Raw genomic sequence first — 212,157 nt, 5'->3', positions numbered from 1 at the left:
CGATGAGTTCCACCGCGTCCGTGTCCTTCGGGTCGAAGAAGGACGGCCAGCCGCAGTGCGACGCGAACTTCGTCTCGGACGTGAAGAGCTCCGCGCCGCAGGCCCGGCAGGAGTAGACGCCCTTCGTCCTGGTGTCCGTGTACTCACCCACGAACGCCGGCTCCGTGCCGGCCTGGCGCAGCACGGCGTACTCCGCAGGGCTCAGCTCCGCGCGCCACTGCTCGTCCGGCTTCTCGACCTCGTACGACATGGCAGGAACTCCCTCAGTTCGACAGACGGGCCAGGATCTGCGGGCCCAGGTCCGTCACGTCGCCCGCGCCCATGGTGAGAACGAGGTCACCGGGCCTGGCCATTCCCGCGATCACGTCCGGCACCGTCGTCTTGTCGTGGACCGCGGTGACGTCGGCGCCGGCCGTCCCGGCGGCGTCGATGATCAGCGCGCTGGTGATGCCCGGGATCGGGTCCTCGCGCGCGGGGTAGATGTCGAGGACCACCGAGGCGTCGGCCAGCGCGAGTGCGCGGCCCATCTCGGTGCCCAGCTCCTGGGTGCGGGAGAAGAGGTGCGGCTGGAAGACGACGAGCAGCCGGGAGTCCGTGGCGGCCGAGCGCATCGCCTCCAGGTCGGCGGTCATCTCGGTGGGGTGGTGCGCGTACGAGTCGATGACCTGGACGCCCGCGGCCTCGCCCTTGAGCTGGAGGCGGCGCTTGACGCCGGTGTACTTGCCGAGGGCCGAGGCCAGGTTGTGCGCCGGGATGCCGAGGGCCACTCCGGCGGCGAGCGCGGCCACCGCGTTGAGCGCGTAGTGGCGGCCGGGGACGGAGACCGTGAAGGTCAGGTACTTGCCGCCGAGCAGGACGGTGACCTCGCTGGTCAGACCGCGCGGGGTGATCCTGTGGACGCGTACGTCGGCGTGCGCGTCCTCTCCGTACGTCACGACCTTGAGCGACGAGAGGTCGCGGACCCGGCTGGTGAGCTCGACGGCGCCGGACTGGTCGGCGGAGATGACGAGGGTGCCGCCGGGGACGACCTTGCCGACGAAGGTCTCGAAGGAGTCGTAGATCTCGTCCATCGAGGCGTAGTTGGCGTGGTGGTCGAGTTCGACGTTGAGGACGATGGCGACCTCGGGGTCGTACTTCTGGAAGCTGCGGTCGCTCTCGTCCGCCTCGGCGACGAAGATGTCGCCCTGGCCGTGGAGGGCGTTGGTGCCGGGTCCGGCGAGGTCGCCGCCGATCGCGTACGAGGGGTCGATGCCCAGCTCGGTGAGGGCGACGGCCAGCATGGAAGTGGTGGTCGTCTTGCCGTGGGTGCCGGCGACGGCGATGGCGCGCAGGCCGCCCATGAGCGCGGCGAGCGCGTCGGAGCGGTGGACGACGGGGATGGAGAGCTCGGCCGCGCGGACGAGCTCCGGGTTGTCGGCGCGGATGGCGCTGGAGACGACGACGCTGCTGGCGTCGGAGGCGAGGTGCTCGGCGGCGTGCCCGATGTGGACGGTGGCGCCGAGCTCCCGCAGCGCCTCGGCCGTGCCGGACTCCTTGGCGTCGCTGCCCGCGACCTTCGCGCCGCGCTGGGCCAGGATCTTCGCGATCCCCGACATTCCGGCACCGCCGATGCCGATGAAGTGCGGCCGTTCCATGGCGGTGGGGATCGCGGATGCCATTTGCGTGTGTCTCCCGGGGGTGCGCAGCGTGCGGGGTGTGGTCAGCCGGTACGGGCTGACGGCACTGGACCGCTGGACCGGTCCAGTGAGCCTTCACCCTATTCGCTGTGTGCCTCCTCGCTGTGTGCGAAGAGCTTGAGGACGGGGACGCCGACCTTGTGGCGGGCCCGGGAGGCCCAGTCGCGGTGGAAGAACTCCTCCACGTAGTGCGGCGCGGTCAGCACGATGACCTCGTCGGCGTTCACCTCGTCGACGACGGACCTCAGCAGGTCGAGGGGGTGGTCCTCGACGATCTGGCCGACGGCCGCGCTGCCGGTCGTGCGCAGGGACGCCAGCGAGTGCTCCAGGGCGCGTTCGGCGGGGGCCTTGGCGGCCGGGCCCGCGGGCTCACCGGCCTCGTGGACTGCTTCGTCGAGCTCGCCGAGGGCCACGTCGTCGATGGCGCGCAGCAGCCGGTCCTGGTCGCCGCGGGGCTGCATGAGGACGACGAAGGAGACCCGCTCGTCGCCATGCAGGGTGGTGACGAATTCCACGTCCACGGAGGTCAGGGGCTTTTCGATCATCAATACGCTTGTGAACACGACAAACGCCCTTCTCTTCACTCCGCCGGTGCCCGCGGGGCTGCGGGGCCCCGACGTGGTTACCCGCCCCTGCGGAAACCATCCTTCCCCGTGCCCGCACGGGGTCTGCGTGAGTTAAGTGTGCCCACCGGGGGCTAACCGGAACGGCAAATTCCGCTGATTGTCAGATCCGACGGTAACGCGTGTAGAGGAACCCGGCCTCCTCCAGCAGCGACTCCAGCCGGAAGTGCTCCGGGGCGCTCACCGAAGGGCCTCCCGCGATCCGCTGAGCACTGCCCGCGGTGAGGATCGGCGACACCGTCAGACAGAGCTCGTCGAGCACTCCGGCGGCCACGAACTGGCCGAGCAGCCGGGGCCCACCCTCCGTGAGCATCCGGTGCAGCCCGCGCTCCACCAGGGCCTCGACGGCCTTGGCGGGCTCCACACCCGGCCCGTCGCCAGCGATCACGACCTCCGCACCGGCCGCCTCGGCCTCGCGGACCCGGTCCGGGGGCGCGGCGGCGCCGGTCAGGATCAGCGTCGGCACCAGCGGCGAGGTGAACAGGGGCAGGCCGAAGTCCAGGTCGAGGCCGGCCGTCACCACCGCGATCGCGGGGGCCGGTCCCTGGCCCGCGGCCGTGCGCCGGGCCGCGAAGGCCTCCCGCGCCCGGGCCGGGCGGTAACCCTCCTGGCGTACCGTTTCCGCGCCCACCACGATCACATCGGCCAGCGCCCGCAGGGTGCCGAAGATCCGCATGTCGGCGTCGGAGGACAGCGGCTGGGAGCGGCCCTCGTGCTGGCCCGCGCCGTCCAGCGAGGAGACCATGTTGGCCCGCAGCCAGGGGCCGCCCGTCTCGGGGTACGCATAGGCCTCGGCCAGCGCGTCGAACGACCACTCCCCCTCGTCCGAGGCGGATGTCTGGTCGGTCACAGGGAACAGGCGTCGCATCCGTGCAGTCTTACACGGCGCTTACAGTGGTGAACTGTGTCGACCAGTCCCATAACCGAAGCGGCCCCGCTGTCGCTCTGCGCGCGCGAGCCGCATGTCCCCGCCGACCGTCTGGTCGCCGAGATGGTGCCGCCCCCGCGGTTCGACTCGGTCCGCTTCGAGACGTACGTACCGGACCCGAACCAGCCCAGCCAGAGCGAGGCCGTCAAGGTGCTCGGCTCCTTCGCGGCCGGTCTGGGCGGGGCGCACGCCAGCGGGAGCGGGCGCCGCAAGTGGTTCGCCAGGAAGCCGGCCGTGCCCGCCGCGCCGCGCGGGGTGTACCTGGACGGCGGATACGGCGTGGGCAAGACCCATCTGCTGGCCTCGCTGTGGCACGCCACCCCGGCCGAGCCCGCGCTCAAGGCCTTCGGCACCTTCGTCGAGCTGACGAACCTGGTGGGCGCGCTGGGCTTCCAGCAGACCGTGCGCACCCTGAGCGGGCACCGGCTGCTGTGCATCGACGAGTTCGAGCTGGACGATCCGGGTGACACGGTGCTGGTGTCGTCGCTGCTCGGCAAGCTGGTGGAGCAGGGCGTGGCGCTGGCCGCGACCTCCAACACGCTGCCCGGCAAGCTGGGCGAGGGCCGGTTCGCGGCCGTCGACTTCCTGCGCGAGATCCAGGGCCTGTCCGCGCACTTCCGGCCGCTGCGGATCGACGGCGAGGACTACCGCCACCGGGGGCTGCCCGAGGCTCCGGCGCCGTACTCGGACGAGCAGGTCGCCAAGGCCGCGTACGCGACCGAGGGCGCCGCGCTCGACGACTTCCCCGGGCTGCTCGACCACCTCTCGCGGGTCCACCCCAGCCGGTACGGGGCGATGACCGACGGCGTGAAGGCGGTGTGCCTCACCGATGTGCAGCCGGTTCCCGACCAGTCGACCGCGCTGCGGCTGGTGGTGCTGGCCGACCGGCTCTACGACCGCGAGGTGCCGGTGCTGGCGTCCGGGGTCCCCTTCGACCGGCTGTTCAGTGACGAGATGCTGAACGGCGGTTACCGGAAGAAGTACTTCCGGGCCATCTCCCGGCTCACCGCCCTCGCTCGTGACGCGAAGGGGCTTGTGGAGCAGTAGGTTTGGCGCACAGGGGGCCGTAAACCCCCTTAGCCACCAGAAGGGATACATCATGGCCACCACGCGTACGGCGCACACGGTCTGGGAAGGCGAGCTCATCAAGGGCTCGGGGACCGTCACCTTCGACTCGTCCGGTATCGGTTCGCAGCCGGTCAGCTGGGCGTCCCGCGCCGAGCAGGCCAACGGCAAGACCAGCCCGGAGGAGCTGATCGCGGCGGCCCACTCCAGCTGCTTCTCCATGGCCCTCTCGCACGCCCTGACCGGCGCGGGCAACCCGCCCACCCGTCTGGAGACCAAGGCGGACGTGACGTTCCAGCCGGGCGAGGGCATCACCGGCATCCACCTCACCACGCGCGGCGAGGTGCCGGGCCTGGACGCGGAGGGCTTCGCGGCCGCCGCCGAGGACGCCAAGAAGAACTGCCCGGTCAGCCAGGCCCTGACGGGCACGACCATCACGCTTTCCGCCGAACTGGTCTGAGTCACCGGCCGTTTTCGGCCACTTGAGGCGACACGGCCCGCATGATTCACGTATCAGCTGAACACGTGATGGATCATGCGGGTCGTGTGTCTTCCTGTCCGCCAACAGGGGAGTTGCCTCATGTCCGAAGCGCGAGCAACACGACGTCAGATCCTCGCCCGCACCGGTGCCTCGGCCGCCGCGATCGCCTTCACGGGCGCGGTCTCCGAACTTTTCGCCGCGGGATCGGCCGTGGCCGCCCCCAGTCGGCGCGGCTACGGGCCGCTGGTGCCCGACCCGGCCGGGCTGCTCGATCTGCCGGAAGGATTCCGCTACCGGGTGCTCTCCCGCGAGGGCGACCCGCTGTGCTCCGGCGAGGGCCGGGTGCCGAGCAACCACGACGGCATGGCCGCGTTCACGGGGCGCCACGGCGGCGTCCGGCTGGTCCGCAACCACGAGAACCGGGTCACCGCCGCGATCCCGGTCCCCCATGTCGAGGGGCTGGTGTACGACCCGATGGGCAAGGGCGGGTGTACCGCCCTGGAGCTCGACCGGGAGAACCGGGTGCGGTCCGAGCGGGTCGCCCTGAGCGGCACCGCCGTCAACTGCGCGGGTGGCCGCACCCCTTGGAACACCTGGCTGAGCTGCGAGGAGACCGAGGACCGGGCCGGTACCAACGGGTACACCAAGGACCACGGGTTCGTCTTCGAGGTCGACGGCGCCGACCCTCGCCGCACCGGGGCCGTACCGCTCACCGCGATGGGCCGGTTCCAGCACGAGGCGATCGCCATCGACCCGTCGCGCGGTGTCGTCTACGAGACCGAGGACGCCTTCGACAGGCCCTTCGGGCTGTTCTACCGCTTCCTGCCGAACCGGCCGCTGGGTGGCACGGGCTCGCTGCGCGCGGGCGGCGCCCTGGAGGCGATGCGCGTCCCGGACGTACCCGACCTCTCCGTGGTCCAGGAGCCCGGCGCCTGTTTCGACGGCATCGAGTGGGTGCCGGTGCCCGACCCCTCGGCCCGGCGGACACCGGTCCGGCTCCAGGACTTCGGCCCGCGCGGCATCACCCACGCGCAGAAGCTGGAGGGCTGCTACTGGAGTGGTGGCTGCGTCTACTTCGTCTCCAGCTACGCGCGCGTGGCGGAGGGTTCGGGCGCCGACCACTTCGGCCAGGTGTGGCGGTACGACCCGAGGCGCCGCCGGCTGACCCTGGTGGTCGTCTTCGGCCCGGCCACCGATATCCAGCTGCCCGGCGAGTCCCCGGACAACATCTGCCTGGCCCCGGACGGGGGGCTGATGGTGTGCGAGGACGGCAACGGCGCCCAGCACGTCTTCGGGCTGACCCGGCGCGGCGAGGTGTACGCGATGGCGCGCGGGAGGCAGGACATCGGCAAGCCCGGAAGCCCCGAATGGGGCGAGTTCGCGGGGATCACCTTCGCCCCGGACGGGCACACGATGTTCGTCAACTGCTACACACCGGGGACGACCTTCGCGGTGACGGGCCCCTTCGCCTGTTAGTGCGGGGGTTCGAAGACCGGCTCTCAGCGCTCGCGCCGCGTCGCGTTCCGTCGCACGATCGAGGGAACCGACCGTAAGGGGTGCGCAGTGGCCAAGAAGGGCAGCACGAGCGGCAAGGGCCGGAAGAAGCCCGGGCAGCCGGATCTGCGCCGGCTGCTGCGCGTCCCCGGGGGCAAGCGCGTCGACCTCTCCGCCTTCGCGGCCGACGCCACCCCGGCCGGGCCGCGGGACAAGGCGGAGGGGCTCGCGGCGACCGCCCGGATGGGCGAGGAGCTCGCCGGGCTCCAGGAGCGGCTGTACGCGGCGAGCACGGCGGGCGACCGGCGCCGGGTGCTGCTGGTGCTCCAGGGCATGGACACCAGCGGCAAGGGCGGCACGGTCAAGCACGTCATCGGTCTGTTCAACCCGTCCGGCTGCCGGATCAAGGCGTTCAAGACGCCCACCCGCGAGGAGCTGAACCACCCCTTCCTGTGGCGGATCATGCGGGCGCTGCCGCAGCCGGGCGAGATCGGCATCTTCGACCGCTCGCACTACGAGGACGTGCTGATCGCCCGGGTCCGCGAGCTGGTCCCCCGTCGGCAGCTGGGCCGCCGCTACGGCCAGATCAGCCGGTTCGAGCAGTCGCTCGTGGACGACGGCGTGAGCGTGGTCAAGGTCTTCCTGCACATCAGCCCCGAGCGGCAGCGCCGCCGGCTGCTCGAACGGCTCGACAACCCGGACAAGCACTGGAAGTTCAACCCGGGCGACATCGACGAGCGGGCGCTGTGGCCCGCGTACCAGGGGGCGTACGAGACGGCCCTGGAGCGGTGCTCGACGGACGCCGCCCCCTGGTACCTGGTGCCCTCCGACCGCAAGTGGTACCGGAACTGGGCGGTCAGCCGGCTTCTCCTGGAGCACCTGCGGGAGCTCGATCCGCGGTACCCGAAGGGTGACTTCGACGTGGCGGAGTGCCGGGCGCGGCTGCTGGCCCGAGGAGCCTGACCGACCGCCCGATGAGCCCGACCGATCACCCGAGGAATCTGACTGTTCGTCAGATCGCCATGGCCTCCTGGATCCAGCGGTTCACCCGGTACGGCAGCCACCACACCAGGTCGCCCACCTCCAGGACCAGCTTCTCGGAGAGGAAGTCGGCGAGGACGGCGGGCGGCACGGAGTCCGCCGGGGCGCCGTGCACCAGGGCCTTGATGACCTCGTGGTACTCGGGCTCGTCCGCCGTGAAGCGGCGCAGGTCGCCCCAGCGGCGGTCGCGGATCTGGACGAAGCCGGGCCCCTGCCGCCACAGGCACTTGCACAGGTAGTGGCCCTCGCGCCACTGGCGCAGCGCATCGGCCGCCTCGGCGGGCCCGTCGAGGCGCTGCGGTGGCTGGATATGGCTCAGGAGCTTCCAGGTGTCGGGGTCGGCCGACGGGTCGAGCCGCAGCTTCCACTCGACCAGGACGGCGCGGGCCGTCAGGTCCCGCGCGAGACTCAGGGCGCGCACGGCGTGGTGGGCGGCGCCCGGGGCGCTCAGGTCCGCGAGGTCGACCGGCTCCGTGAGGCGGACGCGGCGCACGCCCGCCTCCCACAGCCGGTCGGCCTCCTCCCCCGCGGGGCCGGTCAGTTCGAGGTCGCCCAGGTGCATCCCGGGCAGGGCGCAGGCGTCGGGGTCGTAGTCGCGCCAGGCGGCGACGGTGAGGGCCGCGGTGCGCGTGGTGAGGGCGGTGCTCATCGGGCTGGTCCTCCGGCTCTTGCGGTCTTCCGGCTCTTGCGGTTCCGGCTCTTACGGTCTTCACGAAGGTCTTCGCGGTCGGCGCCCGTCGCGGTCGCACGAGGGGGCGCGGTCATACGTGGGCGGGCTCGGGGCTCGCCGGCTGCTCGGCCGCGTCGAGGGCGGCGTGGGCGTGGCGCATGAAGTCCAGGCGCAGCAGGTCCTCGTTGACGGCCGAGGGCGCGATGTGGACGTACTGGCCGCCGTCGGTGAAGACCAGACCGAGCGCGAGCCAGGAGTCGAGCAGGCGCTGCACCTCGCCCTCGTCGCGGGCGGGGGCGCCCTTGGCCCGGGCGGCGGCCTTGCGGGTGAGCGCCGCGGCCGTGTGCGGCTGGTCCAGGAGGCGGAAGGCGACCAGCTCGAACGGGTCGGTCAGCTCCATCGCCCGCCAGGCGAACATCCGCCGCCGGCTGACCAGGACGATGCGGTCGCCGAGGTCGGCGTGGGTGAGCCGGGCGTCCGCGTGGTTCTTCTTCCAGGCGTCGAGCGCGTCGTTGAGGGCGGTCACCGTGGGCTCCTGGATACCGCGCTGCGGGGCCTCGAAGACGTACGCGAGGTCGTAGAGCTCGGACTCGGGCAGGTCGTAGGTGAAGCGGTAGTGCTCCTCGGGGCGCAGACCGTCGAAGCCGAGCTCGGGGCGGTTGAAGTAGGGGCTGAAGCGTTCGATGGCGATGCGCGCGGACAGGTCGACGGGCGGGTTGAGGTGTTCGAGCGCCGGTATCTGGGCGATCACCGGGTCGTAGTCCTCGGCGGTCTCGCCCGGGAAGCCGTGCAGATAGTTCCAGGCCACCGAGAGCCCGGTCTCGGCGCCGTCGCGGAGCATCCGGACGTTCTGGCAGCCGCTGACGCCCTTGTCCATCAGGTCGAGGACCCGGTTGTTGAGGCTCTCGATGCCCGGCTGGACGTAGATCAGTCCGGCGTCGGCGAGCGTACGGAGCTGGCTGCGGCGCATATTGGCCTTGATCTCGATGTGCATGCGCAGGTCGTAGCCGCTCTCGATGATGCGGGGCAGCACCGTGGAGAGGTAGCCCATGTCGAGGATGTTGTCGACCAGGTACATGTCGAGGACCCGGTGCTGCCGGGCGAGCTCCATGATCTCCGAGTAGAAGGTCTCGGGGGTCTTGGAGCGGTACTGCATGAAGGAGCCGTTGAGCCCGCAGAAGGTGCAGTGGTGCTTCTCGCCCCACCAGCAGCCCCGGGCGCCCTCGACGACCAGTTTCGGCTCGACCCAGTTGCGGGCCACCGAGGTGCCCAGCCGCTCGAAGTAGCCGCTGTAGTCGGGCGGCAGGATCGCCACCGGCGGCAGCGGGCTGGTGGCCATCGGGTTGACCACGGCCGTGCCGTCGGCGCCGCGGTGGCACAGGCCCGGCACGGCGGCGAGCGCGGCCGCGTCGGAGCCCTCGCCGATGGCGGTGAGCAGCTGCGGGAAGGCCGACTCGCCCTCGCCCCGGATGACGTGGTCCACGAACGGGAAGTTGCGGTGGACCGCCTCGCCCTGCTCTCCGTCGCAGTTGGCGCCGCCCATGACGGTCACGATGTGCGGGGCGAGCCGCTTGACGTGCTTGGCGGCGGCGAGGGCCGCGGTGTTCTGCTGGAAGGTGGAGGTGAAGCCGACGACGTCGGGTGCGTACGCGACGATCCGCTCGGCGATCATCTCCACGAACTCCGGTACGACGCGGTGCAGTTCCTGTGACATACGCAGCCGGGACTTGCGCAGCTTGCCCTTCATCGCATCCGCGAACTCCTGGTCGCGCCAGGTCGGGTCGTCGTAAAGGGCGGAGGAGAACACCCAGTCGCCGCAGCCCATGAAATAGGAGGAGAGCGCGTAGTACTCGTAGTCGTCGGCGGTGAATTCGGTGCGCTCGGTGATCCAGTCGGTGAATTCGAGATTGGCGTGCAGCACTTCGGCCTTGCCGCCGGGCACGCGCTCGTCGACGCTGCGCTTGAGGATTCCCAGGGCCAGCGACGGCAGGTCGATCGGTGACCAGGGCATATTGACCAGCAGAACACGCATGTCGACTCCTCGCGGGGTGCACAGACGTAAGGAAAAAAGGGGCCCGGCCCAGGTCCTGGGGCCGGCACCGGCCGGCCCGGCGGTCGAGACCGCCGGGCCGACGGGCGAGGATCAGTCCTCTTCGCCGTCCTCGGCGTTACGGAACGGAACCTTGATGGTCACGCCGACGCTCGGCTTGCGGTTCTCCTCGTCACCCGCGAGCGGGTCGTTCTGGATGATGTCCTTCTGCATGGGAACTCCTCTCATCGTGTCGGGTGGTGCCTGTTCCGGCCGGGGTCTTGGTGCGGACCCGTCCGGATTCCCCGCTCCGGTCCGAGCGGGGTGTCCTGGGGGCGGCCGCGCGGTCCGGGCCGCGCAGCTCGCGGTCGAGGAAGACCACGGCGCGGCGCAGTACGGCCACGTGGTCCTCGGCCTGGTAGCCGTCGTGGCCGGTCTCCAGCCACATCGACTCGTGGGGTACGCGCGCGTGGCGCAGGGCGGCGAGGTAGTCGCGCACCTGGCCGGGCGGGCACTTGGCGTCCCGGGTCGCGGCGGCGACCAGGAGCGGGGCCCGCACCGAGGCCGCGTACCGCAGGGGCGAGCTGCGCTCGTAGCGCTCGGGCACCTCGTCGGGGGTGCCGCCGAACAGCCGCTCGTCCAGGGCGCGCAGGGCCGGGGTGCCGGTGCGGTGGGCGGCGGCGCAGTCGGCCACGGGCTTGACGGCGACGCCCGCCTGCCACAGGCGCGGGTGCAGTCCGAGGGCGAGCAGGACGAGGTAGCCGCCCCACGAGGTGCCCCACAGCCCGGTCGCGTCGGCGCGGACGACACCGCGCGCGACGAGGTCGGCGCGCACCGCGACCAGGTCGGCGACCTGGGTGAGCCCCACGCCCTGGCCGAACGCCCGGCGCCAGCGCGGCCCGTAGCCGGTGGAGCCGCGGTAGTTGACGCGGACGACGGCGAAGCCGGAGGCGACCAGCGAGTGGACCACGCCGTCGTAGGCGTCCCGGTCGTGGTCGGCGGGCCCGCCGTGCACCAGGAACACCGCGGGGACGGCTCCCCCGCGGCCCTCGGGCAGGCTGAGCAGACTGTGGACCGGGCCGTCGGGGCCGGGCGTCCACAGGTCGCGGTGCTCGCCGGGCACCGGGGCGGGGATGCCGTGGGTGGGCGGCAGCGGGGTCCCGGCGGCCCATCACCCCACCAATACTGGTGAGTGCACTGGGGCCGGCGACTGAAGTACAAGCGGGCAAAGCCCGTGCCTTCAGACACCCAACAGCGTGCCCGGCAAGTCTCGATCCTTCACTGTGTTCCACGCCGAAGCAGTACTAACAGGAAGCAATCAAACCTTGCCGAATAGTCAACGTTCCACCCATGAGCTGACCGTGCAGAACATTTGCCTGCAATCGGTACTGTGCTCCTTAGAAAGGAGGTGATCCAGCCGCACCTTCCGGTACGGCTACCTTGTTACGACTTCGTCCCAATCGCCAGTCCCACCTTCGACAGCTCCCTCCCACAAGGGGTTGGGCCACCGGCTTCGGGTGTTACCGACTTTCGTGACGTGACGGGCGGTGTGTACAAGGCCCGGGAACGTATTCACCGCAGCAATGCTGATCTGCGATTACTAGCAACTCCGACTTCATGGGGTCGAGTTGCAGACCCCAATCCGAACTGAGACCGGCTTTTTGAGATTCGCTCCGCCTCACGGCATCGCAGCTCATTGTACCGGCCATTGTAGCACGTGTGCAGCCCAAGACATAAGGGGCATGATGACTTGACGTCGTCCCCACCTTCCTCCGAGTTGACCCCGGCAGTCTCCTGTGAGTCCCCATCACCCCGAAGGGCATGCTGGCAACACAGAACAAGGGTTGCGCTCGTTGCGGGACTTAACCCAACATCTCACGACACGAGCTGACGACAGCCATGCACCACCTGTATACCGACCACAAGGGGGCGACCATCTCTGGCCGTTTCCGGTATATGTCAAGCCTTGGTAAGGTTCTTCGCGTTGCGTCGAATTAAGCCACATGCTCCGCTGCTTGTGCGGGCCCCCGTCAATTCCTTTGAGTTTTAGCCTTGCGGCCGTACTCCCCAGGCGGGGAACTTAATGCGTTAGCTGCGGCACCGACGACGTGGAATGTCGCCAACACCTAGTTCCCAACGTTTACGGCGTGGACTACCAGGGTATCTAATCCTGTTCGCTCCCCACGCTTTCGCTCCTCAGCGTCAGTAATGGCCCAGAGATCCGCCTTCGCCACCGGTGTTCCTCCTGATATCTGCGCATTTCACCGCTACACCAGGAATTCCGATCTCCCCTACCACACTCTAGCTAGCCCGTATCGAATGCAGACCCGGGGTTAAGCCCCGGGCTTTCACATCCGACGTGACAAGCCGCCTACGAGCTCTTTACGCCCAATAATTCCGGACAACGCTTGCGCCCTACGTATTACCGCGGCTGCTGGCACGTAGTTAGCCGGCGCTTCTTCTGCAGGTACCGTCACTTTCGCTTCTTCCCTGCTGAAAGAGGTTTACAACCCGAAGGCCGTCATCCCTCACGCGGCGTCGCTGCATCAGGCTTTCGCCCATTGTGCAATATTCCCCACTGCTGCCTCCCGTAGGAGTCTGGGCCGTGTCTCAGTCCCAGTGTGGCCGGTCGCCCTCTCAGGCCGGCTACCCGTCGTCGCCTTGGTAGGCCATTACCCCACCAACAAGCTGATAGGCCGCGGGCTCATCCTTCACCGCCGGAGCTTTCAACCCCCGCCCATGCAGGCAGGAGTATTATCCGGTATTAGACCCCGTTTCCAGGGCTTGTCCCAGAGTGAAGGGCAGATTGCCCACGTGTTACTCACCCGTTCGCCACTAATCCCCACCGAAGTGGTTCATCGTTCGACTTGCATGTGTTAAGCACGCCGCCAGCGTTCGTCCTGAGCCAGGATCAAACTCTCCATGAATGTTTACCGGTAATCCGGTGCACACACACGAAAGAGCGGAACGAACCAGTCGGAATAAGACCAGTCGTCCTCAGCGTCCTCGCTGTGTTGTTGCCACCCGCAAGCGGATGGACTTTTCAAAGGAACCTCCAACCCGCCATCACTGGCAGGCCGGGGTTGTCAATCTGGCGTTGACTTTTGGCACGCTGTTGAGTTCTCAAGGTACGGACGCTTCCTTTGTTCCCGTTTCCGGGCCCTCCGGGCGCTTCCTTCGTTTCCGACTCTATCAGATCTTTTCTCGACCCGATTTCCTCGGCGCTTTCCAGGTTTTCGCTTTCGCGTTTCCCTTTCCGGCGACTCCGACTTTATCAGAACTTCTGAGTCGGAATTTCCCTCCCGTTCGGCTTCCCTGTCCCCGCGTCGCTGACGCGGGAGGCACGCGAAGGTGCCGGGTTCCCGTCTGGAGGAGTTGTAAACGTACTGGAGCGGGGCGCCCCGACGCAAATCGAGGGGCCCCGCTCCGGGCGTACGCCGTCGGTATCAGACGGGTCGTCAGACCTCGACGACGACCGGGAGGATCATCGGGCGCCGGCGGTAGGTGTCCGAGACCCACTTGCCGACCGAGCGGCGGATCAGCTGCTGGAGCTGGTGGGGCTCGACGACGCCGTCCTGGGCGGACTTGTTGAGTGCCTCTTCGACCTTCGAGACCGCGGGGGTGAAGGCCGAGTCCTCGATGCCGGAACCGCGCGCCTGGAACGTCGGACCGCTGACGATCTTGCCGCTCGACGAGTCGACGACCACGAAGACCGAGATGATGCCCTCGTCCCCGAGGATGCGCCGGTCCTTGAGCGAGGACTCGGTGACGTCGCCGACCGAGAGGCCGTCCACGTACACGTAACCCGCCTGGACCTTGCCGACGATCTTCGCGGAGCCGTCGACCAGGTCGACGACCACGCCGTCCTCGGCGATGACGATGTGGTTCTTCGGGACGCCGGTGAGGGCTCCGAGCTCCGCGTTCGCCCGCAGGTGGCGCCATTCGCCGTGGACCGGCATCAGGTTCTTCGGCTTGCAGATGTTGTAGAAGTACAGCAGCTCGCCGGCCGAGGCGTGGCCCGAGACGTGCACCTTGGCGTTGCCCTTGTGGACGACGTTCGCGCCCCAGCGGGTCAGGCCGTTGATGACGCGGTAGACCGCGTTCTCGTTGCCCGGGATCAGGGACGACGCGAGGATCACCGTGTCGCCCTGGACGATCCGGATCTGGTGGTCGCGGTTGGCCATACGGGACAGCGCCGCCATGGGCTCGCCCTGCGAACCGGTGCAGACGAGCACGACCTCGTCGTCCGGCAGGTCGTCGAGCGTCTTGACGTCCACGACCAGGCCCGCGGGGACCCGGAGGTAGCCGAGGTCGCGCGCGATGCCCATGTTGCGGACCATCGAGCGGCCGACGAAGGCGACCCGGCGGCCGTACTCGTGGGCGGCGTCCAGGATCTGCTGGATGCGGTGCACATGGCTGGCGAAGCTGGCCACGATGATCCGCTTGTCGGCGTTGGCGAACACCGTGCGCAGGACGTTGGAGATGTCCCGCTCCGGCGGCACGAAGCCGGGGACCTCGGCGTTCGTCGAGTCGGAGAGGAGGAGGTCGATGCCCTCCTCGCTCAGCCGCGCGAACGCGTGCAGGTCGGTCAGGCGCCCGTCGAGCGGGAGCTGGTCCATCTTGAAGTCGCCGGTGGCGACGGCCAGACCCGCGGGGGTGCGGATGGCGACCGCGAGGGCGTCCGGGATGGAGTGGTTGACCGCGATGAACTCGCAGTCGAAGGGGCCCAGGCGCTCGCGGTCGCCCTCGGCGACCTCCAGCGTGTACGGGCGGATGCGGTGCTCCTGGAGCTTCGCCTCGATCAGTGCGAGGGTCAGCTTGGAGCCGATCAGCGGGATGTCCGGCTTCTCGCGGAGCAGGTACGGGACGCCGCCGATGTGGTCCTCGTGGCCGTGCGTGAGCACGATGCCCTCGATGTCGTCGAGGCGGTCCCTGATGCTGCTGAAGTCCGGCAGGATCAGGTCGACGCCCGGCTGCTCCTCCTCGGGGAAGAGGACGCCGCAGTCGACGATGAGCAGGCGGCCGCCGTACTCGAAGACGGTCATGTTTCGGCCGATTTCGCCGAGACCGCCGAGGGGGGTGACGCGCAGGCCGTTCTTGGGAAGCTTCGGCGGGGTGCCGAGTTCGGGATGCGGATGACTCAAAAGACTCTCCTCACCACGCACGCCACGTACCTCTGGGGCACGTGGCGTGCATGACATTCGTGCACTTGCTGTTGTCTGTTGTGTTCTTCGTATTCAGTTGTGAAGTCTGTGGTGACAGCTTTACCCCGCAGGAGCTACAGCTGTACCCCGCCGGCCGCAAGATCGATCTTGAGCTGGGCGGTTTCCTCCGCCGTCAGGTCGATCATCGGCAGTCGCAGCGGTCCGCCGGGCAGCCCCTGGAGGGCCAGCGCGGCCTTGGTGGTGATCACTCCCTGGGTACGGAACATGCCCGTGTACACCGGGAGCAGCCGCTGGTGGATCTCCGTGGCCTTCTGGACGTTGCCCGAGAGGTACGCGTCGAGGAGCGCGCGCAGCTCGGGGGTGACCACATGGCCGACGACCGAGACGAAGCCGACCGCGCCGACCGAGAGCAGCGGCAGGTTGAGCATGTCGTCGCCTGAGTACCAGGCGAGGCCGGAGCGGGCGATGGCCCAGCTGGCACGGCCGAGGTCGCCCTTGGCGTCCTTGTTGGCGACGATACGCGGGTGCTCGGCGAGGCGCACCAGGGTTTCGGTGTCGATCGGGACACCGCTGCGGCCGGGGATGTCGTAGAGCATCACCGGGAGCTCGGTGGCATCGGCGATGGCCGAGAAGTGCCGGTACAGGCCCTCCTGAGGGGGCTTGTTGTAGTACGGCGTCACGGCGAGCAGGCCGTGTGCGCCGGAGCGCTCGGCCGTGCGGGCCAGTTCCAGCGTGTGACGCGTGTCATTGGTGCCGATGCCGGCGATGACATGGGCCCGGTCTCCGACGGCTTCCAGTACGGCCCGTACGAGCTGGTCTTTCTCCGCGTCGCTGGTGGTCGGGGACTCGCCGGTGGTGCCGTTGACGATCAGTCCGTCGTTACCTGCGTCGACCAGGTGGACGGCGAGCCGCTGGGCACCGTCGAGGTCGAGTGCGCCGTCCGCCGCGAAGGGCGTGACCATGGCGGTGAGGACCCTCCCGAAGGGGGTCTGCGGAGTGGAGATCGGAGCCATGGGTAACACGCTACTCGCTGCTCAGCGCCGGGTGTCCCCTCGGGGGACGTGGCAGAGGGAGCCCGGCACTGCCTGCTCGGGGGTTCAAGCAGTGCCGGGTCCGTTTGATCAGCCTAGATGAACTTCACGAAACGCCGCAATACGGACACTTTGCGGGGGCTATCCGCACATCTGTGCCCGTACAGGCGGATTCGGGCCACTTACGGGGCGACGCGGCCGTTGGCGTTGAAGGCGGCGTAGGTGAGGGGCATGAGCTTCGCCCAGTGCTCCTCCATCTTCTCGCCGACCATCTCGATCTCGCGCTGCGGGAACGACGGCACCTTCGCCTGCTCGTGCTGGGTGCGCAGACCCAGGAAGTGCATCAGCGAGCGGGCGTTGCACGTCGCGTACATCGACGAGAACAGGCCGACCGGGAGCACGGCACGGGCGACCTCACGGGCCACTCCCGCCGCCAGCATCTCCTGGTACGCCTCGTACGCCTGGCGGTAGGAGTCCTCCATCGCGCGGGAGGTCAGCTCCTGCTGGGCCTCGGTGCCGTCGACGAACTCGTACTTCCCGGGGCGGCCCTGCTGGACCAGCTTGCGGTCGGCGCCCGGCACGTAGAACACCGGCTGGAGCTCCCGGTAGCGGCCCGACTCCTCGTTGTACGACCAGCCCACCCGGTGCCGCATGAACTCGCGGAAGACGAAGATCGGGGCGCTGATGAAGAACGTCATCGAGTTGTGCTCGAAGGGGCTGCCGTGCCGGTCCCGCATCAGGTAGTTGATCAGACCGCGGGAGCGCTCGGGGTCCTTCTGGAGCTCCTCCAGGGACTGCTCGCCGGCGGTCGAGACGCGGGCCGCCCACAGCACGTCGGAGTCGCCGGCGGTGTGCTTCACCAGCTCGACGGTGACTTCACTGCGGAAGCTGGGCTTGAGGTCTGCGGCGGGGGTGTCGGTCACCGGCGGGTCCTTCCAGTTGGTACGGCGGCGACCACTCTACGGCCCGGCACCGACAACGCCCGCCCTGACGATCCGTCACAGAATTCTTCGGCCAATTCGGGGAATTCGGGCACCAATCCTCAACTCCGTGCGTCTGTACCAGTAGACGCACCACAGTTCGAGTACCGCCCCACAGACAAGGAGAAGCCCCTCATGTTTCGCCGGCGTGAGCCCGTCCCCTTCGCGTTCGTCGCCGAGGCCGACGCCTTCCGCAGCAACATCACCCCGCCGCCGCGCGAGCGTGCCGGCGCCGGGCGAATAGTGGGCCGTACGCTGGTCGGGCTCACCGTGGTGGCCGGGCTCGCGGGCTCGCTCCTGTTCGGCGTGCCCGCACTGGAGCCGAGCGAGTCGCCGGGCCACTCCCAGCAGTCGCAGGCCGACGGCCGCTGACTCGTCCGGCCCCCCGGAGGTGGTCGTCCGACGGCCTCCTGGGTAGCCTCACCGGGCACAGCCAATCGAGCGTGCTTGTGAGTGAGGATCAGTCGTGCCCCTGCCCTTCCTGACGGCCGACCGCGCATTCGATGCGACCGCCGACGACGTCGCGCTGCCCTTCGACGACCACGACCGCTGGCGGCGTCCCTACCGGCCGGGCCCCTGGCGGGTCGGAGCGGCGGCGGTGCTGCTGCTGCTCGCCTCGTTCGTGCTGCTCGCCGCGGTGATCATCGCCTTCACGGGCGGTCCGGCCGGGGCGCTCGTGGTGCTGGTCGTCGCGCTCCTGGTGATCGCGTCGGCGCTGCGGATGCTGCGGATGGGCGTCTGGGTCAGCCGGGCCGGGCTGCGGCGGGTCCGCTTCCTGAGCACCTCCACGGTGCCGTGGCAGCAGATCGAGGACGTACGGACGGTGCAGCAGCCGGTGCGCTGGCTCGGGCTGCCCCGGACCGTGCAGGGACAGGCCCTGCTCGCCTCCAGGAGCGGCGGGGCGACCCTTCCCGTGCTGCTCACGGACCACAACGCGGACTTCCTGTCGCGCGTCGAGGCGTTCGACCGGGCGGCCGACATGGTGGAGGCCTGGGGCGCGGAGTACGGACGCCCCTGACCGGGCGGAACTGACCGGGGGAACCCGACCGACGACCGTGCCCCGCCGCGTACCGCAGGTACCGCGCGGGGCACCGGCGTACGGGCCGCCTCCGGACTACTTGGACTACTTCGCCGCCCGCAGCGCGATCGCCCGCTGCATGGCCTGGCGGGCCCGGGGGGTGTCGCGGGCGTCCTGGTAGGCCACGGCCAGGCGGAACCAGCAGCGCCAGTCGTTCGGCGCGTCCTCCGTCTCGGCCTTGCGGCGGGCGAAGACCGCGTCGGCCGAGTCACGGTCGATACGGCCGCCCGGGGTGCGGACCAGCTCGTCGACCGGGAGCCCGCCCTCGGCCTCCAGCTCGGCGGCGAGGGCGTTGGCCCGCGTCACGAAGCGGGTGTTGGCCCAGAGGAACCAGATGCCGATCAGCGGCAGCACCAGGACCGCGATCCCCATGGTGACGGTGATCAGCTTGCCGTCCTGGATGAGCATCAGGCCCCGGCTGCCGACCAGGACGAAGTAGAAGACCAGAACGGCAGCCGTGACGAAGTAAGTGATCTTTGCGCGCATGACCGGCAGTCCAGCTCAGTTCAGGTCGAGGAAGTGTTCCAGGCCGAAGGTCAGGCCCGGAGTGGTCACCACGCGGCGCGCGCCGAGCAGGATGCCCGGCATGAAGCTGCTGTGGTGGAGCGAGTCATGACGGATCGTCAGGGTCTCGCCCTCGGCGCCCAGGAGGACCTCCTGGTGGGCGAGGAGACCGCGCAGCCGGACCGCGTGGACGGGGACGCCGTCGACGTCCGCGCCGCGCGCCCCCTCCAGCGCCGTCGCCGTGGCGTCCGGCGCGGGGCCGACGCCCGCCTCGGCGCGGGCCGCCGCGATGAGCTGCGCGGTGCGCGTGGCGGTGCCCGAGGGCGCGTCCACCTTATTGGGGTGGTGCAGCTCGACGACCTCGACGGACTCGAAGTAGGGCGCGGCGAGCTGCGCGAACTTCATGGTCAGGACGGCCCCGATGGAGAAGTTCGGGGCGATGAGCACACCGGTGGACGGCGAGCCGTCCAGCCAGGTGGTGAGCTGCGCGAGGCGGTCCTCGGTCCAGCCGGTGGTGCCGACGACCGCGTGCATCCCGTGGCGCACACAGAAGTCGAGGTTGCCCATCACCGAGGCGGGGGTGGTCAGTTCGACCACGACCTGGGCGCCCGCGTCCGCGAGCGCCTCCAGCTTGTCGCCCCGGCCCAGGGCCGCCACCAGCTCCATGTCCTCGGCCGCTTCCACGGCCCGTACCGCTTCGGAGCCGATACGGCCCTTGGCGCCGAGAACCGCCACGCGCAGCTTGCTCATGCTTGCTTCCTCACGTCCTTGCGTACACGTACGTACGGATTGCGTACGGGTCAGGAGACCGCTTCATGGAGGCGGTCGGCCTGCTTGTCCTTCAGCGGGCCGATGACGGACAGCGAGGGACGCTGGCCCAGCACATCACGGGCCACCTCGCGGACCTCGTCCGGGGTGACCGCGGCTATCCGGGCCAGCATGTCGTCGACCGACATCTGGGTGCCCCAGCACAGCTCGCTCTTGCCGATGCGGTTCATCAGCGCGCCGGTGTCCTCCAGGCCGAGCACGGTCGAGCCGGAGAGCTGGCCGACCGCGCGGCCGATCTCCTCGTCCGACAGCCCGTCCGAGGCGACCCGGTCGAGCTCGTCCCGGCAGATCTTGAGGACGTCGTGGACCTGGCTGGGGCGGCAGCCCGCGTACACGCCGAACAGTCCGCAGTCGGCGAAGCCCGAGGTGTACGAGTACACGCTGTAGGCGAGGCCGCGCTTCTCCCGTACCTCCTGGAAGAGGCGGGAGGACATACCGCCGCCCAGGGCCGTGTTCAGCACCCCGAGCGCCCAGCGGCGCTCGTCCGTGCGGGCCAGGCCCGGCATGCCGAGGACGACGTGCGCCTGCTCGGTCCGCCGGTTGAGGAGCTCGACGCGGCCCGCCGTCTTCAGGGTGCGGGCGCCGTCGCGCGGGGCGACCGGGACCGCGTCCGTGTGGGTGAGCGCGCCGGCCTTCTCGAACGCCTTGCGGACCTGGCGTACGACGGTGGCGTGGTCGACGTTTCCGGCGGCCGCCACGACCAGGTGGCGCGGGTCGTAGTGCTTCTTGTAGAAGCGGGCGACCTGCGCCCGGGTCAGCGAGTTGATCGTGTCGACGGTCCCGAGGACCGGGCGGCCCAGCGGGGTGTCGCCGAGCATGGTGTGCGCGAACAGGTCGTGCACACAGTCGCCCGGGTCGTCCTCCGTCATCGCGATCTCTTCGAGGATGACACCGCGCTCGGCGTCCACATCCTCTTCGAGGATGAGGGAGCCGGTCAGCATGTCGCAGACGACGTCGATCGCCAGCGGCAGGTCGGTGTCGAGCACGCGCGCGTAGTAGCAGGTGTACTCCTTCGCCGTGAAGGCGTTCATCTCGCCGCCGACCGCGTCGATCGCGGCGGAGATGTCGAGGGCGCTGCGCTTGCGCGTGCCCTTGAAGAGGAGGTGCTCCAGATAGTGCGTGGCGCCGTTGAGCGTGGGCGTCTCGTCTCGGGAGCCGACCTGGACCCAGATGCCGAAGGTCGCCGACCGTACGGAGGGCAGGGTCTCGGTGACGACGCGCAGGCCGCCCGGCAGGGTCGTGCGGCGGACGGTGCCGATGCCGTTGGAACCCTTGAGAAGCGTTTGGGTACGGGCGACGGCCCGCGCCTCCGAGGAGGTGCGGGCCGTCGCCTTGGAGCTACGGGACGTCACTTGTCGGTGTCGTCCTTCGTCTCGTCGCCGTCTTCGCCCTCGACGACCGGGATCAGGGAGAGCTTGCCGCGGGAGTCGATCTCCGCGATCTCGACCTGGACCTTGGAGCCGATCGCGAGCACGTCCTCGACGTTCTCCACGCGCTTGCCACCGGCGAGCTTGCGGATCTGCGAGATGTGCAGCAGGCCGTCCTTGCCCGGGAGCAGGGAGACGAACGCACCGAAGGTGGTGGTCTTGACGACCGTACCCAGGTAGCGCTCGCCGACCTCCGGCATGGTCGGGTTGGCGATCGAGTTGATCGTGGCGCGGGCGGCCTCGGCCTGCGAGCCGACCTGGGCACCGATGTAGATGGTGCCGTCGTCCTCGATCGTGATCTCGGCGCCGGTGTCCTCCTGGATCTGGTTGATCATCTTGCCCTTGGGGCCGATGACCTCACCGATCTTGTCCACGGGGATCTTGACGGTGATGATCCGCGGGGCGTTCGGGGACATCTCGTCCGGCGTGTCGATCGCTTCCATCATCACGTCGAGGATGTGGAGGCGGGCGTCGCGGGCCTGCTTGAGGGCCGCGGCCAGGACGGAGGCCGGGATGCCGTCCAGCTTGGTGTCGAGCTGGAGGGCGGTGACGAACTCCTTCGTACCGGCGACCTTGAAGTCCATGTCGCCGAAGGCGTCCTCCGCACCGAGGATGTCGGTGAGGGCGACGTAGTGCGTCTTGCCGTCGATCTCCTGGGAGATCAGACCCATGGCGATACCGGCGACGGGGGCCTTGAGCGGCACACCGGCGTTCAGCAGCGACATGGTGGAGGCGCAGACCGAGCCCATGGACGTCGAGCCGTTGGAGCCCAGCGCCTCGGACACCTGACGGATCGCGTAGGGGAACTCCTCGCGCGTCGGCAGGACCGGCATGATCGCGCGCTCGGCGAGCGCGCCGTGGCCGATCTCGCGGCGCTTCGGCGAACCGACGCGGCCGGTCTCGCCGACCGAGTACGGCGGGAAGTTGTAGTTGTGCATGTAGCGCTTGCGGGTCACCGGGGAAAGGGTGTCCAGCTGCTGCTCCATACGGAGCATGTTGAGGGTGGTGACGCCCAGGATCTGGGTCTCGCCACGCTCGAACAGCGCCGAGCCGTGCACGCGCGGGATGGCCTCGACCTCGGCGGCCAGGGTACGGATGTCCGTGATCCCGCGGCCGTCGATGCGGACCTTGTCCTTGATGACGCGCTCGCGGACCAGCTTCTTGGTCAGCGCGCGGTACGCGGCGGAGATCTCCTTCTCGCGGCCCTCGAAGGCCGGCAGGAGCTTCTCGGCGGCCAGCTCCTTGACGCGGTCCAGCTCGGCCTCGCGGTCCTGCTTGCCCGCGATGGTCAGCGCCTGCGAGAGCTCGCCCTTGACCGCGGCGGCGAGCGCCTCCAGGACGTCGTCCTGGTAGTCGAGGAAGACCGGGAACTCGCCGGTCGGCTTCGCGGCCTTGGCGGCGAGCTCGGCCTGGGCCTTGCAGAGGACCTTGATGAAGGGCTTCGCGGCGTCCAGACCGGCCGCGACGACCTCCTCGGTCGGCGCCTCGGCGCCGCCCTGGACCAGCTGGATCGTCTTCTCGGTGGCCTCGGCCTCGACCATCATGATCGCGACGTCGCCGTCCTCGAGGGCGCGACCGGCGACCACCATGTCGAAGACGGCGTCCTCGAGCTCGGTGTGCGTCGGGAACGCCACCCACTGGCCGCGGATCAGCGCGACGCGGACGCCGCCGATCGGGCCGGAGAAGGGCAGGCCGGCCAGCTGCGTGGAGCAGGAGGCGGCGTTGATGGCGACCACGTCGTAGAGGTGGTCCGGGTTGAGCGCCATGATCGTGGCGACAACCTGGATCTCGTTGCGCAGGCCCTTCTTGAAGGACGGGCGCAGCGGGCGGTCGATCAGCCGGCAGGTGAGGATCGCGTCCTCGGAGGGGCGGCCCTCACGGCGGAAGAAGGAGCCGGGGATCTTGCCGGCCGCGTACATCCGCTCCTCGACGTCCACCGTCAGGGGGAAGAAGTCGAGCTGGTCCTTGGGCTTCTTGGACGCGGTGGTGGCCGAAAGGACCATCGTGTCGTCGTCCAGGTACGCGACGGCGGAGCCGGCGGCCTGCTTGGCCAGGCGGCCCGTCTCGAAGCGGATGGTGCGGGTGCCGAAGGAACCGTTGTCAATAACGGCCTCGGCGTAGTGGGTCTCGTTCTCCACTAGCGTTTTCTCCGATACTCATCGTCTTTCGTCCCCGGGCCCGTGTGGCGGGGGGACGGTGTGGCGGAGAAGCGCTCCTGGGCTGCGGGCCGGTCTTCGATCGAAGCATCCGGGGGCGTTGTCTCCCCGGAGGCCACTACCGAGGACCGGCGGCGGGAGGAGGCTTCTCGCTCATCGTGTGTTGCGTTGTACGACCAGACTACTGAGCGTCCGGTACGTCCCGCACGTACAGCAAAGGGAGCGGCCCCCTAATAGGTGGGAACCGCTCCCTTCACGGCGACTTACTTGGCGCCGCCGGCCGCACCGCGGCGGATGCCCAGGCGGTCGACCAGCGCACGGAAGCGCTGGATGTCCTTCTTGGCCAGGTACTGCAGCAGGCGGCGGCGCTGGCCGACCAGGATCAGCAGACCACGACGGGAGTGGTGGTCGTGCTTGTGGGTCTTGAGGTGCTCGGTCAGGTCCGAGATGCGGCGGGAGAGCATGGCGACCTGGACCTCGGGGGAGCCGGTGTCGCCCTCCTTCTGGCCGAACTCGGACATGATCTGCTTCTTCGTAGCGGCGTCGAGAGACACTCGGTACTCCTCGTAGTCTTGATGTGCCACCGAGTGCCCCTGGTCTTTGTCTCAGGGGGGCTTCCGTTACTCGGGAGGCGGGGATCCGCTGGGCGCAGCCTCCAGAACAATCCGAAGACGCGTACACAAACGGCCGTCACACAGCGTACCAGTACGCCGGGACTCGTCCGATCGGGGGGTCGCCCGCCCCCGGGCGTGTCCCGGAGGCGTCCGCAGGGGCCCGTCAGCCGCTGGTGAGCGAGCGGGCGCGGTCGAAGACGTCCAGGACGGCCAGGCAGAGCGGGACCAGCGAGAGCAGCACGGCGCCCTCGGCGAGGTCGAGGGTGCGGCCCCAGAAGGGCGAGAGGCCCTTCTTCGGGATGATCAGGCCGATGGCGGTGATCAGGGCGGCACCGGCCGCGACGGCCGCGGAGAGCCAGATCGTACGGATGTCGAGAGAGCCGCGGTCGCCGTAGCGGACGAAGTCGTACAGCAGATCTCCGGGCGGGTTCAGGGAGAGGCCGAGGACCAGCAGCGCGATCGCGGCGAGCCCGGCCACCAGGACGCAGGCGACCTGCGAGGTGTAGCGGAACAGACGCGCGCGCAGCAGCATGGCGAGCCCGGCCATCAGGGCCAGGAGCTGGCCGTAGAGGCTGTGCGAGAAGCCGAGGACGGCGGCGGAGCCGACCACGGTCGCGGCGCAGCCGCCGACCAGGCCGAGCAGCATCTCGTGGCCGCGCCGGGCCTGGGCGGCGATGCGCTCGGCGTCGACGGGGCGGGCTTCGGGGGTGCTGCTGGGCTCGGCGCCGAAGTCGTCGGCGGTGGCGCTGCGCGGGGAGGCGTAGCCGATGGGGAGCCGGGCGAAGCGTGCGGACAGGCCCGGCAGGAAGGCGACCAGGCCGATGGCGACCGGGGCGCAGACCGCGGCCGTCCGGGTGGCGGTGGACTCGGTGAGGATGGCCACGAAGGTGGCGAGGGTGCCGGTGGCGGCGAGGAAGGTGGTCGCCACGAACGGGGCGTCGCCGCTCGGGGTGAGCACGACCAGGGACACCGAGGCCACCAGGACGGTGACGCAGCCGAGCAGGAACTGGAGCTTGCCGGGGCCGTCGCCGCTGTCCGGGCCGATGATGCCGGAGCCCGCGATCAGCAGCAGGGGCAGCGCGCCGAGGCCGAGGGCCACGGCGCTGGCGCGGTCGGAGTAGACCCGGGCCCGCACCCCCGCGAAGGCGGTGAGCAGCAGGCCCGCGGAGCCCGCGATGATGCCGGGCAGGCCGTGCATGTCGTGGTCGACGGGGTCCGCGTACCAGAGGACGAAGCCCATCAGGACGAGCAGCAGGACGCCGCCGGCCAGGCCCGCCCAGCGCAGCAGGTCGTCGCTCCACAGATGGCGGTCGCGGGTGACGGCGGAGGCGACGGCGTCCGAGACGTCGTCGAAGACGGCGGGCGGCAGCGACTCGCCGAAGGGGCGCAGGCTCAGCAGCTCCCCGTCGAGGACCTGCTGGGCGGCGAGGGTGCGGGCGCCGTCGAGGACGGTGCCGTCGCGGCGCACCAGGTGGTAGCCGGTGGGCGCGCCCGCGGGCTGGGTCTGGCCGGTGAGCCGGAGGATCTCCGGATAGACGTCGGCGACGGCGATGTCCTCCGGGAGGGCCACATCGATGCGACTGTCGGGCGCCACCACCGTGACCCGGCAGAAGCCTGTCGCTGCGGTCGTACTCACGTCCTCGGACCCCCTGATTCGCGGTTGCGCACACTGCGCGCGCCACCCTACCGGGCTCCGGTGTCACAGGCTGCAAGTAGGATCACCGTCGCGCGCAGGGAGCCCCCGAATCGAGCGGTCACGGGGGCGCCGGAACGCAAGTGACCGTCCGTATTGAGGGATTGATGCTCCGGTGAGCCAGATCGTCGTCAAACGCCCGCCGCGGTCCTTGCCGCCCGAAGTGTCCTCGGACGAGCTGCGGCTCGAGGGGCCGCCGGAGCTGCCGCGCGGACAGCAGGAGTCGATGCTGATGCAGCTCCTGCCGATGCTCGGCATGGGCTCGTCGGTGGTGTTCTTCTTCATGCCCAACTCGGCGCCGTTCATGAAGATCATGGGCGCGCTGATGCTGGTGTCGACACTGGCGATGGTGATCGCGCAGCTGGTGAAGTTCCGCAAGGGTGCGCAGGGGCAAATGGCCGATGTCCGGCGCGACTACCTCAAGTACCTCGCGCAGACGCGGCGTGCGGTGCGCAAGACCGCGCGCCGCCAGCGCGACGCGCAGCTGTATCTGCACCCGGCGCCCGAGCAGTTGTGGTCGGTGGTCGCGGAGGGCTCGCGGGTCTGGGAGCGCCGGGTCGGCGACGACGACTTCGGACAGGCCCGGATCGGCCTGGGCGCCCAGCAGCTCGCCACCCCGCTGATAGCACCGGAGACGGCGCCGGTGGACGAGCTGGAGCCGCTGTGCGCGGGCGCGATGCAGCAGTTCCTCGCGGTGCACGGCTCGCTGGACGGGCTGCCGATGGCGGTCTCGATGCGCGCCTTCTACCACGTGACGGTCTCCGGCGACCCGGACGCCGCCCAGTCGGCGGCGCGCGCGCTGGTGGCGCAGCTGGTGACGCTGCACTCCCCCGACGACCTGATGGTCGCCGTGGTGGCGGCGCCGGGCGCGGTGGGGCGCTGGGACTGGACGAAGTGGCTGCCGCACACCCAGGTGCCCGGCCAGGTCGACGGGGCCGGCACCAAGCGGCTGTTCGGCGACGACCTGGGTGAGCTGGAGCTGCTGCTGCACAGCAGGCTGGACGGGCGGCCCCGGTTCAGCCGGGACAACCAGCCGGTCCTGGACCAGCCGCACCTGGTGGTGGTCCTGGACGGCGGGATGGTGCCGCCGGACTCGGCGTTCGCGGCCGCCGAGGGGCTGCAGGGCGTCACCATCATCGAGGTGGTGCCGGGCGAGCTCGACGAGCCGCGCGGCGGCCTCTCGGTGGTCGTACGGCCGGGCCGGCTGCGCCTGGAGTCGGGCTTCGGGATGGCGTACGAGGGTGTGCCGGACCAGATGTCGCTGCCGGCCGCCGAGGCGCTGGCCCGCCAGCTCGCGCCGCTGCAGATGGGCGGCGGTGACGACGACGAGCCGCTGCTCGCCAACCTGGACTTCACGGATCTGCTGAACCTGGGCGACGCCGGCTCCATCGACGTGGCCCGCACCTGGCGGCCGCGCTCGACGGCCGAGCGGCTGCGGGTGCCGATCGGTGTCGGCGAGGACGGCCAGCCCGTCATGCTCGACCTCAAGGAGGCCGCGCAGGAGGGCATGGGCCCGCACGGCCTGTGCGTGGGCGCGACCGGCTCCGGCAAGTCGGAGCTGCTGCGCACCCTGGTGCTCGGCCTCGCGGTCACCCACACCTCGGAGACGCTGAACTTCGTCCTCGCCGACTTCAAGGGCGGCGCGACCTTCACCGGCATGTCGCAGATGCCGCACGTGGCGGCGGTCATCACCAACCTGGCGGACGACCTCACCCTGGTCGACCGCATGGGCGACGCGATCCGCGGCGAGCTCCAGCGCCGCCAGGAGCTGCTGCGCTCGGCGGGCAACTACGCCAACATGCACGACTACGAGAAGGCGCGCGCCGCGGGCGCCCCGCTGGAGCCGCTCGCCTCGCTGGTCCTGGTGATCGACGAGTTCTCCGAACTCCTCACCGCCAAGCCCGACTTCATCGACATGTTCATCCAGATCGGCCGTATCGGCCGCTCCCTGGGTGTGCATCTGCTGCTCGCCTCGCAGCGCCTGGAGGAGGGCAAGCTGCGCGGTCTGGACACGTACCTCTCGTACCGCGTGGGTCTGCGCACCTTCTCCGCGGCCGAGTCGCGCACCGCGCTGGGCGTCCCCGACGCCTACCACCTGCCGTCGGTGCCGGGCTCCGGCTACCTCAAGTTCGGCACCGACGAGATGGTCCGCTTCAAGGCGGCGTATGTGTCGGGCACCTACCGCTCCGGCGGCCCCGACCTCACCGTGGGCCCGCTGCCGATCGAGCGGCGCACCGCGCTGTTCACGGCCGCCCCGGTGCCGGTCGTCTACGCGGCGCCCGACCCGGCGGCGGTGAGGACCCCCGGCGAGGACGACGCGCTGGCGGACACGGTGCTCGACGTGATCGTGCGGCGCCTGGAGGGGCAGGGCGTGCCCGCCCACCAGGTGTGGCTGCCGCCGCTGGACGACGCGCCCTCGCTGGACCAGCTGCTGCCGGGCATCGCGCCCACGGCGGAGCGCGGTCTGAACGCGACGGAGTACACCCGCCCGGGCGGTCTGATCGTGCCGCTCGGCCTCATCGACAAGCCCTTCGAGCAGCGCCGCGAGGTGCTCTACCGGGACTTCTCGGGCGCGGCGGGCCACATGCTGCTCGTCGGCGGCCCGCAGTCCGGCAAGTCGACGCTGCTGCGCACCCTGATCTCGTCGTTCGCGCTCACCCACACCCCGAACGAAGTGCAGTTCTACGGGCTCGACTTCGGCGGTGGCGGTCTGTCGTCCGTCGCCGACCTGCCGCACGTGGGCGGCATCGCCTCGCGCCTGGACCCCGAGCGGGTGCGGCGTACGGTGGCGGAGGTCGCGGGGGTGCTGAACCGGCGCGAGGAGTTCTTCCGCGCCAACGGCATCGACTCCATCGGCACCTACCGGCGCCGCCGCGCGGCCGGCGACCTCCCCGGCGAGGCCTGGGGCGACGTGTTCCTGGTCATCGACGGCTGGGGCGCGTTCCGCGGCGACTACGAGATGCTCGACGGCGTCGTCCAGGACATCGCGAGCCGGGGCCTCGGCTACGGCATCCACGTCATCCTCACCGCCTCCCGCTACATGGAGGTGCGCGCCGCGCTCAAGGACCAGATCCTGGGCCGCCTGGAGCTGCGGCTCGGCGACTCGATGGACTCCGAGTTCGACCGCAAGGTCGCTGCCAACGTGCCGGTGGGCATGCCGGGCCGCGGCCAGGTCGCGGAGAAGCTGCACTTCATGTCGGCGCTGCCGCGCATGGACGGCTCCTGCGACCCGGAGACGCTCTCCCAGGCCACCGAGGCGTTCGTGCGTACGGTCAAGGAGGCCTGGCAGGGCCCGGCGGCCCCCACCGTCCGCCTGCTCCCCCGCCGGCTCCCGGCCGACCAGCTGCCGAAGGGCTTCGAGTACCCGCAGCACGGTGTGGCGATCGGCATCGACGAGACCAATCTGGAGCCGGTGTTCGTCGACTTCGAGACCGACCCGTTCTTCCTGGTCTTCGGCGAGAGCGAGTCGGGCAAGACGGCGCTGCTGCGCCACCTCGCCCAGAAGATCTCCGAGCGGTACTCGCCGGACGAGGCGAAGATCGTCGTCGGTGACTACCGCCGTTCGCTCCTGGACGTGGTCCCGGACACGCATCTGCTGGAGTACGCGCCGCTGTCCAGCGCGCTGGAGATGCACATGAACGCGCTGGCGGACCTGATGGTGCGCCGCCAGCCGCCGCCGGACGTCACCCCGCAGCAGCTGCGCGACCGCTCCTGGTGGACCGGCCCGCAGGTGTTCATCATCGTCGACGACTACGAGCTGGTCTCGACGAACGCGGGCAACCCGCTGTCGGTGATGGTGGAGAACCTGCCGTTCTCCCGGGACGTGGGCGTGCGCTTCATCATCGCCCGCAGCTCGGCGGGCGCGTCCCGCTCGATGTACGAGTCCTTCATGCAACGCATCAAGGAGCTCGGCGCGCAGGGCGTGGTCCTGTCCGGCGACCCGAACGAGGGCGACGTCCTCGGCAACGTCCGCCCCCGCCCGATGCCGCAGGGCCGCGGCTACTTCGTCTCCCGCAAGCGCGGCACCCCGCTGGTGCAGCTGGGCTGGCTCCCCGAGCAGTGACGACCCGAGCAGTGACGACCGGAGCGGTGCGGGCCGGATCAGTGACAGTAGGAGGAACGGGCGGTGCGAGCCGCCCGCTCCAACTACCCTGACAGGCACTGAACTTCGAAGGGAACGTGCTACATGGGCAGCGAACGTGAGAAGGAAGAGCTGTACGCCCTGGACCTCTCGGGCGCGGAGTGGGTGAGCCCGCCCGGCACCGAGCAGGAGGCGGAGCGGGTGGAGATCGCCCATCTGCCCGGCGGGGCCGTGGCGATGCGCTCCTCCCTCGACCCCGACACCGTGCTGCGCTACACCGAGGCGGAGTGGAGGGCGTTCGTCCTGGGCGCGCGGGACGGCGAGTTCGACCTGCGCTGAGCCGCCCGGCGAGGCCTTGATCGGGCATACGGAGCGGGCATACGGAAGGGGGTCACGCCCGATGGGCGTGACCCCCTTTCCCTGCGCCCTGCGGTGACTCAGTAGCCCTCGGTGAACAGCCGCGACGCCTTGAGGTCGGTCGCGTGGTAGCTGTCCTTGCCGGTCTCGATCGTCTTGGCGATCTTCTCCAGCGTCATCTGGATGTCGTGCGCGTCGGCCCGGTAGTCCTTCTGGACCTTCAGGTACTGGCCGTGCGCCTCGCCGTCCCAGGTGGCGGCGACGACGTTGACGGCCGCCTCCATGCGCCCGAGGTCGTCCGTGATGCGCTTGGAGATGGCGCGGATGCTGTTCGCGATCTCCTGGACGTTCTCATACCGAATCTTGAGGTCGGGACCCGTGTCGCCCATGTCTGCTCCTCGTGAAGTCTGAACTGTGCTGGGTGCGTGCGTACGTACGCGGATGAGCTGCGGCGCATGCGTGCGGCGCCGGAAGGGTGCCTGCGGGCAGCGCGCGGAGGCGGTGGCCCGGAAGCGGTGCCTAGAGGCTGTTCAGGCCGGAGGTGTTGGGCACACCGCCGCTGGTGGCGCCACCCTGGGCGTTGATCGCCCGGAACGCGGCGTCGACCTCTTCGTCGTTCTCCTGGTTGAGGTTCTTCGTACCGATCACGGCGTTGTAGAGGACGTCCAGCTTGCGGCGGATGTCGTCGTGGCGCCGGTTCAGCGTGTCCTGGGCGGTCACGAACTGGTTGGCACCGGAACCGGACCACCCGGCACCGACCGTGGCGATCGCGTCGGCCAGCACGCGGATCTGCTGGCTCATGTCGTGGGCGGTTTCCTCAATGGCGTTCTTGGCCTTGGTGACGGCCTCGTAGCCAATACTCTGACCACCGGGGTTGGAGCTCATTCTCTTCCCTCTCGTGAGTGTCCGAGCGAGTGATCACGCTCGCTTGTTGCGTACACGTACCGCCGCGACGGCGCCGCCGATGAGGACGACGACCGCGGCGATGATGGCGATGACGGTCCAGGGCGCGGAGTCCTTGTCCTCGGACTCCGCGTCCGCGGCCTTACCGGCCTGCGGCTTCTCCTGGTCGCCACTGCCTGCCCCCTTGTCTGCTGTGTCTGCGGGAGAGGGGGAAGTCGTGGATGCGCCCGCGCCTCGGGCGGCGAGCAGCGGGTTGACGTCGGCGGGGCCCGGGTTGCCGTTGCCCTTGAGGAGCACCTGGGCGGGGCGGACGGTGCCGTATCCGATGAACTGGCTGGGCACCTTGCCGTTGTGCCCGGCGGTCTCCATCATCACGCGCAGCACCTGGTTGCCGGTCCAGTCGGGGTGGGCGGACCAGATGAGGGCGGCGGTGGCGGAGGTGATGGCGGTGGCTTGACTGGTGCCTTTACTTGCGCAGTAACCCGTGCCACGCGTGCAGTACCCGGGGATCTCGTCGCCCGGGGCCGCGAGCCCGAGACCTGCGCCGTGGTTGGACCACTGCGCAACCTTGCCCTTGGAGTCGACGGCGCTCACCGCGACGACACCGGGGTACGCACCGGGATGGTCGATACGGCCGAGCTCGTCATTGCCGGCAGCCGCAAAGATGAGCTTGCCCTTCTTAAGGGCGTAGTCGACCGCCGACTTGAGTTCGGCGTTCTCGGTCTCGTTGGGTGAGCCGCCCAGCGACACGCTAATGATCTTGGCCTCGGTGTCCGCAGCGGCACGAATCCCCAGGGAGACGACCTTCAGCCCGGGCAGGACGTTCTCGTAGGCCTTCACCGGAAGGACTTTGGCGCCGGGCGCGAGCCCCTTGACTCCGCCTTGCGTGCCGCTGCCCGCGATGAGCAGCCCCATGTTCGTCCCGTGCCGGTTGGTGTCCTCACGGGCGCTCTTGGTCGGCTTGTCGATGTTCTTGCCCGGCAGGACACGGCCCTTGAGTTCGGGAACGGTGTCGTCGACACCACTGTCGACCACCGCCACCGTGACTCCGGAACCAGTGCTCACCTTCCACATGGCGTCCGCGTCCATCGCGTCCAGGTACCACTGCTTGGACCGCATGTCGTCGGCCAGCGCCGTCGGCGCGGTGCCGACCGAGCAGGCCAGTGCCGCAGCCAGTGCGGCACCGAGAAGTGCCGGGCGGCTGCGCACTGCGCGGACTGAGCTGAACATGGGACTGCGGACTCCTTGAGCGGCGATGGTTTGCGTACGTCAGTCGACGACCGGCGGGACGACCTTGCGGTGGTCCATCGCCCACGTCTCCTCGTCCTCGACCAGGTAGTCGGGGGCCTCGGAAGAAGTGGAGCGGCGCCGGTCCGTGCCTCGCTTGTTGCCGTTCACCAACCCCGTACCGCCGGGGGTGAATTCACCACGCCCGCCGAGAGACGCACGCGGTGCCCCAACAGTTCCACCCGGCTCGGAAGCCAGCCTGCGACCGCCCATGCCCGTGGTGCCACGCGGCACGCCGCCAGGACCGTGCCCCATGCCGCCGCCCACGGGCCCACGGCCCATTCCGGTTCCGGCGCGCTCTTCGCCCACGACCGTGCCCATCGGGAGCCGCGGCGTCGAGCCGCGGCCGGTCGGCAGCGTGGGACGCCCGCCGGTGATGCCCTCGGGGGTGAGACCGCGCGTGGTACCCGGAGGACCACTCGGACGAGCGATACCCGGACCGCGCGGATTTCCTACCGCACGGCCCGTGGCGGGACCCTCGCCCGGGACGCCGACACGGGTCATCGGGGGCGTCCGCTCCTGGCCGCCCTTGCCGAACGGACCGGGCAGGACCGGAGGCGGAGTGACGACAGGTGCCGGTCCGCCGTGCGGCGGGGTGGGCATGGCAGGCCCGGTGGGCCGTGTCGTGGTCTCCGGTGGCGGAGCCACAGTGACGGAGTCGATGCTGGTTCCCACCGGCTGGTGCACAACAGACGGTCCCGCCACCGTCGCACCGGGGGCCACGGCCCCATTGGCAGCCGTGGTGTGGTGACCCGTTGAACCGGAAGGGGCGTAGGACGTCCCGCCCACGGTTCCGGCACCACCACCGCTGTGCGCGGTGGTGGTGCCGCCGTAGGACGAACTCGTCCCGTAGGAGGACTCGTCGCCACTGCGCTGGACCGGCAGCGGCACAAACTTAGGCTCAGGCTGAGCCGAGATCCGGTCCCGCGAAGCGTTGTAGTACGACGACAACCGGTTCAGCTGGTTGATCGCCTCGTTCGTCTTCGGGCCCAGCGCCTTCAGCCGCGCCTTCTCCTTCTCGGGGTCGGCGTAGCACATGCCGTCCGTCGCCGGGACCGCCGCCTTCGCCTCGGTCAGGGCCTGGCCCGCGCGGGCCATCTCCTGGCCGACGACCCCGGCGTACTCGCTCAGCACCAGCGTCTCCGACACCATGCCGCGGCCCCACTCGCGGAACGCCTCGCCACCGGCGCCGTGCCACTTGACCTGGTCGATGTACCAGCGCAGGTCCCGCGCGATGTCCGCGATGTCGGGCGCCGCGGCGGCCAGCGTCTCGGCCGCGCCGGTCAGTTCGCCCGGCTTGGCCGTCGCCAGCATCGCGTTGAGGGCCTCAAGGGACATGCCCTCGAATTCTTCGGTCGCCATCGTCATGCCCCCTTTACTTCAGACCGCCGGAGTCGGCGTCGTTGCCGTGGCCACCCTTGTCGGGAGCCTTCGTACCCGGAGCGGTCGGACCCTGGTCCGCCGGCTTCGTACCGGCCGCCGGGGTCTCGTAGTACTTCTCCGTCTCCTTGCGGATGGCCTGGTAGCGGTGGGCCTCGTCCACGTCGATCCCGCCGTAGCCCTTGTCCGCGATGTGCACCGCGATGCCCATGCCCTCGATCTGGTCACCGAAGATCTTGGTGAGCCGCTCCAGGTTCGTACGGACCTTGTCGTACGCCTTGTGCAGCTCGTCCGCGGCCGCGAAGCCCTTGCCGTACGAGGTGGGCTGCACCCGCTGGTCGGCGATCTTGCTGTGGCGCGCCGGGGACTTCTCAAGGCTGCGCAGCAGTTCCTCCATGCGGCCCTTGAAGTCGGCGAGGCTCACCCCGTCGACCCCGAGGTCCGGCTTTCCGCCGCCACCGCTGCTGCCGCCGTTGCCGCCACCGTTCGGCTCGGCCACTGTTCCTCCCCGTAAATCCCCGTCGGCACCGCTCTGCCACCGGTGCCGCGCTACCGCTGTCGCTTCGTCACACTCGTGAAGCGCGCGAAGCATGTGATCACTCTAGTCACTCCGGTTTCGGAGCCGAATGAGTATCCGTACTCAAAGACGTCTCAGGTTCGTCCCGAAACCCCGTTCAGCCCGTTGACCCGTTCGCCCCGTTGACCCCGTTCACCTTCCGCAGGCCTCTTTTGCGGGCGTCCCGGATCACCGTCGCCGTGCCCGCGACCACCGCCACGAGCAGGGCGGCGATGCCCAACGCGTAGGTGGCGTACCGCTCGTTGCGCTCCTGGGGCGTCTCGGAGACCGCCAGCGCCGCCACGTCCGGGGCCGCGGCCTTCGGCGGGCCCGGGTCGGGATGGGCGGCTGCCTCCGGGGGCGAGTCGTCGGTCACCGCGCGGACCGGGTCGACCACGCCCCAGCCGACGAAGTTGTCGTGCCCGTTGACCGACCGCTCCGCCGTCTGCTCGATCCGCGCGATGATCTGCGCGGCCGTCCACTTCGTCTTCGCGTACGGGTACTTGGCACGCAGCAGCGCGGCGACCCCGGCGACGTACGGCGCGGAGAAGCTCGTCCCGTTGTCCGAGCACTGGCCGTTGCCCGGCACGGTGGAGACGACGTCGACGCCGGGTGCCGCGACCCCGACGAACGTGCCCGGCTGCGAGAACACCGCGCGCTCGTTGTTGCGGTCCGAGGACGCGACCGCGAGCACGCCCGGGAAGGCCGCCGGGTAGGTGTCCTTCAGATTGCCGTTCATGCCGTCGTTGCCCGCCGAGGCGACCACCACGATCTGCTTGTCGAGGGCTCGCCGCACGGCCTTGGCGAGGTCGGAGTCGGGGCCCTGCGGCTCGGTCGTGTCCTGCGAGATGTTGATGACGTCGGCGTGCTGGGCGATGGCGTGGTCGATCGCCTTCGCCATCGTGTCCGTCTTGCCGCTGTTCTTCTCGTCGTTCTGGCGGATCGGGATGATCGTGGCCTCGGGCGCCAGGCCGACGAAGCCGGTGCCCGCGCGGGGGCGCGCGGCGATGATGCCCGCGACCTTGGTGCCGTGGCCGACCTCGTCGACCGTGCCGCCGGTCTTGCCCCGCTTCTCGTTCTGCTCGCCCGTGCCGTCCTTCTCGGGCTTGAGGTAGTCGACGCCGCTCTTCGCGTCGACCGCCGGCTTGAGCTGCGGGTTGGCGATGTCGACACCGGTGTCGATGACCGCGACCCGTACGCCCTTGCCCTTGGTGTCCTGCCACAACTCGTCGAACAGCACCCGCTGGAGCGACCAGGGGCGGCCCTCGATCTGCTTCTTCATGGGGAAGGTGCACTCGCCGCTGCCGTCGAGTCCGAGGGCGGACGACGGGGACGCGTACGCGGACGGGGTGAGCGTCAGTGCGGCGACGGCCGTGGCCGCGCCCACCAGCACCGGTTTCCTGTATGGCTTCCGCTTCGACACTGAGGTCAGTCCTTCCCTACGAGCCCTGGGGCTGGCGGGCGCTGTTGGTGTCGAGCCGGGGGCCCTTGGACAGGAACTCCGACCAGTTGATGGGCACCAGGGCCGGGGTGACCTTCTCGTATCCGAGGCGCTGCTGCGCCTGGCTCGGCTCGGGGCGGCCGTCGTCCGGCTTCTGCTGGTCGCCGGTGCCGATGTCGGAACGGGCGGCGTCGCTGTCGCCGTTGGCCTGCACCGCGTACCGCAGTCCGGTGTCGGTCACCAGGAAGAGCGAACCGTCGGGGCGCGTCTGCCTGCCCTGCACCTGGGTGTAGAGCAGACCGGTGCCGGGGGTGACGTACGTGCTGGTGCCGCCCGCGGTGATGGCCGCCGGGTACTCGGTGCCCGCCCAGGTGGACAGGGTGGTGTTGCCCTTGTCGTCGACCTTGCGCAGCACGCTGCACACGGTGCTGCGCGCGCCCGGGGCGCTACCGCCCGCGTTGACCTGCTTGGCCTTCTTGTCGGGCCAGTTGTTGGTGGCGCCGAAGTACTCCGGCTTGGGCGCGATGGAGGCCGCGTCGACCTCCTTGACGTCGCCGTGCATGCCGAGCTTCGTGGTCTGCGGGGAGTTGAGCACCAGCCAGGCCGTGAAGTCGGAGACGGGCTGGACCTTGCCCTGCAGCACCAGGTACTGCTGGGGGCCCGCGCCGGTCTGGGCGCTCAGCACCATGCCGACCTTGTCCTCCTGCGGCGAGAGGCCGCCGCCGGTGCCGGCCGGGGCGCCCACGGTGCCGGGGATGGTCGGGAAGTCGACCGGGGTGCCGTCTCCGAGGGTGGCCAGCCAGTCGTCGGTGACCTGCTGCGGCTGCTCGTCGGCGCCGAAGAGGGTACGGGCGAGGAGGTCGCCGGGGGCGCCCTTGACCAGGTACTTGGTGCCCTTGGCGTCCACCACGTAACGGGCCTGGTTCTTCTGGCCCTGGACGTACATCACCTGGCCGCCGGTGAGCCGGTGCTTGTCGTCGGTCAGCTTGAAGTCGCGGTCGGCGAAGACGAACGCGGCCTTCTGGACGGAGTCCTTGCCGCCGCCGGGCTGCTCGCAGACCGCCCAGCGCTTGGCCTTGCCGGCCTCGCCCGCGGCGGGCAGCCGGTCCGGGGCGTACGGAATGCCCAGGATCGGGCCGCGCGAGAGCTTGCCCGAGTCCAGGACGTCGTCGCTGACCTGGATGACGTCGAACTTCTGCGGGTCGAGCAGCAGCCGCGCCGACGCCAGGTTGAGCACCGGGTGCAGCAGGACCTTCTTGTCCTTGCCCTTGCCGGTGGACAGCACCACGTAACGGGTCGTCGACTGCTTGCCGACGATCACCTTGGCGCCGGGGGTGTCCCAGCCCTGCGGCGCCTTGGGCTTGAACATCCCCCAGGCGCCGAAGCCGGCGAGGCAGAGCGCGGCCACGATCACGCTCGGCACGATGGCCTTCAGCGGACGCGGAGCGCCCTCCTCCGTGCCCGTGGGAGACGGTTGCAGAAACGCCGCCACCGTGCGCTTCTTCGCAAAGGTGTACGCGTTGAGCTCGTCCCGCCGTGATGCCATGCGCCTCTGTCTCTCCCCGCGCGGCCCCCGTGTCGGACCTGGTCCTGCGGTCCCCGGGCCTCGATTGTCAGACCGGCCCCCTACTATGCCTGTTGACCGAGGGTGTCTGTGGGGCGGGTAGGGTGAAGCCGCCGTCAAGACCCCTTGCCGAGCTGGGGGAATCCGGATGTTTTGGGTGCTTGCGCACGAATGGGGGGTGGTGGAGTGATGGCGTCCGCGACGCGTGTGCGGCCTGCCGCCGCCGGTCCTTCGGCCCCCGCCCAGGGAGCCTCCGCACCCCGTCTGAAGGCCCGGCCCGGACACTTCGGGTCGTTCCGACTGCAACAACTCGTGCTGGTGGAGCTCGCCGCCGCCGTGCTGCTCGTCGCGTGGGTGATCGACACGCTGATGCTGGTGCCGGCCGGTGTGGTCGCCGCGCTGCTCGTGCTGCTCGCCGTCGTCCGCCGCCACCGCCGCTCGCTGCCCGAGTGGCTGGGCACGGTGCTGTCGCTCCGCGCGCGTACGCGCAGGGCGGCGGGCCTGCCGGTCCCGGCGGGCACCGAACCGGGCTTCGCCCCGGCGGTGGAGTGCGACCCGGCACTGCGGACGTACACATTCGGCGACCGCGACCGCCGCCCCGTCGGCATGGTGGGCGACGGCACCTTCCTCACCGCCGTGCTCCAGGTCGAGATGGACGCCACGGCGCTGCGCCCCGAGCGCGGCACCCGCCCGCTGCCGGTCTCCCTCGTACGGGACGCGCTGGACGTGGACGGCATCCGCCTGGAGTCCGCGCAGATCGTCCAGCACACCCAGCCCGCGCCCGCCCCGCATCTGCCGCAGCAGTCGGTGGCGGCCCGTAACTACGCCCCGCTGCAGGCCCAGACGGGCTCGCCCGCCGTGCGCATCACCTGGATCGCGCTCAAGCTCGACCCCGAGCTGTGCGCGGAGGCGGTGGCCGCGCGCGGCGGCGGTCTGACCGGCGCCCAGAAGTGCCTGGTGCGCGCGGCGGACCAGCTGGCGAGCCGGCTGACCGGCGCCGGGTTCCGTACGACGGTCCTCACCGAGCAGGAGCTGACGGGCGCCATCGCCACCTCGACCTGCGCCAACCCGATGGCGATCACCCAGGCGGGCCGCTCGGGCACGCCGGGGCGGCGCACCCAGGAGACGGCCAGGACCTGGCGCTGCGACGACCGCCGCCACACCACGTACTGGGTGGGCCGCTGGCCCCAACTGGGCGGCGCCGGGACCTCGATGCCGCAGCTGGTCGCCCTGCTGACCTCGCTTCCCGCACTCGCCACCACGTTCAGCCTGACGCTGTCCGCCGGTGACCGCCAGGAGGTCACGCTCACCGGACACGTCCGGATAACCGGCCGCAGCGACGAGGAACTGGTGGTCGCCCGCCGGGAGCTGGAGCGCACCGCGCGCGGAGTCAAGATCGGCCTGGTGCGCCTGGACCGCGAACAGCTGCCGGGCATGCTGGCCACACTGCCGCTCGGGGGTGCGCGCTGATGACCACGTCCTCTGTCTCTCCCGCCACCGCGCCCTCCGCTCCGGAGGTGCGCAGGGGCCGCGCCCGGCTGGGCTTCGGGCTCCTCGGGCCGCGCCGCGACCGGCACGCGCTCTCCGCCGACCAGGTGGAGGCCCTGGCCCTGCCCGTCGGCGACGACGGCATGGTGATAGGCGTGGACGCGGCGGGCCGCCCGTCGGTCCTCGGCATCAACCGCCCGACGGCGTACGACGTGACGCTGATCGGCGGGCTGTGGACCGCGCAGGTGCTCGCCCTGCGGGCGGCGGCGACGGGCGCGCGCGTGACCGTGGAGACCGGCCGCGCTCCCGCGTGGACTGCGCTCGCCCAGGCGGCGGGCGGCGGCCAGCAGTGCATCGCGCTGCACGACGTGGGCCGGGTGCCGCCGCAGGGCGCGTCCGCCGGTTCGCCGGTCGTGGTCGTCCGCGACTGCGGGATGCGGCCGCCGCGCGGGCGTGTGGTCTCGGGGCCGTGGCAGTCGGTGCTGACGCTGCTGCCGTATCTGAGCCCCGTGGCGCCCCGGTTGCTGGAGAAGTCCGACCTGGTCGGTGTGCAGCGGGTCTCGCCGGACGAGGCCGCGCAGATCGGGCGGATCATGCATCTCCCGCAGGCCGAGACGGAGGCGCTGTCCACGCTGGCGGACGGGGTGACACTGTGGTGCAGTGCCCGCGACCGCCAGTTCGTGATGACCCAGGCCACGGACGCGGAGACCGGACTGCTCGGCTCCGCCCGGCGGATGGACTGAGCGGTCCGCGCCGAGCGCGTTCCGCCACAAAGGAATTAAGCAGGTACGACTGATCCTGACCGGGTTCGTGAACGGTTCGTTCACACTCCGGCCACACGGTGACGTCCTGCTGTCACTTGACGGCAGCGTACGGGCACGACGTGATGGAGGGGACAGTCGGTGAGGGGTGGCCGGGCCTGCCGGTGCGGTGTTGTCGGCGATTAGGCTGGGACGGCCTGCGAACGAAAGGAATCCGGTGAACAGCGATCAGGACCAGTTCCGCACCGGCGGGAACGCGCGCGACGAGAATCGGTCCGACGCCGATCCCGAGCCCACGGGTGAGTTCACCATCGACTACACCCCGCCGGCCTGGTACACGCAGAACGCGGCGCCGAGCGCGGACGCGGCGACGCCGCCTCCCCCGCCGCCCGCCGGGCCGCCCGTGGCCGTGCCCGGGCTGCCCTCCAGCGGCGGCTTCCAGCCGAACTGGACGACCACGCCTCCGCCGCCGGGCCCCGCCCCGGTCCCGGCCGAGACGGCGACCCCGGCTCCCGCTCCGGAGGCGGCGGCCGAGCCGCAGCCCTTCGGGGGCGGGGACATCGAGAGCGGCGCGACCATGCGGTTCTCGCCGGGCTCCCTGAAGCGGGAGCTCGCGGAGCGGCTGGCCGCGGCGGATGCGGAGAAGGCGGAGGCGGCGGGTTCGGAGACGGCTGCGGACGCGGTCGCGGTCGCGGTCGCGCATGGGGATACGGATGCGGATGCCGCGTCCGGCGCCGCCGTAGCGGGAGCCGACTCCGGCGTCGTTCCCGCGCCGGTCGCCGTCGATGAGACTGCCGACGCGTCCGTCAAGGACGAGGCCCCGGTGAGCGCTGCCCAGGAGGCCGACGCCGACCGTACGGGCGAGCCCGAGGCGGCCGAGGGCACCCCTTCGGAGGCCGACGCGGCTTCGGGTGGACCCGAGCCCGCCGCTGCGGCTGAGCCGAGCGATGTCGCACCCGCCGCCGCGGAGACGGCCGCTGCCGAGTCCGCGCCCGCCGAGCCGTCGGACGCCGCCCCGGCCTGGCCCAGCGAGCCCGCCCCGGCCCCTGCCGACCAGCCGGCCGATGAGCCCGACGACTCCGGTGACTACGTGACCGCCGCGCCGGTGGCAGCCGCCGCCGTTCCCGCGGAGCCCGTTCCCGCGCCGCCGGTCGCCGAGCCGGTCGACGCCGTGGCCGCGCAGGCGGCCGCGATGGCCGCACCGGCGGACGCCGTGGCGGTGGCGCAGGCGCGCCCGACTCTGCTCGGGCGTGGGCGGATCGGCGAGCCGCTCGCGGATCTGCCGACGCCCGCGCGCCCACCCCAGGCCAAGACCGATCACAGCCGCCACCCCCTCGACGGCGTAGACGACCTCGCGCCAGCCGTCAGGCAGCCCGGAGACCAGGCCGGCGAAGAGCGCCCACGCGACCGCGCACACGAAGACCGCCGTCAGCAGGGAGGCGCAGCCCGAGCCGACGCGCCGCAGCCAGTACCGAGGACCCCGGCGGTACCACGTGGTCCCCACCACGGGCAGTCTCGCCGGAGTCATCCGCTCAGAAGAGGCTCGTGAAGCCATGCCACTCCTTCTTCGCTCCGTCCTTGGCATCGCTGCCGAGCCGAGTGACGTCATCCCACGTGTCGGAGGCCACGTTGGCGGAACCGTGCAGGATGCCGCCCACCACTCCGTGGTCGTGGATGTCCTCGCTCCAGTGCTCGTGGAACGCCTCGTCGAGCAGATCCGTCGTGCCGATGATGACGAGGCCGCCGACTCCGGCGACCACGGCCACCGGCACGGTGATCTCCGAGCTCGCGACCAGCGCCACGGCTGCGGAGCCCGCCGCGAGCCCGCCCAGCGCCGCGCCCCCGTCCACCACCACCGAGTGCGTCCACGACCAGCCCTTGTCGTGGTCGTCCTTCGCCTCCAGGAGGCCGCAGACGCTCGCTGCGGCGACGTCGACGACCGGGATCTCCTTGAGGAAGTCCGGCAGCTTCTCCAGGCCCTTGCCCAGCTTCAGCGCGTCCGCCGCGTCCACGACCTTCACATTGAGCGCATGGTCGTACGGGAGCGCCGAACTGCCGTGCTCGGCGCGGGCGATGTCGGTCTCCAGGCTGTCGAGCTCGGTCAGCGCGTCCTTGTAGGCGAGCCGGGCCGGGGAGTCCTTGGGCAGCGACCTGCCCTGCTTCTGCCAGTCCTTGCGCTCGGCCCGCAGGTCCTTCTTCGCCTCGTCCGCCTCCTTCTTGGCGGCGTCCAGCTTGTCGGCGGCGTCGTGGCCCTTGACCCGGGTGCGCTCGGAGTCGTACGCGTACAGGCCGCGCAGATAGTCGGCGATGGTGACCTTGTCGCCGTGCGACACCTCGGTGGTGTCCTCCTCGTACAGCTTGTTGAGCGCCTCGGCCGCGTCGAGGCGGGCCTGCTGGGCGGTGTGCAGGATCTCGTCGCGCACGCTCCCGTAGTCGTGGAGCGCATCGATCGCCTTCTGTTCTTTGTCGCTGGGCGGGTTGTTGGTCATCAGCCGGCCGGGGACGCCCTTGGGGCCCATGGGGACGCCCGCCTTCACGGCGACGTCCTCGGCGTTCTGCAGCGCGCTCTCGGCGCAGGAGAGGTGGTCGGCGAGCGTGGAGAGGATCTCGCCGGTCGCGTGGACCAGCTCCGCGAACCCGCCCGCGGTCAGTGCGTCCTCGCTCCACTTGGCGCGGAACGACTCGGCCGCCTCGCCCTCCCAGGCCGCGTCCTTGGCCAGTTGCTCGACGACCGTGCCGAGCGGCTTCACGATCGATTCGAGGTCGTGCTTGGCGTTCTTGTAGGCGTCGCCCATCGCGCGGATGCCGCCGATGTCCCCGCCCACCCAGCTGTCGCTCACCGCGCGCCCTTCACATCAGGTCTTCGAAGAGGCCGTGTACGTCGATGTCGTTGCGCTGCATCGAGTCGTGCGCGTACTTCACCTTGTCGCTGTTGTCGTCGAGCCGGTCCGAGAGCTTGTCGTGCAGGCCCGCTATCAGGTCGGCCATCGACTTGATGGCCGCGTCGCACCCGGGGTCGCCGGAACCGGCCGCCCCGGGCTTCACGTTGGCGTGCATGCCCCGGTAGATGCCGGCTTCCTCGCGGAAGGCCGACGCCATCGAATTGAGGTCGGCCAGGATGACCTTCACATCGGCGCTCATGCCCCTGCCCCGCTCTCTCCGTAGGTGCGCTCCAGGTCCTCCGGCCGCCATCTGCGCCCGCCCGGCGCCACCTCCGGGTCGAGCCGCACCTTGGGCAGCCGGGCCTCGCGCATCGCCTCCGCGAACGGGCCGATGGAGAGGGCGATCCAGGGCTGCATCGGGCCCAGCGCCTCGACCAGCTTCGCCACGCTGCTGAAGGCCACCGGGACCGGCGGCCCCGAGGGCGGGAGCAGCAGCTCGAAGCCGACGCGCGGGGCGGCGCCCCCGGCCGGGTAGCGCGGGTGGGCCGGCACGAACACCGGTGTGTGGTACGGCGGGACGCCTGCTTGCGCGCTCTTGGCCGCGTCGACGCCGACGATGCCGAGGATCCGGGAGACCAGTGGTTCAGCCACGTGTCTCAACTTATGCGCCGCTCCAGTGCGTCAATACGACGAAAACCGCCCAAAGCCTTCACCCATAATCAATGGATGCCAGGTCTTGGGCGGTTTCTGGTCACTGGTTGACCAGCGTTTGACCAGTCCTACGACTGTGCCTCGTGCGCCTCGATCAGCTCGGTCGAGCGCTTCACATCGCGCGCGATCTCTTCGAGCAGCGCCTCGATCGACTCGAACTTCTCCTGCCCGCGGACGTACGCGAGGAAGTCGACGGCGACGTGCAGCCCGTACAGGTCGAGCCCGACGCGGTCGATCGCGTACGCCTCGACCGTGCGCTCGGTGCCGTCGAACTGCGGGTTGGTGCCGACCGAGATCGCGGCGGGCATCCGCTCGCCGTCGGCCGTGAGCCAGCCCGCGTAGACGCCGTCCGCGGGGATCGCGGTGTGCGGCAGGGTCTCCACGTTCGCGGTCGGGTAGCCCAGCTCGCGGCCGCGCTGCGCGCCGCGCACCACGACGCCCTCGACCCGGTGCGGGCGGCCCAGGATCTCGGCGGCGCCCTCCACATCGCCCTCGGCGACCAGGCGCCGGGTCAGGGTCGAGGAGAACGGCTGCCCGCCGCCAGCCTCGCCGCTGACGAAGAGGTCGATGACGTCCACCTCGTAGTCGTACGTCTCGCCCAGCTCGGCCAGGAACTCCACGTTGCCGGCCGCCTTGTGGCCGAAGCGGAAGTTGGGGCCCTCGACGACCACGCGCGCGTGGAGCTTGTCGACGAGCGCCTTGACCACGAACTCGGCCGGCGAGAGCTTCGAGAACTCGCTGGTGAAGGGGAGGATGAGCAGCGCGTCCACACCGAGGTCGGCCATCAGCTCGGCGCGCCGGTGGTGCGGGGCGAGCAGCGGCGGGTGGCTGCCGGGGCGCACGACCTCGCTGGGGTGCGGGTCGAAGGTCACCACGACCGAGGGGATGCCCAGCTCGCGGGCGCGCTCCACGGCCCGCCCGATGATCACCTGATGACCGCGGTGCACCCCGTCGTAGGAGCCGATGGTGACGACGCTGCGTCCCCAGTCCTGGGGAATGTCCTCCAAGCCACGCCAGCGCTGCACTGTGACCGCTCCTCGCCCGAAACTCGCCCGAAATCCGAACCCGTGTACGTGAGAGTCGACCTCTCACACAGGTCTAAGACTGCCATGCCCGGCGGGCTCGGCCCGCATCGGCATGGGCACCGCAAGTGTCTCGACCGTGCGGCGGGCGCTCGGCCCGATCACGGCCGACCACTCGTGGGGTGCCTGGACCAGCCAGCCCGCCACCTGAACGGCGAACTGCGGTACTTCCCTGGCCAGCTCGACGACCCGCCGGTCGAAGCAGGAGGCGCCTTCGGGGGTGCGCACCAGGAGCAGCCCGGTGCGGTGGACCAGGTCGCGGGTGCGCGCCTCGGGGCGCGCCTCGGCTCCCAGGGCCGCGGCCCTCAGCAGGGCGTGCAGGACCGCCGGGTCCCGCGACTCGTACCGCTCGTATTCGAGGAGTACGTCCAGGAGCTCGGCGCGCAGGGGGCGCGAGGTGCGGCTGCCGGGTGCGGCGAGCACCGGCGCCAGCGCCTGCCGCACGCGCGGGGAGCAGCCCCGCAGTACGGAGGTGACCATCGGGAAGAGCACGGCCCTGGCCGCCGGTCCGTACTCCAGGCGCCGCTCCACGAACGCGGCGGCGTGGGCGGCGCCCTCGGGGTGACGGTCCAGATAGCCGCGCACGAGGGCGGCCGCCCGGCGGGCGAGCGCGGGCGTGTTGATCTCGGCGAGCGCCCTCAGTACGTCGGCGGCGGCGTCGCCCGGCTGGTCCAGGCGCGTCTGGAAGGCGGCGAGCACCGGTTCGGGGTGGGTGGTGAGGGCAGCGACGAGCGCGGCGGCGGGCAGCCGGGGATCGCCGCCCGCGTACCGGGCGAGCGTCTTGTCGAGGTAGCGGGCGCGGGTGCGCGGGTCGCGGATGAGCAGACCGAGCGCGGCGCCGTGCAGCGGGGTGTCGGCGGAGCGGGCGAGCAGGGCGAGCGCGGCGTAGCGCAGCAGGTCGCGGTCGGCGCCGGTAGTGACGTACGGCGCCACGCGCGGCCCGTACGCGGCGGCCGCCACCCGGCGTTCGGGCCGGTCGTCGTGGGCCCAGCGGTCCACGGCCCGGCACAGCGCGGACGGCTCGTCCTCGGCGAGCGCGGCCAGGAGCTCGTCGGCGCGGGCGTGCGCGGTGGCGACCAGCGCCTCGGTGAGGTCGTCGATGGCCAGCGAGCGCCGTGCGTAGAGCAGCGCCTGCGCGGCCCCGGCGACGGTGGGGCGCATCTCGCTGCCCGGTGGCGCGGGCAGCGGCCGCTCGTCGGTGAACCACCGGCACAGCAGCGGCTGTACGCTCCTGGGCTCGGCCGCGAGCCGCCGGTCCACGGCGTCCAGGTACCGCTCCCACTCCGGCGCGGCGCCCGGCGCCCCGTCGGCGGGCACCAGACGCCGCATCAGCTCCATCCGGCGGTCGTCGCCGATCCGCAGCCGCTGCCAGAACCACGGCCCGAACGCGCCGAGCCCGCCGAGCTGCCCGGGCCCGCCCGCGCGCACCGACCGCTCGCTGATCCGGTCCGCGAGCAGCCGCAGCACACAGAGGTAGGGACGGGGCTCGGGCACCCGCAGCAGTGTCTGCGCGAGCAGATGGACCGCCCACCAGCAGGCCCAGTGCTCGGGGCGGCAGGCGACCACGAGCCGCGCCCCGGCCTCGCGCAGCCACTTTGCCGTACCGGCCGTCCACTCGGGCAGCCGGTGCGCGAGGACCGGCGGCATCTCCTCGGGCCCGTCGAGCAGGACGAGCAGGGGGCGCCCGGCGTCGAAGGCCAGCCGTGCCACCCGCTGCGGGGTGGCGCACTCCATGTCGCCGGGCGCTCCCGTGGCCGCCACGATCCGGCCGGCCTGCCGCAGGGCCCGCGCCACCGCGTCGGCCACCGAGCCGTCGCCCGCGCGCAGATCCGCCCCGCGCAGCCACACCGTGGGGGCGGGCTCGGCGCCCCGGGCGCGGCGGGCGGCGAGGGCGGCGAGCTCGGTGGTGCGGCCGGTGCCGGGGTCCCCGACCAGGCCGAGCACCTGGGCGGTGCCGGCCGCGAAGTCGGTGAAGTGCCGTACGGTGAGCCGCCGTTCGACCGGGTCCTGACGGACACCGGGTCCGCCGGCCGAGCCCACCGAGGTCGCGGTGAGCTGGAGCGCGCCCGCCAGGTTCAGGTCCTCGCCGTACGCCGGCACGGTCGCCGCGTTGCGCCGCAGCAGCTCTTCGAGCGGGCCGCCGTCGGGCCGCAGCGGCACCGCGAACCCGGCCGCCCGGTGCGCCGCGTGCAGCGCGGTGCCGAGCACCCCGAGCACCGCACCGGTCGCCGCGTCCAGGACCGGCCCGCCCGCGGCCTCGCCGCCGAGCCGCAGCGCGTCGGCGCCCTCGGTGCCGATCGCCAACTCCAGGGCGGAGCCCAGCAGATGGAAGCGGTCGGTGGCGGTGTAGGTGACGGGCGACTCGCCGAGCACCCGCGCCTCGCGCCAGCCGTGCGCGGCGATCCGTACATATGTGCCCGCCGCGACCGACTCCCGGGCGGCGACGGGCAGCGGCCGCACCCCCAGGTCCTCGGTGCGCACCAGGGCGAGGCCGGCCTCCGGCAGCGGGGTGACGGCGTCGGCCTCGGCGAGGCAGGTGCGCTCGCCGGGCGCGTGCAGCACCACCCGGGTCAGCCCGTCCACCACCTCGTGGCTGGTGACCACGGTGCCGCGGTCGTCGGCGACGAAGCCGGTGCCCCGGGTACGCCCCGCCAGATCGCAGATCCGTACCAGCGTCTCCCGGCCCCCGTCACCGTCCCCGCGTCCCATGTCCGAAACGGTAGTTCTGGGATGATCCGCCCGAGAAGAACGCGAGGCGAAAGCGCCCCCAGTGCTCCCCTCTTTCACTACGAGCGCCTGCCCGCAGGGGTGAAAACACCTGTGGCGGGCTCGCAAGGAGCCCGCCACAGGTTTGAGAAAGCGGGACGAGTCCCGGCCGGTCCGGCCCTAGCCGAACACCGCCAGGCTCTTCGCCTTGCCGCGCTGGCTCTCGACCAGCGCGAGCAGCCGCTCGCCCGGCCCGTAGACCGCGACCGCCTTCCCGTTCTCGTACACCTCGGGCATGTCCAGGCGCACCCCGTTCAGGAGCAGCCCGGCGCGTCGCTCGTCGACGTCCCAGCGGGCGAACGCGGCGGCCGCCGCCTCGGCGACGGGCATCACCGTCAGCTCCTCCTGGAGCTGGTCGAGCGTGCGCGCCGCGTCCAGACCGTAGGGGCCGACCCGGGTGCGGCGCAGCGCCGTCAGATGCCCGCCGACGCCGAGCCCGGCGCCCAGGTCACGGGCGAGGGCGCGGATGTACGTACCGGAGGAGCAGACCACCGAGACGACCAGGTCGACGACGGGGGTGCCGTCCTCGGCGACCGCCTCGCGCACGTCGTACACCCGGAACGAGGAGACCGTCACCGGACGTGCCGGGATCTCGAACTCCTCGCCGCCGCGCACCCGCGCGTAGGAGCGCTTGCCGTCGATCTTGATGGCCGAGACCTTCGACGGGACCTGCATGATGGCGCCGGTCAGCGCCGCGACACCGGCGTCGATGCCCTCGCGGGTCACCTTCGAGGCGTCGGTGGACGAGGTGATCTCGCCCTCGGCGTCGTCGGTGACCGTGTCCTGGCCGAGGCGGATCGTACCGAGGTACTCCTTCTCGGTCAGGGCGAGGTGCCCGAGCAGCTTGGTGGCCCGCTCGACGCCCAGGACGAGCACGCCCGTCGCCATCGGGTCGAGCGTGCCCGCGTGGCCGACCCGGCGGGTCTTGGCGATCCCGCGCATCTTGGCCACGACGTCGTGCGAAGTGAAGCCGGACGGCTTGTCGACGATGACAAGGCCGACCCGGCGGGTCTTGGCGATCCCGCGCATCTTGGCCACGACGTCGTGCGAAGTGAAGCCGGACGGCTTGTCGACGATGACAAGGCCGTCCGGCGTCCGGTTCTGGCTCATTCGGCGGCGGTACCCTCGTCGTCCTCGTCACCGGGCTTCTTGTACGGGTCGGCGTCGCCGGCGTACTTGGCGCCCGAGGAGACCTCGCGCACCGCGGCGTCCGAGGCCCGCGCCTTGTCGAGGAGGTCCTCGATCGTCTTGGCGTTCTCCGGGAGGGCGTCCGCCACGAACGTCAGGGTCGGCGTGAACTTGGTGCCGGCGGCGGCCCCGACCGCGGAGCGCAGGATGCCCTTGGCGCTCTCCAGTCCGGCGGCCGCGCTGGCCCGGTCCTCGTCGTCGCCGTAGACCGTGTAGAAGACCGTGGCCTCCCGCAGGTCGCCGGTGACCCTGGTGTCCGTGATGGTCACGTGCGTACCGAGGCGCGGGTCCTTGATGCCGCGCTGCAGCTTCTGGGCGACCACCTCCCGGATGAGGTCCGCCAGCTTCTTCGCCCGCGCGTTGTCGGCCACTGGTCCTTCTCCTTCTTTGCCTTGCTCAAGCTCAGGTTTCAGTCTTCGTCACTGTGGAGCCTGCGTCGCACCGACAGCAGCTCCACCTCCGGCCGGGCGGCGACCATGCGCTCGCACCGGTCCAGTACGTCTGTGAGGTGCCCCGTGTCGCCGGAGACCACCGCCAGGCCGATCTCGGCCCTGCGATGGAGATCCTGGTCGCCGACTTCCGCCGCGCTCACCGCGTACTTGCGCTGGAGTTCGGCGACGATCGGCCGGACGACGGAGCGTTTTTCCTTCAGCGACCGTACGTCGCCGAGGAGCAGATCGAAGGACAGCGTCCCCACATACATAGGTGTCCGGATATCCCGCCGGTCCGGGGTAGATGGCCCCACCAATGACTTGGCGGGGACACCAGAACCGTACACGCAACGGCCGGGGCCGATCGACGGAAATAAACTCCGCCGACCGGCCCCGAATCGATACGACGATCAGCCGCGCGGCTTCTCGCGCATCTCGTACGTCGCGATGACGTCGTCGATCTTGATGTCGTTGAAGTTTCCGAGGTTGATACCGCCCTCGAAGCCTTCGCGGATCTCGGTGACGTCGTCCTTGAAGCGGCGCAGACCCTCGATGTTGAGGCTCTCCGCGATGACCTTGCCGTCCCGGAGGAGGCGGGCCTTCGTGTTCCGCTTGACCTCGCCGGAGCGGATGAGCACACCCGCGATGTTGCCGAGCTTGGACGAGCGGAAGACCTCGCGGATCTCCGCGGTGCCGAGCTCGACCTCCTCGTACTCCGGCTTGAGCATGCCCTTGAGGGCCGCCTCGATCTCCTCGATGGCCTGGTAGATCACCGAGTAGTAGCGGACGTCGACGCCCTCGCGCTCCGCCATCTGCGCGGCACGGCCGGCCGCACGGACGTTGTAGCCGATGACGATGGCGTCGGAGCCCATCGCCAGGTCGATGTCGGACTCGGTGACCGCACCCACACCGCGGTGCAGGATGCGGATGTCGACCTCTTCACCGACGTCGAGCTGGAGCAGCGAGGACTCGAGAGCCTCGACCGCACCGGACGCGTCGCCCTTGATGATGATGTTGAGGTCCTGGACCAGACCGGCCTTGAGCACCTTGTCGAGGTCCTCGAGGGACACCCGGCGGGTGCGCTTGGCGAAGGCCGCGTTGCGCTCGCGGGCGGCGCGCTTCTCGGCGATCTGACGGGCCGTACGGTCCTCGTCGACCACCAGGAAGTTGTCGCCCGCGCCCGGGACGTTGGTGAGACCGAGGACGAGGACCGGAGTCGAGGGACCCGCCTCTTCCACGTTCTCGCCCTTGTCGTCGAGCATCGCGCGGACTCGGCCGTAGGCGTCACCGGCGACCATCGTGTCGCCGACGCGGAGGGTACCGCGCTGGACGAGGACGGTGGCGACGGCGCCGCGACCGCGGTCGAGGTGGGCCTCGATCGCGATGCCCTGCGCGTCCTGCTCCGGGTTGGCCCGCAGGTCGAGCGAGGCGTCGGCGGTGAGGACGACGGCCTCCAGCAGGGAGTCGATGTGCAGACCCTGCTTGGCGGAGATGTCGACGAACATGGTGTCGCCGCCGTACTCCTCGGCCACCAGACCGAACTCGGTCAGCTGACCGCGGACCTTGACCGGGTCCGCACCCTCGACGTCGATCTTGTTGACCGCGACGACGATCGGGACGCCGGCGGCCTTGGCGTGGTTGAGCGCCTCGATCGTCTGCGGCATGACGCCGTCGTTGGCCGCGACCACGAGGATCGCGATGTCGGTCGACTTGGCACCACGGGCACGCATGGCGGTGAACGCCTCGTGACCCGGGGTGTCGATGAAGGTGATCTTGCGCTCTTCACCGTTGACCTCGGTGCCGACCTGGTAGGCACCGATGTGCTGGGTGATGCCACCGGCCTCGCCCGCCACGACGTTCGTCTTGCGGATCGCGTCGAGCAGTCGGGTCTTTCCGTGGTCGACGTGACCCATGACGGTGACGACCGGCGGACGCGCCACGAGGTACTCCTCGCCGCCCTCGTCCTCGCCGAACTCGATGTCGAAGGACTCGAGCAGCTCGCGGTCCTCCTCCTCCGGGCTGACGATCTGAACCTGGTAGTTCATCTCGCCGGCGAGGAGCTGGAGGGTCTCGTCGGAGACGGACTGCGTGGCAGTGACCATCTCGCCGAGGTTCATCATGACCGCGACCAGCGACGCCGGGTTGGCGTTGATCTTCTCCGCGAAGTCGGTGAGCGACGCACCGCGCGACAGGCGAACGGTCTCGCCGTTGCCGCGGGGGAGCATCACGCCGCCCACGGACGGGGCCTGCATGGCCTCGTACTCCTGGCGCCTCTGACGCTTCGACTTGCGACCGCGACGGGCGGGCCCGCCGGGACGGCCGAAGGCACCCTGCGTGCCGCCACGGCCACCGGGGCCGCCGGGACGACCGGCGAAGCCGGGACGACCGCCGCCGAAGCCGCCGCCACCACCGGGAGCGCCACCGCCACCGCCGGGACGACCGCCGAAGCCGCCGCCGCCACCGGGACGACCGCCGCCGCCGGGACCGGCCGGACGGCCGGCGAAGCCGCCGCCCGCAGGACGGCCGGCGCCGCCCGGACGGCCACCGGGGCCACCGGGACCACGGCCGCCGCCGGGGCCACCGCCGGGACGCGGGCCCGCAGCGGGACGCTGCGGCATCATGCCGGGGTTGGGACGGTTACCGCCGCCGCCCGGGGCACCGCCCGGACGCGGGGCGCCGCCCTGCGGCCGGGGCATACCGCCCGGGCTGGGACGCCCGGAGGGAGCACCCTGGCCCTGGGGACGCGGAGCGCCACCGGGACCGCCCTGCGGACGCGGGGCGCCACCGGGGGCACCGGCGCCGCCGGGACGGGGCGCGCCGCCGCCGGGACGGGGCGTCTGCGGACGCGCCATGCCGGTGGAGCCGCCGGAGGTGAAGGGGTTGTTGCCCGGACGCGGACCGGCCGGACGGGCACCGCCCGGACGCGGGGCGCCCTGGCCCTGCGGACGCGGGGCACCCGGACGGGCACCCTGGCGCTCGCCGCCCTGACGCTCGCCCTGACCGCCGGAGGCGGCGGGACGGGCGGCCGGACGCGGGCCGGGGGTGGCACCCGCGGGACGCGGGGCCTGCTGCTGCTGCGGCGCGGGGGCCTGAGCCGCCGGAGCCGAGAACTCGGCCGCGGGGACCGGAGCCGCCGGGGCGGGCTTGGCCGGCGCGGGCTTGGGACCCGGACGCGGGCCGGAGGCCGGTGCCGCGGACGGGGTGCTGCTCTTGGGGGCCTCGGCGGCAGGGGCATCCCCGCCGACCGCCACCGACCCGACCTGGATCTGACGGCTCTTGCGGCGCTCGGCCAGCCTGGTCGGGACGGACGGCATTCCCAGTGAAATCGCAGTCATCTGCTGTGCAACCCCAAGGTGTGGATCAAGGTCCCGAGATCGGCGGGCTCCAGCCTCCGAGGTTACGGCACCCCAGGGCACGCAAGCACACCGTGCCCCGCGAGTTCACGCAAAGGGACGGACCGGGCACTCCATGCACCCGGCCCGCCCCCGACACGCGTACGACACGTACGTCCCTACGAGATCTTCACCGGGTTCACCACGTCCGCGACGAGCACGAGCAGCGTGAAGCAGATGAAGATCCCGGCCACCACGTACGCGACCGGCATCAGCTTCGCCACGTCGAACGGGCCCGGGTCGGGGCGCTTGAAGACGCGGGCGACCGTGCGGCGCAGGGACTCCCACAGCGCGCCCGCGATGTGCCCGCCGTCCAGCGGCAGCAGCGGCAGCATGTTGAACAGGAACAGGGAGAGGTTGAACCCGGCGACCAGGAACAGCATCATCGCGATCTGGTTCTCCGGCGGGATGTCCAGGGTGAACACCTCGCCGCCGACCCGGGCCGCGCCGACGACGCCCATCGGGGAGTCGGCCTTGCGGTCCTCGCCGTTGAAGGCCGCGTTCCACAGGTCGGGGACCTTGGAGGGGATCGCGACCAGCGACTTCACTCCGGAGCGCATCATGTCGCCCATGCGGTCCACGGACTCGCCGAAGGACTGCTGGACGATGCCGGTGGCGGGACTGAAGCCGAGGAAGCCCGCCGAGGTGGTGCCGGAGGTGTAGTTGCCGGAGCCGTCGATCCTGGCGACGTCGTTCTTGATCAGGCTGGCGTGCAGGTCCACCGGCTTGCCGTCGCGCTGGACCGTGATGGTGGCCGGGCCGATGGTGTCGCGGATGTGCTTCTGCAGCGCCGACCAGTCGCCGACCTTCTCGCCGTTGAACGCGACGATCTTGTCACCGGCCTTCAGACCGGCCTGCTTGGCGGGGGCCACCGGGTCCGAGGCCCTGCAGCTGTCGCGCTGCTCCTTCTGCGAGATCACACAGTCGGAGACCTTGCCGACCTGGGTGGTCTGGGTGTTGACGCCGAACGTCATCATCACGCCGAAGAAGATCGCCACGGCGAGGATCAGGTTCATGAACGGGCCGGCGAACATCACGATCACGCGCTTCCACGGCTTGCGCGTGTAGAAGAGGCGCGTCTCGTCGCCGGGCTGGAGCTCCTCGAAGGCGGCCGAGCGGGCGTCCTCGATCATGCCGCGCCAGGGCGAGGTGGAGCGCGCGGTGATCCGCCCGTCCTCGCCGGGCGGGAACATGCCGATCATGCGGATGTAGCCGCCGAGCGGGACCGCCTTGATGCCGTACTCGGTGTCGCCCTTCTTGCGCGACCAGATGGTCGGGCCGAAGCCGACCATGTACTGCGGCACCCGGATGCCGAACATCTTGGCCGTGGAGAGGTGGCCCAGTTCGTGCCACGCGATCGAGACGAGCAGGCCGACCACGAAGACGACTATGCCGAGGACCGTCATCAGAATCGTCATGCGCGCGCCTTTGCTGTCGCCTTCACCGCGAGTTCACGGGCCCGGGCCCGTGCCCAGGTCTCCGCTTCCAGGACGTCCGAGACCGTGAGGGAGGTTCCCTCCGCGGGGGTGCCGTGCTCGGCCACGACCTCTGTGACCGTATCCATGATGCCGTTGAAAGGCAGCCGTCCCGCGAGGAAAGCGTCCACGCACTCCTCGTTCGCGGCATTGAACACCGCCGGAGCCGTACCGCCCAGCTCCCCGACGTGCCGGGCGAGTCCGACCGAGGGGAAGGCCTCGGTGTCCAGCGGGAAGAACTCCCAGCTCGACGCCTTGGTCCAGTCGAAGGCCGGGGCCGCGTCGGGCACCCGCTCGGGCCAGCCGATGCCGATGGCGATCGGGCCGCGCATATCGGGCGGGGTGGCCTGGGCGAGGGTGGAGCCGTCGGTGAACTCGACCATGGAGTGGACGTAGGACTGCGGGTGCACGACCACCTCGATCCGGTCGAAGGGGATGTCGTACAGCAGGTGCGCCTCGATGACTTCGAGGCCCTTGTTCACCAGGGTGGCCGAATTGACCGTGATCACCGGGCCCATGGCCCAGGTGGGGTGTGCGAGGGCGTCCTCGGGCGTCACGTCCGCCAGCTCCGCGCGCGTACGGCCGCGGAAGGGGCCGCCGGAGGCGGTGACCACCAGCTTGCGTACATCGGCGCGGGTGCCCGCGGCGAGGGCCTGGAAGAGGGCGGCGTGCTCGGAGTCGACCGGGATGATCTGGCCGGGCTTGGCGAGCGCCTTCACCAGGGGGCCGCCGACGATCAGCGACTCCTTGTTGGCGAGGGCGAGCGTGCGGCCCGCCTCCAGGGCGGCCAGGGTGGGCGCCAGGCCGATGGAGCCGGTGATGCCGTTGAGGACGGTGTGGCACTCGGAGGCGGCGAGCTCGGCGGCCGCGTCGGGTCCGGCGAGGATCTCGGGCAGCGGCTCCGCGCCGTACTGCTCCGTCAGCGCCTCGCGCAGCGCGGGCACGGCGTCCGGCCGGGCGACCGCGACCGTGCGGACCCGCAGCCGGCGCGCCTGCTCGGCCAGGAGCGCGACCCGTCCGCCCGACGCGGCGAGCGCGGTGACGCGGAACCGGTCGGGGTTGCGCAGCACCAGGTCGATGGCCTGGGTGCCGATGGACCCGGTGGAGCCGAGGACGACGATGTCCCGGCGGCCTTCAGCGGGGTCGAAGGCGATGTGCGGGTCGGCGAGGGGGGCTGGGCTGTCGCTCATGCCCCCATTCTTGCCGCATCGGCTGTGCGCCGGGACAGCACTCCCCCGTGCGGGGTCCGCGCGGCGTGTTCCGGAGCCGTCGGGACACCCGGGAGCGGGCCCCCCGGGTGTCCCAACGGCCCGGCGGATTCAGCGGATCGGGCGGTGGACGTTGTCGCCCTTCGCGGGCCCCGGTGTCGCGTCCGCGATCCACGGGCCGTCGCCGGACGGGTCGACGACGCCCTCCTCCAGCCAGGTGTACGCCCCGGCCAGCACCCCGGTGACGACCCTGCGGTCCAGCTCGTCGGTGTTGGCCCACAGCCGCTCGAAGAGCTCGTCCACCCGGATCCGGGCCTGCCGGCAGAAGACGTCGGCCAGCTGATGGGCCTCGCGGCCGTGCTCACCGGTCGCCCGCAGCAGCTCCGCCCGTACACAGGCGGCGCTCATCGCGAAGAGTTCGGCGCCGATGTCCACGATCCGGCCGAGGAAGCCCTGTTTGGTCTCCATCCGGCCCTGCCAGCGCGACATCGCGTAGAACGTGGAGCGGGCCAGCTTGCGGGAGGACCGCTCGACGTACCGGATGTGCTGCGCCAGATCGCCGAACTCGCTGTAGGAGTTGGGCAGTTGACCGGGCCCGGAGAGCAGTTTGGGCAGCCAGCGGGCGTAGAAGGCGGCGGCGCCCGCACCCGCCTTGGCCTTGTCGGGCAGCTTCTTGTCGGGGTCGATCAGATCGCCCGCGACCGACAGATGGGCGTCGACCGCCTCGCGCGCGATCAGCAGATGCATGATCTCGGTGGAGCCCTCGAAGATCCGGTTGATGCGCAGATCGCGCAGGATCTGCTCGGCCGGTACGGCCCGCTCGCCCCGGGCGGCCAGCGAGTCGGCGGTCTCGAAGCCGCGCCCGCCGCGGATCTGGACCAGTTCGTCGGCCATCAGCCAGGCCATCTCGGAGCCGTAGAGCTTGGCGAGGGCCGCCTCGATACGGATGTCGTTGCGGTCCTCGTCGGCCATCTGCGAGGACAGGTCGAGCACCGCCTCCAGGGCGAAGGTGGTGGCCGCGATGAACGAGATCTTGCTGCCGACGGCCTCGTGCTGGGCGATCGGCTTGCCCCACTGCTCACGCGCCGCCGACCACTCCCGGGCGATCTTCAGACACCACTTGCCCGCCCCGACGCACATCGCGGGCAGCGAGAGGCGGCCGGTGTTCAGCGTGGTCAGGGCGATCTTCAGCCCGGCGCCCTCGGGGCCGATCCGGTGCGAGGCGGGGACGCGGACCTGGTGGAAGCGGGTCACGCCGTTCTCGATGCCGCGCAGCCCCATGAAGGCGTTGCGGTTCTCCACGGTGACACCGGGTGAGTCGGCCTCGACGACGAAGGCGGTGATGCCGCCCTTGTGCCCCTCGGACTTCGGCACCCGCGCCATGACGACCAGCAGGTCGGCCACCACGCCGTTGGTGGTCCAGAGCTTCACACCGTCCAGGACGTACGCGTCGTCGCCGTCCGGTACCGCCGAGGTGGCGAGCCGGGCCGGGTCCGAGCCGACGTCCGGCTCGGTGAGCAGGAAGGCGGAGATGTCCGTACGGGCGCAGCGCGGCAGGAAGGTGTCCCGCTGCTCCTGGGTGCCGAAGAGCTTCAGCGGCTGCGGTACGCCGATCGACTGGTGCGCCGAGAGCAGCGCGCCGATCGCGGGGCTGGCGGAACCAACGAGGGCGAGCGCCTTGTTGTAGTACACCTGGGTGAGGCCGAGGCCGCCGTACTTGGTGTCGATCTTCATCCCGAGGGCGCCGAGCTCCTTGAGCCCGTTGATCACCTCGTCGGGGATCTGCGACTCGCGCTCGATCAGGGCGCCGTCGATCTTCGTCTCGCAGAAGTCCCGCAGCTTGGCGAGGAACGCCTCGCCGCGCTCCACGTCGTCCGTGGCGGGCAGCGGATGCGGATGGATGAGGTCGAGCCGGAAACGCCCGAGGAAGAGTTCCTTCGCGAAGCTCGGCTTGCGCCAGTCCTGCTCGCGCGCGGCTTCGGCGACCCGGCGCGCTTCGCGCTCGGAGACCTTGGGTGTGCCGTGTGGTGCGGTCATTGAGGGGTTCTCCTCGCCGCGAGGTTGTCGGGGCGCGCGCACGCACCCGTTACCGGACAGTGCTACTCGTCCGTATGTACCCGATTCCCGGCGGCCCGACCACCCCTGGGACGCGAAACGGCCGGAGCCCGTCGGTGGGCTCCGGCCGTGTCCGTACGTACGTCCTAGAGGGCGAGGCCCGTCAGGACCAGCACACGCTCGTAGGTGTAGTCGTCCATCGCGTAGCGCACGCCCTCGCGGCCGACGCCGGAGGCCTTGGCGCCGCCGTACGGCATCTGGTCCGCGCGGTACGAGGGGACGTCGCCGACGATCACGCCGCCGACCTCCAGGGCGCGGTGGGCGCGGAAGGCGGTCTGCACGTTGTGCGTGAAGACGCCCGCCTGGAGGCCGTACTTGGAGGAGTTGACGGCCGCGAAGGCCTCGTCCTCGCCGTCCACCTTCTGCACGGTGAGGACCGGTCCGAAGACCTCCTCGCAGGCGAGGGTGGTGTCGGCCGGGACCTCGGTGAGGACGGTCGGGGCGTAGGCGGCGCCGTCGCGCTTGCCGCCCGCGAGCAGCTTGGCGCCGGCCGAGACGGCCTCGTCGACCCAGGACTCCACGCGCTTGGCGGCGTCCTCGCTGACCAGCGGGCCGACGTCGGTGGCGGAGTCGGACGGGTCGCCGGTGACCTGGGCCTCGACGGCCGCGACGATCTTCGGCAGCAGCCGGTCGTACACGGCGGCGTCGGCGATCACGCGCTGCACGGAGATGCAGGACTGGCCGCCCTGGTAGTTGGAGAAGGTGGCGATACGGGTCGCCGCCCAGTCCAGGTCCTCGTCCGAGGCGAAGTCGGCAAGGACGACCGCGGCGCCGTTGCCGCCGAGCTCCAGGGTGCAGTGCTTGCGCGGCACCGAGTCCATGATCGCGTAGCCGACCTTGTCGGAGCCGGTGAAGGAGATGACCGGGAGGCGGTCGTCCTGCACCAGGGCCGGCATCTTGTCGTTGGCGACCGGCAGGACGCTCCACGAGCCGGCGGGCAGCTCGGTCTCGGCGAGCAGCTCACCGAGGATGAGGCCCGAGAGCGGGGTGGCCGGGGCCGGCTTGAGGATGATCGGCGCGCCGACGGCGATGGCCGGGGCGACCTTGTGGGCGCACAGGTTCAGCGGGAAGTTGAACGGCGCGATGCCGAGGACGACGCCCTTGGGGAAGCGGCGGGTGAGGGCGAGACGGCCCTTGCCACCCGCGTCGGTGTCCAGCCGCTGGGCCTCGCCACCGTTGAAGCGCCGGGCCTCCTCGGCCGCGAACCGGAACACGGAGACGGCACGGCCGACCTCGCCGCGGGCCCACTTGATGGGCTTGCCGTTCTCGGCGGAGATGAGCTGGGCGATCTCCTCGGTGCGCTCGGTGAGGCGCTTGGAGACGTGGTCGAGGGCCGCGGCGCGTACGTGCGCGGGGGTCGCGGCGAACTCGTCGACCACGGCGTGCGCGGCGGCGACGGCCTCCTCGACCTGGGCCTCGGTGGGCACGCTCACCTTGCCGACCAGCCGGCCGTCCCAGGGGGAGGTGACGTCGAAGCTGTCCTCACCGGTGGCCTGGCGGCCGGCGAGCCAGAAGGCGTGGGTGGAAGTCATGTCGAATCCCGGCCCTTCCGAGGTAGATGGGGAGATGGATCTGCGCTTGTCCCTCCCACCGTAGGCCGGTCCGGGCGGGTCGGGGTTTGTCCGGGGTGGAGTGATACGCCGCCCGCCCACACCCTTTTGGAGGGGGCGATCACGTGTCCTGGGAAGCCGTTGTCTTCAGGGCCAGCCACAGTTCCATTCGGACGTCCGGGTCGTCCAGGGAGCGGCCCAGGATCTCCTCCACGCGCCGCATCCGGTAGCGGAGCGTGTGGCGGTGCACCCCCAGGTCCGCCGCCGCCGCGTCCCACTGGCCGTGGCGCGACAGCCACGCCCGGAGCGAGGCCACCAGGTCGCCGCGGCCGGTCGCGTCGTGCTCGTAGAGCGCCCGCAGCATCCCGTCGGCGAACGCCCGTACCGCGTCGTCCGCGAGCAGCGGCACCAGCGAGCCCGCCACCAGCTCCTCGTGCTCGACCAGCGGGCGGCCGCGCCGCCGGGCCACCGACAGGGCCTGCTCGGCCTGCTTGTACGCGGACGCCGCCGCTATCGGCCCGGCGGGGGCGGAGAGGCCGATCACCAGTTCGCCACCCTCCTCGGGGGTGAAGGAGACGCACGCGGCCACCGCGTCGCCGCCGTCCGACGCGAGGACCACCAGCCGGTCGCCCTCGGGGACCACCAGGACCGCCTCGCCGGAGCGCGCCGCCGCCGACTCCATCGCCTCGGCGAGCACCCCGAGGTCGGCCGCCTCCCCCTCGGTCTCGGCGATGACGAGCCGGAAGGGGGCGTCGAGGAGGCCGCCGTACAGATCGCCCGCCACCGCCCGGGCGTGGTCCTGCTGCCCGGACAGCAGCATCCGCAGCACCGCCGCGCCCAGGCGCTGCTCGGCCAGTTGGAGGGCCCGCGTCCGCTCCGTGGTGAGGGTCAGCAGCGCGACCGCGGAGTGCACCGCGTACCGCTCGGCCGTACCCAGCGGCGCCCCCGTACCGACCGCCAGCGCCCCGCGCACCCGGCGGCCCGTCCCCAGGGACTGGAGCTCGACGCGGTCGTCGGAGCCGCCGACCACCGCGCTGGCCGGCGCCGCCCGGTCCCGCAGCCGGGCCACGTCGGCGGTGAGCCGGGCCGCCCGCCGCCCCGCCCACTCCGGCCGCACCGCCACCACCGCGCCCGCCGTGTCGTACAGCGCCGCCCAGCCGTCCACGTGCGCCGCGAGCCGGGCGAGCAGGTCGCCGGGGCCCGCGAGCGCGGCCCGGGTCAGTTCGCGCTGGGCCTCGAAGCCCGCCGTCACCGCCCGGTACTGGTCGGCCGAGATCGCCGCCGAGACGGCCTTGGAGATCGCCAGGAACGGGGTGCGGCGCGGCACCTCCAGAAGGGGGAAGTCCTCCTCGCGGGCCGCGTCGAGCAGCGCGTCCGGCACCGTGTCGTAGGTGACGCCGACCGCGAAGCCGAGCCCGACGACCCCGGCGCCCATCAGGCGGCGCACATAGCGCCGCATCGTCTGCGGATCCTCGGCGTCCAGCGTCATCGCGGTGATGAGGAGGAGCTCGCCGCCCTCCATGTACGGGACGGGGTCGGCCAGCTCGCTGACGTGCGCCCAGCGCACCGGCGTGTCCAGCCGGCCCTCGCCCGCGCGCACGGTGAGCTTCAGCGCCGAGTGCTGGACGAGGGAGGCGAGGGTGGGCGGCATGGGGGGCTTCGACGACCTTCGACAGGGGAATGCGCCGTCCCGTATGAAGGGCGCACCCCGATTCTGCCAGGACGGCGGGTTCGCGGCGCTCCCCGCGGCGCCCCCGTGAGCCCTCAGCCCCGTAGGTCCACCAGGAGCGGCGGCGCGTGCTCGCCCCCGACGTCGGTGAGCGAGAGCACCGCGTGCCCGGCGGGCACCTGGTGGGCGAGCTGGGAGGCGGACCAGCGCTCCCGCTCGACCTTGCGCACGGTGACCGCGTCCCGGGTCACCGGCTTGCCCGTGGCCAGCTTGCGCAGCGAGTGCAGCGCCCGGGTCAGCGGCTGGTCGGCGAAGACCGCGTGCTTGGCGACCTCCGTCGTCTCGATCCACTCGGTGCCCCACAGCTGCGCCAGGAGCTGCCCGTCCCAGGTGGTGACCCCGCGGAACGCCATCTGGCAGCCGACCGAGGCGAGCAGCGGGGTGTGCAGCCGCTCGGGCACGTCGGCCAGGGCGCGCAGGGTGAGCACCACCCCGGCGTTGGCCTGCCGCAGCCGTTGCAGCGCCCGGACGGAGCCCGCGGTCACCGCGTGCGTGGCGTCGTCCAGGACCAGACAGGCGAAGAGCGAGCGGTCCTGGCGGCCCATCGCGTTCGTCGTGAACTGGGCGAGCAGCAGCCGGTTCAGCAGCCGCGCCGCCTCCGGGTGCGCCCGCTCGGGCAGGTCGACCCGCACCCGTACGGGGTGTTCCAGGGCGCGCAGCGAGAACGGGCGGCTGTGGCCGGTGGTGTCGAAGAAGGCGGCGAAGGCGGGCCGGTCGAGCGGGGCGAGGCGGTCCGCGAGGACCAGGCCGGGGTCGCCGGGGATGTCGGCCTGCCGGGCGCGCGCGTCCAGCTCGCGGTGGAGCGCGGGGTGCGCCTCGCGGTCGAGGTCGGCGCGCAACGCGTCCAGCGCGTCGCCGGAGCCGTCCAGGAGCTCGCGCAGCCGGGGCACCGAGGGGAAGCGGCCGTAGGCCGCCCGGTAGGGGCCGAGCAGTTGGGCGAGCGCTGTCGCGGCCCGCCGGACGTCGGCCTCGGGCAGGTCACCGGCGCAGCCCTCGGCGAGCAGGGCGGCGGCCTCGTCGGGGTCGACGGTGCCGCCGTAGAGGTCCAGGTCGTACTCGGAGGCCGGGTCGCCGGGCCGCACGATCACGTCGTACGCCTCGTCCGCGCCCAGCGGGGTGCCCGCGGCGCCGACGGCGACCACCGCGGCCTGCCCGGCCAGCGCCTGGAGCGCCAGCGACTCCACCACGGGCCGCACCAGCCGGCCGGTCTTGCCCGCGCCGGAGGGGCCGAGGGCGAGCAGCGAGGTGCCGAGCGCCGCCGGGTCGACGGCCGCGCCCGCGCCCCGGCGGGCGGGCGGGTTGTTCTCCAGGTCGGCGAACCGGCCGATCCGCACCTGGGAGGTGAGCAGGTCGTGGGTGGCGGCGCGGGCGGGCAGGTCGCGGTCGCCGGAGGGGTGCAGACAGGCGCGCGCGCCGTCGCGCAGCACCGCGTCGGTGAAGGCGGGGAGCCGGGCGGGGTCGGCGACGACCGAGGTCCAGGCGCGCCGGATACGGGCGCAGTCCACGTCGTTCATCCGGCCGCTCTCCGCGTCGGTGGCCAGCCGGTCGGCGGCCGCGTGCTGCCCGGCCTCGCGCAGCTGGGGCCAGTCGGCGGGGCTGGGCCACCGGCCCGCAGACGAAGACCGGGCCGCTATGTCCGCCACGGACAACGACACACCCCCACCACTCCCTAACGGCGCATGCCCGCACCACCCCGCGACCCCTAGCCTGCGAAGAAAGCCAAGGAAGCGTCCAAAACCCCCGCGTCCGAAGACGCAGATCCCCCAGGAGCCCTCATGACCGCGATCCCGCAGGAGCGCCGCATCGTCACCGCGATCCCCGGCCCCAAGTCGCAGGAGCTGCAGGCCCGTCGCCTGGCCGCGGTCGCGGCCGGCGTGGGCTCCACCCTGCCCGTCTTCACCGCGCGCGCGGGCGGCGGCATCATCGAGGACGTCGACGGCAACCGTCTGATCGACTTCGGTTCCGGCATCGCCGTCACCAGCGTCGGCGCCTCCGCCGAGGCGGTCGTGCGCCGCGCCTCCGCGCAGCTCGCGGACTTCACCCACACCTGCTTCATGGTCACGCCGTACGAGGGCTACGTCGAGGTCGCCGAGGCCCTCGCCGAGCTCACCCCGGGCGACCACGCCAAGAAGTCCGCCCTGTTCAACAGCGGTGCCGAGGCCGTCGAGAACGCCGTCAAGATCGCCCGTGCGTACACCAAGCGCCAGGCCGTCGTCGTCTTCGACCACGGCTACCACGGCCGTACCAACCTGACGATGGCGCTGACCGCCAAGAACATGCCGTACAAGAACGGCTTCGGCCCGTTCGCGCCCGAGGTCTACCGCGTCCCGGTCGCCTACGGCTACCGCTGGCCGACCGGCGCCGAGAACTGCGGCCCCGAGGCCGCCGCCCAGGCGATCGACAACATCACCAAGCAGATCGGCGCCGACAACGTCGCCGCGATCATCATCGAGCCGGTCCTCGGCGAGGGCGGCTTCATCGAGCCCGCCAAGGGCTTCCTGCCCGCGATCGCGCAGTTCGCCAAGGACAACGGGATCGTCTTCGTCGCCGACGAGATCCAGTCCGGCTTCTGCCGCACCGGCCAGTGGTTCGCCTGTGAGGACGAGGGCATCGTCCCGGACCTGATCACCACCGCCAAGGGCATCGCGGGCGGTCTGCCGCTCTCCGCCGTGACCGGCCGCGCCGAGATCATGGACGCCGCGCACGCGGGCGGCCTCGGCGGCACCTACGGCGGCAACCCGGTGGCCTGCGCCGGCGCCCTCGGTGCGATCGAGACCATGAAGGAGCTCGACCTCAACGGCAAGGCCAAGCGCATCGAGGAGGTCATGAAGGGCCGCCTGTCCGCCATGGCCGAGAAGTTCGACATCATCGGCGACATCCGCGGCCGCGGCGCCATGATCGCCATCGAGCTCGTCCAGGACCGCGCCACCAAGGAGCCGCACGCGGCCGCCGCCGCGGCGCTCGCCAAGGCCTGCCACGCGGAGGGCCTGCTGGTCCTGACCTGCGGCACCTACGGCAACGTTCTGCGCTTCCTGCCGCCGCTGGTCATCGGCGAGGACCTGCTGAACGAGGGCCTCGACATCATCGAGCAGGCCTTCACCGCGCTCTGATCAGCGGGCCTGTCACAGGGCTGATCACAGGCCCCGTCGCGGGCCTGATCACAGGGCGGGACCCCGGCCTGTGAAGAACGTGTGGGGGGCCGATGGCGGGATGGGAATCCGGCTGTCGGTCCCCCTCTCGCTGCCGTACGGTTTCTGCAGATGAGAGAAACACCTCGCCCGCAGGTGACTGCGGGCGGCTCCAGGGCGGCGCGTCCCCAGCCTCGTTCTGGTCGTGCCCTGGCGCACACCGCCGGCGCTTCTGGCTCCGGAACTCCTCACCGATCGGATGGCTGTGCGCCCCACACCCCCCGGGGCGCACGGCACACCGGTCACGGCGGCCGCCCCGGAACCTCCCCCCCTGTTCCGGGGCGGCCGGCTTTCCTCTTCGCCGCCCTCGCGGCGCTCTTCTCCCTGCTGACCTGGCAGGTCGTCGCCGACGGCCCGTTGCGCCGCCTCGACGAGCGGGTGGACGGCCATCTGGCGGGCCGCGGCCCCCAGGGCCTGGCCGAGATCCTGGCCGACCTGGGCTCCATGCCCGTCGCCCTGCCGGTGCTCGCACTCGCCCTCGGGTACGCGGTGTGGCGCGGCGCGCGTCTGGACGCGCTGGTCACGGCCGCCGCCATGGCCCTGGTCCCGGCGCTCGTCGTACCGCTGAAGATCTGGACCGACCGCGCGGGCCCGCTCACCGCGGACACCGGCTACTACCCGTCCGGCCACACGGCGACCGCGATGGTGGCGTACGGCGGCGCGGCCCTGCTGCTCGCCCGGTACACCGCCCCGCGCCGGGCATGGGTGATGCCCGCCGCCGCGGGCGTACTCACCGCGGCGACGGGCACCGGTCTGGTGCTGCACGGCTACCACTGGCCCCTGGACGTGCTGGCGAGCGGCTGTCTGTGCGGGATGCTCCTGCTGCTCAGCTCCATGGGTATGCGTCGAAGTTCTTCGAGAACTCCCCGCCGTTGAACCGGTCCCAGTTGACGGACCAGGTCATCAGACCGCGCAGCCCCGGCCAGCTCCCATGGGTCTGGTACGCGCCGCAGTTCGCCTTCTTGGTCAGGCAGTCCAGCGCCTTGGTGACCTCGGCGGGGGCGGTGTGGCCGTTGCCCGCGTTGGTGGACGCCGGGAGGCCGATGGCCACCTGGTCGGGGCGGAGCGCCGGGAACATCCGGTTGGTGTCGCCCGCCACCGGGAAGCCGGTGAGCAGCATGTCGGTCATGGCGATGTGGAAGTCCGCGCCGCCCATCGAGTGGTACTGGTTGTCCAGGCCCATGACCGGGCCCGAGTTGTAGTCCTGGACGTGCAGCAGGGTCAGCTCGTCGCGCAGGGCGTGGATCACCGGCAGATAGGCGCCGCAGCGCGGGTCCTGGCCGCCCCAGGGCCCCGACCCGTAGTACTGGTAGCCCAGTTGCACGAAGAACGTCTCCGGGGCCATCGACAGCACGAACTTCGCGCCGTACTTCGCCTTGAGGGTCTTCAGCGCCGATATCAGGTTCACGACGACCGGCGTGGTCGGGTTGCGGAAGTCCGTGTCGCCGGTGTTCAGCGTGAGCGAGTGGCCCTCGAAGTCGACGTCCAGGCCGTCGAGTCCGTACTCGTCGATGATCTTCGAGACGGACGAGACGAAGGTGTCGCGGGCGGCCGTGGTGGCGAGCTGGACCTGGCCGTTCTGGCCGCCGATGGAGATCAGGACCTTCTTGCCCGCGGCCTGCTTGGCCTTGACGGCCGCCTTGAAGTCGGCGGCCGACTCCACCCCCGGGCACTCGCTCACCGGGCAGAGGCCGAACCGGATGTCGCCGGAGGTGACGGAGGTCGGCTCGCCGAAGGCCAGGTCGATGACGTCCCAGGAGTCGGGGACGTCGGCCATCCGGGTGTAGCCGGAGCCGTTGGCGAAGCTGGTGTGCAGATAGCCGACGAGCGCGTGGGTGGGCAGACCGCCGCCCGGGTTCCCTCCTCCGCCGCTGGTGGTGGAGGCGGTCACGGCGGCGGACTTCGGGGACTCGCCGGCCGTGTTGGTGGCGGTGACCTGGAAGGTGTACGCGGTGGAGGCGGTCAGCCCCGTCACGGTGGCCGAAGTCCCGCTCACCGAGAGGGCTTTGGCGCCGCCCTGGTAGACGGTGTAGCCGGTGGCGCCGGGGACGGCGGCCCAGCTCAGGGCGATGCTGGAGGAGGTCGCGGAGCCCGCGGTCAGACCGGTGGGGGCGGCCGGGAGCTGGACGGGGCCGCCGCCGGGGCCGAGCAGGCTGACGTCGTCGGCGTAGTAGGCGCCGGTGCCGTACCAGCCGTGCGTGAAGAGGGTCACCGAGGTGGTGCCGGCGCCGGTCTTGAAGGTGGTGGTCAGCTGCTGCCAGGACGGGGCGGACTGGGTCCAGGTGCTGACGTCGGTGGTGCCGGTGCCGGAGGCGCCCAGATAGACATAGCCGCCCTGCACCCACGAGCTCAGGGTGTACGTGGAGTCGGGCTTGACCGTGACGGTCTGGGAGCACTGGGCGTTGTCGCTCCCGGCCGGGGTGGCCTTGAGGGCCTTGGCTCCGCCGTGCACGGGCGAGGTGACCACCGTGCCGCTGCCGGCCGTACAGCTCCAGCCGTCGAGCGCGGCCTCGAAGCCGCCGTTGCGGGCCAGTTCGGTGTCGGCGGCGCGGGCGGTCTGCGCGGAGGCGACCAGGGCGCCCGCGGCGAGGACGGCCGCCGTGAGGGCGGCGAGGAGTCTGGGGGGGCTGGAGGTGCTGGCAAGGCGTCCGGTGCGGTCCACAACGTCCTCCGGGCATGGGGGGGATCGGTTCCGGGAATGGCGGGGATGACGAGGCCGAGCCGCCCGCCACAATGTGGTCCAGACCAATCGGGTTGTCAAGACCTCTGGCAGTACCCCGCTGCCTCCGGTGGAACTCCGCTCAGTCCCGCCCCTCCCGTGCGATCCGGGCCGCCGCCTCGTGCATCGCGAGTTCGAGCAGCGCCGGATCGGTGAGGGTGCCCGAGCCGTCGGGCGGGACGAGCCAGCGCACCCCGCCGCTGACCCGGCCCGGGTAGGGGACCACGATCCAGGTCCCCTGACCGGCCCCGCGCACCCCGGTGCCCAGCCAGCGCGCGGCCGTGCCCGGGGGCACGAAGAACCCCAGGCGCGCGTCGCCGAAGTCGGCGAGGACGGGGCCCGGCCGGTCGACGAGCCGGAGCAGGACGTCGAGTGCGGGGTGCCCCAGTTCGCCCGGCAGGATCAGTACGTCCCAGCGCCTGCCGGCGGGAAGCAGCGCGACCCCGAGGGGGTTGCGCTCCCACTCCCACCGGCAGGCGTCGGGATCCGGCGCCACCGACGCCAGCCATTCCACCGCTGTCTTCGGCCCCGAGCCGTTCATCCCCGGTCTTCCTTCCGTGAGCGCGCAATGGTGCGGTCACCAGGGGAGAGCGGGGTGGGGCCGGGCTATGACGCGGGTTTCGCTACTTGACGGTAGTGAACCGGGGCGCACCAAGATCACGGGTTGTGCGCCCCCCGCGCGTACGGGAGCGAAATGATCTGGTTGAACGTGCGACGGTCAGCTGTCGAAGCCCAGGCCCGCCCTGTCCATCGCCTTCAGCCACAGGTTGCGGCGGCCGCCGTTCGCGTCGGCCCGGGCCAGGGCCCACTTGGTGATGCCGATGCCCGCCCAGGCGACCGGCTCCGGCGGGAAGGGCAGCGGCTTCTTGCGGACCATCTCCAGCTCGGTGCGCTCGGTACGCTCCCCCGCCAGCAGGTCGAGCATCACGTCCCCGCCGAAGCGGGTCGCGCCGACGCCGAGGCCGGTGTACCCGGCGGCGTACGCGACCTTGCCGCCGTGGGCCGTTCCGAAGAACGCCGAGAAGCGCGAGCAGGTGTCGATCGCCCCGCCCCAGGCATGGCTGAAACGCAACCCCTCCAACTGCGGGAAGCAGTCGAAGAAGTGCTCGGCCAGCTTGAGGTAGGTCGCGGGCCGGTCGTCGTACTCGGCCCGCACCTTCCCGCCGTACTTGTAGATCGCGTCGTAGCCGCCCCACAGGACGCGGTGGTCGGCGGTGATCCGGAAGTAGTGGAACTGGTTGGCCGAGTCGCCCAGGCCCTGGCGGTTCTTCCAGCCGATCGAGGCCAGCTGCTCGGCGCTGAGCGGCTCGGTCATCAGCGCGTAGTCGTACACCGGGACGGTGTAGGCGCGCACGCGCTTGACCAGCGACGGGAACACATTGGTGCCGAGCGCGACCCGGCGGGCGAGGATCCGCCCGTACGGGGTGCGCACCGCCATGCCCGGTCCGGCCGCGACCAGATCGAGGCCGGGGGTGTGTTCGTAGATCCGTACGCCGAGTTCCAGACAGGCGCGCTTGAGGCCCCAGGCGAGCTTGGCGGGGTGGAGCATCGCGACGCCGCGCCGGTCCCAGAGGCCGCCGAGGAAGGTCGGCGAGTGGACCTCGGCCCGCATCGCGTCCTGGTCGAGCAGTTCGAGGCCCTCGAAGCCGAGGTCCACCGCCTCCTCGTACATCTCGTGCAGCTCGTCGAGCTGGTGCGGCTCGGTGGCCACGTCGATCTCGCCGGTGCGCTCGAAGTCGCAGTCCAGCGAGTAGCGGGCGACGGCCGCCTCGATGGCGTCGAGGTTGGCCGCGCCCAGCTTCTCCAGGCGGGGCAGCTCGTCCGGCCAGCGGGCCAGGCCGTTGCCCAGGCCGTGGGTGAGGGAGGCGGCGCAGAAGCCGCCGTTGCGGCCCGAGGCCGCCCAGCCGATCTCCTTGCCCTCGATGAGGACCACATCGCGCCCGGGGTCGCGCTCCTTGGCCAGGAGCGCGGTCCACAGTCCGCTGTAGCCGCCGCCGACGACGAGCAGGTCGCACCGCTCGTCGCCCGCGAGGGCGGGGTGGGCGCCGGGCCTGCCCGGGTCCTCCAGCCAGAAGGGGACGGGCTGGGCGTCCGTCAGTGAATGGGCTGCCGCACTGCGCATGGCTCGGGTGACGGCCATGACTTCCAACTCCCTCAAAGGGTTCGGGTCAGTTGTTGCTCAGGCTTTGGCACTCTTGTCGCGCCGGTTCGCGACGAGCTGGCCGGCGACGACCACCACCACGGCGATGACGAACATCGCCGTACCGATGACATTGATCTGAACGGGTGTGCCCCGCTGCGCCGATCCCCAGACGAACATGGGAAACGTCACGGTGGAGCCCGCGTTGAAGTTGGTGATGATGAAGTCGTCGAAGGAGAGCGCGAAGGCGAGCAGCGCGCCCGCGACGATTCCGGGGGCCGCGATCGGCAGGGTGACCCGTACGAACGTCTGGACCGGTCCCGCGTACAGATCGCGCGCCGCTTCCTCCAGGCGCGGGTCCATCGACATCACCCGCGCCTTCACCGCCGTCACCACGAAGCTCAGACAGAACATGATGTGGGCGATCAGGATGGTCCAGAAGCCGAGCTGCGCGCCCAGGTTGAGGAAGAGCGTGAGCAGCGAGGCGGCCATGACGACCTCGGGCATCGCCATCGGCAGGAAGATCAGCGAGTTGATCGCGCCGCGCGCCCGGAAGCGGTAGCGCACCAGCGCGAAGGCGATCATCGTGCCGAGCACGGTCGCGCCGACCGTCGCCCAGGTGGCGATCTGGAGCGAGAGCGAGAGCGAGCCGCACATGTCGGCGACGCCGCACGGGTCCTGCCAGGCGTCGGTGGAGAACCGCTGCCAGGAGTAGTTGAAGCGCCCGTTCGGCTTGTTGAACGAGAACACCATCACGACGACGTTCGGCAGGATCAGGTACGCGAGGGTCGCGAGCCCCGCGATGACGATGACATTGCGTCGGAGCCAGCGCATCAGACCAGGTCCTCCGTCCCGGCTCGGCGGATGTAGACGGTGACCATGACCAGGACGATCGCCATCAGGATGAAGGAGAGGGCGGCGGCCGTCGGATAGTCCAGGACCCGCAGGAACTGCGACTGGATCACGTTGCCGACCATCTTCTGGTCGGTGGAGCCGAGCAGTTCGGCGTTGACGTAGTCGCCGCTCGCCGGGATGAAGGTGAGCAGCGTGCCCGAGACGACTCCCGGCATGGAGAGCGGGAAGGTCACCTTGCGGAAGGTGGTCGCGGGCGTCGCGTAGAGATCGCCGGCCGCCTCGTGCAGCCGGGAGTCGATCCGCTCCAGCGAGGTGTACAGCGGCAGGATCATGAACGGCAGGAAGTTGTACGTGAGACCGCAGACCACCGCCATCGGGGTGGCGAGCACCCGGTCGCCCTCGGTGAAGCCCAGCCAGCTCGTCACGTCCAGCACATGCAGCGAGTTCAGCGTGTGCACCACCGGGCCGCCGTCCGCCAGGATCGTCTTCCAGGCCAGCGTGCGGATCAGGAAGCTGGTGAAGAACGGCGCGATGACGAGCACCAGGATCACATTGCGCCAGCGCCCCGCCTTGAAGGCGATCAGATACGCCAGCGGATAGCCGAGCAGCAGACACAGCACGGTCGCCGTACCCGCGTACAGCAGGGAGCGCACGAACTGCGGGTAGTACTCCTTGAAGGCGTCCCAGTAGGTCTGGAAGTGCCAGGTGACCTCGTAGCCCTTCTCCAGGGAGCCGGTCTGCACCGAGGTGGAGGCCTGGTAGACCATCGGCAGCGCGAAGAAGACGATCAGCCACAGGAGGCCGGGCACCAGCAGCCAGTAGGGCACCAGGCGCTTGCGCACCGACGCCTTGCGTACGGGGAGGTCGGCGGCCGGGGGCGCCTCGGTCACGGCGCTCACGCGGCGTCCTCGACCTTCTCCACGCCCGCGTCGATCGCCTGCGCCGCGTCCAGGCCGAAGGTGTGCGCCGGGTTCCAGTGCAGGACGACCTCGGCGCCGGGCACCAGGCGGGTGTCGCGCTCGATGTTCTGCTCGTAGACCGCGAGCCCCCGGCCCGCCGGGGAGTCGATGAGGTACTGGGTGGAGACGCCGATGAACGAGGAGTCGACGATGCGTCCGGGGACCCGGTTGCGGCCCTCCGCTATCGAGCCCTCGTCGTCCCGGTGGGCGAGGGAGATCTTCTCCGGGCGCACGCCCACCAGCACTTTGCCGCCGCCGGTGGCCGGCGCCGAACATCGTCCGCCGGGCAGCCGCAGCTTGGCGCCGCCCGCGCTGACCAGGACGTCCTCGCCGCTCTTCTCGACGACCTCGGCCTCGATGAGGTTGGAGGTGCCGAGGAAGTTCGCCACGAACGTGGTCCTCGGGTTCTCGTAGAGGTCGGCTGGGGCGCCGAGCTGCTCGACGCGGCCGCCGTTCATCACCGCGACCGTGTCGGCCATGGTCATGGCCTCCTCCTGGTCGTGGGTGACGTGGATGAAGGTGATGCCGACCTCGGTCTGGATGCGCTTGAGCTCCAGCTGCATCTGGCGGCGCAGCTTGAGGTCGAGGGCGCCGAGCGGCTCGTCGAGGAGCAGCACCTGCGGGTGGTTGATCAGCGCGCGGGCGACCGCCACGCGCTGCTGCTGGCCGCCGGAGAGCTGGTGCGGCTTGCGCCCCGCGAAGTCGCCGAGCTGGACGAGCTCCAGCATGTCGTCGACCTGCTTCTTCACCGACTTGATGCCCCGGCGGCGCAGCCCGAAGGCGACGTTCTCGGAGACGTTCAGGTGCGGGAAGAGCGCGTACGACTGGAAGACGGTGTTCACCGGCCGCTTGTAGGGCGGCAGGGCGGTGACGTCCTTGTCGCCGAGGAAGACGGTCCCGGTGGTGGGCTCCTCCAGTCCGGCGATCATGCGCAGGGTGGTGGTCTTGCCGCACCCGGAGGCGCCGAGGAGGGCGAAGAACGAGCCCTGCGGGACGGTCAGTTCGAGCGGATGGACGGCGGTGAAGGAGCCGTACGTCTTGCTGATCCCGGTGAGGCGGACGTCGCCGCCGTCGTTCTTGTCGTCAGTCATGGGTTGCGATCCCAGGGGTGGAGAGGGGCGAGGGGAGGGGATTGAGGGGTCAGGCGCCGATGAGCTTGGCGAACTTCTCCTCGTACTTGGTCTCCTCCTCGCTGCTGAGCGAGCGGAAGGAGTGCGCCTTGGCGGCCATGGCCTTGTCGGGCAGGATCAGCGTGTTCTCGGCCAGTTCGGGGTCGATCCGGGTGAGCTCCTCGCGCACGCCGTCGACCGGGCACACGTAGTTGATGTACGCGGCGAGCTTGGCCGCGACCGGCGGCTCGTAGTAGTAGTCGATCAGCCGCTCGGCGTTGGACTGGTGCCGGGCCCTCGCGGGGATCAGCAGGTTGTCGCTGGAGAGCATGTATCCGGCCGCCGGGATCGCGTACTTGATGTCCGGGTTGTCGGTGCGCAGCTGGGTGACGTCGCCACCCCAGGCCACACACGCGGCGAGGTCGCCCTTGTCGAGGTCGCCGGTGTAGTCGTTGCCGGTGAAGCGCCGGATCTGCTTCTTGTCGACGCCCTTCTGGAGCCGCCCGATCGCCGCGTCGAAGTCGGCGTCGGTGAACTTCGTCGGGTCCTTGCCCATGTCGAGCAGGGTCATGCCGACGGTGTCGCGCATCTCGGTGAGGAAGCCCACCCGGCCCTTGAGGGTGGGGTCGTCGAGCAGCTGGGTGACGGAGTCGACGGTCTTGCCGCCGGTCGCCTTGGAGTTGTACGCGATGACGGCCGGGATGCCGGTCCACGGGTACGAGTAGGCCCGGCCCGGGTCCCAGTCGGGGGTGCGGAAGGGGGCCGAGAGGTTGGCGTAGGCGTGCGGCAGTTTCGAGGCGTCGAGCTTCTGCGCCCAGCCGAACCGGATGAGCCGCCCGGCCAGCCAGTCGGTGACGACGATGATGTCCCGGCCGATGTCCTGCCCGGCCGCGAGCTGCGGCTTGATCTTGCCGAAGAACTCGACGTTGTCGTTGATGTCCTCGGTGTACTTGACCTGGATGCCGGTCCGCCGGGTGAAGTCGTCCAGGGTCGGCCGGTGCTTCTTGTCGTCGCTGACGTCCATGTACTCGGTCCAGTTGGAGAAGTTGATCACCTTCTCCTCGGCCGAGTGGTCCGTCGACGCCGGGGCCTGGCCGCCCGCCTTCTTGGCGGCCGGGATCCCGCAGCCGGCGAGGCCGGCGAGGCCGCCGACGGCGAGCGCGCCGAAACCGGTGGCGCGCATCAGCGAACGGCGGGTCAGGGCGCCCCGGCCGCTGGTCAGGCTGCGCTGTATGGCGGCCAGTTGGGCCCCGGACAGGCGGTCCGGCTCGTACTGCTCCATGCGCTGTGTGCCCTTTCGGGTGGAGGTGGCGGCCGCTGGTCGGACGGCCGCCACGCGGCGGAGCCGCTGATCGGATGCTTTATCGGTCCCCGAAGATCGTGCGGTGCCAGTCCTTCGCGGCGACCGCCGTGTTGTCATACATCACATGCTTGACCTGCGTGTACTCCTCGAACGAGTACGCCGACATGTCCTTTCCGTAGCCGCTCGCCTTATAGCCGCCGTGCGGCATCTCGCTGATGATCGGAATGTGGTCGTTGACCCAGACGCACCCGGCCTTGATCTCCCGGGTGGCACGGCCCGTCCGGTAGACGTCCCGGCTCCACGCGGAGGCGGCGAGACCGTACGGGGTGTCGTTGGCGAGCCGGATGCCCTCCTCGTCGGAGTCGAAGGGCAGCACGGCGAGCACCGGCCCGAAGATCTCGGACTGGACGACCTCACTGCCCTGCGGCGCGTCGGCGACGAGCGTCGGCAGGTAGAAGGCGCCCTCCCCCTTCGGGGCCGCGCCACCGGTGACGATCCGGGCGTAGGAGCGGGCGCGCTCCACGAACCCGGCGACGCGGTCGCGGTGGACGTGGCTGATCAGCGGGCCCAGATCGGTGGCGGGGTCGAAGGGGTCGCCGACCCGGACGGTCGCCATCAGATCGGCGACCCCGGCCACGAAGGCGTCGTACAACGGCCGCTGTACGTACGCGCGCGTGGCGGCGGTGCAGTCCTGGCCGGAGTTGATGAGGGAGGCGGCGACCGCGCCGTGGACGGCGGCCTCCAGGTCGGCGTCGTCGAAGACGACGAACGGCGCCTTGCCGCCGAGCTCCAGATGGGTCCGCTTGACGGTCGCGGTGGCGATCTCGGCGACGCGCTTGCCGACGGCGGTGGACCCGGTGAAGGAGGTCATGACGACGTCGGGGTGGCCCACGAGGTGCTCGCCGGCGTCCCGCCCGGCTCCCGAGACGATGTTGAGGACCCCGTCCGGAATCCCGGCGGCGGTCGCGGCCTCGGCGAACAGCAACGAGGTCAGCGGGGTGATCTCGGCGGGCTTGAGGACGATGGTGTTGCCTGCGGCGATCGCCGGGAGGACCTTCCAGGCGGCCATCTGGAGCGGGTAGTTCCAGGGCGCGATGGAGCCGACGACGCCGATGGCCTCGCGGCGGACGTACGAGGTGTGGTCGCCCGAGTACTCCCCGGCGGACTGCCCCTGGAGATGGCGGGCGGCGCCGGCGAAGAACGCGGTGTTGTCGACGGTCCCCGGGACGTCGAACTCCCGGCTGAGCTTGATCGGCTTGCCGCACTGGAGGGACTCGGCCTGCGCGAACTCCTCCGCGCGGTCGGCGAGGACGGCGGCGAAGCGGTGCAGGGCGTCGGAGCGTTCGGCGGGGGTGGCGCCGGACCAGCCCGGGAACGCGTCCTTCGCGGCCGCGACGGCGGCGTCCACGTCGCCTGCGCCGGCCAGCTCGTACGTGTACACCCCCTGCCCCGTGGCAGGGTCGACGACGTCCTGCTTGCGCCCGGAGGTGCCGGGCGCGAGGCGCCCGCCGATGTACTGGGCGCCGCCTTCGAAACGGTCCTGCGCCGGGAAGCGACTGCTGTTGCTGTTGCCCATCTCGCTCACGGTCTCCGTAGCTCCAGCTCGATTTGAGTGCCGATCCTGACAGAGCGGCATCTGACCAACAAGTGATTCCGTTGTTGCCTTTTGGTTACGCGACGAAATCTGTCGACCATGTGTCGGGTCAGGCCGTAAATACCCGTACGGAGTGTCAGTGGCGGATGCCAGACTCGCGTGTATGGAGAAGATCGACAATTTGATCGCGCAGGTCAAGGATGGTGAAAGGGTCGAGTTCCTGCACTTCTGGGGCCATGCGCCCCGCCGTGACGGGACACTCGGACCGAGCTGTTTCAGCCAGTGGTGGCCGTCGCCGTTCACGGTGGACGGAGTGGAGTACGCGACGGCCGAGCACTGGATGATGGCGTCCAAGGCCCGCCTGTTCGCCGACCCGGAGGCGGAGCGGGCCGCCCTCACGGCCAGCACCCCGGCCGAGGCGAAGAACGCGGGCCGACTGGTCCGCGGCTTCGACGAGGAGGTGTGGAGGCGGGAGCGGTACGGGATCGTGGTGACCGGAAGCGTCCACAAGTTCGGCGGGTCCACCGCGCTCAGGACCTACCTGCTCTCCACAGGCACCCGCGTCCTGGTGGAGGCGAGCCCCCTGGACCGCATCTGGGGCATAGGCCTCGCGGCGGACGCCCCCGAGGCATCGGACCCGGCGAACTGGCGCGGCCAGAACCTCCTGGGCTTCGCGCTGATGGAAACACGCGAACGCCTACGAACCGGCTAACGGGTTGCCGGGCCCCTCCGGGGGCGTGTTCTTTACCCGAGGGCCGGTGGGGGCCCGCCCCTCCGGGGGGCGTGGTTTTAACTGCAGGCCGGTGGGGGCTGGTCGCGCAGTTCCCCGCGAGGCCCTCCGGGGGAGGCGGGTCTTTGACTGCGGGCCGGTGGGGGCTGGTCGCGCAGTCCCCGCGCCCCTTAGGCATCCCGGCTCCAGGTGCTTCCAGCCCCTCGGGCGGCAGCGATGCGGCCCCTGCGGCTGCGCATCCAGCCCCTCCGGCGCTTGAGGAGCGGGCTCCGGGGCGGAGCCCCGATCGTTCCTTTAGGGGCGCGGGGAACTGCGCGACCAGCCACCCACGGCCCGCGGATCCAGAGGGTTCAGGGGCGCGGGGAACTGCGCGAGAAGCGAGCACGGTCCGCGGATCCAGAGGGTTCAGGGGCGCGGGGAACTGCGCGACCAGCCACCCACCGGCCGCAAGGTGAAGTCCGGCCAAGAAGGGGCGCTGGGGACCGCGCCCAGCCCCCACCGGCCCGCGGGCAAAGTCCGGGCACCCCACCGAGCGCTCAGTACTGCGACTGAAGGTGCTGCCAAAACCCGTCCCGCAGCGCCCGCCGCAAATCCGCGTGCCCCCGCAGCGACCGCTGCAGCAGGCGTTCCGCCTCGACCAGGAGGTCCTGGTCCACCGGGCCGGGCAGGTACGGGTGCCCGGGGAGCAGCTGCGCCAGCGCCGCGCGCCCCCGCTCCGACAGCCACGTCGCCGCGATCTGCGCCCCCACGAACCGCACATCGTCCCGCGTCGGCGCGGGCCCGCTGTCCTCGTACATCGTCACCGGCCGCCGGGTGACGTACGGCTTGCAGAAGTCCAGGTCGAACGTGCGCTGGCTGTCGACCTCCCACAGCAGCGGCTCCGCCTGGTTGCGCCCCTCCGCCGCCTCGATGCCCCAGAGGTGGACCCGCGCGCCGTACCCCTGCGCCGCCTCGACCGCCGAGACCAGGTCCTCGTCGCCGCCGATGAGCGCCGCGTCGCTGATGGCGCGGTGCCGGGCGAGGGACTCCAGGTCGGAGCGGATCAGTGAGTCGACGCCCTTCTGCTGGTTGTTGGCGTTGAGGTTGCCGAGGCGCACCTTCACGTCCGGCAGCTCGGCGATCGACTGCTGCTCGGCGGTGTGGATGCGCCGGCGCGCGCCGTCGTACCAGTACACACGGAGCAGCCGGCTGTCCGCGAAGATCGTGCGCGCCTTGTCGATGAAGGCCTCGATCAGCCCCTCGGCGTCGAGGTCGAAGGACCGCCGGTCCTCCGTCCCGGCGACCAGGAGGCCCGCCGCCGCGTACACATAGCCCGCGTCCACGAAGATCGCGTGGGTGGAGGGCGTCTTCGCCACCTCGGCCAGCATCCGCCGCAGCAGCTGGTTGGTGCGCTCCAGCCGTACGGCGATGTCGGACACGGTGGACGCGCCCGGGTCGGCCGGGTCGCTCGGGCCGTCGGAGATGCCTGGGATGTCGCCTGGTTCGCTCATTGCCCTCATTCTCGGTGGCGTGAGCGACCCCACACAACCGGTGCCTTACCTGCCAGTATTTAGTTCGTGAAAAAATTTCCTTAGCGTAGGGAATGTTTGCCAAGGGCAACCCGTTGTACCAGTCGTAACGGGGCTGAGTCCCCCGCGCACCAGTACCAGTAGTTCTCCTTCAGGAGGATCAGACGAAGGGAGAAGCCATGCGCTTCGAAATCATGCGCCTCAACGACGTCGACGGCTCCGCCGTGGACAGCACCGTCGTGGACGCCGCCTCCGTCAACCGGATCGTGCAGCAGGCCGCCGCAATCGGCCAGCGCATCTACATCCGCCCGGCCGAAAGCTCGGCTTCGTAACGCGTAAGGATCTCCTACGCGGCAAGCCGAAGCGCCCCCGCACCGAACGTCGGTGCACGGGGGCGCTTTTTGCTGGGCCGGTGGGGGTTACGCGCCCTGGATCACCTGGGTGACGCCGTTGATGATCTGCTGCACCGCGAGCGCGGAGAGCATCATGCCCGCCAGCCGGGTCACCAGGACGACGCCGCCGTCCTTGATCACCCGGATGATCAGCAGCGAGTACCGCATGACCAGCCAGAGCACGATGTGCATCGCCAGGATCGCCGCCCAGACCGCGACCTGTCCGCCGAACGTGTCGTGGTTCTGGACCGCCAGGATCACCTGGACGATCGCGCCGGGCCCGGCGAGCAGCGGCATGCCCAGCGGCACCAGCGCCACATTGACGTCCTTGGTCTGCTTCGGCTCCTCCATCTTGCCGGTGAGCAGGTCGAGCGCGATGAGCAGGAGGAGCAGACCGCCCGCGATCATCAGCGCGGGGACGTCGATGTGCAGATACGCCAGGATCTGGTTGCCCACCAGACCGAACACGGTGATCACACCGAGGGCGACGGCAGCGGCCTGCCAGGCCATCTTGCGCTGCACCTTGGCGGGGCGGCCGGAGGTGAGCGCGAGGAAGATCGGTGTGATCCCGGGGGGATCCATGATGACGAAGAGGGTGAGGAACAGGGAGCCGAAGACGGCAGCGTCGAACACGGTGGTGCCTTGCAGGAAGAGGGGTGTACGGAGCAGAAGGGGGACCCCGCCGGGCGGAGTCCTCCCGGGGAGGAGATGCGAAAGGGCCGCGGCCCTGGGCTAGCGGCCGGTTCCGCCCGCGCCCGGGACGGGGAACGCGCCCGTCGCACGGCGGGTGATCTCGCCGTAGATCTCGGGGTCGGTGGTGCACTCCCCGAGCCGCACGGCCTTGCGGCCACCGTGGTAGTCGCTGGAGCCGGTGGTCAGCAGACCGAGCTCGGCGGCCAGACCGCGCAGCCTCGCGCGCGTGGGCGCGTCGTGGTCGGTGTGGTCGACCTCGATGCCGTCGAGGCCGGCCGAGGCGAGCTCGGCTATGACCGTCTCGGGCACGACCCGGCCGCGCTTGACGGCGAGCGGGTGGGCGAAGACGGTGACCCCGCCGGCGGCCTTGACCAGCCGGATCGCGTCGAACGGGTCGAGCTCGTGCTTGCCGACGTACGCGCGTCCGCCGTCCGCCAGCCACTCGGGCACGAACGCCTCGGACACCGAGCCGACGACGCCCAGCTCGACCATCGCCTCGGCGACGTGCGGACGGCCGATGGAGCCGTCGCCCGCGATCCGCGCCACCTGGTCCCAGGTGACCGGGACGCCCAGCTCCTGGAGCTTGGCGACCATCCCCCGGGCGCGCGGCACCCGGTCGTCGCGGACCAGCTCGCGCTCGCGCGCCAGCTCCGCCTCCTCGGGGTCGAAGAGGTACGCCAGCATGTGCAGCCCGATGCCGTCGACACGGCAGGAGAGCTCGGCGCCGGTCACCAGGGTCAGACCGGCGGGCAGCGCCGCCGTCGCCTCCGCGTGACCGCGGGTGGTGTCGTGGTCGGTGAGCGCGATGACGTCGAGACCGGCGGCGGCCGCGTTGCGGACCAGCTCGGCCGGGGTGTCCGTGCCGTCGGACGCCGTGGAGTGGGTGTGCAGATCGATGCGCACGCGTGGCTCCAGGGCGTAGGGGCTGACAGGGGACAATCAAGGATAACTGCGCGTAGCCCCTGTCCCGCCCGCAACGGCTGTGGCGGTCACCGCACTCGGGGCGCCCGGCCACGCGCGCGTCACGACAGGATCCGGGGCGACAGCGCCCCGCACGGCACCAGTTCGACCTCGGCGCCCGCGTCGCGCAGATCGGTGAGGACCAGCTCGTCGTAGAGCAGCAGACCGGACTGCTCGGGCCACAGGATCGCCCACAGCCACAGGCCGCGGGCCTCGCCCGCGAAGACCGCGCGGTCGTCGGGCGTGCCGGTCACGTGCCAGAGCGGGGTGGGGCGCCCGGCCGCGAGGACCTTGGCCTGCGGGGGTTTGTCGACGCTCATGTACGGGCCGGGGTCGGGGCCGTCGATGCCCGCGTACCGGGCGCCGAGGCCGACGCCCAGCTCCTCCGCCACGAGCAGCAGCTCACCGATGCCGCCGAGCGGTCCGGGGCCCGAGCAGGCCACGGCGGTCGCGCGGCCGCCGCTGCGGTCGTCGCCCGCGCACGCCACACCCGTGAAGAGCCAGCCGATCGGCAGCGGCCACGGCATCCAGACGGGCACCTTCGCCCGGTGCACCACGACGCCGAGCGCCTCGACGCTCGGGGGGACCACCGGCTGCAGCGGGTGCACCGTCCCGTGGATGTCGCACTGCCAGGTGTCGGCAAAGAGACCGGGCGCCCTGACCCGGCCTCCGCACTTCGGGCAACTGGGTTCGCCCCTCATACATGCCAACGGTCCTCCCCGTCCCGCGCCGCGTCAAGGACGATCACCCGGTCGGCGTGTGGCAACAGGGGCGGGCGAGGGCTCCCGGGCTAGTCGAGCCGCACAGACGTACGCAGCGGATCGCGCAGATCCGTCCCGTTGGCCAGCCAGCGCTCCTCCAGCTGCTGCGCCCCGTGCACCCGCTTCCAGGCCGCCTCGTTGGCCGTCATCGGCAGCAGCGGCAGGAAGCGGACCGGCTCCATCGGGTCGTCGAGCTCCAGGTCCTCGACCAGCCCGCCCGGCTCCGCGACCAGGACCGAGGCGAACGGCGCCCCGGGCCACAGCGGTTCCCCGATGTCGAGCGAGGCGCCGGGGGCCACCACCACGCCCTCGACCTGCGGGGTGGAGGCGAGGACGGCGAGCGGGCGCAGCACCTTGTCCGTGTCGGCGAGAGCGGCCCGTACGGACAGGACCAGCTCGGCGCGCGGACCCTTGACCGGGTCGGCGAGAGCGGCGGCCGGGTCGGTCATGGGCTGCGCCGACATGCCGAGCGTGGCGTAGCGGACGATGTCCCCGTCGGCGAAGCGCAGCACCTCGACGCGGTCCGTGCCGAGGAAGGTCACCGCGGCGCGCGCGTCCGGTTCACCGAGGGCGGTACGCAGCCTGGCCTCGACGAGAGCAAGAACATCAACCATGAGTTGAGCATAGAAGCCGTATCGAACGAGCAAAGTACGGACTTGACACTTGCGCCGGCTGATAGTCTTGGCCGCTGTTCAGGGCAGCAGGAAGTCCCTCACGGGGGACCGGCCGGAGGAGGTGGGGCTGCGATGGATCGAAGTCGGCCTGGCAGTACCAACCGCTCTTCCGTGCGCCTTCGTTGTTCCCTGTGATCGAGACCTCCTTACCCGGCCGTTCCACCGGGAAACATCTGAGTCTCATGGCATGTCGCACGGCGGAAGAGCACATCGCCTCGCCCAGTCCGTTTCAGTAGCGCACGCCGTCACCGCATCCCGCGGTTCCGCCCGCTTTGCGGACGTACGCAGATGTACGCAGTCCTCGCGTCACGTCCCCATTCCGGGCAGTGCCACGCCCGTCGGCGGCCCCTCCGTGAAGGAGTCCTGCCATGTCCATGATCCGTGACCTGCGCGCCGCGGTCCGCCCCTCCCTGCGTCCGTCGCTGCGCAAGAACACCGCCCCGTACAACTCGTACGACCCCACCCGCGACCCGTCCGCGAGCAGCGCGGTCGTCGACTGCGCGGTCTACCGCGACGGGCTGCGCACCCAGGCCGACTCCTGCCTGTCGCCGCGCGAGGCGATGCGGCGGGTACGGGAGGACGGCGGGTTCGCCTGGATCGGACTGCACGAGCCGACCGAGGCCGAATTCGCCGGTATCGCCGCCGAGTTCGGGCTGCACCCGCTGGCCGTGGAGGACGCGGTCCACGCCCACCAGCGGCCCAAGCTGGAGCGGTACGACGACACGCTGTTCACCGTCTTCAAGACCGTCCACTACGTGGAGCACGCCGAACTCACCGCCACCAGCGAGGTCGTGGAGACCGGCGAGGTGATGTGCTTCACCGGCCGGGACTTCGTGATCACCGTCCGGCACGGCGGCCAGGGCTCGCTGCGGGCGCTGCGCAAGCGCCTCCAGGACGACCCCGAGCTGCTCGCCAAGGGCCCGTCGGCCGTGCTGCACGCCATCGCCGACCAGGTCGTCGACGGCTATCTGGCGGTCGTGGACGCGATGCAGGACGACATCGACGAGGTCGAGATCGATGTCTTCTCGGCCCCGTCCAAGGGCAGCCCGCGCGGCACGGACGCCGGGCGGATCTACCAACTCAAGCGCGAGGTGCTGGAGTTCAAGCGGGCTGTCTCACCACTGCTGCGGCCGATGCAGCTGCTCAGCGAGCGGCCGATGCGGCTGGTCGACCCGGACATCCAGAAGTACTTCCGCGATGTGGCCGACCACCTCGCGCGCGTGCAGGAGCACGTCGTCGGCTTCGACGAGCTCCTGAACTCGATCCTCCAGGCCAATCTGGCGCAGGCCTCGTTCGCGCAGAACGAGGACATGCGCAAGATCACCTCATGGGCGGCGATCATCGCCGTACCGACGATGGTGTGCGGGGTGTACGGCATGAACTTCGACCACATGCCGGAGCTGCACTGGAAGTACGGCTATCCGCTCGTGCTGGCCGCCATCGCCGGCAGCTGCCTGGTCATCCACCGCACGCTCAAGCGGAACGGCTGGCTCTGACGACGAGCGCGAGCCCGGCGAGGATCACCACCAGCGCGGGCCAGGCCAGCGCGGGCGGCTGCTGGCCCAGCCAGAGCGCGGCGATGAGGGCCGCACCCGGCGTCTCCAGGAGGATCGCCGTGGACGTCACGGACGCCCCCAGGCCCCGCACCACCCGGTTGAGCAGCGAATGGCCGAGCAGCTGGGCGGCGACGGTGAGCGCGGCCAGCTTGGCCCAGGTCACTCCGGAGTACGAGGTGAGGTCGGCGCCGCTCGCCAGACAGGCGGCGAGCAGCCCGGCGGCGGCCGTCCCGTAGCAGAGGTAGGTGTACGGGACGGTGTCCACGGTCCGCCGGACCTCGGCGCCGAGCAGCACATAGCCGGCGGCCGCGATACCGCCGCCGAGCGCGAGCGCGTCCCCGGCTAGGGCGCGCGGCGAGGTGGTCATGTCGACGCCGGTGAGCATCACCACGCCCACGCAGGCGACCAGCGTCCCGGCCCAGACCATCGCGGGCGGCCGGTGCCCGCGCAGCCGCAGCGCGAGGGTGGTCCAGATCGGCGTGGTGGTGCACAGCGCGGTCGAGGACGCCACCGACGTCATCCGCAGGCTCGGCAGCCAGAGCCCGAAGTGCAGCGCGAGCAGCGCCCCGGCGGCGACCGCGAGGCCCACCTCGCGCCGGGTCAGCCCGCGCAGCTGTGCCCGGTACTTGAGCGCGGCCAGCGGGGTGAGCGCCCCGACGGCCATGGCGTTGCGCCAGAACGCGATGGCCAGCGCGGGAGCCGTCGTCGCGGCGATGAGCGGCGCGGAGAGCGACACGCTGGCGATGGCGACGGCGAGCAGCGCGAAGTCGACCCGGTGGGCGGCCGGAGCGGCGGTCGGGGTCGGGGCGGCGAGCGCGGTGGTGGTGGGCACGACAAGAGGGTAAGGGCTGACAGGTAAGGCGCTAAACATATTTACGGAACTGTCGGTCCATGCTGTGGACAACGCCGTGGGCCGCGTCGGTGCCGTCCCATAAAGTGGCCCCATGACACCTGCGCTGCTCGACCGGGCCCTCGTCGAGGAGGCCACCAAGAAGTCCGGGCTGATCTGGGTGCGGGGCACCGGGACCGCCGACCGCGCCCTGTGGCACGTGTGGCACGAAGGCGCCGCGTATGTGGTGGGCGGCGGCCCCGGCGAGCAGCCGCTGGAGGGCCTGGCCGACGGCGGCACCGCCGAGGTGACCGTCCGCAGCAAGGACAAGGGCGGCCGCCTGGTGGCCTGGACGGCCGCGGTGAGCGAGGTCGCGCCGGACGGTGAGCTGTGGGCGGCGGTGGCCGTCGAGCTCAAGGCCAAGCGGCTGAACGCGCCGGACGGCGAGGCGGTGACGGCCCGCTGGGCGCGGGAGTGCCGGGTGCTGTGCCTGACGCCGCGTGAGGCGCACACGGAGATGCCCTCGGGCTCGCTGGCCGCGCGGCCCGTGGAGACCCCGGCCACCACGCGCCGGCCGATCCCGGCGGCACTGCCGAGGCTGCTGCGGAAGCGGAAGCACAAGCGCGGCTGAGCGGGGCGGCGCCGGACGGGGCGCCGTGCGCCCGCGGACCGCCGTGGGCCCTACGTCTTGGGAAGCCTGCTCCCGTAGTCCACCGTCGCGTCCTTCGACGGGGCCGCCAGGGTGAAGTCCTGGTTCCAGTCGCCCAGTTCGAGTACGCCCGCGCCGCCCGCGCGCTCGAAGCGCAGCGGGTACGGCGTGCCCTGGAGCGAGACGTCGAGCGTGCCGCCCTCGCCGTCCTCGCCCGCCTTCACACGGATGGTGCCGACGCCGCCGACCTTGGACCGGTCGCCCTTGGAGAGCTCGCCCTGGAGCCCGAGCATGCCCTTGAGCAGCGCGCTCTTGTCCGTGAAGCCGCGCAGCTCCTGGTACGAGGGGTCACCCGAGGGCACCTTGACGTACTTGTCGTCGAGCTTGCCCGCGGCGGCCGCGCTCCCCGAGTCGGCGTGCTTGTCGTCCCGGTGCGCCCAGAACCCGGCGTCGGCCTTCAGATAGAGCTCGTCGCCCACCCGCAGCAGCCCGAACGTGGTGTTCTTCGAGGTGACCGTGCCGGTGGCGCCGGTCCCCTTCAGCCGCATGTCGATCTTGTACGAGCCGCCCTTGCTCACCAGCGTGCCGCTGAGGTGCACCGCGTCGGCGCCGTCCGCAGCCGTGCGCGCCTTGCCCTCGATGTCGGTGGCGGAGAGCCTGCCGACGCCGTTGGTCCCCTCGTCCGGGTCCGAGGCGCACGCCGTGACGGCCGTGGCGAGCCCCGCGCAGAGCGCGACGGGGAGCGCGGCCCGGCGGGCCCGTACGGACAGGGAGCGAGTGGTCACCGGCACACGGCCTTTCGTCGGAGCGCGCGAGGTGGGGGGCGCGAAGTCGGGGTCGGCAGAGGGCACCCTACCCGGGCCGTCTACGCTGCCCGGCAGAGAGCCGTACGGACGCCCCTCAAAGGCGCCCCGCATGGTCACCGGCTAGCCTGAATCAGATATTCAGCGCCATTTCAGGCCACGACAAGGTCGGATCACGCCCAAGAGGAGGCGCTCAGCATGGCGGCAGGCGCCCCCCGGATCTTCGTCTCCCACCTCTCCGGCGTCGCCGTCTTCGACCCCAACGGCGACCAGGTGGGCCGGGTCCGCGACCTGGTGGCGATACTGCGGGTCGGCCGCCGCCCGCCCCGGCTGCTCGGCGTCGTCGTCGAGGTGGCCGGCCGCCGGCTGATCTTCCTGCCGATGACCCGGGTCACCGGCGTCGAGTCCGGCCAGGTCATCACCACCGGGGTGGTCAACCTGCGCCGCTTCGAGCAGCGCCCCACCGAGCGGCTGGTGCTGGGCGAGCTCCTGGACCGCCGGGTCACCCTCGTCGGGCGCGACGAGGAGGTGACGGTCCTGGACGTGGCCATCCAGCAGCTCCCGGCCCGCCGGGACTGGGAGATCGACAAGGTCTTCGTGCGCCGCGGCAAGGGCGGCGCCCTGCGGCGCAAGGGCGAGACCCTGACCGTCGAGTGGTCCGCGGTCACCGGCTTCTCCCTGGAGGAGCACGGCCAGGGCGCCGAGAGCCTGCTCGCCACCTTCGAGCAGCTGCGCCCCGCCGACCTCGCCAACGTGCTGCACCACCTCTCCCCCAAGCGCCGCGGCGAGGTCGCCGCGGCCCTCGACGACGACCGGCTCGCGGACGTGATGGAGGAGCTGCCGGACGACGACCAGGTGGAGATCCTCGGCAAGCTGAAGGACGAGCGGGCCGCCGACGTCCTGGAGGCGATGGACCCGGACGACGCCGCCGACCTGCTCTCCGAGCTGCCCGAGGAGGACAAGGAGCGCCTCCTCACCCTGATGCAGCCGGACGACGCGGCCGACGTGCGCCGGCTGCTCTCCTACGAGGAGCGCACCGCGGGCGGTCTGATGACCACCGAGCCGATCGTGCTGCGCCCGGACGCCACGGTCGCCGACGCCCTCGCGCGCGTACGCCAGCAGGACCTCTCGCCCGCGCTCGCCGCGCAGGTGTACGTGTGCCGGCCGCCCGACGAGACGCCGACCGGCAAGTACCTGGGCACGGTCCACTTCCAGCGGCTGCTGCGCGACCCGCCGTTCACCCTGGTCTCCTCGATCGTGGACAACGACCTGCCGCCGCTGTCCCCGCAGACCCCGCTGCCCGCCGTGACCGCGTTCCTCGCCGCGTACAACATGGTCGCCGCGCCCGTCGTGGACGACAGCGGCTCGCTGCTCGGCGCGGTCACCGTCGACGACGTCCTGGACCACCTGCTCCCCGAGGACTGGCGCGAGGCGGAGTTCCACGCCGCCGAGGGGGGCCGGCATGGCTGACCGGACCGAGGAGCGCGACCGCACGCGCGCGGCGGGGGCGAGCGCCGTGCCCCGCGGCCCGCGCGCCCGTCTCGACCTGCCGCGCGCGCCCCGGCCACGACTGCTGCCCGAGTACGACCCGGAGGCGTTCGGCCGCTTCTCCGAGAAGATCGCCCGCTTCCTGGGGACCGGGCGGTTCATCGTCTGGATGACCCTGGTCATCATCCTGTGGGTGGTCTGGAACATCTTCGCGCCGGCGCCGCTGCGCTTCGACGAGTACCCGTTCATCTTCCTGACCCTCGCCCTGTCCCTCCAGGCCTCGTACGCGGCCCCGCTGATCCTGCTCGCGCAGAACAGGCAGGACGACCGCGACCGGGTCAACCTGGAGCAGGACCGCAAGTCCAACGAGCGCTCCATCGCCGACACCGAGTACCTCACCAGGGAGATCGCCGCGCTGCGGATGGGCCTCGGCGAGGTCGCCACCCGCGACTGGATCCGCTCGGAACTGCAGGACATGATCAAGGAGATGGAGGACCGGCGCGTCGTATTCCCGCCGGAGGCCCCCCACGGAAGTGACGAATCCGACCGCCGTTAGGGCTTTCCGGGTGCGGGACCCCGCGCCGTACCATCTCCATATGGTTACGGATGACGCGGTGCGCGAGGCACTGGCGACGGTGAACGACCCAGAGATCCACCGACCGATCACTGAGCTCGGCATGGTCAAGACGGTCGAGATCGGGACGGACGGGGCAGTCGCTGTCACGGTGTACCTGACGGTCTCCGGCTGCCCGATGCGCGAGACGATCACGAAGAACGTGACCGAGGCGGTCGAGCGGGTCGAAGGCGTCACGCGCGTCGACGTCACGCTCGACGTGATGAGCGACGAGCAGCGCAAGGAGCTCGCGACGTCGCTGCGCGGCGGCACCGCCGAGCGCGAGGTGCCCTTCGCCAAGCCCGGCTCGCTGACCCGGGTCTACGCGGTGGCGTCCGGCAAGGGCGGCGTCGGCAAGTCCTCGGTGACGGTGAACCTCGCCGCGGCGATGGCGGCGGACGGGCTGAAGGTCGGCGTCGTGGACGCGGACATCTACGGGCACTCGGTGCCCCGCATGCTGGGCGTGGACGGCCGTCCCACCCAGGTCGAGAACATGATCATGCCGCCGTCGGCGAACGGTGTGAAGGTCATCTCCATCGGTATGTTCACCCCGGGCAACGCCCCGGTCGTATGGCGCGGCCCGATGCTCCACCGCGCCCTCCAGCAGTTCCTGGCGGACGTCTACTGGGGCGACCTCGATGTCCTCCTGCTCGACCTGCCGCCGGGCACCGGCGACATCGCGATCTCGGTCGCCCAGCTGGTTCCGAACGCGGAGATCCTGGTCGTCACGACCCCGCAGCAGGCGGCCGCCGAGGTGGCCGAGCGGGCGGGCTCGATCGCGGTCCAGACCCACCAGAAGATCGTCGGCGTCGTCGAGAACATGGCGGGCCTGCCCTGCCCGCACTGCGACGAGATGGTCGACGTGTTCGGCACGGGCGGCGGCGAGAAGGTCGCGGAGGGCCTGACCAAGACGACCGGCGCGAACGTGCCGGTGCTCGGCTCGATCCCGATCGACGTCCGGCTGCGCGAGGGCGGCGACGACGGCAAGCCGGTCGTCCTGTCCGACCCGGACTCCCCGGCGGGCGCGGCCCTGCGGGCGATCGCGGGCAAGCTGGGCGGCCGGCAGCGCGGCCTGTCGGGCATGTCGCTGGGGATCACGCCGCGCAACAAGTTCTAGAGACGGTACGTGTAAGGGGCGCCCACCATTGGGGGGCGCCCCTTACGCATACCCGGGCCGCGGCCGCCCGGGGCGCGGGGAACCGCGCGACCGGCGGCCCAGGACGGCCCGCGGCGAAACACGAACCGCTACGCGTAGGACGTGATGTCCCGCACCACGGCGAACCCGAGCCCGTACGCGCTCAGCCCCCGCCCGTACGCCCCCAGATGCACCCCGTCCCCGGCGGAGCCGGCCAGCACCCATCCGAACTCGGACTCCCGGTAGTGGAACGGCGTCGCCACCCCGTCGACCGGCAGCGAGAGCGTGGTCCAGTCCGGCCCCGCGAGGTCGTCCGCCAGCTCCCACGCCGCCTCGGTCTGCTGGTCCAGCCAGTCGCCGCGCAGCACGTGGTCCATCTGGGCGGGCCAGGTGAACGAGAGCAGCCCGGACCCGGCCAGCCAGGCCGCGGAGGAGACCGAGGTGGCCTCAAGCACTCCCGTACCGTCGCCGCTGCGGCGCGTGGGGTTGGCGGGGACGCTCACGACCACCGCGAAGCGCTCACGGTCGGCGGCGGAGCGGTCGGCCGCGTCGGGCCGTATCGAGGGCTCGTCGCCGTGGCCGGTGGACCCGTGCTGCACGGTGCCGTCGGCCGCCGTGGCCACCTGCATCAGCCAGCGCGGCCCGGTGAAGGCCTCGTCCAGGCCGTACCAGGCGAAGGGCGCCCGCAGATAGCCGTCGACCGTACGCCGGGCCGCCGGCACCCCTTCCGATGTGGACGGGGTGTCCCCGCCGGCCCCCTGCGCCGCCACCCGACTCGTCGTCTCCACTGCCCGGCCGCCTCCTTGATCCGTAGGTGTCCGGAGCGGCCCGCCCCCCTCGGGCGTCCTGGCTGCCGGACCTATGGAGGATAGCCACCCCGGCCGCGCCCACCGGGAATGACGGTGCGGACGTGGCTCAGATTGACGTTCTGTACGAAATCCGGGGGGTGGTGTCAGGTCGCGTCGGCGTCGAACGGGGGGCGCTCGCCGGGGTCGAGCTTCTCGCGCTTCTTGAGGAGGTCGGGCGTACCCGACACACCCGCGGCCGAGCCGTTGGCCGCCGTGGTGGGCGCGCTCTCGCGGCCGTGCACCGCGTCCGCGACCTCTTCCATGTCCTTGCGCAGGTCGAAGCTGTTGCGGATCTCCTTGAGACCCAGGTCGTCGTTGTCCATGAGCTGCTTGCGTACGAACGTCTTCGGGTTCAGGTCCTCGAACTCGAAGTCCTTGAACTCGGGGCCGAGTTCGGCACGGATGTCCGCCTTGGCGGTATCCGAGAAGCTGCGGAGCTTGCGGATGAACCCCGACACGTCCTGGATCAGCTTGGGCAGCTTGTCCGGGCCGAAGATGAGCACAGCGAGGACCACGAGGGTGACGAGCTCCATGGGCCCTATGTCGTTGAACACCTGCTGCTCCTCGGCTCTGCTCCCGGGTCCAGTCATGGACCGCTCCACGGTACCCGTCGAAACTGTCGAAACGGTACCTACCCGGTGACCTTTGGCCGCCGCTTGCCCCCCGGGTGACCGATAGGCGACCCGGGGCGGACCGTCGCGGCGGCCCGGGCCCGGGTCAGGACGTCGCGGAGCCGAGCGTGAGGGTCAGGCGCTGCTCCTGGCCGCCGCGCTTGAGCGTCAGCTCCAGGCGGTCGCCGGGGCGGTGCGAGCGGATCTTGACGATCAGCTCCTCGGCGCTGTGCACCCGCTGGCCGTCGACCTTGGTGATCACGTCCTCGGGCTTGATGCCCGCGGTGGCGCCGGGGCCGCCGGGGGTCACGGACGGCTTGCCGTCGGCGGCCTTGGCGCCGACCCGGGCCCCGTCCCCGGTGAACTTCATGTCGAGGGTCACCCCGATGACCGGGTGGGTGGCCCTGCCGGTGTTGATCAGTTCCTCGGCGACCCGCTTGCCCTGGTTGACGGGGATGGCGAAGCCGAGCCCGATGGAGCCGCCCTGGCCGCCGCTCTCGCTGTTGCCCGCGGCGCGGATCGCGCTGTTGATGCCGACGACATGGGCGCGCGAGTCGAGCAGGGGCCCGCCCGAGTTGCCCGGGTTTATCGGGGCGTCGGTCTGGAGCGCGTCGACATAGCTGACGTCGCTGCCGTCGCCCTTCTCGCCGCCCGCCGTGATCGGGCGCTCCTTGGCGCTGATGATGCCCGAGGTGACGGTGTTGGAGAGGTCGAAGGGGGCGCCGATGGCCACCACCGGGTCGCCGACCTGGACGTTGTCGGAGTTGCCGAGCGGGAGCGGCTTCAGCCCGGAGACACCGGTGACGCGGACCACGGCGAGGTCGTACCCGGAGTCCCGGCCGACCAGCGTGGCGCGGGCGGTCTCGCCGCCGCTGAACGTCACGCTGATGTCGCCCGACGAGCCCGCCGGCTGCACGACGTGGTTGTTGGTGAGGATGTGGCCCGCGTTGTCGAGCACGAAGCCGGTGCCGGTGCCGGACTCGCTCTCCCCGCTGACGTGCAGGGTGACCACGCCCGGCAGGGCGCTCGCGGCGATCCCGGCGACGCTGTCGGGCGCACGGCCGGTGGGCCCCTTGCCGGCCTGCGGCAGGCTGACGTGGGTGGCGCCGGTGCGCTCGACGTACGCGCCGACCCCGCCGCCGATGCCGCCCGCGACCAGCGCGAGGGCTACGGCACCGAGGACCAGCGCCCCGCGCCGCGGCCTGCGCTTCTCCGGCACCCCGGCCGTGCTCAGCGGCTGCCCGGCCGCGCCCCAGGGGTCGTACTGCACCCACTGGGACGAGGGCGGAGCCGTCGGCACGGCTTCCGGTACGGGGTACGGGGCCGGGGTCACGCCTTCCGGTACGGGGGCTCGTCACCGTCAACAGCGACGACCCGCCGATGTTCGGCAGCGACCTCAACAACGAGTACGCGGTCGCCGCCCGCCTCCTGGAGCTGGACGAGCGCGGCGTGGCCGACCTCGCCAAGAACGCGGTCGAGGCGTCCTTCCTCGACGAGGCGGGCAAGACGAAGCTCAACGCCGAGATCGACGACTACACGGCGAAGTGGCCGACGCCGTAACGCGTGACGACAATGGGCCCATGCGCACCGTGACTGCCGTGGCCCACCGCGGCGACCCGTCCTCGACGAGGCGGGCAAGACGAAGCTCAACGCCGAGATCGACGACTACACGGCGAAGTGGCCGACGCCGTAACGCGTGACGACAATGGGCCCATGCGCACCGTGACTGCCGTGGCCCACCGCGGCGACCCGTACCGCGTCCGCGAGAACACGCTCCCGTCGATCCACTCGGCGCTGGAACGGGGCGCGGACGCGGTCGAGATCGATGTACGCTTGACCCGCGACGGCGTCCCCGTACTGCTCCACGACGACACGCTGGAGCGGCTGTGGGGCCACGACCGCCCGCTGTCGTCCCTGGTGTACGAGGACGTGCGCGAGCTGACCCGCTCCGGCGTCCCGACCCTGCGCGCGGCCCTGACGGCGGCGGGCGCGCACCGGGTGATGATCGATCTGCCGGGGGCGACCGATGCGGCGGTGCGCGCGGTCGTGGGCACGGTGCAGGAGTGCGGGGCGGGCGACCGCGTGTACTACTGCGCGGGCGCCGCGGCCATGCTGAAGGTCCGCGCCGCCGACCCGTCCGCCGAGATCGCCCTGACCTGGACGACGCTGGCCCCGCCGCGCCCCGAGCTGATCACGGCGGTGAAGCCGCGCTGGCTCAACTACCGCTTCGGGCTGATGAGTCCGGAGCTGGCCGAGCGGATCCACCGCGACGGGATGCTGGTGTCGGTGTGGACGGCGGACACCAGGCGGACCATGCGGCGCCTGGTCGGGCACGGCGTGGACGCGGTCACCACGAACAGGCTGGACGCACTGCGCGCGGTCCTGGCGGCGGGTACGGACTGATCCCGCTCACACCGGCGCCGGTGCCGGTGCCGCGGCCGGTGCCGTCAGCGCCTCCAGCTCCTTGATCTTGCGGCGTACGACGTACAGCGGGATCACCCCGAAGACACCGAAGGACATGTCGATCACCGACCACCAGAAGGGGATGCCCCGGACCGGCCCGCAGACCAGTGCCAGCGGGATGATCCCGGCGCAGGCGATCATCCCGAACTCGATCACCCAGATGTTGCGCACCGGGTCGCGGTAGGGCCCGTAGAAGGCGACGGCGATGACGAGGTGCGCGAACGCCAGCCAGTCCGTTCCGTACAGGACGAAGGGGTACTTCGCGTCCGTCGCGTCGAGCCCCTCGCCGACCCGGTCGATCCAGCCCGCCAGGCCCGGCAGCCAGTCCCCCAGCGGTGTGGACCGCACCAGGCTCTGGGTCCAGTGCAGTTCGTGGACCAGCGGGAACGCGGTCAGTCCGCTCAGCACGAGACAGACGATGAAGACCACGAGCCACAGGCGTATGCGCCGCACGAGGGCAGTTCTTCGCTCGCTCATGACCGCAGCCTACGCCGTGGTTTGAACGCGTTCAAATCTGCCCCCGGACCGCGCGGAACCGGCCCCTACAGCCCCACGATCGCGTTCCACCTCTTGGCGAACTCCATCCGCTCCTCCGACGTGATGTCCCGGGCGATCGCGAGCCGCCTGCGCATCTCGGCGTCCGGGAAGACCAGCGGGTCCTCGGCGAGTTCGGCGCGCTCCTTGTCCTTGGAGCCGGCGAGCACCTCGCGGGCGGCCGGGACCGGGCAGACGTAGTTGACCCAGACGGCCAGCTCCGCCGCCACGTGCGGGTCGTAGTAGTAGTCGATCAGCGCTTCCGCGTTGGCCTTGTGGCGGGCCAGATTGGGCACCATCATCGACTCGGCCCACAGCTCGGCGCCCTCCTCGGGTACCACGAACTCGATGTCGGGGTTGTCCGCCTGGAGCTGGATCACATCGCCCGAGTACGCCTGGCAGGCCAGCACGTCGCCGGTGGAGAGGTCCTTGATGTAGTCGTTGCCGGTGAAGCGGCGTATCTGCTTGTTGTGCACCTGCTTCTCGACCCGGTCGCACATCCGGTGGAAGTCGTCCGCGGTCCACCGCGTCACATCGACGCCGTCGCCCTGCATCAGCAGCGCGAACGACTCGTCGAGGCCCGAGAGCAGCGTCACCTTGCCCGCGAGCCGCCGGTCCCACAGGTCACCGGTGTGCTTGATCTCGCGGCCGAGCTTCTTCTTGTTGTACGCGATGCCGGTGATCCCGGACTGCCAGGGCACGCTGTGCAGCCGCCCCTTGTCGAAGGCGGGCGTGCTCAGCTGCGGATCCAGGTAAGCGGCGACGTTGGGCTGGCGGGCGCGGTCCATCTGCTGCACCCAGCCGAGCCGGACGAAGCGGGCCGCCATCCAGTCGCTGACGACGACGATGTCCCGGCCGGTCGCCTGATGGTTCATCAGGGCGGGGCTGATCTTCCCGAAGAACTCGTCGTTGTCGTTGATCTCCTCGGTGTACGTGACGGAGATCCCGGTGGACTTGGTGAAGGCGTCGAGGGTGGGCCGCTTCGACTTGTCGTCCTCGTCGGTGTCGATGTACAGCGGCCAGTTGGCGAAGGTGAGCCGGTGGTCGGTGGCCGAGCGGTCGCGGGCCGCGCGGTCACCGGGCCCGACGTACGCCGCGGGTACTCCGCAGCCCGCCAGCGCGGCAGCGGCGGCGCCGCCGCCGAGCGCGCGCAGCAGGTGGCGGCGGGAGAGGGGGTTCAAGGGGGTCGCTCGCACCCCGGAAGGATGCCGGGGCCCGGGTGTACGGGGCAATGGACGCTGCGTACAGCCGTACGCGGCAGGCCCGACACCCTGTCGACCGGTAACGGCCCCCGCACACACGAGTGGTGCGGCACCCCGGGGGGCGCCGCACCACAAGTCAGCGGTCGTGCAAGGGAGATCAGCCCTCGTACGACGTCATCACGTGCTTGATGCGGGTGTAGTCCTCGAAGCCGTACGCCGAGAGGTCCTTGCCGTAGCCGGACTTCTTGAAGCCGCCGTGCGGCATCTCCGCGACCAGCGGGATGTGCGTGTTGATCCAGACGCAGCCGAAGTCCAGGTACTTGGACATCCGCATCGCGCGGGCGTGGTCCTTCGTCCAGACCGAGGAGGCCAGCGCGAACTCGACGCCGTTGGCGTACTCCAGCGCCTGCTTCTCGTCCGTGAACGACTGGACCGTGATGACCGGGCCGAAGACCTCGTTCTGGATGATCTCGTCGTCCTGCTTGAGGCCGGAGACGACGGTGGGGGCGTAGAAGTAGCCCTTGTCGCCGACGCGGTGGCCGCCCGCCTCGACCTTGGCGTGCGCCGGGAGGCGGTCGATGAAGCCGGTGACCTGCTTCAGCTGGTTGGCGTTGTTGAGCGGGCCGTACAGCACGTCCTCGTCGTCCGGCTGCCCGGTCTTGGTGTCGGCGGCGGCCTTGGCGAGCGCGGTGACGAACTCGTCGTGGATCGACTCGTGGACCAGGACGCGGGTCGCGGCCGTGCAGTCCTGGCCGGCGTTGAAGTAGCCCGCCACCGAGATGTCCTCGACGGCCTTGGCGATGTCGGCGTCCTCGAAGACGACGACCGGGGCCTTGCCGCCGAGCTCCAGGTGGACGCGCTTGACGTCCTTGGCCGCCGACTCGGCGACCTGCATGCCCGCCCGTACGGAACCGGTGATGGAGGCCATCGCCGGGGTGGGGTGCTCGACCATCGCGCGGCCGGTGTCGCGGTCGCCGCAGATGACGTTGAAGACGCCCTTGGGGACGATCGCGCCGATGATCTCGGCGATCAGGACGGTGGAGGCGGGCGTGGTGTCCGAGGGCTTGAGGACGACCGTGTTGCCCGCGGCGAGCGCCGGGGCGAACTTCCACACGGCCATCATCATCGGGTAGTTCCACGGCGCGACCTGCGCGCAGACACCGACCGGCTCACGGCGGACGATCGAGGTCATGCCCTCCATGTACTCGCCGGCCGAGCGGCCTTCGAGCAGCCGGGCGGCGCCCGCGAAGAAGCGGATCTGGTCCACCATCGGCGGGATCTCTTCGCTGGCGGTCAGCGCGAGCGGCTTGCCGGTGTTCTCCGACTCGGCCGCGATCAGCTCCTCGGCGCGCTCCTCGAAGGCGTCCGCGATCTTCAGCAGGACCCGCTGGCGCTCGGCCGGGGTGGTGTCGCGCCAGGCCGGGAAGGCCTCGGCGGCGGCGGCCATGGCGGCGTCGACGTCCGCCTGGCCGGAGAGCGGCGAGGTGGCGTACGCCTCGCCCGTGGCCGGGTTGACCACCTCGATGGTCCGCCCGTCGGCAGCATCGCGGAACTCTCCGTCGATGTAGTTGCGCAAACGACGCAGTTCGGTGGTCACTTCGCTGGCCTCCCGGTCCGATGTCCGATGGGTGAGACAGCCCACCCTAGTCGGTCCAGTGTCGCTTTCGACAGACCCGCCGCCCGGCAACTTCGGATTCGGTGCTTTTGAGGTCACGGAACAACGAATTTCATCGCTTTGGGGTTGCGGGACAGACGAGTCGGGTGCACAGTGGCTCCGTGGCCAGTCGAAGCGCAGACCCCAGGACCGGGAACGGATCGTCCCCGTCGATCGATGCCGTGTCCCTGGCGATCATCGAGCAGCTCCAGGAAGACGGGCGCCGCCCGTACGCCGCGATCGGCAAGGCCGTGGGCCTGTCCGAGGCGGCCGTGCGGCAGCGCGTGCAGAAGCTGCTGGACCAGGGCGTGATGCAGATCGTCGCCGTGACCGACCCCCTCACCGTGGGGTTCCGGCGCCAGGCGATGGTCGGCATCAACGTCGAGGGCGACCTCGACCCCGTCGCGGACGCGCTCACAGCCATGGCCGAGTGCGAGTACGTGGTGATGACCGCGGGCTCCTTCGACCTGATGGTGGAGGTCGTCTGCGAGGACGACGACCACCTGCTGGACGTCATCAACAAGCGGATCCGCGCCCTCCCCGGCGTGCGCTCCACCGAGAGCTTCGTCTACCTCAAGTTGAAGAAGCAGACCTATATGTGGGGAACCCGATAGCCGTGAGCAAGGACCTGAGCCAGACCGCCTACGACCACCTGTGGATGCACTTCACCCGCATGTCGTCGTACGAGAACGCGCCCGTTCCCACCATCGTGCGGGGCGAGGGCACCTACATCTACGACGACAAGGGCAAGAAGTACCTCGACGGTCTCTCGGGCCTGTTCGTCGTCAACGCCGGCCACGGCCGCCACGAGCTCGCCGAGACCGCCTACAAGCAGGCGCAGGAGCTGGCCTTCTTCCCGGTGTGGTCCTACGCCCACCCCAAGGCCGTCGAGCTCGCCGAGCGCCTGGCGCACTACGCGCCGGGCGACCTCAACAAGGTCTTCTTCACCACCGGCGGCGGCGAGGCCGTCGAGACCGCCTGGAAGCTGGCGAAGCAGTACCACAAGCTCACCGGCAACCACACGAAGTACAAGGTCATCTCGCGTGCGGTCGCCTACCACGGCACCCCGCAGGGCGCCCTGTCCATCACCGGTCTGCCCGCGCTCAAGGCCCCCTTCGAGCCGCTGGTCCCCGGCGCGCACAAGGTGCCGAACACCAACATCTACCGCGCCTCGATCCACGCCGACGACCCGGTGGCCTTCGGCCGCTGGGCCGCCGACCAGATCGAGCAGGAGATCCTCTTCGAGGGCCCCGACACCGTCGCCGCGGTCTTCCTCGAGCCCGTGCAGAACGCGGGCGGCTGCTTCCCGCCGCCGCCCGGCTACTTCCAGCGGGTGCGCGAGATCTGCGACAAGTACGACGTGCTGCTCGTCTCCGACGAGGTCATCTGCGCCTTCGGCCGCCTCGGCACGATGTTCGCCTGCGACAAGTTCGACTACGTACCGGACATGATCACCTGCGCCAAGGGCATGACCTCGGGCTACTCCCCGATCGGCGCCTGCATCGTCTCCGACAAGATCGCCGAGCCGTTCTACAAGGGTGACAACACCTTCCTGCACGGCTACACCTTCGGCGGCCACCCGGTCTCCGCGGCCGTGGGCCTGGCCAACCTCGACATCTTCGAGCGCGAGGGCCTCAACCAGCACGTGCTCGACAACGAGGGCGCCTTCTTCGACACCCTCAAGAAGCTCCACGACCTGCCGATCGTCGGCGACGTCCGCGGCAACGGCTTCTTCTACGGCATCGAGCTCGTCAAGGACAAGAACACCAAGGAGTCCTTCAACGACGAGGAGACCGAGCGCGTCCTGTACGGCTTCCTCTCCAAGGCGCTCTTCGAGAACGGCCTGTACTGCCGCGCCGACGACCGGGGCGACCCGGTGATCCAGCTGGCTCCGCCGCTGATCTCCAACCAGGAGACCTTCGACGAGATCGAGGGCGTCCTGCGGCAGGTCCTGACGGAGGCCTGGACGAAGCTGTAGCCGTCCCCCGCGTCCTCCCGGCGATTCGTCTGAACGCACCGGCCCGGTGGCGCCCATCCGAGTGAGATGGGTGCCACCGGGCCGCGTGCTGTCGTGGACCGGCGCACAGGAGTCCCTACGGTGCCCAGTGACCGATCGGCCCTGCCTTCGTTCCCCCGTACGGGGGAGCAGGAAATCTGATCTGAACCGAGGTGTACGCCATGGTGGCCCCGCCGGACAACGATGTGCTCTGGGGACGTTCCCTGCATCACTCCCACGGCGGCTCGCCCGCCCTGACCGGGGTCTCCCTCGGGATCCGCGAGGGAGAGATCCTGGCCGTCGGCGGTCCGCGCGGCAGCGGCAAGACGACCCTGCTGCGCGCCCTGTCCGGCCAGCTCGTGCCCGACCAGGGCGAGGTGTGGTTCAACAGCGCCCCCGTCCACACCATGGGAGCGCTCTCGCGCGAGCGGCTGCGCCGCGACCGGTTCGGCTGGATCGACCCGGAGCCGACCCTGGTGCCCGAGCTCAACGCCTGGGAGAACGCGGCGCTGCCGCTGCTGCTGCGCGGCATCTCGCACCGCACCGCCAAGAAGGCCGCCCTGGAGTGGCTGGAGCGGCTCGACATCGGCGCCTGCGCCCGGCGCCGCCCGCACGCCCTGCCGACCGCCCAGCGCCAGCGGGTGGCGATCGCCCGCGCCCTGGTCACCTCCCCCGCGGTGCTCTTCGCCGACGAGCCGACCGCCACCCTGCACCGCGCCGACCGCGCCCAGGTGCTGCGCACCCTGACGGCCGCGGCCCGCTCGCACGCCATCACCACGGTCCTGGCCACGCACGACGCGGAGGTCGCGGCCCTCGCCGACCGCACGGTGTGGCTGCTCGACGGCCGCCGGGTCACCGCGGCCGGGCCCGCCGGCGCCCCCGACCCGGAGGGCCGCGCCGCGTGCTCGCTCTCCGTCTAGCCCGCGGCACCCACCCGCTGGTCCTGCTGCGCCGCCTGCTGGTGGCCGCGGCCTCGGCGGGGGTCGGCTTCCTGCTCCTGTGCACCCTGGGCCACGCGGTGGCGCACCCCGGCGGCTCGGTGCCGCGGCTGCTGTGGTGCGCGGTGCCGCTCGCCGCCACCGTCCACTTCGCGGTCGCCGTGGCCCGTACGGACCCGAGCACCCGCCCCCGTCCCGGGCTCTCGGCGGTGGGCCTGGGCCCCGGCAGGCTCACCGCGATCGCGGCCGCGTCCACGGCGGTGGCCTGCACGCTCGGCTCGACGGTCGCCCTGCTCGTCTATCTGCATCTGCGCGGCGACATCACCGGGCTGCCCTTCGACGGCGCCGCGGCCGGGCTGCTCGCCGCCGACCGGCCGCTGCCGCTGGCAGCCGCGCTCACCCTGCTCACGGTGCTGCCGCTGACCGCCTCGGCGGCGGCCGGGCTGGCGCTGCGCCCGCGCAAGGAGCCGCCCCGCCCGCGCGGCACCGAACGGCCCCCGGCCTCGGTCCCCTCGGGGCTGCCCTGGGGCATCACCCTGATCTCGGCGGGCCTGGCCATCGAGACCTCGGCGGCGGCCGGGCTGGCGCTGCGCCCGCGCAAGGAGCCGCCCCGCCCGCGCGGCACCGAACGGCCCCCGGCCTCGGTCCCCTCGGGGCTGCCCTGGGGCATCACCCTGATCTCGGCGGGCCTGGCCATCGAGACGGAGCCGCACCGCGTTCGCGCGCCGCTTCCCCGCGCGGGCCGTGCGGCTTACTTCAGCACGAGCGAGGACCACGTCTTGACCCACTGCTCACGGTTCTTGGAGATCTTCTCCGGAGCGACGTCGTGCGTCTCGGTGACCTTGGCGCCGAACTTGGTGAACAGCTCGGGCAGCTTGGCGTCCTTCAGTACCGGGTTCACGAACATGTTGAGCGGCATGTCCTCCTGGAACTTCTTGGAGATCAGGAAGTCGAGGAGCGCCTTGCCGCCCGCCTCGTTCTTGGCGCCCTTGAGGAGTCCGGCGAACTCGGTCTGGCGGAAGCAGGTGCCGGTGGCGACGCCGGTGGGGGCGTCGGTGGGCTGCGGCTTGGCGTAGAGGACCTCGACGGGCGGGCTGGAGGCGTAGGAGACGACCAGCGGGCGGTCGCCCTTGGCCTTCCTGCCGCCGGCGGAGCCGGAGAAGTCCTGGTTGTAGGCCTGCTCCCAGCCGTCGACGACCTTGACGCCGTTGTCCTTGAGCTTCTTCCAGTAGTCCTGCCAGCCGTCGTCGCCGTACTGGGCGGCGCTGCCGAGCAGGAAGCCGAGGCCGGGCGAGGAGGTCGCCGCGTTCTCGGTGACCAGCAGGTTCTTGTACTCGGGCTTGATCAGGTCGGCGAAGGAGCTCGGCGGGCTGAGCTTCTTGTCGGCGAAGTACTTCTTGTCGTAGTTGACGCAGATGTCGCCGGTGTCGATCGGCGTGACCCGGTGCTTGCCCTGGTCGAGCTGGACGGCCGCGGGGACGGCGGCGAGGCCCTTCGCCTCGTACGGGGTGAAGATCCCGTTGTCGAGAGCCCGCGAGAGCAGCGTGTTGTCGACGCCGAAGAAGACGTCGCCGCGCGGGGAGCCCTTGGTGAGGATCTCCTGGTTGAGGGCCGCGCCCGCGTCACCGCTCTTGAGGACCTTGACGGTGTAGCCGGTCTGCGCGGTGAACTCCTTGAGCACCGCGTCGGAGGCGGCGAACGAGTCGTGGCTGACCAGGGTGACGGTCTTGGACTTGGTGCCGCCGTCGGTCTTCGCTGCGTCGTCGTCCTTGCCGCCGCACGCGGCGAGCGTACTGACGCCGACGGCGGCGGCGAGCGCGGTGGCCGCCATCTTCTTCGTACTGCGCATGGTGGTGATTCCTCCTGGAGTGACCAGGAAGAGACGCGGCCCTGCCCGTACGACGGCGGGTCGTGCGGGCAGGGCGCAACAGCTTGAGTGATGACCGAACTTCCTACCCAGAATGACCTGGGCAAGGTTCAGAGGGTCTGCGACCTGACGGTGTCGCACTCTCAGCGCTGTGGCGCTCCCCTGTCGGAATATGCAGATTTCGAGCTCAGACTACCTCTCGGACGCGGCGAGCTGTCCGCACGCTCCGTCGATCTCCTGGCCACGGGTGTCCCGGACGGTGACCGGCACGCCGTGGCTCGCGATGGCCTCGACGAACGCCTTCTCGTCCTCGGGGCGCGAGGCGGTCCACTTGGAGCCCGGCGTCGGGTTCAGCGGGATCAGGTTGACGTGGACGCGCTTGCCCTTGAGGAGGCGGCCGAGCAGGTCACCGCGCCAGGCCTGGTCGTTGATGTCGCGGATCAGTGCGTACTCGATCGAGATGCGGCGGCCGGACTTCTCCGCGTACTCCCACGCCGCGTCCAGGACCTCGCGGACCTTCCAGCGGGTGTTGACCGGGACCAGGGTGTCGCGCAGCTCGTCGTCCGGCGCGTGCAGCGACACGGCGAGGCGGCACTTGAAGCCCTCGTCGGCGAAGCGGTGCATGGCGGGGACCAGGCCCACGGTGGAGACGGTGATACCGCGCTGGGACAGGCCCAGGCCGTCGGGCTCGGGGTCGGTGAGGCGGCGGATGGCGCCGACGACCCGCTTGTAGTTGGCGAGCGGCTCGCCCATGCCCATGAAGACGATGTTCGAAAGACGCGCCGGGCCGCCGGGGACCTCGCCGTCGCGCAGCGCGCGCATGCCGTCGACGATCTGGTGCACGATCTCGGCGGTCGACAGGTTGCGGTCCAGGCCCGCCTGGCCGGTCGCGCAGAACGGGCAGTTCATACCGCAGCCGGCCTGCGAGGAGATGCACATGGTCACCCGGTCGGGGTAGCGCATCAGGACCGACTCCACCAGCGTCCCGTCGTGCAGGCGCCACAGCGTCTTGCGGGTGGTGTCCTCGTCGCACGAGATGTGCCGCACCACCGACATCAGGTCCGGAAGCAGCTCCTCCTGGAGCCGGGTGCGGGCGGCCGCGGGGATGTCCGTCCACTGGGCCGGGTCGTGCGCGTACCGCGCGAAGTAGTGCTGCGAGAGCTGCTTGGCGCGGAACGGCTTCTCGCCGATCGCGGCGACAGCCTCTTTCCGCTCGGCGGGCGAGAGGTCGGCGAGGTGCCGCGGCGGCTTCTTGGCTCCGCGGGGGGCGACGAAAGTGAGTTCTCCGGGCTTCGGCATGGTCCCACCAGTGTCTCAGACATACGGAAAGGGGCTCGCCGTCCTGTGGACAACGAGCCCCCGACCGAGGAAACAGCAGGTCAGCGCCTGACAACCGAACCGGTCAGCTACCGACGAAGGCGACGAGCAACAGCCACACCACCGGCGCCGTCGGCAGCAAGGAGTCCAGGCGGTCCATGCTGTGTCGATTCGCGGCTGCCGCCGCGTGGCGCCGTGGCCGACATCAGCCGGACCCGACGAACGCCACCATCAGCAGCCACACCACCGGCGCCGTCGGCAGCAAGGAGTCCAGGCGGTCCATGATGCCGCCGTGGCCGGGCAGCAGCGTGCCCATGTCCTTGATGCCGAGGTCCCGCTTGATCATCGACTCGCCGAGGTCGCCGAGCGTGGCGCTCGCCGCGACCGCGAGGCCGAGCAGCAGGCCCTGCCACCACTGGCCGTCGTCGATGAGGAACTGCATGCACAGCGCGCCCGCCACCATCGCGAACGACACTGCGCCGGCCAGGCCCTCACGGGTCTTGCCGGGGCTGATGCGCGGCGCCAGCTTGGTCTTGCCGAAGCGCCAGCCGATCGCGTACGCGCCGGTGTCGCTGACCACGGTCAGCAGCAGGAAGACGAAGACCCGCCACGGCCCGTCGTCCGTGGTCAGCATCATCGCGACGAACGTGGCCAGGAACGGCACGTAGAACGCCGCGAAGACGCCCGCGGTGACGTCCTTGAGATAGCCCTCGGGCTTCTCCGTCATCCGCCAGACCAGCACCGCCAGCGACGTCAGCGCCATGGCCACCCAGGCACCCTCGGCACCGCGCGCGTAGCCGGCGACGACCATCGCCGCACCGCCCACCGCCAGCGGTACCAGCGGCACCTTGATGCCCTTGCGCTCGTCGAGCCGGGAGGCGAGCTCCCACAGGCCGACGACGACCGCCACCGCGATCACACCGACGAAGACGGCCTTGACGACGAACAGCGACACCATGATGACCGCGCCGAGCCCGACACCGACCCCTATCGCGGCCCGCAGGTCGCGCCCCGCCCGCTTCTTCTCCGGCTGCGCGGGCCGCTGCGGCTGCTGCGGAGTCGAAGGTGGTACCGAGCTGGGCATGGGCTCCTGCGGCGTCTCTTCGCGGAACAGGGGACCACTCACCCGAGCGGCCCCCCGGTCACGTTCTTCGCGGTCTACGGCGTGTTCGCCCATGTCGCCGGGCACGACGGGCATGGGCTGTGTCCGGGACGGGGCGTCATACGCATCGTAGGCAGCCCCCGCCGAAGGCACCTCCTGGGAAGGCCCCTGGTCGGGTGGCCCCCAGTGCTCGGGTCGCGGCGGAGCCCCCCAGGAAGAGTCGTTCATCAGACCTCGAGCAGCTCGGCTTCCTTGTGCTTCAGCAGCTCGTCCACCTGCGCGACGTACTTCGCGGTGGCGTCGTCGAGCTCCTTCTCCGCACGGCGGACGTCGTCCTCGCCGGACTCCTTGTCCTTGACGAGCTTGTCGAGCGCGTCCTTGGCCTTGCGGCGCACGGAGCGGATCGACACCTTGGAGTCCTCGGCCTTGGTGCGCGCGACCTTGATGTAGTCGCGGCGGCGCTCCTCCGTCAGCTCCGGGAACGTCACCCGGATGATGGAGCCGTCATTGCTCGGGTTGACGCCGAGGTCCGAGTCGCGGATCGCCTGCTCGATGTTGCGCAGCGCGCTCTTGTCGAACGGGGTCACCACGGCCATGCGCGGCTCGGGCACCGAGAACGAGGCCAGCTGGTTGATCGGCGTCAGCGCACCGTAGTAGTCCGCCACGATCTTGTTGAACATCGCCGGGTGCGCACGGCCGGTGCGAATCGCGGCGAAGTCCTCCTTGGCGACCACGACGGCCTTCTCCATCTTCTCCTCGGCTTCGAGGAGGATTTCTTCGATCACCACTTGCTCCTGCATGTCTTGAGTGGGCCGGGAGTTCCGTCGGGTGCTCAACGGCCCTGCGTAACCCGCGTCTTTCCCTGCACGGTGTCCGACCGTCAGGGGATTGTCCATCCCCCGGTCAGGCCCGGGTGCCCTGGTCGCTCACGAGCGTGCCGATCTTCTCACCCTTGACCGCGCGCGCGATATTGCCCTCGGCGAGGAGTTCGAAGACGAGGATGGGGAGGTTGTTGTCGCGGCAGAGGGTGATGGCCGTCATGTCCGCCACCTTCAGGTCGCGGGTGATGACCTCGCCGTACTCCAGCGCGTCGAACTTCACGGCGTCCGGGTTGACGCGGGGGTCGGAGTCGTAGACCCCGTCCACCCCGTTCTTGCCCATCAGCATCGCCTCGGCGTCGATCTCCAGGGCGCGCTGGGCGGCCGTGGTGTCGGTGGAGAAGTACGGCATGCCCATGCCCGCGCCGAAGATGACGACGCGTCCCTTCTCCAGGTGGCGCACGGCGCGCAGCGGGATGTACGGCTCCGCGACCTGACCCATCGTGATGGCGGTCTGGACCCGGGAGTCGATGCCCTCCTTCTCCAGGAAGTCCTGGAGGGCGAGGCAGTTCATGACCGTGCCGAGCATGCCCATGTAGTCGGAGCGGGCCCGGTCCATACCGCGCTGCTGGAGCTCTGCGCCGCGGAAGAAGTTGCCGCCGCCGATGACGACGGCGATCTGCGCGCCGTCCCGTACGACGTTGGCGATCTCGCGGGCGATGGCGTGCACGACGTCGGGGTCCACACCGAGACCCCCTCCGCCGGCGAACGCCTCACCGGAGAGCTTCAGCATGAAGCGTCCGGTCACCTTGCCGTCGTCGCGCTTGTGGTCAGCCTGGGTGGCGGCGTCCGCGCCCTGATTCATGGGGATCTCCTCGTACACATACGAAGAAGGCCATTGCCGGTGGGTGCTGTGTCCCTGAGCGGCAATGGCCTCCTCGTCAGATCTGCGGTCGTCCGTCGCGAGCGCGGCCGACGACTGCCTCAGACCCTAGCGGGGTCTTGTGTCGATCGCTGAACGGACTCAGATGCCGACCTTGATGCGCGTGAAGCGCTTCAGGGTGACACCGGCCTCGTCCAGAACCTTCTGGACCGACTTCTTGTTGTCGAGCGCGTACGGCTGGCCAAGGAGCGTGGCGTCCTTGAAGAAGCCGTTGACACGACCCTCGACGATCTTCGGCAGCGCGGCCTCGGGCTTGCCCTCGGCGCGCGTGGTCTCCTCGGCGACACGGCGCTCGGTCTCGACGACCTCGGCCGGGACGTCCTCGCGGGACAGCCACTTCGGCGCGAACGCGGCGATGTGCTGGGCGATGCCCTTGGCGACGTCGGCGTCGGCCTTGTCCAGCTCGACCAGGACACCGATCTGCGGCGGCAGGTCGGGCATGGTGCGGTGCATGTACGCGAAGACGAAGCCGTCGGCGTACTGCGCGAAGCGGTCCAGGACGATCTTCTCGCCGAGGTTGGCGTTGGCCTCGTCGACGTACGCCTGGACGGTCTTGCCGGCCTCGATCTCGGAGGCGAGCAGCGCCTCCAGGTCGGCCGGGGAGGTCGCGGCGACGTGCGCGGCCAGCGCGGCGGCGGTGGCCTGGAACTTGTCACCCTTGGCGACGAAGTCCGTCTCGCACTTCAGCTCGAGGAGCACACCGGAGGTGTTGTCCTCGGCGAGCAGGGAGACGACCGCGCCGTTCTCGGCGGAGCGGCCCTCGCGCTTGGCGACGCCCTTCTGGCCCTTGATGCGCAGCGCCTCGACGGCCTTGTCGACGTTGCCGTCGGCCTCGTCCAGCGCCTTCTTGCAGTCCATCATGCCGGCGCCGGTGAGCTCGCGGAGCTTCTTGACGTCAGCGGCGGTGTAGTTCGCCATGAGTCTGTGTTTCTCTCTCGAAGTCTGACTCGAAGTCTGAAAGATCTACGGGGCTACGGGGTGACGGCGGGGGCACAGCGTGCGCCCCCGCCGTCACCACCGAAGCGAGGACCCGAAGGTCAGGCCCAACCCGCACTCCGCCTCCAGCACCACCCCCGACTCCGGCCGCAGCCGCAGGGCCACGTGGTTGCCCCGGAACGTACGGGACGACACCTCGCACGGCAGCCCCTGATCCGCCGGGAGCAGTTGGACGCCCGCCGGACGGACCAGGAGGCGGACCGGGCCCTGAACGGACCCCGCCGGCACCGGCACCGCACCCCACGGTGTGGCCGCCACCTCCCCCGACACCGTCGCCGCCACCACGTTCTCGAAGCCGAGGAAACGCGCCACGAACTCCGAGGCCGGCCGCTGCCAGACCTCCAGCGGCGTACCGGTCTGCGCGATGCGGCCGTCCCGCATCACCACGACCCGGTCGGCGAGCGCGAACGCCTCGCCCTGGTCGTGCGTGACGGCCAGCACGGTCGTACCCAACCGCCCGAACAGCGCCCGCAGTTCGACGACGAGCCGCTCCCGCAGCGTACGGTCCAGCTGCCCCAGCGGCTCGTCGAGCATCAGCAGCCTCGGCTCGGGGGCCAGCGCCCGGGCGAGGGCGACCCGCTGCTGCTCGCCGCCGGAGAGCGCCGAGACGGAGCGCCGCCCGGCTCCCGGCAGCCCCACGAGCTCCAGCAGCTCCGAGACCCGCGAGGCCTGCCGCCCGCGCGGCACACCGCGCATACGCAGCCCGAAGGACACGTTCCCGGCCACGTCCCGCTGCGGGAACAGCTGGTGGTCCTGGAACATCATCCCCACACCGCGCCGGTGCACCGGCACCCCCGCCTGGTCCGCGCCCCCGAGGAGCACCCGCCCCGCGTCGGCGCTCTGGAGCCCGGCCACCACCCGCAGCAGCGTGGACTTGCCGCTGCCGCTGGGCCCGAGCACGCACACCGTCTCGTGCTCGGCGACCTCCAGGTCGACCGTGTCGAGCGCGGCCCGCTCGCCGAACCGGACCGTCACCCCGTCGAGCTTCAGCATCAGAATTCTCCGGTCCGGTCCGTACGAATGCGTTCGAGGAGCAGCAGGGACACGGCGCACACGACCATCAGGATCGTGCTGAGCGCCATCGCCTGGCCGTAGTTGAGGTCCCCGGCCCGCCCGAGCAGACGGGCCACCGCGACCGGCAGCGTGGGGCGGTCGGGGCGCGCGATGAACACGGTCGCGCCGAACTCGCCGAGCGAGACGGCGAACGCGAACCCCGCCGCGATCACCAGCGGCAGGTCCACCTCCCGCCAGACCCTCAGCGGGGACGCGCCGAGCACCGCGGCCGCCTCGCGCAGCCGCCCGTCGACCGCGCGCAGTACGGGGAGCATGGTCCGTACGACGAACGGGACGCCCACCAGCGCCTGGGCCAGCGGCACCAGGATCCAGGAGGTGCGCAGGTCCAGCGGCGGCCGGTCCAGGGTGATCAGGAAGCCGAAGCCGACGGTGACGGCGGAGACCCCCAGCGGCAGCATCAGAAGCGCGTCGAAGCCCCGGACCAGGCGTCCGCCGCGCCGGGTGAGGGCCGCGGCGGCCAGTCCGCCGACGACCACCGCGATCCCGGTGGCGGCCAGCGCGTACTGCACCGAGTTCCACACCGCCTCCAGCGGCGGCACCAGGAAGGTGCCGCCCTCCCCCACGGACTGGAGGGAGCGGAAGTAGCCGAAGCCGTAGCCGTCGGGGGTGTCCAGGGAGCGGGCGACGAGCACGCCAAGGGGCAGCAGGATCAGTACGGCGATCACCGCGAGCACCGCCGCCAGCAGCGTCCACTGGCCCGCGCCGCGCGGGCGCCGCGCGGTCCGCGCGGGGTCGACGAGCTTCAGCGCGCTCTCGCGCCGCCGTACCGTCCAGGCGTGCACGGCGAGGACCGAGCCGACCGCCGCGAACTGGACGAGGGTGAGGACCGCGGCGGTGGGCAGGTCGAGCAGCTGGGCGGTCTGGCGGTAGATCTCCACTTCGAGGGTGGAGAAGGTGGGGCCGCCCAGGATCTGGACGACGCCGAAGGAGGTGAAGGTGAAGAGGAAGACCATCAGGGCGGCGGCCGCCACGGCGGGCCCGAGGGCGGGCAGGGTCACCGTGCGCCAGGCCGCGAACCGGGAGGCCCCGAGGACCCGGGCGGCCTCCTCCTGGCGCGGGTCGAGCTGCGCCCACAGACCGCCGACGGTCCGTACGACGACCGCGTAGTTGAAGAAGACGTGCGCCAGCAGGATCGCCCACACCGTGGTGTCCAGCCGTACGCCCCACAGCTCGTCCAGCAGTCCGCCGCGGCCCAGCAGCGCGAGGAAGGCGGTGCCGACGACGACGGTGGGCAGCACGAAGGGGACCGTGACCACGGCCCGCAGCAGCTGCCGTCCGGGGAAGTCGAAGCGCGCGAAGACGTAGGCGCCGGGCAGCGCGATCAGCAGCGTGAGCGCGGTGGAGGCGAGCGCCTGCCAGGTGGTGAACCACAGCACGTGCCCGATGTCCGGATCGGTGATCACCTCGCCGATCCGGCCGAGGTGCCAGACGCCGTCGACGCGCAGCCCGCGGCCGACGATCGCGGCCACGGGCCAGGCGAAGAAGAGCCGCACCGCGTTCGCGCGCCGCTTCCCCGCGCGGGCCGTGCGGCTTACTTCAGCACGAGCGAGGACCACGTCTTGACCCACTGCTCACGGTTCTTGGAGATCTTCTCCGGAGCGACGTCGTGCGTCTCGGTGACCTTGGCGCCGAACTTGGTGAACAGCTCGGGCAGCTTGGCGTCCTTCAGTACCGGGTTCACGAACATGTTGAGCGGCATGTCCTCCTGGAACTTCTTGGAGATCAGGAAGTCGAGGAGCGCCTTGCCGCCCGCCTCGTTCTTGGCGCCCTTGAGGAGTCCGGCGAACTCGGTCTGGCGGAAGCAGGTGCCGGTGGCGACGCCGGTGGGGGCGTCGGTGGGCTGCGGCTTGGCGTAGAGGACCTCGACGGGCGGGCTGGAGGCGTAGGAGACGACCAGCGGGCGGTCGCCCTTGGCCTTCCTGCCGCCGGCGGAGCCGGAGAAGTCCTGGTTGTAGGCCTGCTCCCAGCCGTCGACGACCTTGACGCCGTTGTCCTTGAGCTTCTTCCAGTAGTCCTGCCAGCCGTCGTCGCCGTACTGGGCGGCGCTGCCGAGCAGGAAGCCGAGGCCGGGCGAGGAGGTCGCCGCGTTCTCGGTGACCAGCAGGTTCTTGTACTCGGGCTTGATCAGGTCGGCGAAGGAGCTCGGCGGGCTGAGCTTCTTGTCGGCGAAGTACTTCTTGTCGTAGTTGACGCAGATGTCGCCGGTGTCGATCGGCGTGACCCGGTGCTTGCCCTGGTCGAGCTGGACGGCCGCGGGGACGGCGGCGAGGCCCTTCGCCTCGTACGGGGTGAAGATCCCGTTGTCGAGAGCCCGCGAGAGCAGCGTGTTGTCGACGCCGAAGAAGACGTCGCCGCGCGGGGAGCCCTTGGTGAGGATCTCCTGGTTGAGGGCCGCGCCCGCGTCACCGCTCTTGAGGACCTTGACGGTGTAGCCGGTCTGCGCGGTGAACTCCTTGAGCACCGCGTCGGAGGCGGCGAACGAGTCGTGGCTGACCAGGGTGACGGTCTTGGACTTGGTGCCGCCGTCGGTCTTCGCTGCGTCGTCGTCCTTGCCGCCGCACGCGGCGAGCGTACTGACGCCGACGGCGGCGGCGAGCGCGGTGGCCGCCATCTTCTTCGTACTGCGCATGGTGGTGATTCCTCCTGGAGTGACCAGGAAGAGACGCGGCCCTGCCCGTACGACGGCGGGTCGTGCGGGCAGGGCGCAACAGCTTGAGTGATGACCGAACTTCCTACCCAGAATGACCTGGGCAAGGTTCAGAGGGTCTGCGACCTGACGGTGTCGCACTCTCAGCGCTGTGGCGCTCCCCTGTCGGAATATGCAGATTTCGAGCTCAGACTACCTCTCGGACGCGGCGAGCTGTCCGCACGCTCCGTCGATCTCCTGGCCACGGGTGTCCCGGACGGTGACCGGCACGCCGTGGCTCGCGATGGCCTCGACGAACGCCTTCTCGTCCTCGGGGCGCGAGGCGGTCCACTTGGAGCCCGGCGTCGGGTTCAGCGGGATCAGGTTGACGTGGACGCGCTTGCCCTTGAGGAGGCGGCCGAGCAGGTCACCGCGCCAGGCCTGGTCGTTGATGTCGCGGATCAGTGCGTACTCGATCGAGATGCGGCGGCCGGACTTCTCCGCGTACTCCCACGCCGCGTCCAGGACCTCGCGGACCTTCCAGCGGGTGTTGACCGGGACCAGGGTGTCGCGCAGCTCGTCGTCCGGCGCGTGCAGCGACACGGCGAGGCGGCACTTGAAGCCCTCGTCGGCGAAGCGGTGCATGGCGGGGACCAGGCCCACGGTGGAGACGGTGATACCGCGCTGGGACAGGCCCAGGCCGTCGGGCTCGGGGTCGGTGAGGCGGCGGATGGCGCCGACGACCCGCTTGTAGTTGGCGAGCGGCTCGCCCATGCCCATGAAGACGATGTTCGAAAGACGCGCCGGGCCGCCGGGGACCTCGCCGTCGCGCAGCGCGCGCATGCCGTCGACGATCTGGTGCACGATCTCGGCGGTCGACAGGTTGCGGTCCAGGCCCGCCTGGCCGGTCGCGCAGAACGGGCAGTTCATACCGCAGCCGGCCTGCGAGGAGATGCACATGGTCACCCGGTCGGGGTAGCGCATCAGGACCGACTCCACCAGCGTCCCGTCGTGCAGGCGCCACAGCGTCTTGCGGGTGGTGTCCTCGTCGCACGAGATGTGCCGCACCACCGACATCAGGTCCGGAAGCAGCTCCTCCTGGAGCCGGGTGCGGGCGGCCGCGGGGATGTCCGTCCACTGGGCCGGGTCGTGCGCGTACCGCGCGAAGTAGTGCTGCGAGAGCTGCTTGGCGCGGAACGGCTTCTCGCCGATCGCGGCGACAGCCTCTTTCCGCTCGGCGGGCGAGAGGTCGGCGAGGTGCCGCGGCGGCTTCTTGGCTCCGCGGGGGGCGACGAAAGTGAGTTCTCCGGGCTTCGGCATGGTCCCACCAGTGTCTCAGACATACGGAAAGGGGCTCGCCGTCCTGTGGACAACGAGCCCCCGACCGAGGAAACAGCAGGTCAGCGCCTGACAACCGAACCGGTCAGCTACCGACGAAGGCGACGAGCAACAGCCACACCACCGGCGCCGTCGGCAGCAAGGAGTCCAGGCGGTCCATGCTGTGTCGATTCGCGGCTGCCGCCGCGTGGCGCCGTGGCCGACATCAGCCGGACCCGACGAACGCCACCATCAGCAGCCACACCACCGGCGCCGTCGGCAGCAAGGAGTCCAGGCGGTCCATGCTGTGTCGATTCGCGGCTGCCGCCGCGTGGCGCCGTGGCCGACATCAGCCGGACCCGACGAACGCCACCATCAGCAGCCACACCACCGGCGCCGTCGGCAGCAAGGAGTCCAGGCGGTCCATGATGCCGCCGTGGCCGGGCAGCAGCGTGCCCATGTCCTTGATGCCGAGGTCCCGCTTGATCATCGACTCGCCGAGGTCGCCGAGCGTGGCGCTCGCCGCGACCGCGAGGCCGAGCAGCAGGCCCTGCCACCACTGGCCGTCGTCGATGAGGAACTGCATGCACAGCGCGCCCGCCACCATCGCGAACGACACTGCGCCGGCCAGGCCCTCACGGGTCTTGCCGGGGCTGATGCGCGGCGCCAGCTTGGTCTTGCCGAAGCGCCAGCCGATCGCGTACGCGCCGGTGTCGCTGACCACGGTCAGCAGCAGGAAGACGAAGACCCGCCACGGCCCGTCGTCCGTGGTCAGCATCATCGCGACGAACGTGGCCAGGAACGGCACGTAGAACGCCGCGAAGACGCCCGCGGTGACGTCCTTGAGATAGCCCTCGGGCTTCTCCGTCATCCGCCAGACCAGCACCGCCAGCGACGTCAGCGCCATGGCCACCCAGGCACCCTCGGCACCGCGCGCGTAGCCGGCGACGACCATCGCCGCACCGCCCACCGCCAGCGGTACCAGCGGCACCTTGATGCCCTTGCGCTCGTCGAGCCGGGAGGCGAGCTCCCACAGGCCGACGACGACCGCCACCGCGATCACACCGACGAAGACGGCCTTGACGACGAACAGCGACACCATGATGACCGCGCCGAGCCCGACACCGACCCCTATCGCGGCCCGCAGGTCGCGCCCCGCCCGCTTCTTCTCCGGCTGCGCGGGCCGCTGCGGCTGCTGCGGAGTCGAAGGTGGTACCGAGCTGGGCATGGGCTCCTGCGGCGTCTCTTCGCGGAACAGGGGACCACTCACCCGAGCGGCCCCCCGGTCACGTTCTTCGCGGTCTACGGCGTGTTCGCCCATGTCGCCGGGCACGACGGGCATGGGCTGTGTCCGGGACGGGGCGTCATACGCATCGTAGGCAGCCCCCGCCGAAGGCACCTCCTGGGAAGGCCCCTGGTCGGGTGGCCCCCAGTGCTCGGGTCGCGGCGGAGCCCCCCAGGAAGAGTCGTTCATCAGACCTCGAGCAGCTCGGCTTCCTTGTGCTTCAGCAGCTCGTCCACCTGCGCGACGTACTTCGCGGTGGCGTCGTCGAGCTCCTTCTCCGCACGGCGGACGTCGTCCTCGCCGGACTCCTTGTCCTTGACGAGCTTGTCGAGCGCGTCCTTGGCCTTGCGGCGCACGGAGCGGATCGACACCTTGGAGTCCTCGGCCTTGGTGCGCGCGACCTTGATGTAGTCGCGGCGGCGCTCCTCCGTCAGCTCCGGGAACGTCACCCGGATGATGGAGCCGTCATTGCTCGGGTTGACGCCGAGGTCCGAGTCGCGGATCGCCTGCTCGATGTTGCGCAGCGCGCTCTTGTCGAACGGGGTCACCACGGCCATGCGCGGCTCGGGCACCGAGAACGAGGCCAGCTGGTTGATCGGCGTCAGCGCACCGTAGTAGTCCGCCACGATCTTGTTGAACATCGCCGGGTGCGCACGGCCGGTGCGAATCGCGGCGAAGTCCTCCTTGGCGACCACGACGGCCTTCTCCATCTTCTCCTCGGCTTCGAGGAGGATTTCTTCGATCACCACTTGCTCCTGCATGTCTTGAGTGGGCCGGGAGTTCCGTCGGGTGCTCAACGGCCCTGCGTAACCCGCGTCTTTCCCTGCACGGTGTCCGACCGTCAGGGGATTGTCCATCCCCCGGTCAGGCCCGGGTGCCCTGGTCGCTCACGAGCGTGCCGATCTTCTCACCCTTGACCGCGCGCGCGATATTGCCCTCGGCGAGGAGTTCGAAGACGAGGATGGGGAGGTTGTTGTCGCGGCAGAGGGTGATGGCCGTCATGTCCGCCACCTTCAGGTCGCGGGTGATGACCTCGCCGTACTCCAGCGCGTCGAACTTCACGGCGTCCGGGTTGACGCGGGGGTCGGAGTCGTAGACCCCGTCCACCCCGTTCTTGCCCATCAGCATCGCCTCGGCGTCGATCTCCAGGGCGCGCTGGGCGGCCGTGGTGTCGGTGGAGAAGTACGGCATGCCCATGCCCGCGCCGAAGATGACGACGCGTCCCTTCTCCAGGTGGCGCACGGCGCGCAGCGGGATGTACGGCTCCGCGACCTGACCCATCGTGATGGCGGTCTGGACCCGGGAGTCGATGCCCTCCTTCTCCAGGAAGTCCTGGAGGGCGAGGCAGTTCATGACCGTGCCGAGCATGCCCATGTAGTCGGAGCGGGCCCGGTCCATACCGCGCTGCTGGAGCTCTGCGCCGCGGAAGAAGTTGCCGCCGCCGATGACGACGGCGATCTGCGCGCCGTCCCGTACGACGTTGGCGATCTCGCGGGCGATGGCGTGCACGACGTCGGGGTCCACACCGAGACCCCCTCCGCCGGCGAACGCCTCACCGGAGAGCTTCAGCATGAAGCGTCCGGTCACCTTGCCGTCGTCGCGCTTGTGGTCAGCCTGGGTGGCGGCGTCCGCGCCCTGATTCATGGGGATCTCCTCGTACACATACGAAGAAGGCCATTGCCGGTGGGTGCTGTGTCCCTGAGCGGCAATGGCCTCCTCGTCAGATCTGCGGTCGTCCGTCGCGAGCGCGGCCGACGACTGCCTCAGACCCTAGCGGGGTCTTGTGTCGATCGCTGAACGGACTCAGATGCCGACCTTGATGCGCGTGAAGCGCTTCAGGGTGACACCGGCCTCGTCCAGAACCTTCTGGACCGACTTCTTGTTGTCGAGCGCGTACGGCTGGCCAAGGAGCGTGGCGTCCTTGAAGAAGCCGTTGACACGACCCTCGACGATCTTCGGCAGCGCGGCCTCGGGCTTGCCCTCGGCGCGCGTGGTCTCCTCGGCGACACGGCGCTCGGTCTCGACGACCTCGGCCGGGACGTCCTCGCGGGACAGCCACTTCGGCGCGAACGCGGCGATGTGCTGGGCGATGCCCTTGGCGACGTCGGCGTCGGCCTTGTCCAGCTCGACCAGGACACCGATCTGCGGCGGCAGGTCGGGCATGGTGCGGTGCATGTACGCGAAGACGAAGCCGTCGGCGTACTGCGCGAAGCGGTCCAGGACGATCTTCTCGCCGAGGTTGGCGTTGGCCTCGTCGACGTACGCCTGGACGGTCTTGCCGGCCTCGATCTCGGAGGCGAGCAGCGCCTCCAGGTCGGCCGGGGAGGTCGCGGCGACGTGCGCGGCCAGCGCGGCGGCGGTGGCCTGGAACTTGTCACCCTTGGCGACGAAGTCCGTCTCGCACTTCAGCTCGAGGAGCACACCGGAGGTGTTGTCCTCGGCGAGCAGGGAGACGACCGCGCCGTTCTCGGCGGAGCGGCCCTCGCGCTTGGCGACGCCCTTCTGGCCCTTGATGCGCAGCGCCTCGACGGCCTTGTCGACGTTGCCGTCGGCCTCGTCCAGCGCCTTCTTGCAGTCCATCATGCCGGCGCCGGTGAGCTCGCGGAGCTTCTTGACGTCAGCGGCGGTGTAGTTCGCCATGAGTCTGTGTTTCTCTCTCGAAGTCTGACTCGAAGTCTGAAAGATCTACGGGGCTACGGGGTGACGGCGGGGGCACAGCGTGCGCCGTCCCGCACCCGCACCGCCCGCCAGCAGCGCGACGCCAAGCGCGACGCCCGCCGCGAGTCCCTGTTCGTCCTGCTCGCCCGCGCACAGCGGGGCGCACCTCTCACCCCCGCCGAGGCCGGCCTGTTGCGCACCCACGTCGAGGCCGAACTCGCCGAGGGCGACCAGGCCCGCCGATCGGCCGCCGGGCAGTCCGCCGCCGTCCGCCGCGAGCAGCAGCGCACCCGCGCCGCCGAGGCCGCCATCGTCGAAGCCGAGGAGCACGCCCAGGAACGCGCCGAGCAGCAGCTCGCCAAGCGCGTCCAGGAGGCCGAGCAGCGGGCCGCCGAGCACGAGGCCGCGGCGCTCCGGTATGCGAACTACCTCGCAGCTGCGCAGCGGGAATGCGGGGCGCCGAACTGGCCCGCGCTCCCCGACACGATCAAGGCCCTTGCCGCCGAGCGTGACCGCGCCCTCGCACGCCTCAGCAAGTAGCACCAGGAGCAGCCACCGTGACAACCGCCCTCGACTACCCCCTCACCCCGTCACCTCTCGCCTACCGCGCCGACGACGACCTCGCCGCCGTCCGCGAGCAATGGGGCGACCTGCTCACCGCCATCGGCCAACGCCCGTTGCCCACATGGCCGCCACGCGAGCGCCGCGGATACCTCGACCAGCTCGCCGCCGACGACCGCACCGAGGACGACGAGCAGACCGTCGAGCCCGTCGTCGGCCGCCTTCCCCTCACCATCCGCGAGCACCCCGCCCCGCTCAACCTCGACGCCCTCGACGCCGCGGTCGAGGTCGAGCGCGCCCTGTTCGGCCTCGCTGACCGCGTTGCCGAGCAGGTACAGCGCTCCGTCCGCACCGTGCGCGACGGCCGCGGCCGGCACCTCACCGACCCCGATGACGCCGCCGACCCCGCACGGTGGCAGTACCAGGCGCCCACCTCGCCCGGATCACGCGCCTACGGGCTCCATTGGGCCGCCGTCTGGATTGCCGGCCGCGTACTCGACGAGGACGACGTCGGCGGCCTGTTCACCTCGATGCCCGCCCGCCTGCTCGACGAGGTCGCCGCCACCGCGCGCACCGCGCGCCGCACCGTCGAGCGCGCCCTCGGCCGTGACGGACGCACGACCGACCTTGCCGAGCCATGCCCCTGGTGTGGCGGACAACTCGCCGGCCACACCCGCCCAGGGGGCGAGCCGGGCGTCACCTGCTCGACCGGGCCCGACTGCACCGCGCCCGTCGAGACCGACCGCCGCGGGCGCCGCACATGGAAGGCCGCCGAGTTGGTCGACCTGTGGGTCGCCCTCGATGCCGCCCGCCGACGTACCGCCGAGGCGTAGCCCCGGGGGAGGATGCCCGGCCCAACTCCTGGGGGGCGTTGAGCAGTTGCTCGACGCCCCCTTTGTGATGTGACTTGTGAAGGCACTTGTGTAGCGACTTGTGAAGTGACTACAGTGGAGTTCTCGCCGAACCTCACTCGGCGGAACCGCCGGACCTCACCCGGCACACCACAACCAAGGGAGCAACCCCCATGGACACCTACGCACACGGCTACGGCTCAACCGGCCACTACGCCAAGCCCGGCACCCACACGAGCTACTGCGGGCGCGAACTCCAGCACACCCCCAACACCCCCGTAGCCGCACGTATCTGCACTCCGTGCGCCAAGGCCGAGAAGCGCGACCGTGTCGAGGCCGAGCAGGTCGCGGCCGACCGCGCCACCGACGGCCCCACCCTCGCCGAGCGCGCCCGCGTCCGGTACGCCACCGTCGGCACCGGCCGCCGTATCCACTTCTCGCCCAACGACGACACCCTTTGCGGCCGAGAGATCACCGAGTACATCAGCGGCGCCGACCTGCTCGCCCTGTTCAACAAGGGCCGCGAACTGTGCACCCCGTGCATCAAGGCCGCCGAACAGCGCGCCTACGCTCTGTCGCTGGCCGCCGTCTCGCCCCTCGCCGCCGCCGCGGTCGACCTCGCCTCGACCATCGAGCAGGCCGACGCCGAGAGCGAGCAGGAGGTCGCCGAGGCCGAGGCGCAGCAGGCCGCCGCCCTGGTCACCGAGGCTGAGCCCACCGACGGGACGTGGCGGGGCGAGTGGATCGGCGAGCAGCCGGCCGACAGCGTGCTGTTCCACGTCGAGGCCGGCGCCGAACAAGGCGCCCTGTTCGACGACCGTCTCGACGCCCTGCTCGCCAGTTCCCAGCAGCGCAATGCCGAGGTCGACGCGATGCTCGCCGAGGTGCGCGCCCTCGGCGCAGAGGTCGACGACTACGCCGCGAGCGTCGCGGAGTGGGGCGCCAAGGTCGATGCGTTGGTCGCCGAACGTGAGGCCACAAGCCCCGCCAAGCTGACTGCTTGCATGCAGTTCGAGCCGTCCGCGGTTGAGCGGGTCAAGGCCAAGGCTGACGCCGACCGTGCCGCGTACCGCGCCGAGATGGACGACCGCCAGGCAGCCGAGCACCACGCCCACGGTGCGCCTGTCCCGCCGGGCGTACAGTCCCGTATCGACGCCCGCACACCCTTGGCCGAGCAGGCCGTCGAGCCCCGTGTCGTCGAGGGCGTGATCGTGGCGCACAACGGCCGTACCAAGGGCACCGCGCCCAAGCACTCGACCGACCCGGACGCCCTCGCCGCCCTCGGCGCCCTGGGGACTCTCCGCTGTGCCGAGGTCACCGACCACACCGACATCAGCGCCCACCCGGGCGACGTCGGCCACACTCCGGAAGCTTGGGGGTTTCTGGTCGAGCCCCGCGGTAACGGACGCGTCGCCCTCTGCTGGGTCCAGGGAGGGCGCTACGTCGACCCCAGCGGCGAGCCGTGGGCCGTCGAACTGGAGATAGGCGCCGACAAGCTACGCAAGGCCGGTTGGCAGATTGAGCCCATGACCCGCCGATGCGTCTTTGCGTGGCGCCCCACCGAGTGAGTTCCCTTCGGCCCGCCCTCGCCCGAGGGCGGGCCCCGCATCAGCAATCGACAGGAGCAGCACGCATGAACGCACGCGACGAGCAGCCACAGAGCTTTGAGGAGCAGCGCGCCGCAGTCGAGCAGCGCCTCGCCGAGCAGGGTGTCGAGGCCACCCGCGCACCGGACCCAGCCCAGGCACGGGCCGCCCTCGACGCCCTGCTCGACGACCGCCCGCAGCTCGCCGCGCTCGCCCTGAACCTGCTTACGGCCGCGGTCGAGTCGGGCGCCGTGGTGACCGAGGGGCGTACATGGACGTCGGGTGACATCGTGCGCACCGTCCGCCGCAGCCGTCGCGACCAGATGCTCGCCGAGCGCAGCGCCGCTATCGCCGAGCAGTTCACGACCGAGCAGCAGCCGGCCGCACTCGCCCTCGCGCAGCTAGCTGAGACCCGCCAGAACGGGGAGAAGGCGAAGAAGGCCATGCCGTTCATGATCCGGCAGGCCGACGCCGTCGAGATCGAGGCGCCCGACATTGCCCGCCTGCTCGACGTGACGCCCTCCCACGTCTACGCCGTGTTGCGGAAGCTGCGCGAGGACCCCGGGGCGGTCGCGGTCGGCGAGGAGTGGCGCGACCAGCTGCTCACCGAATTGGCGAGGCACGAGGAGGAGGCCCAGGCCGCGCGCCGACGCAAGGCCGAGGAGCACGGCGAGCACGACCTCGCCGACGAAGACCTGTAGAAACAGCGCGGGCCCGGTCCGGCGACCTCACCGCCATACGGGCCCGACTAATCACGATGGGAGCAACCCCCACCATGACCACCGCCAACCCTACCCAGCAGCAGGCCAAGGCCCCGAACCTACCGCCGGCCGTCGGACGGTCCCTGTCCGTGCGCATCCTCGACGAAGGCATGTACGACGATCTACGCGTGATCATGCAGACCGGTTGCGACGCCTCGGCCGCCGTCCGACAGGCGTTGCTCATCCTCGCGAACGTGTACGACGGCGCATGGAAGCGCGGGCACTATCCGACCGGCGTCGCGCCCGAAATCGTGACGGCGAACATCAAGCCGTACCGCCCCGTCCGACAGCCTGACCAGGCCGTATGACAGCTGCGCGCCCCGCTGTATGACACGGCAGGGCGCGCGGTCGGGCTGCGTCAGCTAGTAGTGCAGACGGGCTGTCTAGTAAAGGCCGTTGTCACCCCCTGCGTCGGCATCACCGCAATGCCACGACGGGCGAACGACGACCGGTACGACGATCCCCAACGCCGTGAGCAGCGAAGCGAGAAACACGGCGTCAAGCACAGGCGAGACCGTCAAGACGATGACGATCACGATGACGAGCCCCAAAGGCCAACGCCTCGCCCGTGAACAGAAGAGGCGCATGCGCGCCATTGGGCGAGCCTGGCGGCTCGCACGGGAATTAGTCACAGCCATACCCCCAACCGTGGCTTCATGAGTGGCTTCCGATCCTCAGCGTCGGCCGACAAGAGGGCTTCTACGACCGTCATACGGCATGTGACACATTGAGCGCAATGAGTGAAATGCGATGTTTACCGGTTAGACGGTATGTATCGTTTCGGACAAACGGCGCCACGCGGCACAGAGGTAACTCACCTTGCGACGTTACCGTTCCGTGATCTAAAGTTGGGCCCGTCTTCGGCGTGCCCGGAAACGGACTGCGCACCACGCCCCGTCGCTTCCCCCCAGCGGCGGGGCGTTTCCTATGCCCGTGCGCGAGGAGGTGAGCCCGTGGCCCGCCCCATCGACGACCGCGACCGCGAGCAGGTCCGCAAGCTGCACGCCACAGGCAAGGCGCGCAACGAGATCGCCCGCGCGATCAACCGCAGCCCCTCGACCGTGTCGAAGATCGCCGCAGCGTTCGACCCCCCGCTCACGTTCGACCGCGCCGCCGAGGTCGCCGTCGCCACCCAAGTACGCCGCGCCGACCTTGCCGCGCGCCGCGCCGACCTCGCCATCACGCTGCACGACGTAGCCGAGCGCGAACTCGGCCGGCTGACCGAGCCACATCTGTACTTCGAGTGGGGCGGGAAGGATCACACCTACGCCGAGAAGTGGCAGGACGAACCCACCCCCGCAGACCGGCGCACCATGATGGCCACCGCGGGCGCAGCCCTCGACCGGTCACTCAAGTTGGCGCCGCCACGCGACGAGGCCGGCGAGCGCTCCCGTTCCGTTATCGGGCGAATCATGGAAGGACTCGCCCAGAACTACGCCGAGCGGCACGGCAGCGAGGCCCCCGATGATGCGTAGTGATGTCGCCCTGTCTGCGAAGCAGGAAGACAGCATCGTTGAGGCCACCGCATTCCTGAACGTGTGGGAAGGGTCGGTTCGTTCGGGGAAGACGATCGCCAGCCTGATCAGGTGGCTTGACCACGTCGCCAACCCGCCCACAGGCGGCGAGTTGGTCATGGTCGGTCGCACCCGCGACAGCCTCGCCCGGAACGCGTTCGGACCGCTCACGAACCCGGACGTGTTCGGCGAGCTCGCGCAAGATATCCACTACACCAACGGGGCCCCGACCGCGAACGTCCTCGGCCGTACCGTGCACACCCTCGGCGCCAACGACGCCCAGGCCGAACCGAAGGTACGAGGACTCACATGCGCCGGCGCGTACGTCGACGAGGCAACCACCCTCCCCAAGTCCTTCTTTGACCAACTCACCGCGCGTTGCTCCGTACCCGGTTCGAAGATCTTCGGGTCGACCAACCCGGATAACCCCGCGCACTGGCTACGCAGGGACTACCTACTCAGGCCGCGCGAGGCCCGACTCAGGTCATGGCATTTCCAACTCGACGACAACCCGGGCCTTGACGACGAGTACATAGAGCGGATCAAGGCCACCCACACCGGCCTGTTCTACAAGCGGAACGTACTTGGCCTGTGGGTCCAGGCCGAGGGCGCCATCTACGACATGTACGACGAGGCCGAGCACGTCGTCGACGACCTGCCCGCCATGCGGCGGAGCTGGATCGGCTTGGACTATGGAACCGTGAACGCCACGTCCGCGATCCTTCTCGGCGAGGGCGTCGACGGCCGCCTGTACGCATGCGCCGAGTGGCGCCACGACTCCCGCACCGCGCACCGGCAGATGACCGACGCCCAGTACTCGGCCGCACTGCGCAAGTGGGTAGCCGAGCAGGGCGTCGCCCCCGAGTGGACGTTCATCGACCCCAGCGCGGCGAGCTTCATCACGCAACTGTGGGCCGACTCGTACCCGGGCGTCGCCCGCGCCTCGAATGAAGTCGTGGACGGCATCCGGTCCGTGGCGAGCCTGCTCGGCGCCGACCTGCTCCGCATACACCGATCATGCGAGGGACTGCTCGCCGAACTTCCCGGTTACGTGTGGGACGAGTCCGCCGCCGACCGGGGCGAAGACAAGCCCGTCAAGCAAAACGATCACTCGTGCGACGCGCTGCGGTACGCCATCCACTCGACCGCCCACGAGTGGCGGCACCTGCTCACCCTCGCCGTGTAGGAGGTCGCCACCGCATGCCCGAGGCCCTGCTCGCCCTGCCCGTTTACCTCACCGTCGGCGACCACACAGTCAAGATCGGCGAACTCGCCCTCGCCCCCGGCGAGGCCGTACACAACGCCCTCGCCGCCTTCTTCCGCGACGTCGCCGCAGCTTGCGAAGCCAGCACAGAAGGGGGCGACGATGGCACTGCCTGAACCGGGCGCAGCGTGGCCGCCGCCGCAGTGGTCGGCGTACTACGCCGAGATGCGGCTCGATGACGCGTGGTACAGCGGCGACCGCATGCGTCTCGCCCGTCTCTACAGCCACAGCCCGCGCCCCGCGGAGCGGCGCCGTCTGTGGGGCCGCCGCGCCGCTGAGCAGCGCGTCGGCCGCGACCACCGCCTACATGTCCCCCTCGCCGGAGACATCGCGAGCACGTCGGCCGACCTGCTGTTCGCGGACATGCCGGCCGTGACCGTCACCGACCCCGCTACACAGGCCCGCCTCGACCAGCTGCTCGACGAGGGCCGCGCACAACAGGTGTTGCTCGGCGCCGCCGAGCAGGCCGCCGCCCTTTCGGGCGCGTTCCTGCGCATCACGTGGGACCGCGATCTCGCACCGCGCCCGCTCCTGTCCGTGGTGCAACCCGACGCCGCTATCCCCGAGTTCAGGTGGGGGATGCTGCGCGCCGTCAACTTCTGGCGCGAGCTGGAAGGCAGCACGAGCGGCACCACGTGGCGGCACATCGAGCGCCACGAGCCGGGCCGCATCGTGCACGCGCTCTACCAGGGCAGCGGCAACAACATCGGGCGCGCTGTGCCGCTCACGGAGCACCCGGAGACCGCCGAACTGGTCGACTCCCTCGACGCCGACGGGGTCAGCATCACCACCGGCATCCCCGACCTGACGGCCGTGTACGTGCCGAACATGACGCCCAACCGGTCCCACCGCGGGAGCTCGTTGGGGCGCAGCGACTACGCCGCCCCGGTGTACGACCTGTTTGACGCGCTCGACGAGACGTGGACGAGTTGGATGCGCGACATCCGCCTCGCCCGCGCCCGCTTGATCGTGCCGGACGGGTACCTACGGAGCGAAGGCACCGGCAACGGGGCGTCGTTCGACGAGGATCGCGAGGTATGGGCGAGCCTGCGCATTCCGCCCAACGAGGGCGCCGGCATCACTCTGGCCCAGTTCGCCATCCGAGTGGAGGAACACGCCCGTACCGCCGAGGCCACGATGCGCCAGGCTGCCCAGGCCGCCGGGTACTCGCCCCAGTCGTTCGGCCTCGACGGCCCCGGGCAGCCCGTCACCGCGACCGAAGTGGACAGCCGAGATCAGCGCTCGATGGTGACGAGGAAGAAGAAGGCCGGTCATTGGCGGTACGGCCTCGCCGACATCCTGCATGTCATGTTGCAGCTCGACGCCGTCCAGTTCGGGCAGCGCATCGCCCCGGAGCGGCCGGCCGTCGAGTTCGGCGATGGCGTCGCCGAGTCCGAGCAGGCCACCGCGACCACGCTCGACCTGCTCAACCGCGCGGGCGCCGTGTCCACCTCGACGAAGGTCAAGATCCTCCACCCTGAGTGGGACGACACCGCCGTCGAGGCCGAGGTCGCCGCGATCCTCGCCGAGACCGGGGCCGCCGCCCCCGACCCCGTCGGCACCTTCCCAGTGACACTGGCAAGTTGACGTTGCGCTGTCGTCTGCGGACCGTTGCGGCACTATTGGTATGGGCGTGCTGGCCGACCACAGCACGCCGGAGGGAGAGGCTGTGACTTGGGTCCAATGGGTAGCGGGACTTCTCTCGCCGCTGCTCGCTGGTTCGACTCTTCTTGCGCGTAGCGAACTGGTACGCACGGTGCTGAGAGAAATCCTCAGTCACCCAACTACCGAGTCGATCATTCGCATCTCTCAGCGGGAGTCCGAGCGATGACTCAGTCTCTCCCCGAGCCCTTGCCGGCGAACGCCGATACTGCGCCCGCCCCCGCGGCAAATCCCGTCGTGGCCGCAAGCGCCCCTGCCGCAGGCGATCTCACGGTCACGGTCGGCTCGCACTTCAAGATGATCTTTATCGTCATCGTGGGTCTCACCGTGATGTTCTGGGCAGTCCACTTCGGACTGCTCTTTACAACCGATCCTGAGAAGCCCGAGATCAAAGACGCACTTGAGACCACCAAGATCGCTGGATTCTCCAGCCTAGGGACGATCTTGGGCCTGCTCGGCGGGGCGGTGTCAGGCAAGCTCTGACACAGGTTGGGGGTGCGCCATACCTATTCATCCGGGCATGGTCGAGCCGCTGGCCGAGCGGACCCGCGATCTGTACGAGGAGGCCGAGCGGCGGCTGTTGGGCATCATCGCCCGGCAGCTCGCCGACGGCCTCGAAGCCCCCGGGTGGGCAACGCGGAAACTCTCCGCGGTTCAGCAGGTGCGCCGCACGTCACAGGCCATCGTCGACGAACTCGGCAAGGCCGTCACCCTCGACGTGTTCGACGCGGTCGCCCAGGCGTACAACACCGGCCACCGCGCCGCGGTCGCCGAAATCGGCGCCCTGTCCGACGACGCCCGCGCACTGGTCGACGACATCACCCCCAACGCCCAAGCCGTCGACCGCCTCGCACAAGAGACCGTCGACCGCCTCACCGCGACGCACCGCAGCATTCTGCGGGCCGTCCCCGACCAGTACCGCGCCATCGTCGCCGAGGTCACCGCAACGCCCCTGCTCGGCACCGGCACCCGCCGCCAGGCCACCCAGGACGCCATGCGCCGCTTTGCCGACGACGGCCTACGCTCGTTCACCGACCGCGCCGGCCGCCGTTGGCAGCTCACCAGCTACGCCGAGATGGCCGTACGGACCAGCGTTGGACGGGCGGCGACCGAAGCCCACATGCGCACCCTGACGACAGCCGGTGTCGAGTTGGTCGTCGTCTCCAACGCGCCGCGCGAATGCCCCCTGTGCCGCAAGTGGGAGGGCAAGGTACTGGCCATCAGCGGCCCGGACGGGGCGCGTACGGTCGAGGTCGAGCACGCCACTGACGACGGCCGCATGATCCCCGTAGAGGTCGCCGGATCGCTCGACGAGGCCCGCCGTGCCGGACTGCAACACCCCAACTGCCGACACAGCGTGTCCAGTTACACCCCAGGTATCACCCGCACCGAGGCCGCCGAGAGCGACCCCGCCGGGTACGAGGCCGGACAGCGGCAACGGGAGATCGAGCGGAACATCCGCAAGCACAAGAAGCGCGAGGCCGCCGCCGTCACCCCCGAAGCCCAGCAGGCCGCACGGGCGAAGGTGCGCCAGTGGCAAGGCGCCATGCGCGACCACCTCGCCACCCACCCCGACTTGCGCAGGCTGCGCCACCGCGAGCAGCCCGGCGCCTCGAACCTCCCCCGCAACACCCCTGCACCGCCCGGGGAGTTTACGGAGGCCGCGCGCATCCGGTCGGGCGATGCCCGCACACCGCGCGAGATGAGCGACCAGCAGCTCGCCGACGTCATGCGCACGGGAGTCCTCGACGAGCGCGACCGCGCCCGTATTGAGGTCGAGGCCGACCGGCGCGACCGCGACGACCTGCTCGCCCGTATCCGCCCCGGCGGACGCCTCGCCGCCGATCTCACCGCGTATTCCGACAGTGAACTCGCTCGCGTCTTCACGCACCTCGACGACGCCGACGGCTTGCGGATCATGGCGGAGATGGACCGGCGCGACCTTGCCACCCGCCTACCGGGCGTGCGCTCCGATCTGGTCGGACTGTCCGACGCAGACCTCGCCGCCCGCGCCCGCGGCGCCGGCCCGGACACCCTCGGTGACCTCGCCGCCGAAGCCCACCGGCGCGACCTGCTCGCCCGCCTGTTCCCCCACGGGCAGCTCACGGCCCAACTGGCCGAGTTGGCCGAGGACGAACTCGCATGGTGCATGCAGTACGCCACTAGCAACGAACTCGCCTCGATCGCCCGCGAGTTGGACCGCCGCGAACCCGTCTCGTTGCCCGCCCCGGCCGCGACCGGCGACGCCGTCGACGACCTGCTCGCCGACCGCGCCGCCCTCGACACCACCATGGACCCCGCCCCGCCTGCCGACGAGTGGGGCCGGTACGCCGACGACGACAGCGACCCGCTGCACACCACCGCGCCCACCGTCGGCGAGGTAGTCGACGAAGTCGAGGACGAGGCGCCGCGGATCACCCGCCGCGAGGCCCGCGAGATGTATGACGAATACGTCTACCGTCAGTACCTCCAGGCCGAAGAGGACTGCCGCGGCTACCTACTCAACAAGCAGTACGAGACGCAGCCCGTCGACCCGGTAAGCCTGTTCCGCGGCCCCGCCCGCATCGCCTACGCTCGCGCGTCCGACGAACTCAAGGCATGGTGGGCCCGTCACGGGCGCCTGACACAGGCCGAGTTCATCGAAAAGGCCACCGGCCAGCGCCAGCGTTGGGCCGAGGGCGCCCGCAAGAATGAGGCCGACCACCAGTACAAGCGATAAGGGGGCGCCGTGGGGACCCGTGAGGACATCGTCCGCGCACTGACCGAGGGCGCCGAGGCCGGCCGCAACGGCGCCCCGCCGGGGTGGGGAGGGGCCCGGGGCCGGAGACAGCCCCTGGTTCCAGGGCGTCCCCGGAAGCAGGTCCGACCCCGCTCATCCCGCACCTCCCACCGTCAGCGGGGCACCCCGCGAGATGCCCGTTCTCAGTTCCAGGGCGAGGCCGATGTGGGTTTCGTCGGGGCGGTCGTCGCCGCAGAGGTCGGCGAGGGTCCAGGCGACGCGCAGGACGCGGTCGAGTCCTCTGGCCGTCAGCAGGCCGCGTTCCATGTCCCGTTCCGCCGCGGCGAGGGCTCCGGGGGCCGTGACCCAGCGGGTGCGCAGTTCGTGTCCGGGGACTTCGCTGTTGGTGGTCCAGGGTGTGCCCTGGAGGCGGGCGACGGCCCGTTCCCGGGCGGCCAGGACGCGTTCGGCGACCTGGGCCGTGGATTCGCCGCGTCCGCCTTGGGCGAGCAGGTCCTCGCGCCGGACCGGCTCGGCCTCCACGCGCAGGTCGACGCGGTCGAGGAGCGGTCCGGAGAGCCTGGCCTGGTAGCGGCGGATGACGGACGGGGGGCATTCGCAGCCCGCCCCGTGCAGAGTGTGGCGGCCGCAGGGGCAGGGGTTGGCGGCGAGGACCATGAGGAAGCGGGCGGGGAGGCGGACGACGCCCGCGCTGCGGGCGACGACGACGTGCCCGGCCTCCAGGGGCTGGCGCAGGGAGTCGAGGGCCTTGCCGGTGAACTCGGGGGCTTCGTCGAGGAACAGGACGCCCCGGTGGGCGAGGGAGACGGCTCCGGGCCGTGGCAGGCCGTTGCCTCCGCCGACGAGGGACTGCATGGTCGCCGAGTGGTGGGGTGCGCAGTAGGGGGCCTTGTGGACGAGGGGTTTGCCCGGGGGCAGGATTCCGGCGACCGAGTGGATCGCGGTGACTTCGAGGGATTCCTGGCGGGTGAGCGGCGGCAGGATGCCGGGGAGCCGTTCGGCCAGCATGGTCTTGCCCGCGCCCGGCGGTCCGTACAGCATCAGGTGGTGGCCGCCGGCCGCGGCGACTTCCAGGGCGGTGCGGGCGGTGCGCTGGCCGGCGACGTCGGCGAGGTCGGGCGCGCTGCTGTCGGCGTCGATGGAGAGGCCGGTGCCGACTCCGGCGCCGGGGACGACCAGTCCGGCGAGCATGGAGTCGGGTCTGCCCTCCTGGTCGGGCTCCTCCTCGGGTACGGGTTCGTCGGTGAGGACGGCGATGAGCTGGCGCAGGCTCCTTACGCCGAGGACGGAGATGCCGGGGACCAGGGACGCCTCGGCGGCGGTCTGTTCGGGGACGACGACCTGTTCGTATCCGGCCTCGGCGGCGGCGAGGACGGCGGGCAGGATGCCGCGCACGGGGCGCACCCGGCCGTCGAGTCCGAGTTCGCCGATCATGACCAGGTCGGCGAGTTCTCTGGGGTCGATGCGCTCGGCGGCGCCGAGGACCGCGCAGGCCACGGCGAGGTCGAAGCCGCTGCCGCCCTTGGGGACGGAGGCGGGGCTGAGGCCGACGGTGAGTTTCTTCTGGGGCCAGTCGCCGCCGGAGTTGACGACGGCGGCTCTGACGCGGTCGCGGCTTTCGCTGAGGCTCTTGTCGGGCAGGCCGACGAGCGTGAAGGCGGCGACGCCCGGTTCGAGGTCTGCCTGGACTTCCACGACGACGCCCTCGACGCCGACGAGCGCCACGGAGCAGGTGCGGGCGAATCCCATCTACGCCACCCCCCGCACGTGCTCCGCGCGGGGTGCGCCGCGCTGGGGCAGGACGACGCCGACGAGGTCGATGCGGACACCGCCGCGCGGCGGTCCTCCGTGGTCGGCGAGCCAGCGCTCGGCGAGGTGTCTGAGCCGTTCGGCCTTGGCGGGGGTGACGGCCGCCATGGGGTGTTCGAACGGGCCCGCTCTGCGGGTCTTGACCTCGCAGACCACCAGGACGTCGCCGTCGCGGGCGACGATGTCGATCTCTCCGGTCCTGCCGCTGCGCCAGTTGCGGGCGACCACTGTCATTCCGGCGTCGGCCAGCAGTCTGGCCGCCAAATCCTCGCCGTACTGCCCGAGTGCTCCTCGTGCGTTCATCTCGGCACCACCTCCGGCACCGACTGTCACGCACCCGCCGCCACCGTGTGGATCTTGGTGGACGGCCGGGCCATTGTGGATAACCCGGCCACCCGCACGGTGGACTCAGCGGAATCGGTTGACGCCGTGGGCGCCTCGGACGCGGCCGATCAGCCGCCCGGCAGCTCCAGGTCGCTCTTGTTGAGCTCCTCGATATTCACGTCCTTGAACGTGAGCACACGGACCTGCTTGACGAAGCGGGCCGGCCTGTACATGTCCCAGACCCAGGCATCCGCCATCGACACCTCGAAGAACACCTCACCCTGGACCGAGTGCACCTGCATCTCGTAGTCATTGGTGAGATAGAAACGCCGCTCGGTCTCGATCACGTATTTGAACAGACCGACGACGTCGCGGTACTCCCGGTAGAGCTTCAGCTCCATCTCGGTCTCGTACTTTTCGAGGTCCTCGGCGCTCATGGCATGTTCCCCTTCAGCCGTGCGGTCCCCCTATTGTGCGTCAGCCCCCCGGGCCCCTAGACGATTTCCGGAGCCAGGACCACCGGCGCGCGCGGAGGACCCTCGTCGAGCAGCGTGCGCAGCAGCTCGGCGAGTCTGGTCGGGTACACCGTCTCACGGGCCACCGACAGTTCGGCGGAGGTCCACCACCTCAGCCCCGTGGTACTGCGTCGTTCCAGCTCGGTGAGGCCGGTCGGCGCGGCCTCGGTCTGGGTGGTACGGGCCAGGAAGTACCACTCGTCCTGGTTCCAGCGGCGGCCGTCGAAGGGGAACGAGCACTTCCGGCGCCACAGCACCGGCCCCAGCTGGACCTGCGTGATCCCCGTCTCCTCGGCCAGCTCGCGCAGCGCGGCCTCTTCCCGGGTCTCGTCGCCCTCCAGGCCGCCGCCCGGGGTGAACCACCAGTTGTCGTCGGGATTGTCCGGTTCGTATCCGTGCATCAACAGGATGCGGTCCTGCGGATCGAGCAGCACGACCCGGGCGACCTTGCGGAACTCCTGCGCCGCCGCATCCGGCGCCCCACCGGGAGCACCCTCAGCGCGCACCGGCCGCCACCCTCCGCCGCCCGAGCCGCCGCGCCAGCGGCCCGTACGCCGCGCCCACCACGATCAGTACGGCTCCGGCGACCACCGCGCCCACCACCAGCGTCAGCGGGCCGGGCTGCGAGATGCCGCCCGGCAGGGCCTTGAAGCCCGTCGGGCGCTTCAGCATGCCGTCCAGCGGCCACGCCACGGCGTCCACGCGCGCGCTGACGGCCGAGCGCGGCACCGAGCCGTTCGCCGCGTCCTCCAGATGCACCCGGGAGTCCAGCGAGACGTCGCGCTCGTCGCCGAGGAGGAAGAGCTGGCCCTTGGGGACGGTGGCGCTGAACTTCGTCGTGGAGGCGGCCGTGTTGTGCAGATACGGTTCGTCGATCTCCTGGCCGTTGACGGTCAGCTTGCCGCCCCGGTCGCAGCACTTCACCGTGTCGCCGCCTATGCCGACGACGCGCTTGACCATGGGGACGTTGCCCCAGGTCTTGTCCTTGAAGATCACCACGTCGCCGCGCTTGACGTCCTCGCCGTCGATGCGCTGGGCGAGCACCCGGTCGCCCGCCTTGACCGTCGGGTTCATGGACTGGGTCGGCACCGTGTACGGCTTGTACTCGACGGCGCCCCAGGCGAACCCGCCGAGGAAGAGCACACAGCCGACGGCCACGGCCAGTCCCGACAGCAGATTGCCGAGACCGCGGCCGCGGCCGTCGTCCGTACGTCCTGTTCCGCTCATCCCAGTGCTCCTCCCCCGGTCGCCCGCGCTCTGCGCGGGCCCCGGAGATCGACGATCTGGGACGGCACCCTACCCGGCGGTATCGCGCGCGGTCAGCCCTTGCGGGTGAGGTCGGTGCCCTCGATCGCGTCACTCGGCCGGGTGAGCCTGCGGCGGCGCCACAGCACGATCGGCAGCGCGCCCGCGAGCCCCGCGGCCACCGGGGCCGTCGCGCCCATGCCGTTGAGGCCCTTCTGGTCGAAGGTGTCCGGGATGCCGAGCCAGTCGAGGCGGTTGAGCGGCCAGGCGATGGTGAAGGCGCGGCCCACGACCTCGTCGTTGGAGACGGTGCCGCCGCCCGGCAGCTCCTGGTGGTACCGGGAGTCCAGCGAGTTCTGCCGGTGGTCGCCCATCACCCAGATCCGGCCCTTGGGGACCTTGATCGGGCCGAACGGCATGTCGTCGCAGGCGCTGTCGCCCGGGTAGATGTACGGCTCGTTCAGGGCATGGCCGTTGACCTTGACCGGGCCGCCCTTCTTGCACTCCACCGTGTCGCCGCCGGTCGCGATGACCCGCTTGATCAGGTCCTTCTCCTCGGCGGACGGCATCAGACCGATGAAGCTGAGGAACTTCTGCACCGCGTTGGGCTCGGCCGGCTTCTGGTCCTCCAGCCAGCCGCCCGGGTCGTGGAAGACGACGACCTCGCCGCGCTCCGGCGTGGAGCCGAACCAGGGCGTCAGCTTGTCCACCAGGACGCGGTCACCGCGCTGGAGGGTGTCCTGCATCGAGTCCGAGGGAATCGAGAACGCCTGCACCAGGAACGTCTTGATCAGCAGCGCGAGGATCAGCGCGATACCGATGAGCAGCGGCAGCTCCTTCCAGAAGGAGCGCTGCTTCTTGGGGCTGCGGTCCGAGGCGCCGCCCGGCTCGCCGTCATCTCCCGAGCCGCCGTCGGCGGTGCCACCACCGCCGCCGGCCTGAGCCTGTTCGGCATGAGCCGGTGCGGGAGAGTCGGCGGGCCCGTCCGGCCGCTCCTCGGGCTCGTCGTGTCCGGATCGTGCGCCGACCGCCAAATCCCCCACATCCACTCCTCACTCCGTGCCACCGCCCGCGCCGTGCCAGACGCAGGCCCACCACTCCCATAACGAGCGGGAGTTCCGCAGGGCTCGGGGGCCGGATCGCTTCGTTCGATTTCAGGTCATCTGAAATCGATTTATTTACCGCTACTTCACGCGATCTGTCGGGATCCGTAGCCGGATCCCGGGAGGACACCCTATGCGACGAGCCGAGCGCGGTGTCCGACCTGCCGGGCGCGTCCGGCACCGAGCCGAATGTCCCGGGCTCCTCCAGCCAGCGCCAGCGGTCGAAGGGCCACCCGATGACGACGGCCCGCCCGATCACCCCGTCCTCGGAGACGGTGCCGTGGTACGCCTCGTCGAGGTGGAAGCGGGAATCGGCCGAATTCGAGCGGTGGTCGCCCATCACGAAGAGCCGTCCCTCGGGCACCTTCACCTCGAAGGTGATCTCCGAGGGCGGGTTGCCGGGGTGTACGTAGGGCTCGTCCAGGGGCATGCCGTTGACGGTGACCTTGCCGCCGCCGTCACAGCACTTCACGGTGTCGCCGCCGACCGCGATCACCCGCTTGATCAGGTCCTGCTCGTTGTCGGAAGGCAGCAGTCCGATGAAGGTGAGGCCCTGTTTGACCTGTTTGACGACCACCGGGTCGCTGCCGCCGGTGGTCTTCTTCTCGTCCTTGAGCCAGCCGCCGGGGTCCTTGAAGACCACCACGTCGCCGCGCTGCGGCTTCGAGCCGAACCAGGGCGTGAGCTTGTCGACGAGCACCCGGTCGCCGATGGTGATCGTCTCCTGCATCGAGCCGGACGGGATCACGAAGGCCTGGACGAGGAACGTCTTCAGTACGAGGGCGATGAGCACCGCCACCCCGACGAGCAGGGGTATCTCCTTCACCGCGGACCTGCGCCGGCGCCGCTTCACCTTGCGGGCGAGCCTGCGCCGGTCGGCCCGGCCCTGCTGGGCCCGGCGGCCGGGCGGGCGCTCGGGGGCGGCCTCGGGCCCGTGGGCAGTGGTTCGTCGGCCGGGCGGGGCGCCGAGCGCGGGCGCCCGCGGTTACCCATGGGCGCCGCCCGCTGCGGGCACGCGCGCGAAGGCGCCGGAGCCGCCGACGCCCGACCAGCGGCCGAACGGCCAGCCGATCCAGTCGACCCGCCCGACCACGTGGTCCACGGGCACCATGCCGCCGCCCGGGGAGCCCAGGTGGTCGCGGGAGTCGCTGGAGTGCGAGCGGTGGTCGCCCAGGACGAAGAGGGTGCCGTCGGGCACCACGATGTCGAACGGCACCTGGGAGGGAGTGTCCTCCGGGTGCACGTACTCCTCGGTCACCGGTGTCCCGTTCACCCGGACCCTCCCGCCCTTGTCGCAGCACACGATCCGGTCGCCGCCGACGCCGACGACCCGTTTCACGTACACGTTCCCCTCGGACTCCCGCAGCCCCAGGGACGCAACCGCTGAACGAAGGGCCCTGCCCACCGGGTTCCCCTCGGGCGGCTCGTCCGTGAAGGAACCCCGGCCGTCGAAGACGACGACGTCACCGCGGGAGGGATGGCTGCCGAAACGGTACGCCAGCTTGTTGACCAGGACCCGGTCGCCCACCTTCAGGGTGGGTTCCATGGAACCGCTGGGGATCAGGAACGGCTGCATGACGAAGTGGCTGAGCAGCAGCAGGAACACCAGGCACACCGCACCCAGGGCCGCGGCCTTGCGCCAGGGGCCGTCCAGCCGGCCCGCGAGGGCGGGAAAACGCGCGGAGCGCGACCCCCGCTCCGGCCCCGGCTGAGGGGTGGAGGGGAGGTCGCGCTCCGTGTGCTGTGCTTCGGTGTCCATCGGGGGCAGAGCCTATCCGCCCGGCCTGTGGAACCGTACGCGCGTGTGGTGGGCCGCAGCTCACCGCCGAGCCGGAGCTCAGTTGTCGCGCTTCTCCTTGATCTTCGCGGCCTTGCCGCGGAGCTCGCGCAGGTAGTACAGCTTCGCGCGGCGGACGTCACCGCGGGTGACGAGCTCGATCTTCTCGAAGATCGGGGAGTTCACCGGGAAGGTGCGCTCGACGCCGACGGAGAAGGAGACCTTGCGGACCGTGAAGGTCTCGGAGACACCGGCGCCCTGGCGGCGGATGACAACGCCCTTGAACTGCTGGATACGGGAGCGGTTGCCCTCGATCACGCGGACGTGGACGTTGACGGTGTCACCCGGGCGGAAGGCCGGGACGTCGCTGCGGAGCGCCGCGGTGTTGATGGAGTCGAGCAGGCTGGCCATGTTCTTCTGCTTCCTCGCCGATGCCACAGGTCATCAGCGGAATGTCGTGATGGGGTTCAGAGGTACTGTCCGCGCCGGACCGCCGTGGGGCGACTCCCGCGTGCGCGGGGAACGCTTTGCCCTTCCCCCTGTGGCAGGGGCATGGGCCGGGCGTACAGCAGCTGCTTATTCTTCCACGTCCTGGGGCCTGCGCCAAAATCGGCCATCGGGCTCGGGGGCCCAGCCGAGGATGGACAGCGTCTCGCGGTCCTTCTTGTCGAAGGCGGCGGGGTCGCAGCGCTCGATCAGGTCGGGCCGGTTCTCGGCGGTGCGGCGGAAGGCCTCGTCCCGCCGCCAGCGGGCGATCTTGCCGTGGTGCCCGCTGAGCAGGACGTCCGGGATGCCGTGGCCGCGCCACTCGGGCGGCTTGGTGTACACCGGCCCTTCGAGGAGGTTGGCCATGGCGCCGGGGGCGAAGGAGTCGTCGCGGTGGGACTCGGCGTTGCCGAGGACGCCGGGCAGCAGCCGGGCCACGGCCTCGGTGATCACCAGGACGGCGGCCTCCCCGCCCGCGAGGACGTAGTCGCCGATGGACACCTCGTAGACCGGCATCCGCGTGGCGTACTCGTCCATGACGCGGCGGTCGATGCCCTCGTAGCGCGCGGGCGCGAAGACCAGCCACGGCTGCTGGGAGAGCTCGACGGCGAGTTCCTGGGTGAAGGGCCGTCCGCTGGGCGTGGGCACGACCATGACGGGGCCGTGCGCCCCCGCCTCGTAGCCGTCGGCCAGTGCGTCGTCGAGGCAGGCGCCCCAGGGCTCGGTCTTCATGACCATGCCGGGGCCGCCGCCGTAGGGGGTGTCGTCGACCGTGTTGTGCCGGTCGTACGTCCACTCCCGCAGGTCGTGTACGTGGACGTCGAGCTGTCCACGCGCGCGTGCCTTGCCGACGAGGGAGACGTTCAGCGGTTCCAGGTACTCGGGGAAGATCGTGACGACGTCGAGCCGCATCAGTTGTCGTCCCCGTCGGTCTTGTCCCCGTCGCTCTTGTCCGCGTCGGTCTCGGCCTCGTCGCTCTCGTCCCGGGCGGAGGCGATCTCGGCGCGGTCGTCGATCAGGCCGGGCGGCGGGTCGATGACGGCGCGCTGCTCGTCCAGGTCGATCTCGGTGACGATCTCCTCGACGAACGGGATCATGACCTCGGTGCCGTCGGGCCGCTCCACGATGAAGAGGTCCTGGGACGGCAGGTGCGAGATCTCGGTGATCCGGCCGACCTCGGTGCCGTCGGTGAGGACCACGTCGAGGTCGATGAGCTGGTGGTCGTAGTACTCGTCGTCCTCTTCGGGGCGCTCGTCCGGGTCCACGTCGGCGATGAGCAGGGTGTTGCGCAGGGCCTCGGCGGCGGTCCGGTCGCGTACGCCCTCGAAGCGCAGCAACAGGCGGCCGCTGTGGACGCGGCCGGTCTCGATGGTCAGCGGTCCGGTGGAGGCCGGGTCCGTGGCCAGTACGGCGCCGGGGCCGAGCCGCAGCTCCGGCTCGTCGGTGCGCACCTCGACGGTGACCTCGCCCTTGATGCCGTGGGCGCGGCCGATCCGCGCGACTACCAGCTGCACGTCGTTCAACTTTCCTGTCGGATGCCTACGGCTTCTCGGTGTGTGGGGTCCAGAGACGACTGCGGGCCGGGGAAGGCGCTATGGCCCTCCCCGGCCCGAGCCGGCGCATCTGGTAAAACAACCAACTTTGTCAGTGGGCCTGGTCCACGTCGACGAGGTCGACACGGATACCACGGCCACCGATGGCGCCCACGACGGTACGAAGAGCGCGGGCGGTGCGGCCGTTGCGGCCGATCACCTTGCCGAGGTCGTCGGGGTGGACCCGGACCTCCAGCACGCGCCCCCGGCGCAGGGTGCGCGAGGCGACCTGCACGTCGTCGGGGTTGTCGACGATGCCCTTCACGAGGTGCTCAAGAGCCTCCTCGAGCATGCTCAGGCCTCGGTCGACTCGGCGGCGTCGGCCGCAGCCTCGTCCGCCTTCTTGTCAGCCTTCTTGGCCTTGGGGGTGATGGCCTCACCCTTGGCGTCGTCGCCCTCGAGAGCCTTGGCGAACTCGTCGAAGGAGCGGCGCTTGCTCTCCTTCGTCTCCGGCTGCAGCAGCGGCGCGGGGGCCGGGAGGCCCTTGTGCGCCTGCCAGTCACCGGTGAGCTTCAGGATGGCGAGCACAGCCTCGGTGGGCTGGGCGCCGACCGACAGCCAGTACTGCGCACGCTCGGCGTCGACCTCGATGCGCGACGGGTTGTACGTCGGGTGGTAGATACCGATCTCTTCGATCGCGCGACCGTCACGGCGGGTGCGGGCGTCGGCGACGACGATGCGGTAGTGCGGCTGGCGAATCTTGCCGAGGCGCTTGAGCTTGATCTTGACTGCCACTGGAGTGGTGTCTCCTGGTCTTGACGTGGTTGGGCACAACGGGATGCCACGTGGGGTTGCGGTACTCGGGGTGCCCGATGGACGCGTCAGCCGGAGGCGAGAGGGTTCCTATGCGGCTGTCGAGTACAGCTAGCCATTGTGCCACATGCCGGCGGCGGGCACGCCGGGGGTCCGTGGGGCACCCCCGGGCGGCGCACCTGCGCCTGAGCATCCCTCCCCGGCCCGCGCCGCCCCCGTCCGGCGACCGGCCCGGGGATCAGCTCGCCGCGGCCACGACCTCGGGGATACGGAAGGGCTTGCCGCAGCCGCCGCAGACGATCGGCGCCTGGGCGAGCACGGAAGGAACGACGCGCACATTGCGGCCGCAGTCGCAGACGGCCTTGACGCGGACGCCGCCGCCGGAGGAGCCGTGCCGTGCCGCCGGGCCCCGGAAGGAGCGCTTGGTGTCGGCGGCGGTGGCCACGGTGTGCGCCTTGAGGGCCCGCTGCAGCCGCTCCATCGTCGGCCGGTAGCGGCGCCTCGCCTCGGGGTTCAGCGCGACCAGCGAGAAGCCGCTGCTGGGGTGCGGCTCCTCGGGATGGTCGAGGCCGAGCTCCTCGGCGATGGCCAGGAATCTGCGGTTGTGGTACCGCCCGGCCCGGGAGGTGTCGCGGACACCCCGGGCGGCGGCAATGCCGTGGACTGCCTCGTGGAGCAGTCGCTCGAAGGAGAGCTCGGCGCCGCAGGCGGACGACGACTCTCCGATCAGGGACTCGGGCGCGGCAAGGTCAGGCAGCTCGGGGTGGTACCGCTGAATGTCGGCCCACGCCTGCGCCAGCTCTGCGGCGAGAACAGGTGGTGTCGTGCTCACGTCGTGACAACGAGCCGGAGTGCCCCGGTGTTCCTATTCCGGGGCATCCCAAATAATTTGCACGTACCCGTCAGTTGCCGTTGATGCGTCCGGACGAGGGCGGGTGCGCTGATCTGCGGAGAAGCCTCACAGCTCGCACCAAGGTAGTACGTAGCGGCGCGTACGCCCCGGCGCGTAGATGATGTCCACGCGCCGGGGTTCCAGGAATCAGCCGGTGCGCAAGAGGCGTTTTCGGCCGACCGGAACAGGCCGCGGGCCGCTCAGTAGGAGCGGGCGACGATGGCGACGGTACCGGGGGCGTCGTCGGCCTCCGGGACCGATCCGTCCTCGGCGACCAGACACCGTACGGACACGGCCTGCTCGGCGAGCTTGGCCTCGCCCTCGGCGCCGAGGGTGGCCCACGGGATGCGCGCCCAGCCGCCGGCGGTGGCCGCCTCGGCGGCCTCCTCGATGGTGGTGACCTCGCTCGTACGGGACTCGCGGCGCTCGCGGGACTCGCGCAGCAGCTGCGCCTGGTCCTCTTCGAGGATCGCGGGCAGCAGGTCGCCGAGCGCGTCGATGGAGACGGGCTCCTTGCCGCCGGGGATGCGGCGGGCGAGCATCGCGGTGCCGGCCTCCAGGTCGCGCGGGCCGATCTCGACGCGGACCGGTACGCCCTTGAGCTCCCAGTCCACCGCGCGGCGGCCGAAGGGGGTGTCGACGCGGTCGTCGACCTGGACGCGGATGCCCAGCGCCTTCAGACGGTCGCCGAGCTCGCGGACCTTGGCGACGGCCTCGTCGCCCTTGATCGCCATCACGACGACCTGGACGGAGGCGAGCCGCGGCGGCACGCGCAGGCCGTTGTCGTCGCCGTGCGACATGATCAGACCGCCGACCATGCGGGTGGAGACGCCCCACGAGGTCTGCCAGACCAGCTCCTGCTTGCCGTCCTTGGACAGGTACTGGGTGTTGAAGGCCTTGGCGAAGTTGGTGCCCAGCTCGTGGCTGGTGCCCATCTGGAGGGCCTTGCCGTCACCCATCATGCCTTCGAGCGTGAGGGTGTTGATGGCGCCGGCGAACCGCTCCTTGGGCGTCTTGCGGCCCAGGACCACGTCGATGCCCAGGACGTTGACCATGAAGTCCGCGTAGACGTCCTTGTGGATGCGGGCGGCGTAGTCGCGCGCGTCCTCGTAGGTGGAGTGCGCGGTGTGGCCCTCCTGCCAGAGGAACTCACTCGTACGGAGGAAGACCCGGGGCCGCATCTCCCAACGGACCACGTTGGCCCACTGGTTGATGAGCAGGGGCAGGTCGCGGTAGCTCTGCACCCACTTCGAGAAGTAGTCGTTGATGATCGTCTCGGAGGTGGGCCGCACCACGACGGGCTCTTCGAGCTCCTTGCCGCCGCCGTGGGTGACCACCGCGAGCTCGGGCGCGAAGCCCTCGACGTGCTCGGCCTCACGGGTCAGATAGGACTGGGGGATGAACAGCGGGAAGTACGCGTTCTGGGCGCCCGCGTCCTTGATGCGCGCGTCCATCTCCTGCTGCATCCGCTCCCACAGCCCGTAGCCGTACGGTCGGATCACCATGGTGCCGCGCACCGGACCGTTGTCCGCGAGCTCGGCCTTGTTGATCAGATCCTGGTACCAGCGGGGGAAGTCTTCCGCCTGGGGCGTGAGAACGGGTGCCTTTGCCATGGCGCGAATGGTACGGGCCCGGCGGCCCCGAACGTGAATCGCCCTCCCTCTGGACGCGATGGCGGATGCGGAGTTCCCTGGCATACGGGGGGAGTGCGACCGCACGTGTACGGGGGCTTTCCATCAGCGCACGGCTGACCTCTTCTGCGGATTGGGGCGCTTTCCATGACACCTACGCTCGTCCGGCACCAGTCCCCCGCGGCCTCCGCCCCGCCCGCGCAGGCGTGTGCCCGCGCGCGTGACTGGGCGGAGATCCAGGAGCGCATGCTGGTACCGCTCTACGAAGCGGTGTACGAGCGGCTGGAGGTGGGACCCGCCACCCGGCTGCTCGGCCTGGGCTGCGGCTCCGGGCTCGCCCTGTTGATGGCGGCCTCGCGCGGCGCGCGCGTGACGGGTGTCGACACCCGTCCGGAGCGGCTCGCGCTGGCCCGTGAGCGGCTGCTGCCGGAAGGGGTGTGGGGGCGTGTCGGAGACCGCGACGACGCCCGCGTCCTGGAGGGCGGTCCCGGCCTCGCCGCCGATCCGTCCGGGGCCCGCTACGACCTGGTGACGGCCTTCGAGCCGGTGGGCTGCGCGGCGGGCGACGCGGACGGCCCGGGCCCGGCCCTGGAAGCCGCGGTGGGGCTCGCCGGGCGCGGCGCCGCGGTGGTGCTGGCCGGCTGGGGTCCGCCGGAGCGGTGTGCCACCTCCAACGTGCTGCGGGTCGCGACCCGGCTCACCGACTCGCCCCGCTGGCGGCCGAGCCTGCGCGACGACCTGGAGGACCTCGCCTCGCGGGCCGGTCTGCGGCCCGACGGGTCGGGCCGGGTGGCGTGCCCGTTCGGCTACGCGGACACGGACAGCGCGGTGCGCGGGCTGCTGTCGACGGGCCTGTTCGACGCGGCGGCCAGGGCCACCGACCAGGTCCAGGTCGAGAAGGAGCTGGCGGAGGCGCTGCATCCGCATGTGCGCCGGGACGGCACGGTGTGGATGCCGAACGTGTTCCGCTATCTGATCGCGCGGACGCCGTAAGGACCGCGGGGCTTCGCGACTCTTCCGCTACGCGCGCGTAGCGGCTCGTCGGCGGCGGGCCGCTCAGGTCTCCGTCTTCGCCAGGCGGGGGATGCCCGCCGCGCGGTACGCGGCCTCCTCCTCCAGCGTCTCGTTCTTCAGCAGCGCCTCGGCGAGCGCGTCGAGCTTGGGGCGGTGCTCGCGCAGCAGCCGGCACGCCTCGGCGTAGCACTCGTCGACGATGCGGCGCATCTCGGTGGCGATGGCGTCCAGGGTCTCGGGGGCCGCGGCGAGGCCGTACGCCTGCTGGGCGTCGCCGGGCAGGGCGGTGAGGGGGCCGATCTTCTTGCTCATGCCCCACCGGGCCACCATGCCCCGGGCCAGGTTGGTGACCTGTTCCAGGTCGTTCTCGGCGCCGGTGGTGATCACGTCGAAGACGACGTGCTCGGCCGCCATACCGCCGAGCGCGCCGATGATGCGGCCGCGCAGATAGTCCTCGGTGTACGCGTACTTGTCGGCGTCCGGGGTGGACAGCGTCACGCCGAGGGCCCTCCCCCGGGGCACGATGGTGATCTTGCGGACGGGGTCGGCGCCGGGCTGGAGCATGCCGAGCAGGGCGTGGCCGCTCTCGTGGTAGGCGGTGCGGCGGCGCTCCTCCTCCGGCATCACCAGCGGCCGCTCGGCGCCGAGCTGCACCTTCTCCAGCGCGTCGGAGAGGTCCGACTGGGTGACCTCGCTCTGGCGGCGCTTGACGGCGAGCAGGGCCGCCTCGTTGGCCAGGTTGGCGAGTTCGGCGCCGGTCATGCCCGGGGTGGTGCGGGCCATCTGGGCGAGGTCCACGTCGTGCGCCATCGGGATCTCACGGGTGTGGATCTTCAGGATGGACTCGCGGCCGCCCCGGTCGGGCGGGCTGACCTGCACGATCCGGTCGAACCTGCCGGGCCGGGTGAGCGCCGGGTCCAGGACGTCGGCCCGGTTGGTGGCGGCGATGACGACGACGCCCTCGGATCCGGAGAAGCCGTCCATCTCGGTGAGGATCTGGTTCAGCGTCTGCTCGCGCTCGTCGTGCCCGCCCATCCCGGCGCCGCCGCCGCGGGCCCGGCCGATGGTGTCGATCTCGTCGATGAAGATGATGGCGGGGGCCACCTTGCGCGCCTCGGCGAAGAGTTCGCGTACCCGCGAGGCGCCCACGCCCACGATCATCTCGATGAACTCGGACGCCGAAGCGGAGAAGAACGGCACCCCGGCCTCGCCCGCCACCGCCCGCGCGAGCAGGGTCTTGCCGGTGCCGGGCGGACCGGCGAGAAGGACGCCGCCGGGCATCCGGGCGCCCATCTTCCGGTACGCGGCGGGGTTCTTGAGGAAGTCCACGACGTCGTTGAGCTCGCCCTCGACCTCGTCGATGCCGGCCACGTCCTCGAAGGTGGTCCGCTTGTCCTCGGTCACCTCGACCGGCTTGGGCGGCGCCTTGCGCCCCAGCATCCCGCCGCCCATCCCGGCGCGCATCCGGCGCGCGATGAACAGCCACAGGACGACGAGCAGGAGCATCGGCGCGAGCGAGATCAGCAGGTTGGCCAGGAAGCTGCGGTGCTCGACGACCGGCTCGGCGGTGACCGTGACGTTCTGCTTGGTCAGCTGCGACCACAGGTCGTCGTCGGCGAAGGTGGGCCGCTGGGTGGTGAACTTGGTGTACTTGTCGCTGCCGCCGGGCACGGTCTGGGAGCTCTTGAGCTGCCCCTGGATGGCGTCGCCCTTGGAGTAGATCTTCTCCACGTTGCCGGCCGAGACCTGCTTGCTGAACTCGGTGTACGACAGCGTCGGCTCGTTGCCCTCGTCGAGGAACGACAGGATCAGATTGGTGATCAGGTAGACGACGAGCGCGGTGAGGATCAGGCCGCCCCAGCCCCCGGGCATCTTCCGCTTCGGCGGGGGCGACGGGGGCGCGCCCTCGGAGCGCCACGGCTGGTCGGTGCGATCTCGTGGGGGTACGGGATTGGGCACGCTGCTCTCCTCTGGCCTGTACGGCGATTATCGGAGAGCGGGCGGAGCAGGGCATTCCGGGTGGGCCGAAGGGGCCGTCCGGGTGGGCCGGGTCCGGGTACACGGAAGGGCCCGCGGCCTGTACGGCTCGCGGGCCCTTCCCGTACCGCACCGAACGTTTCCTGCGTACGCAGTACGTAGGCGTACGGACGCGGCCTCTGCGTCAGCCCATGAACTTCTTGAACGCGTCCGGCAGTTCGAAGTCCTCGGGGGCCTGCGCGGCGGCGGGCAGGCCGGCGGGGCCCTGCTCGCGGCGGGCGGCCGCGGCCTCCTCCTCCGCCTTGCGCTTCATCGGGTTGCCGCTCTTGCGCTTGCCCTTGGCGACCTTCTGCTGCTTCTTCTGGCGGCCGGGGCCACCACCCATGCCCGGCATGCCGGGCATACCGGGCATCCCACCGCCCTGGGCCATCCGCGACATCATCTTGCGGGCCTCGAAGAACCGCTCGACGAGGTTCTTGACCGCGCTGACCTCGACGCCGGAGCCCTTGGCGATACGGGCGCGGCGCGAGCCGTTGATGACGGTCGGGTCCTGGCGCTCGCCGGGGGTCATCGACTTGATGATCGCGGCGGTGCGGTCCACATCGCGCTCGTCGATGTTGTTGATCTGGTCCTTGATCTGCCCCATGCCGGGCAGCATGCCGAGCAGCTTGGAGATGGAGCCCATCTTGCGGACCTGCTCCATCTGCGCCAGGAAGTCGTCGAGCGTGAAGTCCTGGCCCTTCTTGGACGCCAGCTTGGAGGCCATCTTCTCGGCCTCTTCTTGGCTGAACGTCTTCTCCGCCTGCTCGATCAGGGTGAGCAGGTCACCCATGTCGAGGATGCGCGACGCCATGCGGTCCGGGTGGAACGCGTCGAACTCGTCGAGCTTCTCGCCGTTGGAGGCGAACATGATCTGCTTGCCGGTGACGTGCGCGATGGAGAGCGCGGCGCCGCCGCGGGCGTCGCCGTCGAGCTTGGAGAGCACCACGCCGTCGAAGCCGACGCCGTCGCGGAAGGCCTCGGCGGTGTTGACCGCGTCCTGGCCGATCATGGCGTCGACGACGAAGAGGATCTCGTCGGGCTTCACGGCGTCGCGGATGTCCGCGGCCTGCTGCATCATCTCGTGGTCGATGCCCAGGCGGCCGGCGGTGTCGACGACGACCACGTCGTACTGCTTCGACCGGGCGTACTCGATGGAGTCCTGGGCGACCTTGACCGGGTCGCCGACGCCGTTGCCCGGCTCCGGGGCGTAGACGGCGACGCCCGCGCGCTCGGCGACGACGGAGAGCTGGTTGACGGCGTTCGGCCGCTGGAGGTCACAGGCGACGAGCAGGGGCGCGTGGCCCTGGCCCTTGAGCCACTGGCCGAGCTTTCCGGCGAGGGTGGTCTTACCGGCGCCCTGGAGACCGGCGAGCATGATGACCGTCGGGGCGGTCTTGGCGAACCGGAGCCGGCGGGTCTCACCACCGAGGATGGTGATGAGCTCCTCGTTGACGATCTTGACGACCTGCTGGGCGGGGTTGAGCGCCTGGGAGACCTCGACGCCGGAGGCGCGCTCCTTGACCTGCTTGATGAAGGCGCGGACGACGGGCAGGGCGACGTCCGCCTCGAGCAGGGCGATACGGATCTCGCGTGCCGTGGCGTCGATGTCCGCCTCGGACAGGCGGCCCTTGCCCCGGAGGTTCTTGAATGTCGCGCTGAGGCGGTCGGAGAGGGTGTCGAACACGGTGGTCGCGGATCCTCGGCTCGTAGGGCGGTCGGGTGAACGCCCCCCAGGGTATCCCGGCGGACGTTTTCCCGCGAGACCGGCAGTCCGGAGCGGGCGGCGGCCGCGGCGGCCCGCAGCGGCAGCACCGGGTCTCGCTCGGGTTTCGCGGCGAGCGCGAGCACCACCTCGCCGTCCTGCTCGACCACCCCTTCGGCGAGCGGGGTCCGCTCGGGGGCAGCCGTCCGGCCGCCGAGCAGGCCGCGCAGCCGGGGCCGCGCCGAGCGGGCCCGCAGCACCCGCCCGACCTCGCGCCAGGTGACGTCACTGGCGTACGCGATGGTCCGCGCGGCCTCGTACACCTGGCGCAGCAGCACGTCCGCGTCCAGCACACCGAGCGCGGCGGCGACGGCGTCCTGCTCTTGAAGGGCGAGGCGGTCGGTGGCCCGGCCGGTGGCCAGATGCAGTGCGTCGCGGACGTCCAGGAGCCGGCGCCGGGCCTCGCCCAGGCCCTCGCGGGGCGCGTCGGCGAGCCAGGACGCGGCGACCGCGCGCAGGGCGGTGGCGTCCCGCAGCCCGCCGCGCGCCTCCTTGAGGTCGGGTTCGAGCAGGAACTGCAACTCGCCCTGGCGCTCGGCCCGTTCGCGGCACAGCGCGTCGAGCTCGGGCAGCCGCTTGGGGGCGAGATTGCGCCAGTCCGCGAGGACGGCGGTGCGCAGGGAGGCCGTCAGGCTCTGCTCACCGGCCAGATGGCGGGCGTCCAGGAGGCCGAGGTGCACCTTGAGGTCGGCGCCCGCGGCCCTGCGGGCCTCGGCGGGGGTGCGGACCGAGTGGTCGAGCGCGAGACCCAGGTCCCAGACGGGGTACCAGAGGCCGTCGGCGAGTGCGGAGACGGCGCTCGCGCTCGCGCTGCCGTCGTGTACGAGCACCAGGTCGAGGTCGCTGCGGGGCGACAGCTCCCCGCGTCCGTAGCCGCCGACGGCCATCAGCGCGGCCCCGCGCACCCCGGCCGCCCGGGCCGCGCCGGCGAAGAGCTGGGCCAGCCAGTCGTCGGTGATGCGGGCCAGGGCGGCACGGCGCGGCGGCCCGGACCGCGCCTCCTGCTGGAGGAGGCGCAGCCGGGCCGCCGCGTAGCCGCCGGATCCGGAGTCCTCTGTGTCTGTGCTGACTTCCACGCTCGTCACCCGGCAGCTCCTGTCCGTACCTGATCGGGGGACCAACTCAGAGGGCGTCGGGACCGCGTTCGCCGGTGCGGACCCGTACCGCCGTCTCCACCGGCACGCTCCACACCTTTCCGTCGCCGATCTTGCCGGTCCTGGCGGCCTTGACCACCACGTCGATCAGCTGCTCGGCGTCGTCGTCCTCGACCAGGACCTCGATACGGATCTTGGGGACGAGGTCGACGGTGTACTCGGCGCCGCGGTAGACCTCGGTGTGGCCGCGCTGGCGCCCGTATCCGCTGGCCTCGGTGACCGTGAGGCCGTGGACCCCGAAGGCCTGGAGGGCCTCCTTGATCTCGTCCAGGCGGTGCGGCTTGACGACCGCGGTGATCAGCTTCATGCGTCCACCTTCTTGTTCTGCGCTGCCTTCTCGCCCGGGGCCGGGGCGGACGTGCGGACGGCGGTGCCGCCGCCCGCGCCGCTGAAGTCGTACGCCGTCTCGGCGTGCTCGACCTGGTCGATGCCCGAGACCTCGTCGTCCTCGGCGACCCGCATCCCCATCGTCTTGTCGAGCAGGAAGGCGAGGGCCGCGGAGACCACCAGCGAGTAGCCGAGGACCGCGCCGACGCCGATGGCCTGCTTGCCGAGCTGGTCGAGGCCGCCGCCGTAGAAGAGGCCCTTGGCGTCGGACTGTACGCCGCCGGTGGCGAAGAGGCCCACGAGGAGGGAGCCGGCGATGCCGCCGACCATGTGGACGCCGACGACGTCGAGGGAGTCGTCGTAGCCGAAGCGGTACTTGAGGCCTACGGCCATGGCGCAGAGCACACCGGCGATGGCACCGACCGCGATCGCGCCGAGGGGGCTGACGCAGCCGCCGGACGGGGTGATGGCGACCAGGCCCGCGACCGCGCCGGAGGCGGCGCCGAGGGTGGTGAAGGAGCCGTGGCGCAGCTTCTCGTAGAGCAGCCAGGCGAGCATCGCGGCGGCGGTGGCGACCTGGGTGTTGACGAACATCACGGCGCCCACGCCGTCGTCGTTGCCGAGCCAGGAGCCGGCGTTGAAGCCGAACCAGCCGAACCACAGCAGCCCGGCGCCGAGCATGACGAGCGGCAGGCTGTGCGGGCGCATCGGGTCCTTCTTGAAGCCGACGCGCTTGCCGATCACCAGGATGACGCCGAGGGCCGCCGCACCGGCGTTGATGTGCACCGCGGTGCCGCCCGCGAAGTCGATGACGCCCTTCTTGAAGAGCCAGCCGTCGGAGGCCCACACCCAGTGCGCGACCGGGAAGTAGACGATCGTGACCCACAGAGTGATGAACAGCGCCCAGGCGCTGAACTTGACGCGGTCGGCGAGCGCGCCGCTTATCAGCGCCGGGGTGATCACCGCGAACATCAGCTGGAAGACGGCGAAGACGTAGATCGGGACGGTGTAGCCGGGCCAGAGCTGGACGATGCCGATGCCACTGAGCCCGAAGTAGTCCTTGCTCCAGCCGATGAAGCCGTTGGACTCGCCGAAGCTGAGGCTGAAGCCGTAGAGCACCCACAGGATCGTGACGATCCCGAGGCTGATGAAGCTCATCATCAGCATGTTGAGCGTGCTCTTGACGCGGACCATGCCTCCGTAGAAGAAGGCCAGGCCGGGGGTCATGATCATCACCAGTGCTGAGCAGATCAGCATGAATCCGGTGTTGGCGCTGGACAGCTGCGGAGCGTCAGCTGCGAGCGTGATGCCTGGGGGCATCGGCGTCTCCTCGTCGTCGGTACGGCGGCCCGTGCGGGGGCGAACGAGTGGCTGCGAAGGGGTGGGCCGTTATGCGCCATGAGGTTGGCGCAGCGCCGTTTCCGTCGATGCCGCACGATGTTTCGCCGCCGTGACGAAGAGGTCGGGCGTGTTACACGGGCATGAACTGCCGGATCACCGCCCTGGGGGGCGGCTACCATCCGCGTACACGCGGACGGGGGACCGGCCGCGACGTCCCCCGGTTGACCTGGCGTGGGGGAGCCGAGTCGGGCTGTACGGGGTGGGCGTCGCGGCCGGCGTCCTGTATGCCGCCGTGGCGGCGCCCCCGGCGCTCAGACGGCCTCCGCGGTCTCGGGCAGCTCCCGGCCGAGCAGATCGGTGAACCGCACCACCTCGGCCACGTCCCCGAAGTCCCGGACGGCTGTGTCGACGGTCTTGCGCAGCCGGGTGTTGACCCGCTCGGAGCGGACCGTCTTGGCGATCTTCAGGGCCTCTCCGGCCAGCACGGTCGACTGCTCGGGCTCGCGCTTGAGGAGGTGGACGGTGGCCATGCCGATCAGGTTCAGCGCATACGAGCGCTGGTGGACGTCGTCCTTGCCGAAGAGCTCGACCGCGCGCTCCATCACCGGCTCGGCGAGCGTCGCGTACGTGGGGCTGCGCCCGGCCACATAGGCCAGGTCGCGGAACGAGTGCGCGTTCTCCCCGTTGAGCTCGGCCTCGGAGAAGAACTGGATCCAGTCGGGCTCCGGCTCGCCGTCCAGCCCGGCGTCGCCGAAGGTGTCCTCGGACATCCTGACGGCCCGCTTGCACTTGCTGGGCTGGCCCATGTTCGCGTAGGCGCGCGCCTCCATCGCATACAGCATCGCCTGGGTGCGGGGGGTGGCGCAGTCGCGGCTGCCGTACTGGGCGAGGTGGATGAGTTCCAGGGCGTCGTCGGGCCGGCCGAGGTGGATCATCTGGCGGCTCATCGAGGACAGGATGTACGACCCGAGGGGCTTGTCGCCGCACTCCTTGGCCGCGTGCAGGGCGAGCACGAAGTACTTCTGGGCGGTGGGCTGCAGTCCCACGTCGTAGCTCATCCACCCGGCCAGTTCCGCGAGTTCGGCCGCGACCCGGAACAGGCGCCGGGCGGTGGCCTCGGGCTGCGGCTCCTGGAGGAGGTCGGTGACCTCGTGGAGCTGGCCGACGACGGCCTTGCGGCGCAGTCCGCCGCCGCACTGGGCGTCCCACTGGCGGAACATCTCGGTGGTGGTCTCCAGGAGGTCGAGCTCCGGTTTGGAGAGCCGGGAGGGGCGCCGGGCGTTGGCGGGGGTCTCCACGTTGATGGACTCGCCGGGCGGCGCGGGCACCAGCCAGCGCTGCATGGGCTCGATCAGGGCGGGTCCGGCCGACAGCATCAGGGAGGTGCCGAGGAAGCCGCGCCGGGCCAGCATCAGGTCGCTGCGCGAGTACTCGCTGAGCAGGGAGACCGTCTGGGGGCCTGCCCAGGGCAGGTCGACGCCGGAGACCGACGGGGACTGGTGTGCGGTGCGCAACCCGAGGTCCTCGACGGCCACGACGCTGCCGAACCGCTCGGAGAACAGCTCGGAGAGGATGCGCGGGATCGGCTCGCGCGGCATCTCGCCGTCGAGCCAGCGGCGCACCCGGGAGGTGTCCGTGCTGATGTGATGCGCGCCGAGCTGGCGCGCCCGTCGGTTGACCTGCCGCGCGAGCTCGCCCTTCGACCAGCCGCTCCGTACGAACCACGAACTCAGCTGCTCGTTGGGGCGCTTGCCGGCGCTCGTACCGCTAGCCCCACTGCCGCCCACTGGAACGCCCCCATTCTGCTGACGCCTTGTGCGTCTTCCATGTCACGCGAACCCCTATCAGAATGCCGCGAGTCGGGGCTTCCTGTCCGCAGGACGCGACCCTCCGGACGGTACCGCTCCTTGCCTTTGGCATACCCACGAGCGCGTGCGCTTCCAGGGTCCGTGTACCGAAAGTAATCCTACGATCACCGGTCCCGCGAGGGCGATTCCAGAAACGCCACCATTCGCCACCCCTTCGAATGAACTCCCTTGGCGCTGTGCGCGATTCACTTGACACAGGTCGATCAGGAGTCGGTGGAACGGTGCACGCCGGGGCGCGCGGACCGGTTCGCACCACCTCACCTTCCGCCGCGAGCCGCCGGGTGAGCGGTGCGCAATCAGGGAACTCCGGATCGTAACCACCGTCGAGTCACACCCGTTGGAGGGGGCATGGGCTTCACGATCGGCGGCAGCCGGGGGATCCGCGAAATCCGGCCCGGTCCGCGGCGACGCGGCCGCGCGACCGAGGTCACGGCGGTGGCCGAGTACACGGGCCTGTGGGGCTGGGACGTCGCCCCCGGGGCCCGCGAGCTCTCCGGCCAGTGCTCCTGCGGCGTCCCGGACTGCCCCGTGCCGGGGGCGCACCCACTGGACTTCGCGCCCGAGGTGGCGGCGGGCGCGACCCTGGACGAGGTCGGCAAGGCGTGGGCGGAGTGCCCGGGCGCCGCGGTGCTGCTGCCGGTGGGCCGCACCTTCGACATCCTGGACGTGGCGGCGCCCGCCGGACGGAGGGCGCTGGTGCGGATGGAGCGGATGGGGCTGCCGCTCGGCCCCGTCTCGACGACCCCGGCGGGCCGCACCCACTTCTTCGTCGCTCCGGGAGCCGCGGCCGAACTGCCGCGCCTGCTCTACCGGATGGGCTGGGACGACGCCGACCTGGACCTGGTCTGCCCCGGGGCCGGGGCGTATGTGCCGGCACCCCCGTCGGGGGACGTCCACTGGCTGCGCCCGCCGTCCCTGGACACCGCGACCCGCCCCCCGGAGGCCCGGCTGCTGCTGGGCACGCTGGCGTACATCTGCCACCGGGCGCCTTCCTGACACACAAGTGCCCGCCCCCATCGCGCAGATGAGAACGGGCACTCGGCCATACGTACGGACCCCGTAAGGGGCGCGGGGAACCGCGCGACCGGCCGCCTGCGGCCCGCGGGCGAAAACCCGCGCACCCGGCGAGGCGCCGGTCCCCGGCTAGTCCCCGATCAGCGCGTCCACGAACGCGCCCGGCTCGAACGGCGCCAGATCGTCCGCGCCCTCGCCGAGCCCGATGAGCTTGACCGGGACACCGAGCTCGCGCTGCACGGCGATGACGATGCCGCCCTTGGCCGTACCGTCGAGCTTGGTCAGCACGATGCCGGTGATGTCGACGACCTCGGCGAAGACGCGGGCCTGCACCAGCCCGTTCTGCCCGGTGGTGGCGTCGAGGACCAGCAGGACCTCGTCGAGCGGGCCGTGCTTCTCCACGACGCGCTTGACCTTGCCGAGCTCGTCCATGAGCCCGGTCTTGGTGTGCAGCCGGCCCGCGGTGTCGATGAGGACGACGTCCGCGCCCTCCGCGATGCCCTCCTTGACCGCGTCGAAGGCGATCGACGCCGGGTCGCCGCCCTCGGGGCCGCGCACGGTGCGGGCGCCGACGCGCTCGCCCCAGGTCTGCAGCTGGTCGGCGGCGGCCGCGCGGAAGGTGTCCGCCGCGCCGAGGACGACCGACTTGCCGTCGGCGACGAGCACGCGCGCGAGCTTGCCGGTGGTGGTGGTCTTGCCGGTGCCGTTGACACCGACGACCATCACCACGCCGGGGGTCTCCGCGCCGCCCTCGGTCTTGACCGTGCGGTCGAAGTCCGGGCCGAGGATCGCGACGAGCTCCTCGCGCAGCAGGGTGCGCAGCTCGGCGGGGGTGCGGGTGCCGAGCACCCGGACGCGCTCGCGCAGCCGCTCGACCAGCTCCTGGGTCGGGGCGACGCCCACGTCCGCGGTGAGCAGCGTGTCCTCGATCTCCTCCCAGGTGTCCTCGTCGAGGTTGTCCCGGGAGAGCAGCGTGAGCAGCCCCTTGCCGAGCGAGTTCTGGGAGCGGGCGAGCCGGGCGCGCAGCCGCACGAGGCGGCCGGCCGTCGGCTCGGGCACCTCGATCTCGGGCGCGGCGGGCACCTCGGGAAGCGCCTCCTCGACCACGACGGGGCTCGCCGGGGCCTCGGGGAGGGCGACCTCCTCGATGGTGCGGCGTTGCTCCTCGGCGGTCTCCGCGGCGTCTTCGCCGACGTGCGGCTCGGCGGGCGGGGCAGTGATGGTCGGCGTGGACGGCGGCGCCGTGGGCGGCAGCTGCTTCTTCTTGCGGCTGCTGACCACGAGCCCGCTGATCACGCCGACCGCGACCAGGGCGATGACTACAGCAAGGATCACGAATTCCATAACGTCCCCAGTATCAGTCATGGGCCGCCGCGGGGCCCCGGTCGTACCTTCCCCCGAAGATCAAAGGGAATTATGGGGCAATCGTCGTATTAAGTTACAATGGAAGAGGAGGAGTCAACGCGCGTAGAGTCCCCGAAGATGACCCCCACCGGCTCCCGCCAGAGCCGAGCGAGAGGCAACCGCACCCTCATGAGCACCACTTCCCAGTCCGAAGGCGCACTGGAAACCCGTGGCCTTGAGCCCGTCCCCGACAACGAGCGCACCGCCAGAACCAGAGATCTCTTCCCGACCTGGGTCGCCGCCAACATCAGTGTGCTGCTGCTCACGATGGGCGCCAGCCTGGTCGTGTCCTACGGGCTGAACTTCTGGCAGGCGATCGTCGTCGCGATCGCCGCGCCGGTCGTCAGCTACGGCCTGGTGGGGCTCATATCCATCGCCGGCAAACGCGGTGGCGCCCCCGGCATGGCACTGTCGCGCGCGGTCTTCGGCCAGCGCGGCAACCTGCTGCCCGGCTCGCTGATCTGGGTGGCCCGCTGGGGCTGGGAGACCATCAACGCGGTCACCGGCGCCTACGCGATGCTCACCGTCCTGGACATCGTCCTCGGGGTGAAGAGCAACACCTTCCTGATCATCGTGACGCTGCTGCTCTTCGTGGTGACGACCTTCGCGATCTCGGGCCTCGGCATCAACGTCGTCCAGAAGTGCAACAAGTACGCGACCTATCTGTTCGGCGCGTTCTCCGTGCTCGTGCTGGTCTATCTGGCGCTGAACACCGACTGGAGCGAGGTCTTCGACCGCCCGGCCGGGAAGATGTCGCTGATGGTCGCCGGCACCGGCCTGATCGCCGCGGGCGGCGTCAGCTGGATCCCGTCCGCCCCGGACTTCACCCGCTATCTGCCGCGCACGGCCTCCTCCAGGGCCATGGTCGCCAGCTCCGTCGGCGGCGCCGGGATCGTCGTCCTGCCGATGGTCCTGATGGGCGCGGTCATGGCGGTCTCCACGCCGGACCTCGCCTCGGCCGCGGACCCGGTCTCCTTCCTCGGTGAGATCCTGCCGCTGTGGATCGCGGTCCCGTATCTGCTGATCGCCCTGGTCGGCATGGTGCTGATCAACTCGATGTCGATGTACTCGGCCGGCTTCACCGCGCAGACCCTCGGCTTCAAGATCCCGCGCCACTGGGCGGTCTCCGTCAACGCCGTGATCTCGCTGGCCTTCGGCGGCGTCCTGATGCTGGTCGCCAAGAGCTTCATGGGCTCCTTCATCGCCTTCCTCTCGCTGCTCGCCGTCGCCTTCTCGGCCTGGGTCGGCGTCTTCGGCGCGGACATGCTGCGGCGCACCGAGTACGACGCGAAGGCGCTGCTCGACACCACCCCCACCAGCGCGTACTGGTACAGGGGCGGCTTCTCCCCCGCCGCCGTCGCCGCCTGGGCGGTGGGCCTCGGCTCGGGGCTGCTCTTCACCACCTCGGACTGGTTCACCGGCCCGCTCGCCTCGAACAACCCGGTCGGCGAGTACGGCCTGGGCTGGGTGGCCACCATCGTGGTCTCCGCGCTGCTGTACGTGGTCCTGCCGAAGCCCGCCGTACCGGCTCCGGCCGCGGCGGACGAGACGGCCGGGGAGCGCGCACCCCTGGCTGTCTGACGCATCGTCAGCTACCGTCCCCCTCCACCGGGATCCCTTCGGATCCAGCCCGGCGGAGGGGGACTTTCCCATGCCGTTCACGGTCGTACGCATGAACCTGGTGGCCCCGCACGAGCCGCCCGAGACCCTGTCGGCCCGCTACCGCGCCGCGGTGGAGATGGCCGCGTACGCCGACGCGCACGGCGTCGACACCGTCCAGACCGAGGAGCACCACGGCACCGGCAACGGCTGGCTGCCCTCCCCCTTCGCCTTCGCGGGCGCGGTCTTCGGGGCCACCGGCCGGATCGCCGTCACGGTCTCCGCGATCATCGGCCCGCTCTACGACCCGCTGCGGCTCGCCGAGGACATCGCCGTACTGGACCTGCTCAGCGGCGGGCGCCTGGTGACGGTCGCGGGGATCGGCTACCGGCCCGAGGAGTACGAGCAGGCGGGCGTCGAGTGGGGCCGGCGCGGCAAGCTCCAGGACCTGCTCCTGGAGACGCTGCTCAAGGCGTGGACGGGCGAGCCGTTCACCTACGGGGGCCGTACGGTACGGGTCACCCCGCGCCCCTTCACCCAGCCGCACCCGATGCTGCTCGTCGGCGGCTCCTCCAGGGCGGCGGCCCGGCGCGCGGCCCGGCTGGGGCTGCCGTTCTTCCCGAGCGCGCACCTGCCGGAGCTGGAGGCGTACTACCGCGAGCAGCTGGCCCTGCACGGCACCGAGGGCTGGACGATGATGCCCGCCGAGAAGACGCCGCTGCTGCATCTGAGCGAGGACCCGGACCGGGCCTGGGCGCTGTACGGGGAGCACTTCCTGCACGAGGCGCGGATGTACGCGTCCTGGCAGTCCAAGGACATCCGCTCGGCGGTGCGGTCGTCGGCGGTGAGCGTCGAGGAACTGCGCGCCGAGGGCGTCTACCGGATCGTGACGCCCGAGGAGTGCGCGGCGCTCGGCGCCGAGAGCCTGGTGCTGCACCCGCTGTGCGGCGGGATGCCGCTGGAGGAGGGGTGGCGCAGTCTGCGCCTGTTCACGGACGACGTACTGCCCCGGCTCCATGGGTGAGCCGGGGCAGTACGCGTGTCGAGGAGAGAGGGCAGCGGGGTTTAGCCCATCTCCTCCAACGCCTTGCCCTTGGTCTCCTTCACGTACTTGAGTACGAAGGGGATCGAGAGGGCGGCGAAGATCGTGTAGATCACGTAGGTCGCGGAGAGGTTCCAGTCGGCCAGCGACGGGAAGCTCGCGGTGATGGCCCAGTTGGCGATCCACTGCGCGGAGGCGGCGACGCCGAGGGCGGCGGCGCGGATCCGGTTCGGGAACATCTCGCCGAGGAAGACCCAGACCACCACGCCCCAGGAGAGGGCGAAGAAGAGCACGAAGACATGGGCGGCGACCAGGGCGACCCAGCCCTGGGTCGCGGGCAGCTTGCCGTCGACGAGGTCGTAGCTGAAGGCCCAGGCCTCCAGGGCGAGGCCGACGGCCATGCCGACCGAGCCGATGAGCGCCAGCGGCCTGCGGCCGATCCGGTCGACGAAGATCATCGCGATCACGGTGCCGACGATGTTGATGATCGACGTGGTGAACGAGTAGAAGAACGACTGCGACGGGTCGACGCCGACCGACTGCCACAGCGTCGAGGAGTAGTAGAACGCGACGTTGATGCCGACGAACTGCTGGAAGACCGAGAGGCCGATCCCGACCCAGACGATCGGCTTGAAGAAGAACGAGCCGCCGAGCAGGTCCTTGAAGCTCGACTTGTGCTCGCTCTTCATGGCGTGCTCGATCTCGGCGACACGGGCGTCGAGGTCGATGTGCTCGCCCTCGACCTCCTTGAGCACCTCACGGGCGCGCGCGTCGCGGCCTGCGGAGATCAAAAAGCGCGGCGACTCGGGGATGGCGAAGGAGAGCAGGCCGTACAGGACGGCGGGGATGACCATCACGCCGAGCATGACCTGCCAGGCCTCCAGGCCCATCAGCTCGCCGCGCTGGTCGCCGCCCGCGGCGTTGAGGATGCCCCAGTTGACCAGCTGCGAGATCGCGATGCCGATGACGATGGCGGCCTGCTGGAAGGAGCCGAGCCGCCCGCGGTACGCGGCGGGGGCCACCTCGGCGATGTAGGCGGGGCCGATGACCGAGGCCATGCCGATGGCGAAGCCGCCGATGATGCGCCAGAAGGCCAGGTCCCACAGCGCGAACGGGAGCGCGGAGCCGACGGCGCTGATGGTGAAGAGCACGGAGGCGATCTGCATACAGCGGATGCGGCCGATGCGGTCCGCGATGCGGCCCGCGGTGGCGGCGCCGATCGCACAGCCGATCAGAGCGATCGCGATGACCTGGGCGAGCGCCGCGGAGCCGATGTCGTAACGGCCTCTGATGGCCTCGACGGCGCCGTTGATCACGGCGCTGTCGTAACCGAAGAGGAAGCCGCCCATCGCTGCCGCCGCCGCGATGAAGACGACGTGGGCGAGGTGCTCGGGGTGCGCCGTACGGGCTCCCGAGGCCGGTGGCTGCGTAGTGCTGGTCACGTGAACTCCTGGGGCCGCCCGGCAGCGTCGCCGGGCGTTGGGGGCACTTCAAGTGGCGCACAACTTCAGGTCACCCACCACTTGAAGGAAAAAGCAACGTTGCAGAGACTATGCCTTCAAGTTTCGAAGTCAATAGGGCAAGACCTGTGAATTGGGCGACCCTGGTGTGTCGCACTTGTTCAAGTCTTGAAGATCAAATAGTGGTGCTCTAGCGAAGGCGCTGGCTGATGACCTTGGAGACGCCGTCACCCTGCATGGACACGCCGTAGAGCGCGTCCGCGACCTCCATCGTCCGCTTCTGGTGCGTGATCACGATCAGCTGGGAGGACTCCTGGAGCTCCTCCATGATCCGGATGAGGCGCTGGAGGTTGGTGTCGTCGAGCGCCGCCTCGACCTCGTCCATCACATAGAACGGGCTCGGCCGCGCCTTGAAGATCGACACGAGCAGCGCCACGGCCGTCAGCGACCGCTCGCCGCCCGAGAGCAGCGAAAGTCGCTTCACCTTCTTGCCCGGTGGCCGTGCCTCCACGTCCACCCCGGTGGCGAGCATGTTGGACGGGTCGGTCAGGACCAGCCGCCCCTCGCCGCCCGGGAAGAGCCGCGAGAACACGCCCTCGAACTCCCTGGCCGTGTCCCGGTACGCCTCCGTGAAGACCTGCTCGACGCGCTCGTCCACCTCCTTCACCACCTGAAGAAGGTCGGCCCGGGTCTTCTTCAGGTCCTCCAGCTGCTCGGAGAGGAACTTGTGCCGCTCCTCCAGGGCCGCGAACTCCTCCAGCGCGAGCGGGTTGACCTTTCCCAGCTGCTGGTAGGCCCGTTCGGCTGACCTCAGTCGCTTTTCCTGATCCGCGCGCTCGAAACTCCGGGGCCGGTTGCGCGGGTGGTCCGGGTCCTCGGGAAGCTCCTCCCCCTCGGCGGCGGGCGAGGGGGGCACCGGCTGGTCGGGGCCGTACTCGGCGACCAGCCCGGCCGGCTCCACCCCCAGCTCCTCCAGCGCCTTCGTCTCCAGTTGCTCGATCCGCATCCGCTTCTCGGCACCGAGTACCTCGCCGCGGTGCACCGAATCCGTCAACTTGTCGAGCTCGCCCTTGAGGTCGCGGCCGGTGGCCCGGGCGCCCGCCAGCTCCTGCTCGCGCGCGGCCTTGGCGGCCTCGGCGACGGCCCGCTCCCGCTCGGCCCGCACCACGGACACCTCGACGTGGCCGAGCAGGGTCCGCGCTCCCGCGGCCACGGCCGCCGCCACCTGGGCCTCGTGGCGCAGCCGGGCGCGCCGCTCCTCGGCCCGGGCGCGGGCCTCGCGCTCGGCGCGGGCGCCCCGGTCGAGCGCGTCGGCCCGCCCGGCCAGGCCCTTCACCCGCTCCTCGTGCGTACGCAGCTGGAGGCATCTCGGTCTGGCGGGCGTTGGCCCCGTCGGCGGCGAGCCGGTCCCGTACGGAGGTGTCCGGCTCCTCCTCCACCGGCATTTCTTCGGCGACCAGCAGCCGCTCGGTGAGCTCCTCGGCCTCCTCCAGCGCCTTCTCCAGGGCCTCCTGGGCGCGGGCCGCGGCCGCGGCCGTGCGCTCGGCCTCCCCGGCGGCGCCGCGCGCCTGCCCGGCGAGCCGCCCGAGCTGCTGCGCGACCGACGACTTCTCCCGGTCCGCCGTCCGCCGCCGCTCCCCCAGCTCCTCGACGCGCTCGGCGCATTCCGCGCGCAGCTCCCCCGCCGTCCGCTGGACCTCGGCGAGCTCCTCGCAGCGCACCGCCAGCTCCGCGAGCTCGGCGGCGGCCTCGTCGGCCGACGCCTGCACCTCCAGCAGACTGGGCGCCCCGGCCGAGCCTCCTTGCGCGAAGTACGCCCCGAGCAGATCGCCCTCGGCGGTGACGGCGGTCAGGCCCGGCTGTGCGTAGACCAGGTCCTCGGCGTCCTCCAGGGTGCCCACGACCACGACGCCGCGCAGCAACTTCCGTACGGCGGGCAGCAGTTCCTCGGGGCCGCGCACCAGGTCCGCCGCGTACGGCGGCCCGCCCGGACGTACCGGATCGGGCTCCTGCGGGCCCGGCAGCCCGCCCACGAGGAGCGCGGCCCGCCCGGCGTCCTGCTTGCGCAGCAGCCGGATCGCCTCGGCGGCGGTGGCGGGCCCCGAGACCGCGAGCGCGTCGGCCGCGGCGCCCAGGGCCGCGGCCACCGGGACCTCGTGGCCGGGCGCGACCGTGAGCAGGGCGGCGGCGGGGCCGAGCAGGCCCTGAAGCGAGTCCTGGGCGGCGAGCAGCGCGCCCGTACCGTCCTTGCGGCGCAGGCCCAGGGCGAGCGCGTCGTGGCGGGCGGCCACGGCGGCACGTTTCCTCTCCGCGGCCGTGAGGTTCTCCCGGGCGGCGCTCAGGGCCGACTCGGCCTCGGCGAGCTCCCGCTTGGCGCGCTCATGCGCCTCGCCGAGCTCATGGTCGTCCGCGTCCAGGCCGTCGACCTCGGCCTTCAGCTGTTCGTACTCCTCCTGGGCCAGCGCCGCCCGCTCGCCCGCCTCGTCGCGCGACGCGGTGAGCCGGTCGATCTCCGCCTGCGCCGAACCCGCCCTGCTCCGCGCCGCGTTGACCTGTCCGTGCAGCCGCGCCAGGCCTTCGCGCCGGTCCGCGATGGCCCGGGCCACATCCTTCAAACGACGCTCTTCCAGGGCGAGTTCCCGCTCCAGCTCGGCGCGGTGGGAGGCGGTGTCCTCCAGGGCGCGCTCGGCCGCCTCGCGGGCCGCCTCCAGCTCCGCCTCCTGCTCCCGGATCCGGGCGGCCTCGCGCTCCATGTCCTCGGGGTCGCGGCCCCGGCGCTCCTCGGGCGGCTGGGCGGTGGCGCTCTTCACGCGCGCGTCCGCGAGCGAGACGGTGCCGCGCACCCGTTCGGCCAGCTGCGACAGCTCGTACCAGGTCTGCTGGGCGCTCTGCAGCCGCGGCGCGAGCCTGCGGACCTCCTCCTCCAGCTCCGCCTCGCGCGCGAGGGCGGCCTTCAGCTCGGCCTCGGCGCCGTCCTTGCGCTGCTTGAGCGCCGCCTCGTCCTCGATCTCGGCCCGCAGCGCCTGTCGCATCCGCACCAGGTCGTCGGCGAGCAGCCGCAGCCGGGCGTCGCGCAGGTCCGCCTGGATGACGGCGGCCCGGCGGGCGACGGCGGCCTGCCGGCCCAGCGGCTTGAGCTGGCGCCGCAGCTCGTCGGTGAGGTCCTGCACGCGCGCGAGGTTGGCCTGCATCGCGTCCAGCTTGCGCAGCGCCTTCTCCTTGCGCTTGCGGTGCTTGAGGACGCCGGCCGCCTCCTCGATGAAGGCCCGGCGGCCCATCGGGTCGGCGTGCAGCACCGAGTCGAGCTGGCCCTGCCCGACGATCACATGCATCTCGCGCCCGATGCCCGAGTCGGAGAGCAGCTCCTGGATGTCGAGCAGCCGGCAGGTCTCGCCGTTGATCTGGTACTCGCTGCTGCCGCCCCGGAACATGATCCGGGTGATGGTGACCTCGGCGTACTCGATGGGCAGGGCGCCGTCGGAGTTGTCGATGGTGAGGGAGACCTCGGCGCGGCCCAGCGGCGGGCGGCCGGTCGTCCCGGCGAAGATGACGTCCTCCATCTTGCCGCCGCGCAGCGACTTGGCGCCCTGCTCGCCCATGACCCAGGACAGCGCGTCCACGACGTTGGACTTGCCGGAGCCGTTGGGGCCCACCACACAGGTGATGCCGGGCTCGAACTTCAGTGTCGTCGCGGAAGCAAAGGATTTGAACCCGCGCAGGGTGAGGGCCTTGAGGTGCACGCCGTCGGACTCTACTCTCCGCGCCCCGCCGAGCCCCGGGAAGGCGCAGCCCCGGCGGTTTCACCTCTGGCCACCCAGGGCACACCGGATGAGACGGACCGCACGGAACACGGGTGCCACCGGCCGACCGGCCGACAGGAGGCCGGCAAAAGGGGCCGGACAAGAAAGAAGGGACGCCAAAGCGTCCCTTGCATATCTATCTCTGGAGAGTGGATCTCACCTACGGGCCTGGGGGTGCGGCCCGCGATCAGGTGAGCGCAGGCTCCGCCTGGGGTACGTCGATGTCGATGCCTTCGAGCAGCGAGTCTCCGCGGTGCGAAGCAACGGCAGCGGACAGCGCGTCCTTCTCGGACTGGATCCGTACGAGCTCGGACTCAAGGTCCTGGACACGCTGCTGGAGCCGTCGCATCTCGGCGAGGAGTCGCGGGTCGGAACCGCCGACGTAACCGAGAAGCGCCTTTGCCATGATGGATGGTCCTCCACAATGAGTGACCGACCGAAGCGGTGTGGGTCGTGAGGGATTCGCACCCGCGGTGCTTGGACCTGACTGGGGTTCTTCATGCCAAACAGCTAAGGTGCGCGGGGCTTCCAGCGTCTCACCAAAAAGTTTGACGGTCAACACGATCACGCCCCGTATCGGCGGGCAATCCGGGGGCCGTCCGGCCGGGAAGCACCCGGCGAGGCCTCTCCTCGGAGCCCTGGGGGCGTGGAGATCATCCTTCTAGCGGCAGCCTTGCACGCCGGGCCGCGATTGGCAACAACGAAGTCGTACGAGGTCAGGGGCCCGGGCCCCGGACCGACCGACTGGTACGCGGCCCCCGGGCCGCACTGCGGGCGGCCGACGGGTCCTAGCGGATCGCGAAGCTGTCGTAGCCGCCGCGCGGGGCGGCCCAGATCTCGGTGACTCCGTCGACCCTGCCGGGTGTGTCGTCGCCCCTGAGCCACTCCAGCAGACGGTGGCAATTATCACGTGGCCCCTCGGCCACGACCTGCACCCGGCCGTCGTCGAGGTTGAGCGCGAACCCGACGAGGCCGCCGATCTCCAAAGCGTTTGCCCTGGTGAACCAGCGGAAGCCCACTCCCTGTACTCGGCCGCGCACCCAGGCGGTGAGCCGTGCATCTTCGTTCATGGGTGCACGCTAACCGGCCAATAGCTCACGGAGCACTTCGCCCTCCTGCGTCATGGCGTACAGTCCCGACGCAATGAGCCTCACCCGTTCGGACTAGCATCCGTCGCCCCCGGACGGGGCCTGGGGCCCAGGGACCACAGCACTGAAGCAATGAGGGAGGCCAGCAGATGGGACGCCATCGTCGCTCCGCCGCGCCCGCCAAGAAGCGGTCCGCCGTGCCCGTGCGCACCGGGCTGCTCGGCGCATCCGCCGCCGTGGCGGTGGGCGCCGTAGCCATAGCCTCCGGCCTGCTGCCGGGCGGCTCCTCCTTCGAGCTCAACGGCGGCTCCACGGGTGAGCACGTCCAGGCGGGCGGCGCCTCCGATCTGCGTCAGCAGGGCGGCGAGGCCGTGAAGCCGACCAGTGCGGCCCCCTCGGCGCCGATCACCTCGCCGAGCACCCACGCACCTCTCACCTCCCCCTCCGCCACGCCCTCCCAGAAGCCGTCGTCGGCCGCGCCGGCCCCGGCCAAGGAGAAGCCGTCCGCCCCGGCGGCCGCGCCGAAGACGGCCACGCCGTCCGCGCGCCCCTCCAAGGCGAAGGTCGTCGTGCCGGAGCAGCGCCAGATCAAGGCGCCCACCGCCGAGCAGGCCGCCGCGGCCACCGTCGTCTCGCTGGTCAACCAGCAGCGCGCGCAGGCGGGCTGCAGCCCGGTGAGGGCGGACGCCTCGCTGGCGGCGCTGGCCACCGCGTTCAGCGACGACATGGCGGCGCGCGGCTTCTTCGACCACACCGACCCGGACGGCAAGAGCCCCTGGGACCGGGCCGCCAAGGCGGGCGTCGGCAACCTGGGCGGCGAGAACATCGCGCGCGGCCAGGCCGACGCCAAGGCGGTCATGGAGGCCTGGATGAACAGCCCGGGCCACCGGGCCAACATCCTGAACTGCGACTACAAGACGCTCGGCGTCGGCGTGCACATGGGCGAGGGCGGCCCGTGGTGGACGCAGGACTTCGGCTTCTGAGCCGATCTCCAGCCCCGTCGACGAGACAGCCGACGCAGCCCTGACAGACGAGACAGCGCTAACTTCTGGTTAGCGCTGTCTCGTCGTATGGTGAGAGGCATGGAAGAGACCGCCACCGCCGACCCCGCAGACCTGCCGTTCGACGTCTTCTCCAAGGCGTGCCCCTCCCGCGGCACCCTTGAGCACATCACCGGCCGCTGGGGCGGCCTCGCGCTGGGCGCCCTGCATGAGGGGAGCTTCCGCTTCAACGAGCTGCGCCGACGGGTCGACGGCGTGAGCGAGAAGATGCTCTCCCAGACGCTCCAGGCGCTGGAGCGCGACGGGCTCGTCCACCGCGAGGCCCAGCCGACCAACCCGCCGCGCGTCGACTACACCCTGACGCCGCTGGGGCACGAGGTCGCCGAGCGCCTCCTCGGCCTCATCCACCTGATGGAGGACCGGATGCCGTCGGTCCTCGAAGCACGCGAGCGCTACGACGCGGGGCGCGGGGCGCGCTGACAGCGCGGGCAGAAGTAGCTGGACCGGTTCATCCACGGGCGCCGGCGCATCGGCGTGCCGCACCGGCGGCAGGGCTCGCCCTCGCGCCCGTACGCGTCGAGGGAGCGGTCGAAGTACCCCGACTCGCCGTTCACATTGACGTAGAGGCTGTCGAAGCTGGTGCCGCCGGCGGCGAGCGCCGCGTTCATCACGTCCCGTACGTGGCCGAGGAGTTCGGCGGACTTGGGGCGCGTGAGGGTCGAAGTGGGGCGCTCGTAGTGCAACTTGGCGCGCCACAGCGCCTCGTCGGCGTAGATGTTGCCGACGCCGCTGATGAGCGACTGGTCGAGCAGCGCGCGCTTGACGGTGGTGCGCCGCAGCCGCAGCGCGGTGAAGAAGGCGGCGTCGTCGAAGAGTTCGTCGAGCGGGTCGCGCGCGATGTGCGCGATGACGTCGGGCAGCCCCTCGGGCGTGTTGTCGTGCAGCGAGAGCCCGCCGAAGGTCCGCTGGTCGACGAAGCGCAGCTCGGTCCCCGCCGCGTCCTGGAAGCGCAGCCGGATCCGCAGGTGCTTCTCGTCGGGTGCGCTCTCCGGCTGCACCAGGAGCTGCCCGCTCATCCCGAGGTGCCCGAGCACCGACTGGTCGGTGTCCGCCAGCGGCAGCCACAGATACTTCCCGCGCCGGCGCGCGACCCCGATGCGGTGCCCCTTGAGCCGGGCCGCGAAGTCCGCCGCCCCGGCCGGGTGGCGGCGTACGGCCCGGGGGTGCAGCACCTCGACGAGGTCCACGGTCCGCCCGGCCACCCAGCGCTCCAGGCCCCGCCGCACGACTTCGACCTCGGGCAGTTCGGGCAAGGGATCCTCCGGACGGAGCGGGTGGACACGGGGGTGGTCGCAGCGTATCCCCCACGGCGGACGGCTCCCTGCCGGGGTACGCAAAAACCCCTGTCCGCACGGGATCCGTGCGGACAGGGGCCAAGGAAGACGGTTCAGGCTGCCGGGTCGGCGGCGGGGGTCGGCGTCCCGCCGTCCTGCTCGGCGGCGGGGGCTTCCGCCGCCTTCGCCTTCGCGATCCGCTCGTCGGCGGACGCGCGAATGGCCAGCCAGGCAGACTCCGCGGCCTGCTGCTCCGCTTCCTTCTTGCTGCGGCCGGTGCCGGTGCCGTACGAGACACCACCGACGCGGGCGGCAGCAGTGAAGGTCTTCTCGTGGTCGGGACCCGTCTCGGAGACCAGGTACTCCGGAACGCCGAGGCCTTCGGCCGCGGTGAGCTCCTGGAGGCTGGTCTTCCAGTCCAGGCCGGCCCCGAGGTTCGAGGACTTCTCGATCAGGGGGTCGAAGAGCCGGTGGACGAGCTCGGAAGCCGCCCCAAGACCCTGGTCCAGATAGACCGCGCCGATCACCGCTTCAAGGGTGTCGGCGAGGATGGAAGCCTTGTCCCGGCCGCCCGTGCCCTCTTCGCCCCGGCCGAGCCGGATGAAGGAGCCGAGGTCGAGCCCACGGCCCACCTGCGCCAGCGCACGAGAGTTGACCACCGCGGCCCGGAGCTTGGCCAGCTGGCCTTCCGGGAGGTCGGGGTGGGTGCGGTACAGCGTGTCGGTGACGACCAGACCGAGCACCGAGTCCCCGAGGAACTCGAGCCGTTCGTTGGTCGGCAGACCGCCGTTCTCGTACGCGTACGAACGATGGGTCAGTGCACGCACCAGAAGGGCGGACTCAAGGTGATACCCGAGCCGCCCTTCCAGAAGCGTGTGGGACGAGGCCGAGTTGTTGTCGCTACTGCCCGCCTTCTTGGCGCCGGCATTCGACAGATCAGACATCGGGCCTCTCACCAGCCGCTCAGACCTCGAGGACCTGGCGCTTGTTGTAGGTGCCGCAGCTCGGGCACGCGATGTGCTGGAGCTTCGGCTCCTGGCAACGCTCACACGAAACCAGGGTGGGGACCGCAGCCTTCCACTGCGACCGGCGGTGGCGCGTGTTGCTGCGCGACATCTTCCGCTTCGGAACAGCCACGGCTACTTCTCCTGCTTCTCGGCGGCGCGCTGCACGTCAGAGGCAGTGCCGCTCATGTTGTCCTTCTCGCCGTCCTGGATGGTCCCGGCGAGTCCTTGCAGTGCCGCCCAACGGATGTCGACGGCATCGTGGTGGTGGTCGGGGTCGTCCTCAAGCCTGAATCCACAGGTGGAACACAGGCCGAGGCAGGTCTCCCGGCACACCGGCTGCATCGGCAGTGCGAGCACCACCGCATCACGCAGCACGGGCTCGAGGTCGAACAGGCCGTCCTCGAGCGGGATGGTGTCCTCGTCCTCGGCGTCGTCGGCCGGCTCCGCCTGCTTGCTGCGGCCCCGGTCGTCGGCGTCAGGGTACGAGAACAACTCCTGGAAGTCCGCATCGAGCGCGAGCTCTAGCGGCTCCAGACACCTTACGCACTCACCCTCGGCCGATGCACGGGCGGTGCCTGTGACAAGCACCCCTTCCATGACCGACTCCAGGCGGAGCTCGATTTCCACGGGCGCGCCCTGGGGCACTCCCACGACGCCGTCGATCCCGAGATCGGCGGGCGCCTCGACCGTGCGGGAGATCCGCTGGAGGGCACCGGGACGCCGGCCCAGCTCGTGTGTGTCGAACACGAGAGGGTTGCGGTGGTCGAGGTGCGTACTCAGGGTTCTTCCCGCTTTCGGATCGTGGAGGGTGGCCGCCATGCGTCGCCGTGGGTGCGGCGATGCGCGGGCAGCGTTGATCGCGGACGTACGCGCGACCGAAGAGCCAGGATACTGGACGGGCCGCGATTGACCCAATCCGGGCCGGCGGCGACCGGCTAGCGGCCCTGCTCGTACTGCCGCAGCTGCTCCAGGTCGATCATGCTCGTGTCGAAGAGGCTGGTCTCGTCGAGCGCGGGCTGCTGCGGGTGCGCGGCCTGCCGGCCGTAGTCGTGGCCCTGCTGGGCCTGGCCCTGCTGGACCTGCTGCTGACCGTAGGCCTGCGGGTCGTAGGCGTACGGGTCCTGCTGCGGCTGCTGCTGGTCGTAGCCGTACTGGGCGTACTGCTGCTGGGCCTGCTGCTGGTAGGCGTACGGGTCCTGCTGGGCCTGCGCCTGTACCTGGCCGTAGCCGTACGGGTCGTAGACCTGGGCCGGGACCTGGGCCTGCTGGGGCTGGGGGGTCGGCGGCTGCGGGTCCGCCAGATCGGCCAGGCCCGCCAGGTAGTCGGCGTCGCTGGTGTGGCCGCCTCCGAGGGCCCCGGCGGCGTCCTGGGCGGCCATGTGGTCGCCGAGCTCGTCGCTGGCGATCCGGCCGTGCAGGGTCTCGCGGCCGCGGCCGACGGCCTCCAGGGTCTTGGCGAGCACGGCCTCGAAGGCGCCGAGCTTGGCGTCCACGTACTCGTCGGCGCGCGCGATCAGGGTCCCCGGGTCCGCGCTGTACTCGGGGGCGTCCTCGTCGGCCCGGCCCTGCTCGTCGAGGCCGGGGCCCCGGCCGAGCAGCTTCTCGCGGCCGCGGTCGACCGAGCCGATGGTCTTGGTGAGGACGACCTCGAAGTTGGCCAGCTTGGAGTCGACGTAGTCGTCGGCCTCGGCGCGGATCTCCTCGGCCTCGCGCTTGGCGTCGGCGAGGATGCGGTCCGCCTCGTCCTGGGACTGCCGGGCGACGGCCGTGTCGGAGATCAGCGTGCCCCGCTGGGCGTGCGCGGACTCGATGATCCGCTCGGCCTCCTGGCGGGCCTGCTCGACCAGCTGCTCCCGGCCGCCGATCAGCTCCTGGGCCTGGGCGAGGGAGCCGGGCAGGGCCTGGCGCACCTCCTCCAGGAGCGCGAGCAGCTCGGCGCGGTTGACCACGCACGAGGCCGACATGGGCATGGAGCGGGCACCGGCGACGACGTCGACGATCTCGTCCAGCTTCTTCTGCACGTCCACCGTGGGCTCGCCACTCTCTACGACTGGTTGGAGACGGACGGGACGACTGTAAGGCCAGTCGGGCCCCGCCCGACACCAGCTGACGACCTGTCAGCTCAGTGCTGTTCGGCGATCCGCGCGACCAGTGCGTCGTGGACGGTCGCGGGCAGCAGGTGGGAGACGTCTCCGCCCCAGGCCGCGACCTCCTTGACCAGCGACGACGACAGGAAGCTGTAGGTCGGGTTGGTGGGCACGAAGAGGGTCTCGACGCCGGAGAGCCCGTTGTTCATCTGGGCCATCTGGAGCTCGTAGTCGAAGTCGCTGACCGCGCGCAGGCCCTTCACGATGGCCGGGATGTCGCGCTGCTTGCAGAAGTCGACCAGCAGGCCGTGGAAGGACTCGACCTCCACGTTGCCGAAGTCGGCGGTCACCTCGCGGATCAGCTCGATCCGCTCCTCGATGGTGAACAGGCCCTTCTTCGACTGGTTGATCATCACCGCGACGTGCACCACGTCGTACAGCTTCGAGGCGCGGGCGATGATGTCGAGGTGTCCATTGGTGATGGGGTCGAACGATCCCGGACAGACGGCTCGGCGCAACTGAAGTCCCTCGCTCCCGGTCATGGTGCGTCTTCGCACGTAGAGGCGGCGCGACCGTACCAAAGCGTGCCCTCGCCGTAACGGCGGGCCCGCAGTGCTTCGAATCCCCGCGGCCAGCCGAATTCCCCGCCTCTGGTGCTGCGCTCCACGGTGACCAGGCACTCGTCGGTGAGCCAGCCCCCCGTGCGGAGTGTGAGGAGGATCTCGCGAAGATCGTCATCGGTCACGGCGTACGGCGGATCGAGGAACACCACGTCAAAGGGGGTTTCCGGGGCCGGGCCGGAAACGATCTGTTCCGCTTTTCCGTTACGCACCTCCGCGCCCGGAAGGCCCAGTACGCGCACGTTCTCGCGGACGGTCTTCACGGCCCGGGCGTCGGCCTCGACGAGCAGTGTGTGCGAGGCGCCCCGGGAGAGCGCCTCCAGGCCGACCGCGCCCGACCCCGCGTACAGATCCGCGACCCGGATGCCCTCCAGGGTGCCGAGCAGGGCCTCCCAGGTGGAGAAGAGGCCCTCGCGCGCGCGGTCGGAGGTGGGGCGGGTGCCGTTGCCCGGCGGTACGGCCAGGCGGCGTCCGCCGGCCCGGCCGGCGATCACGCGGGTCATCTGAATCCTTGTCGGTGTACGTACGTCACTGGTGTCCCCCAGTTTCTCAGAACCCGGCGCGGACGCCGCCCGCGCGCCCCTGTCAGCCCCTCGTCAGCCCTTGTCAGCCCTTGTCGAGGTACCGCTCGCGGTCCTTGTCGAGCAGGGCGTCGAGCGCTGTGCGCAGCGCGGGCAGCCGCTCCAGGTCCGGGTCCTCGCCCACCACCGTCACCGCCTCCTCGCGGGCCGCCGCGATCACCTCCTCGTCCTCGATGACCGCGAGCATCCGCAGCGAGGAGCGCACCCCGGACTGGGCCTGGCCCAGCACATCGCCCTCGCGGCGCTGTTCCAGGTCGATCCGGGAGAGCTCGAAGCCGTCCAGGGTGGCGGCCACCGCGTTCAGCCGGGCCCTGGCCGCGCTCGCCTCCGGCATCTCGGTGACCAGCAGGCACAGGCCCGGGGCGGAGCCGCGGCCGACACGGCCGCGCAGCTGGTGCAGCTGGGAGACGCCGAACCGGTCCGCGTCCATGATCACCATCGCGGTGGCGTTCGGCACGTTCACCCCGACCTCGATGACCGTGGTCGCGACCAGCACGTCGACCTCGCCGGCCGCGAACCGGCGCATCACGTCGTCCTTGTCGTCGGGCTGCATCCGGCCGTGCAGCACCTCGATGCGCAGCCCCTGGAGCGGGCCTGTGGTGAGCTGGTCCGCGATGTCGAGCACGGCGAGCGGAGGCCGCTTCTCCGCCTCGTCCTCGGCGGACTTCTTCTTGGCCGCCTTCTTCTCGTCGGCCTCGTCCGCGGAGTCACCGATGCGGGGACACACCACATAGCCCTGGTGGCCCTTGGTGACCTCCTCGCGGACCCGCTCCCAGGCGCGGGCCAGGAAGTGCGGCTTGTCCTGGGCCGGGACGACATGGCTGGCGATGGGCGAGCGCCCGGCCGGGAGCTGGTCCAGGACCGAGGTCTCCAGGTCGCCGAAGACGGTCATCGCGACCGTGCGCGGGATCGGGGTGGCCGTCATCACCAGGAGGTGCGGCGGCTGCTTGCCCTTGCCGCGCAGGGCGTCGCGCTGCTCGACGCCGAACCGGTGCTGCTCGTCGACCACGACCAGGCCCAGATCGTGGAACTGCACCTTGTCCTCGATCAGCGCGTGCGTGCCGATCACGATGCCCGCCTCGCCGGTGACCAGGTCGAGCAGCGCCTGGCGGCGGGCGGGCGCGCCCATCGACCCGGTGAGCAGCACGACCTTGGTGCCCAGGTCCGAGCCGCCCAGCATGCCTCCCTCGGCGAGCTCGCCCATCATCTCGGTGATGGACCGGTGGTGCTGCTGGGCGAGGACCTCGGTGGGGGCGAGCATGGCCGCCTGGCCCCCGGAGTCGACCACGGCGAGCATCGCGCGCAGGGCGACCATCGTCTTGCCCGAGCCGACCTCGCCCTGGAGCAGCCGGTGCATCGGGTGCTCGGTCGCCAGGTCGTCGAAGATCTCCTTGGAGACCTTCAGCTGGCCGTCGGTGAGGGTGAAGGGCAGCTTGGCGTCGAAGGCGTCGAGCAGGCCGCCGGGGGTCGGCCTGCGCGCCACGGCGGGCAGTTGCGCGTCCGCGAACCGCCGCCGGGCCAGCGCCACCTGGAGGACGAACGCCTCGTCCCACTTCAGCCGCTGCCGGGCGTCCTCCACGTCGTCCTTGGTGTGCGGGCGGTGGACCTTGAGCAGCGCCTCGGGCAGCGGGACGAAGCCCCGGCCCTCGCGCAGGGACTCGGGCAGCGGGTCGACGGCCTCCTGGGCGCTGGGCAGCACCGCGTCGACCGCCTTGGCGATCTTCCAGGACTCCAGGCCCTTGCAGGCGGGGTAGATCGGGATGAGCGCGCCCGCCCAGGAGTCGATCACGTCGGCGGAGTCGCCGTCCCCTTCGCTGTCGGCGCCCAGCTTCGCGTACGTGGGGTGGGCGAGCTGGAGGCGGCGGTTGAACATCGACACCTTGCCCGCGAACATCGCGCGGCTGCCGGGCAGCAGCTCCTTGTGCGGCTTGTGGATGCCCCGGCCGAAGAAGACCAGCTGGAGACGGCCGCTGCCGTCGGTGATGGTGATCTCCAGGCGCTGGCCCCGGCCGCCGTTGAACGTGTGCACGCGCGCGTCGGCGACCTGGGCGACGACCGTGACGTCCTCGTCGAGGGGCAGCTCGGCCAGCTTGGTGAGCTGGCCGCGCTCCTCGTACCGCCGCGGGTAATGGTGGAGGAGGTCGCCGACCGTGTGCAGGTCGAGCTGCTCGGCCATCACCTTCGCGGTGGGTCCGCCGAGCAGCTTCTTCAGTGGTTCTTCGAGCGCAGGCACGCGATCCATTGCACACCACACCACTGACATCCCGCAGGACCCCCGGGCCCCCTGTGGACAACTCGGCGCGTACGGCGGTCACTCGACCCCGCGCGAGCGGCCGCCCGACGGCCGCTCGACCCGCTACTCGACGCCGATCAGCAGCGGGGAGCTCTGGTTGCCGCCTTCGTAGACCACCGTGTCGACCGCCAGATGGGCCTCGCGCACATGGGCCTCGATGCCGGGTGCCAGGTCCGCCGGGGTGCCGGCGGCCAGCACCAGGGTGACCAGCTCACCGCCCGCCGCCAGCATCCGGTCCAGGACCGCCACGGCCGTACGGGCCAGGTCCTGCCCGATCACCGCCACGTCGCCGTCGATGAGGCCCAGCACGTCCCCGGCCTGGCAGATGCCCGCCGTGGTCCACGACTGCCGCTCGGCGACGGCCAGTTCCGCGTACCGGGTGGCGCCGGCCGCCGCGGTCATCGCGACCACGTCCTCGTCGAAGCGGCGGTCGGGGGCGTGCACCGCGAGCGCGGCGAGGCCCTGGACGGCGGCCCGGGTGGGGATGAGCGCGACCCGTACGCCCTCGGCGCGCGCCTGCTCCACGGCCGCGGCGGCGGTGTGGCGCAGCTCGGCGTCGTTGGGCAGCAGCACGACCTCGCGCGCGTGGGCGCGGCGGATCGCGTCGACGAGCTCGCCGCTGGCCGGGGGCTCGCCGGGCCGGGCCAGGACCGCGGTGGCCCCGGCCTCGGCGCACAGCCCGGCCAGGCCCTCGCCGGGCACCACCGCGACGACGGCCCGCTGGACCTGTTCGCGCGGCTCGGGGTGCGCCCCGAAGTGGGTGATGCGGATCCGGTACGGCCGCCCGGCCTCCACTCCCGCCTCGACGGCCGCGCCCGCGTCGTCGACATGGACGTGGACGTTCCACAGCCCGTCGCCGCCGACGACCACCAGGGAGTCCCCCAGGGCGTCCAGGCGGCCGCGCAGCCGGGCCACGGCCTCGTCCCCGGCTTCCAGGAGGTAGATCACCTCGAAGGCGGGCCCGGCGCTCTCGGCGCTCTCGGCGGGGCAGGTGTGCGGGTCGAGCGGCGGACGCGCCTCGTGCCGTACCGCCGGGACCTCGCCGGAGAGCGTCTGCGCCAGCGCCCCCAGGACCGTCACCAGACCCCAGCCGCCCGCGTCCACGACCCCGGCGCGGCCCAGCACCGCGAGCTGGCCCGGCGTCTCCTCCAGGGCCCGCCGGGCGCCGCCGTAGGCCGCGCTCGCCACGGCCGCCGCGTCGCCGTCCGTCTCCCCGGCCGCCTCGGCGGCGGCCGTCGCCACCGTCAGGACCGTGCCCTCGACCGGGTGCGCGACCGCCTCGTACGCCGACTCGGCGGCCCGGCGCAGGGCCCCGGCCAGATCCGTGCCGCGCTCGGCGAGGACCTCGGCCATGCCGCGCAGCAGCTGGGACAGGATCGTGCCGGAGTTGCCCCGGGCGCCGAGGAGAGCGCCGTGGGCCATGGCCCGTATGACGTCGGCCGTCTCCGGAACCTCGGTGTACGCGGCGAAGACGGCCTCGACCGCCTGGTGGGCGGACTCCACGGTCAGATAGAGGTTGGTGCCGGTGTCCCCGTCCGCGACGGGGTAGACGTTCACCGCGTCGATCTCCTCGCGGTCCCGGCCGAGCCCGTCCAGGGCCAGCGAGCACCAGGTGCGTACCGCGACGGCGTCGAGAGTCTGCGGCACCTGGTGTCCTCCTTGGGCGGCCGGTGAGCTGCGGGCCAGCAGCAGGGTAGACCCGGGGCGGGGCGGGCCGGGGTGGGGTGCGGCGGCGGTCATGGTAGTTTCGTATCTCGGGAGCAGCCGTTGTATGCTGCTTCGGTTGCCCGGCGAGAGTCGGGCCATTCCCCCGGCAAGCCACTTCAGATCTCTGATTCCGGTGCGCCGGATTTCACTGTAAGTGCATCTGAAGTCTTTGGAGTGACCCGTGGCTGCCAACTGCGACGTCTGCGGCAAGGGGCCGGGCTTCGGCAACAACATTTCGCACTCGCACCGCCGTACGTCTCGTCGCTGGAACCCGAACATCCAGCGTGTGCGTGCCGTGGTCGGTCGGACGCCGAAGCGGCTCAACGTCTGCACCTCGTGCATCAAGGCCGGCAAGGTCTCGCGCTAACGCCGACGTTTCGTCGTAGCGCAGCCTTTCCGGTTGCCCAAAAAGCCGGTCCACCTTGGTGGGCCGGCTTTTTGTCGTGCGTTTTCGACTGCGGGCCGGTGGGGGCTTGTCGCGCAGTTCCCCGCGCCCCTAGGAGGACGGGGGCGATCGGGTCGAGAGCCATCAGGTAGCCCCCCGCGCCCCTCAGCCGGTACGCCACTGCCACCCGTGGTCCACCGGGCCGATCCCCGATCCCAGCGCGAAGCCCGAGGCGATCGCGCCCGTCACGTACTCCTTCGCCGCCGTCGCCGCCTCCGGGACCGTCAGTCCCTTGGCCAGGCCCGAGGCCAGGGCGGATGCCAGGGTGCAGCCCGTGCCGTGGGTGTGGCGGTTGTCCAGGCGCGGGGCGCGGAGCCAGTGCTCCCGCGTGCCGTCGGTGAGCAGGTCGACCGCCTCCGGGGAGGCCGAGCCCGCCAGGTGGCCGCCCTTGATCAGGGCCCAGCGGGGGCCGAAGGCGAGGATCGCCTCGGCCGCGCGCCGCATCCCGTCCTCGTCCTCCACCCGTACGCCGGTGAGCTGCGCCACTTCGTCCAGGTTGGGCGTGGCCACGGTCGCGGTCGGCAGCAGCCGTCCGCGTACGGACTCCAGCGCCTCGGCGGCGAGCAGCGCGTCGCCGTGCTTGGAGACGCCCACGGGGTCCACGACCACCGGCGCGTCCGTGCCCGCGAGGAGCTGCGCCACGGTCTCCACCAGCGCGGCCGACGAGAGCATCCCCGTCTTCACGGCCTGGACGCCGATGTCGTCGACGACCGAGCGGTACTGCACCCGGACCGCCTCGGCGGGCAGCTCCCAGGCGCCCTGGACGCCCAGCGAGTTCTGCGCGGTCACCGCGGTGATCACGCTCATCCCGTGGACGCCCAGGGCCAGCATCGTCTTGAGGTCGGCCTGGATGCCCGCGCCGCCGCCGGAGTCGGACCCGGCGACGGTGAGCACGCGCGCGGGAGTCACTCCGCGTCCCCGAAGTGGTCCCAGCCGCCCTTGGCGGTCCAGGGGGCGCCGTCGACGGTCACCTGCGGCAGCGCCGAGGGGTTGAGCACCTCGCCGATGACCTTCCAGCGTGCGGGCAGCTTCACGTCCGGCGGGAAGGTCGCCACGATCGCGTGGTCCTCTCCCCCGGTCAGCACCCACTGGAGCGGGTCGACGCCGACCGCCTGGCCGATGTCGTTCATCTGCGTCGGGATGTCGATCAGGCCCGAGCGCAGGTCGATACGGACCTTGCTGGCCTCCGCGATGTGCCCCAGGTCCGCCACCAGGCCGTCGCTGACGTCCGTCATGGCGGTGGCGCCGAGCCCGGCGGCCGCGGGGCCCGCGTGGTACGGCGGCTCCGGGCGGCGGTGGGCCTCCACGAAGGCGCGCGGCGAGCGGAAGCCGCGCGAGAGGACCGCGTATCCGGCGGCGGACCAGCCGAGCCAGCCGGTGACCGCGACCACGTCGCCGGGCTGTGCGCCGCCCCGGGTCACCGGCTCGTGGTTGCGCAGGTCGCCGAGAGCGGTGATGGCGACGGTGATGGTGTCGCCGCGCACGACGTCGCCGCCGACCACGGCCGCCCCCGCCACCTGGCACTCGTCGCGGATCCCGTCCATCAGCTCGACCGGCCAGGTCGCCGGGAGCTCGGCGGGGACGACGAGGCCGAGCAGCAGGGCGGTCGGCACGGCGCCCATGGCGGCGATATCGGCCAAGTTCTGCGCGGCGGCCTTGCGGCCCACGTCGTACGCCGTCGACCAGTCGCGCCGGAAGTGGCGGCCCTCCAGGAGGATGTCCGTGCTCGCCACCACCCTGCGGTCGGGTGCGGTCACCACCGCGGCGTCGTCGCCGGGGCCGATCCGTACGGCGGGGGTCGAGGTGAGCCGGGAGGTCAGCTCCCTGATGAGCCCGAACTCCCCCAACTCGCCCACAGTGCCTTTCACCGTGCCACCTCTCATCCTCGTACCCCTTGGCACCCGGCGCGCTCGCGGTCGCGAGCCGTCACCTCGGTGGGTACCGTCAACACATACGTCAACTTCTGCTCGGCGCACGCGGATGTGCGAGCGCCCGCGCCTGCGCGGTACTCCCCCGGGCGCACGGCGACGCGATACCGTGGCGTCTCTTTCTTCCCCCCTTGGGCCTCCCCGCCGTAGGGAGGGGACATGATCCTCGTGGCCGCCCTGGAGGTTCCGTGGTACAGGCGTACATCCTCATCCAGACCGAGGTGGGCAAGGCGTCGACCGTCGCCGAGACCATCGCAAAGATTCCGGGGGTGATCCAGGCCGAGGACGTCACCGGGCCGTACGACGTGATCGTGCGCGCCCAGGCGGACACGGTCGACGAGCTGGGCCGCATGGTGGTCGCCAAGGTCCAGCAGGTGGACGGGATCACCCGCACCCTGACCTGCCCGGTGGTTCATCTGTAGCCCCCGCTTACCCTTGACCGGTGACTTCTCCGCGCCGCCGTCCGCTGCTCACCCTGCCCGCGGTCGCCATGCTCATGGCGGCCGCGGGCTGTTCTTCCTCGTCCGACGCCGACACGGGGGCCGCGGTTCCCTCGCCGTCGGCGAAGGAGGCGGCCGCCTGCGCGGCGCTGGACAAGGCGCTGCCGGACAGCGTGGCCGGGCAGAAGCGGCACGACCCCACCCCTGACTCACCGCTGACGGCCCGGTGGGGGAACGGGGACGCGGAGATCGTACTGCGCTGCGGCATCCCGCGACCCGAGGAGATGTCGGATCCGACGCTCCCGGGCGTCGGCGTGGAAGGCGTCGACTGGACCGTGCAGCAGCGCGCCGAGGGGCCCCGCTTCATCACCCAGTACCGGGACCCCTACGTCGAGCTGCTAACGGGGAAGCGGTACGCGAACGACGCGTCCGTGCTCCAGCCGTTCGGCGCCCCCATCCAGCAGGCCATCGCGAAGACGGTCTAGCGCAGGCCCGTCGAACGGCGCAGCGCCGCGTCGATCAGCCGGTCCACCAGCTCCGCGTAGTCGACGCCGGTCGCCTCCCACATCCGCGGGTACATCGAGATCGGTGTGAACCCCGGCATCGTGTTGATCTCGTTGATCACGAACTCGCCGTTCTCCTGGAGGAAGAAGTCCGCCCGGACGAGCCCCTCGCAGGACGCGGCCTCGAACGCCTCCACGGCGAGCCGGCGCACCTCCGCGGTGGCCTCGGCGCCGATCGGCGCGGGCACGATCCCGTCGGCCGAGTCGATGTACTTGGCCTCGAAGTCGTAGAACGCGTGGTTGCTGACCGGCGGGATCTCGGCCGGCACGCTCGCGCGCGGCCCGTCCTCGAACTCCAGGACGCCGCACTCGATCTCACGGCCGCGCAGCAGCGACTCGACCAGGAACTTGGGGTCGTGGCGCCGCGCCTCCTCGATGGCCTCGTCCAGGCCCTCGAAGGAGTCGACCTTGGTGATGCCGAAGGAGGAGCCCGCGCGGGCCGGCTTGATGAACAGCGGCCAGCCGTGCTCGCCCGCGAACGCGGCGATCCGCTTGCGGGCGCCCTGCTCGTCCTGCTCCCACTCGCGCGGCCGGACCACCAGGTACGGGCCGACGGGCAGCCCGAACGAGGTGAACACCCGCTTCATGTAGTCCTTGTCCTGGCCGACGGCCGAGGCGAGCACGCCCGAGCCGACGTAGGGGACGCCGGAGAGTTCCAGGAGCCCCTGGAGGGTGCCGTCCTCGCCGTACGGGCCGTGCAGCACCGGGAAGACGACGTCGACCTCGCCCAGCGCCTTGGGGACCTGGCCGGGCTCGGCGTGGACGACCTCGCGGTTGCCCGGGTCCACGGGGAGCACGACGGAGCCCTCGGCGGACTCGGCGAGCTCCGCCACGCTGGGCACCTTGCGGTCGGCGATGGCCATCCGCTCCGGCTCGTCGGCGGTGAGCGCCCAGCGGCCGTCCGTCGTGATGCCGATGGGCAGCACGTCGTACTTCGTACGGTCGATGGCGCGCAGCACGGCACCGGCGGTGACGACCGAGATGCCGTGCTCGGAGCTGCGGCCGCCGAACACGACGGCCACCCGCGGCTTGCGGGGCTGCTGGGTGCTCGATTCAGGGCTCTGGGGGAGGTTCTCGCTGCTCATATCGCGTTGAGCGTACCCGTTCGACTCGCGGGATTCAGCGCCGCTCGGACTTGGCGCTGCGCGACATCAGCTCCTTGAGCGCGACCACCGGCGGCTTGCCCTCGTGGACGATCCCGACGACGGTCTCGGTGATGGGCATGTCGACACCGTGGCGGCGGGCCAGATCCAGCACGGACTCGCAGGACTTGACGCCCTCGGCGGTCTGCTTGGTGACCGCGATGGTCTCCTGGAGCGTCATACCGCGGCCCAGGTTGGTGCCGAAGGTGTGGTTGCGCGAGAGCGGCGAGGAGCAGGTGGCGACGAGGTCGCCGAGGCCCGCGAGGCCGGAGAAGGTGAGCGGGTCGGCGCCCATGGCGAGGCCGAGCCGGGTGGTCTCCGCCAGGCCCCGGGTGATGAGCGAGCCCTTGGCGTTGTCGCCGAGGCCCATGCCGTCCGCGATGCCGACGGCCAGCCCGATCACGTTCTTGACCGCGCCGCCGAGCTCGCAGCCGACGACGTCGGTGTTGGTGTACGGGCGGAAGTACGGGGTGTGGCAGGCGGCCTGGAGGCGCTGGGCCACGGCCTCGTCACGGCAGGCGACCACGGCGGCGGCGGGCCGGCGCTGGGCGATCTCCTTGGCGAGGTTGGGGCCGGTGACCACGGCGACGCGGTCGGCGGAGACCTTGGCGACCTCCTCGATCACCTCGCTCATCCGCTTGGCGGTGCCGAGTTCGACGCCCTTCATCAGGGAGACGAGCACGGTGTCGGGCGCGAGCAGCGGCGCCCAGGCGGCGAGGTTGCCGCGCAGCGTCTGCGAGGGCACGGCCAGGACGGTGAAGTCGGCGCCCGCGGCGGCCTCGGCGGGGTCGGTGGTCGCCCGTACCCCCGCGGGCAGTTCGATGCCCGGCAGGTAGTCGGGGTTGGTGCGGGTGGTGTTGATCGCCTCGGCGAGTTCGGGCCGGCGGCCCCAGAGGGTCACCTCGCAGCCCGCGTCGGCGAGGACCATGGCGAAGGCCGTACCCCAGGAGCCGGTGCCGAATACTGCTGCCTTGGTGGCGGCGTGCGTCACTTGGTGCCCTCCCCGGCGGCCTTGCGGCGCTGCTGCGCGCGGACTTCGCGCGGATCGTACGGCTTCACGGGGGCGCTCTCGCCCCGGATGTCCTCCAGCTGGCGGGTGATCGCGGCCATGATGACCTCGGTCGCCTCGCGCAGCACCTCGGGGGTGGGCTCCTTGTCGTAGAAGCGCGCGAGGTCGACCGGCGGACCGGCCTTCACCTGGAGGGTCTTGCGGGGGAAGAGGCGGACCTTCTTCTCCTTGGCGTAGGGCGGCATCGCCAAGTTGGCGCCCCACTGGGCGATCGGGATGACCGGGGCCTTCGTCTGCAGCGCGGCGCGCGCGACACCGGTCTTGGCGGTCATCGGCCACATGCCGGGGTCGCGGGTGAGGGTGCCCTCGGGGTAGAACGCCACGCATTCGCCGCCCTCGATCGCCTCGACGGCGGCCCGGAAGGCGCCGAAGGCGTTGGTGGACTCGCGGTAGACGGGAATCTGGCCCGTGCCGCGCAGCAGCAGTCCCACGCCGGGCGCCTTGAAGAGCGCCGCCTTGGCGAGGAATCGGGGCACTCGTCCGGTGTTGTACTGGAAGTGCCCGTAGGAGAACATGTCGAGATACGAGTTGTGATTGACGGCGGTGATAAAACCGCCGTCCACCGGAATGTTCTCCATTCCGTGCCAGTCCCGCTTGAAAAGCACCACCAGTGGAGGTTTGGCGATGACCGCCGCCAGGCGGTACCAGAAGCCGATTCTGCGGCGGGACACTCGGAGCACCTTCCTCTAGGACAGACCACTGTCGGCCACTGCGCGACTCACGCAGGGAGCAAGTGTCGCCCCGGCCCTCCGGTCTGTCGAGAACACCGTACGCCCCGACCGTGGGGCGACCGCTCCTGGCCGGGTGACAATGGCCCCCGTCCTGTCCAGCGACTATCCGTTCGACGGGGCGGGGGAAGACGCGAGCTAGGGGGACGTCACGAACACCGCATCACCGGGCCGCTGGTCTCTGGTCGTGCCGCTGAAGCCGTTGGCGCTGGCGAAGAGCAGGCTCACCGCCGCCGTCGGCGCGGCACTGCGTCCGCAGCTCGCTCTGGCGTTCGCCCTGGACACCGTGGGAGCGGCGCTCACCTGCCCGGCGGTACGGGATGTGGCGGTCGTCACGGACGATCCGCTGGCGGGCGCGGAGCTGGCCGCGCTGGGCGCCCGGATCGTCGGGGACCGCCCGGCGGCGGGCCTCAACGCCGCCCTCGCGCACGGCGCGTACGCGGTACGGGCACTGCGCCCCGGGGCGGCGGTCGCGGCCCTGAACGCGGATCTGCCCGCGCTGCGGCCGGCGGAATTGGGCCGGGTACTGGATGCCGCCTCCGCATTTCCGCGCGCATTTCTGGCGGATGCGGCCGGAATCGGCACGACATTCCTTTCGGCCGGGCCCGGAGTGGATTTGGCCCCGGCTTTCGGCGGCCCCTCGCGGGCCGCGCATTCGGCCTCGGGAGCAGCGGAAATCCTGCTGACCGGCGTGGACTCGGTACGCCAGGACGTGGACACCGGCGCGGATCTGCGCACCGCCCTCACCCTGGGCCCGGGCCCGGCGACGACGGCGCTCCGGACAGCGGTGGGTGTCGTACCCGGGTACTAGGCTGCGGGGCATGCAGGCGACCGCGTACACATACGACTTCGAGACCCGCAGCGGCAGTGTGCTGCTCGACGACGGCACCCCGGTGGACTTCGGGGCCGCGGCCTTCGACGCGGGCGGGCTGCGGCTGCTGCGGGTGGGCCAGCGGGTCCGGATCGAGACCGAGGGCGAGGGCACGTCCCTGAAGATCACGCTGGTGACGCTGCAGACGTTCTGAGAGCGCCCGGGGGCGGCCCCCCGACACGCCGCGGGCCGGGCTCCCCGAGGGGAGCCCGGCCCGGCGCGTGAGCCGTCCGGCGGTGCCTACTTCTTGCGGGCAGTCGTCTTCTTGGCGGTGGTCTTGCGCGCGGTGACCTTCTTGGCGGGCGCCTTCTTCGCGACGGCCTTCTTCGCGGGCGCGGTCTTCTTCGCCGTGGCCTTCTTGACGGTGGTGGCCTTCTTGGCCGGGGCCGCCTTCTTCGCGGTCGCGGTGGCCTTCTTGGCGGTGGTCTTCTTCGCCGCCGTGGTCTTCTTCACGGCCGCCGTGGTCTTCTTGGCGGTCGTCTTCTTCGCCGTGGCCTTCTTGGCCGCGGTCGCCTTCTTGGCGGCGGTGGCCTTCTTGGCCGCGGCCTTCTTGACCGTGCTCCGGGTGGAGGTGCCACCGGAGAGGCTGCCCTTGGGCGCCTTCTTCACGGCGACCTCGTCGCCCTTGGGGAGCTTCTTCGAGCCGCTGACCAGGTCCTTGAAGCCCTGACCCGCACGGAAGCGCGGAACCGAGGTCTTCTTGACCCGCACGCGCTCACCCGTCTGCGGGTTGCGGGCGTAACGGGCCGGGCGGTCGACCTTCTCGAACGAACCGAAACCGGTGACCGAGACCCGGTCGCCGGCGACGACGGCCCGGACGACCGCGTCCAGAACAGCGTCCACGGCGTCCGCGGCCTGCTGACGGCCGCCGAGCTTGTCGGCAATCGCTTCTACGAGCTGCGCCTTGTTCACGTCTTCCCCTTCGGAGACATTGCCGGAACGAATCTGTTCTGGCTTTTTCGCACGTTAGGCAGATATATACCGCAAATCAAACACGAAACGGGCTAATCACCCTAGTGCCGCAACGAAGTCGGCCTTCGCCGAACTCCTTGAGACTCAGTCGCCTTCGGGGAATCGGCCCTCGTCGAGGTCCTTCATCAACCGGTCCAGACGCCTTGCGGCGTCGGCGAGATCGTGTTTGGCAGCCGCTGTGATGACCAGCAGCTTCCGGGACAGCGCCATCCGTACGCCCTCCGGGACTTGCAGTTCGCGCACCACTGTGTGCGCTTCTTTCAGTCGGTCCGCGACGACCCGGTAGAGCTCGAGTTGGCTGTCGCGTTCCATGCGCCGATTGTGCCATCTGGGGCGAGTTGTCGCCTCCGGCGGGGGCAACTGAGGGATTCCGAGTGGTTTTCGGGCCCCCAACGACCACCGGTCGCGCAAGTCCCAATCCGGCCATCTGCTGTGCAGCCTAGGCTAGTTGACGCCACCCTGACACCCCGCAACGCAACACGCCCCCTGTCCCGAAAGACAGGGGGCGTGTTGGGCCGAAAGACTGCCGAAGGGCCGCTCAAGAGGCGGCGCCCGTCCGTCAGACCAGCGAGGTGCTGGGCTTGTGGGAGGGCCGCTTCGTCTCGTACGCGGTGATGTCCGCCTCGTTCTGCAGGGTGATGCTGATGTCGTCCAGGCCGTTCAGCAGCCGCCAGCGGGCGTTCTCGTCGAGTGCGAAGTCCGCCGTGAGGCCCTCGGCGCGGACCTGGCGGTCCTGGAGGTCCACCGTGATCTCGGCGTTCGGGTCGTTCTCCGTCAGCTCCCAGAGCGCGTCCACGACTTTCTGGTCGAGAACCACCGTGAGCAGCCCGTTCTTCAACGAGTTGCCCCGGAAGATATCGGCGAACCGGGACGAGATCACGGTTTTGAAGCCGTAGTTCTGCAGCGCCCACACGGCGTGCTCGCGCGAGGAGCCCGTACCGAAGTCGGGGCCCGCGACCAGCACCGACGCGCCCTGGCGCTCGGGCTTGTTCAGGACGAAGGACGGGTCCTTGCGCCAGGCCTCGAACAGGCCGTCCTCGAAACCGTCCCGGGTGACCTTCTTCAGCCAGTGGGCCGGGATGATCTGGTCGGTGTCGACGTTGGAGCGGCGCAGCGGGACGGCCCGGCCGGTGTGCGTGGTGAAAGCTTCCATGGCTGATCAGACTCCAGCGGGCGTACGGGCGTCGGACAGGTCGGCGGGGGACGCCAGGTGGCCGAGAACCGCCGTTGCCGCGGCGACCTGCGGCGACACCAGATGCGTACGGCCGCCCTTGCCCTGCCTGCCCTCGAAGTTGCGGTTGGAGGTGGAGGCGGAGCGCTCACCGGGGGCCAGCTGGTCCGGGTTCATGCCCAGACACATCGAGCAGCCCGCGTGCCGCCATTCGGCGCCGGCGGCGGTGAAGACCTTGTCCAGGCCCTCCTCGACGGCCTGCAGGGCGACCCGCACCGAGCCCGGGACGACCAGCATCCGTACGCCGTCGGCGACTTTGCGGCCCTCCAGGATCGAGGCGGCCGAGCGCAGGTCCTCGATGCGGCCGTTGGTGCACGAACCTACGAAGACGGTGTCGACGTCGATGGCCTTCAGCGGCTGCCCCGCCGTCAACCCCATGTACTCCAGGGCCTTTTCGGCGGCCAGGCGCTCCGAAGCGTCTTCGTACGAAGCCGGGTCGGGGACGGACGCCGAAAGCGGCGCGCCCTGGCCCGGGTTGGTGCCCCAGGTCACGAACGGCGAGAGCGCGGTGGCGTCGATGACCACCTCGGCGTCGAAGACCGCGTCCTCGTCCGTCTTCAGGGTCTGCCAGTACGCGACGGCCGCGTCCCAGTCCGCGCCCTTCGGGGCGTGCGCGCGGCCCTCCAGGTAGTCGAAGGTGGTCCGGTCGGGGGCGATCATGCCCGCCCGGGCACCGGCCTCGATCGACATGTTGCAGATGGTCATCCGGGCCTCCATCGAGAGCTTCTCGATGGCCGAGCCGCGGTACTCCAGGACGTAGCCCTGGCCGCCGCCGGTGCCGATCCTGGCGATGATGGCCAGGATCAGGTCCTTGGCGGTGACACCGTCGGGCAGTTCGCCGTCGACGGTGATCGCCATGGTCCTGAAGGGCGCCAGTGGCAGGGTCTGGGTGGCGAGCACATGCTCTACCTGTGAGGTGCCGATCCCGAAGGCCAGGGCCCCGAAGGCACCGTGCGTGGAGGTGTGCGAGTCACCGCAGACCACGGTGGTGCCGGGCTGGGTCAGACCCAGCTGGGGTCCCACCACGTGGACGACGCCCTGCTCGACGTCGCCGAGCGGGTGCAGCCGCACGCCGAACTCGGCGCAGTTCTTGCGCAGCGTCTCCAGCTGGGCCCGGGAGACCGGGTCGGCGATGGGCTTGTCGATGTCGAGGGTCGGGGTGTTGTGGTCCTCGGTGGCGATGGTGAGGTCGAGGCGCCGCACCGGGCGGCCGTTGGCGCGCAGACCGTCGAAGGCCTGTGGGCTGGTCACCTCGTGCAGCAGGTGCAGATCGATGAAGAGGAGGTCGGGCTCGCCCTCGGCGCGCCTGACGACATGGTCGTCCCAGACCTTCTCCGCGAGTGTCCTACCCATCGCTTTCCCTCCGGCCGGCTTCGTCGCCGGCTCAACTAGAGACCGGGTGTACCGCCGGACCCCGGGACCGGACGGTGGCTGCGGCCGTTGTGCGGACCGCCAGTACAGGTTCGCAAGTTCCGGAGAAAATTGAACTTGCGTTTCACAGAGTGAGACGCGAGTATCGTTTCATGGACAACTCTAGCGGCGTCGGCGTTCTCGACAAGGCGGCTCTCGTCCTGAGCGCCCTGGAGTCCGGTCCGGCCACCCTCGCGGGGTTGGTCGCGGCCACCGGGCTCGCACGACCCACGGCACACCGCCTTGCCGTGGCACTGGAACACCACCGGATGGTGGCGAGGGACATGCAGGGCCGGTTCATCCTCGGCCCGCGGCTCGCGGAGCTCGCGGCCGCGGCCGGCGAGGACCGCCTGCTGGCCACCGCCGGGCCGGTGCTGACACATCTGCGCGACGTGACGGGCGAGAGCGCCCAGCTCTACCGCCGCCAGGGCGACATGCGGATCTGCGTCGCGGCGGCCGAGCGGCTGTCCGGCCTGCGGGACACCGTGCCGGTCGGCTCGACCCTGACGATGAAGGCGGGCTCCTCCGCCCAGATCCTGATGGCCTGGGAGGAGCCGGAGCGCCTGCACCGGGGCCTGCAGGGGGCGCGCTTCACGGCGACGGCCCTGTCGGGCGTACGGCGCCGGGGCTGGGCCCAGTCGATCGGCGAGCGCGAGCCGGGCGTGGCCTCGGTCTCTGCGCCGGTGCGCGGCCCGTCCAATCGCGTGGTGGCGGCCGTCTCGGTCTCCGGACCGATCGAGCGCCTGACCCGCCATCCCGGCCGGATGCACGCCCAGGCGGTCATCGACGCCGCCGCCCGCCTCTCCGAGGCCCTGCGCCGCAACGGCTAGCCCGCCCCTGCGTCCACCTCCGGCCCACCGCTTCAACGCCGCAGCGGTGGGCCGGAGGCGTGTTTCGGGGCCCGGCCTTCGCCTGCGGGCCGGCGGGTGGTCGCTCGCACCGTTCCCCGCGCCCCTCAGGGGCCGCCTCAGCCGGGGATGCCGCCTCGGCCGTGGGCCTGCGTGCTTGCCTGCGGGCGAGCGGGGGCTGGTCGCGCAGTTCCCCGCGCCCCTCAGGGGGTGCCCGGCAGCCGGAGAAGCCGGCTCGGCCGTGAGCTTTCAGGGGCCCGGTGTTCATCTGCGGGCCGGTGGAGGGTGCTCGCGCAGTTCCCCGCGCCCCTCAAGGGGTGCCCGGCAGCCGGAGAAGCCGGCTCGGGCGCAGTCCCTCAGGGCATGGGCGGCTCCGTCTCGTGGGCGCGGCCGGCCGCCGGCGGGGCTAGCCCTTCAGGCGGCCCGCCGCCCGGTCCCCCCGCCGTCCCACCGGCACCACACCCGTCGCCTTGCCGAGGCCGAACTGCGGCATGCCGACGTAGACCGACTCGTACGAGCCCGCCGGGACCACATACGTCTCGTGCCAGATGCCCACCGCGCCCTTCGCCCCGCGCGCCCGGCGGTTGAAGGCCGTCCAGGCCGGGCGGTGCTCCTTGTCCTGCGCGGACGCGTACGCCAGGAGCTTCTCCTTGGACTCCCAGTACTGCACCACCGCCAGAGTGCGCGGCCCGGCGAGGACGGACTGGAAGCCGAGCAGCCCGCTGCCCTCCTCCTTGACGAGCTCCTTCAGCATCCGGGGCATCGCGGACGTGACCGGCAGCCAACTGCGCAGCGCGCGGAACCGGTTGATGCGCATCCCGATGAGGAAGACCACCACGTCCCCCTCGGCGGCGGCGGTCATACGTCCCTCGATCAGCTTCTGGCTCATGACAGGTCCCCCAGTGACGTGACAGTTGCTCGGGCCATGCATTGGATAGTTCCGCTATCCGATGGTTAGATAGTGGCACTCTCCAATGGAAGGCGCAAGAGGAATGAGACTGGCGGAGCTCAGCGAGCGAAGCGGGGTCGCCCCGGCGACGATCAAGTACTACCTGCGCGAGGGGCTGCTGCCGCCGGGCCACCGGGTCACCGCCACCCAGGCCGACTACGACACGGCCCACCTCCAGCGGCTGAAGCTGGTGCGCGCGCTGATCCAGGTGGGCCGGGTCCCGGTGGCCGCCGCCAAGGAGGTGCTCGCGGCCCTGGAGGACGACTCGCTGGACCACCACTCCCGGCTCGGCGTCGCCGTCGAGGCCCTGCCGAACGCCCCGGAGCCCGGCCCCGACGATCCGCACGCGCGGGCCGCGCGCGCGGCGGTGGACGCGCTGATCGACGGGCTCGGCTGGCAGTACGGCGGCTCGGACCCGGAGGGAAGCTCGGGCGCGTATCTGACGCTGCTGGCGGCGGTGACCGCGCTGACCCGGCTCGGATACCCCTGCGGCACCGAGGAGTTGGCCGCGTACGCGGCGGCGGCCGCCCAAGTGGCGGTCGCCGATCTGGACTTGGTGGAGCGCTACGAGGCTCCCGCCGAACAGGTCGAGGCGGCCGTGGCGTTGACCGTGCTCTACGAGCCGGTACTGCTGAGCCTGCGGCGTCTGGCCCAGGCGCAGGAGTCGGCGCGGCGGTTCGTGCGGCCGTGAGCCGGGTCCGGGGGCGGACCGCCCCCGGACATACGGAAGGGGCCCGGCACACTGTGTGTGCCGGGCCCCTCCTTCACGTACCCCCGACCGGATTCGAACCGGCGCTACCGCCTTGAGAGGGCGGCGTGCTAGGCCGCTACACAACGGGGGCGTGATGATCCCGAAAGATCGGTGAATCGCAAGATCTTCGATCTCGCGATCCGCTGGGCTACCAGGACTCGAACCTAGAATGACGGTACCAGAAACCGTAGTGTTGCCAATTACACCATAGCCCATGGTGGTTTAGACCAACTGCGTACCCCCGACCGGATTCGAACCGGCGCTACCGCCTTGAGAGGGCGGCGTGCTAGGCCGCTACACAACGGGGGCCCTAGCGATCCTGCATGAGAGTCAGCGGGTGCGACCCGGCTGTCTCCCTGGGAAGGATCTGTACCCCCGACCGGATTCGAACCGGCGCTACTGCCGTGAGAGGGCAGCGTGCTAGGCCGCTACACAACGGGGGCTTTGCGGATCTGGAATCCGCGGTGCAGATAAGCTCTGCGAGCTGGCCTACCAGGACTCGAACCTAGACTAACGGAACCAGAAACCGTCGTGCTGCCAATTACACCATAGGCCACCGGAACACAACCCCCGACGGGGATCTTGCTCGGCTTGCGCTTTCGGTTCCGGGCTTTTCTTCCCGCTCCCCTCGGCGCAGGAAGAACATTACCCGAAGGTGTCCGGCGCTCCAAAACGGGTATCGCGGCGCAGCAGGCCGGGGAGCTCCTCCAGGCCCGTGATCCGGATCAGTTCGGGCCGTCCGCCCACCTGGTTGCGGTCCAGCCAGATGCCCAGGAGCCCCGCCTCACCGGCCCCGCGCGCGTCGATGTCCGGCTGGTCGCCCACGTACGCGACCTCCTGCGGCGCCAGCCCCAGCGCCTGGCAGGCCGCGTGGAAGGCCCCGGCCTCGGGCTTGGAGATCCCCAGCTCGGCCGCGCACACCACGGCCTCGAACCGGTCCCGTACGCCCAGGACCTGGAGCTTGCGCTCCTGATGGTGCAGGGAGGAGTTGGAGAGGACGGCGTGCCGGTAGCCGTCGGCGAGCAGGTCGAGGACGGGCACGGTGTCCGGGAAGAGCGACCAGGCGGCCTCGTAGTGCGCCAGGTGCCGCTCGAACCAGGTCTCCGCGTCGGCGTCGCCGAGCTCGCTGCCGAGGAAGGCGCGCACCCGGTCGCGCCGCTGGCCCGGCCAGTCGGTCTCCCCCGCGGCGAACCGGGCCCAGTGGTACGCGGTGAGCTCGTCCCAGGTCGTGAGCGCCTGCTCCGTCGACGCGTACGCGGCGGGCAGCCCCTCGGCCGCCAGGTGCGCGCGCATGCCCCTGCGGGCGGCCGAGGCGTAGTCGAAGATCGTGTCGTCGATGTCCCAGAGGACTGCGCGGACGGTCATGCCACGACCGTACGCCGAAGGGGCGGGAGCCGGTCCGGCTCGGAGCCGGTCCGGCTCCCGCCCCTTCGGGACGTACGTGCGGCTGTCTACGCGGACAGCTTCGCCAGCGCCGCGTCGATGCGCGCCAGCGTCCTCTCCTTGCCCAGGATCTCCAGGGACTCGAAGAGCGGCAGGCCCACCGTGCGGCCGGTGACGGCGACGCGGACCGGGGCCTGCGCCTTGCCGAGCTTGAGGCCGTGCGCCTCGCCGGCGGCCAGGACGGCCTCCTTGAGGGACTCCGGCGAGGACCAGTCGGCCGGCTCCAGCTTCTCGCGCGCGGTGCGCAGCAGCGCGTCCGAGCCCTCCTTCATCGCCTTCGTCCAGGACGCCTCGTCCTGGACCGGCTCCTTCAGGAAGAGGAAGTCGACGTTGGCCGTGATGTCCGAGAGGACGGTGACGCGGGTCTGGGCGTGCGGCGCGATGGCCTCCCAGGCGGCGCGGTCGAAGTCCTCGGGCGCCCAGTTGGCGTGCGGGGCGGTCAGCCACGGCTCGCAGGCGTCCGTGAACGCCTTCACGTCGAGCATGCGGATGTGGTCCCCGTTGATCGACTCGGCCTTCTTCAGGTCGAAGCGGGCCGGGTTGGCGTTGACGTCGGTGACGTCGAACTTCGCGACCATGTCGGAGATCGAGAAGACGTCCTGGTCGGCCGAGAAGGACCAGCCGAGGAGCGAGAGGTAGTTGAGCAGGCCCTCCGGGAGGAAGCCGCGCTCCCGGTAGATGTTCAGGGAGGCCTGCGGGTCGCGCTTGGAGAGCTTCTTGTTGCCCTCGCCCATGACGTACGGGAGGTGGCCGAAGGCCGGGGTCTCCTTGGCCACGCCCAGCTCGATCAGCGCCTTGTAGAGCGCGATCTGGCGGGGGGTGGAGGAGAGCAGGTCCTCGCCGCGCAGGACGTGGGTGATCTCCATCAGGGCGTCGTCGACCGGGTTGACCAGCGTGTAGAGCGGGGCGCCGTTGGCGCGGACGATGCCGTAGTCCGGCACGTTGTCCGGGGTGAAGGTCAGCTCGCCGCGGACCAGGTCCGTGAAGGTGATCGGCTCGTCGGGCATCCGGAAGCGGACGATGGCCGTGCGGCCCTCCGCCTCGTAGGCGGCCTTCTGCCCGTCGCTCAGCTCGCGGCAGTGGCCGTCGTAGCCGGACGGCCGGCCGGCGGCGCGGGCCGCGTCGCGGCGCGCGTCGAGCTCCTCGGTGGTGCAGTAGCAGTGGTACGCGTAGCCGCCCGCGAGCAGCTTCTCGGCCACGTCCTTGTAGATGTCCATCCGCTGGGACTGGCGGTACGGCGCGTGCGGGCCGCCGACCTCCGGGCCCTCGTCCCAGTCGAGGCCCAGCCAGCGCAGCGAGTCGAGCAGCTGGTTGTACGACTCCTCGGAGTCGCGCGCCGCGTCGGTGTCCTCGATGCGGAAGACCATGGTGCCCTGGTGGTGCCGCGCGAACGCCCAGTTGAACAGGGCGGTGCGGACCAGACCGACATGCGGGTTGCCGGTCGGGGAGGGACAGAAACGGACGCGGACGTTCGCGTCCAGGGGGTTAGCCACGCTTGATCACCTTGTTGGTGAGAGTGCCGATGCCTTCGATGGTGACGGCGACCTCGTCGCCGACGTTGAGGGGGCCGACCCCGGCGGGGGTGCCGGTGAGGATGACGTCGCCCGGGAGCAGCGTCATCGCCTCGGTGATGTGGACGACCAGGTCCTCGATGGAGCGGATCATGTCGCTCGTGCGGCCCAGCTGACGCTGTTCGCCGTTGACCGTCGCCTGGATCGTGAGGTCCGCGGGGTCGAGGTCGGTCTCCACCCAGGGGCCCAGCGGGCACGAGGTGTCGAAGCCCTTGGCGCGGGCCCACTGCTTCTCGCGCTGCTGGGCGTCGCGCGCGGTGACGTCGTTGGCGCAGGTGTAGCCGAAGATGACGTCCTTGACGCGCTCGCGCGGGACCTCGCGGCACATCCGGCCGATCACCACGGCCAGCTCGGCCTCGTGGTGCAGCTCGTTGGAGAAGGAGGGGTACTCGATCGCGTCGCCGGAGCCGATCACCGAGGTGGTGGGCTTGAAGAAGGCGACGGGCACCTCGGGGACCTCGTTGCCGAGCTCCTTGGCGTGCTCCGCGTAGTTGCGGCCGATGGCCACGACCTTGTTGGGCAGCACCGGCGGCAGCAGCCGGACCTTGCTCAGCGGGACCTTGGTCCCGGAGAGCTCGAAGTCGGCGTACGGGATGCCCTTGATGATGTCGAGCACGGGCCCCTGCGGGGTGTCCTCGACCGCGCCGAAGGCGACATTGCCGTCGATGGAGAATCTGGCGATGCGCACGGGATGCTGTCGCCCCTCACTTGGTCGCTGGCTGGAGACTGACGCTCCAGGCTAACGCGGGTGAGGGGGCGACCTGCGCTTCGAGGACGCCGTCCGGGGCGGTGGGACCGCCCGGTGGCGTACGGCCGCGGGCCGTGCCTCGGGGCTACGGGGCGACGGCCGCGACCGGGGCGTCCATCAGGACGGTGCGGCGCGGGTTGGCCGTCTGGGTGGGCAGGTCGACCGAGTGCTCGGGCAGGAGCTCCGTCTGCATCTCCTCGGCGTCCGCGAGGTGCGCCAGAGTGGTGCGGCGGGGGTTGGCTATGGTGCGGATCATCATCGTCGTCTTCATCATCTGCCGTTCGAACCCTGTCGGTTGCGGGGCGCGCGGCGGCGCCGGTTGTCGGATTGGCCATCCCTGTAAAGCGTCAGGCTAAACATTTGAATTCCCGGCAAACGGCCGTAGAGGCGACGATCATCGTGTGAGTTTGCTCACGAGTGGCTAAACAATTCGGACATTACGACCTGTCAATTCTGGCCACCTAAACGGACATTGCACCACTGAACCCTCCATTCCGCTCTTGATCATGGCGACTGGGTAACTCCTCCCACGTAAGCGACTCGTAGGTAAAAGTCCGATTCATCCGTGCACAGTTTCTACGGTTCGTGACACGTTCCTCACAATGTGTCACTCAGGTCACAGCACGGTACGCGGCCCTTGTTGGAGATCCGGCACTGTGCTGGAATTCCACGCACCGCCGCGGGTCACTGACCGGCGCGCAGGGCGCAACGCAGCGCCGAGTGGCGGCGGGGAGGGGGAGACCAACAAGCGCCGGTCACTCACGACCAACACATGGGGCGCACACTTGCCCCACGATGCCGACACCGTCCCTTCCGTTCAGAGCGGGGGACGCCTGGTCCAGAGGTTGCGACGCTAGTGCAGGGACGTTTCAAGAGGGATGGCAGCGCTGCGGCGGAGCAGGAGCCGCACGGCGGGACTGGCTCCACATCAGTCAGTTCCTCGCCCCAGCACGCCCAGAACCCCCGGGCCACCCAGAATCCATCGGCTCCTTCGCCGGGCGGTGACGACAACGGCGGCCCCTCCGGCCCCACCGGTCGCTCCGCCGCGGGCGGCGAGAAGCCCTCGGCCGCTCCCAAGCCGAAGCCGGCCGTGGACACGGGGTCGCGAATAGCCCTGCGCAACTGGCGCATCTCCACCCGACTGGTCGCGCTGCTGACCCTGCCCGTGGTCGCCGCGACCACCCTCGGCGGGCTGCGCATCAACCAGTCGATGAACGACATGAAGCAGCTCGACCACATGCAGCTGCTCACCGACATGACCAAGCAGGCCACCGAGCTGGCCGCCGCGCTCCAGGAGGAGCGCGACAAGTCGGCGGGCCCGCTGGCCACCGACACCGGCGCGGACATGGTCCAGACGGCGCGGGGCACCACCGACCGGGTCAAGCAGTCGTTCATGACGGCCACCCAGGACGTCGACAACCCGGACAACGACGACGCCCTGGAGTCGATCCGCCGTAACGTCACGGCCATCGCGATCCAGCTCCAGGACCTCGACAACATCCGTAAGAGCGCCTACCGCGGCGACGTATCGGACTCCCAGACCGTCGAGGGCTACAGCCGCCTCATCCGCGGCCTCCTCAGCCTCTCCCAGGACATGGCGCAGGCCACCTCCAACCCGGAGATGATCAAGCGCACCCGTGCGCTGGCCGCGTTCTCCTCCGCCAAGGAGTACGCCTCCATCCAGCGCGCGATCATCGCCGCCGCGCTCCCCGCGACCAAGGACAAGACGGGCACGCTCGCCGAGTCCGACCGCCTGTACGCCAAGTCCGCGGCGGACGGCGAGCGCCAGGAGCTGTCGTCGTTCTCGATCGTCTACGAGAGCAACCACGGCAACCCCGAAGAGCTGATGGCCCCGCTGGACAAGGGCAACTCGGAGATCACCGCGGCCAACGCGTACTCCCAGCGCGTCCTCAAGGGCGGCCTCGCCACGGAGACCAAGCGCTCGTACCTCGACTGGTACGACCAGGACTCCAACAAGATCAACCAGATGAAGACGATCGAGCAGACCCTGCTCGGCGAGATGGAGCAGAAGGCCCGCGAGCTGCGCGACCAGTCGCAGCGGGACGCGATCCTCAACGGTGCCCTGATCCTCATCGTCCTCGGCGTCTCGCTGGTCGGCGCCTTCGTCGTGGCCCGGTCCATGATCCGCTCGCTGCGGCGCCTCCAGGACACCGCCACCCGGGTCGCCCAGGACCGGCTGCCCGAGCTCGTCAAGCAGCTCTCCGAGTCCGACCCGCAGGACGTCGACACGTCCGTGGAGTCGGTCGGCGTGCACTCGCGGGACGAGATCGGCCAGGTGGCCGCGGCCTTCGACGACGTGCACCGCGAGGCCGTCCGACTCGCCGCCGAGCAGGCCCTGCTGCGAGGCAACGTCAACGCGATGTTCACCAACCTCTCGCGCCGCTCGCAGGGCCTCATCCAGCGTCAGCTCTCGCTCATCTCCGAACTGGAGTCCCGCGAGGCCGACCCGGACCAGCTCTCCTCGCTCTTCAAGCTCGACCACCTCGCGACCCGTATGCGCCGTAACGGTGAGAACCTCCTCGTCCTCGCCGGTGAAGAGCCCGGCCGCCGCTGGACCCGCCCGGTCCCGCTGGTCGACGTGCTCCGCGCCGCGGCCTCCGAGGTGGAGCAGTACGAGCGCATCGAACTGGCCGCCGTGCCCGCGACCGATGTCGCCGGCCGGGTGGTCAACGACCTCGTGCACCTGCTCGCCGAGCTGCTGGAGAACGCCACCTCGTTCTCCTCGCCGCAGACCAAGGTCCGCGTCACCGGTCACGCGCTGCCCGACGGCCGCGTCCTGGTCGAGATCCACGACACCGGCATCGGCCTCTCCCCCGAGGACCTCGCCGCGATCAACGAGCGGCTCGCGTCGCCGCCCACCGTGGACGTCTCGGTCTCGCGCCGCATGGGTCTGTTCGTGGTCGGCCGGCTGTCCCTGCGACACGGCATCCGCATCCAGCTGCGCCCCTCCGACTCCGGCGGTACGACGGCGCTCGTCATGCTGCCCGTCGATGTCGCCCAGGGCGGCAAGAAGGCCCCGGGCAAGCCCGGCGGCCCCCAGTCGCAGCCCCCGGCGGGCCCCGGCGCCGCCCGTCCCGGCGTGACCCCGGGCCCCGGTGCCCGCGCCGGTCTCGCCGACCCCGCCGCCCGGCGCCCCGCGCGCCGAGCTGCCCGGCGGCGCCCCGCAGCGCCCGCAGGCCGCGAGCTGGGGCAACGAGCAGGACGGCCCGCGCGGCCACGAGGAGATCGAGCAGCACACCGGCCAGTACCCCAGGCCGCAGCTCGACGAGCGCCAGGGCCCCGGCTCCACCGCCGAGTTCGCCCGCCCCGACTTCGACGGGCCGCCGCCCGGCCGCCAGGACGCAGCGCCCCAGGGGTCGCAGTCCACCGGCCAGTTCGTCCGCCCGGACGTCTTCGGCGCGCCGCAGGGCGCCCAGGACCCCTCGCAGACGGGACAGTTCGAGCGCCCCGGCGCGTACGGCCAGAACACCGGTCAGAACGCGGGCCAGAACACCGGCCAGTACGCCCGGCCGCCGATGGACGACCGCCAGGGACCCGGGGCCACCTCGGAGTTCGCCCGGCCGGACTTCGACGCGCCGCGTCCCCCGCAGCAGTCCCAGCAGCCGCAGCAGTACCAGGCGCCGCAGCAGCCCCGGCAGAACCAGGGGCAGCGTCCGGCCGCCGGCAGCCTGCCGCAGCAGCCGCAGCCCGAGGCACTGCCGCCGGCTCCGAACGCCGGTGACGGCCGTACGCCGCTGTACGACACCCTGGAGACCAACTGGTTCCACGGGCAGGGCGGTCAGAACGGCCAGCAGCCGGGGCAGCCCGCACCGGGCGCCCCGAACCAGGGCGGCAACCAGAGCCAGGCGGGCCAGGGCGGACCCCAGGGTCTGCGTCCGGCGCAGCCCCCGGCCCCCGCGCCGCAGAGCGCCGAGCGCCGCCCGGCGCCCGTCCAGCGCGACGCCAACGGCGCGGCCGGCAACGGCTCCTGGCGGCCCTCGCCCAACGATGAACTCGTCCGCCAGGCCGAGCGGGCCCGCAAGCCCGCCGCCGGCGGTGTCACCACTTCCGGTCTGCCCAAGCGGGTTCCGCGTGCCAATCTGGTAGCGGGCACCGCACAACAGCAGCAGAACCAGGCAGGCCCCCAGGTCTCGCGTGCGCCCGACGACGTGCGCGGCCGCCTGACCAATCTCCGCCGGGGTATCCAGCAGGGGCGGCAGGCCGGAAGCGGCCCGTCGACCGGCAGTTTCTCGATGGACCCCACTCACCAGCAGGAGCGATAGTTGAGTCAGATGAGCCAGGCGGCGCAGAATCTGAACTGGTTGATCACCAACTTCGTGGACAACACCCCCGGGGTGTCCCACACGGTGGTGGTCTCCGCCGACGGCCTGCTGCTAGCCATGTCCGAAGGATTTCCGCGGGACCGGGCCGACCAGCTCGCGGCCGTAGCGTCCGGCCTCACCTCGCTGACCGCGGGTGCGTCCCGGATCTTCGAGGGCGGCACCGTCGCCCAGACCGTGGTGGAGATGGAGCGCGGCTTCCTCTTCCTGATGTCCGTCTCCGACGGTTCCTCGCTGGCCGTGCTCGCCCACCCCGAGTGCGACATCGGCCTGGTCGGTTACGAGATGGCCCTCCTGGTCGACCGCGCGGGCTCCGTCCTCACCCCGGACCTGCGCGCGGAACTCCAGGGAAGCCTGCTCCACTGAGGCCCCCCACTCAGTCAGAAACCACCGTCCGGCCGCACCCCGCCCCCCACCGGCCACATCAGACGGCTCGAAGACACTCGCTGTCCCTGCTGTCCCGCCCGGAGGATCAATGACCCCGCCACCCGCCTCACACGATTCGTACGGCGCTCTGCACGACGCGCACTACGACAGTGAAGGCGACCAGCCGCTGGTCCGCCCGTACGCCATGACGGGCGGCCGGACCCGGCCGCGCTACCAGCTCGCCATCGAGGCCCTGGTCAGCACGACCGCGGACCCGGCGCACCTGGCCACGCTGCTCCCGGAGCACCAGCGGATCTGCCACCTGTGCCGCGAGGTCAAGTCGGTGGCGGAGGTCTCGGCGCTGCTGCAGATGCCGCTCGGTGTGGCCCGGATTCTTGTCGCCGACCTGGCGGAGGCCGGCATGGTGGCCATCCACCAGCCGGGCAATGGAGAGGCCGGCGGCACGCCGGATGTGACGCTGCTCGAAAGGGTGCTCAGTGGACTTCGCAAGCTCTAGCGGCGGAGCGGCACGCTCTACCACCTCCGCGAAGATCGTGGTGGCGGGCGGCTTCGGCGTGGGCAAGACCACGTTCGTCGGCGCCGTCTCGGAGATCAATCCGCTGCGCACCGAGGCCGTGATGACGTCCGCTTCCGCGGGCATCGACGACCTCACCCACACCGGGGACAAGACCACCACCACGGTGGCCATGGACTTCGGCCGCATCACCCTGGACCAGGACCTGATCCTGTACCTCTTCGGTACGCCGGGCCAGGACCGCTTCTGGTTCATGTGGGACGACCTGGTGCGCGGCGCGATCGGCGCCGTCGTGCTGGTGGACACCCGCCGTCTCGCCGACTGCTTCCCGGCGGTCGACTACTTCGAGAACAGCGGCCTCCCGTTCGTCATCGCCCTGAACGGCTTCGACGGCCACCAGCCGTACACCCCGGACGAGGTCCGCGAGGCTCTCCAGATCGGTCCGGACGCCCCGATCATCACCACCGACGCCCGCCATCGCGGCGATGCGAAGAGTGCGCTGATCACGCTCGTGGAGCACGCACTGATGGCACGACTCAAGTAGGAAGTCGTATACGGCAGTTGTCGTAGACGAACAGGGGCGGACTGTGTCCTTTGACACGATCCGCCCCTGTGTTCATAACGTTTCGACAGAGAATTCCCCCGTCACGGACACCCGCCGCGTTCACATGGTGTCACTGCGCTCACATTGGCCCCGTCTTTTGGCGGGGCTCGCTCTTTATGCCCGTTTTATCTGAGGCGTGTGCCACTCGGAACCAGGGATTCCAGCTGTTTGGAACCGACCCCCCTGGCGTGCTGGAATTCGACGAACTCCCGAGTAGTACGGCTCAGAACATTTAAAGGCACACCGCGAGAGGTGCCGGCGCCGAGAGGTTGTTGGTCGAGTGAGGCGAAGCACGACGAGCTCCGCGACGCAGCAGGCGCGGGGCAACTTCACCCCGCCGCAGCGCAATGCGGCGACGCCGGACGAGCGGCCAATCCCCTCCGGGGGCAAGGGAGCGGGCAAGGGCGCGGGTCAGACCGCCGGCCCCGACACCGGGAGTCAGAGCAAGTTCTCGCCGCGCAACTGGCGGGTGGCCACCCGTCTGAACGCCATCCTCCTCATCCCCGTCCTCGTCGGCCTCGTCATGGGCGGCTTCGAGGTCAAGGGGTCCATATCCACCTGGCGCGACGCCCGCGACGCCGAGAAGACGGCGCAGATCGTGCGCGCCGCCTCGGAGTACGGCCAGGCCCTGCTCAACGAGCGTGACCACACCGCTCAGCCCCTCCTGCAGAACAAGCGCGACGACGACGCCATCGCCAAGGCCATCGCCACCTCGGACGCGGCTCGCGCCAAGTTCGACGACGAGGTCAAGGGCATGCCGGACACGCCCAGCCTCCAGCGCCGTCTGGCCAAGGTCCGCGAGGCCGAGAAGAGCCTCGACGCGCTGCGCAAGACCGCCTACGCCAAGGGCGTCGAGGCGAAGAACCCGGTGCTGACCGAAGAGGGCTACACCGCGATCCCCCACTACCTGAGCACGTTCTCCAACGAGCTCGGTCTGGGCACCGGCAACATCACCAGCTACGGCCGCATGGTGTACGCGGTCGACCTCGCCAAGGCCGCCGAGTCGCTGCAGCGTTCCATTGGTCTGCACCTCATCATCCGGCCGAGCGAGGACCCCAAGACCTTCCAGATGCAGGTCAAGGCGTTCAACTCGTACAACTACCTGGAGTTCATCGCCCTCGGCGAGTTCGACGCCGGTGGTACGGACGCGGACAGCCTCCATCTGAAGCAGGTCATGGAGGCCAAGGCCGCCCAGGCCGCCAAGGACCTTCCCGCGGTGCGGCAGCAGGCCGACGACGGCCCGCGCATCGGTGCCGCCCCGGCCCGCGACGGCTCGCCGTTCAACAGCATGGCCGCCGCGATCGGCGAGGGCCAGAGCGCCAGGCAGCTCAAGGCCCAGGGCATCACCCCCGACGCCTGGATGGCCGCCTCCACCGCCAAGTTCGACGGATACACCGAGATCGAGCAGGACCTCGTCACCAAGGCGGTGAACGAGGCCGGCCAGATCGCCGACGACGCCAAGACCTCCGCGTACCTCAACGGCGCGATCGTCGTGGTCTCGCTGCTCGCGGCCTTCATCCTGGCCGGCATGGTGGCCCGCCAGATGAGCCGCTCGATGCGCCGGCTGCGCTCGGCCGCCTTCGAGGTGGCCGAAACCCGACTGCCGATGCTCGTCGACCAGCTCTCGCGCACCGAGCCCGGCCGGGTCGACACCCGGGTCGAGCCCATCCCGATCACCTCCACGGACGAGATCGGCGAGGTCGCCCGCGCCTTCGACCAGGTCCACCGCGAGGCCGTCCGGCTCGCCGCCGAGCAGGCGCTCCTGCGAGGGAACGTCAACGCGATCTTCACCAACCTGTCGCGCCGCAACCAGTCGCTGATCGAGGGCCAGCTGACCCTCATCACCGACCTGGAGAACAACGAGGCCGACCCGGACCAGCTGGAGAGCCTCTTCAAGCTGGACCACCTCGCGACCCGTATGCGCCGCAATGGCGAGAACCTCCTGGTCCTCGCCGGCGAGGAGCCGGGCCGCCGCTGGAACCAGCCGGTCCCGCTGGTCGACGTGCTGCGCGCCGCCTCCTCCGAGGTGGAGTCGTACGAGCGCATCGAGCTGACCGGTGTGCCGGAGAGCGAGATCCACGGCCAGGCCGTGACCGACCTCGTGCACCTGCTCGCCGAGCTCCTGGAGAACGCCACGACGTTCTCCTCGCCGCAGACCAAGGTCCGCGTCACCGCCACCCGTCTCCCCGACGGCCGCGTGATGATCGAGATCCACGACAAGGGCATCGGCCTCACCGCCGAGGACTTCGCGGACATCAACCACAAGCTGGCGAACCCGCCGACCGTGGACGCCGCCGTCTCGCAGCGCATGGGCCTGTTCGTGGTCGGCCGGCTGTCCGACCGGCACGGCATCCGCGTCCAGCTGCGCCCCTCCGGCGAGCAGGCGGGCACCACCTCGCTGGTCATGCTCCCGGACGCGATCACCCACGGTGGCGGTGGCGAGCCGCTGCCCGGCGACGACTTCACGGTCTCGCAGATCATCCCGGAGCAGCAGAGCTTCGAGGCCCCGGCCGTCCCGGCCATGCGCACCGCCGCCGAGCTCGGCTTCGACGACTCCCGCTACGAGACGGGCGAGCAGGGCGAGGCCCTGCAGCTCGACCCGGTCAACCGCTCGCTGATGCGCGAGGAGCGCCGCGCGGCCCTGGAGGCCCAGGCGCAGGGCGGCGACCGCCCGCTCTACCGCGACGAGGTCGACGGTGTGCAGCAGGGCGCCGCGTACGACGAGCAGTACGGCACCCAGCAGTCCTACGAGGAGTCGTACAACGGCCGGCAGGCCTCGTACGACAACCAGTTCGACGGGCAGCAGCAGTACACGCAGGACTACCCCGACGCGTACGCGCAGGAGTCCTACGGACAGCAGCAGAACGGCTACCCGGACCAGGGCTACGCGGAGGCCGCCTACCAGGCGCCCGCGGCCGACGGTCCGCAGTACGACGGCGGTTACGGCGACGCGCCCCACCAGGGCGAGTGGCAGCAGAACGCCTCGTACCAGGACTCCTACGCGTCCGACTACCCGCAGGCGAACAAGGAAGCGGAATCCGCTCCGGACGTTCCCGCGGGCGGCCGCGAGCGCGTAGGCTTCGACCGGTCGGGCCCCACCCCGGCCGCCGCCCACGAGATGACCGGCGCCGGTCTGCCGAGGCGCGGCAGCGGCCAGCAGAACTGGCAGCCCGCCGCCCAGGAGCCGCAGCAGAAGTCCGCACCGCAGCGGCCCGGCAACGACACCGGCCCCGCGACCGCGAACGGCTCCGCAAGCGGAACCGTGAACGGCACCGGTTCCGGAGCCGCGAACGGCGCCGCGTCCGGCACCGACGAGCCCACCGGCGACTGGCGTTCGACCAATGACGAGCGCTGGACGCGGGCCGAGAAGCTGCGTGAGCCGAAGGCCGGCGGGGTCACCCCCTCCGGGCTTCCCCGGCGGGTGCCCAAGGCCAATCTGGTCGAGGGTGCGGCGGAGCAGACCCCGCAGGGCGGCCCACAGGTCTCCCGCGCCCCCGAGGACGTCCGCGGCAGGTTGAGCAACCTGCGCCGGGGCGTCCAGCAGGGCCGCAGCGCGGGGTCGGACACAAGTAACACCTACAACCAGGAGCGTTAGTGTGAGCCCGATGAGCCAGGCGGCGCAGAATCTGAACTGGTTGATCACCAACTTCGTGGACAACACCCCCGGGGTGTCCCACACGGTGGTGGTCTCCGCCGACGGACTCCTGCTGGCGATGTCCGAAGGCTTCCCCCGGGACCGGGCCGATCAGCTGGCGGCTGTTGCCTCCGGACTGACGTCCCTGACCGCGGGTGCCTCCCGGATCTTCGAGGGCGGTGCCGTCAACCAGACGGTCGTGGAGATGGAGCGAGGCTTCCTCTTCCTCATGGCCGTCTCCGACGGCTCCTCGTTGGCCGTACTCGCCCACCCCGAGGCCGACATCGGTCTCGTGGGCTATGAGATGGCTCTCCTTGTCGACCGCGCGGGCACCGTTCTCACCCCGGACCTGCGCGCGGAACTCCAGGGCAGTCTCCTTAATTAGTTGTGAACTTCCCGTTCTCAACTACCAGACAGGCAGTGCGTTTCTCGCCACCGCGCCATAGGGTGCGGTGGCGCGGTCCCACAGGAACGGGCGACCGGCAGTCGGAGGAGGAAACGTGACAACACCCCCAGGCGGACACCCATACAGCGGTGGCCAGCAGTCTCCGGGTGAGCACGGGCAGAACCGGTTCAACTTTCCCTCCGCCCCCAGCAGAAGCGGCCAGGGCCAGCACCCGTACCAGCAGCCCCACCGTCAGCCGGGCCCGTACGACCAGCCGCCGCAGCCCCGCATCGAGCCGGTGCAGCCGCGGCAGACCCCCCAGCCTTCCCCGGCGGGCGGTACGCACAACCCCCTTGTGCGTCCGTACGCCATGACCGGCGGCCGCACCCGGCCGCGCTACCAGCTCGCCATCGAGGCGCTGGTGCACACCACGGCGGAACCCGCCCGGCTGCAAGGGCAGTTGCCCGAGCACCAGCGGATCTGCCATCTGTGCCGTGAGATCAAGTCGGTCGCCGAGATCTCGGCACTCCTCTCCATTCCCCTCGGCGTTGCCCGGATCCTCGTCGCCGACCTGGCGGAGGCCGGACTTGTCGCCATCCACCAGCCCGGCGGCGACGAGTCCGCCGGCGGCCAGCCAGATGTGACACTGCTCGAAAGGGTGCTCAGTGGACTTCGCAAGCTCTAGCGGCGGTGCTGCCCGCTCCACTACTTCCGCGAAGATCGTGGTGGCGGGCGGCTTCGGCGTGGGCAAGACCACGTTCGTCGGCGCGGTCTCGGAGATCAACCCCCTGCGTACCGAGGCCGTCATGACGTCCGCTTCCGCGGGCATCGACGACCTCACGCACACGGGCGACAAGACGACCACCACGGTCGCGATGGACTTCGGCCGCATCACGCTCGACCAGGACCTGATCCTGTACCTCTTCGGTACGCCGGGCCAGGACCGCTTCTGGTTCATGTGGGACGACCTGGTGCGCGGCGCGATCGGCGCCGTCGTGCTGGTGGACACCCGCCGTCTCGCCGACTGCTTCCCGGCGGTCGACTACTTCGAGAACAGCGGCCTCCCGTTCGTCATCGCCCTGAACGGCTTCGACGGCCACCAGCCATACACCCCCGACGAGGTCCGCGAGGCCCTGCAGATCGGCCCGGACACCCCGATCATCACCACCGACGCCCGCCACCGCGCGGACGCCAAGAGCGGTCTGATCACCCTGGTCGAGCACGCCCTGATGGCGCGCCTGCGGTAGCCGTACGCACACCGCACCTCCCGAACGCCGGGGCCCGCCCAGGGCCCCGGCGTTCGTGGTCGCGCGAAAACCCCCGTACACACGACGAAGGCCCCGCCGCTCCACAGAGGAGCGGCGGGGCCTTCTCGCAGGCTCTCGCGGGCCTAGCCCTGCCAGGAGTGCGGGGCCCGGAAGCCCGGGGTGCGCTCCAGGCGGCGCCAGCCGGCCGTGTCGCGGCCGCGGGACGGCGCCGGGGCGGACTGGGCGGCGGCACGGGCGAGCAGGACGGCCGTGATGGCCGCCAGCTCCTCCGGCGCGGCCTCGCCCTTCTCCACGCGGAGGACGGAGGGGGAAGAAGTCGGGGTGTTCACTCGGGCTCCTCGTTACTGAGGCGGGTTGCCGTGCTTGCGGGACGGCAGGTCGGCGTGCTTGGTGCGCAGCATCGCGAGGGAGGCGATCAGCACCTCGCGGGTCTCGGCGGGGTCGATGACGTCGTCGACCAGGCCCCGCTCGGCCGCGTAGTACGGGTGCATCAGCTCGGCCTTGTACTCCTTGACCATGCGCACGCGCATCGCCTCGGGGTCCTCGGCCTCCGCGATCTGCTTGCGGAAGATGACGTTGGCGGCACCTTCGGCGCCCATCACCGCGATCTCGTTGGTCGGCCAGGCGTAGGTGAGGTCGGCGCCGATGGACTGGGAGTCCATGACGATGTACGCCCCGCCGTAGGCCTTGCGCAGGATCAGCGAGATCCGGGGCACGGTCGCGTTGCAGTAGGCGTACAGCAGCTTGGCGCCGTGCCGGATGATTCCACCGTGCTCCTGATCGACACCGGGCAGGAAGCCGGGCACGTCCAGAAGGGTGACGATCGGAATATTGAAAGCATCGCACATCTGGACGAAACGGGCGGCCTTCTCCGAGGCCTCGATGTCCAGGACGCCCGCGAGCGACTGCGGCTGGTTGGCCACGATGCCCACGACCTGGCCGTCGAGCCGGGCCAGCGCACAGATGATGTTGCGGGCCCAGCGCTCGTGGATCTCCAGGTAGTCGCCGTCGTCGACGAGCTCCTCGATCACCTTGTGCATGTCGTACGGGCGGTTGCCGTCGGCGGGCACCAGGTCGAGCAGCACGTCGCCGCGCCGGTTCGCCGGGTCCTCGCTGGGGTGCGACGGCGGGTTCTCGCGGTTGTTGGACGGCAGCATCGACAGGAGGTAGCGCACCTCCTGGAGGCAGCTCTCCTCGTCGTCGTACGCGAAGTGCGCCACACCGGAGGTCTCGGCGTGCACGTCCGCGCCGCCCAGGCCATTCTGCGAGATCTCCTCGCCCGTCACCGCGCGGACGACGTCCGGGCCGGTGATGAACATCTGCGAGGTCTCACGGACCATGAAGACGAAGTCGGTGAGCGCCGGGCTGTAGGCCGCGCCGCCCGCGCACGGGCCGAGCATCACGGAGATCTGCGGGATGACGCCCGAGGCCCGCGTGTTGCGCTGGAAGATGCCGCCGTAACCGGCGAGCGCCGAGACGCCCTCCTGGATACGGGCGCCGGCGCCGTCGTTCAGGGACACCAGGGGCGCACCGGCCGCGATGGCCATGTCCATGATCTTGTGGATCTTGGAGGCGTGGGCCTCGCCCAGCGCGCCGCCGAAGATCCGGAAGTCGTGCGCGTAGACGAAGACCGTACGGCCCTCGACCGTGCCCCAGCCGGTGATGACACCGTCCGTGTACGGCTTCTTGGCCTCCAGGCCGAAACCGGTCGCCCGGTGCCGCCGCAGCTGCTCGACCTCCTTGAACGAGTCCGGGTCGAGGAGCAGGTCGATCCGCTCGCGCGCGGTCAGCTTGCCCTTGGCGTGCTGCGCCTCGGTCGCGCGCTCGCTCGGCCCGCGCCGGGCCTGCTCGCGCAGGGCCAGCAGCTCGGCCACGCGGCCACGCGCGTCACTCGGCTCACCCGGGGTTTCGTCCACAACGGTCATGCATCGACCCTACGAAGCCGACCAAGAATTTCCCGCCGTCGACTCTGTACAGTCTCCGGACCGTTTTCCTGGTAGCCCTGAACAGAACAATCCCGCGATGCAGGCGAAGTGCCAGCTCAGACAGGTCCCGCGTTGTAGGGGTCCAACAAGGCGATCAGATGAGAGCCACGTCACAACGGTGGCTCGCGCCCGCTGTGCCGGGTGTGATCCGCAGCCGCAGCGCCTTGCCGGCAGCGAGGACCTCGACCGTGGAATCGGCACTGGTCACCCGTCTGACCGGACGGTTCCAGGTGACCTCGAAGGGCTGCCCGGTGCGCGGCGGCTCGCTGACCCGGAGCGTGCCCGTCACCCCTTCGCTCCGCACGAGAACGCTCGCCGGAGCCGAGACCGACAGCGGACCCGCGCTCCCAGCCTGCCAGAAGTTGGCGCACACCAGGTCCAGCGCGGGCACGGCCATGGCCTGGCAGGCGGCCGTGTTGGCCGCCACCTTCAGCCAGCCGGTATCGGCGGCGCGGGCCGCCACCGTCTGCCGCGAGGCGCCCGGCATCAGCTGATAGCTGTAGGAGGCGCCCACCGGGTCGACCCCGTGGTCCAGCCACAGCGTCTGATAGGTACGGGTGCGCCGCTCGGCGGAACTGGTGGTGTTGATGTCGCTCCACGCCCCGGTCCTGGCCTCGCGCAGGGTGTGCAGGGCGGTGGTGCCGCCGGGGAAGACCCAGCCGCCGTGCCCGTCCAGATGCGCCCAGCGGGGCCGGGCGGCCGCGTCCAGGGCGAAACCGCTGCTCCCGCCCTCCCCCAGGTTGCGATTGTCGACGACGGTCTCGACCCGTACGCCGTCACTCGCGGTGATCCCGGCACCGAGACAGATGACCGTCCCGGCCGTGCAGAACCAGGACTTGCGCGCCTCCAGGGTCGAGCCGAGCCCCTTCAGATGCTGGCCGACGGCCCCGAACTCCCCGTCGCCCACCCCGCCCACCCACCGCACCCGGCTCGGCGGCTCGCCGGTCCGGCGGGCCCGTACGTCCGCGGTGCTCGACGAGGTGGCGCGGCTGGTGACGAGCGGGGCGCTGCGTCCCTTCGTCACGGCGACGTTTCCGCTGGAGCGGGCGCCCGAGGCGCTGCGCGCGGTCGAGGACGGCCATGTGCGCGGCAAGGTCGTGATCGAGGTGGCGGCGTGAGCGCACCGCATCCCCTGGACAACCCCGCCCGTTCCTCCCTGACCGGGCCGCACGCCCACTTCGCCGAGCGCCTGGGGCGGGTGCTGCGCTATCCGCCCGAGGTGACGCCCTGGCTGGCGCTCCCGGACGACCCGGGGCCCGAGGACTGGGCCGACGTCGCCGCGCTGACCGGCCCCGGCGGCGAGGTGCCGCTGCTCGGGACGACCCATCTGCCGCCTGCGGGCTGGGAGCTGACGTTCACCACGGACGGCGTGCAGTTGGTGGACGACGGGGTCGTCGCCCGCCCGTTCGACGAGGCGGTCACGCTGACCGCCGCCGACGTGCCCGAGATGCTGGAGCTGGTGGAGCGGACCCGGCCGGGCCCGTTCCTGCCGCGCACCATCGAGCTCGGCACCTATCTGGGCGTGCGCAGGAACGGCGCCCTGGTGGCGATGGCGGGCGAGCGGCTGCACCCGCCGGGCTGGACGGAGATCAGCGCGGTCTGCACCGACGACGCCTTCCGCGGCCAGGGCCTGGGCACCCGGCTGATCCTGGCGGTCGCGGCGAACATCCGGGACCGTGGCGAGCGGCCCTTCCTGCACACGGGTGCGCGCAACGCCTCCGCCATCCGCCTCTATGAGTCCCTGGGCTTCCGGATCCGCCGTACCACCCGGTTCATGGCAGCCCTGGTGCCGGACGACGAACTGGCAAGCACCGCCACATCACTTCACTCGATCGAGTGATGAAACGGTCGTGTGAATTGTTTCTGCACTTCTGGCACTCCGGCTAGCGTCTAACGTTCCCCCCGGCGGCCCTAGCCCCCGGCCGTCCCGTCATCGCTGCCTTTGGGGGAGGGACAGTGCGCCGCAACGAATACGTCGACGACGGCCCGCGAGAGCTGGTGCCGGCCTCCCGCCCGCACCACGGGCGGCCGCTCCTGCGGGTCCACACCCGTGCCGGAGTGACCGTCGCCGAGCTGCACGGCGAGATCGACATCCAGGCCGTCCAGGCGCTGCGGCCGCGCCTGGACGCCCTCACCGGGGACGGGGTGGGCGCGCTGGCCGTGGACCTGCGCCCCATCCGGTTCCTGGACTGCTCGGGCCTCGCCCTGCTGGTGCGGGCCCACCGCAGGGTCACCGAACGGGGCGGCTCCTGGGCGCTCGTCTGCGACCATCCGCTGACCCTGCGGATCCTGCGGATCACCGCCCTCACGGCCGTCCTGGGGCCTGCCCCCACGCTGGAGCAGGCCCTGGCATCCGTCAGGCCCCCGGACGGGTCCGCGCCAGGCGGAGAGTGACCAGCTCGAAGGGCCGCAGGGTCAACCGCACGGCGCCGTCGGCCAGTTCGGGCCGCACGCCCTCGGCGAGCGGCCGCTCCAGCAGGTCCGTCGCCACTACCGCGGTCGCCTCGAAGCCCGGGGTGAGCCGGGCCCGGGCCCGGCCGCCCCGCGACTCGTAGACCCGTACGACCACGTCGCCGCTGCCGTCGTCCGCGAGCTTCACCGCGCTGACGACCACCGCGTCCTCGTCGACCGACACCAGCGGCGCCACCTCCGCCCCGCCCGCGACCCGCCGCTCCGGCAGATTGACGCGGTAGCCCTCGCGCACCGCGTCGCCGATGGTCGCCCCGGGCACCAGCGCGTGCCGGAAGCGGTGCAGCCCCTGGTCGGTCTCGGGGTCGGGGAAGCGCGGGGCGCGCAGCAGCGAGACACGGACCGTGGTGGTCGTGCCCGGGCCCTCGGCGCCGTCGCGCACGGTCCGGGTCACGTCGTGCCCGTACGTGGAGTCGTTGACGAGGGCGACGCCCCAGCCGGGCTCCTCCAGATGGACGAAGCGGTGGTTGCAGGCCTCGAACTTGGCCGCCTCCCAGCTGGTGTTGGTGTGGGTCGGCCGGTGGACATGGCCGAACTGGGTCTCCGACGCGTACCGCTCGGCGTGGATGTCCAGGGGGAACGCGGCCTTGAGGAACTTCTCGGTCTCGTGCCAGTCGACCTCGGTGTCGATGTCGAGCCGCTGGGCGCCGGGGGCGAGGCTGAGCAGCTGGGTGACCTGGGAGTCGCCGAAGCGGCGGACGATCCGGACGGCGGCCACGCCCGCGTCCTCCACCGCGACGAGCTGGTCGAGGTCCGTCAGATCCGTCACCGTGTTGCGGTAGAACGCGTCCACGTCCCACGCGTCCCACATGTTCGGGAAGTCGGGGTGGATCTGGAGCAGGTTGGCGGCCTCGCCGGGGGCGACGCTCTCGCGCCCGGCGCCGATGTCGTACGCGGAGACCACCAGCCCCCGGGCGTCGATCTCCACCCTCAGCAGCCCGTTCTCCAGGACGAAGCCGCCGCCCTCGCGCGGGGCGGCGCGGCTCACGCCGGTGCGCAGGGCGGGTCCGGCGGCGCCCGCCGCGACCCCGTCGCGCGCGTGGGGCGCGGAGTTGAAGACCAGGGTGACGCCCGAGGGACTCTCGCCCGCCAGCGCCCGCTGGGCGCCGCCGATGATCGCGTCCAGCTCCCGCGCGACCGCCGCATAGGTCTTCTCGGCCTCCCGGTGCACCCAGGCGATGGAGGAGCCGGGCAGGATGTCGTGGAACTGGTGCAGCAGCACCGTCTTCCAGATCCGGTCCAACTCCTCGTACGGATACGGGAATCCGGTCCGCACGGCCGCCGTCGCGGCCCACAGCTCGGCCTCGCGCAGCAGGTGCTCACTGCGCCGGTTGCCCTGCTTGGTCTTCGCCTGGCTGGTCAGCGTGGCGCGGTGCAGCTCCAGATAGAGCTCGCCCACCCACACCGGCGCGTTCGGGTACTCCGCCTGCGCCTTGGTGAAGAACTCGGCGGGGCTCGCCCACTCGACGGTCGCCGAGCCCTCCAGGCTGCGCAGCCGGGCCGCCTTGGCGATCATCTCGCGGGTGGTACCGCCGCCGCCGTCCCCCCAGCCGGTCGGGGCCAGCGAGTGCCGGGCGGCGCCCTTGTCCTTGAAGTTGCGGGCGGCGTGGGCGATCTCGCTGCCCTTCATCGAGCAGTTGTAGGTGTCGACGGGCGGGAAGTGGGTGAAGATCCGGGTGCCGTCGATGCCCTCCCACTGGAAGGTGTGGTGCGGGAACTTGTTGGTCTGGCTCCAGGAGATCTTCTGGGTGAGCAGCCACTTGGCGCCCGCCGCCTTGATGATCTGCGGCAGTCCGGCGGCGAAGCCGAAGGTGTCCGGCATCCAGGCCTCGTCGTTCTCGACGCCGAACTCGTCGAGGAAGAACCGCTTGCCGTGCACGAACTGACGGGCCATCGCCTCCGAGCCCGGCATGTTGGTGTCCGACTCCACCCACATGCCGCCCGCGGGAACGAACCGCCCGTCGGTGACGGCCTTCTTCACGCGCGCGTAGACCTCGGGCCGGTGCTCCTTGATCCAGGCGAACTGCTGCGCCTGCGACATGGTGAAGACGAAGTCCGGCTCGTCCTCCAGGAGCGCCGTCATGTTCGACGTCGTACGGGCCACCTTGCGCACGGTCTCGCGCAGCGGCCACAGCCACGCCGAGTCGATGTGCGCGTGCCCCACCGCGCTGATGCGGTGGGCGGTCGGTCCGGCGGGCACGGCGAGGACGTCGGCGAGCTCGGCGCGGGCCGCGGCGGCGCTGCCGCCCACGTCCTGGAGGTCCACCGCGTCCAGCGCCCCACCCCCCACATCCGGCCGCCAGCCCCGACAATGGGCCTGTGATCACTTCGCCGCCACGAAGCGCCCATCGGGCGGACTCCACCCCGTACGTCGACCTGACCCGCAAGGAGTGGAGCGCGCTGCGGGACAAGTCGCCGCTGCCACTGACCGCCGAGGAGCTGGAGCGGCTGCGCGGACTCGGCGACGTCATCGACCTCGACGAGGTACGGGACATCTATCTGCCGCTGTCCCAGCTGCTCAACCTGTACGTCCAGGCCACCGCCGAGCTGCGCGGCTCCCTCAACCGGTTCCTCGGCGACGCGGGCAACGGGCACGGCGCCCAGCGCGGCACCCCGTTCGTCATAGGCGTCGCCGGATCCGTCGCCGTCGGCAAGTCCACGGTGGCCCGCCTCCTCCAGGCGATGCTCGCCCGCTGGCCCGAGCACCCGCGCGTGGAGCGCGTCACCACCGACGGCTTCCTCTATCCGATGGCCGAGCTCCAGCGGCGCGGCCTGATGTCGCGCAAGGGCTTCCCCGAGTCGTACGACCGGCGCGCGCTGACCCGGTTCGTCGCCGACATCAAGGCGGGCAAGAACGAGGTCACCGCGCCCGTCTACTCCCATCTGATCTACGACCGGGTGCCCGGCGAGCTGCTGACCGTGCGCCGCCCGGACATCCTCATCGTGGAGGGCCTGAACGTCCTCCAGCCCGCCCTGCCGGGCCAGGACGGCCGCACCCGGGTCGGTCTCGCCGACTACTTCGACTTCAGCGTGTACGTGGATGCCCGGGCCGAGGACATCGAGACCTGGTACCTGAATCGTTTCCGCAAGCTGCGCGAGACGGCGTTCCAGGACCCGTCCTCGTACTTCCGCAAGTACACCCAGGTCTCGGAGGAGGAGGCGCTGGACTACGCGCGCACCGCCTGGCGGACCATCAACCGGCCCAACCTGGTGGAGAACGTGGCGCCGACCCGCGGCCGCGCCACCCTGGTCGTGCGCAAGGGCCCCGACCACAAGGTCCAGAAGCTGTCCCTGCGCAAGCTCTGACCGAGCGCCTCAACACGAGTGGGCCCGCCGGGGAACTCCCCCGGCGGGCCCACTCGTTGAGCTTACGAAGCGTACGAAGTACGCAGCTGGTCCTAGCCCAGCGCGGACTTCACGACGTCCGCCAGGCGGCCCGCCACCGACCGCGCCTGGTCGATGTCGGCGGCCTCGACCATCACGCGCACCAGCGGCTCGGTGCCCGAGGGGCGCAGCAGCACCCGGCCGGTGGCGCCCAGCTCGCGCTCGGCCTCGGTGACCGCGGTGGTCAGCTCGGCCGAGGTGGCCACCCGGGACTTGTCGACGTCCGGCACGTTGACCAGGACCTGCGGCAGGCGCTCCATGACGCCCGCGAGGTCGGCCAGGGTGCGGCCGGTCGCGGCGAGGCGGGCGGCCAGCATCAGACCGGTGAGCGTGCCGTCGCCGGTGGTGGCGTGGTCGAGGATGATCACGTGGCCGGACTGCTCGCCGCCCAGCGCGTAGCCGTGCTCCTTCATCGACTCCAGCACATAGCGGTCGCCGACGCCCGTCTGGACCAGCTGGAGGCCCTCGCGCTCCATGGCGAGCTTGAAGCCGAGGTTGGACATGACCGTGCCGACGACCGCGTCGCCGCGCAGGGTGCCCGCCTCGCGCATGGCCAGCGCGAGCACGGCGAGGATCTGGTCGCCGTCGACCTCGTTGCCCTCGGCGTCGACGGCCAGGCAGCGGTCCGCGTCGCCGTCGTGCGCGATGCCGAGGTCGGCACCGTGCTCGACGACGGCGGCCTTCAGCAGGTCGAGGTGGGTCGAGCCGCAGCCGTCGTTGATGTTGAGGCCGTCCGGCTCGGCGCCGATCGTGACGATCTCGGCCCCGGCCCGCGTGAACGCCTCCGGCGAGACCCGGGCGGCCGCGCCGTGCGCCTCGTCGAGGACGACCTTCAGACCGTCGAGGCGGTTCGGCAGCACGCCGATGAGGTGGGCGACGTACTTGTCGAAGCCCTCCTCGTACGCGCGGACGCGGCCCACACCGGCGCCGGTCGGCCGCTCCCACGGCTCGCCCGTGCGGTGCTGCTCGTAGACGCGCTCGATACGGTCCTCCAGCTCGTCGGCGAGCTTGTGGCCACCGCGCGCGAAGAACTTGATGCCGTTGTCGGGCATGGCGTTGTGGCTGGCGGAGAGCATCACGCCGAGGTCCGCGCCGAGCACGCCCGTGAGGTACGCCACGGCCGGGGTCGGCAGCACACCGACGCGCAGCACGTCGACGCCCGCGCTGGCGAGGCCCGCGACGACCGCGGCCTCCAGGAACTCCCCGGACGCGCGGGGGTCGCGCCCGACCACCGCGGTGGGCCGATGGCCCGCGAAGGTACCCGCCTCGGCCAGTACGTGCGCCGCCGCGACCGAGAGGCCGAGCGCGAGCTCAGCCGTCAGATCGGCGTTGGCCACGCCGCGTACACCGTCCGTACCGAAGAGTCGTCCCACTGCTGTCCTCCATTGAGATCCGCCAGGCGCCGCACCCGGGCGCCCACCACTGGTGCCAAAAACAACGCCGCCCCGGCAGCACGAAGAGTGCTGCCGGGGCGGACGAGAGCCGTACAGGCGGCAGGCGCGATTTAGCGCTTGCTGTACTGCGGGGCCTTGCGGGCCTTCTTGAGACCGGCCTTCTTGCGCTCGACCGCACGGTCGTCGCGGGAGAGGAAGCCGGCCTTCTTCAGCGCCGGGCGGTTGTTCTCGACGTCCGCCTCGTTCAGCGCGCGGGCCACGCCGAGGCGCAGGGCGCCGGCCTGGCCGGACACGCCGCCACCCGAGATGCGGGCGATGACGTCGTAGCGGTTGTCGAGCTCGAGCACCTTGAAGGGCTCGTTGACTTCCTGCTGGTGGACCTTGTTCGGGAAGTAGTCCTCGAGCGTACGCCCGTTGATCTTCCACTTGCCGGTGCCCGGAACGATCCGGACGCGGGCGATGGCGTTCTTGCGACGGCCCAGGCCGGCGGCCGGCTGCGGGTCGCCGAAGCGGGACGCCATCGACTCGGTGGTGTACTCGCCCTCGACGGGGACCTCGGACTCGAAGGTGGTGACCTCCGCGTAGGTCTCTTCGCCCTCGACGGGGGTCTCGACAGTGGTCTCGGCCACGATGCTCCTCAGATTCTTTTCTGTCTTTGGGGGTGTGGCCGGAACTACTGCGCGACCTGGGTGATCTCGAACGGCACCGGCTGCTGGGCAGCGTGGGGGTGCTGGTCGCCCGAGTAGACCTTCAGCTTCGAGATCATCTGACGGCCCAGGGAGTTCTTGGGGATCATGCCGCGGATGGCCTTCTCGACGGCCTTCTCCGGGTTGTTCGCCAGAAGGTCGTCGTAGCGCACCGAGCGGAGACCGCCCGGGTAGCCGGAGTGGCGGTAGGCCAGCTTCTGCTCGCGCTTGTTGCCGGACAGGTGAACCTTGTCGGCGTTGATGATGATGACGAAGTCACCCATGTCCATGTGGGGCGCATACACAGGCTTGTGCTTGCCCCGGAGGAGGTTGGCAGCGGTCGTCGCCAGACGGCCCAGGACGACGTCCTGGGCGTCAATGACATGCCACTGGCGAGTGATGTCGCCGGGCTTGGGGCTGTACGTACGCACGGTCGTAGCCTTCGCTTCTTCAGTGGATGGGGTCCAGACACATTGCACCCTGAAGCGATCATGCAGCTGGGACTCACAATGCCGGGGACGCTGCCCGTATGCGAGCCACTGGTAACTGCTCCAGAGAACTACGTAATGGCCCCTCGCGTGAGAACGACCAAGCCAATACGCATAACGAACCAGAAGAATACCCGCGCTCCCCCGCGCGGGTCAAAACGACCCCGATCCGGGGGCCCGGCCTTTGCCCGCGGGCCGGTGGGACGCCCTTCCGGGGCCCGGTCTTTGCCCGCGGGCCGGTGGGACGTTCCGCACCCCGCTTTCGTGGTGACCTGCGGCCCGGTGGGGGCTGGTCGCGCAGTTCCCCGCGCCCCTAAAGGAACGGGGCTCCGCCCCGGACCCCGCTCCTCAAACGCCGGAGAGGCTGCATTTCCCGCCGGATGCCCAGCCGCTGGGGCTGACTCACTGCCGCCCGAGGGGCTGAAGGTGCCTCGGCCCGGAGGTGTCTGAGGGGCGCGGGGAACTGCGCGAGCAACCCACCACCGGAGCCGCAGGTCAACACGAAAGCGGGCCGCAGGCCCCGCAACAGTGGTCCGGGGGCGTAGCCCCCGGCAGCGCGACCCGAGCCCGCCACCCGGCCGCCCGCCCAGGGCTTGAGGGAACGGGCGGGGTGGGGGAGAGCGAAAGGGCTATTCCGTCGGCTCCACCCCAGCCCGCAGCAGCCCATACGTATACGCATCCTCCAGCGCCCCCCAAGACGCCCCGATGATGTTCGTCGCCACCCCCACCGTCGCCCACTCCCCCGACCCGTCCGTCGTCGTGATCAGGACCCGCGTCGTGGAGTCCGTGCCATGGCGGCCCTCCAGGATGCGGACCTTGTAGTCGACCAGTTCCAGCTTGGCCAGCTGGGGGTAGATGCGCTCCAGGCCGACCCGCAGCGCGCGGTCGAGCGCGTTGACCGGGCCGTTGCCCTCCGCCACCGCCACGATCCGCTCGCCCTTGGCCCACAGCTTCACCGTCGCCTCGTTGGCGTGCGTGCCGTCGGGGCGGTCCTCGACGATGGCGCGCCAGGACTCGATGCGGAAGTACTTGCGGGCCCGGCCCTCCGCCTCGGCGCGCAGGAGGAGTTCGAAGGACGCGTCGGCCGCCTCGTACGTGTAGCCCTTGAGCTCCCGCTCCTTGACCCGGGCGACGACACGGCCGACCAGCTCGCGGTCGTCGCCGAGTTCGACGCCGAGCTCCTTGCCCTTGAGCTCGATGGAGGCGCGGCCCGCCATGTCCGAGACCAGCATCCGGATGCGGTTGCCGACCAGGCCCGGGTCGATGTGCTGGTAGAGGTCCGGGTCGACCTTGATCGCCGAGGCGTGCAGTCCCGCCTTGTGGGCGAAGGCGGAGACACCCACGTACGGCTGGTGCGTCGACGGGGTCAGGTTGACCACCTCGGCGATCGCGTGCGAGATGCGGGTCATCTCGGCCAGCGCGCCCTCGGGCAGCACCTTCATGCCGTACTTCAGCTCCAGGGCCGCCACCACCGGGAACAGGTTGGCGTTGCCGACCCGCTCGCCGTAGCCGTTCGCCGTGCACTGCACATGGGTCGCGCCCGCGTCGACCGCCGCGAGGGTGTTGGCGACCGCGCAGCCCGTGTCGTCCTGGGCGTGGATGCCGAGCCGGGCGCCGGTGTCGGCGAGTACGGTGGCCACCACGGCCTGGATCTGGGCGGGCAGCATGCCGCCGTTGGTGTCGCAGAGGATGACGACGTCGGCGCCGGAGTCGCTCGCGGCCCGGACCACCGACTTGGCGTACTCGGGGTTGGCCCGGTACCCGTCGAAGAAGTGCTCGCAGTCGACGAAGACGCGGCGGCCCTGTTCCCGCAGATAGGAGACCGTGTCCCGGACCATCTCCAGGTTCTCGTCCAGCGTGGTGCGCAGGGCGAGCTCGACATGGCGGTCGTGGGACTTGGCGACCAGCGTGATCACCGGCGCGCCGGACGCCAGCAGTGCCTTGACCTGCGGGTCCGTGGCCGCGCTGCCGCCCGGGCGGCGGGTCGCCCCGAACGCCACCAGCTGGGCGTTCCTGAAGGTGATCTCCTGCTTGGCGCGGGCGAAGAACTCCGTGTCGCGGGGGTTGGCGCCGGGCCAGCCGCCCTCGATGAAGCCCACCCCGAAGTCGTCCAGGTGCCGGGCGATCGTCAGCTTGTCCGCGACGGTGAGGTTGATGCCCTCGCGCTGGGCGCCGTCGCGCAGCGTGGTGTCGAAGACGTGGAATCCATCGTCGACGCGATCGACGCGATCGACGCGATGGCTCTCTTCAGGTGCCTCGTTGGCCGTCATGCTGGTGTGACTCCTGTCGGGTGAGTGGCTCCGGATTTTCTGGCTCCACTTGCCCCCATCATCGCGTGCGGCTCGCGTCCGGCCATGGTGGGCCGGGAAACGAAAAGACCCCTCGCGGGTGCGAAGGGTCTGCGCGCGGGTCTGGGGCACGATGTCCGCTGCCGCGGGGGTTTGCCGCGGGTTCAGCGGTCACTGCGGACCGGCGCGCTGCTGTCCATAATCATCATGAAAGCGAGCACGGTCGTCAGTCTGCCACAGAGGCACCACGGGGTGGACCGGGATCTCAGGATGCGGGCACCCCGTTCCCCTGGGGCTCCGCCCCGGCGGAACGACTGACCACAGCGGGGGCAGAAGCGGAAGGCGAACCAGCACCGGCAGCACCCGTACCCGCAGGCACAACCCGCTGCAGATCGATGTCCCGTGTCTCCCTCATCGTCAGGTACACCACCAGACTCACCGCCGCGCACCCGGCCACGTACCAGTAGAACCCCGACTCCATGCCGCCCTTCTTGAACCAGAGCGCCACATACTCCGCCGTACCGCCGAACAGCGCGTTGGCGATGGCGTACGGGAGGGCCACTCCCAGGGCGCGGATGCCGGTCGGGAAGAGCTCGGCCTTCACACACGCGTTGATGGACGTGTAGCCCGTCACCACCACCAGGGCGAGCAGCGCCAGGCCGAAGGCCGGCCAGAACGTGCCCGCGTGCTTCAGCATCGTCATGATCGGCACGGTCAGGAACGTCGAGCCGACCGCGAACGTGATGAGCAGCGGACGGCGGCCGATCCGGTCCGACAGCATGCCCGCCAGCGGCTGCAGGCACATGAAGACGAACAGCGCGCAGAACGACACCAGCGAGGCCGTCGGCTTCGGCATGCCCGCGCTCTTGGAGAGGAACTTCGTCAGATACGTGGTGTACGTGTAGTACGCGACCGTGCCGCCCATCGTCAGCGCGATGACGAGGAACGCCTCCCTGCGGTGCCGCCACAGCGCCTTCAGCGTGCCCCGGTCCTCGTCCCGTGCCGCGCCGGACTCCTCGTACACCTCGGTCTCCAGCATGTTGCGCCGGAGGTAGAACACGATCGCCGCGCCCAGCGCGCCGACGACGAAGGGGATCCGCCAGCCCCAGCTGTGCAGCGCGTCCTCGGACATCGTGCGCTGCAGGACGATCAGGAGGCCGAGGCCGACGAGCTGGCCGGCGGTCATCGACACGTACTGGAAGCTGGAGGCGAAGCCGCGCCGCTCGGGGGCGGACGCCTCGGTCAGATAGGTGGCGCTGGCCGCGTACTCACCGCCCACCGACAGGCCCTGGAGGAGGCGGGCGACCAGCAGGACAGCCACTCCCCCGTATCCGGCGACGCCGTACGTCGGCGCCACCGCGATCAGGATCGCCGAGGCGGACATCAGGGTGACGGTCAGGGTCAGCGCCGCCTTGCGGCCGCGGCGGTCGCCGATGCGGCCGAGCAGCCAGCCGCCCACCGGCCGCATGAAGAAGCCGACGGCGAAGATCCCCATCGTGTTCATGAGGTTCGCGGTCTCGTTCCCCTTCGGGAAGAAGGCGTCGGCGAAGTACACCGCGAAGGTGGCGTACACGAACCAGTCGAACCACTCGACCATGTTGCCGGCCGAGCCGACCCAGATCTTCTTCCACTGCTCTCGTCCCATGGAAGATCACGGTGGCCCAGGCCGATGCGGCCGACAAGGGTCGCGGACGCAACGATAAGGCGTACTTGCGTACGTTGTGTTCAGCGCCCGGTCAGCGCCCCGGCTGATGCTCCGTCAGTGACTCGTCCACGAACTCCCGCACGTGGTCGAGGACTTGGGGCCGTCCGGTGCCGGGTATGCCGACCGCCACATGGACGCTGAAGCCGTCGAGCAGCGCCCGCAGCCGGGCCGCGAAACGGTCGGCGTCGACCGGGCGGAACTCGCCGCGCGAGACGCCCTCCGCGATGATCGCGACCAGGTCGCGGTGCCAGGCGCCCTCGATGGCGGCCTGGCGGGCGCGGGCGTCGCCGTCGGCGTTCTGCGAGCGGTTCCAGACCTCCAGCCACAGGATCCAGTGCGGATCGCGGGCCCGGTCCGGCACGTACAGGTCGACATAGGCGTCGAGCCGCTCACGGACCGTGCCGGGCCGGGAGAGCAGGGCCCGGCGCTCGGCACCGAGGCGGCCCTCGCTCCACTCCAGGGTTTCCAGGAGCAACTCGTCCTTGCTGCGGAAGTAGTAGAGGAGGTGGCCGCTGGACATTCCGACCTCGCGGCCGAGCCCGGCCATGGTCAGCCCGTCCAGACCGCCGTCCGCGATGGTGGCCATGGCGGCGGCCAGCACCTCCTCGCGCGGCGGCGCGTTCCTGCGCGCGCGGGCCGGACCGGCCATGTCCTCTGCCTCCTGGATCACACCCGGGCGGATCCCACCCTGGGCTGCTGCTGGGTGATGCAGTGGATGCCACCGCCCCCCGCGAAGATCGTACGTGCGTCGACGAGGGTCACGGTCCGCTCCGGGAACAGCCGGCGGAAGATGCCCGCCGCGTTCTCGTCCCTCGGGTCGTCGAAGCCGCACAGGACGACGCCGCCGTTGCAGAGGTAGTGGTTGATATACGAGTAGTCGACCCAGCCGTGGTCGTCGGTGAGGACGGTCGGGGCGGGGACCTCCACGACCTCGATGGTGCGGCCCCGGGCGTCGGTCTGGCCGCGCAGCAGTGCCACGTTCTCCCTGCACACCTCGTGGTCGGGGTGGGCGGGGTCCGGCTGGGTGTGGGCGACGACCACGCCGGGGCGGGCGAAGGCGGCGACGATGTCGACGTGGCCCAGTGTGCCGTAGCCGTGCGGGGGATAGTCGGCGGTCAGGCCGCGCGGCAGCCAGATCGCCTTGCGGGTGCCGAGCTTCCCGTGGATCTCCGCCTCGACCTGCTCGCGCGTCCAGCCGGGGTTGCGCTCCGGCCCCAGCTGCACGGACTCGGTGAGCAGGACCGTGCCCTCGCCGTCGACGTGGATCGCCCCGCCCTCGTTGACCAGGCGCGAGGTGTACGTACGCGCCCCGGCCAGGTCCGAGACATACGCGCCGATCTTGGCGTCGTGCTCCCAGCGGGCCCAGTCCTGGGCGCCCCAGCCGTTGAACGTCCAGTCCACGGCGGCCAGTTCGGAGCCGTTGGTCAGGAAGGTGGGGCCGATGTCACGCATCCAGGCGTCGTCGAGCTCGCGCTCCACGAGGTCGATGTCCGGGCCGAGCAGGGCGGCCGCCCCGGCGCTCTGGCCGGGGCCGCAGACGACGGTGACCGGCTCGAAGCGGCGTACGGTCCGGGCGACGGACGCCCAGGCCGCGCGCGACTCGGCGAGCTCGCCCTCGTTCGGGAAGGTGACGTTGGGGCCGGGCCACGCCATCCAGGTGCGCTCGTGCGGAGCCCACTCGGGGGGCATCCGGAAGCCGTCGGCGGCAGCGGTCGTCACAGGTGTCCTCACAGGGGTTCTCACAGGAAGTAGAGGCGGTTGAGGGAGACGGAGTCGGCGGGTTCCGAGCGCAGCGGGTCGCCGTCGAGGGTGACCAGACCGGTGCGGCCGTCCACGTCCACGGCTCCGGTGCGGGAGTTGAGGACGAGGTCGGCGGGGCCGATGCCCCGGGTGCCGCGCACGGCGACCCGGCGCCTGCGGGTCGGCATCAGATCGCTTCCCCGGTCAAGGGCGGCGCGGGCCACGAAGGCGACGGAGAGCTCGGCGGGGGTGGCGCCGTGGGCGCCGAAGAGCGGGCCGAGGACCAGCGGTTCGCAGGTCTCGGTGGCCGCGTTCGGGTCGCCCGTGACGCCCCACGCGGGGAATCCGGACTTGAGCACCATCTGCGGCTTGGCGCCGAAGTAGGCGGGCCGCCACAGCACGATGTCGGCCAGCTTGCCGACCTCGATGGAGCCGATCTCGTGCGCCAGGCC

At 70.9% G+C, this 212,157-nt stretch carries 187 protein-coding genes, 5 tRNA genes, 1 rRNA gene, 10 pseudogenes and 2 riboswitches (2 of these 205 running past the window's edge); of the genes and pseudogenes, 62 read left to right on the top strand and 141 right to left on the bottom strand.

What is annotated here, in order from left to right; translation table 11 throughout:
• The 4 genes from msrB to A8W25_RS24370 form a co-directional block, all read right to left on the bottom strand.
• A protein-coding gene (gene msrB / locus A8W25_RS24385; protein ID WP_067164994.1) for a peptide-methionine (R)-S-oxide reductase MsrB crosses the window boundary here: on the bottom strand, positions 1–250 show its 5' portion. The gene continues 158 nt to the left of window position 1, outside the view; 250 of the gene's 408 nt are visible here — the first part of the coding sequence; it begins with the start codon at positions 248–250; its stop codon lies off the left edge, out of view.
• A 13-nt stretch (positions 251–263) separates the two neighbouring features.
• Complete coding sequence (murC, locus tag A8W25_RS24380; RefSeq protein ID WP_067164992.1) at positions 264–1,658, bottom strand: UDP-N-acetylmuramate--L-alanine ligase; 1,395 nt, start codon at positions 1,656–1,658, stop codon at positions 264–266.
• 98 nt (positions 1,659–1,756) lie between these two features.
• Entirely contained in the window at positions 1,757–2,221 is a 465-nt protein-coding gene (locus tag A8W25_RS24375; RefSeq protein WP_067164989.1) for an indole-3-glycerol phosphate synthase, read from the bottom strand.
• A gap of 181 nt (positions 2,222–2,402) precedes the next feature.
• Positions 2,403–3,167 (bottom strand): pyrimidine reductase family protein, encoded by a 765-nt coding sequence (locus A8W25_RS24370; protein WP_067164986.1) that lies wholly within the window; start codon positions 3,165–3,167, stop codon positions 2,403–2,405.
• 36 nt (positions 3,168–3,203) lie between these two features.
• Here A8W25_RS24370 and zapE point away from each other — a divergent pair, with 36 nt between their 5' ends.
• The 4 genes from zapE (at position 3,204) to A8W25_RS24350 (ending at position 7,230) form a co-directional block, all read left to right on the top strand.
• Entirely contained in the window at positions 3,204–4,274 is a 1,071-nt protein-coding gene (gene zapE, locus A8W25_RS24365; protein ID WP_199831820.1) for a cell division protein ZapE, read from the top strand.
• 52 nt (positions 4,275–4,326) lie between these two features.
• Positions 4,327–4,752 (top strand): OsmC family protein, encoded by a 426-nt coding sequence (locus A8W25_RS24360; protein WP_067164983.1) that lies wholly within the window; start codon positions 4,327–4,329, stop codon positions 4,750–4,752.
• A 120-nt stretch (positions 4,753–4,872) separates the two neighbouring features.
• On the top strand, positions 4,873–6,249 hold the full coding sequence (locus tag A8W25_RS24355) for an alkaline phosphatase PhoX (protein ID WP_079126347.1): 1,377 nt from the start codon (positions 4,873–4,875) through the stop codon (positions 6,247–6,249).
• Between the two features lie 87 nt (positions 6,250–6,336).
• A complete protein-coding gene (locus A8W25_RS24350; protein WP_067164978.1) occupies positions 6,337–7,230 on the top strand; it encodes a PPK2 family polyphosphate kinase in 894 nt (297 codons plus the stop codon).
• A 49-nt stretch (positions 7,231–7,279) separates the two neighbouring features.
• Here A8W25_RS24350 and A8W25_RS24345 read toward each other — a convergent pair whose 3' ends face one another.
• From A8W25_RS24345 to thyX, 7 genes and pseudogenes are all read right to left on the bottom strand, one after another.
• Positions 7,280–7,957 carry a DUF5825 family protein gene (locus A8W25_RS24345; RefSeq protein ID WP_067164976.1) on the bottom strand — a complete coding sequence of 226 codons (678 nt, stop codon included), beginning with the start codon at positions 7,955–7,957 and terminating at the stop codon, positions 7,280–7,282.
• Between the two features lie 112 nt (positions 7,958–8,069).
• A complete protein-coding gene (locus tag A8W25_RS24340) occupies positions 8,070–10,010 on the bottom strand; it encodes a RiPP maturation radical SAM C-methyltransferase (RefSeq protein ID WP_067164973.1) in 1,941 nt (646 codons plus the stop codon).
• 190 nt (positions 10,011–10,200) lie between these two features.
• A pseudogene (locus tag A8W25_RS24335) lies at positions 10,201–11,166 on the bottom strand (alpha/beta hydrolase family protein); the annotation flags it as partial.
• A gap of 242 nt (positions 11,167–11,408) precedes the next feature.
• Positions 11,409–12,934: ribosomal RNA gene (locus A8W25_RS24330) — 16S ribosomal RNA — on the bottom strand.
• 531 nt (positions 12,935–13,465) lie between these two features.
• Entirely contained in the window at positions 13,466–15,151 is a 1,686-nt protein-coding gene (locus A8W25_RS24325; RefSeq protein WP_067164970.1) for a ribonuclease J, read from the bottom strand.
• 134 nt (positions 15,152–15,285) lie between these two features.
• Positions 15,286–16,185: a 4-hydroxy-tetrahydrodipicolinate synthase gene (gene dapA / locus A8W25_RS24320; protein WP_067164968.1), complete on the bottom strand. Its 900-nt coding sequence runs from the start codon at positions 16,183–16,185 to the stop codon at positions 15,286–15,288.
• A 200-nt stretch (positions 16,186–16,385) separates the two neighbouring features.
• On the bottom strand, positions 16,386–17,126 hold the full coding sequence (gene thyX / locus A8W25_RS24315; protein ID WP_067164965.1) for an FAD-dependent thymidylate synthase: 741 nt from the start codon (positions 17,124–17,126) through the stop codon (positions 16,386–16,388).
• A gap of 192 nt (positions 17,127–17,318) precedes the next feature.
• Between thyX and A8W25_RS24310 the strand changes: the two genes are divergently transcribed.
• Both A8W25_RS24310 and A8W25_RS24305 read left to right on the top strand, forming a co-directional pair.
• Positions 17,319–17,555 (top strand): hypothetical protein, encoded by a 237-nt coding sequence (locus A8W25_RS24310; RefSeq protein WP_067164963.1) that lies wholly within the window; start codon positions 17,319–17,321, stop codon positions 17,553–17,555.
• 94 nt (positions 17,556–17,649) lie between these two features.
• Complete coding sequence (locus A8W25_RS24305) at positions 17,650–18,201, top strand: PH domain-containing protein (RefSeq protein ID WP_067164960.1); 552 nt, start codon at positions 17,650–17,652, stop codon at positions 18,199–18,201.
• 105 nt (positions 18,202–18,306) lie between these two features.
• Here the strand turns inward: A8W25_RS24305 and A8W25_RS24300 are convergent, their stop codons facing one another.
• From A8W25_RS24300 to eccD, 6 genes are all read right to left on the bottom strand, one after another.
• Positions 18,307–18,747: a hypothetical protein gene (locus A8W25_RS24300; protein WP_067164958.1), complete on the bottom strand. Its 441-nt coding sequence runs from the start codon at positions 18,745–18,747 to the stop codon at positions 18,307–18,309.
• Positions 18,748–18,762: 15 nt separating this feature from the next.
• On the bottom strand, positions 18,763–19,515 hold the full coding sequence (dapB, locus tag A8W25_RS24295) for a 4-hydroxy-tetrahydrodipicolinate reductase (RefSeq protein WP_067164955.1): 753 nt from the start codon (positions 19,513–19,515) through the stop codon (positions 18,763–18,765).
• A 50-nt stretch (positions 19,516–19,565) separates the two neighbouring features.
• Positions 19,566–20,945, bottom strand: coding sequence for a M16 family metallopeptidase (locus A8W25_RS24290; protein ID WP_067164953.1), 1,380 nt, complete (start codon positions 20,943–20,945; stop codon positions 19,566–19,568).
• Entirely contained in the window at positions 20,942–23,158 is a 2,217-nt protein-coding gene (locus A8W25_RS24285) for a polyribonucleotide nucleotidyltransferase (protein WP_067164950.1), read from the bottom strand. Before A8W25_RS24285 ends, A8W25_RS24290 begins: the two co-directional genes overlap by 4 nt.
• Positions 23,159–23,439: 281 nt before the next feature.
• Positions 23,440–23,730 (bottom strand): 30S ribosomal protein S15, encoded by a 291-nt coding sequence (gene rpsO, locus A8W25_RS24280; RefSeq protein WP_067164948.1) that lies wholly within the window; start codon positions 23,728–23,730, stop codon positions 23,440–23,442.
• Positions 23,731–23,953: 223 nt separating this feature from the next.
• Positions 23,954–25,426, bottom strand: coding sequence for a type VII secretion integral membrane protein EccD (eccD, locus tag A8W25_RS24275; RefSeq protein ID WP_067164945.1), 1,473 nt, complete (start codon positions 25,424–25,426; stop codon positions 23,954–23,956).
• Positions 25,427–25,598: 172 nt separating this feature from the next.
• On the opposite strand from eccD, the gene eccCa reads away from it, so the two are divergent.
• Positions 25,599–29,546: a type VII secretion protein EccCa gene (gene eccCa / locus A8W25_RS24270; protein WP_067164942.1), complete on the top strand. Its 3,948-nt coding sequence runs from the start codon at positions 25,599–25,601 to the stop codon at positions 29,544–29,546.
• A gap of 123 nt (positions 29,547–29,669) precedes the next feature.
• Positions 29,670–29,903 (top strand): DUF397 domain-containing protein, encoded by a 234-nt coding sequence (locus A8W25_RS24265; protein ID WP_067164941.1) that lies wholly within the window; start codon positions 29,670–29,672, stop codon positions 29,901–29,903.
• A 98-nt stretch (positions 29,904–30,001) separates the two neighbouring features.
• On the opposite strand, the gene A8W25_RS24260 is transcribed toward A8W25_RS24265, so the two are convergent.
• From A8W25_RS24260 to eccB, 7 genes are all read right to left on the bottom strand, one after another.
• Complete coding sequence (locus A8W25_RS24260) at positions 30,002–30,310, bottom strand: WXG100 family type VII secretion target (RefSeq protein WP_067164938.1); 309 nt, start codon at positions 30,308–30,310, stop codon at positions 30,002–30,004.
• Between the two features lie 130 nt (positions 30,311–30,440).
• Positions 30,441–30,806 (bottom strand): WXG100 family type VII secretion target, encoded by a 366-nt coding sequence (locus tag A8W25_RS24255; RefSeq protein ID WP_067164935.1) that lies wholly within the window; start codon positions 30,804–30,806, stop codon positions 30,441–30,443.
• A 33-nt stretch (positions 30,807–30,839) separates the two neighbouring features.
• A complete protein-coding gene (locus A8W25_RS24250; RefSeq protein ID WP_067164932.1) occupies positions 30,840–32,054 on the bottom strand; it encodes a S8 family serine peptidase in 1,215 nt (404 codons plus the stop codon).
• Positions 32,055–32,093: 39 nt separating this feature from the next.
• On the bottom strand, positions 32,094–33,473 hold the full coding sequence (locus A8W25_RS24245; protein ID WP_158942688.1) for a hypothetical protein: 1,380 nt from the start codon (positions 33,471–33,473) through the stop codon (positions 32,094–32,096).
• Between the two features lie 13 nt (positions 33,474–33,486).
• The gene (locus tag A8W25_RS24240; RefSeq protein ID WP_067164927.1) at positions 33,487–33,990 is read right to left on the bottom strand and encodes a hypothetical protein; all 504 of its coding nucleotides are present in this window, start codon (positions 33,988–33,990) and stop codon (positions 33,487–33,489) included.
• Between the two features lie 175 nt (positions 33,991–34,165).
• On the bottom strand, positions 34,166–35,329 hold the full coding sequence (gene mycP / locus A8W25_RS24235) for a type VII secretion-associated serine protease mycosin (RefSeq protein ID WP_107470818.1): 1,164 nt from the start codon (positions 35,327–35,329) through the stop codon (positions 34,166–34,168).
• Positions 35,330–35,486: 157 nt separating this feature from the next.
• Entirely contained in the window at positions 35,487–37,034 is a 1,548-nt protein-coding gene (eccB, locus tag A8W25_RS24230) for a type VII secretion protein EccB (RefSeq protein WP_067164922.1), read from the bottom strand.
• 207 nt (positions 37,035–37,241) lie between these two features.
• Here eccB and eccE point away from each other — a divergent pair, with 207 nt between their 5' ends.
• The 3 genes from eccE (at position 37,242) to A8W25_RS24215 (ending at position 40,850) form a co-directional block, all read left to right on the top strand.
• A complete protein-coding gene (gene eccE, locus A8W25_RS24225) occupies positions 37,242–38,522 on the top strand; it encodes a type VII secretion protein EccE (protein WP_067164920.1) in 1,281 nt (426 codons plus the stop codon).
• Complete coding sequence (locus tag A8W25_RS24220; RefSeq protein WP_067164917.1) at positions 38,522–39,283, top strand: hypothetical protein; 762 nt, start codon at positions 38,522–38,524, stop codon at positions 39,281–39,283. Before eccE ends, A8W25_RS24220 begins: the two co-directional genes overlap by 1 nt.
• Positions 39,284–39,518: 235 nt before the next feature.
• Complete coding sequence (locus A8W25_RS24215) at positions 39,519–40,850, top strand: SCO5717 family growth-regulating ATPase (RefSeq protein ID WP_067164915.1); 1,332 nt, start codon at positions 39,519–39,521, stop codon at positions 40,848–40,850.
• Here A8W25_RS24215 and A8W25_RS24210 read toward each other — a convergent pair.
• From A8W25_RS24210 to A8W25_RS24140, 15 genes and pseudogenes are all read right to left on the bottom strand, one after another.
• On the bottom strand, positions 40,834–42,141 hold the full coding sequence (locus A8W25_RS24210) for a WXG100 family type VII secretion target (RefSeq protein ID WP_067164912.1): 1,308 nt from the start codon (positions 42,139–42,141) through the stop codon (positions 40,834–40,836). The genes A8W25_RS24215 and A8W25_RS24210 overlap by 17 nt on opposite strands.
• 10 nt (positions 42,142–42,151) lie before the next feature.
• Positions 42,152–42,442 carry a DUF6317 family protein gene (locus A8W25_RS24205; protein ID WP_067164909.1) on the bottom strand — a complete coding sequence of 97 codons (291 nt, stop codon included), beginning with the start codon at positions 42,440–42,442 and terminating at the stop codon, positions 42,152–42,154.
• On the bottom strand, positions 42,439–42,834 hold the full coding sequence (locus tag A8W25_RS24200) for an SAV_915 family protein (protein WP_067164907.1): 396 nt from the start codon (positions 42,832–42,834) through the stop codon (positions 42,439–42,441). Before A8W25_RS24200 ends, A8W25_RS24205 begins: the two co-directional genes overlap by 4 nt.
• Positions 42,835–42,962: 128 nt before the next feature.
• Complete coding sequence (locus A8W25_RS24195; RefSeq protein WP_067164904.1) at positions 42,963–43,919, bottom strand: bifunctional riboflavin kinase/FAD synthetase; 957 nt, start codon at positions 43,917–43,919, stop codon at positions 42,963–42,965.
• Positions 43,920–43,982: 63 nt separating this feature from the next.
• Positions 43,983–46,685 carry a S1 family peptidase gene (locus A8W25_RS24190; protein ID WP_067164901.1) on the bottom strand — a complete coding sequence of 901 codons (2,703 nt, stop codon included), beginning with the start codon at positions 46,683–46,685 and terminating at the stop codon, positions 43,983–43,985.
• 177 nt (positions 46,686–46,862) lie between these two features.
• Positions 46,863–47,771, bottom strand: coding sequence for a tRNA pseudouridine(55) synthase TruB (gene truB / locus A8W25_RS24185; RefSeq protein WP_067167119.1), 909 nt, complete (start codon positions 47,769–47,771; stop codon positions 46,863–46,865).
• Between the two features lie 77 nt (positions 47,772–47,848).
• Positions 47,849–48,301: a 30S ribosome-binding factor RbfA gene (gene rbfA, locus A8W25_RS24180; protein WP_067164900.1), complete on the bottom strand. Its 453-nt coding sequence runs from the start codon at positions 48,299–48,301 to the stop codon at positions 47,849–47,851.
• 38 nt (positions 48,302–48,339) lie between these two features.
• Positions 48,340–48,633 carry a DUF503 domain-containing protein gene (locus A8W25_RS24175; RefSeq protein ID WP_067164897.1) on the bottom strand — a complete coding sequence of 98 codons (294 nt, stop codon included), beginning with the start codon at positions 48,631–48,633 and terminating at the stop codon, positions 48,340–48,342.
• A 138-nt stretch (positions 48,634–48,771) separates the two neighbouring features.
• On the bottom strand, positions 48,772–51,696 hold the full coding sequence (gene infB / locus A8W25_RS32885; protein WP_079126345.1) for a translation initiation factor IF-2: 2,925 nt from the start codon (positions 51,694–51,696) through the stop codon (positions 48,772–48,774).
• Positions 51,697–51,872: 176 nt separating this feature from the next.
• Positions 51,873–53,171 carry a M50 family metallopeptidase gene (locus A8W25_RS24165; RefSeq protein WP_067164891.1) on the bottom strand — a complete coding sequence of 433 codons (1,299 nt, stop codon included), beginning with the start codon at positions 53,169–53,171 and terminating at the stop codon, positions 51,873–51,875.
• Positions 53,168–54,418 carry a 1-deoxy-D-xylulose-5-phosphate reductoisomerase gene (gene dxr / locus A8W25_RS24160; RefSeq protein ID WP_067164890.1) on the bottom strand — a complete coding sequence of 417 codons (1,251 nt, stop codon included), beginning with the start codon at positions 54,416–54,418 and terminating at the stop codon, positions 53,168–53,170. Before dxr ends, A8W25_RS24165 begins: the two co-directional genes overlap by 4 nt.
• A 129-nt stretch (positions 54,419–54,547) precedes the next feature.
• The gene (locus A8W25_RS24155; protein WP_067164887.1) at positions 54,548–56,473 is read right to left on the bottom strand and encodes an acyl-CoA dehydrogenase family protein; all 1,926 of its coding nucleotides are present in this window, start codon (positions 56,471–56,473) and stop codon (positions 54,548–54,550) included.
• A 164-nt stretch (positions 56,474–56,637) separates the two neighbouring features.
• Positions 56,638–58,083 (bottom strand): aldehyde dehydrogenase family protein, encoded by a 1,446-nt coding sequence (locus tag A8W25_RS24150; RefSeq protein ID WP_067164884.1) that lies wholly within the window; start codon positions 58,081–58,083, stop codon positions 56,638–56,640.
• 139 nt (positions 58,084–58,222) lie between these two features.
• Positions 58,223–59,752 carry a PucR family transcriptional regulator gene (locus tag A8W25_RS24145; RefSeq protein WP_067164882.1) on the bottom strand — a complete coding sequence of 510 codons (1,530 nt, stop codon included), beginning with the start codon at positions 59,750–59,752 and terminating at the stop codon, positions 58,223–58,225.
• 113 nt (positions 59,753–59,865) lie between these two features.
• A pseudogene (locus A8W25_RS24140) lies at positions 59,866–61,464 on the bottom strand (ATP/GTP-binding protein); the annotation flags it as partial.
• A gap of 141 nt (positions 61,465–61,605) precedes the next feature.
• Here A8W25_RS24140 and gabT point away from each other — a divergent pair.
• The gene (gabT, locus tag A8W25_RS24135) at positions 61,606–62,940 is read left to right on the top strand and encodes a 4-aminobutyrate--2-oxoglutarate transaminase (RefSeq protein WP_067164877.1); all 1,335 of its coding nucleotides are present in this window, start codon (positions 61,606–61,608) and stop codon (positions 62,938–62,940) included.
• Positions 62,941–63,375: 435 nt separating this feature from the next.
• Complete coding sequence (locus tag A8W25_RS35620; RefSeq protein ID WP_324616300.1) at positions 63,376–63,894, top strand: phosphatase PAP2 family protein; 519 nt, start codon at positions 63,376–63,378, stop codon at positions 63,892–63,894.
• On the opposite strand, the gene A8W25_RS24125 is transcribed toward A8W25_RS35620, so the two are convergent.
• The 8 genes from A8W25_RS24125 to A8W25_RS24090 form a co-directional block, all read right to left on the bottom strand.
• Positions 63,845–65,680, bottom strand: a complete 1,836-nt coding sequence (locus A8W25_RS24125) for a chitinase (protein ID WP_067164874.1) — start codon at positions 65,678–65,680, stop codon at positions 63,845–63,847. The genes A8W25_RS35620 and A8W25_RS24125 overlap by 50 nt on opposite strands.
• Positions 65,681–65,819: 139 nt before the next feature.
• Positions 65,820–66,278, bottom strand: coding sequence for a hypothetical protein (locus tag A8W25_RS24120; protein ID WP_067164871.1), 459 nt, complete (start codon positions 66,276–66,278; stop codon positions 65,820–65,822).
• A 177-nt stretch (positions 66,279–66,455) separates the two neighbouring features.
• Positions 66,456–67,877 (bottom strand): NAD(P)/FAD-dependent oxidoreductase, encoded by a 1,422-nt coding sequence (locus A8W25_RS24115; protein WP_067164870.1) that lies wholly within the window; start codon positions 67,875–67,877, stop codon positions 66,456–66,458.
• Between the two features lie 39 nt (positions 67,878–67,916).
• A complete protein-coding gene (locus A8W25_RS24110; protein WP_067164867.1) occupies positions 67,917–68,711 on the bottom strand; it encodes an ABC transporter permease in 795 nt (264 codons plus the stop codon).
• A complete protein-coding gene (locus A8W25_RS24105; protein WP_067164864.1) occupies positions 68,711–69,631 on the bottom strand; it encodes an ABC transporter permease in 921 nt (306 codons plus the stop codon). Before A8W25_RS24105 ends, A8W25_RS24110 begins: the two co-directional genes overlap by 1 nt.
• Entirely contained in the window at positions 69,628–70,782 is a 1,155-nt protein-coding gene (locus A8W25_RS24100) for an ABC transporter ATP-binding protein (RefSeq protein WP_067164861.1), read from the bottom strand. Before A8W25_RS24100 ends, A8W25_RS24105 begins: the two co-directional genes overlap by 4 nt.
• A 49-nt stretch (positions 70,783–70,831) precedes the next feature.
• On the bottom strand, positions 70,832–72,082 hold the full coding sequence (locus tag A8W25_RS24095) for a polyamine ABC transporter substrate-binding protein (protein ID WP_067164859.1): 1,251 nt from the start codon (positions 72,080–72,082) through the stop codon (positions 70,832–70,834).
• A gap of 79 nt (positions 72,083–72,161) precedes the next feature.
• Positions 72,162–73,679, bottom strand: coding sequence for a gamma-aminobutyraldehyde dehydrogenase (locus A8W25_RS24090; RefSeq protein ID WP_067164856.1), 1,518 nt, complete (start codon positions 73,677–73,679; stop codon positions 72,162–72,164).
• A 181-nt stretch (positions 73,680–73,860) separates the two neighbouring features.
• On the opposite strand from A8W25_RS24090, the gene A8W25_RS24085 reads away from it, so the two are divergent.
• Entirely contained in the window at positions 73,861–74,409 is a 549-nt protein-coding gene (locus A8W25_RS24085; protein ID WP_067164846.1) for an NADAR family protein, read from the top strand.
• Positions 74,410–74,963: 554 nt separating this feature from the next.
• On the opposite strand, the gene A8W25_RS24080 is transcribed toward A8W25_RS24085, so the two are convergent.
• The gene (locus tag A8W25_RS24080) at positions 74,964–75,917 is read right to left on the bottom strand and encodes an NYN domain-containing protein (RefSeq protein ID WP_067163727.1); all 954 of its coding nucleotides are present in this window, start codon (positions 75,915–75,917) and stop codon (positions 74,964–74,966) included.
• A 197-nt stretch (positions 75,918–76,114) separates the two neighbouring features.
• Here A8W25_RS24080 and A8W25_RS34500 point away from each other — a divergent pair, with 197 nt between their 5' ends.
• Positions 76,115–76,267 carry a hypothetical protein gene (locus tag A8W25_RS34500; RefSeq protein ID WP_199831786.1) on the top strand — a complete coding sequence of 51 codons (153 nt, stop codon included), beginning with the start codon at positions 76,115–76,117 and terminating at the stop codon, positions 76,265–76,267.
• An 87-nt stretch (positions 76,268–76,354) separates the two neighbouring features.
• On the opposite strand, the gene A8W25_RS24075 is transcribed toward A8W25_RS34500, so the two are convergent.
• The 4 genes from A8W25_RS24075 to A8W25_RS24060 all read right to left on the bottom strand — a co-directional run bounded on the left by A8W25_RS24075 (position 76,355) and on the right by A8W25_RS24060 (position 79,355).
• Positions 76,355–76,960 carry a MarC family protein gene (locus A8W25_RS24075; RefSeq protein ID WP_067163725.1) on the bottom strand — a complete coding sequence of 202 codons (606 nt, stop codon included), beginning with the start codon at positions 76,958–76,960 and terminating at the stop codon, positions 76,355–76,357.
• A gap of 99 nt (positions 76,961–77,059) precedes the next feature.
• Entirely contained in the window at positions 77,060–77,923 is an 864-nt protein-coding gene (locus A8W25_RS24070; protein WP_067163723.1) for a PHP domain-containing protein, read from the bottom strand.
• Between the two features lie 119 nt (positions 77,924–78,042).
• Positions 78,043–78,681, bottom strand: a complete 639-nt coding sequence (locus A8W25_RS24065; protein ID WP_067163721.1) for a DUF6758 family protein — start codon at positions 78,679–78,681, stop codon at positions 78,043–78,045.
• A gap of 89 nt (positions 78,682–78,770) precedes the next feature.
• A complete protein-coding gene (locus A8W25_RS24060) occupies positions 78,771–79,355 on the bottom strand; it encodes a suppressor of fused domain protein (protein WP_067163719.1) in 585 nt (194 codons plus the stop codon).
• A 428-nt stretch (positions 79,356–79,783) separates the two neighbouring features.
• Between A8W25_RS24060 and A8W25_RS24055 the strand changes: the two genes are divergently transcribed.
• On the top strand, positions 79,784–80,911 hold the full coding sequence (locus A8W25_RS24055) for a magnesium and cobalt transport protein CorA (protein ID WP_067163717.1): 1,128 nt from the start codon (positions 79,784–79,786) through the stop codon (positions 80,909–80,911).
• Here the strand turns inward: A8W25_RS24055 and A8W25_RS24050 are convergent.
• On the bottom strand, positions 80,889–81,803 hold the full coding sequence (locus tag A8W25_RS24050; protein WP_067163715.1) for a DMT family transporter: 915 nt from the start codon (positions 81,801–81,803) through the stop codon (positions 80,889–80,891). The genes A8W25_RS24055 and A8W25_RS24050 overlap by 23 nt on opposite strands.
• A gap of 112 nt (positions 81,804–81,915) precedes the next feature.
• On the opposite strand from A8W25_RS24050, the gene A8W25_RS24045 reads away from it, so the two are divergent.
• A complete protein-coding gene (locus A8W25_RS24045; protein ID WP_067163713.1) occupies positions 81,916–82,431 on the top strand; it encodes a hypothetical protein in 516 nt (171 codons plus the stop codon).
• A gap of 50 nt (positions 82,432–82,481) precedes the next feature.
• Here the strand turns inward: A8W25_RS24045 and A8W25_RS24040 are convergent, their stop codons facing one another.
• The gene (locus A8W25_RS24040) at positions 82,482–83,234 is read right to left on the bottom strand and encodes a hypothetical protein (protein WP_067164316.1); all 753 of its coding nucleotides are present in this window, start codon (positions 83,232–83,234) and stop codon (positions 82,482–82,484) included.
• Between the two features lie 216 nt (positions 83,235–83,450).
• Here A8W25_RS24040 and A8W25_RS24035 point away from each other — a divergent pair, with 216 nt between their 5' ends.
• Genes A8W25_RS24035 through A8W25_RS24025 form a run of 3 tightly spaced genes read left to right on the top strand, consistent with a single transcriptional unit; the run spans position 83,451 to position 86,470 of the window.
• The gene (locus A8W25_RS24035) at positions 83,451–84,722 is read left to right on the top strand and encodes a magnesium transporter MgtE N-terminal domain-containing protein (protein ID WP_067163712.1); all 1,272 of its coding nucleotides are present in this window, start codon (positions 83,451–83,453) and stop codon (positions 84,720–84,722) included.
• Positions 84,715–85,296 (top strand): DUF1003 domain-containing protein, encoded by a 582-nt coding sequence (locus tag A8W25_RS24030; protein WP_067164843.1) that lies wholly within the window; start codon positions 84,715–84,717, stop codon positions 85,294–85,296. The genes A8W25_RS24035 and A8W25_RS24030 overlap by 8 nt, the downstream gene beginning before the upstream one ends.
• A gap of 40 nt (positions 85,297–85,336) precedes the next feature.
• Positions 85,337–86,470, top strand: coding sequence for an Mrp/NBP35 family ATP-binding protein (locus A8W25_RS24025; RefSeq protein ID WP_067167115.1), 1,134 nt, complete (start codon positions 85,337–85,339; stop codon positions 86,468–86,470).
• 128 nt (positions 86,471–86,598) lie between these two features.
• On the opposite strand, the gene A8W25_RS24020 is transcribed toward A8W25_RS24025, so the two are convergent.
• The 3 genes and pseudogenes from A8W25_RS24020 to A8W25_RS24010 form a co-directional block, all read right to left on the bottom strand.
• On the bottom strand, positions 86,599–87,276 hold the full coding sequence (locus tag A8W25_RS24020) for a hypothetical protein (protein WP_067164841.1): 678 nt from the start codon (positions 87,274–87,276) through the stop codon (positions 86,599–86,601).
• A 164-nt stretch (positions 87,277–87,440) separates the two neighbouring features.
• A complete protein-coding gene (locus A8W25_RS24015) occupies positions 87,441–87,890 on the bottom strand; it encodes a sec-independent translocase (RefSeq protein ID WP_067164839.1) in 450 nt (149 codons plus the stop codon).
• 163 nt (positions 87,891–88,053) lie between these two features.
• Positions 88,054–89,274 (bottom strand): annotated as a pseudogene (locus A8W25_RS24010) (S1C family serine protease); the annotation flags it as partial.
• A 20-nt stretch (positions 89,275–89,294) separates the two neighbouring features.
• On the opposite strand from A8W25_RS24010, the pseudogene A8W25_RS24005 reads away from it, so the two are divergent.
• Both A8W25_RS24005 and A8W25_RS24000 read left to right on the top strand, forming a co-directional pair.
• A pseudogene (locus tag A8W25_RS24005) lies at positions 89,295–89,507 on the top strand (adenosine deaminase); the annotation flags it as partial.
• 153 nt (positions 89,508–89,660) lie between these two features.
• Entirely contained in the window at positions 89,661–90,350 is a 690-nt protein-coding gene (locus A8W25_RS24000; RefSeq protein ID WP_067164835.1) for a glycerophosphodiester phosphodiesterase, read from the top strand.
• A 6-nt stretch (positions 90,351–90,356) separates the two neighbouring features.
• Here the strand turns inward: A8W25_RS24000 and A8W25_RS23995 are convergent, their stop codons facing one another.
• From A8W25_RS23995 to A8W25_RS23985, 3 genes are all read right to left on the bottom strand, one after another.
• Complete coding sequence (locus A8W25_RS23995) at positions 90,357–90,887, bottom strand: hypothetical protein (protein WP_067164832.1); 531 nt, start codon at positions 90,885–90,887, stop codon at positions 90,357–90,359.
• Between the two features lie 65 nt (positions 90,888–90,952).
• On the bottom strand, positions 90,953–92,140 hold the full coding sequence (locus A8W25_RS23990) for a polyamine ABC transporter substrate-binding protein (protein ID WP_067164830.1): 1,188 nt from the start codon (positions 92,138–92,140) through the stop codon (positions 90,953–90,955).
• A gap of 163 nt (positions 92,141–92,303) precedes the next feature.
• A complete protein-coding gene (locus tag A8W25_RS23985; RefSeq protein WP_067164827.1) occupies positions 92,304–93,743 on the bottom strand; it encodes a gamma-aminobutyraldehyde dehydrogenase in 1,440 nt (479 codons plus the stop codon).
• A 179-nt stretch (positions 93,744–93,922) separates the two neighbouring features.
• Between A8W25_RS23985 and A8W25_RS23980 the strand changes: the two genes are divergently transcribed.
• From A8W25_RS23980 to A8W25_RS32880, 4 genes and pseudogenes are all read left to right on the top strand, one after another.
• Positions 93,923–94,414: an Lrp/AsnC family transcriptional regulator gene (locus A8W25_RS23980; RefSeq protein WP_188275329.1), complete on the top strand. Its 492-nt coding sequence runs from the start codon at positions 93,923–93,925 to the stop codon at positions 94,412–94,414.
• Positions 94,399–95,778 carry an aspartate aminotransferase family protein gene (locus A8W25_RS23975; protein ID WP_067164821.1) on the top strand — a complete coding sequence of 460 codons (1,380 nt, stop codon included), beginning with the start codon at positions 94,399–94,401 and terminating at the stop codon, positions 95,776–95,778. The genes A8W25_RS23980 and A8W25_RS23975 overlap by 16 nt, the downstream gene beginning before the upstream one ends.
• Positions 95,779–95,978: 200 nt before the next feature.
• Entirely contained in the window at positions 95,979–96,716 is a 738-nt protein-coding gene (locus A8W25_RS23970; protein ID WP_067167113.1) for an ABC transporter ATP-binding protein, read from the top strand.
• Positions 96,698–97,429, top strand: a pseudogene (locus A8W25_RS32880) (hypothetical protein); the annotation flags it as partial. The gene A8W25_RS23970 and the pseudogene A8W25_RS32880, both read left to right, overlap by 19 nt.
• 56 nt (positions 97,430–97,485) lie before the next feature.
• On the opposite strand, the gene A8W25_RS23960 reads toward A8W25_RS32880, so the two are convergent.
• From A8W25_RS23960 to tsf (A8W25_RS23895), 14 genes are all read right to left on the bottom strand, one after another.
• Positions 97,486–98,583: a thiamine ABC transporter substrate-binding protein gene (locus tag A8W25_RS23960; protein ID WP_067164815.1), complete on the bottom strand. Its 1,098-nt coding sequence runs from the start codon at positions 98,581–98,583 to the stop codon at positions 97,486–97,488.
• 82 nt (positions 98,584–98,665) lie between these two features.
• A riboswitch (TPP riboswitch) is annotated at positions 98,666–98,775 on the bottom strand.
• Between the two features lie 18 nt (positions 98,776–98,793).
• Complete coding sequence (gene rlmN / locus A8W25_RS23955; RefSeq protein WP_067164813.1) at positions 98,794–99,900, bottom strand: 23S rRNA (adenine(2503)-C(2))-methyltransferase RlmN; 1,107 nt, start codon at positions 99,898–99,900, stop codon at positions 98,794–98,796.
• A gap of 223 nt (positions 99,901–100,123) precedes the next feature.
• On the bottom strand, positions 100,124–101,248 hold the full coding sequence (locus A8W25_RS23950; protein ID WP_107470775.1) for a phosphatidate cytidylyltransferase: 1,125 nt from the start codon (positions 101,246–101,248) through the stop codon (positions 100,124–100,126).
• Positions 101,248–101,805 (bottom strand): ribosome recycling factor, encoded by a 558-nt coding sequence (gene frr / locus A8W25_RS23945; RefSeq protein WP_067167111.1) that lies wholly within the window; start codon positions 101,803–101,805, stop codon positions 101,248–101,250. The genes A8W25_RS23950 and frr (A8W25_RS23945) overlap by 1 nt, the downstream gene beginning before the upstream one ends.
• A gap of 118 nt (positions 101,806–101,923) precedes the next feature.
• On the bottom strand, positions 101,924–102,703 hold the full coding sequence (pyrH, locus tag A8W25_RS23940; RefSeq protein WP_067164809.1) for a UMP kinase: 780 nt from the start codon (positions 102,701–102,703) through the stop codon (positions 101,924–101,926).
• Between the two features lie 159 nt (positions 102,704–102,862).
• On the bottom strand, positions 102,863–103,699 hold the full coding sequence (tsf, locus tag A8W25_RS23935; RefSeq protein ID WP_067164807.1) for a translation elongation factor Ts: 837 nt from the start codon (positions 103,697–103,699) through the stop codon (positions 102,863–102,865).
• Between the two features lie 93 nt (positions 103,700–103,792).
• Positions 103,793–104,770, bottom strand: coding sequence for an ABC transporter ATP-binding protein (locus tag A8W25_RS23930; protein ID WP_067164818.1), 978 nt, complete (start codon positions 104,768–104,770; stop codon positions 103,793–103,795).
• Positions 104,770–106,344 carry an ABC transporter permease gene (locus A8W25_RS23925; protein WP_067164817.1) on the bottom strand — a complete coding sequence of 525 codons (1,575 nt, stop codon included), beginning with the start codon at positions 106,342–106,344 and terminating at the stop codon, positions 104,770–104,772. Before A8W25_RS23925 ends, A8W25_RS23930 begins: the two co-directional genes overlap by 1 nt.
• A 38-nt stretch (positions 106,345–106,382) precedes the next feature.
• Positions 106,383–107,480 carry a thiamine ABC transporter substrate-binding protein gene (locus tag A8W25_RS23920; RefSeq protein ID WP_067164815.1) on the bottom strand — a complete coding sequence of 366 codons (1,098 nt, stop codon included), beginning with the start codon at positions 107,478–107,480 and terminating at the stop codon, positions 106,383–106,385.
• Between the two features lie 82 nt (positions 107,481–107,562).
• Positions 107,563–107,672, bottom strand: a riboswitch (TPP riboswitch).
• An 18-nt stretch (positions 107,673–107,690) separates the two neighbouring features.
• The gene (gene rlmN, locus A8W25_RS23915) at positions 107,691–108,797 is read right to left on the bottom strand and encodes a 23S rRNA (adenine(2503)-C(2))-methyltransferase RlmN (RefSeq protein WP_067164813.1); all 1,107 of its coding nucleotides are present in this window, start codon (positions 108,795–108,797) and stop codon (positions 107,691–107,693) included.
• Positions 108,798–109,143: 346 nt separating this feature from the next.
• Positions 109,144–110,136, bottom strand: coding sequence for a phosphatidate cytidylyltransferase (locus tag A8W25_RS23910; protein WP_079126340.1), 993 nt, complete (start codon positions 110,134–110,136; stop codon positions 109,144–109,146).
• 131 nt (positions 110,137–110,267) lie between these two features.
• Positions 110,268–110,825, bottom strand: coding sequence for a ribosome recycling factor (gene frr / locus A8W25_RS23905; protein ID WP_067167111.1), 558 nt, complete (start codon positions 110,823–110,825; stop codon positions 110,268–110,270).
• A gap of 118 nt (positions 110,826–110,943) precedes the next feature.
• Complete coding sequence (gene pyrH / locus A8W25_RS23900) at positions 110,944–111,723, bottom strand: UMP kinase (protein ID WP_067164809.1); 780 nt, start codon at positions 111,721–111,723, stop codon at positions 110,944–110,946.
• A 159-nt stretch (positions 111,724–111,882) separates the two neighbouring features.
• On the bottom strand, positions 111,883–112,719 hold the full coding sequence (gene tsf / locus A8W25_RS23895) for a translation elongation factor Ts (protein ID WP_067164807.1): 837 nt from the start codon (positions 112,717–112,719) through the stop codon (positions 111,883–111,885).
• A 60-nt stretch (positions 112,720–112,779) separates the two neighbouring features.
• On the opposite strand from tsf (A8W25_RS23895), the gene A8W25_RS23890 reads away from it, so the two are divergent.
• The 5 genes from A8W25_RS23890 to A8W25_RS23870 all read left to right on the top strand — a co-directional run bounded on the left by A8W25_RS23890 (position 112,780) and on the right by A8W25_RS23870 (position 116,804).
• The gene (locus A8W25_RS23890; protein ID WP_067164805.1) at positions 112,780–113,277 is read left to right on the top strand and encodes a hypothetical protein; all 498 of its coding nucleotides are present in this window, start codon (positions 112,780–112,782) and stop codon (positions 113,275–113,277) included.
• 17 nt (positions 113,278–113,294) lie between these two features.
• Entirely contained in the window at positions 113,295–114,131 is an 837-nt protein-coding gene (locus A8W25_RS23885; protein ID WP_067164802.1) for a Lar family restriction alleviation protein, read from the top strand.
• A 191-nt stretch (positions 114,132–114,322) separates the two neighbouring features.
• Complete coding sequence (locus A8W25_RS23880) at positions 114,323–115,717, top strand: hypothetical protein (RefSeq protein ID WP_067164799.1); 1,395 nt, start codon at positions 114,323–114,325, stop codon at positions 115,715–115,717.
• A gap of 65 nt (positions 115,718–115,782) precedes the next feature.
• Positions 115,783–116,436 carry a hypothetical protein gene (locus A8W25_RS23875; RefSeq protein ID WP_067164796.1) on the top strand — a complete coding sequence of 218 codons (654 nt, stop codon included), beginning with the start codon at positions 115,783–115,785 and terminating at the stop codon, positions 116,434–116,436.
• A 74-nt stretch (positions 116,437–116,510) separates the two neighbouring features.
• On the top strand, positions 116,511–116,804 hold the full coding sequence (locus tag A8W25_RS23870; RefSeq protein ID WP_067164794.1) for a hypothetical protein: 294 nt from the start codon (positions 116,511–116,513) through the stop codon (positions 116,802–116,804).
• Between the two features lie 75 nt (positions 116,805–116,879).
• Here the strand turns inward: A8W25_RS23870 and A8W25_RS34100 are convergent, their stop codons facing one another.
• The gene (locus tag A8W25_RS34100; protein WP_158942686.1) at positions 116,880–117,092 is read right to left on the bottom strand and encodes a hypothetical protein; all 213 of its coding nucleotides are present in this window, start codon (positions 117,090–117,092) and stop codon (positions 116,880–116,882) included.
• 357 nt (positions 117,093–117,449) lie between these two features.
• On the opposite strand from A8W25_RS34100, the gene A8W25_RS23865 reads away from it, so the two are divergent.
• The 6 genes from A8W25_RS23865 to A8W25_RS23840 all read left to right on the top strand — a co-directional run bounded on the left by A8W25_RS23865 (position 117,450) and on the right by A8W25_RS23840 (position 123,655).
• On the top strand, positions 117,450–117,971 hold the full coding sequence (locus A8W25_RS23865) for a helix-turn-helix domain-containing protein (protein ID WP_067164792.1): 522 nt from the start codon (positions 117,450–117,452) through the stop codon (positions 117,969–117,971).
• Positions 117,964–119,196, top strand: a complete 1,233-nt coding sequence (locus A8W25_RS23860; protein WP_067167108.1) for a PBSX family phage terminase large subunit — start codon at positions 117,964–117,966, stop codon at positions 119,194–119,196. The genes A8W25_RS23865 and A8W25_RS23860 overlap by 8 nt, the downstream gene beginning before the upstream one ends.
• A 14-nt stretch (positions 119,197–119,210) precedes the next feature.
• Positions 119,211–119,390 carry a hypothetical protein gene (locus tag A8W25_RS23855; RefSeq protein ID WP_067164789.1) on the top strand — a complete coding sequence of 60 codons (180 nt, stop codon included), beginning with the start codon at positions 119,211–119,213 and terminating at the stop codon, positions 119,388–119,390.
• Positions 119,377–120,861 carry a phage portal protein gene (locus tag A8W25_RS23850; RefSeq protein WP_067164787.1) on the top strand — a complete coding sequence of 495 codons (1,485 nt, stop codon included), beginning with the start codon at positions 119,377–119,379 and terminating at the stop codon, positions 120,859–120,861. The genes A8W25_RS23855 and A8W25_RS23850 overlap by 14 nt, the downstream gene beginning before the upstream one ends.
• 240 nt (positions 120,862–121,101) lie before the next feature.
• Positions 121,102–121,419 carry a hypothetical protein gene (locus A8W25_RS23845; protein ID WP_067164784.1) on the top strand — a complete coding sequence of 106 codons (318 nt, stop codon included), beginning with the start codon at positions 121,102–121,104 and terminating at the stop codon, positions 121,417–121,419.
• Between the two features lie 37 nt (positions 121,420–121,456).
• Complete coding sequence (locus A8W25_RS23840) at positions 121,457–123,655, top strand: phage minor capsid protein (protein WP_067164781.1); 2,199 nt, start codon at positions 121,457–121,459, stop codon at positions 123,653–123,655.
• Positions 123,656–123,808: 153 nt separating this feature from the next.
• On the opposite strand, the gene A8W25_RS23835 is transcribed toward A8W25_RS23840, so the two are convergent.
• The 15 genes and pseudogenes from A8W25_RS23835 to proS all read right to left on the bottom strand — a co-directional run bounded on the left by A8W25_RS23835 (position 123,809) and on the right by proS (position 135,785).
• On the bottom strand, positions 123,809–125,425 hold the full coding sequence (locus A8W25_RS23835) for a YifB family Mg chelatase-like AAA ATPase (protein ID WP_067164779.1): 1,617 nt from the start codon (positions 125,423–125,425) through the stop codon (positions 123,809–123,811).
• Positions 125,426–125,818 carry a YraN family protein gene (locus A8W25_RS23830; protein ID WP_079126339.1) on the bottom strand — a complete coding sequence of 131 codons (393 nt, stop codon included), beginning with the start codon at positions 125,816–125,818 and terminating at the stop codon, positions 125,426–125,428.
• Positions 125,819–125,937: 119 nt separating this feature from the next.
• Positions 125,938–126,246, bottom strand: coding sequence for a DUF2469 domain-containing protein (locus A8W25_RS23825; protein WP_003965949.1), 309 nt, complete (start codon positions 126,244–126,246; stop codon positions 125,938–125,940).
• A 56-nt stretch (positions 126,247–126,302) separates the two neighbouring features.
• Entirely contained in the window at positions 126,303–126,830 is a 528-nt protein-coding gene (locus A8W25_RS23820) for an NUDIX hydrolase (RefSeq protein ID WP_067164774.1), read from the bottom strand.
• Positions 126,820–127,551 (bottom strand): signal peptidase I, encoded by a 732-nt coding sequence (gene lepB, locus A8W25_RS23815; RefSeq protein WP_067164771.1) that lies wholly within the window; start codon positions 127,549–127,551, stop codon positions 126,820–126,822. Before lepB (A8W25_RS23815) ends, A8W25_RS23820 begins: the two co-directional genes overlap by 11 nt.
• Before the next feature lie 92 nt (positions 127,552–127,643).
• Positions 127,644–128,603 (bottom strand): signal peptidase I, encoded by a 960-nt coding sequence (lepB, locus tag A8W25_RS35095; protein ID WP_079126338.1) that lies wholly within the window; start codon positions 128,601–128,603, stop codon positions 127,644–127,646.
• A pseudogene (gene lepB / locus A8W25_RS23810) lies at positions 128,503–129,665 on the bottom strand (signal peptidase I); the annotation flags it as partial. The pseudogene lepB (A8W25_RS23810) and the gene lepB (A8W25_RS35095), both read right to left, overlap by 101 nt.
• On the bottom strand, positions 129,658–130,431 hold the full coding sequence (gene lepB, locus A8W25_RS23805) for a signal peptidase I (RefSeq protein WP_067164769.1): 774 nt from the start codon (positions 130,429–130,431) through the stop codon (positions 129,658–129,660). The gene lepB (A8W25_RS23805) and the pseudogene lepB (A8W25_RS23810), both read right to left, overlap by 8 nt.
• A 78-nt stretch (positions 130,432–130,509) precedes the next feature.
• Entirely contained in the window at positions 130,510–130,860 is a 351-nt protein-coding gene (gene rplS / locus A8W25_RS23800) for a 50S ribosomal protein L19 (protein WP_067164767.1), read from the bottom strand.
• A gap of 165 nt (positions 130,861–131,025) precedes the next feature.
• Entirely contained in the window at positions 131,026–131,847 is an 822-nt protein-coding gene (gene trmD, locus A8W25_RS23795) for a tRNA (guanosine(37)-N1)-methyltransferase TrmD (RefSeq protein ID WP_067164764.1), read from the bottom strand.
• Entirely contained in the window at positions 131,847–132,449 is a 603-nt protein-coding gene (gene rimM / locus A8W25_RS23790; RefSeq protein ID WP_067164761.1) for a ribosome maturation factor RimM, read from the bottom strand. Before rimM ends, trmD begins: the two co-directional genes overlap by 1 nt.
• A 130-nt stretch (positions 132,450–132,579) precedes the next feature.
• Positions 132,580–132,819, bottom strand: a complete 240-nt coding sequence (locus A8W25_RS23785) for an RNA-binding protein (RefSeq protein WP_067164759.1) — start codon at positions 132,817–132,819, stop codon at positions 132,580–132,582.
• Positions 132,820–132,821: 2 nt separating this feature from the next.
• A complete protein-coding gene (gene rpsP, locus A8W25_RS23780; RefSeq protein ID WP_067164757.1) occupies positions 132,822–133,262 on the bottom strand; it encodes a 30S ribosomal protein S16 in 441 nt (146 codons plus the stop codon).
• Between the two features lie 256 nt (positions 133,263–133,518).
• The gene (locus tag A8W25_RS23775; RefSeq protein WP_067164754.1) at positions 133,519–134,112 is read right to left on the bottom strand and encodes a hypothetical protein; all 594 of its coding nucleotides are present in this window, start codon (positions 134,110–134,112) and stop codon (positions 133,519–133,521) included.
• Positions 134,113–134,372: 260 nt separating this feature from the next.
• Positions 134,373–135,785: a proline--tRNA ligase gene (proS, locus tag A8W25_RS23770; protein ID WP_067164751.1), complete on the bottom strand. Its 1,413-nt coding sequence runs from the start codon at positions 135,783–135,785 to the stop codon at positions 134,373–134,375.
• Positions 135,786–135,950: 165 nt separating this feature from the next.
• On the opposite strand from proS, the gene A8W25_RS23765 reads away from it, so the two are divergent.
• On the top strand, positions 135,951–136,796 hold the full coding sequence (locus A8W25_RS23765) for a methyltransferase domain-containing protein (RefSeq protein ID WP_079126337.1): 846 nt from the start codon (positions 135,951–135,953) through the stop codon (positions 136,794–136,796).
• Positions 136,797–136,859: 63 nt separating this feature from the next.
• Here the strand turns inward: A8W25_RS23765 and ftsH are convergent, their stop codons facing one another.
• From ftsH to A8W25_RS23735, 6 genes and pseudogenes are all read right to left on the bottom strand, one after another.
• Complete coding sequence (gene ftsH / locus A8W25_RS23760; protein ID WP_067164746.1) at positions 136,860–138,776, bottom strand: ATP-dependent zinc metalloprotease FtsH; 1,917 nt, start codon at positions 138,774–138,776, stop codon at positions 136,860–136,862.
• A 202-nt stretch (positions 138,777–138,978) separates the two neighbouring features.
• Positions 138,979–140,520, bottom strand: coding sequence for a signal recognition particle protein (gene ffh, locus A8W25_RS23755; protein WP_067164743.1), 1,542 nt, complete (start codon positions 140,518–140,520; stop codon positions 138,979–138,981).
• A gap of 59 nt (positions 140,521–140,579) precedes the next feature.
• Positions 140,580–141,683, bottom strand: a pseudogene (locus A8W25_RS32870) ([protein-PII] uridylyltransferase); the annotation flags it as partial.
• 37 nt (positions 141,684–141,720) lie between these two features.
• Positions 141,721–142,059, bottom strand: coding sequence for a P-II family nitrogen regulator (locus tag A8W25_RS23745; protein ID WP_004924863.1), 339 nt, complete (start codon positions 142,057–142,059; stop codon positions 141,721–141,723).
• On the bottom strand, positions 142,056–143,399 hold the full coding sequence (locus tag A8W25_RS23740) for an ammonium transporter (RefSeq protein ID WP_067164738.1): 1,344 nt from the start codon (positions 143,397–143,399) through the stop codon (positions 142,056–142,058). The genes A8W25_RS23745 and A8W25_RS23740 overlap by 4 nt, the downstream gene beginning before the upstream one ends.
• 332 nt (positions 143,400–143,731) lie before the next feature.
• On the bottom strand, positions 143,732–145,207 hold the full coding sequence (locus A8W25_RS23735; RefSeq protein ID WP_067164735.1) for a hypothetical protein: 1,476 nt from the start codon (positions 145,205–145,207) through the stop codon (positions 143,732–143,734).
• 429 nt (positions 145,208–145,636) lie between these two features.
• Between A8W25_RS23735 and A8W25_RS23730 the strand changes: the two genes are divergently transcribed.
• On the top strand, positions 145,637–146,284 hold the full coding sequence (locus A8W25_RS23730; protein WP_067164733.1) for a bifunctional DNA primase/polymerase: 648 nt from the start codon (positions 145,637–145,639) through the stop codon (positions 146,282–146,284).
• Positions 146,285–146,431: 147 nt separating this feature from the next.
• On the opposite strand, the gene ftsY is transcribed toward A8W25_RS23730, so the two are convergent.
• Positions 146,432–147,646: a signal recognition particle-docking protein FtsY gene (gene ftsY / locus A8W25_RS23725; protein ID WP_067164730.1), complete on the bottom strand. Its 1,215-nt coding sequence runs from the start codon at positions 147,644–147,646 to the stop codon at positions 146,432–146,434.
• Between the two features lie 189 nt (positions 147,647–147,835).
• On the opposite strand from ftsY, the gene A8W25_RS23720 reads away from it, so the two are divergent.
• Together A8W25_RS23720 and A8W25_RS23715 are read left to right on the top strand one after the other, a co-directional pair.
• Entirely contained in the window at positions 147,836–149,287 is a 1,452-nt protein-coding gene (locus tag A8W25_RS23720; RefSeq protein ID WP_067167106.1) for a cytosine permease, read from the top strand.
• Positions 149,288–149,357: 70 nt separating this feature from the next.
• Entirely contained in the window at positions 149,358–150,329 is a 972-nt protein-coding gene (locus A8W25_RS23715) for an LLM class flavin-dependent oxidoreductase (RefSeq protein ID WP_067164728.1), read from the top strand.
• Between the two features lie 41 nt (positions 150,330–150,370).
• On the opposite strand, the gene A8W25_RS23710 is transcribed toward A8W25_RS23715, so the two are convergent.
• The 4 genes and pseudogenes from A8W25_RS23710 to A8W25_RS23695 all read right to left on the bottom strand — a co-directional run bounded on the left by A8W25_RS23710 (position 150,371) and on the right by A8W25_RS23695 (position 156,677).
• Positions 150,371–151,789 (bottom strand): sugar porter family MFS transporter, encoded by a 1,419-nt coding sequence (locus tag A8W25_RS23710; RefSeq protein WP_067164726.1) that lies wholly within the window; start codon positions 151,787–151,789, stop codon positions 150,371–150,373.
• Between the two features lie 208 nt (positions 151,790–151,997).
• Positions 151,998–155,547 (bottom strand): annotated as a pseudogene (smc, locus tag A8W25_RS23705) (chromosome segregation protein SMC).
• A gap of 247 nt (positions 155,548–155,794) precedes the next feature.
• The gene (locus tag A8W25_RS23700) at positions 155,795–156,013 is read right to left on the bottom strand and encodes a hypothetical protein (protein ID WP_067164723.1); all 219 of its coding nucleotides are present in this window, start codon (positions 156,011–156,013) and stop codon (positions 155,795–155,797) included.
• A gap of 382 nt (positions 156,014–156,395) precedes the next feature.
• Complete coding sequence (locus A8W25_RS23695; RefSeq protein ID WP_079126336.1) at positions 156,396–156,677, bottom strand: acylphosphatase; 282 nt, start codon at positions 156,675–156,677, stop codon at positions 156,396–156,398.
• 167 nt (positions 156,678–156,844) lie between these two features.
• Between A8W25_RS23695 and A8W25_RS23690 the strand changes: the two genes are divergently transcribed.
• The gene (locus A8W25_RS23690) at positions 156,845–157,678 is read left to right on the top strand and encodes a CAP domain-containing protein (protein WP_067164718.1); all 834 of its coding nucleotides are present in this window, start codon (positions 156,845–156,847) and stop codon (positions 157,676–157,678) included.
• 99 nt (positions 157,679–157,777) lie between these two features.
• A complete protein-coding gene (locus A8W25_RS23685; protein WP_067164715.1) occupies positions 157,778–158,176 on the top strand; it encodes a winged helix-turn-helix transcriptional regulator in 399 nt (132 codons plus the stop codon).
• On the opposite strand, the gene mutM is transcribed toward A8W25_RS23685, so the two are convergent.
• The 9 genes from mutM to A8W25_RS23640 form a co-directional block, all read right to left on the bottom strand.
• Complete coding sequence (mutM, locus tag A8W25_RS23680) at positions 158,149–159,009, bottom strand: bifunctional DNA-formamidopyrimidine glycosylase/DNA-(apurinic or apyrimidinic site) lyase (protein WP_067164713.1); 861 nt, start codon at positions 159,007–159,009, stop codon at positions 158,149–158,151. The genes A8W25_RS23685 and mutM overlap by 28 nt on opposite strands.
• 134 nt (positions 159,010–159,143) lie before the next feature.
• Complete coding sequence (gene rnc, locus A8W25_RS23675) at positions 159,144–159,974, bottom strand: ribonuclease III (RefSeq protein WP_067164710.1); 831 nt, start codon at positions 159,972–159,974, stop codon at positions 159,144–159,146.
• Between the two features lie 19 nt (positions 159,975–159,993).
• Positions 159,994–160,167: a 50S ribosomal protein L32 gene (gene rpmF, locus A8W25_RS23670; protein WP_003965982.1), complete on the bottom strand. Its 174-nt coding sequence runs from the start codon at positions 160,165–160,167 to the stop codon at positions 159,994–159,996.
• 2 nt (positions 160,168–160,169) lie between these two features.
• Positions 160,170–160,856: a YceD family protein gene (locus A8W25_RS23665; RefSeq protein WP_067164708.1), complete on the bottom strand. Its 687-nt coding sequence runs from the start codon at positions 160,854–160,856 to the stop codon at positions 160,170–160,172.
• Positions 160,857–160,972: 116 nt separating this feature from the next.
• On the bottom strand, positions 160,973–162,064 hold the full coding sequence (locus tag A8W25_RS23660) for a cell division initiation protein (RefSeq protein ID WP_067164706.1): 1,092 nt from the start codon (positions 162,062–162,064) through the stop codon (positions 160,973–160,975).
• A gap of 95 nt (positions 162,065–162,159) precedes the next feature.
• The gene (gene coaD, locus A8W25_RS23655) at positions 162,160–162,642 is read right to left on the bottom strand and encodes a pantetheine-phosphate adenylyltransferase (RefSeq protein ID WP_067164703.1); all 483 of its coding nucleotides are present in this window, start codon (positions 162,640–162,642) and stop codon (positions 162,160–162,162) included.
• A 20-nt stretch (positions 162,643–162,662) separates the two neighbouring features.
• Positions 162,663–163,247 carry a 16S rRNA (guanine(966)-N(2))-methyltransferase RsmD gene (gene rsmD, locus A8W25_RS23650; RefSeq protein ID WP_067164700.1) on the bottom strand — a complete coding sequence of 195 codons (585 nt, stop codon included), beginning with the start codon at positions 163,245–163,247 and terminating at the stop codon, positions 162,663–162,665.
• 103 nt (positions 163,248–163,350) lie between these two features.
• Positions 163,351–165,567: an ATP-dependent DNA helicase RecG gene (gene recG / locus A8W25_RS23645; RefSeq protein ID WP_067164697.1), complete on the bottom strand. Its 2,217-nt coding sequence runs from the start codon at positions 165,565–165,567 to the stop codon at positions 163,351–163,353.
• Positions 165,568–165,681: 114 nt separating this feature from the next.
• Complete coding sequence (locus A8W25_RS23640) at positions 165,682–167,265, bottom strand: DAK2 domain-containing protein (RefSeq protein WP_067164694.1); 1,584 nt, start codon at positions 167,263–167,265, stop codon at positions 165,682–165,684.
• A gap of 241 nt (positions 167,266–167,506) precedes the next feature.
• Between A8W25_RS23640 and rpmB the strand changes: the two genes are divergently transcribed.
• Entirely contained in the window at positions 167,507–167,692 is a 186-nt protein-coding gene (gene rpmB, locus A8W25_RS23635) for a 50S ribosomal protein L28 (protein WP_003957616.1), read from the top strand.
• A 183-nt stretch (positions 167,693–167,875) separates the two neighbouring features.
• Here the strand turns inward: rpmB and thiD are convergent, their stop codons facing one another.
• On the bottom strand, positions 167,876–168,679 hold the full coding sequence (gene thiD / locus A8W25_RS23630) for a bifunctional hydroxymethylpyrimidine kinase/phosphomethylpyrimidine kinase (protein WP_067164691.1): 804 nt from the start codon (positions 168,677–168,679) through the stop codon (positions 167,876–167,878).
• Complete coding sequence (locus A8W25_RS23625; protein WP_067164689.1) at positions 168,676–169,638, bottom strand: thiamine-phosphate kinase; 963 nt, start codon at positions 169,636–169,638, stop codon at positions 168,676–168,678. The genes thiD and A8W25_RS23625 overlap by 4 nt, the downstream gene beginning before the upstream one ends.
• 248 nt (positions 169,639–169,886) lie before the next feature.
• Between A8W25_RS23625 and A8W25_RS23620 the strand changes: the two genes are divergently transcribed.
• Together A8W25_RS23620 and A8W25_RS23615 are read left to right on the top strand one after the other, a co-directional pair.
• Complete coding sequence (locus A8W25_RS23620) at positions 169,887–170,120, top strand: Lrp/AsnC family transcriptional regulator (protein WP_064070330.1); 234 nt, start codon at positions 169,887–169,889, stop codon at positions 170,118–170,120.
• Between the two features lie 20 nt (positions 170,121–170,140).
• Positions 170,141–170,623 (top strand): DUF3515 family protein, encoded by a 483-nt coding sequence (locus A8W25_RS23615; RefSeq protein ID WP_107470774.1) that lies wholly within the window; start codon positions 170,141–170,143, stop codon positions 170,621–170,623.
• Here A8W25_RS23615 and A8W25_RS23610 read toward each other — a convergent pair.
• From A8W25_RS23610 to A8W25_RS23600, 3 genes are read right to left on the bottom strand one after another with little or no spacing between them, the layout of a single operon-like run.
• Positions 170,620–171,786, bottom strand: coding sequence for a D-alanine--D-alanine ligase family protein (locus A8W25_RS23610; RefSeq protein ID WP_067164687.1), 1,167 nt, complete (start codon positions 171,784–171,786; stop codon positions 170,620–170,622). The two genes, A8W25_RS23615 and A8W25_RS23610, sit on opposite strands and share 4 nt — an antisense overlap.
• Positions 171,787–171,820: 34 nt before the next feature.
• Positions 171,821–172,834 (bottom strand): NAD(P)H-dependent glycerol-3-phosphate dehydrogenase, encoded by a 1,014-nt coding sequence (locus tag A8W25_RS23605; protein WP_079126334.1) that lies wholly within the window; start codon positions 172,832–172,834, stop codon positions 171,821–171,823.
• Complete coding sequence (locus tag A8W25_RS23600) at positions 172,831–173,583, bottom strand: lysophospholipid acyltransferase family protein (protein ID WP_067164684.1); 753 nt, start codon at positions 173,581–173,583, stop codon at positions 172,831–172,833. The genes A8W25_RS23605 and A8W25_RS23600 overlap by 4 nt, the downstream gene beginning before the upstream one ends.
• Before the next feature lie 244 nt (positions 173,584–173,827).
• On the opposite strand from A8W25_RS23600, the gene cofC reads away from it, so the two are divergent.
• Positions 173,828–174,451, top strand: coding sequence for a 2-phospho-L-lactate guanylyltransferase (cofC, locus tag A8W25_RS23595; protein ID WP_324616293.1), 624 nt, complete (start codon positions 173,828–173,830; stop codon positions 174,449–174,451).
• Between the two features lie 10 nt (positions 174,452–174,461).
• A complete protein-coding gene (locus A8W25_RS23590; protein ID WP_067164680.1) occupies positions 174,462–174,665 on the top strand; it encodes a hypothetical protein in 204 nt (67 codons plus the stop codon).
• 86 nt (positions 174,666–174,751) lie between these two features.
• On the opposite strand, the gene A8W25_RS23585 is transcribed toward A8W25_RS23590, so the two are convergent.
• The 4 genes from A8W25_RS23585 to leuC form a co-directional block, all read right to left on the bottom strand.
• On the bottom strand, positions 174,752–175,423 hold the full coding sequence (locus tag A8W25_RS23585; RefSeq protein ID WP_067164679.1) for an HU family DNA-binding protein: 672 nt from the start codon (positions 175,421–175,423) through the stop codon (positions 174,752–174,754).
• 144 nt (positions 175,424–175,567) lie between these two features.
• Positions 175,568–175,795, bottom strand: coding sequence for a hypothetical protein (locus A8W25_RS23580; protein ID WP_067164676.1), 228 nt, complete (start codon positions 175,793–175,795; stop codon positions 175,568–175,570).
• 247 nt (positions 175,796–176,042) lie between these two features.
• A complete protein-coding gene (gene leuD, locus A8W25_RS23575; protein WP_067164673.1) occupies positions 176,043–176,636 on the bottom strand; it encodes a 3-isopropylmalate dehydratase small subunit in 594 nt (197 codons plus the stop codon).
• A gap of 6 nt (positions 176,637–176,642) precedes the next feature.
• A complete protein-coding gene (gene leuC / locus A8W25_RS23570; protein WP_067164671.1) occupies positions 176,643–178,067 on the bottom strand; it encodes a 3-isopropylmalate dehydratase large subunit in 1,425 nt (474 codons plus the stop codon).
• Between the two features lie 170 nt (positions 178,068–178,237).
• Between leuC and ndgR the strand changes: the two genes are divergently transcribed.
• The gene (gene ndgR, locus A8W25_RS23565; protein ID WP_005311436.1) at positions 178,238–178,954 is read left to right on the top strand and encodes an IclR family transcriptional regulator NdgR; all 717 of its coding nucleotides are present in this window, start codon (positions 178,238–178,240) and stop codon (positions 178,952–178,954) included.
• A 424-nt stretch (positions 178,955–179,378) separates the two neighbouring features.
• Here ndgR and A8W25_RS23560 read toward each other — a convergent pair whose 3' ends face one another.
• On the bottom strand, positions 179,379–179,861 hold the full coding sequence (locus tag A8W25_RS23560; RefSeq protein WP_199831819.1) for a DUF4188 domain-containing protein: 483 nt from the start codon (positions 179,859–179,861) through the stop codon (positions 179,379–179,381).
• Between the two features lie 103 nt (positions 179,862–179,964).
• Between A8W25_RS23560 and A8W25_RS23555 the strand changes: the two genes are divergently transcribed.
• On the top strand, positions 179,965–180,612 hold the full coding sequence (locus A8W25_RS23555; protein ID WP_079126333.1) for a MerR family transcriptional regulator: 648 nt from the start codon (positions 179,965–179,967) through the stop codon (positions 180,610–180,612).
• A 78-nt stretch (positions 180,613–180,690) separates the two neighbouring features.
• Here A8W25_RS23555 and A8W25_RS23550 read toward each other — a convergent pair.
• The 9 genes from A8W25_RS23550 to A8W25_RS23510 form a co-directional block, all read right to left on the bottom strand.
• A tRNA-Glu gene (locus A8W25_RS23550) sits at positions 180,691–180,763 on the bottom strand.
• A 52-nt stretch (positions 180,764–180,815) separates the two neighbouring features.
• Positions 180,816–180,887 (bottom strand) — tRNA-Gln (locus A8W25_RS23545).
• A gap of 21 nt (positions 180,888–180,908) precedes the next feature.
• A tRNA-Glu gene (locus A8W25_RS23540) sits at positions 180,909–180,981 on the bottom strand.
• Between the two features lie 61 nt (positions 180,982–181,042).
• A tRNA-Glu gene (locus A8W25_RS23535) sits at positions 181,043–181,115 on the bottom strand.
• Between the two features lie 41 nt (positions 181,116–181,156).
• Positions 181,157–181,228 (bottom strand) — tRNA-Gln (locus A8W25_RS23530).
• A gap of 89 nt (positions 181,229–181,317) precedes the next feature.
• Positions 181,318–182,037 (bottom strand): HAD family hydrolase, encoded by a 720-nt coding sequence (locus A8W25_RS23525; RefSeq protein WP_067164668.1) that lies wholly within the window; start codon positions 182,035–182,037, stop codon positions 181,318–181,320.
• Positions 182,038–182,123: 86 nt separating this feature from the next.
• A complete protein-coding gene (gene gltX / locus A8W25_RS23520; RefSeq protein WP_199831818.1) occupies positions 182,124–183,608 on the bottom strand; it encodes a glutamate--tRNA ligase in 1,485 nt (494 codons plus the stop codon).
• Complete coding sequence (locus A8W25_RS23515) at positions 183,601–184,374, bottom strand: fumarylacetoacetate hydrolase family protein (RefSeq protein ID WP_067164666.1); 774 nt, start codon at positions 184,372–184,374, stop codon at positions 183,601–183,603. Before A8W25_RS23515 ends, gltX begins: the two co-directional genes overlap by 8 nt.
• 145 nt (positions 184,375–184,519) lie before the next feature.
• Positions 184,520–184,705, bottom strand: coding sequence for a hypothetical protein (locus A8W25_RS23510; RefSeq protein WP_067167094.1), 186 nt, complete (start codon positions 184,703–184,705; stop codon positions 184,520–184,522).
• Positions 184,706–185,290: 585 nt separating this feature from the next.
• Here A8W25_RS23510 and A8W25_RS23505 point away from each other — a divergent pair.
• From A8W25_RS23505 to A8W25_RS23470, 8 genes and pseudogenes are all read left to right on the top strand, one after another.
• A pseudogene (locus tag A8W25_RS23505) lies at positions 185,291–188,717 on the top strand (nitrate- and nitrite sensing domain-containing protein).
• Positions 188,718–188,726: 9 nt separating this feature from the next.
• On the top strand, positions 188,727–189,140 hold the full coding sequence (locus A8W25_RS23500) for a roadblock/LC7 domain-containing protein (RefSeq protein WP_067164664.1): 414 nt from the start codon (positions 188,727–188,729) through the stop codon (positions 189,138–189,140).
• Positions 189,141–189,249: 109 nt separating this feature from the next.
• Positions 189,250–189,657 carry a DUF742 domain-containing protein gene (locus A8W25_RS23495; protein ID WP_067164662.1) on the top strand — a complete coding sequence of 136 codons (408 nt, stop codon included), beginning with the start codon at positions 189,250–189,252 and terminating at the stop codon, positions 189,655–189,657.
• On the top strand, positions 189,638–190,219 hold the full coding sequence (locus A8W25_RS23490) for a GTP-binding protein (RefSeq protein ID WP_067164660.1): 582 nt from the start codon (positions 189,638–189,640) through the stop codon (positions 190,217–190,219). Before A8W25_RS23495 ends, A8W25_RS23490 begins: the two co-directional genes overlap by 20 nt.
• 340 nt (positions 190,220–190,559) lie before the next feature.
• Positions 190,560–193,874 (top strand): nitrate- and nitrite sensing domain-containing protein, encoded by a 3,315-nt coding sequence (locus tag A8W25_RS23485; RefSeq protein WP_067164658.1) that lies wholly within the window; start codon positions 190,560–190,562, stop codon positions 193,872–193,874.
• A 10-nt stretch (positions 193,875–193,884) separates the two neighbouring features.
• Positions 193,885–194,298 carry a roadblock/LC7 domain-containing protein gene (locus tag A8W25_RS23480; RefSeq protein WP_067167091.1) on the top strand — a complete coding sequence of 138 codons (414 nt, stop codon included), beginning with the start codon at positions 193,885–193,887 and terminating at the stop codon, positions 194,296–194,298.
• 115 nt (positions 194,299–194,413) lie between these two features.
• On the top strand, positions 194,414–194,983 hold the full coding sequence (locus tag A8W25_RS23475) for a DUF742 domain-containing protein (protein WP_067164656.1): 570 nt from the start codon (positions 194,414–194,416) through the stop codon (positions 194,981–194,983).
• Positions 194,964–195,545: a GTP-binding protein gene (locus A8W25_RS23470; protein ID WP_031229389.1), complete on the top strand. Its 582-nt coding sequence runs from the start codon at positions 194,964–194,966 to the stop codon at positions 195,543–195,545. Before A8W25_RS23475 ends, A8W25_RS23470 begins: the two co-directional genes overlap by 20 nt.
• Before the next feature lie 143 nt (positions 195,546–195,688).
• On the opposite strand, the gene A8W25_RS23465 is transcribed toward A8W25_RS23470, so the two are convergent.
• The 3 genes and pseudogenes from A8W25_RS23465 to A8W25_RS23455 form a co-directional block, all read right to left on the bottom strand.
• Entirely contained in the window at positions 195,689–195,895 is a 207-nt protein-coding gene (locus A8W25_RS23465; protein ID WP_067164654.1) for an acyl-CoA carboxylase subunit epsilon, read from the bottom strand.
• Between the two features lie 12 nt (positions 195,896–195,907).
• Positions 195,908–197,491: an acyl-CoA carboxylase subunit beta gene (locus A8W25_RS23460; protein ID WP_067164652.1), complete on the bottom strand. Its 1,584-nt coding sequence runs from the start codon at positions 197,489–197,491 to the stop codon at positions 195,908–195,910.
• 154 nt (positions 197,492–197,645) lie between these two features.
• Positions 197,646–198,518, bottom strand: a pseudogene (locus A8W25_RS23455) (polysaccharide lyase family 8 super-sandwich domain-containing protein); the annotation flags it as partial.
• A gap of 25 nt (positions 198,519–198,543) precedes the next feature.
• Here A8W25_RS23455 and A8W25_RS35090 point away from each other — a divergent pair.
• The 3 genes from A8W25_RS35090 to A8W25_RS23445 all read left to right on the top strand — a co-directional run bounded on the left by A8W25_RS35090 (position 198,544) and on the right by A8W25_RS23445 (position 199,945).
• Positions 198,544–198,669 carry a zinc-binding dehydrogenase gene (locus A8W25_RS35090; RefSeq protein WP_420708515.1) on the top strand — a complete coding sequence of 42 codons (126 nt, stop codon included), beginning with the start codon at positions 198,544–198,546 and terminating at the stop codon, positions 198,667–198,669.
• Positions 198,666–199,391, top strand: a complete 726-nt coding sequence (locus A8W25_RS23450) for a GNAT family N-acetyltransferase (protein ID WP_067164649.1) — start codon at positions 198,666–198,668, stop codon at positions 199,389–199,391. Before A8W25_RS35090 ends, A8W25_RS23450 begins: the two co-directional genes overlap by 4 nt.
• A gap of 116 nt (positions 199,392–199,507) precedes the next feature.
• A complete protein-coding gene (locus tag A8W25_RS23445; RefSeq protein WP_234386561.1) occupies positions 199,508–199,945 on the top strand; it encodes an STAS domain-containing protein in 438 nt (145 codons plus the stop codon).
• Here the strand turns inward: A8W25_RS23445 and A8W25_RS23440 are convergent.
• Positions 199,908–202,310 carry an alpha-mannosidase gene (locus tag A8W25_RS23440; RefSeq protein WP_234386560.1) on the bottom strand — a complete coding sequence of 801 codons (2,403 nt, stop codon included), beginning with the start codon at positions 202,308–202,310 and terminating at the stop codon, positions 199,908–199,910. The genes A8W25_RS23445 and A8W25_RS23440 overlap by 38 nt on opposite strands.
• Before the next feature lie 29 nt (positions 202,311–202,339).
• Here A8W25_RS23440 and coaA point away from each other — a divergent pair, with 29 nt between their 5' ends.
• Complete coding sequence (coaA, locus tag A8W25_RS23435; RefSeq protein ID WP_067164647.1) at positions 202,340–203,326, top strand: type I pantothenate kinase; 987 nt, start codon at positions 202,340–202,342, stop codon at positions 203,324–203,326.
• 92 nt (positions 203,327–203,418) lie between these two features.
• Here coaA and glmM read toward each other — a convergent pair whose 3' ends face one another.
• From glmM to A8W25_RS23395, 8 genes are all read right to left on the bottom strand, one after another.
• Complete coding sequence (glmM, locus tag A8W25_RS23430) at positions 203,419–204,777, bottom strand: phosphoglucosamine mutase (RefSeq protein WP_067164645.1); 1,359 nt, start codon at positions 204,775–204,777, stop codon at positions 203,419–203,421.
• A 131-nt stretch (positions 204,778–204,908) separates the two neighbouring features.
• Positions 204,909–205,427: a 30S ribosomal protein S9 gene (gene rpsI / locus A8W25_RS23425; RefSeq protein ID WP_067164643.1), complete on the bottom strand. Its 519-nt coding sequence runs from the start codon at positions 205,425–205,427 to the stop codon at positions 204,909–204,911.
• A 44-nt stretch (positions 205,428–205,471) separates the two neighbouring features.
• On the bottom strand, positions 205,472–205,915 hold the full coding sequence (rplM, locus tag A8W25_RS23420; protein ID WP_067164642.1) for a 50S ribosomal protein L13: 444 nt from the start codon (positions 205,913–205,915) through the stop codon (positions 205,472–205,474).
• A 686-nt stretch (positions 205,916–206,601) separates the two neighbouring features.
• Positions 206,602–208,242 (bottom strand): citramalate synthase, encoded by a 1,641-nt coding sequence (cimA, locus tag A8W25_RS23415; protein ID WP_067164640.1) that lies wholly within the window; start codon positions 208,240–208,242, stop codon positions 206,602–206,604.
• 283 nt (positions 208,243–208,525) lie between these two features.
• Entirely contained in the window at positions 208,526–209,905 is a 1,380-nt protein-coding gene (locus A8W25_RS23410; protein ID WP_067164638.1) for an MFS transporter, read from the bottom strand.
• A gap of 91 nt (positions 209,906–209,996) precedes the next feature.
• Positions 209,997–210,614 (bottom strand): TetR/AcrR family transcriptional regulator, encoded by a 618-nt coding sequence (locus tag A8W25_RS23405; protein ID WP_067164637.1) that lies wholly within the window; start codon positions 210,612–210,614, stop codon positions 209,997–209,999.
• 17 nt (positions 210,615–210,631) lie between these two features.
• A complete protein-coding gene (locus A8W25_RS23400; protein ID WP_067164635.1) occupies positions 210,632–211,684 on the bottom strand; it encodes an agmatine deiminase family protein in 1,053 nt (350 codons plus the stop codon).
• Between the two features lie 20 nt (positions 211,685–211,704).
• Positions 211,705–212,157 carry the 3' end of an urease subunit alpha gene (locus A8W25_RS23395; protein WP_067164633.1) on the bottom strand. 1,281 nt of this gene lie beyond the right edge of the window, so the window shows 453 of its 1,734 coding nt (coding positions 1,282–1,734); the start codon falls outside the window, past its right edge; it ends in the stop codon at positions 211,705–211,707.

This window comes from Streptomyces sp. ERV7 (assembly GCF_001653515.1).
Classification (GTDB): Bacteria; Actinomycetota; Actinomycetes; order Streptomycetales; family Streptomycetaceae; genus Streptomyces.
The sequence above is the reverse complement of the archived record's forward strand: the minus strand, read 5'-3'. Positions and strand labels throughout refer to the sequence as shown.

Coding starts and splice junctions, on each gene's coding strand:
- A8W25_RS24190 (WP_067164901.1), bottom strand. CDS start 46,685: ATGGGACGCGGGGACGGTGACGGGGGCCGGGAGACGCTGGTACGGATC.
- A8W25_RS24165 (WP_067164891.1), bottom strand. CDS start 53,171: ATGACGATTCTGATGACGGTCCTCGGCATAGTCGTCTTCGTGGTCGGC.
- A8W25_RS23850 (WP_067164787.1), top strand. CDS start 119,377: ATGGCACTGCCTGAACCGGGCGCAGCGTGGCCGCCGCCGCAGTGGTCG.
- A8W25_RS34100 (WP_158942686.1), bottom strand. CDS start 117,092: ATGGCGCGCATGCGCCTCTTCTGTTCACGGGCGAGGCGTTGGCCTTTG.
- dapB (WP_067164955.1), bottom strand. CDS start 19,515: ATGAGCAAGCTGCGCGTGGCGGTTCTCGGCGCCAAGGGCCGTATCGGC.
- A8W25_RS23875 (WP_067164796.1), top strand. CDS start 115,783: ATGAACGCACGCGACGAGCAGCCACAGAGCTTTGAGGAGCAGCGCGCC.
- A8W25_RS23525 (WP_067164668.1), bottom strand. CDS start 182,037: ATGACCGTCCGCGCAGTCCTCTGGGACATCGACGACACGATCTTCGAC.
- A8W25_RS24120 (WP_067164871.1), bottom strand. CDS start 66,278: ATGAACGGCTCGGGGCCGAAGACAGCGGTGGAATGGCTGGCGTCGGTG.
- A8W25_RS24090 (WP_067164856.1), bottom strand. CDS start 73,679: ATGGGCAACAGCAACAGCAGTCGCTTCCCGGCGCAGGACCGTTTCGAA.
- pyrH (WP_067164809.1), bottom strand. CDS start 111,723: ATGAATCAGGGCGCGGACGCCGCCACCCAGGCTGACCACAAGCGCGAC.
- A8W25_RS24355 (WP_079126347.1), top strand. CDS start 4,873: ATGTCCGAAGCGCGAGCAACACGACGTCAGATCCTCGCCCGCACCGGT.
- A8W25_RS23410 (WP_067164638.1), bottom strand. CDS start 209,905: ATGGGACGAGAGCAGTGGAAGAAGATCTGGGTCGGCTCGGCCGGCAAC.
- A8W25_RS23495 (WP_067164662.1), top strand. CDS start 189,250: ATGACCCCGCCACCCGCCTCACACGATTCGTACGGCGCTCTGCACGAC.
- mycP (WP_107470818.1), bottom strand. CDS start 35,329: ATGAAGAAGCAGATCGAGGGCCGCCCCTGGTCGCTCCAGCGGGTGCTG.
- A8W25_RS24300 (WP_067164958.1), bottom strand. CDS start 18,747: ATGCGCGCAAAGATCACTTACTTCGTCACGGCTGCCGTTCTGGTCTTC.
- A8W25_RS23405 (WP_067164637.1), bottom strand. CDS start 210,614: ATGGCCGGTCCGGCCCGCGCGCGCAGGAACGCGCCGCCGCGCGAGGAG.
- A8W25_RS23560 (WP_199831819.1), bottom strand. CDS start 179,861: ATGAGCCAGAAGCTGATCGAGGGACGTATGACCGCCGCCGCCGAGGGG.
- A8W25_RS23960 (WP_067164815.1), bottom strand. CDS start 98,583: ATGCGCAGTACGAAGAAGATGGCGGCCACCGCGCTCGCCGCCGCCGTC.
- A8W25_RS24045 (WP_067163713.1), top strand. CDS start 81,916: ATGACACCTGCGCTGCTCGACCGGGCCCTCGTCGAGGAGGCCACCAAG.
- A8W25_RS23580 (WP_067164676.1), bottom strand. CDS start 175,795: ATGGAACGCGACAGCCAACTCGAGCTCTACCGGGTCGTCGCGGACCGA.
- A8W25_RS23745 (WP_004924863.1), bottom strand. CDS start 142,059: ATGAAGCTGATCACCGCGGTCGTCAAGCCGCACCGCCTGGACGAGATC.
- A8W25_RS24345 (WP_067164976.1), bottom strand. CDS start 7,957: ATGAGCACCGCCCTCACCACGCGCACCGCGGCCCTCACCGTCGCCGCC.
- A8W25_RS23995 (WP_067164832.1), bottom strand. CDS start 90,887: ATGAGCGAGCGAAGAACTGCCCTCGTGCGGCGCATACGCCTGTGGCTC.
- dxr (WP_067164890.1), bottom strand. CDS start 54,418: ATGAGCGACAGCCCAGCCCCCCTCGCCGACCCGCACATCGCCTTCGAC.
- infB (WP_079126345.1), bottom strand. CDS start 51,696: ATGACTGCGATTTCACTGGGAATGCCGTCCGTCCCGACCAGGCTGGCC.
- A8W25_RS24095 (WP_067164859.1), bottom strand. CDS start 72,082: ATGGAGCAGTACGAGCCGGACCGCCTGTCCGGGGCCCAACTGGCCGCC.
- A8W25_RS23855 (WP_067164789.1), top strand. CDS start 119,211: ATGCCCGAGGCCCTGCTCGCCCTGCCCGTTTACCTCACCGTCGGCGAC.
- A8W25_RS23700 (WP_067164723.1), bottom strand. CDS start 156,013: ATGGCAAAGGCGCTTCTCGGTTACGTCGGCGGTTCCGACCCGCGACTC.
- A8W25_RS24145 (WP_067164882.1), bottom strand. CDS start 59,752: ATGCCGCCCACCCTCGCCTCCCTCGTCCAGCACTCGGCGCTGAAGCTC.
- A8W25_RS23665 (WP_067164708.1), bottom strand. CDS start 160,856: ATGGCGGCCACCCTCCACGATCCGAAAGCGGGAAGAACCCTGAGTACG.
- A8W25_RS23480 (WP_067167091.1), top strand. CDS start 193,885: ATGAGCCAGGCGGCGCAGAATCTGAACTGGTTGATCACCAACTTCGTG.
- rplS (WP_067164767.1), bottom strand. CDS start 130,860: ATGGCCAGCCTGCTCGACTCCATCAACACCGCGGCGCTCCGCAGCGAC.
- tsf (WP_067164807.1), bottom strand. CDS start 103,699: ATGGCGAACTACACCGCCGCTGACGTCAAGAAGCTCCGCGAGCTCACC.
- A8W25_RS24250 (WP_067164932.1), bottom strand. CDS start 32,054: ATGTTCAGCTCAGTCCGCGCAGTGCGCAGCCGCCCGGCACTTCTCGGT.
- eccB (WP_067164922.1), bottom strand. CDS start 37,034: ATGGCATCACGGCGGGACGAGCTCAACGCGTACACCTTTGCGAAGAAG.
- truB (WP_067167119.1), bottom strand. CDS start 47,771: ATGCGCGGGATCGCCAAGACCCGCCGGGTCGGCCTTGTCATCGTCGAC.
- A8W25_RS23950 (WP_107470775.1), bottom strand. CDS start 101,248: ATGAACGACTCTTCCTGGGGGGCTCCGCCGCGACCCGAGCACTGGGGG.
- A8W25_RS23870 (WP_067164794.1), top strand. CDS start 116,511: ATGACCACCGCCAACCCTACCCAGCAGCAGGCCAAGGCCCCGAACCTA.
- A8W25_RS24035 (WP_067163712.1), top strand. CDS start 83,451: ATGGCGGCAGGCGCCCCCCGGATCTTCGTCTCCCACCTCTCCGGCGTC.
- A8W25_RS23610 (WP_067164687.1), bottom strand. CDS start 171,786: ATGAGCAGCGAGAACCTCCCCCAGAGCCCTGAATCGAGCACCCAGCAG.
- A8W25_RS24025 (WP_067167115.1), top strand. CDS start 85,337: ATGGTTACGGATGACGCGGTGCGCGAGGCACTGGCGACGGTGAACGAC.
- A8W25_RS24055 (WP_067163717.1), top strand. CDS start 79,784: ATGTCCATGATCCGTGACCTGCGCGCCGCGGTCCGCCCCTCCCTGCGT.
- A8W25_RS24220 (WP_067164917.1), top strand. CDS start 38,522: ATGACCACGTCCTCTGTCTCTCCCGCCACCGCGCCCTCCGCTCCGGAG.
- A8W25_RS23695 (WP_079126336.1), bottom strand. CDS start 156,677: ATGAACGAAGATGCACGGCTCACCGCCTGGGTGCGCGGCCGAGTACAG.
- A8W25_RS23880 (WP_067164799.1), top strand. CDS start 114,323: ATGGACACCTACGCACACGGCTACGGCTCAACCGGCCACTACGCCAAG.
- A8W25_RS23715 (WP_067164728.1), top strand. CDS start 149,358: ATGCCGTTCACGGTCGTACGCATGAACCTGGTGGCCCCGCACGAGCCG.
- A8W25_RS24310 (WP_067164963.1), top strand. CDS start 17,319: ATGTTTCGCCGGCGTGAGCCCGTCCCCTTCGCGTTCGTCGCCGAGGCC.
- A8W25_RS23910 (WP_079126340.1), bottom strand. CDS start 110,136: ATGCCCGTCGTGCCCGGCGACATGGGCGAACACGCCGTAGACCGCGAA.
- A8W25_RS24175 (WP_067164897.1), bottom strand. CDS start 48,633: ATGTATGTGGGGACGCTGTCCTTCGATCTGCTCCTCGGCGACGTACGG.
- A8W25_RS23555 (WP_079126333.1), top strand. CDS start 179,965: ATGAGACTGGCGGAGCTCAGCGAGCGAAGCGGGGTCGCCCCGGCGACG.
- proS (WP_067164751.1), bottom strand. CDS start 135,785: ATGGCAAAGGCACCCGTTCTCACGCCCCAGGCGGAAGACTTCCCCCGC.
- A8W25_RS23500 (WP_067164664.1), top strand. CDS start 188,727: ATGAGCCAGGCGGCGCAGAATCTGAACTGGTTGATCACCAACTTCGTG.
- recG (WP_067164697.1), bottom strand. CDS start 165,567: ATGGATCGCGTGCCTGCGCTCGAAGAACCACTGAAGAAGCTGCTCGGC.
- pyrH (WP_067164809.1), bottom strand. CDS start 102,703: ATGAATCAGGGCGCGGACGCCGCCACCCAGGCTGACCACAAGCGCGAC.
- A8W25_RS24060 (WP_067163719.1), bottom strand. CDS start 79,355: ATGGTTGATGTTCTTGCTCTCGTCGAGGCCAGGCTGCGTACCGCCCTC.
- A8W25_RS24000 (WP_067164835.1), top strand. CDS start 89,661: ATGCGCACCGTGACTGCCGTGGCCCACCGCGGCGACCCGTACCGCGTC.
- A8W25_RS23730 (WP_067164733.1), top strand. CDS start 145,637: ATGGGCTTCACGATCGGCGGCAGCCGGGGGATCCGCGAAATCCGGCCC.
- murC (WP_067164992.1), bottom strand. CDS start 1,658: ATGGCATCCGCGATCCCCACCGCCATGGAACGGCCGCACTTCATCGGC.
- rlmN (WP_067164813.1), bottom strand. CDS start 108,797: ATGCCGAAGCCCGGAGAACTCACTTTCGTCGCCCCCCGCGGAGCCAAG.
- ndgR (WP_005311436.1), top strand. CDS start 178,238: ATGGACAACTCTAGCGGCGTCGGCGTTCTCGACAAGGCGGCTCTCGTC.
- A8W25_RS24260 (WP_067164938.1), bottom strand. CDS start 30,310: ATGGGCGACACGGGTCCCGACCTCAAGATTCGGTATGAGAACGTCCAG.
- lepB (WP_067164769.1), bottom strand. CDS start 130,431: ATGGACACCGAAGCACAGCACACGGAGCGCGACCTCCCCTCCACCCCT.
- A8W25_RS24265 (WP_067164941.1), top strand. CDS start 29,670: ATGGGCAGCGAACGTGAGAAGGAAGAGCTGTACGCCCTGGACCTCTCG.
- A8W25_RS24030 (WP_067164843.1), top strand. CDS start 84,715: ATGGCTGACCGGACCGAGGAGCGCGACCGCACGCGCGCGGCGGGGGCG.
- leuD (WP_067164673.1), bottom strand. CDS start 176,636: ATGGAAGCTTTCACCACGCACACCGGCCGGGCCGTCCCGCTGCGCCGC.
- A8W25_RS24340 (WP_067164973.1), bottom strand. CDS start 10,010: ATGCGTGTTCTGCTGGTCAATATGCCCTGGTCACCGATCGACCTGCCG.
- A8W25_RS23740 (WP_067164738.1), bottom strand. CDS start 143,399: ATGCCCCCAGGCATCACGCTCGCAGCTGACGCTCCGCAGCTGTCCAGC.
- rnc (WP_067164710.1), bottom strand. CDS start 159,974: ATGTCTGATCTGTCGAATGCCGGCGCCAAGAAGGCGGGCAGTAGCGAC.
- A8W25_RS24205 (WP_067164909.1), bottom strand. CDS start 42,442: ATGAGCGCCGATGTGAAGGTCATCCTGGCCGACCTCAATTCGATGGCG.
- A8W25_RS34500 (WP_199831786.1), top strand. CDS start 76,115: ATGCGCTTCGAAATCATGCGCCTCAACGACGTCGACGGCTCCGCCGTG.
- lepB (WP_067164771.1), bottom strand. CDS start 127,551: ATGAGCGGAACAGGACGTACGGACGACGGCCGCGGCCGCGGTCTCGGC.
- A8W25_RS23510 (WP_067167094.1), bottom strand. CDS start 184,705: ATGAAGACGACGATGATGATCCGCACCATAGCCAACCCCCGCCGCACC.
- A8W25_RS24110 (WP_067164867.1), bottom strand. CDS start 68,711: ATGCGCTGGCTCCGACGCAATGTCATCGTCATCGCGGGGCTCGCGACC.
- A8W25_RS23825 (WP_003965949.1), bottom strand. CDS start 126,246: ATGAGCGCCGAGGACCTCGAAAAGTACGAGACCGAGATGGAGCTGAAG.
- A8W25_RS23765 (WP_079126337.1), top strand. CDS start 135,951: ATGACACCTACGCTCGTCCGGCACCAGTCCCCCGCGGCCTCCGCCCCG.
- A8W25_RS24370 (WP_067164986.1), bottom strand. CDS start 3,167: ATGCGACGCCTGTTCCCTGTGACCGACCAGACATCCGCCTCGGACGAG.
- A8W25_RS24245 (WP_158942688.1), bottom strand. CDS start 33,473: ATGGCGACCGAAGAATTCGAGGGCATGTCCCTTGAGGCCCTCAACGCG.
- A8W25_RS24255 (WP_067164935.1), bottom strand. CDS start 30,806: ATGAGCTCCAACCCCGGTGGTCAGAGTATTGGCTACGAGGCCGTCACC.
- A8W25_RS24080 (WP_067163727.1), bottom strand. CDS start 75,917: ATGAGCGAACCAGGCGACATCCCAGGCATCTCCGACGGCCCGAGCGAC.
- A8W25_RS24155 (WP_067164887.1), bottom strand. CDS start 56,473: ATGACCGCACCACACGGCACACCCAAGGTCTCCGAGCGCGAAGCGCGC.
- A8W25_RS23785 (WP_067164759.1), bottom strand. CDS start 132,819: ATGCTCGAGGAGGCTCTTGAGCACCTCGTGAAGGGCATCGTCGACAAC.
- A8W25_RS23460 (WP_067164652.1), bottom strand. CDS start 197,491: ATGACCGTTGTGGACGAAACCCCGGGTGAGCCGAGTGACGCGCGTGGC.
- A8W25_RS24360 (WP_067164983.1), top strand. CDS start 4,327: ATGGCCACCACGCGTACGGCGCACACGGTCTGGGAAGGCGAGCTCATC.
- cimA (WP_067164640.1), bottom strand. CDS start 208,242: ATGACGGCCAACGAGGCACCTGAAGAGAGCCATCGCGTCGATCGCGTC.
- gabT (WP_067164877.1), top strand. CDS start 61,606: ATGACCGCGATCCCGCAGGAGCGCCGCATCGTCACCGCGATCCCCGGC.
- ftsY (WP_067164730.1), bottom strand. CDS start 147,646: ATGGAATTCGTGATCCTTGCTGTAGTCATCGCCCTGGTCGCGGTCGGC.
- A8W25_RS24085 (WP_067164846.1), top strand. CDS start 73,861: ATGGAGAAGATCGACAATTTGATCGCGCAGGTCAAGGATGGTGAAAGG.
- A8W25_RS23840 (WP_067164781.1), top strand. CDS start 121,457: ATGGTCGAGCCGCTGGCCGAGCGGACCCGCGATCTGTACGAGGAGGCC.
- A8W25_RS24150 (WP_067164884.1), bottom strand. CDS start 58,083: ATGACTTCCACCCACGCCTTCTGGCTCGCCGGCCGCCAGGCCACCGGT.
- A8W25_RS23845 (WP_067164784.1), top strand. CDS start 121,102: ATGACTCAGTCTCTCCCCGAGCCCTTGCCGGCGAACGCCGATACTGCG.
- A8W25_RS23690 (WP_067164718.1), top strand. CDS start 156,845: ATGGGACGCCATCGTCGCTCCGCCGCGCCCGCCAAGAAGCGGTCCGCC.
- A8W25_RS23860 (WP_067167108.1), top strand. CDS start 117,964: ATGCGTAGTGATGTCGCCCTGTCTGCGAAGCAGGAAGACAGCATCGTT.
- A8W25_RS23685 (WP_067164715.1), top strand. CDS start 157,778: ATGGAAGAGACCGCCACCGCCGACCCCGCAGACCTGCCGTTCGACGTC.
- A8W25_RS23930 (WP_067164818.1), bottom strand. CDS start 104,770: ATGCTGAAGCTCGACGGGGTGACGGTCCGGTTCGGCGAGCGGGCCGCG.
- A8W25_RS24065 (WP_067163721.1), bottom strand. CDS start 78,681: ATGAGGGGCGAACCCAGTTGCCCGAAGTGCGGAGGCCGGGTCAGGGCG.
- dapA (WP_067164968.1), bottom strand. CDS start 16,185: ATGGCTCCGATCTCCACTCCGCAGACCCCCTTCGGGAGGGTCCTCACC.
- A8W25_RS24115 (WP_067164870.1), bottom strand. CDS start 67,877: ATGGCCGTCACCCGAGCCATGCGCAGTGCGGCAGCCCATTCACTGACG.
- A8W25_RS23920 (WP_067164815.1), bottom strand. CDS start 107,480: ATGCGCAGTACGAAGAAGATGGCGGCCACCGCGCTCGCCGCCGCCGTC.
- A8W25_RS24100 (WP_067164861.1), bottom strand. CDS start 70,782: ATGACTGACGACAAGAACGACGGCGGCGACGTCCGCCTCACCGGGATC.
- rlmN (WP_067164813.1), bottom strand. CDS start 99,900: ATGCCGAAGCCCGGAGAACTCACTTTCGTCGCCCCCCGCGGAGCCAAG.
- A8W25_RS23720 (WP_067167106.1), top strand. CDS start 147,836: ATGAGCACCACTTCCCAGTCCGAAGGCGCACTGGAAACCCGTGGCCTT.
- A8W25_RS24375 (WP_067164989.1), bottom strand. CDS start 2,221: ATGATCGAAAAGCCCCTGACCTCCGTGGACGTGGAATTCGTCACCACC.
- A8W25_RS23970 (WP_067167113.1), top strand. CDS start 95,979: ATGGTGGCCCCGCCGGACAACGATGTGCTCTGGGGACGTTCCCTGCAT.
- eccE (WP_067164920.1), top strand. CDS start 37,242: ATGGCGTCCGCGACGCGTGTGCGGCCTGCCGCCGCCGGTCCTTCGGCC.
- trmD (WP_067164764.1), bottom strand. CDS start 131,847: ATGCGGCTCGACGTCGTCACGATCTTCCCCGAGTACCTGGAACCGCTG.
- rsmD (WP_067164700.1), bottom strand. CDS start 163,247: ATGACCCGCGTGATCGCCGGCCGGGCCGGCGGACGCCGCCTGGCCGTA.
- A8W25_RS23835 (WP_067164779.1), bottom strand. CDS start 125,425: ATGGGATTCGCCCGCACCTGCTCCGTGGCGCTCGTCGGCGTCGAGGGC.
- leuC (WP_067164671.1), bottom strand. CDS start 178,067: ATGGGTAGGACACTCGCGGAGAAGGTCTGGGACGACCATGTCGTCAGG.
- tsf (WP_067164807.1), bottom strand. CDS start 112,719: ATGGCGAACTACACCGCCGCTGACGTCAAGAAGCTCCGCGAGCTCACC.
- A8W25_RS23590 (WP_067164680.1), top strand. CDS start 174,462: ATGCAGGCGACCGCGTACACATACGACTTCGAGACCCGCAGCGGCAGT.